The sequence below is a fragment of the Amycolatopsis sp. cmx-11-32 genome, from assembly GCF_047608695.1.
Taxonomy (GTDB): domain Bacteria; phylum Actinomycetota; class Actinomycetes; order Mycobacteriales; family Pseudonocardiaceae; genus Amycolatopsis.
This window is the reverse complement of record NZ_JADNQN010000003.1, coordinates 448,909-678,620: the sequence shown is the minus strand read 5'-3', so window position 1 is coordinate 678,620 and position 229,712 is coordinate 448,909. Positions and strand designations below refer to the sequence as shown.

At 69.5% G+C, this 229,712-nt stretch carries 197 protein-coding genes and 5 pseudogenes (2 of these 202 only partly in view); 108 read left to right on the top strand and 94 right to left on the bottom strand.

Going from position 1 to position 229,712, the window contains the following annotated elements; translation table 11 throughout:
- The 4 genes in view from ACM6LR_RS12000 to ACM6LR_RS11985 are tightly spaced (at most 13 nt apart) and all read left to right on the top strand, a layout consistent with a single transcriptional unit that may run on beyond the window.
- Positions 1-205, top strand: partial view of a fatty acyl-AMP ligase gene (locus tag ACM6LR_RS12000; RefSeq protein ID WP_414938611.1) — the 3' portion only. Its footprint begins 1,556 nt before the window's first position; only the last 205 of its 1,761 coding nucleotides appear in the window; the start codon falls outside the window, past its left edge; its stop codon occupies positions 203-205.
- Positions 202-6,654: an SDR family NAD(P)-dependent oxidoreductase gene (locus ACM6LR_RS11995; RefSeq protein WP_414943751.1), complete on the top strand. Its 6,453-nt coding sequence runs from the start codon at positions 202-204 to the stop codon at positions 6,652-6,654. Before ACM6LR_RS12000 ends, ACM6LR_RS11995 begins: the two co-directional genes overlap by 4 nt.
- On the top strand, positions 6,651-8,234 hold the full coding sequence (locus tag ACM6LR_RS11990) for an acyl-CoA carboxylase subunit beta (protein ID WP_414938613.1): 1,584 nt from the start codon (positions 6,651-6,653) through the stop codon (positions 8,232-8,234). Before ACM6LR_RS11995 ends, ACM6LR_RS11990 begins: the two co-directional genes overlap by 4 nt.
- A 13-nt stretch (positions 8,235-8,247) precedes the next feature.
- Positions 8,248-9,225, top strand: coding sequence for an alpha/beta hydrolase (locus ACM6LR_RS11985; RefSeq protein ID WP_414938614.1), 978 nt, complete (start codon positions 8,248-8,250; stop codon positions 9,223-9,225).
- Between the two features lie 60 nt (positions 9,226-9,285).
- Here the strand turns inward: ACM6LR_RS11985 and ACM6LR_RS11980 are convergent, their stop codons facing one another.
- From ACM6LR_RS11980 to ACM6LR_RS11970, 3 genes are read right to left on the bottom strand one after another with little or no spacing between them, the layout of a single operon-like run.
- Positions 9,286-10,263 carry a pyridoxal-phosphate dependent enzyme gene (locus tag ACM6LR_RS11980; protein ID WP_414938615.1) on the bottom strand — a complete coding sequence of 326 codons (978 nt, stop codon included), beginning with the start codon at positions 10,261-10,263 and terminating at the stop codon, positions 9,286-9,288.
- Positions 10,260-10,907, bottom strand: coding sequence for a helix-turn-helix transcriptional regulator (locus ACM6LR_RS11975; protein WP_414943750.1), 648 nt, complete (start codon positions 10,905-10,907; stop codon positions 10,260-10,262). Before ACM6LR_RS11975 ends, ACM6LR_RS11980 begins: the two co-directional genes overlap by 4 nt.
- A complete protein-coding gene (locus ACM6LR_RS11970) occupies positions 10,900-11,253 on the bottom strand; it encodes a RidA family protein (protein ID WP_414943749.1) in 354 nt (117 codons plus the stop codon). The genes ACM6LR_RS11975 and ACM6LR_RS11970 overlap by 8 nt, the downstream gene beginning before the upstream one ends.
- A 62-nt stretch (positions 11,254-11,315) precedes the next feature.
- Between ACM6LR_RS11970 and ACM6LR_RS11965 the strand changes: the two are divergent.
- Positions 11,316-11,731: pseudogene (locus tag ACM6LR_RS11965) on the top strand (LysR substrate-binding domain-containing protein).
- Positions 11,732-11,754: 23 nt separating this feature from the next.
- Here ACM6LR_RS11965 and ACM6LR_RS11960 read toward each other — a convergent pair.
- The 3 genes from ACM6LR_RS11960 to ACM6LR_RS11950 form a co-directional block, all read right to left on the bottom strand.
- Positions 11,755-12,849, bottom strand: coding sequence for a S1 family peptidase (locus ACM6LR_RS11960; RefSeq protein WP_414943748.1), 1,095 nt, complete (start codon positions 12,847-12,849; stop codon positions 11,755-11,757).
- 516 nt (positions 12,850-13,365) lie between these two features.
- Positions 13,366-14,511 carry an SGNH/GDSL hydrolase family protein gene (locus ACM6LR_RS11955; protein ID WP_414939141.1) on the bottom strand — a complete coding sequence of 382 codons (1,146 nt, stop codon included), beginning with the start codon at positions 14,509-14,511 and terminating at the stop codon, positions 13,366-13,368.
- A gap of 8 nt (positions 14,512-14,519) precedes the next feature.
- A complete protein-coding gene (locus tag ACM6LR_RS11950; protein ID WP_414938620.1) occupies positions 14,520-15,092 on the bottom strand; it encodes a TetR/AcrR family transcriptional regulator in 573 nt (190 codons plus the stop codon).
- A 118-nt stretch (positions 15,093-15,210) separates the two neighbouring features.
- Between ACM6LR_RS11950 and ACM6LR_RS11945 the strand changes: the two genes are divergently transcribed.
- The 3 genes from ACM6LR_RS11945 (at position 15,211) to ACM6LR_RS11935 (ending at position 18,298) form a co-directional block, all read left to right on the top strand.
- The gene (locus ACM6LR_RS11945) at positions 15,211-16,059 is read left to right on the top strand and encodes a hypothetical protein (protein WP_414943747.1); all 849 of its coding nucleotides are present in this window, start codon (positions 15,211-15,213) and stop codon (positions 16,057-16,059) included.
- Positions 16,060-16,077: 18 nt separating this feature from the next.
- A complete protein-coding gene (locus ACM6LR_RS11940; protein WP_414943746.1) occupies positions 16,078-17,094 on the top strand; it encodes a hypothetical protein in 1,017 nt (338 codons plus the stop codon).
- Positions 17,095-17,440: 346 nt separating this feature from the next.
- Positions 17,441-18,298, top strand: coding sequence for an endonuclease/exonuclease/phosphatase family protein (locus ACM6LR_RS11935; RefSeq protein ID WP_414943745.1), 858 nt, complete (start codon positions 17,441-17,443; stop codon positions 18,296-18,298).
- 20 nt (positions 18,299-18,318) lie between these two features.
- On the opposite strand, the gene ACM6LR_RS11930 is transcribed toward ACM6LR_RS11935, so the two are convergent.
- Positions 18,319-18,735, bottom strand: coding sequence for a Dabb family protein (locus ACM6LR_RS11930; RefSeq protein WP_414938624.1), 417 nt, complete (start codon positions 18,733-18,735; stop codon positions 18,319-18,321).
- Positions 18,732-19,913 (bottom strand): MFS transporter, encoded by a 1,182-nt coding sequence (locus tag ACM6LR_RS11925; RefSeq protein ID WP_414938625.1) that lies wholly within the window; start codon positions 19,911-19,913, stop codon positions 18,732-18,734. Before ACM6LR_RS11925 ends, ACM6LR_RS11930 begins: the two co-directional genes overlap by 4 nt.
- A 62-nt stretch (positions 19,914-19,975) precedes the next feature.
- On the opposite strand from ACM6LR_RS11925, the gene ACM6LR_RS11920 reads away from it, so the two are divergent.
- From ACM6LR_RS11920 to ACM6LR_RS11890, 7 genes are all read left to right on the top strand, one after another.
- On the top strand, positions 19,976-22,636 hold the full coding sequence (locus ACM6LR_RS11920; protein WP_414938626.1) for an AAA family ATPase: 2,661 nt from the start codon (positions 19,976-19,978) through the stop codon (positions 22,634-22,636).
- Positions 22,637-22,661: 25 nt separating this feature from the next.
- Positions 22,662-23,429 carry an EI24 domain-containing protein gene (locus tag ACM6LR_RS11915; protein WP_414938627.1) on the top strand — a complete coding sequence of 256 codons (768 nt, stop codon included), beginning with the start codon at positions 22,662-22,664 and terminating at the stop codon, positions 23,427-23,429.
- Positions 23,430-23,548: 119 nt separating this feature from the next.
- Positions 23,549-24,028: a hypothetical protein gene (locus tag ACM6LR_RS11910; protein ID WP_414938628.1), complete on the top strand. Its 480-nt coding sequence runs from the start codon at positions 23,549-23,551 to the stop codon at positions 24,026-24,028.
- Positions 24,018-25,190: a PPE domain-containing protein gene (locus ACM6LR_RS11905; protein ID WP_414943744.1), complete on the top strand. Its 1,173-nt coding sequence runs from the start codon at positions 24,018-24,020 to the stop codon at positions 25,188-25,190. The genes ACM6LR_RS11910 and ACM6LR_RS11905 overlap by 11 nt, the downstream gene beginning before the upstream one ends.
- The gene (locus tag ACM6LR_RS11900) at positions 25,187-25,486 is read left to right on the top strand and encodes a hypothetical protein (RefSeq protein ID WP_414938630.1); all 300 of its coding nucleotides are present in this window, start codon (positions 25,187-25,189) and stop codon (positions 25,484-25,486) included. The genes ACM6LR_RS11905 and ACM6LR_RS11900 overlap by 4 nt, the downstream gene beginning before the upstream one ends.
- Positions 25,486-26,214, top strand: coding sequence for a hypothetical protein (locus tag ACM6LR_RS11895; protein WP_414938631.1), 729 nt, complete (start codon positions 25,486-25,488; stop codon positions 26,212-26,214). The genes ACM6LR_RS11900 and ACM6LR_RS11895 overlap by 1 nt, the downstream gene beginning before the upstream one ends.
- Positions 26,211-26,756, top strand: a complete 546-nt coding sequence (locus ACM6LR_RS11890; RefSeq protein WP_414938632.1) for a hypothetical protein — start codon at positions 26,211-26,213, stop codon at positions 26,754-26,756. The genes ACM6LR_RS11895 and ACM6LR_RS11890 overlap by 4 nt, the downstream gene beginning before the upstream one ends.
- Here ACM6LR_RS11890 and ACM6LR_RS11885 read toward each other — a convergent pair.
- Entirely contained in the window at positions 26,731-27,540 is an 810-nt protein-coding gene (locus ACM6LR_RS11885; RefSeq protein WP_414938633.1) for a helix-turn-helix transcriptional regulator, read from the bottom strand. The two genes, ACM6LR_RS11890 and ACM6LR_RS11885, sit on opposite strands and share 26 nt — an antisense overlap.
- Positions 27,541-27,637: 97 nt before the next feature.
- On the opposite strand from ACM6LR_RS11885, the gene ACM6LR_RS11880 reads away from it, so the two are divergent.
- On the top strand, positions 27,638-28,408 hold the full coding sequence (locus ACM6LR_RS11880; protein WP_414938634.1) for an ESX secretion-associated protein EspG: 771 nt from the start codon (positions 27,638-27,640) through the stop codon (positions 28,406-28,408).
- On the opposite strand, the gene ACM6LR_RS11875 is transcribed toward ACM6LR_RS11880, so the two are convergent.
- From ACM6LR_RS11875 to ACM6LR_RS11855, 5 genes are all read right to left on the bottom strand, one after another.
- A complete protein-coding gene (locus ACM6LR_RS11875) occupies positions 28,403-28,708 on the bottom strand; it encodes a hypothetical protein (RefSeq protein ID WP_414938636.1) in 306 nt (101 codons plus the stop codon). The two genes, ACM6LR_RS11880 and ACM6LR_RS11875, sit on opposite strands and share 6 nt — an antisense overlap.
- Positions 28,705-28,971 (bottom strand): YbaB/EbfC family DNA-binding protein, encoded by a 267-nt coding sequence (locus ACM6LR_RS11870; RefSeq protein WP_414938637.1) that lies wholly within the window; start codon positions 28,969-28,971, stop codon positions 28,705-28,707. Before ACM6LR_RS11870 ends, ACM6LR_RS11875 begins: the two co-directional genes overlap by 4 nt.
- On the bottom strand, positions 28,968-30,005 hold the full coding sequence (locus ACM6LR_RS11865) for a CHAP domain-containing protein (protein ID WP_414938638.1): 1,038 nt from the start codon (positions 30,003-30,005) through the stop codon (positions 28,968-28,970). The genes ACM6LR_RS11870 and ACM6LR_RS11865 overlap by 4 nt, the downstream gene beginning before the upstream one ends.
- A gap of 17 nt (positions 30,006-30,022) precedes the next feature.
- The gene (locus tag ACM6LR_RS11860; RefSeq protein WP_414943743.1) at positions 30,023-30,739 is read right to left on the bottom strand and encodes a transglycosylase SLT domain-containing protein; all 717 of its coding nucleotides are present in this window, start codon (positions 30,737-30,739) and stop codon (positions 30,023-30,025) included.
- 475 nt (positions 30,740-31,214) lie between these two features.
- Positions 31,215-34,199: a family 16 glycoside hydrolase gene (locus tag ACM6LR_RS11855; protein WP_414938640.1), complete on the bottom strand. Its 2,985-nt coding sequence runs from the start codon at positions 34,197-34,199 to the stop codon at positions 31,215-31,217.
- Positions 34,200-34,753: 554 nt separating this feature from the next.
- On the opposite strand from ACM6LR_RS11855, the gene ACM6LR_RS11850 reads away from it, so the two are divergent.
- On the top strand, positions 34,754-36,751 hold the full coding sequence (locus ACM6LR_RS11850; protein WP_414938641.1) for an ATP-binding protein: 1,998 nt from the start codon (positions 34,754-34,756) through the stop codon (positions 36,749-36,751).
- Positions 36,752-36,997: 246 nt separating this feature from the next.
- Here the strand turns inward: ACM6LR_RS11850 and ACM6LR_RS11845 are convergent, their stop codons facing one another.
- Positions 36,998-37,483: a class I SAM-dependent methyltransferase gene (locus ACM6LR_RS11845; protein ID WP_414938642.1), complete on the bottom strand. Its 486-nt coding sequence runs from the start codon at positions 37,481-37,483 to the stop codon at positions 36,998-37,000.
- A gap of 155 nt (positions 37,484-37,638) precedes the next feature.
- Between ACM6LR_RS11845 and ACM6LR_RS11840 the strand changes: the two genes are divergently transcribed.
- The 6 genes from ACM6LR_RS11840 to ACM6LR_RS11815 are packed head-to-tail and all read left to right on the top strand — an operon-like array spanning position 37,639 to position 45,829.
- On the top strand, positions 37,639-38,952 hold the full coding sequence (locus ACM6LR_RS11840) for a hypothetical protein (protein ID WP_414938643.1): 1,314 nt from the start codon (positions 37,639-37,641) through the stop codon (positions 38,950-38,952).
- A complete protein-coding gene (locus tag ACM6LR_RS11835) occupies positions 38,949-40,004 on the top strand; it encodes a hypothetical protein (protein WP_414943742.1) in 1,056 nt (351 codons plus the stop codon). Before ACM6LR_RS11840 ends, ACM6LR_RS11835 begins: the two co-directional genes overlap by 4 nt.
- Before the next feature lies 1 nt (position 40,005).
- Complete coding sequence (locus tag ACM6LR_RS11830) at positions 40,006-43,038, top strand: hypothetical protein (protein WP_414943741.1); 3,033 nt, start codon at positions 40,006-40,008, stop codon at positions 43,036-43,038.
- A 58-nt stretch (positions 43,039-43,096) separates the two neighbouring features.
- Complete coding sequence (locus tag ACM6LR_RS11825) at positions 43,097-43,624, top strand: hypothetical protein (RefSeq protein ID WP_414943740.1); 528 nt, start codon at positions 43,097-43,099, stop codon at positions 43,622-43,624.
- 9 nt (positions 43,625-43,633) lie between these two features.
- The gene (locus tag ACM6LR_RS11820) at positions 43,634-44,494 is read left to right on the top strand and encodes a DUF3592 domain-containing protein (RefSeq protein WP_414943739.1); all 861 of its coding nucleotides are present in this window, start codon (positions 43,634-43,636) and stop codon (positions 44,492-44,494) included.
- Between the two features lie 21 nt (positions 44,495-44,515).
- On the top strand, positions 44,516-45,829 hold the full coding sequence (locus ACM6LR_RS11815) for an MFS transporter (protein WP_414943738.1): 1,314 nt from the start codon (positions 44,516-44,518) through the stop codon (positions 45,827-45,829).
- Here ACM6LR_RS11815 and ACM6LR_RS11810 read toward each other — a convergent pair.
- Together ACM6LR_RS11810 and ACM6LR_RS11805 are read right to left on the bottom strand one after the other, a co-directional pair.
- Complete coding sequence (locus ACM6LR_RS11810; protein ID WP_414938649.1) at positions 45,822-46,637, bottom strand: hydrolase; 816 nt, start codon at positions 46,635-46,637, stop codon at positions 45,822-45,824. The two genes, ACM6LR_RS11815 and ACM6LR_RS11810, sit on opposite strands and share 8 nt — an antisense overlap.
- Positions 46,638-46,717: 80 nt before the next feature.
- Positions 46,718-47,314: a DUF6801 domain-containing protein gene (locus ACM6LR_RS11805; RefSeq protein WP_414938650.1), complete on the bottom strand. Its 597-nt coding sequence runs from the start codon at positions 47,312-47,314 to the stop codon at positions 46,718-46,720.
- A gap of 227 nt (positions 47,315-47,541) precedes the next feature.
- Between ACM6LR_RS11805 and ACM6LR_RS11800 the strand changes: the two genes are divergently transcribed.
- Positions 47,542-48,342, top strand: a complete 801-nt coding sequence (locus ACM6LR_RS11800) for an adenylate/guanylate cyclase domain-containing protein (protein ID WP_414938651.1) — start codon at positions 47,542-47,544, stop codon at positions 48,340-48,342.
- On the opposite strand, the gene ACM6LR_RS11795 is transcribed toward ACM6LR_RS11800, so the two are convergent.
- Positions 48,335-49,729: a Gfo/Idh/MocA family protein gene (locus ACM6LR_RS11795; RefSeq protein WP_414938652.1), complete on the bottom strand. Its 1,395-nt coding sequence runs from the start codon at positions 49,727-49,729 to the stop codon at positions 48,335-48,337. The genes ACM6LR_RS11800 and ACM6LR_RS11795 overlap by 8 nt on opposite strands.
- Before the next feature lie 174 nt (positions 49,730-49,903).
- Positions 49,904-50,599 (bottom strand): nitroreductase family protein, encoded by a 696-nt coding sequence (locus ACM6LR_RS11790; protein WP_414938653.1) that lies wholly within the window; start codon positions 50,597-50,599, stop codon positions 49,904-49,906.
- Positions 50,600-50,880: 281 nt separating this feature from the next.
- Here ACM6LR_RS11790 and ACM6LR_RS11785 point away from each other — a divergent pair, with 281 nt between their 5' ends.
- Positions 50,881-51,600 (top strand): S1 family peptidase, encoded by a 720-nt coding sequence (locus tag ACM6LR_RS11785; RefSeq protein WP_414938654.1) that lies wholly within the window; start codon positions 50,881-50,883, stop codon positions 51,598-51,600.
- Between the two features lie 335 nt (positions 51,601-51,935).
- Entirely contained in the window at positions 51,936-52,241 is a 306-nt protein-coding gene (locus ACM6LR_RS11780) for a hypothetical protein (RefSeq protein WP_414943737.1), read from the top strand.
- Here the strand turns inward: ACM6LR_RS11780 and ACM6LR_RS11775 are convergent.
- Positions 52,222-52,770, bottom strand: coding sequence for a CGNR zinc finger domain-containing protein (locus ACM6LR_RS11775; protein WP_414938656.1), 549 nt, complete (start codon positions 52,768-52,770; stop codon positions 52,222-52,224). The two genes, ACM6LR_RS11780 and ACM6LR_RS11775, sit on opposite strands and share 20 nt — an antisense overlap.
- 64 nt (positions 52,771-52,834) lie before the next feature.
- On the opposite strand from ACM6LR_RS11775, the gene ACM6LR_RS11770 reads away from it, so the two are divergent.
- The 6 genes from ACM6LR_RS11770 to ACM6LR_RS11745 all read left to right on the top strand — a co-directional run bounded on the left by ACM6LR_RS11770 (position 52,835) and on the right by ACM6LR_RS11745 (position 60,673).
- Positions 52,835-53,473, top strand: coding sequence for a haloacid dehalogenase type II (locus tag ACM6LR_RS11770; RefSeq protein WP_414938657.1), 639 nt, complete (start codon positions 52,835-52,837; stop codon positions 53,471-53,473).
- Between the two features lie 71 nt (positions 53,474-53,544).
- Positions 53,545-54,042, top strand: a complete 498-nt coding sequence (locus ACM6LR_RS11765; RefSeq protein WP_414938658.1) for a hypothetical protein — start codon at positions 53,545-53,547, stop codon at positions 54,040-54,042.
- Positions 54,042-55,421: a hypothetical protein gene (locus ACM6LR_RS11760; protein ID WP_414943736.1), complete on the top strand. Its 1,380-nt coding sequence runs from the start codon at positions 54,042-54,044 to the stop codon at positions 55,419-55,421. The genes ACM6LR_RS11765 and ACM6LR_RS11760 overlap by 1 nt, the downstream gene beginning before the upstream one ends.
- Positions 55,418-56,788, top strand: a complete 1,371-nt coding sequence (locus ACM6LR_RS11755) for a VWA domain-containing protein (RefSeq protein WP_414943735.1) — start codon at positions 55,418-55,420, stop codon at positions 56,786-56,788. Before ACM6LR_RS11760 ends, ACM6LR_RS11755 begins: the two co-directional genes overlap by 4 nt.
- Before the next feature lie 19 nt (positions 56,789-56,807).
- Positions 56,808-57,920: an ATP-binding protein gene (locus ACM6LR_RS11750; RefSeq protein ID WP_101608346.1), complete on the top strand. Its 1,113-nt coding sequence runs from the start codon at positions 56,808-56,810 to the stop codon at positions 57,918-57,920.
- Positions 57,917-60,673 carry a DUF5682 family protein gene (locus tag ACM6LR_RS11745; protein WP_414938661.1) on the top strand — a complete coding sequence of 919 codons (2,757 nt, stop codon included), beginning with the start codon at positions 57,917-57,919 and terminating at the stop codon, positions 60,671-60,673. Before ACM6LR_RS11750 ends, ACM6LR_RS11745 begins: the two co-directional genes overlap by 4 nt.
- A gap of 501 nt (positions 60,674-61,174) precedes the next feature.
- On the opposite strand, the gene ACM6LR_RS11740 is transcribed toward ACM6LR_RS11745, so the two are convergent.
- The gene (locus ACM6LR_RS11740) at positions 61,175-61,783 is read right to left on the bottom strand and encodes a TIGR03086 family metal-binding protein (RefSeq protein WP_414943734.1); all 609 of its coding nucleotides are present in this window, start codon (positions 61,781-61,783) and stop codon (positions 61,175-61,177) included.
- Between the two features lie 70 nt (positions 61,784-61,853).
- Between ACM6LR_RS11740 and ACM6LR_RS11735 the strand changes: the two genes are divergently transcribed.
- Positions 61,854-62,282 (top strand): MarR family winged helix-turn-helix transcriptional regulator, encoded by a 429-nt coding sequence (locus ACM6LR_RS11735; protein ID WP_414938663.1) that lies wholly within the window; start codon positions 61,854-61,856, stop codon positions 62,280-62,282.
- Positions 62,283-62,294: 12 nt separating this feature from the next.
- Here the strand turns inward: ACM6LR_RS11735 and ACM6LR_RS11730 are convergent, their stop codons facing one another.
- Entirely contained in the window at positions 62,295-62,672 is a 378-nt protein-coding gene (locus tag ACM6LR_RS11730) for a hypothetical protein (protein ID WP_414938664.1), read from the bottom strand.
- 264 nt (positions 62,673-62,936) lie between these two features.
- Between ACM6LR_RS11730 and ACM6LR_RS11725 the strand changes: the two genes are divergently transcribed.
- The 3 genes from ACM6LR_RS11725 to ACM6LR_RS11715 all read left to right on the top strand — a co-directional run bounded on the left by ACM6LR_RS11725 (position 62,937) and on the right by ACM6LR_RS11715 (position 68,861).
- Positions 62,937-65,948 (top strand): DEAD/DEAH box helicase, encoded by a 3,012-nt coding sequence (locus tag ACM6LR_RS11725; RefSeq protein ID WP_414943733.1) that lies wholly within the window; start codon positions 62,937-62,939, stop codon positions 65,946-65,948.
- Positions 65,941-66,648 (top strand): hypothetical protein, encoded by a 708-nt coding sequence (locus ACM6LR_RS11720; RefSeq protein ID WP_414938666.1) that lies wholly within the window; start codon positions 65,941-65,943, stop codon positions 66,646-66,648. The genes ACM6LR_RS11725 and ACM6LR_RS11720 overlap by 8 nt, the downstream gene beginning before the upstream one ends.
- Positions 66,649-67,211: 563 nt before the next feature.
- Positions 67,212-68,861: a DUF885 domain-containing protein gene (locus ACM6LR_RS11715; protein ID WP_414943732.1), complete on the top strand. Its 1,650-nt coding sequence runs from the start codon at positions 67,212-67,214 to the stop codon at positions 68,859-68,861.
- Here the strand turns inward: ACM6LR_RS11715 and ACM6LR_RS11710 are convergent.
- Both ACM6LR_RS11710 and ACM6LR_RS11705 read right to left on the bottom strand, forming a co-directional pair.
- Positions 68,847-69,806 carry an amidohydrolase family protein gene (locus ACM6LR_RS11710; RefSeq protein ID WP_414938668.1) on the bottom strand — a complete coding sequence of 320 codons (960 nt, stop codon included), beginning with the start codon at positions 69,804-69,806 and terminating at the stop codon, positions 68,847-68,849. The two genes, ACM6LR_RS11715 and ACM6LR_RS11710, sit on opposite strands and share 15 nt — an antisense overlap.
- Before the next feature lie 122 nt (positions 69,807-69,928).
- Positions 69,929-72,376 carry a LamG-like jellyroll fold domain-containing protein gene (locus ACM6LR_RS11705; protein ID WP_414943731.1) on the bottom strand — a complete coding sequence of 816 codons (2,448 nt, stop codon included), beginning with the start codon at positions 72,374-72,376 and terminating at the stop codon, positions 69,929-69,931.
- 387 nt (positions 72,377-72,763) lie between these two features.
- Here ACM6LR_RS11705 and ACM6LR_RS11700 point away from each other — a divergent pair, with 387 nt between their 5' ends.
- The gene (locus ACM6LR_RS11700; RefSeq protein WP_414943730.1) at positions 72,764-74,353 is read left to right on the top strand and encodes an FAD-binding oxidoreductase; all 1,590 of its coding nucleotides are present in this window, start codon (positions 72,764-72,766) and stop codon (positions 74,351-74,353) included.
- On the opposite strand, the gene ACM6LR_RS11695 is transcribed toward ACM6LR_RS11700, so the two are convergent.
- The gene (locus tag ACM6LR_RS11695) at positions 74,328-75,251 is read right to left on the bottom strand and encodes a LysR family transcriptional regulator (RefSeq protein ID WP_414938671.1); all 924 of its coding nucleotides are present in this window, start codon (positions 75,249-75,251) and stop codon (positions 74,328-74,330) included. The two genes, ACM6LR_RS11700 and ACM6LR_RS11695, sit on opposite strands and share 26 nt — an antisense overlap.
- Positions 75,252-75,363: 112 nt before the next feature.
- On the opposite strand from ACM6LR_RS11695, the gene ACM6LR_RS11690 reads away from it, so the two are divergent.
- Together ACM6LR_RS11690 and ACM6LR_RS11685 are read left to right on the top strand one after the other, a co-directional pair.
- On the top strand, positions 75,364-76,788 hold the full coding sequence (locus ACM6LR_RS11690) for a M20 family metallopeptidase (protein ID WP_414938672.1): 1,425 nt from the start codon (positions 75,364-75,366) through the stop codon (positions 76,786-76,788).
- Between the two features lie 175 nt (positions 76,789-76,963).
- Complete coding sequence (locus tag ACM6LR_RS11685; protein WP_414943729.1) at positions 76,964-77,302, top strand: hypothetical protein; 339 nt, start codon at positions 76,964-76,966, stop codon at positions 77,300-77,302.
- Here the strand turns inward: ACM6LR_RS11685 and ACM6LR_RS11680 are convergent.
- Complete coding sequence (locus ACM6LR_RS11680) at positions 77,283-77,843, bottom strand: TetR/AcrR family transcriptional regulator (RefSeq protein WP_414938674.1); 561 nt, start codon at positions 77,841-77,843, stop codon at positions 77,283-77,285. The genes ACM6LR_RS11685 and ACM6LR_RS11680 overlap by 20 nt on opposite strands.
- Positions 77,844-77,969: 126 nt before the next feature.
- Between ACM6LR_RS11680 and ACM6LR_RS11675 the strand changes: the two genes are divergently transcribed.
- The 3 genes from ACM6LR_RS11675 (at position 77,970) to ACM6LR_RS11665 (ending at position 80,400) form a co-directional block, all read left to right on the top strand.
- A complete protein-coding gene (locus ACM6LR_RS11675) occupies positions 77,970-78,671 on the top strand; it encodes an alpha/beta fold hydrolase (protein WP_414943728.1) in 702 nt (233 codons plus the stop codon).
- 64 nt (positions 78,672-78,735) lie between these two features.
- Complete coding sequence (locus tag ACM6LR_RS11670) at positions 78,736-79,380, top strand: flavodoxin family protein (RefSeq protein ID WP_414938676.1); 645 nt, start codon at positions 78,736-78,738, stop codon at positions 79,378-79,380.
- Positions 79,381-80,400 (top strand): LacI family DNA-binding transcriptional regulator, encoded by a 1,020-nt coding sequence (locus tag ACM6LR_RS11665; RefSeq protein ID WP_414943727.1) that lies wholly within the window; start codon positions 79,381-79,383, stop codon positions 80,398-80,400.
- Positions 80,401-80,548: 148 nt separating this feature from the next.
- Here ACM6LR_RS11665 and ACM6LR_RS11660 read toward each other — a convergent pair whose 3' ends face one another.
- From ACM6LR_RS11660 to ACM6LR_RS11625, 8 genes are all read right to left on the bottom strand, one after another.
- Complete coding sequence (locus ACM6LR_RS11660; protein WP_414938678.1) at positions 80,549-81,181, bottom strand: SGNH/GDSL hydrolase family protein; 633 nt, start codon at positions 81,179-81,181, stop codon at positions 80,549-80,551.
- Positions 81,178-81,939 (bottom strand): sugar phosphate isomerase/epimerase family protein, encoded by a 762-nt coding sequence (locus ACM6LR_RS11655; RefSeq protein ID WP_414938679.1) that lies wholly within the window; start codon positions 81,937-81,939, stop codon positions 81,178-81,180. The genes ACM6LR_RS11660 and ACM6LR_RS11655 overlap by 4 nt, the downstream gene beginning before the upstream one ends.
- Positions 81,936-82,973 (bottom strand): LacI family DNA-binding transcriptional regulator, encoded by a 1,038-nt coding sequence (locus tag ACM6LR_RS11650; RefSeq protein WP_414943726.1) that lies wholly within the window; start codon positions 82,971-82,973, stop codon positions 81,936-81,938. The genes ACM6LR_RS11655 and ACM6LR_RS11650 overlap by 4 nt, the downstream gene beginning before the upstream one ends.
- Positions 82,974-83,038: 65 nt before the next feature.
- Positions 83,039-84,481 carry a chondroitinase-B domain-containing protein gene (locus tag ACM6LR_RS11645; RefSeq protein WP_414938681.1) on the bottom strand — a complete coding sequence of 481 codons (1,443 nt, stop codon included), beginning with the start codon at positions 84,479-84,481 and terminating at the stop codon, positions 83,039-83,041.
- Positions 84,482-84,494: 13 nt separating this feature from the next.
- Complete coding sequence (locus tag ACM6LR_RS11640) at positions 84,495-85,790, bottom strand: alpha-L-fucosidase (protein WP_414943725.1); 1,296 nt, start codon at positions 85,788-85,790, stop codon at positions 84,495-84,497.
- A gap of 32 nt (positions 85,791-85,822) precedes the next feature.
- Positions 85,823-86,689: a carbohydrate ABC transporter permease gene (locus ACM6LR_RS11635; protein ID WP_414938683.1), complete on the bottom strand. Its 867-nt coding sequence runs from the start codon at positions 86,687-86,689 to the stop codon at positions 85,823-85,825.
- Complete coding sequence (locus tag ACM6LR_RS11630; protein WP_414938684.1) at positions 86,686-87,642, bottom strand: carbohydrate ABC transporter permease; 957 nt, start codon at positions 87,640-87,642, stop codon at positions 86,686-86,688. The genes ACM6LR_RS11635 and ACM6LR_RS11630 overlap by 4 nt, the downstream gene beginning before the upstream one ends.
- A complete protein-coding gene (locus tag ACM6LR_RS11625; RefSeq protein ID WP_414938685.1) occupies positions 87,639-88,967 on the bottom strand; it encodes a sugar ABC transporter substrate-binding protein in 1,329 nt (442 codons plus the stop codon). Before ACM6LR_RS11625 ends, ACM6LR_RS11630 begins: the two co-directional genes overlap by 4 nt.
- A gap of 180 nt (positions 88,968-89,147) precedes the next feature.
- Here ACM6LR_RS11625 and ACM6LR_RS11620 point away from each other — a divergent pair, with 180 nt between their 5' ends.
- Complete coding sequence (locus ACM6LR_RS11620) at positions 89,148-90,155, top strand: hydroxyacid dehydrogenase (protein ID WP_414943724.1); 1,008 nt, start codon at positions 89,148-89,150, stop codon at positions 90,153-90,155.
- 68 nt (positions 90,156-90,223) lie between these two features.
- On the opposite strand, the gene ACM6LR_RS11615 is transcribed toward ACM6LR_RS11620, so the two are convergent.
- From ACM6LR_RS11615 to ACM6LR_RS11600, 4 genes are all read right to left on the bottom strand, one after another.
- Complete coding sequence (locus ACM6LR_RS11615) at positions 90,224-91,225, bottom strand: LysR family transcriptional regulator (RefSeq protein ID WP_414943723.1); 1,002 nt, start codon at positions 91,223-91,225, stop codon at positions 90,224-90,226.
- On the bottom strand, positions 91,222-91,863 hold the full coding sequence (locus ACM6LR_RS11610; protein WP_414938688.1) for a sigma-70 family RNA polymerase sigma factor: 642 nt from the start codon (positions 91,861-91,863) through the stop codon (positions 91,222-91,224). The genes ACM6LR_RS11615 and ACM6LR_RS11610 overlap by 4 nt, the downstream gene beginning before the upstream one ends.
- Positions 91,848-93,203: an alpha-lytic protease prodomain-containing protein gene (locus ACM6LR_RS11605; RefSeq protein ID WP_414943722.1), complete on the bottom strand. Its 1,356-nt coding sequence runs from the start codon at positions 93,201-93,203 to the stop codon at positions 91,848-91,850. Before ACM6LR_RS11605 ends, ACM6LR_RS11610 begins: the two co-directional genes overlap by 16 nt.
- Before the next feature lie 314 nt (positions 93,204-93,517).
- The gene (locus ACM6LR_RS11600) at positions 93,518-94,711 is read right to left on the bottom strand and encodes an MFS transporter (protein ID WP_414939142.1); all 1,194 of its coding nucleotides are present in this window, start codon (positions 94,709-94,711) and stop codon (positions 93,518-93,520) included.
- A gap of 115 nt (positions 94,712-94,826) precedes the next feature.
- On the opposite strand from ACM6LR_RS11600, the gene ACM6LR_RS11595 reads away from it, so the two are divergent.
- The 5 genes from ACM6LR_RS11595 to ACM6LR_RS11575 all read left to right on the top strand — a co-directional run bounded on the left by ACM6LR_RS11595 (position 94,827) and on the right by ACM6LR_RS11575 (position 99,777).
- Positions 94,827-95,819: a helical backbone metal receptor gene (locus tag ACM6LR_RS11595; RefSeq protein WP_414938690.1), complete on the top strand. Its 993-nt coding sequence runs from the start codon at positions 94,827-94,829 to the stop codon at positions 95,817-95,819.
- Positions 95,812-96,840: a FecCD family ABC transporter permease gene (locus ACM6LR_RS11590; protein ID WP_414938691.1), complete on the top strand. Its 1,029-nt coding sequence runs from the start codon at positions 95,812-95,814 to the stop codon at positions 96,838-96,840. The genes ACM6LR_RS11595 and ACM6LR_RS11590 overlap by 8 nt, the downstream gene beginning before the upstream one ends.
- Positions 96,837-97,628 (top strand): ABC transporter ATP-binding protein, encoded by a 792-nt coding sequence (locus tag ACM6LR_RS11585; RefSeq protein ID WP_414943721.1) that lies wholly within the window; start codon positions 96,837-96,839, stop codon positions 97,626-97,628. The genes ACM6LR_RS11590 and ACM6LR_RS11585 overlap by 4 nt, the downstream gene beginning before the upstream one ends.
- 91 nt (positions 97,629-97,719) lie before the next feature.
- A complete protein-coding gene (locus tag ACM6LR_RS11580) occupies positions 97,720-98,265 on the top strand; it encodes a hypothetical protein (RefSeq protein WP_414938693.1) in 546 nt (181 codons plus the stop codon).
- Positions 98,266-98,379: 114 nt separating this feature from the next.
- A complete protein-coding gene (locus ACM6LR_RS11575; RefSeq protein WP_414943720.1) occupies positions 98,380-99,777 on the top strand; it encodes a PepSY-associated TM helix domain-containing protein in 1,398 nt (465 codons plus the stop codon).
- Here ACM6LR_RS11575 and ACM6LR_RS11570 read toward each other — a convergent pair.
- Complete coding sequence (locus ACM6LR_RS11570) at positions 99,767-100,615, bottom strand: SDR family NAD(P)-dependent oxidoreductase (protein ID WP_414938695.1); 849 nt, start codon at positions 100,613-100,615, stop codon at positions 99,767-99,769. The genes ACM6LR_RS11575 and ACM6LR_RS11570 overlap by 11 nt on opposite strands.
- 83 nt (positions 100,616-100,698) lie before the next feature.
- Between ACM6LR_RS11570 and ACM6LR_RS11565 the strand changes: the two genes are divergently transcribed.
- Together ACM6LR_RS11565 and ACM6LR_RS11560 are read left to right on the top strand one after the other, a co-directional pair.
- Entirely contained in the window at positions 100,699-101,286 is a 588-nt protein-coding gene (locus ACM6LR_RS11565) for a TetR/AcrR family transcriptional regulator (RefSeq protein ID WP_414943719.1), read from the top strand.
- Between the two features lie 326 nt (positions 101,287-101,612).
- On the top strand, positions 101,613-102,809 hold the full coding sequence (locus tag ACM6LR_RS11560) for a DUF222 domain-containing protein (RefSeq protein WP_414939143.1): 1,197 nt from the start codon (positions 101,613-101,615) through the stop codon (positions 102,807-102,809).
- Between the two features lie 354 nt (positions 102,810-103,163).
- On the opposite strand, the gene ACM6LR_RS11555 is transcribed toward ACM6LR_RS11560, so the two are convergent.
- The 4 genes from ACM6LR_RS11555 to ACM6LR_RS11540 are packed head-to-tail and all read right to left on the bottom strand — an operon-like array spanning position 103,164 to position 106,615.
- Complete coding sequence (locus ACM6LR_RS11555; protein ID WP_414943718.1) at positions 103,164-103,604, bottom strand: hypothetical protein; 441 nt, start codon at positions 103,602-103,604, stop codon at positions 103,164-103,166.
- 10 nt (positions 103,605-103,614) lie between these two features.
- Complete coding sequence (locus ACM6LR_RS11550; protein WP_414943717.1) at positions 103,615-104,589, bottom strand: methyltransferase; 975 nt, start codon at positions 104,587-104,589, stop codon at positions 103,615-103,617.
- A gap of 44 nt (positions 104,590-104,633) precedes the next feature.
- Positions 104,634-105,809 carry a 4-hydroxybenzoate 3-monooxygenase gene (locus tag ACM6LR_RS11545; RefSeq protein WP_414938699.1) on the bottom strand — a complete coding sequence of 392 codons (1,176 nt, stop codon included), beginning with the start codon at positions 105,807-105,809 and terminating at the stop codon, positions 104,634-104,636.
- 32 nt (positions 105,810-105,841) lie between these two features.
- On the bottom strand, positions 105,842-106,615 hold the full coding sequence (locus tag ACM6LR_RS11540; RefSeq protein ID WP_414938700.1) for an IclR family transcriptional regulator: 774 nt from the start codon (positions 106,613-106,615) through the stop codon (positions 105,842-105,844).
- Between the two features lie 84 nt (positions 106,616-106,699).
- Here ACM6LR_RS11540 and ACM6LR_RS11535 point away from each other — a divergent pair, with 84 nt between their 5' ends.
- A complete protein-coding gene (locus ACM6LR_RS11535; protein ID WP_414943803.1) occupies positions 106,700-107,182 on the top strand; it encodes an FAD-binding protein in 483 nt (160 codons plus the stop codon).
- Here the strand turns inward: ACM6LR_RS11535 and ACM6LR_RS11530 are convergent.
- Positions 107,179-107,529, bottom strand: coding sequence for a hypothetical protein (locus ACM6LR_RS11530; protein WP_414938701.1), 351 nt, complete (start codon positions 107,527-107,529; stop codon positions 107,179-107,181). The genes ACM6LR_RS11535 and ACM6LR_RS11530 overlap by 4 nt on opposite strands.
- Positions 107,530-107,639: 110 nt before the next feature.
- Between ACM6LR_RS11530 and ACM6LR_RS11525 the strand changes: the two genes are divergently transcribed.
- Positions 107,640-108,815, top strand: coding sequence for a PLP-dependent aminotransferase family protein (locus ACM6LR_RS11525; RefSeq protein WP_414938702.1), 1,176 nt, complete (start codon positions 107,640-107,642; stop codon positions 108,813-108,815).
- A 17-nt stretch (positions 108,816-108,832) separates the two neighbouring features.
- Here the strand turns inward: ACM6LR_RS11525 and ACM6LR_RS11520 are convergent, their stop codons facing one another.
- A complete protein-coding gene (locus tag ACM6LR_RS11520) occupies positions 108,833-109,792 on the bottom strand; it encodes a helix-turn-helix domain-containing protein (RefSeq protein ID WP_414943716.1) in 960 nt (319 codons plus the stop codon).
- Positions 109,793-109,891: 99 nt separating this feature from the next.
- Here ACM6LR_RS11520 and ACM6LR_RS11515 point away from each other — a divergent pair, with 99 nt between their 5' ends.
- Positions 109,892-110,896: a saccharopine dehydrogenase family protein gene (locus ACM6LR_RS11515; protein ID WP_414938704.1), complete on the top strand. Its 1,005-nt coding sequence runs from the start codon at positions 109,892-109,894 to the stop codon at positions 110,894-110,896.
- On the opposite strand, the pseudogene ACM6LR_RS11510 reads toward ACM6LR_RS11515, so the two are convergent.
- A pseudogene (locus ACM6LR_RS11510) lies at positions 110,886-111,396 on the bottom strand (D-alanyl-D-alanine carboxypeptidase). The gene ACM6LR_RS11515 and the pseudogene ACM6LR_RS11510 sit on opposite strands and share 11 nt — an antisense overlap.
- Positions 111,397-111,454: 58 nt before the next feature.
- Between ACM6LR_RS11510 and ACM6LR_RS11505 the strand changes: the two are divergent.
- The 16 genes and pseudogenes from ACM6LR_RS11505 to ACM6LR_RS11430 all read left to right on the top strand — a co-directional run.
- Positions 111,455-111,583, top strand: a pseudogene (locus ACM6LR_RS11505) (winged helix-turn-helix domain-containing protein); the annotation flags it as partial.
- Positions 111,580-112,987: pseudogene (locus ACM6LR_RS11500) on the top strand (ATP-binding protein). The pseudogenes ACM6LR_RS11505 and ACM6LR_RS11500, both read left to right, overlap by 4 nt.
- Positions 112,984-113,469, top strand: coding sequence for a GerMN domain-containing protein (locus tag ACM6LR_RS11495; RefSeq protein WP_414938705.1), 486 nt, complete (start codon positions 112,984-112,986; stop codon positions 113,467-113,469). The pseudogene ACM6LR_RS11500 and the gene ACM6LR_RS11495 overlap by 4 nt, the downstream one beginning before the upstream one ends.
- A 96-nt stretch (positions 113,470-113,565) precedes the next feature.
- A complete protein-coding gene (dhbA, locus tag ACM6LR_RS11490) occupies positions 113,566-114,315 on the top strand; it encodes a 2,3-dihydro-2,3-dihydroxybenzoate dehydrogenase (protein WP_414938706.1) in 750 nt (249 codons plus the stop codon).
- A gap of 101 nt (positions 114,316-114,416) precedes the next feature.
- Positions 114,417-115,613, top strand: a complete 1,197-nt coding sequence (locus tag ACM6LR_RS11485; protein ID WP_414938707.1) for an isochorismate synthase — start codon at positions 114,417-114,419, stop codon at positions 115,611-115,613.
- A complete protein-coding gene (locus ACM6LR_RS11480; RefSeq protein ID WP_414938708.1) occupies positions 115,610-117,241 on the top strand; it encodes a (2,3-dihydroxybenzoyl)adenylate synthase in 1,632 nt (543 codons plus the stop codon). The genes ACM6LR_RS11485 and ACM6LR_RS11480 overlap by 4 nt, the downstream gene beginning before the upstream one ends.
- On the top strand, positions 117,238-117,909 hold the full coding sequence (locus ACM6LR_RS11475; RefSeq protein WP_414938709.1) for an isochorismatase family protein: 672 nt from the start codon (positions 117,238-117,240) through the stop codon (positions 117,907-117,909). Before ACM6LR_RS11480 ends, ACM6LR_RS11475 begins: the two co-directional genes overlap by 4 nt.
- Positions 117,909-118,142 (top strand): phosphopantetheine-binding protein, encoded by a 234-nt coding sequence (locus ACM6LR_RS11470; RefSeq protein WP_414938710.1) that lies wholly within the window; start codon positions 117,909-117,911, stop codon positions 118,140-118,142. The genes ACM6LR_RS11475 and ACM6LR_RS11470 overlap by 1 nt, the downstream gene beginning before the upstream one ends.
- On the top strand, positions 118,139-118,993 hold the full coding sequence (locus ACM6LR_RS11465; RefSeq protein WP_414938711.1) for a siderophore-interacting protein: 855 nt from the start codon (positions 118,139-118,141) through the stop codon (positions 118,991-118,993). Before ACM6LR_RS11470 ends, ACM6LR_RS11465 begins: the two co-directional genes overlap by 4 nt.
- A 28-nt stretch (positions 118,994-119,021) precedes the next feature.
- A complete protein-coding gene (locus ACM6LR_RS11460; protein WP_414943715.1) occupies positions 119,022-120,026 on the top strand; it encodes an ABC transporter substrate-binding protein in 1,005 nt (334 codons plus the stop codon).
- Positions 120,023-121,006: a FecCD family ABC transporter permease gene (locus tag ACM6LR_RS11455; protein ID WP_414938713.1), complete on the top strand. Its 984-nt coding sequence runs from the start codon at positions 120,023-120,025 to the stop codon at positions 121,004-121,006. The genes ACM6LR_RS11460 and ACM6LR_RS11455 overlap by 4 nt, the downstream gene beginning before the upstream one ends.
- Positions 121,003-122,040 carry a FecCD family ABC transporter permease gene (locus ACM6LR_RS11450; protein WP_414938714.1) on the top strand — a complete coding sequence of 346 codons (1,038 nt, stop codon included), beginning with the start codon at positions 121,003-121,005 and terminating at the stop codon, positions 122,038-122,040. Before ACM6LR_RS11455 ends, ACM6LR_RS11450 begins: the two co-directional genes overlap by 4 nt.
- The gene (locus ACM6LR_RS11445) at positions 122,037-122,813 is read left to right on the top strand and encodes an ABC transporter ATP-binding protein (protein ID WP_414938715.1); all 777 of its coding nucleotides are present in this window, start codon (positions 122,037-122,039) and stop codon (positions 122,811-122,813) included. Before ACM6LR_RS11450 ends, ACM6LR_RS11445 begins: the two co-directional genes overlap by 4 nt.
- A complete protein-coding gene (locus tag ACM6LR_RS11440) occupies positions 122,807-132,772 on the top strand; it encodes an amino acid adenylation domain-containing protein (RefSeq protein WP_414943714.1) in 9,966 nt (3,321 codons plus the stop codon). The genes ACM6LR_RS11445 and ACM6LR_RS11440 overlap by 7 nt, the downstream gene beginning before the upstream one ends.
- Positions 132,769-134,175: a DHA2 family efflux MFS transporter permease subunit gene (locus tag ACM6LR_RS11435; RefSeq protein ID WP_414938717.1), complete on the top strand. Its 1,407-nt coding sequence runs from the start codon at positions 132,769-132,771 to the stop codon at positions 134,173-134,175. Before ACM6LR_RS11440 ends, ACM6LR_RS11435 begins: the two co-directional genes overlap by 4 nt.
- Complete coding sequence (locus ACM6LR_RS11430; RefSeq protein ID WP_414938718.1) at positions 134,162-135,211, top strand: 3-deoxy-7-phosphoheptulonate synthase; 1,050 nt, start codon at positions 134,162-134,164, stop codon at positions 135,209-135,211. The genes ACM6LR_RS11435 and ACM6LR_RS11430 overlap by 14 nt, the downstream gene beginning before the upstream one ends.
- Positions 135,212-135,391: 180 nt before the next feature.
- On the opposite strand, the gene ACM6LR_RS11425 is transcribed toward ACM6LR_RS11430, so the two are convergent.
- From ACM6LR_RS11425 to ACM6LR_RS11410, 4 genes are all read right to left on the bottom strand, one after another.
- Positions 135,392-136,021: a hypothetical protein gene (locus ACM6LR_RS11425; protein WP_414938719.1), complete on the bottom strand. Its 630-nt coding sequence runs from the start codon at positions 136,019-136,021 to the stop codon at positions 135,392-135,394.
- 261 nt (positions 136,022-136,282) lie between these two features.
- Positions 136,283-136,939, bottom strand: a complete 657-nt coding sequence (locus ACM6LR_RS11420) for a response regulator (protein ID WP_414938720.1) — start codon at positions 136,937-136,939, stop codon at positions 136,283-136,285.
- The gene (locus ACM6LR_RS11415; protein ID WP_414938721.1) at positions 136,918-137,988 is read right to left on the bottom strand and encodes a histidine kinase; all 1,071 of its coding nucleotides are present in this window, start codon (positions 137,986-137,988) and stop codon (positions 136,918-136,920) included. Before ACM6LR_RS11415 ends, ACM6LR_RS11420 begins: the two co-directional genes overlap by 22 nt.
- Positions 137,981-139,084 carry a sensor histidine kinase gene (locus ACM6LR_RS11410; protein ID WP_414943713.1) on the bottom strand — a complete coding sequence of 368 codons (1,104 nt, stop codon included), beginning with the start codon at positions 139,082-139,084 and terminating at the stop codon, positions 137,981-137,983. The genes ACM6LR_RS11415 and ACM6LR_RS11410 overlap by 8 nt, the downstream gene beginning before the upstream one ends.
- 172 nt (positions 139,085-139,256) lie before the next feature.
- Between ACM6LR_RS11410 and ACM6LR_RS11405 the strand changes: the two genes are divergently transcribed.
- On the top strand, positions 139,257-140,702 hold the full coding sequence (locus ACM6LR_RS11405; protein ID WP_414943712.1) for a choice-of-anchor A family protein: 1,446 nt from the start codon (positions 139,257-139,259) through the stop codon (positions 140,700-140,702).
- On the opposite strand, the gene ACM6LR_RS11400 is transcribed toward ACM6LR_RS11405, so the two are convergent.
- The 4 genes from ACM6LR_RS11400 to ACM6LR_RS11385 form a co-directional block, all read right to left on the bottom strand.
- Entirely contained in the window at positions 140,699-141,229 is a 531-nt protein-coding gene (locus tag ACM6LR_RS11400) for a DUF2268 domain-containing protein (RefSeq protein WP_414943711.1), read from the bottom strand. The genes ACM6LR_RS11405 and ACM6LR_RS11400 overlap by 4 nt on opposite strands.
- Positions 141,208-141,576, bottom strand: coding sequence for a hypothetical protein (locus ACM6LR_RS11395; protein WP_414943710.1), 369 nt, complete (start codon positions 141,574-141,576; stop codon positions 141,208-141,210). Before ACM6LR_RS11395 ends, ACM6LR_RS11400 begins: the two co-directional genes overlap by 22 nt.
- A 246-nt stretch (positions 141,577-141,822) precedes the next feature.
- Entirely contained in the window at positions 141,823-142,494 is a 672-nt protein-coding gene (locus tag ACM6LR_RS11390) for a GntR family transcriptional regulator (RefSeq protein ID WP_414938725.1), read from the bottom strand.
- The gene (locus ACM6LR_RS11385; RefSeq protein ID WP_414943709.1) at positions 142,491-143,924 is read right to left on the bottom strand and encodes an aldehyde dehydrogenase family protein; all 1,434 of its coding nucleotides are present in this window, start codon (positions 143,922-143,924) and stop codon (positions 142,491-142,493) included. The genes ACM6LR_RS11390 and ACM6LR_RS11385 overlap by 4 nt, the downstream gene beginning before the upstream one ends.
- Before the next feature lie 137 nt (positions 143,925-144,061).
- On the opposite strand from ACM6LR_RS11385, the gene ACM6LR_RS11380 reads away from it, so the two are divergent.
- On the top strand, positions 144,062-145,507 hold the full coding sequence (locus ACM6LR_RS11380; RefSeq protein WP_414938727.1) for a GMC family oxidoreductase: 1,446 nt from the start codon (positions 144,062-144,064) through the stop codon (positions 145,505-145,507).
- Here ACM6LR_RS11380 and ACM6LR_RS11375 read toward each other — a convergent pair.
- The 3 genes from ACM6LR_RS11375 to ACM6LR_RS11365 form a co-directional block, all read right to left on the bottom strand.
- Positions 145,491-146,414 (bottom strand): alpha/beta hydrolase, encoded by a 924-nt coding sequence (locus ACM6LR_RS11375; RefSeq protein WP_414943708.1) that lies wholly within the window; start codon positions 146,412-146,414, stop codon positions 145,491-145,493. The genes ACM6LR_RS11380 and ACM6LR_RS11375 overlap by 17 nt on opposite strands.
- The gene (locus ACM6LR_RS11370) at positions 146,411-147,370 is read right to left on the bottom strand and encodes an aldo/keto reductase (protein ID WP_414943707.1); all 960 of its coding nucleotides are present in this window, start codon (positions 147,368-147,370) and stop codon (positions 146,411-146,413) included. Before ACM6LR_RS11370 ends, ACM6LR_RS11375 begins: the two co-directional genes overlap by 4 nt.
- A gap of 185 nt (positions 147,371-147,555) precedes the next feature.
- Positions 147,556-148,659 carry a zinc-binding dehydrogenase gene (locus ACM6LR_RS11365; RefSeq protein ID WP_414938730.1) on the bottom strand — a complete coding sequence of 368 codons (1,104 nt, stop codon included), beginning with the start codon at positions 148,657-148,659 and terminating at the stop codon, positions 147,556-147,558.
- Between the two features lie 49 nt (positions 148,660-148,708).
- On the opposite strand from ACM6LR_RS11365, the gene ACM6LR_RS11360 reads away from it, so the two are divergent.
- Complete coding sequence (locus tag ACM6LR_RS11360) at positions 148,709-150,088, top strand: amidohydrolase (protein WP_414938731.1); 1,380 nt, start codon at positions 148,709-148,711, stop codon at positions 150,086-150,088.
- Here ACM6LR_RS11360 and ACM6LR_RS11355 read toward each other — a convergent pair.
- Positions 150,005-150,721: an SDR family NAD(P)-dependent oxidoreductase gene (locus ACM6LR_RS11355; RefSeq protein ID WP_414939145.1), complete on the bottom strand. Its 717-nt coding sequence runs from the start codon at positions 150,719-150,721 to the stop codon at positions 150,005-150,007. The genes ACM6LR_RS11360 and ACM6LR_RS11355 overlap by 84 nt on opposite strands.
- Before the next feature lie 69 nt (positions 150,722-150,790).
- Between ACM6LR_RS11355 and ACM6LR_RS11350 the strand changes: the two genes are divergently transcribed.
- Complete coding sequence (locus ACM6LR_RS11350) at positions 150,791-151,732, top strand: aldo/keto reductase (RefSeq protein WP_414938732.1); 942 nt, start codon at positions 150,791-150,793, stop codon at positions 151,730-151,732.
- 243 nt (positions 151,733-151,975) lie between these two features.
- Here the strand turns inward: ACM6LR_RS11350 and ACM6LR_RS11345 are convergent, their stop codons facing one another.
- From ACM6LR_RS11345 to ACM6LR_RS11325, 5 genes are all read right to left on the bottom strand, one after another.
- A complete protein-coding gene (locus ACM6LR_RS11345; RefSeq protein WP_414939146.1) occupies positions 151,976-152,629 on the bottom strand; it encodes an alpha/beta fold hydrolase in 654 nt (217 codons plus the stop codon).
- Between the two features lie 75 nt (positions 152,630-152,704).
- Positions 152,705-153,625: an ABC transporter permease gene (locus tag ACM6LR_RS11340; protein WP_414938733.1), complete on the bottom strand. Its 921-nt coding sequence runs from the start codon at positions 153,623-153,625 to the stop codon at positions 152,705-152,707.
- Positions 153,622-154,566, bottom strand: coding sequence for an ABC transporter permease (locus ACM6LR_RS11335; RefSeq protein ID WP_414938734.1), 945 nt, complete (start codon positions 154,564-154,566; stop codon positions 153,622-153,624). Before ACM6LR_RS11335 ends, ACM6LR_RS11340 begins: the two co-directional genes overlap by 4 nt.
- On the bottom strand, positions 154,563-156,143 hold the full coding sequence (locus ACM6LR_RS11330; protein ID WP_414938735.1) for an ABC transporter substrate-binding protein: 1,581 nt from the start codon (positions 156,141-156,143) through the stop codon (positions 154,563-154,565). Before ACM6LR_RS11330 ends, ACM6LR_RS11335 begins: the two co-directional genes overlap by 4 nt.
- Positions 156,140-157,882: a dipeptide ABC transporter ATP-binding protein gene (locus tag ACM6LR_RS11325; RefSeq protein ID WP_414943706.1), complete on the bottom strand. Its 1,743-nt coding sequence runs from the start codon at positions 157,880-157,882 to the stop codon at positions 156,140-156,142. The genes ACM6LR_RS11330 and ACM6LR_RS11325 overlap by 4 nt, the downstream gene beginning before the upstream one ends.
- A gap of 234 nt (positions 157,883-158,116) precedes the next feature.
- On the opposite strand from ACM6LR_RS11325, the gene ACM6LR_RS11320 reads away from it, so the two are divergent.
- Both ACM6LR_RS11320 and ACM6LR_RS11315 read left to right on the top strand, forming a co-directional pair.
- Positions 158,117-159,103 (top strand): methyltransferase dimerization domain-containing protein, encoded by a 987-nt coding sequence (locus tag ACM6LR_RS11320; RefSeq protein ID WP_414943705.1) that lies wholly within the window; start codon positions 158,117-158,119, stop codon positions 159,101-159,103.
- A 3-nt stretch (positions 159,104-159,106) separates the two neighbouring features.
- Complete coding sequence (locus tag ACM6LR_RS11315; RefSeq protein WP_414943704.1) at positions 159,107-160,036, top strand: alpha/beta hydrolase; 930 nt, start codon at positions 159,107-159,109, stop codon at positions 160,034-160,036.
- 92 nt (positions 160,037-160,128) lie between these two features.
- Here the strand turns inward: ACM6LR_RS11315 and ACM6LR_RS11310 are convergent, their stop codons facing one another.
- Genes ACM6LR_RS11310 through ACM6LR_RS11295 form a run of 4 tightly spaced genes read right to left on the bottom strand, consistent with a single transcriptional unit; the run spans position 160,129 to position 165,060 of the window.
- The gene (locus tag ACM6LR_RS11310; protein ID WP_414938739.1) at positions 160,129-160,716 is read right to left on the bottom strand and encodes a TetR/AcrR family transcriptional regulator; all 588 of its coding nucleotides are present in this window, start codon (positions 160,714-160,716) and stop codon (positions 160,129-160,131) included.
- A gap of 41 nt (positions 160,717-160,757) precedes the next feature.
- A complete protein-coding gene (locus ACM6LR_RS11305) occupies positions 160,758-162,392 on the bottom strand; it encodes an amidohydrolase (protein WP_414943703.1) in 1,635 nt (544 codons plus the stop codon).
- Position 162,393: 1 nt separating this feature from the next.
- Positions 162,394-163,185, bottom strand: a complete 792-nt coding sequence (locus ACM6LR_RS11300) for a molybdenum cofactor biosynthesis F family protein (RefSeq protein WP_414938741.1) — start codon at positions 163,183-163,185, stop codon at positions 162,394-162,396.
- Between the two features lie 9 nt (positions 163,186-163,194).
- Positions 163,195-165,060, bottom strand: coding sequence for a primary-amine oxidase (locus tag ACM6LR_RS11295; protein WP_414938742.1), 1,866 nt, complete (start codon positions 165,058-165,060; stop codon positions 163,195-163,197).
- 122 nt (positions 165,061-165,182) lie between these two features.
- Here ACM6LR_RS11295 and ACM6LR_RS11290 point away from each other — a divergent pair, with 122 nt between their 5' ends.
- Both ACM6LR_RS11290 and ACM6LR_RS11285 read left to right on the top strand, forming a co-directional pair.
- Positions 165,183-165,902 carry an SDR family NAD(P)-dependent oxidoreductase gene (locus ACM6LR_RS11290; RefSeq protein WP_414938743.1) on the top strand — a complete coding sequence of 240 codons (720 nt, stop codon included), beginning with the start codon at positions 165,183-165,185 and terminating at the stop codon, positions 165,900-165,902.
- A 15-nt stretch (positions 165,903-165,917) separates the two neighbouring features.
- Positions 165,918-166,715 (top strand): SDR family NAD(P)-dependent oxidoreductase, encoded by a 798-nt coding sequence (locus tag ACM6LR_RS11285; RefSeq protein WP_414938744.1) that lies wholly within the window; start codon positions 165,918-165,920, stop codon positions 166,713-166,715.
- Positions 166,716-166,890: 175 nt separating this feature from the next.
- Here ACM6LR_RS11285 and ACM6LR_RS11280 read toward each other — a convergent pair whose 3' ends face one another.
- The 9 genes from ACM6LR_RS11280 to ACM6LR_RS11240 form a co-directional block, all read right to left on the bottom strand.
- Positions 166,891-167,586: an ABC transporter ATP-binding protein gene (locus tag ACM6LR_RS11280; protein ID WP_414938745.1), complete on the bottom strand. Its 696-nt coding sequence runs from the start codon at positions 167,584-167,586 to the stop codon at positions 166,891-166,893.
- Entirely contained in the window at positions 167,583-169,301 is a 1,719-nt protein-coding gene (locus ACM6LR_RS11275; RefSeq protein ID WP_414938746.1) for an ABC transporter permease subunit, read from the bottom strand. The genes ACM6LR_RS11280 and ACM6LR_RS11275 overlap by 4 nt, the downstream gene beginning before the upstream one ends.
- Complete coding sequence (locus tag ACM6LR_RS11270) at positions 169,288-170,148, bottom strand: branched-chain amino acid ABC transporter permease (protein WP_414938747.1); 861 nt, start codon at positions 170,146-170,148, stop codon at positions 169,288-169,290. The genes ACM6LR_RS11275 and ACM6LR_RS11270 overlap by 14 nt, the downstream gene beginning before the upstream one ends.
- A 12-nt stretch (positions 170,149-170,160) precedes the next feature.
- Complete coding sequence (locus ACM6LR_RS11265; RefSeq protein WP_414943702.1) at positions 170,161-171,339, bottom strand: ABC transporter substrate-binding protein; 1,179 nt, start codon at positions 171,337-171,339, stop codon at positions 170,161-170,163.
- Positions 171,336-171,728 carry a nuclear transport factor 2 family protein gene (locus ACM6LR_RS11260; protein ID WP_414938749.1) on the bottom strand — a complete coding sequence of 131 codons (393 nt, stop codon included), beginning with the start codon at positions 171,726-171,728 and terminating at the stop codon, positions 171,336-171,338. The genes ACM6LR_RS11265 and ACM6LR_RS11260 overlap by 4 nt, the downstream gene beginning before the upstream one ends.
- A gap of 10 nt (positions 171,729-171,738) precedes the next feature.
- On the bottom strand, positions 171,739-172,506 hold the full coding sequence (locus tag ACM6LR_RS11255) for a MoaF C-terminal domain-containing protein (RefSeq protein WP_414938750.1): 768 nt from the start codon (positions 172,504-172,506) through the stop codon (positions 171,739-171,741).
- 40 nt (positions 172,507-172,546) lie between these two features.
- Positions 172,547-173,545 (bottom strand): helix-turn-helix domain-containing protein, encoded by a 999-nt coding sequence (locus tag ACM6LR_RS11250; protein ID WP_414938751.1) that lies wholly within the window; start codon positions 173,543-173,545, stop codon positions 172,547-172,549.
- 131 nt (positions 173,546-173,676) lie between these two features.
- The gene (locus ACM6LR_RS11245; RefSeq protein ID WP_414938752.1) at positions 173,677-174,360 is read right to left on the bottom strand and encodes a hypothetical protein; all 684 of its coding nucleotides are present in this window, start codon (positions 174,358-174,360) and stop codon (positions 173,677-173,679) included.
- Between the two features lie 168 nt (positions 174,361-174,528).
- On the bottom strand, positions 174,529-175,863 hold the full coding sequence (locus tag ACM6LR_RS11240) for a cytochrome P450 (RefSeq protein ID WP_414938753.1): 1,335 nt from the start codon (positions 175,861-175,863) through the stop codon (positions 174,529-174,531).
- 127 nt (positions 175,864-175,990) lie between these two features.
- Between ACM6LR_RS11240 and ACM6LR_RS11235 the strand changes: the two genes are divergently transcribed.
- From ACM6LR_RS11235 to ACM6LR_RS11225, 3 genes are all read left to right on the top strand, one after another.
- Complete coding sequence (locus ACM6LR_RS11235) at positions 175,991-177,271, top strand: hemolysin family protein (RefSeq protein ID WP_414938754.1); 1,281 nt, start codon at positions 175,991-175,993, stop codon at positions 177,269-177,271.
- Between the two features lie 63 nt (positions 177,272-177,334).
- The gene (ilvD, locus tag ACM6LR_RS11230) at positions 177,335-179,014 is read left to right on the top strand and encodes a dihydroxy-acid dehydratase (RefSeq protein WP_414938755.1); all 1,680 of its coding nucleotides are present in this window, start codon (positions 177,335-177,337) and stop codon (positions 179,012-179,014) included.
- 272 nt (positions 179,015-179,286) lie between these two features.
- Positions 179,287-180,420 (top strand): helix-turn-helix domain-containing protein, encoded by a 1,134-nt coding sequence (locus ACM6LR_RS11225; protein ID WP_414943701.1) that lies wholly within the window; start codon positions 179,287-179,289, stop codon positions 180,418-180,420.
- Positions 180,421-180,429: 9 nt separating this feature from the next.
- On the opposite strand, the gene ACM6LR_RS11220 is transcribed toward ACM6LR_RS11225, so the two are convergent.
- Together ACM6LR_RS11220 and ACM6LR_RS11215 are read right to left on the bottom strand one after the other, a co-directional pair.
- On the bottom strand, positions 180,430-182,739 hold the full coding sequence (locus tag ACM6LR_RS11220; RefSeq protein WP_414938757.1) for a LuxR C-terminal-related transcriptional regulator: 2,310 nt from the start codon (positions 182,737-182,739) through the stop codon (positions 180,430-180,432).
- Positions 182,740-182,827: 88 nt separating this feature from the next.
- Positions 182,828-183,061, bottom strand: coding sequence for a hypothetical protein (locus tag ACM6LR_RS11215; RefSeq protein WP_414938758.1), 234 nt, complete (start codon positions 183,059-183,061; stop codon positions 182,828-182,830).
- A gap of 183 nt (positions 183,062-183,244) precedes the next feature.
- Between ACM6LR_RS11215 and ACM6LR_RS11210 the strand changes: the two genes are divergently transcribed.
- The 5 genes and pseudogenes from ACM6LR_RS11210 (at position 183,245) to ACM6LR_RS11190 (ending at position 187,253) form a co-directional block, all read left to right on the top strand.
- A complete protein-coding gene (locus tag ACM6LR_RS11210; RefSeq protein WP_414943700.1) occupies positions 183,245-184,429 on the top strand; it encodes a sensor histidine kinase in 1,185 nt (394 codons plus the stop codon).
- Position 184,430: 1 nt separating this feature from the next.
- Positions 184,431-185,102: a response regulator transcription factor gene (locus tag ACM6LR_RS11205; protein WP_414938760.1), complete on the top strand. Its 672-nt coding sequence runs from the start codon at positions 184,431-184,433 to the stop codon at positions 185,100-185,102.
- A 120-nt stretch (positions 185,103-185,222) separates the two neighbouring features.
- Positions 185,223-185,707, top strand: a pseudogene (locus ACM6LR_RS11200) (dihydrofolate reductase family protein).
- A gap of 74 nt (positions 185,708-185,781) precedes the next feature.
- Entirely contained in the window at positions 185,782-186,606 is an 825-nt protein-coding gene (locus ACM6LR_RS11195) for an ABC transporter ATP-binding protein (protein ID WP_414943699.1), read from the top strand.
- Between the two features lie 131 nt (positions 186,607-186,737).
- Positions 186,738-187,253 carry a DUF4232 domain-containing protein gene (locus ACM6LR_RS11190; RefSeq protein WP_414943698.1) on the top strand — a complete coding sequence of 172 codons (516 nt, stop codon included), beginning with the start codon at positions 186,738-186,740 and terminating at the stop codon, positions 187,251-187,253.
- Positions 187,254-187,517: 264 nt separating this feature from the next.
- Here the strand turns inward: ACM6LR_RS11190 and ACM6LR_RS11185 are convergent, their stop codons facing one another.
- Entirely contained in the window at positions 187,518-187,931 is a 414-nt protein-coding gene (locus tag ACM6LR_RS11185; protein ID WP_414938763.1) for an ATP-binding protein, read from the bottom strand.
- A 159-nt stretch (positions 187,932-188,090) separates the two neighbouring features.
- On the opposite strand from ACM6LR_RS11185, the gene ACM6LR_RS11180 reads away from it, so the two are divergent.
- Complete coding sequence (locus tag ACM6LR_RS11180; RefSeq protein ID WP_414938764.1) at positions 188,091-188,435, top strand: STAS domain-containing protein; 345 nt, start codon at positions 188,091-188,093, stop codon at positions 188,433-188,435.
- 14 nt (positions 188,436-188,449) lie between these two features.
- Here the strand turns inward: ACM6LR_RS11180 and ACM6LR_RS11175 are convergent, their stop codons facing one another.
- Both ACM6LR_RS11175 and ACM6LR_RS11170 read right to left on the bottom strand, forming a co-directional pair.
- Complete coding sequence (locus tag ACM6LR_RS11175) at positions 188,450-188,908, bottom strand: STAS domain-containing protein (protein WP_414943697.1); 459 nt, start codon at positions 188,906-188,908, stop codon at positions 188,450-188,452.
- A 231-nt stretch (positions 188,909-189,139) separates the two neighbouring features.
- A complete protein-coding gene (locus ACM6LR_RS11170; RefSeq protein WP_414938766.1) occupies positions 189,140-189,478 on the bottom strand; it encodes a winged helix-turn-helix transcriptional regulator in 339 nt (112 codons plus the stop codon).
- Between the two features lie 70 nt (positions 189,479-189,548).
- On the opposite strand from ACM6LR_RS11170, the gene ACM6LR_RS11165 reads away from it, so the two are divergent.
- From ACM6LR_RS11165 to ACM6LR_RS11135, 7 genes are all read left to right on the top strand, one after another.
- Positions 189,549-190,115 (top strand): carboxymuconolactone decarboxylase family protein, encoded by a 567-nt coding sequence (locus tag ACM6LR_RS11165; RefSeq protein WP_414938767.1) that lies wholly within the window; start codon positions 189,549-189,551, stop codon positions 190,113-190,115.
- Between the two features lie 371 nt (positions 190,116-190,486).
- A complete protein-coding gene (locus ACM6LR_RS11160) occupies positions 190,487-191,086 on the top strand; it encodes a helix-turn-helix domain-containing protein (RefSeq protein ID WP_414938768.1) in 600 nt (199 codons plus the stop codon).
- 77 nt (positions 191,087-191,163) lie between these two features.
- Positions 191,164-192,336, top strand: coding sequence for an NAD(P)/FAD-dependent oxidoreductase (locus tag ACM6LR_RS11155; protein WP_414943696.1), 1,173 nt, complete (start codon positions 191,164-191,166; stop codon positions 192,334-192,336).
- Positions 192,333-192,641, top strand: coding sequence for a (2Fe-2S)-binding protein (locus ACM6LR_RS11150; protein ID WP_414943695.1), 309 nt, complete (start codon positions 192,333-192,335; stop codon positions 192,639-192,641). The genes ACM6LR_RS11155 and ACM6LR_RS11150 overlap by 4 nt, the downstream gene beginning before the upstream one ends.
- The gene (locus tag ACM6LR_RS11145; protein ID WP_414938771.1) at positions 192,638-193,999 is read left to right on the top strand and encodes an NAD(P)/FAD-dependent oxidoreductase; all 1,362 of its coding nucleotides are present in this window, start codon (positions 192,638-192,640) and stop codon (positions 193,997-193,999) included. The genes ACM6LR_RS11150 and ACM6LR_RS11145 overlap by 4 nt, the downstream gene beginning before the upstream one ends.
- Entirely contained in the window at positions 193,996-194,907 is a 912-nt protein-coding gene (locus ACM6LR_RS11140) for a dihydrodipicolinate synthase family protein (protein ID WP_414943694.1), read from the top strand. The genes ACM6LR_RS11145 and ACM6LR_RS11140 overlap by 4 nt, the downstream gene beginning before the upstream one ends.
- Positions 194,908-195,909 carry a proline racemase family protein gene (locus ACM6LR_RS11135; protein WP_414943693.1) on the top strand — a complete coding sequence of 334 codons (1,002 nt, stop codon included), beginning with the start codon at positions 194,908-194,910 and terminating at the stop codon, positions 195,907-195,909. It begins immediately after the preceding gene.
- A 95-nt stretch (positions 195,910-196,004) separates the two neighbouring features.
- On the opposite strand, the gene ACM6LR_RS11130 is transcribed toward ACM6LR_RS11135, so the two are convergent.
- From ACM6LR_RS11130 to ACM6LR_RS11120, 3 genes are read right to left on the bottom strand one after another with little or no spacing between them, the layout of a single operon-like run.
- Positions 196,005-197,219: an amidohydrolase family protein gene (locus tag ACM6LR_RS11130; protein WP_414938774.1), complete on the bottom strand. Its 1,215-nt coding sequence runs from the start codon at positions 197,217-197,219 to the stop codon at positions 196,005-196,007.
- Positions 197,216-197,653 carry a GAF domain-containing protein gene (locus ACM6LR_RS11125; RefSeq protein ID WP_414938775.1) on the bottom strand — a complete coding sequence of 146 codons (438 nt, stop codon included), beginning with the start codon at positions 197,651-197,653 and terminating at the stop codon, positions 197,216-197,218. Before ACM6LR_RS11125 ends, ACM6LR_RS11130 begins: the two co-directional genes overlap by 4 nt.
- Positions 197,650-199,041 (bottom strand): MFS transporter, encoded by a 1,392-nt coding sequence (locus ACM6LR_RS11120; protein WP_414943692.1) that lies wholly within the window; start codon positions 199,039-199,041, stop codon positions 197,650-197,652. Before ACM6LR_RS11120 ends, ACM6LR_RS11125 begins: the two co-directional genes overlap by 4 nt.
- Before the next feature lie 135 nt (positions 199,042-199,176).
- Here ACM6LR_RS11120 and ACM6LR_RS11115 point away from each other — a divergent pair, with 135 nt between their 5' ends.
- The 5 genes from ACM6LR_RS11115 to ACM6LR_RS11095 all read left to right on the top strand — a co-directional run bounded on the left by ACM6LR_RS11115 (position 199,177) and on the right by ACM6LR_RS11095 (position 202,431).
- Complete coding sequence (locus ACM6LR_RS11115) at positions 199,177-200,103, top strand: MurR/RpiR family transcriptional regulator (protein ID WP_414938777.1); 927 nt, start codon at positions 199,177-199,179, stop codon at positions 200,101-200,103.
- An 80-nt stretch (positions 200,104-200,183) separates the two neighbouring features.
- Positions 200,184-200,348 (top strand): hypothetical protein, encoded by a 165-nt coding sequence (locus ACM6LR_RS11110; RefSeq protein WP_414943691.1) that lies wholly within the window; start codon positions 200,184-200,186, stop codon positions 200,346-200,348.
- Between the two features lie 96 nt (positions 200,349-200,444).
- Positions 200,445-200,750, top strand: coding sequence for a hypothetical protein (locus tag ACM6LR_RS11105; RefSeq protein WP_414938779.1), 306 nt, complete (start codon positions 200,445-200,447; stop codon positions 200,748-200,750).
- Positions 200,743-201,843 (top strand): VanZ family protein, encoded by a 1,101-nt coding sequence (locus ACM6LR_RS11100; protein ID WP_414938780.1) that lies wholly within the window; start codon positions 200,743-200,745, stop codon positions 201,841-201,843. The genes ACM6LR_RS11105 and ACM6LR_RS11100 overlap by 8 nt, the downstream gene beginning before the upstream one ends.
- A 150-nt stretch (positions 201,844-201,993) precedes the next feature.
- Positions 201,994-202,431 carry a hypothetical protein gene (locus ACM6LR_RS11095; RefSeq protein ID WP_414943690.1) on the top strand — a complete coding sequence of 146 codons (438 nt, stop codon included), beginning with the start codon at positions 201,994-201,996 and terminating at the stop codon, positions 202,429-202,431.
- Between the two features lie 76 nt (positions 202,432-202,507).
- On the opposite strand, the gene ACM6LR_RS11090 is transcribed toward ACM6LR_RS11095, so the two are convergent.
- The 3 genes from ACM6LR_RS11090 to ACM6LR_RS11080 form a co-directional block, all read right to left on the bottom strand.
- Positions 202,508-203,599, bottom strand: coding sequence for a S1 family peptidase (locus ACM6LR_RS11090; protein ID WP_414943689.1), 1,092 nt, complete (start codon positions 203,597-203,599; stop codon positions 202,508-202,510).
- A 414-nt stretch (positions 203,600-204,013) separates the two neighbouring features.
- Positions 204,014-204,346 carry a hypothetical protein gene (locus ACM6LR_RS11085; RefSeq protein ID WP_414943688.1) on the bottom strand — a complete coding sequence of 111 codons (333 nt, stop codon included), beginning with the start codon at positions 204,344-204,346 and terminating at the stop codon, positions 204,014-204,016.
- A 190-nt stretch (positions 204,347-204,536) separates the two neighbouring features.
- The gene (locus tag ACM6LR_RS11080) at positions 204,537-205,742 is read right to left on the bottom strand and encodes a PucR family transcriptional regulator (RefSeq protein WP_414943687.1); all 1,206 of its coding nucleotides are present in this window, start codon (positions 205,740-205,742) and stop codon (positions 204,537-204,539) included.
- Between the two features lie 528 nt (positions 205,743-206,270).
- Between ACM6LR_RS11080 and ACM6LR_RS11075 the strand changes: the two genes are divergently transcribed.
- On the top strand, positions 206,271-207,530 hold the full coding sequence (locus tag ACM6LR_RS11075; RefSeq protein WP_414943686.1) for a lipase family protein: 1,260 nt from the start codon (positions 206,271-206,273) through the stop codon (positions 207,528-207,530).
- A 410-nt stretch (positions 207,531-207,940) separates the two neighbouring features.
- Here the strand turns inward: ACM6LR_RS11075 and ACM6LR_RS11070 are convergent, their stop codons facing one another.
- From ACM6LR_RS11070 to ACM6LR_RS11055, 4 genes are all read right to left on the bottom strand, one after another.
- Complete coding sequence (locus ACM6LR_RS11070; RefSeq protein WP_414938788.1) at positions 207,941-208,396, bottom strand: hypothetical protein; 456 nt, start codon at positions 208,394-208,396, stop codon at positions 207,941-207,943.
- A gap of 246 nt (positions 208,397-208,642) precedes the next feature.
- Positions 208,643-208,885, bottom strand: coding sequence for a hypothetical protein (locus ACM6LR_RS11065; protein ID WP_414938789.1), 243 nt, complete (start codon positions 208,883-208,885; stop codon positions 208,643-208,645).
- Positions 208,886-209,662: 777 nt separating this feature from the next.
- Positions 209,663-210,532, bottom strand: a complete 870-nt coding sequence (locus tag ACM6LR_RS11060) for a hypothetical protein (protein WP_414938790.1) — start codon at positions 210,530-210,532, stop codon at positions 209,663-209,665.
- Positions 210,533-210,542: 10 nt separating this feature from the next.
- Complete coding sequence (locus ACM6LR_RS11055; protein WP_414938791.1) at positions 210,543-211,106, bottom strand: papain-like cysteine protease family protein; 564 nt, start codon at positions 211,104-211,106, stop codon at positions 210,543-210,545.
- A gap of 2,151 nt (positions 211,107-213,257) precedes the next feature.
- On the opposite strand from ACM6LR_RS11055, the gene ACM6LR_RS11050 reads away from it, so the two are divergent.
- Entirely contained in the window at positions 213,258-213,983 is a 726-nt protein-coding gene (locus ACM6LR_RS11050; protein WP_414938792.1) for a dienelactone hydrolase family protein, read from the top strand.
- Positions 213,984-214,420: 437 nt separating this feature from the next.
- On the opposite strand, the gene ACM6LR_RS11045 is transcribed toward ACM6LR_RS11050, so the two are convergent.
- The 3 genes from ACM6LR_RS11045 to ACM6LR_RS11035 form a co-directional block, all read right to left on the bottom strand.
- Positions 214,421-215,470, bottom strand: coding sequence for a Glu/Leu/Phe/Val dehydrogenase dimerization domain-containing protein (locus tag ACM6LR_RS11045; protein ID WP_414943802.1), 1,050 nt, complete (start codon positions 215,468-215,470; stop codon positions 214,421-214,423).
- A gap of 2 nt (positions 215,471-215,472) precedes the next feature.
- Positions 215,473-216,372 carry a DMT family transporter gene (locus tag ACM6LR_RS11040; RefSeq protein ID WP_414938793.1) on the bottom strand — a complete coding sequence of 300 codons (900 nt, stop codon included), beginning with the start codon at positions 216,370-216,372 and terminating at the stop codon, positions 215,473-215,475.
- Positions 216,373-216,434: 62 nt separating this feature from the next.
- Positions 216,435-218,591 (bottom strand): hypothetical protein, encoded by a 2,157-nt coding sequence (locus tag ACM6LR_RS11035; protein ID WP_414938794.1) that lies wholly within the window; start codon positions 218,589-218,591, stop codon positions 216,435-216,437.
- A 661-nt stretch (positions 218,592-219,252) separates the two neighbouring features.
- Here ACM6LR_RS11035 and ACM6LR_RS11030 point away from each other — a divergent pair.
- The 8 genes in view from ACM6LR_RS11030 to ACM6LR_RS10995 are tightly spaced (at most 8 nt apart) and all read left to right on the top strand, a layout consistent with a single transcriptional unit that may run on beyond the window.
- Positions 219,253-220,578: a lysine N(6)-hydroxylase/L-ornithine N(5)-oxygenase family protein gene (locus ACM6LR_RS11030; protein WP_414938795.1), complete on the top strand. Its 1,326-nt coding sequence runs from the start codon at positions 219,253-219,255 to the stop codon at positions 220,576-220,578.
- Positions 220,579-220,586: 8 nt separating this feature from the next.
- Positions 220,587-221,669 carry an NAD(P)/FAD-dependent oxidoreductase gene (locus tag ACM6LR_RS11025; protein ID WP_414938796.1) on the top strand — a complete coding sequence of 361 codons (1,083 nt, stop codon included), beginning with the start codon at positions 220,587-220,589 and terminating at the stop codon, positions 221,667-221,669.
- Positions 221,670-221,671: 2 nt separating this feature from the next.
- Positions 221,672-223,930 (top strand): class I tRNA ligase family protein, encoded by a 2,259-nt coding sequence (locus ACM6LR_RS11020; RefSeq protein WP_414938797.1) that lies wholly within the window; start codon positions 221,672-221,674, stop codon positions 223,928-223,930.
- Positions 223,927-227,220, top strand: coding sequence for an amino acid adenylation domain-containing protein (locus ACM6LR_RS11015; RefSeq protein WP_414943685.1), 3,294 nt, complete (start codon positions 223,927-223,929; stop codon positions 227,218-227,220). Before ACM6LR_RS11020 ends, ACM6LR_RS11015 begins: the two co-directional genes overlap by 4 nt.
- Entirely contained in the window at positions 227,217-228,782 is a 1,566-nt protein-coding gene (locus ACM6LR_RS11010) for an AMP-binding protein (RefSeq protein WP_414943684.1), read from the top strand. Before ACM6LR_RS11015 ends, ACM6LR_RS11010 begins: the two co-directional genes overlap by 4 nt.
- A complete protein-coding gene (locus tag ACM6LR_RS11005; protein WP_414938800.1) occupies positions 228,772-229,038 on the top strand; it encodes an acyl carrier protein in 267 nt (88 codons plus the stop codon). Before ACM6LR_RS11010 ends, ACM6LR_RS11005 begins: the two co-directional genes overlap by 11 nt.
- Complete coding sequence (locus tag ACM6LR_RS11000; protein ID WP_414938801.1) at positions 229,035-229,652, top strand: GNAT family N-acetyltransferase; 618 nt, start codon at positions 229,035-229,037, stop codon at positions 229,650-229,652. The genes ACM6LR_RS11005 and ACM6LR_RS11000 overlap by 4 nt, the downstream gene beginning before the upstream one ends.
- Positions 229,649-229,712: the 5' end (the start) of a C45 family autoproteolytic acyltransferase/hydolase gene (locus ACM6LR_RS10995; protein WP_414938802.1), read on the top strand. It continues 962 nt past the right edge of the window; the window shows 64 of its 1,026 coding nt (coding positions 1-64); it begins with the start codon at positions 229,649-229,651; its stop codon lies off the right edge, out of view. Before ACM6LR_RS11000 ends, ACM6LR_RS10995 begins: the two co-directional genes overlap by 4 nt.

Here is a 229,712-nt window from a genome sequence, read left to right as displayed (position 1 = left end):
GCGGGCCAAGGGGTTCCAGGACGACGTCACCGTGGCGACGGCGGAGATCCGGAGAGCGGTTTCGGCCGCGCACGGCCTACGCCCGTACGACGTCGTCTTCCTCGAACCGGGTGCGGTTCCGCGTACCTCCAGCGGCAAGATCAGCCGCGCCCTCTGCCGGAAGTCCTATGTGGATGGCCTGCGGGCCGCACGGCGGCTCGGGTGAACGCGGAGATCCGTGACTGGCTGATCACACGGGTGGCGGAGCGGACCGGAGTGCCAGAGGATCAGGTGGATCCGGACCGCCCGCTGCACGAAAGCGGCTTGTCGTCGCGGGAGTCGATGGAGCTCGCCGCCGATCTTGGCCGGTACCTCGGCCGTCCGCTGCCGCCGACCCTGGTGTGGCAGTACCCGACGATCACCGCTCTCGCCGGACGACTGTCCACAGTGGACCGTAAAGCCGTCGCGAGCGTGGAAAGCCGTGCGGAAGAGCCGGTCGCGATCGTCGGTGTCGGCTGTCGCCTGCCGGGCGGTGCCGAGTCTCCGGAGGGGTACTGGCGCTTCTTGGACGCCGGACGCGACGGCATTCGCGAAATCCCGGCAGACCGCTGGGACACCGGCCTCGACTGGCTTCCGGGCCGAGGTGGATTCCTCGGCGACATCGCCGGCTTCGACGCCGAGTTCTTCGGCATCGTGCCGGGTGAGGCCGAAACGATGGATCCACAGCAGCGGATGCTGCTCGAAGTCGCTTGGGCGGCGCTGGAACACGCCGGGATCCCGCCGTCCACCCTGCGGGGAAGCCGGACCGGGGTGTTCGTCGGGCTCTCGGCGGGCGAGTACAGCCACCTGACGATGACCGACCCCACCGCAGTCGACGTCTGGTCCGCCACCGGAGCCGCGACGAGCATCGCCGCCAACCGGCTTTCGTACCTGTTCGACCTGCGGGGGCCCAGCCTCACCCTCGACACCGCTTGTTCGTCCTCGCTGGTGGCGGTGCATCAGGCGGTGCAGAGCCTGCGTAGCGGCGAATGCGGGACGGCGCTCGCCGCCGGGGTGAACCTGCTGCTCACGCCCGCCGTGACCGCGACCTTCCAGCGTGCCGGGGTGCTGGCTCCCGACGGTCACTGCAAGCCTTTCGACGCCGCCGCCGACGGCATCGCCCGCGGTGAGGGCTGCGGTGTGGTCGTGCTCAAACCGCTGAAGGCCGCCCGCCGCGCGGGGGACCGCGTGCTCGCGGTCATCCGCGGCAGCGCGGTGAACTCCGACGGCCGGTCCAACGGCCTCGTCGCGCCCAGTCCCGACGCGCAGGCCGCGCTGCTGCGGGACGCGTATGCGGCCGCGGGCGTCGACCCGTCCTCGGTGGACTACGTGGAGGCGCACGGAACCGGCACCGCGCTGGGGGATCCGATCGAGGCGGGCGCGCTCGGCGAGGTGCTCGGAACCGGACGCGAACCCGGCCGCCCGCTCCTGATCGGCTCGGTGAAGGGCAATCTGGGTCATCTCGAAGGCGCGGCGGGGATCGCCGGGCTGATCAAGGTCGTCCTCGCGATGCTCCACCGGCGGCTGCCGCCGACCCCGCACCATCGCGAACCCAGCCCGTACATCGATTTCGCCGGTCTCGGCCTGCGGGTGGTCGGCGCCGGGACGGACTGGCCGCGGTACTCCGGCGTCGCGCGCGCCGGGATCTCCGCGTTCGGCTTCGGCGGCACCAACGCCCATGTCGTACTCGAAGAGTGGCCTGCCGCGTCGTTCCCCGCTCGCGGTAAGGAAGCCGAAGGTCCGCAGGTGCTCGCGCTGTCGGCACGGTCGCCCGAAGTACTTCGGGCGCGGGCGGCCGACCTGGCGGACTGGCTTGAAGACCCCGCCAACGCCGCGGTGCCGTTGGACGTCGTCGCCGCGACACTGGCTCGGAGCCGGGACCATCTTCCGGTGCGCGGCACGGTGGTCGCCGACGGGCGTGCTCGGGCGGCCGCCGCGTTGCGCGAACTGACCGCCGCCGAGGCCGGGCCCGTGCCCGGTGTCGTGTTCGTCTTCTCCGGCTACGGCTCCCAATGGCCCGGGATGGGCCGCCTCCTGCTGCGTACCGAACCCGCGTTCCGCGCCGAGGTCGAGGCACTCGATCCGGTGTTCCGGGCCGAAGCCGGGTTTTCCTTGCGTGAGGTGTTCTCCGGTGAGCGCGACCTGCCGGACCTCGGCGCGACGCAACTCGCGTTGTTCGGCATGCACCTCGCCCTCGCCGGGCTTTGGCGGGCGCACGGCGTCGTCCCGGCCGCGGTGCTCGGGCATTCGATGGGCGAGGTCGCGGCCGCCGTCGTCGCGGGGGCGCTGGACGTCGCGGACGGCCTGCGCGTGATGGCCACCCGGGCCCGGTTGCTCGCGGAGGTCGACGCGACCGGCGACGGCGCGATGGCCGTGGTCGAACTGTCCCCGGCCGAACTGGCCGACCTGGAAGCGGAATTCCCCGGGGTCACCATCGCCGTCTACGCGTCGCCGGTCCAGTGCACCGTCAGCGGCGCAGCGGATCAGGTCGAGGCGCTGGTCTCGCACGTCGAGAGCCTCGGCAGGCTCGCGAGGCGGCTGCCGGTCCGGGGTGCCGGGCATTCGGAAGCCGTCGACGCCGTGCTCGACCGGTTCCGGGCCGGCCTCGGCGTGCTCTCTCCCCGACCGGCCGAGATCCCTTGCTACAGCAGCGTTCTCGACGATCCACGGCGGACGCCGATATTCGACGTCGACTATTGGGCGGCGAACCTGCGCCGTCCGGTCCGGTTCAGTCAGGCGCTGGCGGCGGCGACCGCCGACGGGTACGGCGTGTTCGTGGAGATCTCGCCGCATCCGGTGGCGCTGGCCGCGATCGAGCAGAGCACCGGGGCGCTCGCGCTGCCGTCCGCGAGCCGCAAGAGCGACGAGCGGACGGCGTTCCTGACCACGCTCGCCCGGCTCCACACTCTCGGCGTGCCCGGCGTGCTCGACGCCCGTGGCCCCCGCCCGGTCCCGGTCGCGTTGCCCGCCCCGCGCTGGCGGCACGAACGGTTCTGGCCGCGGCGCGCGGCCTCCCGGCCCGGTTCCGGTGGCGCGCATCCGCTGCTGGGTGTCCACATCGAACTGCCGACCGGCGGTGGACACCTGTGGCGCGCGGACGTCGGGACCGCGGTGCTGCCATGGCTTGCCGACCACGCGGCGATGGGGGTCCCGCTGTTCCCCGCCGCCGGATTCCTGGAACTCGCGCTCGCGGCCGCCAAGGCCGTCCAGCGGCCCGGAGGGCAACTGCGCGTCGGTGGCCTCGAACTGCACCGGGTGCTCCCGCTCGCCGCCCACACCGAGGTGACGACCAGTCTCAGCACCGGTTCAGGACCGTCCGAAGTGGACGTCTACGCGCGGTCCGCGCACGGCGGCTGGATCCGGCACGCCACCGCCCGCGTCCGTACCGGGGATACCACGGTGGTGCCCTTCGGTGCCGTCGCCGAGGACGCCCGGCCGGTCGACCTCTATCAGGTGCTGGCCGGGATGGGACAGAGCTACGGTCCCGCTTTCCGCGGGCTGCGCGGCGTTTCGGCCGCGCCCGGCCGGGCATCGGCGTCGATCACCATGCCCGCCGATCACCCCGCCTATGTCCTGCATCCGGTGATCGCCGACGCCTGCCTGCACGCGCTGGCCGCGGCCGGTGGAGACGCGCTGCACGAGGCCGAAGGTGTCTTCCTGCCGCTGACCCTCGGCGAGGTCGTCCTGGCAGGCGACCCGAGCCGCGGTGTCCGGGTCGACGCCGTGCTCGACTCGCTCGATCCGGCCGGTGACGGCCTGGTCGGCAGCGTCCAGCTGGTCGACGCGCACGACAACGTCCTGGTCGAGTTCCGTGAGGTCTACTGCCGGCGGTTCCGGCGTTCGTCCCTGCCGGTGCCGATGACGGACCTGCTGTTCGAGACCGTCTGGCGGCAGGCCGAACTTCCCGCGGCGGAACCGGGCACGCACAGCTGGGTCGTGCTGCACGACGGCGAACACGAGGGCAGGCCTTGGCTGACGGCGTTGCGCGAGCAGCTCACCGAGTCCGGGGACGAGCTGGCGATCGTCCCGCTCGGAGACCGGGCCGCGTTGGCGAAACTCCTGCGATCCCGTGAGGTGACGGGTGTGCTCGCGTGTGTCGCCACCACGGGCGTGCCCGACCCGATGCGGGCCGGAAAAGTGGTCGTCACGCTCTCCGGTGTTCTCGCTGAACTGGCCGAAGCGGTGCGCCCTCCGCGATTGTGGCTGGTCAGCGCGGGGGCGTCGGCCGTCGAACCCGGTGAGCGCGGTGACCCCGGTCAGGCCTCGCTGCGCGGCCTGATCCGGGTCCTCGCCTTCGAACATCCAGAGCTGCGGGCGAGCCAGGTCGACTTCGACGCCGAGCCGGATCCCGCCCGGGTGTGGGTCGCCACGCTAATGGCGGAGATTCGCGCGGACGCGCCGGACGACGAGATCGCGTGGCGCGAGGGCATCCGGTACACGAGGGTGCTCGCCCGTCCGGACCTCGGCGAACCCGTCCATGAAACCGTCGTGCGCGACGGCGCTTACGTGATCACCGGCGGGCTCGGCGGCCTCGGTCTGGTGGCGGCGGACTGGCTCGCCGGACGCGGTGCCGGCAGGCTGGTCCTCTCCGGACGGCGCGGCGCGACCGAGGACGTCGAACCGATGCTGGCGGATCTGCGTGGACTTGGCGCCGACGTCCGGGTGGTGGCAGGCGACATCGCCGAGCCGGGGACGGCCGAGGCGTTGGTCGAGGCGGCCACGGAAGGCGGTCTGCCGTTGCGCGGCGTGCTGCACGCGGCCGGTGTGCTGTCCGATGGTGCCGCCGTCACGGTCGATGACGGCGCGGTCGAGACCGTCTGGCGGGCGAAAGCGCTGGGAGCCTGGAGGTTGCACGAGGCGACCGCCGGATACGAACTCGACTGGTGGCTGACGTACTCGTCGGCGGCCGCGTTGTTCGGCTCACCGGGCCAGGCCGCCTACGCCACCGCGAACGCCTGGGTGGACGCGCTCGTCACGTGGCGGCGGGCGGCGGGACTTCCGGCCGCGACCATCGGCTGGGGAGCTTGGGGCGAGGCCGGAGCGGCCGTCGGCAGCCGCAACCCGGTGCTCGAACCACTCGGCACGGAGGAGGCGCTGGCGGCGATGGACGCCGTGCTGACGCGAGGCCGCGTGGCGACCGGCATCGCCCGCGTCGACGCCGGAACCGTGCTGGCTCTCTTCCCGCGTCTCGCTGAACGACCGTTCTTCGAAACTTTGGTACCGGGGGAGGAACCGGATTCCGGACCGTCCACTTGGGACGGACTGGACGCACTCCGGGCGGTCCTGCCGGAAGCCGCCCGCGAGATGCTGGCCGACTACCTCGCCGGGCTCGTCGCCGGGATGCTCGGCCTCGCCGCGGACGAGATCGACCGGCACGTCTCGCTCACCCAGCTCGGCCTGGACTCTCTGACCGCCATGCGCGCCAGGGGCGTGGTGGAACGCGACTTCGGCCTGCCGTTGCCGATTCCGCTGCTGTTGCGCGGCGCCAGCCTGGCCGAACTCGCCGACCATCTCGCCGAAGAGGCCGGGTTCGGCGGGGGGAGCGCCCGGCCCGCCGGGTCGAGCGTGGTGCTCGGACCCCGCGATCCGGCCGAACGTTGGGTCGCCCGGCACTGGCAGGCGGAACTGGGCGGCACGGAACCCGGCGTCCACGAAGACTTCTTCGCCGTGGGAGGCGATTCCGAGGGCGCGGAGCGGCTGCGCTCGGCGTTCGCCGGCCTGCTCGGCACGGTCCCCGACGTCGACCGGCTCTTCGTCACACCGACGATCGCGGCGATGGCCGATCTGCTGCGTGACCGGATCGAGGGACGCGGGGGTTGTCCGGTCCGGCCACTGCGCGAAGGCGGCACCGATCCGATGTTCCTGTTCCATCCGGCGGGCGGCCCGACGAGCGTCTACGACGGACTCGTCCGCCTGCTGCCGGCGGGCAGGCCCGTCTACGGCCTCGAACGAATCGACGAAGAGGACACCGTCGAGGGCAAGGCCGACTGCTATCTCGAGGTGATCCGGCAGATCCAGCCGCGGGGGCCGTACCGGCTGGGCGGCTGGTCGTTCGGCGGTTGCCTGGCCTACGAGACGGCCCGGCGGCTGACCGCGGCGGGGGAGCGGGTCGACCTCGTGTTCATGATCGACAGCATCCTGCCGTTGCCCGCACCCGGGATACCGGCGCACGAGATCCTGCTGGACCGGTTCGACCGGTTCGCCGAGCACGTCGAGCAGACCTACGGCGTGCCGTTGGACATCCCGCGTGCGGACCTCGTCCGGCTCGGCGACGACGAACAGATCCGGCTGGTGATCGCCAAGCTGGCCGCGCAGGTGCCCGGAATGGGCCAGGGAGTGCTGCGGCACCAATACGAGTCCTATGTGGACGCACGGGTGGCCGAACGCTACGACCCGGAGCCGTATGCCGGACCGGTGCTGCTGATGCGGGCGCGAGAACCGCATCCGCTGACCACCACCCTCGACCCGCGCTACCTGCGTACCGACGACGCCCTCGGCTGGGACGCCTTCTGCGCCGATCTCGAGGTCGTGCGCGTCCCGGGCGACCACCTGTCGATGATCGATCCGCCGCACGTCGAGGTGGTCGCCGCGGCGCTCGCGGCGCGGCTCGCGGCACCGAGGGCGGTGCGGCCATGACCGACGTCCCGTTCGCTCCGACGACGGCGTTCCGGATCGCCGATCTCGCCGCCCGGCAGGACGAAGCCGTCCGGATCGCCGAGAAACGCGCGGTCGACCGCCAGCACGCCAAGGGCAAGCTGACCGCGCGCGAACGCATCGACCTGTTGCTGGACCCGGGTTCCTTCGTCGAACTCGACCAGTTCGCCCGGCATCGGTGCGCCGAGTTCGGGATGGACGCCAACCGGCCCTACGGCGACGGCGTGGTGACCGGGCACGGCACCATCGACGGCAGGCAGATCTGCGTGTTCTCGCAGGACTTCACCGTGTTCGGCGGCAGCATGGGCGAGGTCTTCGGCGAAAAGGTCCTCAAGGTGATGGACCTGGCGATGACACTGGGCTGCCCGGTCGTCGGGATCAACGATTCCGGCGGCGCCCGGATCCAGGAAGGCGTCGTCTCGCTGGCTTACTACGCCGAACTCGGCAGACGCAACGCGCTCGCCTCCGGCGTCATCCCGCAGATCTCGCTGATCATGGGTCCCTGTGCCGGTGGAGCGGTCTACTCGCCGGCGATCACCGACTTCACCGTGATGGTCGACGAGACGGCGCACATGTTCGTCACCGGGCCGGACGTCGTGCACGCGGTCAGCGGCGAGCGGGTCACCGCACAGCAACTCGGCGGCGCCGCGGTGAACAGCGAGGTCTCCGGGAACGCCCACCACCGGGCCGCCGACGAACAGGACGCGATCGACTGGGTGCAGACCCTGCTCGGCTACCTGCCGTCGAACAACCTCGACGCCGCCCCGGACTACGCCGACGACACCTCTCCCGAACTCACCGCCGCCGATCTCGAACTCGACCGGCTGGTGCCCGATTCGCTGAACCAGGCCTACGACATGGCAGAGGTGATCCTCCGCCTCGTCGACGACGGCGAGTTCACCGAGGTGCACAGTGCCTTCGCGCCCAACATGATCTGCGCTTTCGGCCGGGTGCAGGGCCGCACGGTCGGGGTCGTGGCCAACCAGCCGCGGCATCAGGCGGGCGTGATCGACATCGATGCCTCGGAGAAGGCCGCGCGGTTCGTGCGGTTCTGCGACGCCTTCAACATCCCGATCCTCACCCTCGCCGACGTCCCCGGCTACCTGCCCGGCGCGGACCAGGAACGGCACGGCATCATCCGCCGCGGCGCCAAACTGATCTACGCCTACGCCGAGGCGACCGTGCCGAAGGTGACCGTGGTGATCCGCAAGGCCTACGGCGGCGGTTACGCGGTGATGGGGTCGAAACATCTCGGCGCCGACGTCAACATGGCCTGGCCCACCGCGGAGATCGCGGTGATGGGCGCCGAGGGCGCGGTGCGGGTGCTGCACCGGCGCGAACTGGCCGCGATGCCCCCGGAACAGCGGTCCGTCGAACAGCGGCGGCTCACCGAGGCGTACCGCAAACGGCATTCGAACCCTTACCTCGCCGCGGAACGCGGTTACGTCGACCAGGTCATCGCGCCGTCGCAGACCCGCCTGCAAGTGGCGCGGGCCCTGCGCGCGTTGCGGACCAAACGGCAGACCCTCCCGGCCAAGAAGCACGGAAACATCCCTTTGTGAGCGAGGAGAAGTGATGAACCGAAGGCGGCGATGGGGCCTGCTGATGTTGTCCGTGGTCGCCCTGCTCGGAAGCTCGGTCCCCGCGATCGCGGCTCCCGCGAGGGTCACCGCCGACAACGGTGCGAAGGTCGTCGAGGAGACGTGGCTGGACGCGCGCACGGTCGACCTGAAGATCAGTTCGCCCGCGCTCGGCACCACCGGCATGGTCCGCCTGCTGGTCCCGACCGGCTGGGCCGCGCAACCCACGCGGACCTGGCCGGCGCTGTACCTGCTGCACGGCTGTTGCGAACCGGTCGATTACCGCTCGTGGGACCAGTTCACTGACGTCAAGGCGTTCACCGCGGACAAGGACGCTCTCGTCGTCATGCCGACCGGCGGACCCGCCGGGATGTACACGAAGTGGTGGAACTTCGGACTGAAGAGCACTCCCGACTGGGACACCTTCCACACCTTGGAAGTACGGCAGCTCGTCGAACGCGGTTATCGCGCGGGTGTGCGCCGGGCGATCGCGGGGCTGTCGATCGGCGGGTACGGCGCGCTCGCGTATTCGTTCAAGCACAAGGGGATGTTCGCCGCCGCGGCGTCCTACAGCGGTGTGCCGAACACGCTGAACCAGGGGGCGCCCCTGTTCATCCAAGGAATCCTGGCCCGCGCGGGAATCTTCAACTACCTCGAACTCTGGGGCGACAGCTGGGGAATGCGGCCGCTGTGGTCGGCGAACAACCCCTTCGATCACGTCGACGACCTGCGCGGCACGGCCCTCTATGTCTCTTGTGGAAACGGGAAGACCGGCCCGCTCGACCCGCCAGGGAAGTCCGACTTCTTCGAACCGGCGGCGCTGTCGTCTTCCGTGAGCTTCACGGATCGGCTGAAGCTCAGAGGGATCCCGGTGACCGTTGACTACTACGGCAACGGCACGCACAGCTGGCCCTATTGGCAACGGGCCTTGCGTGATTCCTGGCCGGTGCTGGCGGGCGGGCTCGGACTCTGATCTGTTTCCCTACGGCAAGTAGTCCTCTAGTTGCGGTAGTTCAAAGCGCAAGTACCGCAACTAGAGGACTACTTGCGGCGGGGTGGCGACGAGTTCGGCGAAGCGCTCAGGGCTGACGTTCCCGCCGCTGATGATCACCCCCACCTTGCCCGAAACTGCCACCTGCCCGCTGAGCAGCGCGGCGAGACCGGTCGCCCCGCTCGGCTCGATGACGAGCTTCAGGCGTTCGAACGCGAACCGCATCGCGTCCCGGACCTGGTCGTCGGTGACCAGCGCGATGTCGTCGACGAGCTTCCGGTTGATCGAGAAGGTCAGCTCGCCGGGGATCTCGGCGGCCTGCCCGTCGGCGATCGTCCTCGGCACCGGGATCGAGACGCGTTCGCCCGCTTCCAGCGAGCGTTTGGTGTCGTCACCCGCGGCGGGTTCGACGCCGACGACGCGGATGCCCGGCTGCACGGCCTTCGCGGCGGTCGAACTGCCCGCGATGAGACCGCCGCCGCCGACCGGGACGACCAGGGTCTCCAGCGAACCGGCTTCCTCCAGCAGTTCCAGCGCCGCGGTGCCCTGCCCGGCGATCACGTGCGGGTGCTCGTACGGCGGGATGAGCGCCAGGCCGCGTTCCGCCGCCAGCGCCTCGCCGATCGCGACGCGGTCGCCGGTGTACCTGTCGTAGGTGACGATCTCGGCGCCGTAGCCGACGGTGGCGTCCTTCTTGGACTGCGGGGTGTCCTCCGGGATCAGGATGACCGCGCTGCTCCCGAGTTCCCGCGCGGCGAGCGCGACGGCCTGGGCGTGATTGCCCGAGGAATACGCGGCGATGCCCTTGGCCAGCTGCTCCGGCGAGAGCCGGGAGGCGGCGTTGTAGGCGCCACGGAACTTGAACGCCCCGATGCGCTGGAGGTTCTCGCATTTGATGTGGACCTCGGCGCCGACGAGGTCGTCGAGGGTGCGGGAACGCACGATCGGGGTCCGGTGCGCGACACCGGCCAGGCGGGTGGCGGCGTCGCGGATGTCGTCGATGGTCACGGGGGCGGTCATGATGCTCCTTGATCACGGATTTCGGCGAGATAGTTGTAAGCGGAGGCGCGGGAGATCCCGATCCGGGCCGCGACCAGCGGCACGGCCCGCCGCACGGCGAAGACGCCCCGTGCGTGCAGGCTGCGGAACAGGTCGAGACGTTCTTCGCGGCTGAGTGCGGCCCAGGGCTTGTTCAGCCGGAGCTGGTGGTCGTCGACGATCGCGTCCACCACGGCGTCGACGTTGTCACCGAAGGTGGTGGTCGGCGTTTCGGCGGCGGCGGTGCCGACGTCGGCGAGTTCGCCGACCAGTGTCCGCAGCTGGCCCAAGGCGGTGACGTCGAGGTTCACGCACAGCGCACCGAACACCGAGCCGCCGCTGTCACGCAGCAGCATGGTCGAAGACTTCACCAGCTTCCCGGAGGCCGTCCGGGTGACGTAGTTCAGCTCGTCCTCGGCGTCGTCGCCACGGGCGAGCAGACCCATGCCGATCTCGCTCATCGACCCGCCGACACTGCGATCGGTGACTGATCCGGCGATCGCCACCACCGACTTCTCGGGACGGCGGAAGTCATGCACCACGACCTCGCAGAACGAGCCGAGCGTCGCCGCGATGCCGCCGGCGACCGGGGCGAGCGCGTCGAGGATCGCGTCCTGCTCAGACATCGCGTGTTCGGGCGAGGGCCTCGACTTCGACAGTGCCGCCGTAGGGAAGGGAAGCCACTCCGACGCAGGTGCGGGCTGGCCGGGGCTCGGCGAAGAACTCTTCGTAGACGCGGTTGAGGCCGTCGCGGTCGGCGATGTCGGTCAGATAGACGACGACCTTCACCACGTCGGCCCGGCTCGCGCCGACCGAACGCAGCGCGGCGTCGAGGTTGGCGAAGGCCTGCGGGCATTCGGCGTCGAAGCCGCCGGGGACCAGGTCGCCGGTCTCGGTCACGCCGAGCCGTCCGGATACGGAAACCAGGTCGTCGCTGCGGAAGGCCGGGGGATACGGATGCTCGTTGCTCACGAGACTGACTGTATACGTCTTGGACGAAAAGTCCAAGCCGGGTGCTGCTCAACGAACCCGTGATGCTGTGCGTGCCATCCGGCCACCGGCTCGCCGGACGTGGTCGCGTCGGCCTCGCGGACCTCGACGGAGAGCCGTTCCTCACCGCGCGGCCCGGTTACTGGCAGCGCGCGCTCGCCGATCACCTGTTCGCGAAGGCCGACCTCGAACTTCGCATCGCCTGCGAGGCCAGGAAGCCGCTGTGCTCTTCCAGCTCGTCGACGCGGGTCTCGGGATCGCGTTCGTGCCTTCCCTCGGGTTGCGGGCCGACACCAGTCCGACGGTGGTCTGGCTCGAGGTCGACGACCCCGAATGCCGTCGCGTGCTCAGCGTCGCGTGGCGCGAGGACACCTATCTTTCCGCCGCGGCCCGACGCTTTCGCGACCACACCGTCGACCATTTCCACGCACAGGCGGAAGCCGGGCCCCGGTCGGACTGACCAGGACCCGGCTTCGGGAGATGTTACGGGTTGAGCGTGACGCTGTAAGCGCTCAGCGCCTCGCCGATCGGCTGGAAGTACGAGCTCCCGCCACCCTTGCCCGAGGTGATGCCGAGGCCGATGCTGCCGGAGAACAGGCAGCCGCCCGAGTCACCGGGGTTGACCAGCGCGTTGGTCTGGATCAGCTGGTACACCGAGCCCTCGGCGTAGTTCACCGTGACGTTCAGCCGCTGCACCGAGCCCGAGGTGAGTCGGGTGGTGCTGCCGCTCTTGCTGATCCTCTGCCCGACGGTCGCGGAACCGGCGGAGGCGATCCGCTGGGTCGAGCCGTTCCACAGGGTGACCGCGCCGGGGCCGCTGCCGGAGGTGTTGCGGATCAGGCCGTAGTCGTTGGTCGGGAAGCTGGCGCCCTGCGACGGTCCGACGTTCCACTGCGACACCGCGCGGGTGCAGTGGCCGGCGTCGAGGATGTAGTTCTGGCCGCCCTTGTTGGTGTTGAACCCGACCGAGCAGCGGGTACCGCCGCCGGTGATGGCCTCACCGTTGTAAATCGCGGTGTGCATTTCGCCGGTGGTCCGCTCCACCCGGACCCGGTCGCCCAGCGCTTCAGCCGCCTTCACGAGGGCTTCGGAGCCCTTCGCCGCGTCGGACACGGTCAGCACGACCTGGTTGGACTTCGGGTCGAGGCCGATCGACGTGTGCGCGACCGTTGGCAGCGCCTGCAAGGCGTTCTGTGCCCCCGCCAGCGCCGCGCTGGAGTGCTTGACCACGCGGGCCCGCGCCCCGGTCGCGGTCACCTGGTCCGCGGCGGCCTGGTCCAGCACGTTCACCACGGGCTTGGCGGAGTCGTCGAGGTAGCCGTCGGCGGCACGGGTCCCGAGGGAGGCGGTGACCTTCTGCACCGTTTCGGCGGCTGCCGTCTGCGCCCGAAGGAAGTCGACGGCGGCGGCTTGGCTGATCCCGGCGTCCGAAGCGAGGGACGTCACCGCTTCACTCTGCACGGTGGGGGAGTAGCCCTCGATGGTGGTGGCGGTGGCCGTGGACGGGGCTAGGAAGCCGATGACCGCGGCCGCGGCCACCAATGTGGTGGCGGTACGGGCTAAGGGGTTTGTGCGCATACCGGGAACTCACTTTCGCGAGGGAGGATCCAGCGCGAAGGGTGGCCGCACTGGACACAGTGGGGTAGCCGGGCATGGCCAAGGTGGCCCGGCACCGGTGATCCGGTGTCGATCAGGGTGATCCGTGTCCACCGGCGCGGGGTACCGACTTTCGTTGGACAGGAAGAAAGATAGGTACCGCGCCGCTACGGCTACCGACGTATCCGCGCATAGCAAGCGGCGCCGTAACACGGGTATGTTCACACGCCCGGCCTAGAGATCGTTCTCTGTGCCGCCTGCCGTGGACGGCAGTACGGGGTTCGCTACTTGGTCGTGAGTGGCGACTGGTGTCAACGCGAAGGTCCGAGAGCAGCGCGGCCTACATCGTCAGCCTCTCGCCGCGACGAAGAGCCGCCTGACCTGCAAAACCCTGACTCTGCCGAGACCCTGGCGTCTAGCGCGGTGAAGGGGGCCTTCCTGTAATGGAAGGTGTGGCCGAGGAAGACTTCCTTCACAGACCTGAACCCGAACCGCCACTCAGGGCCAGCCGTCGAAGGCGAGCCGGGCGAACCGTTCCCCGATGAGCCGGTGCGTCGCCGCGTCCGGGTGGAGGTTGTCGGGGAGCGGCATGGCGGCCTGGTCCGCTTCGCCGTACAGGGCGAGACCGTCGAGGTAGCGCAGGTTCGGGTCGGTCGCGCTCCGCTCCTTGACGATGCGGGCGAGTTCGCCGCGGATCGTGGTGAGGGTCAGCTTTCCCGCGGCGGTCTCGGCGGGATCACCGGTGGCCGTGAACCGCACTTTTCCTTCGCTCAGCCCGCCGGGCTCGAAGGCGCAGGGACCGGGGGTGTGCTCGTGAATCGCGCAGTGGATCGCCGAGACGACCAGCAACGGGGTGGTGGGGTGCCCGTCCCGGATGGTGTCGAGGAAACCGTGCACCGCCGGGACGAACGCGCGCAGCCGCATCGCGTCGGAGTTGACGAGGTTGATGCCGATCTTGACGCTGATCAGGTCGGCGGGTGTGTCCCGCATGGCGCGGGCGGTGAACGGGTCGAGAAGCGCGCTGCCGCTGAAACCCAGGTTGACCAGATCAACGCCGGCGAGCCTCGCGGCCAGGGCGGGCCAGGTCCCGGTCGGGGTCGCCGCGGTGGAGCCATGGCTGATGGAGCTGCCGTGGTGCAACCAGGTCTTACGATCGCGGGGCCGTGCACTGTGGACTGTCGCGTCGGTCCGCAACGCGACCAGCTGAGTGCTTTCGTCATGCGGCAGCCAAATCTCGACGTCCTTCTCGTCCCCTGGCAGGTCGGTGAAACGCAGCGTCCGCACGGGGCCGGGCCGGGTTCGCGTGGTGCCGTTGGCCATGTCGATGGTGAGCGTGTCGCCTTCGGTCACGCTGGCCCGTCCCGCGAGCCGCCCGTCCACGAGGAGTTCGTAGACGCCGTCGGGCCGGGGTGGCACGCCCGCGTAGACCCGTTTGGTGGCGATGACGTCCAGCTCGACGAGCGTTGCCGTGGTGCGGAAGACCAGTCGTACACCGGACGGCTGCGACTCCGCCATGGCCAGCTGGCCGTCGGGGATCTGCTGCCGGGCCCGCGCGGGAAGCCGGTGGGGGAGTACGCCGCGTTCGGTGTACTCCAAGTCAAGGGCGCCGCGTACGAGGTCGGCGGTGATCGGGGTCGTGAGCATCTTCTCGTTCATTTCGTTCGTGGCCAAGCGCGCAGCAGGACGTCGAGCGCGTCGAGGATTTCGGTCCAGCTCTCCTGCGAGCCGGGGGTGCTGTGGCTGAAACCGCCGGCGGACTCCAGGCCGACGAAGCCGCTGAAGACACTGCCCAGCAGCCGTACGGCGTGCGTCTGGTGCGGTTCGGCCAGGTCGTACCCGCGCAGGATCGCGCGCGTCAACTCGGCGTGCCGGACGCCCGCGCTGGTGGCGGCCCGCTCCGGTGCGAGCCGGAACCTCGCGGCGGTGAACCGGCCGGGATGTTCGAGGGCGTAGTCGCGGTGGACGTTCGCCAAGGCGATCAGCGCGTCCCGGCCCGCCAGCCCGGCCACCGCCGTGGAAGCCAGGTCGGCGAGTTCGGTCAAGGCCAGCAGGGCGATCTCGGTCTTCAGCTCCTGGGCGTTCTTCACATGCGAGTACAGGCTCGCCGTCTTGACGCCGCACCGTTTGGCGAGCTCCGTCGGGGTCACCTGCTCGAAGCCGACCTCGTCGGCCAGCTCCGCTCCTGCCACGACCACGCGTTCCGTGGTCCATCCCGCTCGTGCCATGTCCGCCACATTAGCATAGTCCATTATGTATTTGCCTAATAAGCTTAGGAAGCAAACCTGGGTTCGGTAGCGGCCGTCCTGAAGGACGCTGAGTGCGGTCCGAACGGAGGTGAGCGTGATGAACACAGTGGGCCCGGCCCGGGCCCGGCGCGACCGCATCGAGCGCTGGAGGGGAGACCGGCGCCTGCTCGTCGGCGCGATCGTGGCCTCGGCCGCCGCCCTGGTCTGCGGATTCCTGGCCGGGCGCGGATTCGGCTCGCTCGTCGAGATGATCCGGACGATGGCGATCGACAGCGTTTTCGACGACCGCGGCGACGGTGACCCGCCGTACGGCCCGGTGTGGGGAACCTTCGCCGTCTTCGGCGGGATCGCCGGGGCGAGCCTCGCCAGTGTCGCCATGCGGCGTTACCAGGGACGCCCGTCGGGACCGGTGTTCCCGGTCGTACTGGTGTTCGCGATGAGTACCCTCGGCATCTGGGTTTCGTCGCGGGAGTGGCTTCCGCCTCTCGCCGTCGGCATCGCGGTCGACCCGGTCTTCCACACGGACGAAAAGTGGGAATTCTGGGGATGGTCGATGTACTACGCGGACCTGTGGGTGCCCGCGTGCATGCTCGTTCTGACGCTCCTCGTGCTGTGGTACGCCATCCAGGTCTCCCGCCGGTACGCCGAGATGGTCCGGAACCGGGACTGGATGCTGGGCTACGGCCGCCGGGTGCCTGCCCAGATCGTCGACGTGAAGGTGCACCTCGGTGGGGACGAATCGGGGACCCGGGTCGTCGGCACGACCGTCACGCTGCGCTTCGTCGACGCTGCGGGAGTCTCACACTGGGTGACCCGTCGTACCCGGGACACCACGATCGCGACCGCCGAAGTGCTGTTCGATCCGGCTTCGCCGTCCGACGACAAGAAGATCTTCGTGGCGCTCAGGCGCTATCCCGCCCTCAGTGACTGGCTGCCCGCGGCCTGAAAGTCTGGAGTTACGTTCATGTCTGTCCCAGCACCCGCGCGCCTCGGTCCGGTCGCCCTCGTCCGCGGCCTCCTTGCCGGAATCGTCATCGGGACGGCACTGTGCGCCTTCGTCGTCGGCATCATCATCGAGTACGTCCCGCTGATCATCGCCGGCCTGGGGCTTCCCCTCGTCTACGGAATCCTGCTTTACCTCGCCGGAGCCCCGCGTCGCGCTCGTGAGGCGGCGGTCGTCCCGGTGGTCGCGCTCGCCAAGATCGAGAGCCTGCGTGCCGGTGGCACGGAAACGGGCGACGTCCCGGTCGACTTCGTCCTCACCGTCGCCCCCGACGGCGCGGCGACCCACCGCGTCGAGATCCAGCACGGCGTCAACCTGGTCGACATCCCGAACCACCGGCCCGGCAACATCATCGTCGTCCAGTACCCGCCGGACCGGCTGTGGAAGGCGAAGATCGTAGAGCGGCTGTCACCGGAGTGGGAGCGCCGCGTGGCCGAAGCCTCGATCGAGTCCGCTCCGGAGTCCAGTCTGGTGCAAGAGCCGCCGGAGGGCTGTTTGTCCGGCGGGCTCACGCTTCTCGGCCTGCTGCTCGGTGCGGCGCTCGTGCTGTTCTTGTTCCGTGCGGAACTGTTCGCGCCGGAAGCGCCCGCGCGGGCGGAAGAAATCCAGTCCAGCATGACCACGTCTTCGTCGGGCTCCGCCACGGTCACCGTCGACCAGTCGCTGCTGGGCGAGGGGGAGTTGCGCCGGGTGATCGACGCGCTGGCGCGGACAGCGGACGTCTCGCGGGTGATCACCGCGGTGGTCGAGGAGCGGCGGCTGACCGTGGTCTTCGCGCCGACCGACGCCCAGGTGCCGTGGTTCGACCTCCGAGCAATGGCCGTCGACCGCGTCCCGGCCCTGGTCAAGAAGGCGACGACCACGATCGACGTCGGATCGCCGCAGACCTGGCAGGTCATCGCCGTCCCGTTCGGGGCCGACGTCAGCCTCCGTGTCATCGTGACCGGACCGGATGGCAGTGGCTCGCTTCCGGGTTAGCGAAGGCGAGGCGACGTGCTCGGGGTCGTGAGTGGCAGATGGCGTGGGAGCGGACCGGTATTTGCCCGGCCTGCCCCGAGGTTGACGATGAAGGAATCGGGACGTTCAGTGTCCCGATTCCTCGATCGTCACGAGGTCGCGCCGGTCTTGGAGCTTGATCAACGGAGGATCGGGGACACTCAACGTCCCTGATCCTCCGTTGATCAAGCTCAGGCCACACTCACGACCCACGCGCGGGAACGCTCACCGGAAGCCCTTCGCCGGCTCGTTCACCCGAAGTGTCCAGTCGCTGAACAGTCGCCTGACGGCTGGACTTCCCGTCGGCCCACCGGTAGACCAGGATCCCGTGACCTTCGCCCCACGCCGCCTCGCCGGCGTCCTCGCCGCCCTGGTGCTCACGATGGCGGGCACCGCGGTTCCGGCCGCCGCCACGAACCTCACCGTGCTGAGCTTCAACATCTGGATGCGCGGCTCGCACGGCGGGATCGGTTCGGTGGTGAGCCAGATCCGTGCTTCGGGCGCGAACGTGGTGGCGTTGTCGGAGACCGGCGGCGGTGCCACCGAAGCCATCGCCGACGCGCTGGGCTGGCAGCACACCGAACCCGGCTGGGACATCGACGTGCTCAGCGCGCTGCCGATCCAGGACACCGACTGGAAGTCCTGGAGCGACACGGGCGCGCAGGCCATCACGGCGAAGATCGCCGGTGTCTGGGTCTACGCGATCCACCTGGACTACACGAAATACGGCCCGTACAACGCGTGCTTCGACAAGGACGGCCTCAGCACGATCCTCGCCGACGAGACGAACCGCCGCCGTCAGGCCGAGCAGATCGCCGAGTGGACGGGCAGCAGCCCCGGTATCGTCGCCGGCGACCTGAACAGTCCGTCCCATCAGGACTGGACGGCGGCCGCCAAGTCAAGGCACTGCGGTTACGAGGTTGCCTGGCCGACCACGAAGGCGTTCACCACGCGCGGTTTCACCGACTCCTACCGGAAGCTGCGGCCCGACCCCGTCGCCGACCCTGGCGACACCTGGTCGCCGGTGGTCAAGGACAACCAGGGCAGGCCGGAACCGCAGGACCGGATCGACTTCGTCTTCTACCGTGGCGGCTCGATCACGCCCAAGAGCACCCGCACGTTCGGCGGCGGGACCGGCTGGCCGTCGGACCACCTGGCCGTGCTCAGTTCCTTCACGGTGTCCTGACCGGTAGTTCTCGCGCCCGGTCAGGCACCGTGCTTTCCGGGCGCGGCGCTGCCGGAGTACTCGCCGAGATCGGAGACCAGCTTGGTCAGCTCGGCGTCGTTGTCGTAGCGGCGCTGGTGCAGTTCGGCGATCTTCGCGGCCATCTCCGGGTCCGCGTCGTCGGTGATGTCGAACGACGCGAACTTGTCGACCAGCGGGAGCCCGACCCGGTCGGTGTTCCGATGCGCCGGATGGATGAGGTACTCCCAGTAGCCATCGAGATCCTCGATCACGAAGACGGCGCCCCACTCGTATTCGCCGCCGAAATCGCGGCCGACGACGAAGGAATTCACCGACGGGATGACCCGGCCCTGATCACGGAGACTTTCCAGAGCTTCCTCGATCTGTTCCGGGGAGGCCTCGGGCCGGAGGGTGAAACGGTTGCCGTGGTAGATCATCGTGCTTCCTTTCGGTGGTTTCGGTTCGAGAGAAGAGCGGCGATCGCCGCGCCCGCTCCCATGGCGACGCCGGTCCAGGTGAAGGCGTCGGCGATGCCGATGGTCTGGACGAGTGGCTGGACGACGAGCGGGGACAGGAACTGCCCGAGGAAGATCCCGGTGACCAGGCCGCTGAGCACCCGGCCGCGTTGCGCGGGATGGGCGAACTCGGCCAGGCGCAGGTTGAGGTTCGGGACGACGAAGCCGACGCCGAAGCCGCCGACGAGCAGCCCGGCCACGACCTGGGCGACCGCGCCCGCCGTACCGACCAGCAGCCAGCCCGACCCGAGCAGCGCGACGCTGAGCGTGGTGATCGCGGCGGGGCTCAGTCGCTCGCGCAGCCGGGGAAAGGACAGCGCACCGGCGACGCTGGTCAGCGTGCTTCCCGCGACCACGGCGCCGATGACGGCGGGGCCGCTGCCGAAGCCCTCCAGCAGGAACGGCAATTGCGTCGGCGCCATGTAGAAGACCAGCGTCGCGATCAGCGCCAGGACGTACACGCCGATGATGCGTCCTGGCAGCCGAGTTCGCTGGACCTCGGTCGCCGTGGAGCTGTTCCGGTGCGGTTCACGCAGAGAGACGATCGCGAAGACGGCCACGATCGCCGACGCCGAGTAGATCCAGAACGGCGCCTGCCAGTCCACCGTGGCCAGCAGCCCGGCCAGCGGCAGGAAGACGACGCCGCCCAGACTCGCGAACGCCTGCTGGAGCCCGAGGAACGAGGCGCGGTCGGGGCCGGAGAACCAGTCGGTGATCAGGGTGCTGACCGCGGTCATGATCCCGCCGACGGCGAGCCCGAGCCCGGCCCGGGTGACCAGCAGCAGATAGAGGTCGCTCACGAAGAACCCCGCCGTGCCGGCGACCGCGTAGAGCACGAGGCCGGACAGGAGCAGCGGACGACGCCCGACGCGGTCGGCGACGATCCCGGACAGCGGCGCGCTGATCGCGATCGCGAGGGAGGTCACGGTCAGCGCCAGCCGCACGAGAAGGCCGGCGCCGGGCGTACCGGAGAAGACTTCCCGCATCGCGGGCAGGCTGGGTGCGATGATCGCCGCGGCCATGATGGTCAGCGTCGCGGCGGCCAGCACGGTGCCGCGGGCCGGTCGCGTCGGCGTCAGGGCGTCTGCTCGGTTCGTCACGCCACCAACCTTGCAGCGGCACCCCCCGCTTCGCGTCGGCGAAAATCGCCTATGTTCGCGGTATGCCGACGCCGCTGGTGGGCCGGACCACCGAGATCAGCGCCCTTGACGAGGTGATCGCCGCCGCCAGGAAGGGCGACGGAGGCGCGCTGGTGCTCCGCGGCGACCCGGGAATCGGCAAAAGCGCGCTGCTGGACCATGGGCGGCGGAGCGCGTCGGACTTCTGGGTGATCGAGGCGTCCGGGGCGGAGTTCGAGACCGAACTCCCGTTCGCCGCGCTGCACCAGCTGTGCGTGCCGGTGCTCGGGCATCTCGGCGAACTGTCCGTCCGGCACCGCGAGGCCATCGAGGTCGCCTTCGGCCTCGCGGCCGGAACGCCGGACCTGTTCCGGATCGGTCTCGCGGCCCTGGACCTGCTGTCGTCCGCGACGAGGAGAAGCCCGGTGTTGTGCGTGATCGACGACGCCCACTGGCTGGACGACGCTTCGTCGAAGGCGCTGACCTTTCTCGCCCGGCGGATCACCGCCGAGCCGATCGCGATGATCTTCGCGACCCGAGGCGGCGGGCCCGACGGGCTGCCGGGGCTGACGGTCGAAGGACTGCGGGACACCGACGCGCGGACGTTGCTGGCCGACGGCGTTTCCACCCTCGACCCGCGGGTGCGCGACCGCGTCATCGCCGAGGCGCGCGGCAACCCGCTGGCGCTGCTCGAACTGCCCAAGTCGGGTGGGTTCGCGCTGCCGGACACGTCTTCGCTGCCGAACCGGATCGAGCGCGGCTTCGCAGCCAGGACGGCCGGGCTGCCCGCCGACACCCGGCTGCTGATCACCCTCGCGAGCGCCGACCCGACCGGTGACCCCGGCCTGCTGTGGCCCGCCGCCCGGGAACTGGGTGACGGCGTGGCGGCGAGCGCAACCTTGGCGGAGGCGTCCGGGCTGGTCGACTTCTCGACCCGGGTGCGGTTCTGTCATCCCCTCGCGCGCTCGGCCGTCTACCTCGCCGCCTCGGCCGAGGACCGCAGGCGCGCCCATCGAGCACTGGCGAGCGTGACCGATCCCGCCGTCGATCCGGACCGGCGGGTGTGGCACCTCGCGCAGGCTGCCACCGGTCCGGACGACGACCTCGCCGCGGCACTGGCCCGTTCCGCCTCCCGTGCCCAAGCACGCGGTGGTGTCGCGGCGGCCGCCGCGTTCCTGGAACGGGCGGCGGCGCTGTCGCTGGACGCCGGCCTGCGCACCGGGCACACCCTTGGCGCGGTCGGCGCGAAACTCGACGCCGGAGCCGCCGACGCGGCGGCCGAGTTGCTCACCACCGTGGAGACCGGCACGCACGACGAACTCACCCTGGCGAAGGTCGACCTGCTGCGCGGGCGGATCGCGTTCGCCCGGCACACCGACGGCAACGGGGCGGACTTCATGCTCCGCGCGGCGCGGCGCCTCGCCGATCTGGATCCGGAGTGGTCCCGCGAGTGTTTCCTCGACGCGCTGGAAGTGAGCCTCGTCGTCGGACGGGCGAGCGGAGTGCTGGACATCGTGGTGGACGAGGCCCGTTCGGCGCCGCCCGCGTCGTCCCCGCCCGACATCCTCGACGCGCTGATCCTGCTGGCCACCGAAGGACACGAGACGGCCGTCCCGGTGCTGCGGCGGATTCTCGCTGACCGTCCGATGTGGACACGGCGACCCGCGCTCGCCACGATGATCGCGGCCGAACTCTGGGACGTCGAAACCCACGCGGGGATCGTCGACAGGCTGATGGAGGCCGGACGGGAAACCGGGTCGCCGCACACCCTCCGGCTCGGCCTCGCCCAAGTGGCGGTCGCCGCCGCGCTCACCGGTGACCTCGGCAAGGCGATGTCCGCCATCGCCGAAGAGGAGGCCATCGCGGACGCGCTCGGCGTCCCGGCGCTGCGGTATCCGCGACTGCACCTGACCGCGATGCGCGGTCGCCGCGGGGAAGGCCTCGCCTTGTTCGACTCCGCGGCCGCACAGGGCACCGGTCAGCTAATCGCCAACGTCCACTGGGCGTCGGCGGTCCTGTACAACGGCCTCGCCGAGTATCCGGCCGCGCTGGCGGCCGCGCGGCAGGCGACCGAGCCCGGCGACCTGTTCCTCGCCGGAGTCGCCTTGCCAGAACTGATCGAGGCCGCGATCCGCTGCGGCGAACACGATTCGGCGTCGGCGGCACTGGAATCCTTGACCGCACGCACCGCTCCCAGCGGTACTCCGTGGGCGCTCGGCGTCACCGCGTACGCGCGAGCGCTGGTCACCGGCGCCGAAGCCGACTACCGGGAAGCCGTCGAACGCCTCGCCGCCGGCTCGACGACGCCGTATCGCGCCAGGGCTCACCTGCTCTACGGGGAATGGCTGCGCCGCGAGGGCAGACGACGGGACGCCCGCGAACACCTCCGCACGGCGCACGAACTGCTGTCCGGGATGGGTATGGAGGCCTTCGCCCGGCGTGCCGCCGCCGAACTGCGAGCCACCGGCGAGGTGGCCCGCGGCCGTTCCGTCACCGGCCACGACGAACTCACCCTGCAGGAAGTGCACATCGCCCGGCTGGTCGCCACCGGCGCGACGTCGAAAGAGGTGGCCGCACGTCTCTTCCTCAGCCCGCGCACGGTGGACGCCCATCTGCGCAACATCTTCCGCAAGCTCGGCATCACCTCACGTCGCCGGCTGCGGGACCTGCCGGATCCGGAGATCATCGGCAACGGGCGGTCGTGATCACGGTCCCTGGTAGAAATGTCCGATGCGGGATTTCTTCAAGGGTTTCCGGATGTTCGGGCAAGGCCTGGGCATCCTGCTGCGGTCACCGAGACTGCTGCTGCTCGGGGCGCTGCCCGCGGTGCTGACCACGCTGCTGCTGCTCGGCGGAGTCGTCGCGCTGGCGTTCTGGATCGACGATCTTTCGCTGGTGCTCACGCCCTTCGCGGATGATTGGTCGTCGGGATGGCGGACGACGATCCGGGTGGCGGTCGGCGTCGCGGTGTTCGGGGCGGTGCTGGCCGTCTGCATGATCGGGTTCACCGCGATCACCCTCGCCGTGGGCGGGCCGTTCTACGAGCACATCGCGGAGAAGGTCGAAGACGACTTCGGCGGGGTTCCCGGCGCGGTGGAGTTGTCGTGGTCGCGGTTGCTGGTGATGGGCCTGAAGGACGGGCTGTCGCTGGTGCTGCGCTCGCTGATGTTCACGATCCCGCTCTTGATCGCGGGCTTCATCCCCGTGGTGGGGCAGACCGTCGTGCCGGTCCTGCTGGCACTGGTCACGGCGTGGTTCCTGGCGCTGGAAATGATCGCCGTGCCGTTCTACCGGCGCGGGATGGGCTTGAAGGAGCGGCGTTCGCTGCTGCGCAAGCGCCGGGCGCTCGCCCTCGGGCTGGGGCTTCCCGTGTCGCTGCTGTCCCTGATCCCCTTCGCCGTGCTCATCGTGATGCCGGTGGGCTTCGTCGGTGGTGTGCTCGTCGCCCGCGAAGTCCTCACGGGCGATGCGGTCGATCGGACACTGCCGGTGGCCTGAGGCGATCTCCCCGGTTGATCGGCTGTGCAGGGTTCGTGTCCCGGTGTGTATCCGGCACTGGTCTTGGCGCGCCGGAACGGCGAGGATGTCCGCGTCGGTGACGAGAGGGAGCGCGCGACATGGTCAAGGTGCACGGCAAGGCGGAGGCCGAGCGGATTCGCGAAGAGCTGCGTGAGCAGCGGCGGCCGTCCGGGCCCGTCGGCAAGGCCGGTGAGGTCGAGAAGCCGACGGGGGAGGGAGCCGCGGCCATCGTCGCCGACGGCACGGACCGCATCGAACTGGACCACGCGGAGATCGCGGACGCGCTGAAGGCGCTGGACGAGCGCCAACGGGTGCTGGAGGCGCACCTGGCGGACGCCCGCGAGCTGGGGACCCCGCTGGCCGACGGCAAAGGTCCCGTGTCCGTGCCGATGCGCCGCTCGTTCGCCCGCCGGGGCGGGGCGGAGGAAGGCGGCGTGCAGGTCGCGCTCGAGTCCTATCTGGCCGAGCTCGCCGCGTTCCGTGCCGCGATCGGCCTGGTCGCCGAGCGGCACGTCCGCACCGACGAAGCGAACGCGTCCGCCGTCGACGCCGTGGCGAGGGGGACCGATGAGCGGTGAGTACTACACCGACAAGCATCCGCTGAGCGCCCGGGCGCGGGCCAAGCGGCGGAAGGTGGTCCGCCGCCGCGAGGCCAACCTGAAGGAAGGCGCGCTCGGGAAGATCAACTGGGACTGTTACGAGCACCGCCAGTTGTGGGACATGATCAAATCCGCCGAGCCGCCGAAACTGGGGGAGCAGGCGCATCGCTGGGGCGAGCTGGCCAAGGGTGTCGACACGGCGACCGCCGAGGTCCGCACGATCGTGCAGAAGCTGCTGCTGTCCTGGCACGGCCCGTCTTCGGCGCAGGCCGCCGAGTCCGCGCACCGTCTCACCACCTGGGCCAGCGAAGCCGCGCAGACCTCCCGGCACGTCGGCGACGGTCTCGACGCGTACACCTCGGCGATCACCGAGGCGCGCCGGAAGATGCCGGAGCCTGTGCACTACAACGCCGAGCGCTGGTTCCGGGAGGGCTACGCGGTGAAGGCGCTCGACGGGCCCAACGGCGCGTACATGATGGACGACCTCCTCGACGACAAGCTCCCGACCAAACGGGAGGCGGACCGGGCCAAGGCCGAAGCCGTCCGGGTGATGGACCAGTACGAAGAGGCCAGCCAAGGCGTCCGGCACCGGTTGCCGCCGATGTTCGAAGCCCCGCCGAAAGCGGCCGAAATCCAGGCGCCACAGCCACCCGTCGCTCAGCCTGTGGTACCCGTGCCGCCCCGGCCAACGCCTGTTCCGCCGCGACCGGTCCCGGTTCCGTCGCCGGACACGTCGTCCCCGCCGGACGTCGTGAACCCCGAGGACAGCGCCACCTACGCCGCCTCGGCCGGAGTCGTGGATCTCCCGGCCGGGGGTACGACCGGGGTGGGCGGACCCGGCTCCTCCCTGCCACCCGGCTCCTCCCTGCCAGGTGGCGCGATCTCCGTCGAGGACGCCGCCAGGGCCGGCCGGGGCACCGGCGCGGGTTTCGTGGGTGGTCTCGGTGGCGCCGCCGCTCCGGCCGCGGGGGGATTCGGCCAAGGCGCCCGAGGCGGTGCCGGGGGAGCGGGTTTCGGCCTGTACCCGCCGATGACCGGCGCCCAGCGGGAAGAGGAGAAGGAACACCGCGACCGTTACGGCAGTGGATACGACCTCCTCGACGATCTTCCGCCCGCCTATCCGCCGGTGTTCGGCGAATGAGCGGCTACCGCGCCGAGCCGGAACGGCTGCGGGCGCTCGCGCGGCAGTTCGAGGGCGTCGCGGCGGACCTGGGCGACGCCGCACGGCTGACCGACGGAGTCGCTGCGGGTGATCTGGGGCCGCCAGGGATCGCGACCGCGCTCGACGGGCTGATCCGTCCTTGGTCGGATTCCCTCGCCGCGGCGCACGCCGAGATCGCCGGTGCCGCGGCCGGGATCCTCACCGGGGCGAAGTCCTATGAGAACACCGACGACGACGCCGTCTGGACACTGCGCCGTGCGGGCGGGGGCTCCTGATGCCCGAGTTCAGAGGTCTCGGTTTCGACCCGGTCCCAGGGGACGCGGACGCCGTCGCGGCCGCCGCCCGCCGATGTTCGGACGCGGCCGCGAAACTCGACGCGGCGACCGCCATCCGGATCGAAATGCCGAGCGAATGGGAGGGTGACGCCGCCGGCACCGTCGCCGCCCGCGCCGCCGCGGCGAGGACGGCACTCGAACCCGCGCCGGCCGTCCTGCGTGCCACGGCGGAGATCCTCACCGCCTGGGCGGGCACTGTCGTGGCCGGAGTACGGCGAGCCGAGCAGCTCGACCGGCGGGCCGTGACGCTGCGGCGGGCACTCACCGAGGCGACGGACACCGTCGAGATCGCCGAAACGGCCGTCCAGTTCGCCGCCGGCGCGGCCGCGGCACAAGCCGATCTCACGGCGGCGAAAGCGCGCCACGAGGAGGTGCGGCGCGAACTCGACCGTGTCCTGGAGCAAGCCCATGCGCTCGAAGCGGGCCACCGGGCCGAAGCGTCGCGGGTCGAAGACCGGCTGAGGGCGCTCGGCGAGCCCGGCACGGCACTGGGCGAGGCACCCGACGGCACCGCGCTCTTCGCCGAAGTCACCAGCGGCATGGAACTGTTCTCCTCGCTGGGCAAGGAACTCGCGGCTTCGCTGGCCCGCGCCCCCGGTCCGGCCGTCACGCCGCCTTCCGGCGCGGTCGGCGCTTTCGCGGCGGCCGTTTCCCTGGGTGGCCGGTGAAACTCACCGCGGTCCCGGGAATCACCCCGGTCTCCCTGGCGTCGGTCGAACGCACGACGGCCGAACTGCACGCCCTGCTCATCCGGCTCCGCGGCCCGGACGCCGAACGCGACCTCGGGCTTGAGGCCGCGGCCATCCAAGCCGCCGAACGCGCCCACGAGCACCGCGCGGGCCTGCTGGCGGTCGCCGAGCATCGTGACGCCGACCCGGCGTTGCTGCTCGCCGGGTCGATCCCGGTCGAGCGGTCGCTGAGCGTCGAGGCCGCGGCGGAGCTGAGCTGGTTCGCGGCCGACACCACGTCGGGGATCCGCGAGGTCAGCACGGCGACGACGGCGCTCGGCTATCCGGTGGTGATCGTCGAGCGGATCGCCGTGGACGGGCCGGGCGCACAGCTGCAGGCCGTCGTGCTCGACCAGGAACGCCCACGCGTCGCGGTGTTCACCCTGCACTCGCCCGGCGGCCGCGGCTGGCTGGACGTCGCCGCGCTCGCGGGCACGCTCGTCGCGGGGGTGGACCTCAGTGAGCCAGCGCGCGTTCCCTGAACTCGCGGGGCGTTTCCCCGACGGCCTTCCGGAACGTGCGGGAGAAATGAGCCGCGCTGGCGAAGCCGCAGTCCTTGGCGATCTCGGCGATCCCGCGCGCGGCCTTCGCCGGATCCGCCAGCAGGGTCTTCGCCCGCTCGACCCGCAGCCCCTTGATCCGTTCGGAGATGCCCTGCCCGTCGTCGAACAGCTGGTAGAGCCGACGCCGCGAGATGTACAGCGCCTCGGCCACCCGATCCGCGCTCAGCGAGGGATCGGCGAGCTGACCGCGCATGTACCGGATGGCCTCGCGTCGGCGGGTCGCGAGCGCGTCGGCGCGGTCGAGTTCGGCCCGCAGCACGCTGCGCAGCACCAGTTCCGCGAGTCCGCGCAGGTGGTGCGCGAGGCCGTGTGGATCGAGCGACGGGCCGACCGCGAGGACGTGGGCGATCGCGCTGGAGAACAACGCCCGCAGCGGCGCGTCGACGTCGACGGGGCGGAACATCAGCGGACGCAATTCGGTGAAGGACAACGAGAGCTCCGCCGACGGCAGGGTCAGCATGACGACGCCGCGCCTGCCGGGTGCCTCGCCGTCGTGCCCGCCGACCGGCAGAACGTGCAGGACACAGCCCGCGAACCCGAGCTTCGCGCCCTCCTCGGCGATTGCGCGCGGGACGGTGCAGCGCAGCAGGAGCTGGATGCCGTCCGGGCCGGTCTTCCGGTCGCCGAGGATGGCCGCGCGCGCGGCCGCGGCGCCGGAGGCACGGACGATCAGCTGTCCGGTCGCGACTTCGGGTTCGGTCATGGGCACCGTTCGCGGATTCGTCGGGATTTCGCGTTCATCTTCACCGTTCGATCGGTATCGTGCCCGCCGGGGTGGCGGCAGCAGGGGAGGGAAGGCCATGGCGCGGCGTTCGGCGAGTTCGGCGGGCATCGTCCTGTCACATCTGGAATTCGACCTGCTGTGGGCGGATCTCGGAAACGGTGAGCTGCCTTATCCGCTCGAAGTGACCTCGCACGGCGAGACCAGGGGTGAACGGGACGAACTGGGCGAACAAGTCTTCGCCGGGCTGGCCGAGGCGGGGTTCACCAACGGTGAGGACGTCGACCCGGCGTTCGAGGACCTGTTCGTCCTTTTGGGCTCACCCGCGCTGTCGGTGGACGCGATCGTGCTCGGCGAACAACCGTGGCGGATGCTCGCGGCCGTCCGGGGCGCCCATGGCGTGCTGGCGGTGCTCGACGAAAAGGACCTGGTCCTCGAACCGTTGCGCGCGAAGGACCTGATCGTCACCGTCGGCCGGATGCTCGGCGATGGCGTGCCAGGGCCGGGGGAGCAGATCCGCCTGCCGCGAGCCGCTTTCTCGGCGGCCATGGACGGCTTCGCGAGAGCGGGTTACGACGGTTTCGAGCGCGCACTGGCCGAAGCCGGGATCACCGGCCGGAGTGTGCGGCCGTTGGCGACGATGGCGACTTCGGCGCGGTACGGGGCCGGGCAGCTCGCGGTGAACGGCGACCGCGGCCGGAGCCCGGTGCTGAGCTGGTTCGACACCGAGGCCGGTCGCTACGCCGTCACCCACGAAAACGTCGGCGGGGAACCGTGGGTGATGGTCACCCCGGCCGACGCGGACTGGCTCGCCGGGCGCCTGACGTCGATGATCGAAGACAGCTCATGAACGCCAGGCAGGCAGAGCGAAATCGTCGGAGAGACCGTCCACAACGGACTCTCCGGCGTCGAGCGCCATGACGGTGGCCGTCGCGGCGAGCCGGAGCACCAGTGCGGACAGGTCGCTCGCGCGCGAGGCGAGCGCGAGCCGGTCGAACCGCAGCCCGACTGGTTTCCCGTACAGGTCGACCGTCACGGTGACACCGTCGCTACTGGCCTCGCCGGTGACAGCGGCCAGTTGCCCGCGATAGTCGGTGTCCGGGGTTTCGGCGTCTTCGAGCAGCTGCTCGACACTGCGTTCGTCGATCACTGCACCCTCCAGGTTTCCGGAGTCGTCTCTTCGACCGCTTCGGCCAGTTCCGCGCTCGTGCCGAGTCCCAGGGAGTCCGCGTCGTCCAGTTCGAGTCGTCGGCTCGCCTGAGCGGTCGCCCGCTCGACGAGACCGAGGATCCGCCTCGAGAGTTCCTCAGGGCCGAGCCGCAGCGCGCCCTCCTCGATCCGCAGATCCCGCAGCGCCCCGCCCGGTTCGACCTCGAGCGTGATCACGCGGTCCCGCGCGCTTCCGGTGATCACGGGCGCACCCCGCCGTAGAACGTGGCACTGGACAACGTGTGCGTGTTGCGGCGCACGGAATCACCCGAATTGCCCTCGATCATCGTCACCTTGTCGCCTTCCACCTTCTCCACGATGCCGATGTGGGTGCTCGTCGACGGGCTCTGCGGCCCGGTCCCGAACAACAACACGTCACCCGGTTTGGCCTGCTTCAACGAGTTCTTTCCGTACGCCTTGTCGTGCTGCTGTCCCCAGCGGTAGACGTCGCCGGTGAAGGGCAGGATCGGGATGTTCACCCCGGCCTTGCGCCACATCGCGGTGGTGAACGAGGCGCACCACGGTGCCGTCGGGCCGTACGGATTCCGATTGCTGCCAGGCGGGTTCTCCCGCGTGCCGAGCTCCTTGCGTGCCGCGGAAACGACCTTCTGCCCGCGGGTGGACGCTTTGGCGGGCTGGGTGCGGCCGGGTTTCCCGTGGCCGGACGAGTGGTCCGCGACCGCACGGTCGGCGACACCGTCGTGCCGGAGTTCCTTGCGCAGTGCCCGCAGCCGTTTCGCGGCGTCGCCGAGTTCGCCGTTCACTTTCCGCAGCGTCGCGGCGGACTGTCTCGTGTAGCGCGGCGCCAGATCGGCGGCCGCGGCGATCGCGGTGACCATCGCGGCCCGCGAGCCCACTCCGGCGGCGTCGTCGAGGAGCTTCTTGGCCTTGCCGATGTACTCGTCGGCGAGCCGCTGGACAGCGGTGTGCCCACCATCCACAGCGGACATGACGCGGGCGACGACCCGTTCGGCGTCGGTGCTCGCCTCGGCGGTGGTGCGGATGTCCTTACGCAACCGCATGGTGGTGCGCTCGAATTCCTCCGACGCCTTGCCGTCCCAATGGCTCAGGACGACGTCGGTCTCCTTCTTGTGCAGGTCGTGCTGGTCGTGCAGGGTCTTCGAGACCTGATGCAGGGCGAACTGGACGCGGGCGGCGTCCTCGGCCTTGCCCGCGAGCTTGTTGCGGTGTGCCAGGATGTCCGCGGCGAAATGCCGGGCGGTGGCGAGGGTGTCCATCGAAGTCTCCAACGCTGTCAGGCGGGCCGGTCCAGGCGCGCGGCGGCCGAGGAATCACGGTCGTGGTAGGCTTTCCCGGCCTTGGCGGCGGCGTCCGCGAGCCGGTCGGCGGAAGTGCCGACCGCCTTGACCTGGCCCTGCAGGGCGGCGCCGAAGTCGCCGAGCGCGTCGGCGAACCCGGACTCCTTGCCGATCTTGCCGAAGCTGTCGTCGGCGATCGACCGGACGTCCTTGACCTGGTCGGCCGAAGCCGAGGTGAGCGTGTCGCCGACTCGCCGGGTGCGCCGCACGAAACCGTCGAGGGTCTGCCTGTCGACCCCGATCCGCCCCAGCCCGGCGCCGGTCGGACGTCCGCCGGAATGCTTCCGCACGGCCTCGGCCGCCTTGCGCGCGGCGGGCAGATGACGCCGGTAGGCACCGTTCGTGTAAGTCGACCACGGCGTCCATGATCTGCCGTCGCCGGAGATCTTGTTGGCGGCCTTGGCGTTGGTGGTGGCGTCGAACAGTTCGGCGTTCGAGTCCAGGCCGAACTGCCTGCGCCGTTCCGGCCCCATGCCGCCCAGCATGTTGATCTGCCAGAGCCCGTAGGAGTCGTCGGGCGGGGTAGCGTTGTGGGCGCGGGTGTTCCCGCCGGACTCGGCGAGCGCGACCGCCACCGCCGTGGTCAGCCCGTCACCCCGGAAACCGGCGTCGTGGGCGTGCCGGGCGATCTGCTCCGGGGTCAGCTTGGTCATGAGACGAGCTTGACCGTTCGTACCCGCCTGGGGAACCGGCGTTGCACGCGTGGACACGTGCGTTGCACAGTCGGTCAGCTACCGGCCGGTGCCGTGAAGGCCTCCTTCTCTATGCTCAAGGTCAGGGTTCCGGCGAGGTCGAGATGTGGTCAAGCGGGGCGTGTGTGGCGATTCAGGTTCTGGCGGACCTGTATTTGCCCGCCCACTGAAACGGTGTCGTCCTCCCCACTCGACCGAGTTGACCTTGATCAACGGAAGATCGGGGACGTTTAGTGTCCCCGGTGTCGCGAAAGCCACTTTCGCGACATCAGGTGTCCCGAAAGTGGCTTTCGCGACACCGGCCACCCGACAGCGACCAGGCCCGGATCGCCAAGAGCGGCACTGAACGACAGCTCCGCGACTTTGCCGGGACCCTGACCCTCAAAGTAGGGTAGGAGGCCTTCACGGACTCAGCAACCGGATCGCGAGACACGTCCTAACCGATGGGCTCGATCCAGATGTTGCGGAACTTCGGATTCTCACCCGGGTCACCGTGGTCCTGGAGGCGGATCGCGCCCGGGCTCGCGCTCTCCGGGATGTTGTCGCCCGTGCCGCCGTCGATGGCCACGTCGTTGTGGACCACGACGCCGTTCCAGATCACCGTCACCCTGGCGTTGTCGGTCTTGTTCCCGGCGCCGTCGAACCGCGCGGCGCGGAAGGTGACGTCGTAGGTCTGCCAGGTACCGGGAGCGGTCGCCATGTTCCGGTCGGGTGCCCGCTTCGAGTAGATCGAGCCCGCCTCGTTGTTGGCGAGGGTGGTGTCGCCGGACGATTCGAGCACCTGCAGTTCGTAGCGTTCCTGGAGGTAGACGCCGCTGTTGCCCCTGGCCTGCCCGGTCACTTCCGGCGGGTAGTTCGGCTCGTTCCACTCGACGTGCATCCGGAAGTCGCCGAACTGCTGCTTCGTGCGGACGTCCCCGCCGTTCGACTCCATCGCGCCGCCCGCCACCGGCCAGGTCGCGGCGCCACCCGCCCGTTTCTCCCAGGCGTTCAGGTCGGTGCCGTTGAACAACTGGATCCGTTGGGCCGCGGTGACGGTGAGGCTGTCGAGGTTGACGTTGCCCGCGTCGCCGCTGTCGTAGCGGTAGGAGATCGTGTTCGCCCCGGCCTTGAGGGTGAGCGTTTCGGGTTGGGAGTTCCACGTGTCCCAGTTGCCGGTGCTCGCGAGCCGGACTTGTCTGACCTTGGTGCCGTTGACGTAGACGCTCACGGATTTCGTCCCTGGCGCCGGATCCGGGCCGTTCGAGTAGCGCAAGGCCGCGTTGTAGGCCCCGGCGGAAGGCGCGTTCACGGTGAACGTCGTCGAGGCGCCTTGGTTCCAGTAGCCGTCGACGAAGCCGGTGCCCGCGTAGCCCGAGTGGTTGGTGTTGGTCGCGGCGCCGCCGCTCAGCGCGGCCCGCTCCGCCTCGTACGTCGTGCTAGCCGGCGGGCCGCCGACCAGTGAGTTCAGCGTGTACCACGCCTCCGTGCTCCACAGCGCCGTACCGGACTCCGAGGCGAACGGACGCGGGGACCGTACGTGCACCACGTGCCCCGCCTTCAGGCCCGCTACCTGCAGCGTGACCTTCTTGCGGTCGGGGGACAGGCTCGCGGAGGTGACGGACAGCGTCTGCTCGTCGGCCTTCGGCCCGCCGTAGGCAGCGGTGGGCTGGTAGCGCCACTGCTGTGCCTGGTATTTCGCCGCCAGGTTCTGTGCGGTTTCTGCCGAAAGCGGCTGGGTGTACTCGAGTTCGAACCCGCCCGCGACGGCGCGCATCGCGAGGATGTCGAAGGCGCTCTTGCCGTTCGGCGTCACCTTCTGGAGACCGTAGGCGAGCTTGCCGGGCTGCCCCCAGTTGCCGCCGCCGTCGATCCCGCCGGTGTAGATCGCGCCGTCCGGCCCGAGGCTGATCCGGCTGACACCCGATTCGAGTCCTTGCGTGAGACGGAAAACGGCGCCCTGGTACTCGCCGTTGACCTTCTCCAGGAACGCACGCTGAAGACCGCCGTAGGTCACGTCGCCGTACACCATCTGCCCGGCGAAGGGACCCTGCGACAGCATGACCATGTTGCTCGGTGAGTTCGCGATCTCGTTGTGCGGCAACCACAATACGGGCGCGGTCACCGGTTTCGCGTCGAACGGTCCCGGGGGATTGGTGTAGTGGTTGAAGAAGCGGTCCTGCTTGACCCGCACGAGCTTGTTCGCCGGGAGCCAGCCGCCCTGATTGTCGGTGACGAAGACGTCGCCTTCCGGCCCCCACCCGATGCCGTGTGGTGTGCGCAGCCCGCCGGCGAGGTAGGACACCTGACCGGTGGCCTTGTTGATCTTGATCGTGGTGCCGCGGTTCGGCGCGGGCTGCGGGTCGGTCGTGGCGCCGCCGTAATTGATGGACACGGAAAGGTTGGCGTAGAAGAAACCGTCCTTGTAGAGCAGGCCGAACGCGAACTCGTGGAAGTTGCCGCCGTACGGCCAGGTGGCGACCGTGCGATAGTCGTCGGTCACGCCGTCGCCGTTGGTGTCGTTCAGTTCGACGAGCCGCGTCTTCTCCGACACGTAGAGCTTGCCGTCGACGTACTTGACGCCCATCGGCTCCTTCAACCCACTGGCGACTCGCTTGGTCTGGACCTTGGTCGGGTCGGTGTTCCCGCTGACGTTGCTCAGCAGGTGGACCTCGCCGAGCACCTTCTCGGAACCGCCCCAGGTGGCGATGGCGAGCCGACCGTCGGGCAGCCAGTCCATCCCGGTGACCTGCGGCTGGAAACCGTTCGGGCGCAGGTTCGTCAGCGCGAAGCCGGGGTGGACGCTGTTCAGCGGCAGGCCGTCACCGGGCGAATCCGTGGCGCCCTCGCACTCCTTACGCCCCGGCGCGGTCACCCGGACGACGTCAGCGTCGGTGCTGAGCACGGAATTCGGCACGAGCGCGAAATCGGCCGCGCCCGGCGGCCGCCATTCGAGAGTGACCTGCTGATCGGCGGCGTTGTCGAAGTGGTCGATGCGCAGTGCGTGATATCCCGTGCTCAACTGGATCGAACCGGTCGCCGGTGTCCCCGAGTGCAGGCCGTCGTGGTTGATCACCGCCTGGCCGTCTATGCGGAGCCGGGAGCCGTCGTCGCTGGTGAGCCGGAATTCGTATTGACCGGCGGTGGTGATGTCGAGGTTGCCGATCACTTCGGAGACGAACCGTTCGTTGAGCCCGAAGTCGGCCGTGCTGGTCCAGTTGATCGCCGGCATCAGCTTGTCGACGTTGGGCGTCTGCCCGGACTTGATCGCGCAGAGCTTGGTGATCTCGCGCTGGAGGTCGTACGTGCGAAGGGTGACGCCTGGTTGCTGTGGCGGGATGGCCGCTTCGGCCGGGGCCGATACCAGCCCGGACAGAGCCGTGACCAGCGCCAATGAGGCGAAGATGGGCCGGTTGAAGCGCTTGCGGACAGACGGAAGCATCGTTGCTCCTCGAGGTCGGCGGCGGAGCACCTCTGTGACGTCCGCTGAACCTAGAAGTACTTTCGTCAGGAGTCAACGAAAGTATGTACAGTCCGGGCGAAAGTTAGGCCTAATGGTCGCGCCATGCTTCGCTCCCCCTTGGCGCGCTCGCCCCTCCGGGATCTTCCGCATCGGCTCGCGGAGACCCTTTCGGAGGTGCTTGGGTGGCGGTTTCGTGTGATCAGCGGACAACTCGCGTGATCGGATGGACGACACGCGTGTCCAGAGAGACGACTCGCCGCGCAGCCCGGCCGCTCGTGTGTCCGTCCATCTCGTCACGCGCGTCGTCCGTCTGGTCACGCGTCAGGACCCCAGCAGCGAATCGACGAGCCGGTCCACTGGCCGACGGTCAGTCAAGAGAATCGCCGAAACGCGGGCCGCTTGCTTGCGCCATTCAGGTGGGAACGGGGGAGAACCCGCGACAGCGAACGGTGCCGGGGCGACAACTGGATATGGATCGTTGGGACGACGAGTCCGCGGCCCGCTCTCCGTTGACGCCGCATCAGCTGCCCGCCGTGACCGCCACCTTCGTCGGGAGGGAGGTGGAACTGGCCAAGCTCAGCGAGATCGCGGACCGGGGCGGGGACGGCCACTCGATCGCGGTCGCGATCGTCGCCGGCGCGCCGGGGGTGGGAAAGACAGCCCTGGCCGTGCAGTGGGCACACCGGCAGCGCGACCGGTTCCCCCACGGCGACCTCTACTGTGACCTCCACGGCTACGCTCCCGGGCCACCGAGTACGCCGCACGAGGTCCTCGCCGGATTCCTGCGGGCGCTCGAAGTCCCCGGGAAGATGATTCCGCGAAGCCTCGAAGCGAAATCGGCGCTTTTCCGCTCGTTGGTGGACGATCGCCGGTTCGTCATCGTCCTGGACAACGTCACGTCCCCGGACGAGGTCCGTGCCCTGCTGCCCAGTACGGCCGGTTGTTTCGTCATGGTGACCAGCCGCAGCAGCCTGTCCGGGCTGGTCGTACGCAACGGCGCGCGGCGGATCACCTTGGACATGTTGTCCCCGGACGAATCCGAAGCCTTGCTGCGCGAGGCGATCGGGCCGGAACGGGCGGACGAGGAACCGGGAGCGATCGCGGAACTCGCCGATCTGTGCGGACATCTGCCCCTCGCGCTGCGGATCGCGGGCGAGCGCGTGGCCGCCCATCCCTATCTACGCCTCGCCGACCTCCTGACCGAACTCGCGTCGGAGGCGCTGAGGCTGGACGCGTTCGAGACGGGTGACGACGAAATGTCCGCCTTGCGGCCCGTGTTCTCGTGGTCGTACCAGGCCCTTGATTCCGCGACCGCCCGCGTCTTCCGGTTGCTCGGCCTGCATTCCGGCCCGACGATCAGCGTGGCCACCGCGACCGTGCTGGCCGGGACGCCCTCGGCCGATGTCCGGCGCAGGCTCGACAAGCTCACCGGCGGCTGCCTGTTGTCCGAAGTCGGTCGCGACCGGTTCCGGTTCCATGACCTGCTGCGTGTCTACGCGAAGGAGTGTGTCGAAGCAGAGGAGTCGGCCGAGGAGCGGGAGAACTCGTCCAAACGGCTGCTGGAATGGTATCTCGCCTGTGCCGATTCCGCGGATCGTGTGCTCACACCCATGCGAAGGCGCACCGCCCTCGAGATTTCCGCCTCCGACAGGCTCGAATTCGACACCTACGGGGACGCGCTCGCCTGGTGTGAGGCCGAGCAACCGAATCTGGTCGCGTCCGTGCACGGTGCGCTGGCCGCGGACCGGCCGTCGATCGCGTGCCGGTTGCCGCTCGCGTTGTGGGCGTTCTTCACCCTGCGCAAACCGTGGGCCGACTGGATCGCGACCTACAAGACCGGGGTGGACGCCGCCAGGCGATGCTCCGACCCGTTCAGCGAGGCGTCACTCCTGGCCGGACTGGGGATCGCGCACCGAGACCTGTGCCGGTTCGAAGAAGCGATGGAGTACCTGGAGTCGGCGCTCGCCATCCGGCGCCGGATCGGTGACTCCTGGGGGCAGGGTCAAGCGCTGATCAGCCTCGGAATCGCCTACCACGAACAGGGGCGGTTCACCGAGGCCCTCGAACATCACGCCGACGCGCTGGCGGTCTTCCACGCGCTCGGCGACGAATGGGGAGCGGCGCAGACCCTGCACTTCGTCGGTCTCACGAACCACGAGCTGGGCCGGTTCGATCAAGCCTACGAGAACCTTCGGCAGGCTTTGGCCATCCGCCATCGCATCGGCAATCGCTACGGCGAGGCGGAAACGCTGGTGGGGCTCGCACTCGTGTTCCAGAAGATCGACCGCAGCGGGGAATCGGCGGGACAGCTGGACCGGGCGCTGCGGCTCCGCCGTGAAATGGGGGATCGCTACGGCGAGGCGGCGGCGTTGGACCATCTCGGCCAGCTCTGGGAGACGAAGGGCAAGACCGACTCGGCCCGGGACTGCTGGGGTGACGCGCTGAAGATCTTCAACGAACTCGGCGCCCCGAGGGCGGCGGACGTGTACGCGCGGCTCCGGCGGATCCAGGCAAGCTCACCGGGGTCGTGAGCGGTAAAAGCGGTTATTGAAGGTAAGGGGAAAGGGCTCGACCCCTTCCCGCGTCGACATCACGGAGCCGGACTCCCGAGAGCCACCCGCGTGCATGAAGGAATCGGGACAGTGACCTCACCAACAAGCCCGAGACCGTCTACGAAATCCGCGTCTGTGGCCGTCGCCACGAAACGGCAAAGTGAGTCCCCCTCACTACCCGGACCCTCAACACCGTTTCCGTGCCCAGCCTCCGTTTCGTGAGCGTCAGCGGAACTTCCACCGCGCCGGCGAGCCGCCGGGCGGCCGGTTCGGGAAGGCCCCGGCCGCGCGGGGAACAACGCGACCGCGGCGTGATCGGGAAGCGTCACGAGCCGGGCGTCCCACGACCGGACCGATTCCACCTCGAACACCTTTCCCAGCAGGGTTTCCGCACCCTCCGCGTCGAAGTTTGACAACCGCCGGGGCGAAGACCCGGCTCACCTCGGTGAGCGCCTCGATCGGTTCGGGCACGTGGTGCAGCGTCCGCAGGGCCGCGGCGCCGTCGAAGGTCCCGTCGTGGAAGGGGAGACCGGCGACATCCGCCCGGACCGCGAACCCCGGTGCTCGCGAAACGTGCGACGACAGGTCCGCCACCACGGTCCGAATCTTCCGGCGCGTGAGTAACCGCGAGAGCGTCCCGGTGCCGCCTCCGACGTCCAGCACGAGCGAGCAGCCTTCCGCACGAAGAGAACTGCGCCGCCGAAAGCCCATTGGCCGCGAAGCGCCCGGAATCGGTCTCCTAGTCGACGGGTACGGCAGCGTTCGTCGACGTCGGCATCCAGGACTTCTCCCGCCCACGGCCTTCCGGGGTAAGGACCGGGAAGTCGTCTGCTCGGTTAGAGTGCGGTCAGAGCGAGGGGAGGGCGATGACGACGGGATCGGGCGAGTCCCGGCTGCGGTCGGCCGTTCTCGCGCAGGCGTGGGAGAGCATCTCCGGGGTGGAGGTCCTGTCGTCGGCCGACGGCGGCCCGCTGACCCGCACGATCAAGAAAATCATCGACCCGCTGGTGATCCGCACGGCGGCGCGTCCCCGGCTCGGCCGTCCGGTGCTGGACCCGATCGTGGCGGCGGAGCTGACGGAACTGCTCTTGGCCGACGCGGACCGGTTGCGCGCGACGGCCGCGTGGTTCATCCATCTGAAACGGCAGCGCCGCGTCTTGCGCATCACGGCGGGCAACGTCCAGGACGTGTGCTTCCCGCTGGCGTACGAGCTGGCGACGGGTTTCGGCGCGCCGGGTCCGGAAGCACCGGCGACGGCCGCGTCGGCGTTGCGTGATCTGCACGGTGAGGGCGGCGCGGCGGGTGTCGATCAGCTCACCGGATATCTCGCGGATCCCCTGCTGTCGGCCGATCTGACCGCGGAGCTGCATCGCCGCTGGCACGCCGAGTCCGCCGCGCCTCAGGACATCACCGCGCTCCAGACGTTCGTCGAGAGTCTTTCCGACACCGCCTGGCGGGTCCTCGCCGATTCGGCGACCGGGCACGCCCTCGGGCTCGCGCTGCGAAGGCCGGGTGGGGCGCGGGCCTTGAGCCAGGCCGTTCAAAGGATTTCCGGGCTGCCCGTACCGGACCTCGGCCTGCAGCGCGGGGACCGCACCGCCGTCCCGCCACTGAACCGGCGCGACGAAACCGGCGCCGAACTCCTCGAACGCAGTGTCGAGCGCCGGGTACGCGCGACCTTGCGCCGCCTTCCGCCGGACGAGCGAGCTTCCGTGGCCGAACTCGTCGACGACGAACTCGACCGTGTCGCCGCCGGGTTCGGGCTCGGCCTGCCCGCCTTGGCCGCCTGCTTCGCGCTCGGTGTCGTCCTCGCGCCCGCGTTGCGTCCGCTCGATGGCGCGGCGCCAGCGGGCGTCCCCGAATTCGCACGGCAGCTCAACGCCCAGGTCGCGCGAGAGGGTTACGTGCTGCACGCCCGCCGCGCACTGGCCGGGGCCACGCCGCTCACCCCGCGGCCCGACGCCGAACTCCTGCGCGATCTGCGTGAGTTCGCCAAGCAGTTCCTCAGCAGACTGTGGGTCCGGCTCCACGGCTTCGACGTCCGCGGCGACCTGCCCGCCGACGCCGCCGACGTACGCGACCTCGTCACCGGCGTGGTCCGGTCGACCTCACTGGATCTGCGGACGAAGGTGCGCCGCGCGCTCGTGGCCCGCCTGCCGGATCTGGAGGCCGTGTCGTGACGCATCCGGTGCGCACCCCCGTCGTCGCGGCGGACGGCGGCCTCGTCCATTTCGCCCTCGACGATCTTCTCGCCGGTCGGGCGTCCTCGATGCGGATCGAACTCAGCGACGCCGGAGCCGCGGAACCGTGGCTGACCCGGCTCGTTGGCGCGGAAACCAGCCTCACCGTGCTGGCCAAGGGGCACGCGGACCTTCCCGCCCGGCCGGAACTGGCCAGACTCGCCTTGCTGCTTTGGCTGCGTCGCTGGTGGCCTGCCGGCCCATCGCTCGGAGTTCCTTCGCTCGACCCGGCGTTGCTCGACCTCGAAACGGCGGTCGCGACGGTCGAGGTCGAGGAAGTCGCCGAAGGTCTCCTCGACGGTTTCGAAGCGTCCCCGGCCGAGCTGTTCGACACGGCGATCGCGGACGACGCCCTCCTGGCGGCCGCGCCACCGGTCGCACACGAGGTCCGAAGCCTGTGCACCCGCCTCGCGGCCTGGTTCGACGACCAGGACGACGTCGTGCGCGCCGAAGCCGCGGCGGAAGTACTGGCACGCCTGGCGATCGCGGCGCCGGGCCAACGCGCGTACACGCTGGCGGCCGGCACCGATCCCGGCGCACCCGGGGAAGGCGTACTCGCGAGCGGACGGGCGAGCGTGGACTGGGCGCGAGTACCGTCAGGGATCCTGGACGCCGCCGAAGAGACGGTGACCTGGCGGATCGTCACGGCCGCGGCCGCCACCCGGCTCGAAGTCGACGTCGCGGGCGCGTTCGCCGACGCGACGCTCACCGCGGTCGCGACCCACGACGGTGAACCTTTCGCGGAGGTGTCCCTGGCGCTCGGAGCCGGGCGGTTCACCGGGACGGCGGACCTGGACGAAGCCGCATCCCGCCTCGTGGCGAGCGTCCACAGTGGACGCATCGGGCTCGTCGTGGGTGTGGCAGCCGAAGGAGTCGCCGGGACAACGGCGGAAGACCGGGCGGAAGTGGTCGCGCTGGTGCGGGCTCGACCGCCGGAAGACCGGACACTGGCCGAACGGGCGGCGGCCGCTTCCGCCGAAGAGGAGTTCTGACGTGCTCGTCGGCATGCCGCCGCCCCAGACCCCGCCGGACCGCCCGCTCCCGCCCGAGCTGAGCCCCGCGACCTCGCACGGCTACAACTGCCGTTGTGTCGCAAGGCATTTCGGTCTCGACCCGGTCCGGTATGACGAAGTGCCCGCATGTTCGCTCTCCGAGAGCAAGTATCGCAAGCTGCTCAGGGAAGCCGCCAAGGTCCAGGACCAGGCCAAGCGGCTCGCCGCGGTGCGGAACGTCGCCGGTGCGCATCGGAAGTACGCGCGGATGCGGGAGATCGCGCGGAAACTCGACCGGACCGACCTCGAAGTCGCCGCGGTCAGCGATCTGGCCCACGTCTGCTACACCGCGGGGGACCTGCGCAACGCGAGGCAATGCGCCGAGGCCGTACTCCAGGTCTTCAAGGTGAGCACCGCCGCCATCGTCCACTTCGGACAGTACGCCGAGGTGCGGATGATCGAAGGCTCACGGGAGGTCGCCGAGCGTGTGCTCATTTCCCTGGCCACGGAGGAAGGTGACGTCGCCAAGGCGCGTGAGCTGATCGCCGGGCAGCGCCGCCGGGCGGCGTTCCGCAAGGAAGCGGGGCCGGAACAGTATCCGCCCGAGTTGCTCGACATCCACGGTTCCGACGAGATGGAACTGCGGATCTTCGACGTGCGCGTCCAGATCGCGGCCGGAGATCTGGCGGGTGCGCGGGTCGCGCTCGAGGAGATCCTGGCGGCGCTGGAGGCCATGGCGGAGATCGACGAGGTCCGCGAACGGGTCATCCAGCAGCAGGCCATGGCCAGGGCCGAACGTGCCCGGATCCGCCAGGCGGGCGGTGAGGACGCCGACGCACGGGCCGACCTGCTGAGGCTGAGCGCTCAGCACGCGAGCGCCCCGATGGCCGCGAAGGCCGACATCGGGCTGGCGGAGGGCCGTGCCCTGGCGGGTGACTTTCCCGGCGCGGTCGCCGCGATCGTCGCCGCCCGCGACGAACTCGCGGCGGCGGGCCTGACCGGCGACGTCGCGGAGGCGAGCCACGCGCTGGGCACATTGCTGCTGTACACGGGCGACGTCACGCAGGCAAGAGAACAGTTCGAGCACGCGAAAACGATCCGGACGGCCAACGGCGACGTTCCGGGCCTGCGCCTCGTCGACACGGCACTGGCCCGCTGTGCCGCGGCGGAAGGCGACTGGGCGACGGCGGAGGACTACGCGACCCGCGCCAGGGAGTCGGCGCGGGCGTCGGGGGACTGGTCGGACTACCTGCACACGGATTTCGTGGCGGCCACGATCGGGTTCGCCCGCGGGGAAGACCTGCGGGCGGTGCTGGATCTGGCGCTCCCGCTGACGCTTGCGGCGGCGGAGTACCGGTTCGAGTTCGTTTCGCCACCGGCGCGCACGGCGTGGGCGCGCGACATCGCCGCTCCGACGATGGGGCTCACGCTGGCGTTGCTGGCCCAGTTGAAGGAGCCGAGGCTGGCGGCCGAACTGATCGAGCGCACCTGCGCGGTCGGGGCGTACACGGGCGTCGAGGGGCCGTCGCTCGACCTGACCGGAACACTGCCGACCCTCGAAATGCTCCCGTCCACTAAGGACGATCGACTTCCACTGGCGGCACTGGGTTCCGTCACGTCGTCGCTCCCGCTCAGGCTCGCTCCACCGCCCGCCCTGCGCTGGTCGCCGTCCTCGCCCATGGAGCTGGATCGGTGGCACCGCCTCGCCACCGAGCGGTATCGCCTGCCGCGGCTCGCCGCCGAAACCGTCGAGACCTGGCCCGCCGCCCAGCCCGGCCGTGAGACCTTCCTCCTGCGCTTCGCCGACGCCGGGCACACCTTCCTCACCTGGCGGACCACCGAGGATCTCGACACCGTCCACACGCATCCGCTCGACTTCGCCTTGGTCGGGACGGCTCGCGAGTACCTGGACGCCGCCTCCCCGACCCCGCACGAAGGCGAGAGTGTCGCCGGCGCCGTCCGGCGCTCACTGAGCGAGGAAGCGTTCGGCAGCCTCGCCGGTGAACAACGCCTGGCCCGCGTCCTTGCCCTCAATCTCCTGCCCGCCGACCTGGTCGAACGGCTCCGGCGTGCCGCCGACGGAGGAAACCGTCCGCTCCTGCGCGTCCAGCCGTCGCCGAGCCTCGCCGGGATCCCGTGGGGACTGCTGGCCCTGCCCGACCGGCGGGCCGATCGCGTGCTCGACATCGGTGAGCTCGGCATCTGCTTCGACAGCGACGATCGCGTTCTCGACATCGCCGACGTCTCACTGCTCGCCCCGGCCGGGATCCCTCGTCGTCCGCCCACCGCCGACGGCCCGCCCGTCTACCTGCTCGATCCGCGGATTCCCGGGCAAAGCGCGTTCGGCGACCTGGGATCGGTGCTCGGCAAGCAGGACACGACGTCGCCGCTGATCCGGCACCTGGACGCGCGGCTGGCCGACGGCCCGGTCCTTCCCGCCGCCGCACGCGGGCTCGATCTGGTCCGCCGCACCGACACCGACCGCCGTCTGCTCGCTTCCCTGTTGTCCGAGCCGTGTTCGCGGCTGGTGTTCGTGGGACACGTCAGCCGTGTCCGCGACGAGTACGGCGCGCAGACCGCGCTGCACCTGTCCTGTTCGGCCGATCTCCCCGGCACGGCCGAGCCGATCGGAGCGCACCGGCCGTACACCGCCGCCGACCTCGCACTGTCCGAAGTGGACACCATGCCCGCGCGGGTGGCCTTGATCGGCTGCGCGAGCGCGGGCGACTTCGGCCTGGCCGAACCGTTCGGTGTGCTGCTCGCCGCCGTCGCGGCCGGAGCGGGGCTGGTCGCCGCGACCGTCTGGGCCCTGCCGACGTCGGCCGCCGTGCCCGGCGCGGACCCAATGGCCGAACTGGTCATCGCCGTCGACACCGCGCTCGCCGGTGAGGACCCGGTCTCCGAGCTGAACGCCTGGCAGCGGTCGAGGCTCGCGCGCTGGCGCGAGAATCCCGAACCGGCCGCGTCGCCGGTCTTCTGGGCGCCCCTGACCTGCCTCGACGCGACCGACGACGGGAAAACCTGGGTTCGGTAGCAGGCCGCCCGGCCGAAGCTGTGTTCATCGAGAACGACACAGCGAAAGGCGGCACCTGATGTTCAAGAAGATCCGCGACAAGATCAACGACGCGACGCAGCAGGGCATGGCGCGGGGCGAGCAGGACTTCCAGCGGCACGCCGAGCAGTTCCGTCAGGCCGCCGCCGCGCAGGGGCACGACATCACCCCGCAGCTGCCGACGCCGCAGCTGGCCGCGCAGGCGTTCCGGACCATGAACGCCGACCCGGACATGGCCGCGTTCCTGGCGCTGCCGATGGAGGAGCAGCTGCGCCAGCAGCAGGAACTGCAGGCATACGGCACCGAACTGCGGCGGCTCTACGACACCTGCGAGCCCGCCACCCTGGTGATCCGCGGCCTGGAGCCGACCGGCCGGAAGATCGCCGGACAGGCGCAGTACACCGCGACGCTCGAGGTCATCCGCGCCGACGGCGCCACCTACCGGACGGTGACGCAGCTGATCACGCCGCTGGCGACGATCCAGCAGTACGCGCCAGGAACCCGGCACGAGGCCCGCGTCGACCCCGCCGACCCGGCGAAGGTCGCCGTGTTCGGCCCGATCGCGTAGGGAGTGGCGATGTTCGGGTCCTTCGAGTTCGCTCTGCCGGAAGACCCCCGGCAGGCCCGCCGTCCCGGCCTGCGCCTGTGGCTGCTCGGTGTGCCCACGACGCTCGCCTGGGCGGTCGCGGGCTGGTCGGGAACCCTCGGGCTGCTGGACGGCTTCCGGCTGATGTCGCTGAACCGCGTCGGCGCGTGGGGGGCCGGCGCGGGCCCGGCGGTCTCGCTCGTCCTGTTCTTCAGCATCTCGATCACGGTGGCGTCCTCGCTCGGGTTCGCGATGCTGTGGGGCGGTGGGATGTCGTTGCGGGGGATGGGCGTCGGCTTCCGCGCGAGCAGTCTGGCCGCATCCCTCGGTGTGGCGCTGGGCAGCGGCTTCGCGATCCCGTCGTGGACGCCGCCCGAATCGGTGGGGCAGCGGTTGCCGGTCGGCGGCGGCGTGGCCGAGCCGTGGACCGACGTCGACTGGATCGTCTACTACGAACCGTATCTCGTGCCGGGAGTGGCGGGGGTGACGGCGCTGGTCATGGTCATGGTGCTGGGGCGGGCGTTCGTCACCAGGGCGGAGGCGGACGACCGCGCGCAGGCGCTGGCGCAGACCGGCCGCCAGGTGACCGGGCAGCTGATCGGCGTCGAGTTCACGAACGTCTGGGTGATGGGGAATCCGAGGTTCACGGTGCAGGTCCGGTTCCCCACGGAAAACGGGGAGCGGACGGTGGTCACGACGATGACCACCTCGCCGTTGCAGACCCCGTCCCGCGGTTCGACGGTGAAAGTCACCTACGACCCACACAATCCCGACTCGGTCCAGGTCGATCCGGACCCGGCGGATCGGGCCGCGGGCGGGAACCTCGGTGCCTTCCTGCCCCCGTTGTTCTGATCGCCCTCTACACTCCCGCGGATGGACGAACAGACGGCAGAGGTGTCCACCTCTCAAGCGGTCCGCAAAGCGATGATCCGGCTGGTCCCGTTCCTCGGGCTGCTCTATCTGCTCAACTATCTCGACCGGGTCAACGTCGGGTTCGCCGCGCTCACCATGAACGCCGACCTCGGCATCAGTTCGGCCGCCTACGGGCTCGGCGCCGGTCTGTTCTTCGTCGGGTACTTCTTCTTCGAGGTGCCCAGCAACGTCATCCTGCACAAGGTCGGCGCCCGGATCTGGATCGCGCGGATCATGGTCACCTGGGGCATCGTCGCCTCGGCCACCGCGTTCATCCAGGGCGAGGTCAGCTTCTACATCGTCCGGGTGCTGCTCGGTATCGCCGAGGCCGGGTTCTTCCCCGGCATCATCCTGTACCTGACCTATTGGTTCCCGCGTAAGCAACGAGCGAAGATCGTCGCGCTGTTCTTCCTCGCGGTGCCGCTGTCGTCGGTCATCGGCAGCCCGGTTTCCGCCCTGCTCATCCAGAACGGTGAAGGCGTCCTCGGCTTCGACGCGGGCTGGCGCTTCATGTTCTTCGCCGAAGGAGTGCCCTCGATCCTCCTCGGCCTGGCCGTGTTCTTCCTGCTGCCGAACCGGCCGAAGGACGCGAAATGGCTGACTCCGGTGCAGCGCACGGCGTTGCAGTCATCCATCGACGCGGAGGACACCCGCGAGGTCGGCAAGGAGGTGAGCACGCGATCGGCCCTGACCGACCCGCGTGTGCTCGCGCTGAGCGCCGTCTACTTCGGGATCATCTTCGGCCTCTACGTACTCGCTTTCTTCCTCCCCCAGGTGGTCAAGGGCTTCCAGCAGCAGTTCCAGACCACGTACAGCGTCGTGGAGATCGGGCTCATCACGGCGATTCCCTACGCCGTGGCCGCCGTGGCCATGGTGCTGTGGGCACGCCATTCGGACCGCACCGGCGAACGGGCGGGGCATGTCGCCATCGCCGCGTTCGTCGGCGCGGTCTCGATCGCCGTCGCGCTGTACCTGGGATCGCCACTGATGGTGATGATCGCGGTGACCCTCTGCGCGGTCGGTGTGTTCACCGCGATCCCGGTGTTCTGGCAGCTTCCCAACGCCTTCCTCACCGGCGTCGGCGCCGCCGCCGGGATCGGCCTGATCAACTCGTTCGGCAACCTGTCGGGCTTCGTGGGCCCCTATCTCACCGGGTGGCTACAGGGTTTGACCGGCAGCTTCCGTGCCGGGATGTGGTCCGTCGCGTTCTTCATGGCGATGGCGGGCTTCACCGCGTTGTCCTTCCGCCGCAAAGAGAAGAACGCAATCAAGTGAGGTGGTCGAAGTCGCCGTTCACCCACCGGATGTGGGTTTCGGCGCTTCGGTGGACGACGGCCCTGGCGTCACGATCGATGGTGTCGCCGCCGAGGGTGTAGAGCCGGTCGTAGGAGAAGTCGTCGAGCCGGTCGACGATCCGGCGCACCACGGCGGCGGACATCGGGATGTGCTTGGGGAAGTTGCGCTGGAACGACACCCAGTCCGGCGCGAGTCCGCCGGTGATCGTGTCCCCGGCCAGAATGCTGCCGTCCGGGGTGCGGGCCACGGCGCTGCCGCGCATGTGTCCGCCGAGCCGGACGAGTTCGAGTCCCGGCAAGGGTTCGGCGTGCTCGTCCCAGAACTCGAACGCCGGGTCGGGCGCGGGCAGCCATTCGCGATTGCGTTCGTTGACCAGCACCGGGACCCCGCCCAGCGCGCGGCTCCAGCCGAGCTGGGCGCCGAACATGTGCGGGTGACTGGTGGCGATCGCGGCGACGTCGCCGAGACCGCGGACCACGTCGAGCACTTCGGTGTCCAACCAGGACGGCGGATCCCAGAGCAGGGTGCCCGCCGGGGTCACCGCGATGAACGACCAATGCCCGATGGCGAAATGCGGCTCTCGCTTGATGCTGTGCAGGCCGCGGCCGTGGTCACGGTGCGAGGTCTTGTGCGGCGCGGAAATCAGTTCTTCGTGCGTCCACCAGCGTCCGGTGTGCGCGCCGAGGTCGCCGGCTTCTTCGATGCCGACCTCGCCGCGGTCGAGAACACACCGGGGCGGCTCCGGAGTGGCGGGATGTTCGATACCGCACCTGTCGCAAATCCACATGATCGACAGCGTGCAACTTCCAGTGTGCTGGAGGTCAAGACGCGTTTCCCCCGGCTCGCCGAGCCGGGGGAAACGGGGTTTCAGCTGACGGTCGTCTTGCCGAGGGTGGCGTCCTGGCCGGGCGGGTCGAGCGTGAGCTGGACGTCGAACTCGCCGAGCGAGCTGTCGGTGACGATGTGCGAGGTCGCCGCGGGGTCCACACTGCTGGTCGCCTCACCGGCGGGGGTCCCCGCCGGGATGGTGAAGTCGACCGTGCCCGACGCTGTGAACTTCAGCGATCCTTCCGCGGGCACCTCGGTGTCCGGGATGGGCAGCTCGATGGGGATCGACACCTTCTGCTCGCCGAGCGCGACGTTGACCTTCGAGCTGATCGTGCCGGAAAGCTTCGTGGCCCCGACCAGCCGGAGTCCGTCGCCCGCGGCCTGTCCGGAATCGACGTCGAGGGTGAACGGCACCGAAATCGGCGTTCCGGCCTGTGCGGTCGCCGGGATTTCCGCCTTCACCACCACCGCCACCTGCTGGTCGCCGATGAGGGGGAAGCCACCCTTGTACGTGAGATTCTTTTCGACGGCGGCCGCGGTTCCGGCCGCGGTGAGCATCACGGTTCCGGCGACCACGGCGGCGATCCCGGCCGCGCAGAACCGGCGAACACCCTTCCGTACGAGGGTTTCCGTCATGTCTGGTCCTTTCGTCGTTGAATGGGCTCGCCGCCGAATCTAGGTGGAAAGTCACCAACGGGGAAAGGGAAAGATCACTTGCGTTTTCTTTGCGCGCCGATCTTGTCACGGGTATGCGGAATGATGTGATCGCGACTTGTCATGCGAAAGCGGAAAGGGGAAATCTGCCGGAGTTTCTTGTCACCCCGGTGACAGGTGCTCCGGTCGCAGGGTGACCGGCTAGGGTCATGATCGTGACCGACCGACCCGAGCCGTGGCACCTCCGGACCCGCAAGTTCCTGCGGGCGACGGACCAGCGTGGTGAACTGGTGCGCGGCGCGCGGCTCCTCCGCAAGCTCGTCCCCGGGGCCGACACGCCCGGTGATCCGCTGGCGACGTCGACGGGCCGTTCGTCCGACAGGCTCGCGCGGCTGCTCACCGAGGCGGGCGCCGATCGCCCGAGCGCGACCCGTGAACTGGGGCTGGCCGCCGTGCAGGCCTGGCAGGCCGTCCGTCGATCCGGCGACCAGCCACTGGCCGCGAACGGGATCACGGTGCTGTTCACCGACCTCGTCGGCTTTTCGACCTGGGCGCTGCACGCCGGCGACGACCGTGTCCTCGAACTGCTCCGCGCCGTCGCCGACGTGACGGAGTCCGTCGTCACCGGGCATCGGGGAAGTGTCGTCAAGGGGCTGGGTGACGGCGTGATGGCCGTGTTCGCCGACCCGGGTGAAGCAGTGAACGCCGCCTACGAGACGTGCTCCGCCGTGAGCGTGATCAAGGCCGACGGCTACCTGCCCCACCTGCGGGCGGGCCTGCACCGCGGGAACCCGCAGCGTGTCGGCAACGACTATCTCGGTGTCGACGTGAACATCGCCGCCAGGGTCATGGCCGCGGCGGACGGCGACGAGGTGCTGGCCAGCGGCAGTGTCGTGGAAGAACTCGACGCGGACGCCGTCATCGTGCGTCCGCGCCGGAACTTCCGCGCCAAGGGTACCCCGAAGGATCTCCGGGTGTACCGCGTCGTCCCTCGCTACTCGCCTACTTAGGCATCTCCGACGGCTGCGAATCCAGCCCTGCCCGAGGCTTCGACCAGCCGCCGCGGGTGAAGTCCGGCACCGCGACCGGTTTACCGCCGCGGGCCAGCGAGACCACGCTCAGCGGCACGGGGGAGCACCAGACCGCGGAGTCGTAGACGTCGATGTCCGGCACCAGGCCCGCGCGCATCTGCTGCACGATCCGCCACTGCAGCACGTAGTCCATGCCGCCGTGCCCGCCGAGGTTCGGGTCGTCCTTGAGCTTCTTCCACAGCCAGTGGTCGTGACGTTCGCGGTACGGCCCGAAGTCCTTCCACGCGTGCCCGCTGTGGTCGGGCTCGACGTAGATGCGGGCGGGGTAGTCCTCCACGATGCCGCGGCTGCCGGCGAGACTGTTGATGCGGCTGTAGGGACGCGGCGAGCTGACGTCGTGCTCGGCGCGGATGATCCGTCCCCGTTCGGTCTCGATCAGACAGCTCACCAGGTCGCCGTTGATGTAGGTCTCTTTCCACGACGGGTGGCCCGGCGGCATGTGCCGCTTCCGGTAGTCGGCGAGTCCCTTCGGTTCGGTCGCCGTGGCGCGCAGCGTGGCGAACCGGTCGCCGCGGTTGACGTCCATGCAGGCCGCGATCGGGGCGAGACCGTGCATCGGATAGAAGCTCGCGGTGCTGCGGGTGTGCCACTTGCGGCGCCACGCGTCGGTGTAATACGTGTCGGAGAACAGCAGTTCTCGCAGGTCGTGCAGATAGCCGCCGTGCCCGTTCGTGACCTCGCCGAAGACGCCTTCGTGCGCCATCTTGAGGATGGCCAGCTCGTTGCGGCCGTAGCTGCAGTTCTCGGCGAGGAACAGGTGTTTGCGGGTCTGCTCGCTGGTGTTGACGAGGTCCCACAGCTGGCCGAGCTCGGTGGCGATGGGCAGTTCGACCCCGACGTGCTTGCCGGCGAGCAGGGCGGCCTTGCCCTGCGGGTAGTGGAACTCCCACGGCGTCGCGATGTAGACGAGGTCGATGTCGGTGCGGGAGAGCATCTTCTTGTAGGCGTCGGCGGAGCCGCCGTACTCGGCCGGGCGCGGTCGCCCGTCGGCGGCGAGCTTGTCCGCGGCGGCCTTCGCGCGCTCGGCACGGATGTCGCAGACCGCGGTGACCACGGCGCCGGGTACGGCGCTCCACCCGCCGATCATGGACATACCGCGGTTGCCGAGACCGATGAGCCCGATCCGGACGGTTTGGTGCCGGTCGAACGGCACCCCGATCATGCTGCGCTGGCCCGGACGGCGGGGCGCGCTTTCCGCTCCGGTGGTCTCTGCGGCGTCGGCACTCACCGGGATCGCGGCGAGCGCCCCGGCGGCGAGAGCGCCACCGAACAGTGTCCGCCGGGAAACAGAGGGCAGGTCGGCCATGAAGAACACTCCTTCGTGTCACCTTCGGTACCCAGACTGTGTCCAATCGCCGCCAGATATGTCAAGAGATGCATCAAAGCGAGCATAAAAGTGCACTAATGCGCAGTTTGGCTGTGTGGAAACAAGCGGTTCGCGCAACCCGGGTGCGTGCACGCACCTGGGTCACGCGTCCGCTCAGCGGCGGATCAGCACCTGGTCGATCGACTTGCGCACGAGGTTCGGCACTACGCAGTCATCCGCCGGATAGCCGACCGGGATGACGGCGAACGCCTTCTCGTTCTGCGGCCGCTCCAGAAGTTCGCCGAGGAACCGCATCGGCGACGGCGTATGCGTCAACGCGGCCAGCCCGGACAGATGCAACGCGGTAAGCAGCATGCCGACCGCGATACCCACCGACTCGTCGACGTAGTAGTGCTTGTGCTTGGTGCCGTCCTCGTCGAGGAAGTAGCGCTGCTGGAAGACCACGATGAGGTACGGGGCGTCGGTGAGGTGGGTCTTGACGGCGTCGGTGCCCAGCGGGCGCAACGCCGAGAGCCACTCTTCGCCGAGCCTGCCCTCGTAGGAGACGCGTTCCTCCTCTTCGGCGGCCTCGCGGATACGCTGTTTGGTCGCGGGGTCCTTGATGAGGGCGAAGGTCCACGGCTGCTGATGCGCGCCACTGGGCGCGGTGGAGGCCACCGCGATGGCGTCCACCAGCACCTGCTCGGGTACCGGGTCGGTCGAGAACATCCGCACGGTGCGGCGGGTGTCCATGCGGCGGCGCAGATCGGCGGCGGTGGCCAGCGATTCTTCCTCGGACAGGCGAGTGGGGTGGTAGGGCACCGGCTCGAAGGGGTCGCCGTAGGTCGGGGTCCACTGTGCTGCGGTCATGATCCCGATTCTGGCGCCGCACGGCGCTCACCGGAAGCCCCGGCGACAAGTTATGTCCCCGGCGTTATGCCGCCATCTGTCCCAAATGGACGGACGCCGGGCGGAGTATCGAACCGCTCGGTTCGATACCTAGAAGAACCCTCAAGGGTGGTCGTGACGACGAGATAGGTACCTATTGCACGACTTTCGGCGGTGTCCGATTTCTCTTGTCGCGTCCCAGAATCAGCACACCCGTCCCTATCGCGCGGCTGAACCCCGGGCCGCAGAAACGAGCCGGAACCATGCGACTGCGCTCCTTCGCCCTGATCGCCGGCACCGCCTTCGCGGCGTTGCTCGGCGTGACCGCCCCCGTGGCGTCCGCCGCGGAACCGTCCTCCGATGTCCAGCCGATGATCATCGGCGGCCAGAACGCGTCGAGCGGCCCGTGGGCGGCCCGGCTCTTCGCCAACGGCCGTCAGACCTGTACCTCGACGATCATCGCGCCGCAGTACATCCTGACCGCGAAACACTGTGTGGCCGGCGGCGGCACGTTCACCTTCCGGATCGGCAGCCTCGACCAGCAGAGCGGCGGCACCATGGCCACCGGCTCGACCGTGACCCGCCACGCCAGCGCGGACCTCGCGATCGTGCGCCTCACCGCGCCGGTGAACGCCACGTACTCGCCGCTGGGCACCACCGCCAACGTCTCCGTCGGGCAGACCGTCCAGGTCTACGGCTGGGGCGCGACCAGCCAGTGCGGCTCGGAGATCAACTGCCAGTCGCGCTACCTGAAGGTCGCCAACGTCTCGGTCACGTCGGTCTCCTGCCGTGACTACAACGGTGGCATCGCGGTGTGCGCGCGCCGCGGCGACGGCATCACCGCCGGCGGGGACTCGGGTGGCCCGATGTTCGCTTCCGGCCGCCAGGTCGGCGTCGCTTCGACCAGTGACCGGCAGACGACCACCGCTTACACGAACATCACGCGGTACCGGCCCTGGATCCAGCAGATCGCCGGGGTCTGACCCCTTGGTGTGAGCGGAGCCCTTCCCGGTGGTTGCCGGGGAGGGCTCCGGCTCTTCGTGCTTGGTCACCTAAGCTCGACGTTCGCCTCACCCGTGGCGCTTGACTCCTCGCCTGAGCAGCGAGAGGTTCGCTTGAATGGAGACTATTCGCAGCCTGGCGTTCTCGCGATGACAAGCGCGCCATGCCCTGGCCCGCATAGTTTCCGCCGTCCTCACCCTCGCCGTGAGGGGCGCACCAGCCACCCCCGGGTGTCGCGAAAGCCACTTTCGGGACGTCAGACGTCCCGAAAGTGGCTTTCGCGACACCGCCACCGGGCAGTAACGCCATCCCTTCCGTGGTGGCGACCGGCGTCATCGCCGCTCTTATCGCACTGGGCCTCGGCCTGCTCCTGTGTTCGATGACCGGCACTCTGGTCACTCTCGGCGCCGCGCTGCTGGTGATCCCGATTTTCGCGCACTTTCTCCCATTACCGCTCGGAGAACGTGTCGCCTCGTTCATGCCGTCGAATTTGCCGCCGCAGCTGACAAGAATGAACGACGCATACGTTCTTCCGCCGATCGGGGCGGTGCTGGTGATGCTTTCCCGCGTCGCGCTATCGCTGGTCGCCGGAGTGGCTGGCTTCAAACGTCGCGATGCTTGAGGCGTGCCCGGTGGTTGGCCACGTTGACGCGGTTCCCGCACAACCCCGGCATGCAATAGCGACGCCGCCCGGGTCGTGTCGTGTCGATGAACGCGCCTCGGCAAGTAGGCGCGCCGCACGCACGGAACCGTTCCGTGCCGAGAGCCTGAACGACGCCGAGGATCCCGACGCCACAGATCACGGACAGTGCGTCCGACACGGAAGTGCCCGGTTGAAGTGAAACCGCCCAGCGCACGGAATTGTCGGCGAGGGTGACGTGACCGGCCGGTGATGTGAGTGCGGAGGCACCGGCGATGAGGCGTGCCCGGTCTGGGTGATCGATCAGTTCCCGCACCGTGGCGCGCAGCCGATGGACGGCGCGAAGATCACCGGGTCGAGTGGGCTCGGGTAGCGAGTGAAGGTCAGCGAAGACGGCGAGAGACGCGAGATCGGGCAGGTGATCTTCGCCGTGCCAGACCTCGGAAGCGGTGTTGACCAGGTCAGTAGCGATGCCCGCCGCCCAGACGTAATCGTCCAACGCTACTTGCATCCCTTACCAACCTCTCGTACGTTCACGGTTAACCGCCACTTTAACCCTTACCTGGAGGTTGTCCGTGGAGATCGACGCTTTGGTGTTCGACATACTCGGCACGCTCGTCGACGAGCCCGCCGGGATTCGTGCGGCGGTCCGTCAAGCCGTACCGGCTGCCGACGCGGATGAGCTGGTCAGCCGGTGGCTGGGTCACGTCGAAACCGAGCAGCGGCGCATCGTCGCAGGGGAGAGGCCGTACGTCGCGAGTGACGTCCTCGACCGCGAAGCCGCCCGGACGGAAGCGCTCGCGACAGCGGGCCGCAGGATGCCGCCCTGGCCTGACACTGTCGAAGGGCTTGCTCGCCTCGGCGAGAAGTACGCGCTCATCGGCCTCTCCAACGCCAGTCGGACGACCCTGCTCCGGATGAACGCCTACGCGGGCCTCCGCTGGCATCAGGCGCTCTCGGCCGAGGAGGTACAGAGCTACAAGCCTGACCCGGCCGTCTACGAACTGGCCGTCAAGGTGTCCGATGTGCCGCCGGAGCGGCTGCTGATGGTCGCCGCCCACGCTTGGGACCTGCGAGGTGCCCAGAGCGTCGGTCTGCGGACCGCCTACGTCGCCAGGCCCATCGGGGACCCCCCGTCGGCGACGGATCGGTTCGACTTCCACGCCGAAGATCTCGCGGATCTGGCCGTTCAGCTCGCAAATCATCGAATCTGATCAGAACTGTCGGTGCTTCCCGCTAGGTTCTTCCCAGTCCCCACCGAGGCACCCCGCAAGGAGAAGATGCGTTGTCAGACTGGGAAAGAGCGAGTACGGCCCGGGTGTTGCCACCGGCCCGCCCGCGCAAGCTCGCGAAGGTCCCGTTCGTCGAACTGGCCGACGGACGGGTGCAGGGCGTCGTGTCCAGCGGATCGGACATCGGGCGCGTGTACGTCTCGTCGGTCGCGGCGGGCACGTATGAATTCGCCTGCAGTACCAACAACAACCGGCCCTGCGGCGGGGCGCGGGGCATGTTCTGCAACCACATCCTCGCCTTGCTCAACGAGTCCGTCCTTCAGTACGGCGGCGAGCGTGTCGCGCGCTATCTGCGTGTGGAGCCTGACGAACTGACCGGCCAGGCCATTTCGCAGACCATGAGCGCGACCCGGCCGTCGCAAGGAGACAACACCGCCGCCGCGTCTGTCTTCAGCCAGTTCTTGCGGCACCTGGCATACCTGGAGTTCGAGCCGTCGACTGCTCCCGTGCCGGAACTGCACTGGTTCCCGCCGACCAGGACGGTGGTGTGATGCGTACCGATCTGCTCACCGACCCCATCGCCGGTCTCGACGAGGCATTGGCGACCGTCGACGCCTTCGATCGAGTACTCGTCTCAGGGCTGCTTCGCCCCCAACAGATCACCGGGCTGACCGGGTTGGCCGACGCCGTCGCGGGGTCGCCGCTGGCGGCGCGGGTCGCCGAAGCCGCCGAGAAAGCCGCGGCTGGAGCGGCGGGGGAGGAGCACTTCGTTTCCCTTGCCGCAGCGAGGATCGCGGTGTTCGGCTCGGTGCACGACGCCCTTGTCACCCGGGCCGCCGAAGCCACTGGTCGGTCGTCTGGAGAGGAAGCCGTTCGAACAGCCGCCGAGACGGAATCGCCGAATCTGCTGGCGGCCGTTCGTTCCTGGCTGTCCGATCTGGCCCGTGCCGGCTGGCAGGGCATCGACCACGACCTTATTTCGGCCTCGGCGCCGGTGATCTCCGCACTGCTCGCGGAACCGGGCCTGCGACGGCTGGCGGTCCTGCTCGACGGCTTCGCGGCCGAACTCGCGGCGTCCTGCCCTGGTGCGGCGCTGGAGCGCGTTCCCGTCCGGCGCTGGGGTGATCTATGGTCTCGCGGGATGCTGCTGACCGTGCCCGGAGTGGCGGCGACGCCCGCGATCGGCACCCTCACCGGCCGCCTGCTGCCGCTCGGGGTCGACCTGCTGGAGCATGCGACGGCCGCGCAGGCCCAGGTCCACGCGGTGTTCGAACCGGAGGACGGCATCGCGCCACGTCTCGTCCGCGCGAGCGTGACCGTGCCGAAACCGGACACGATCATCGGAGCCGGGATCTGGCAACTGCTACGCCCGCATCTGTCCTTGCTCGCGGCGGTCGGCGAGGGGCGCTCGATGGACCTCGCCGACATGCCGGTGACCGCGGAGGGCGACCTTCTCTGGAAAGACGAACTCGCCCGTCTTGGCGAGCCCGCGGACCCTTTCGCCACCGCACGTGTCGTCTTGCCGAAGGCCACCACGCCGTCGGCCGCGCCACTGGACCGGCATCCGGCGCGTATCGCCGTCCCTGTCTTCCTGGAGGGCTACAGCACTGAAGGCGACGAAGACGCGCTCACGTTCACGTTCGCGGGAAATCAACTCGCCGTCGAGACCGATCGCATCCCCGCCGCCGGTCCGCTGACCCCGAAGGCGGTCGCGAGCTCCAGTGCGTGCATCGGCCTGCTCCGGTGGGACGGCGGTTTCCGGCTGCAGCCGCTCGCCGTGGAGACCACCGTCCGCAAGAAGACCACCGCCGTGCACGCCGGAGCGTGGGCCGGGGGCACCACGGACAAGGTCGGGGTGAAAGCCGAGAAGGCGGCCACCGACGCCGCCGCCGTGCTGCGCGAACGTGCCGGAAGGCTGTTGCGGAAATGACCGAACCCGAGGACAACCGCCGCCAGGTCCTGTACTGGCGGCTGCTCGCCCGGCTCTTCGACAACGACGAGCAGGCCACGCTCGAATCGGCGAGTGTGGCCGTGGTCGAGGACATCGGCCTGCCGTCCGCGTTGCTGGACCCGAACGTCGCCGTCGACTCGATCGTCCAGCGCCATCCCGAGCTGGCCGCCGAGTTCGACGGGCTGATGGTTCCCGAACCCGAGGACAGCCGGGACAAGGCCGCGGAGGTGCGGCGCGCGGCGCTGGTGTCGAAGGTGCTCCTCAACGTCTTCGCCGCCGCACCCCACACGGTGACGGCCGGGCAGCTGTCCTGCTGGCAAGCCGACGCGGGCTGGCTCGAGCGCTCGCTGGGATGCCGTCCGGGTGAACTGCGTGGCGGTCGTCCCGGCGGAGCACCGACCGGACGCGGCGGCACGGGCGGAGGCGGGGCGCCCGACTTGAGCACGCTGCTCCCCGCGATCGGCCCGGAACTCGGCGCCATCGAGGCGGACCTCGTCAAGCGGATGCATCTACGTGAGGTCCTCGCCGATCCGGCGCTCGCGGCGAAGTTGAGCCCGAGTATGTCGCTCATCGAACAGTTGTTGCGGGACAAGGACAACCTGTCCGGAGTGGCGTTGGCCAACGCCAAGTCGCTGATCCGCCGGTACGTCGACGAGATCGCGGAAGTCCTGCGGACTCAGGTCGAGAAGGCCTCGACGGGCAAGGTGGATCGCTCGGTCCCGCCCAAGCGCGTGTTCCGCAACCTCGACCTCGATCGCACCATTTGGAAGAACCTCACCAACTGGAGCCCGGAAGAGGAACGGCTCTACGTCGATCGCCTCTACTACAAGCAGACCGCGAAGAAGACCACGCCACAGCGGCTCATCGCGGTCGTCGACCAGTCCGGTTCCATGGTCGACTCGATGGTCAACTGTGCCGTGCTGGCCTCGATCTTCGCCGGGCTGCCCAAAGTGGACGTTCACCTGATCGCCTACGACACCCAGGCGCTCGACCTCACGCCGTGGGTGCACGACCCCTTCGAAACCCTGCTGCGCACCAATCTCGGCGGCGGCAACGACGGCATGGTCGCGATGGCGCTGACCCAGCCGAAGATCGCCGAGCCCGCCAACACCGTGGTGGTGTGGATCTCCGACTTCTACGAGACCCGCGTCGAGCAGCTCTTCGAAAGTATGGCCGCGATCCACCGATCCGGGGCGAAGTTCATCCCGGTCGGCTCGGTCACCAGCGCCGGCCGAGGCAGCGTGAACCCGTGGTTCCGCGAGCGCTTCAAGGACCTCGGCACACCGGTGATCTCCGGCCACATCACCAAGCTCGTCCACGAACTCAAGACCTTCCTCACCTCCTGAACTTTCCGAAAGGCACGACATGTCCGACGTCTTGCGCGCCCCCGCCGAACTCAAGTACGCCGAAGAGCTGGACTGGCTGGAGTCGGTCGACGACAGCCCCAAACCGTTCGCCTGGCGCCTGTCCCCGAAGATGGTTCGCCTGTTCGTCCTGGGCGCCGAGCGCGCCGACGGCCTCGACCGCGAGATCTCGCAGAAATGGTTCGGCGACCGGAGCATCGTCGAGCGAGCCATCGTCACGCTCGCCTCCGACCGAGGGCTGCTGCTGATCGGCGACCCCGGCACCGGCAAGAGCTGGCTCGCCGAGCTGCTGGCCGCGGCGATCTCTCGTAACTCCACGCTCGTCGTGCAGGGGACGGCCGGGACCACCGAAGACCACATCAAGTACTCATGGAACGTCTCCATGGTCATCGCCAAGGGCCAGTCCCGCGACTCGATGATCCCGTCGCCGATCATGACCGCGATGGAGGCGGGCTCCATCGGCCGTTTCGAGGAGCTGACCCGCTCCACCAGCGACGTGCAGGACGCGCTGATCTCGATCCTGTCGGAGAAGTACATCTCGGTGCCGGAACTGGACAGCGACGGCATCGTCTTCGCCAAGCCCGGCTTCTCCGTGATCGCCACCGCCAACAGCCGCGACCGAGGTGTCAACGACCTGTCGTCCGCGCTCAAGCGCCGGTTCAACTTCGTCCGCATCCCGGTGGTGACGAACAAGAAGAGCGAGGCGGAGATCGTCCGCTTCCGCACCGAGGAACTCCTGCGCCGCCACCAGATCGAGCTGGACGTGCCGCCGACGCTGCTCGACGTGCTGTTGCGCAGCTTCGGCGACCTGCGTGCCGCGGCGGCATCTGCGGGCAGCGACGACGAGAAGCTGGAGTCCGCGTTGTCCACCGCCGAACAGATCGGCGTCCTCGAAGACGCGGTACTGCACAGCAACTTCTTCGGAGAACGCGCGCTGACCGCCCGTGCGCTGGCGTCTTCGCTCGTCGGCTCGCTCGCCCGTCGTGAGCCGGAGGACCTGGCGATCCTCAACAAGTACCTGCACGGCGTCGTCGAGCCGCGCAGCAAGGACGAGGGCGGGGACTGGCCGGAGTTCCTCGACGGCGGCCGCGACGCGATCGCCACCCTCTCGTGAGCGGCGCCTTCGAGGCGCTGCGCGGCCAGTTGCAGGAGGCCGCGGCCGCTTTCGCCGACGGGCCCGGCGCACTGGAGGGCATCCTGCTCGGTCTCGTCGACGACGTCGACCGCGCGGTGCGGGAGCCGCTGGAGATCTTCCCGGTCTGCCACCATTCCCCGGCTTCGGCCGTGGCGATGGCGCGGCGGTTGCGGGAGAAGCAGCCGAAGGTGGTCTACCTCGAACTGTGCGAGGACATGGCGCCGCTGCTGACCGAGCTGCGCAACTGCCGTCTTCCGGTGGCCGTGCAGGCTTTCGCGACGGACGTGAAGGGATTCCCCGCCGACTGGGCGCCGCTGTCGGTGGTCGCGCCGATCACCGAGGCTTCGGCCGAGTACCAGGCGATCGCGTATGCCCTCGACACCCCGGGTGTCGAACTCGTCCTCGTCGACCGCTCGGCCGACCATGTCTTCCAGTGGGACGAGCGCGAGCCCCAGGTGGATCCGGACGCCCCGCCCGCCGAGGAAGAGGCGGCGTTGCACGGCGACGCGATCGGTGTCGAGATCGGTGATCTTCGGCCTCGGTTCGCCGAACTCGAGGAACACCTGCTGCGTCACGGGCGGGTGCGGCACTGGTCGGAATGGTGGCACCAGTACGTCGAACTGCCACTCGGCGACGGCGACCACGACACCTATCGCCAGGTCATGTTCCTGATCGGCAGCCTGTTCCGCAGGCTCGCCCCCGGGGACACCCGCCGCGTGCGGGTGGACGAGGACCGCGAGCGCTACATGTGGACCCGGATGCGCGAGCACCTCGCCGCTTCGGGTGCCGATCCCGCGGACTGCCTCTACGTCTGCGGCGCGTTCCACGCGGCCAGCCGGGTCGCGGAGTTCGGCGTCGAGGGCACGGACGGGTTCGTGATCAGCCCGCGCAGCGCGAGCGCCTGGCAGTACGGGCTGATCCCGTCGAGTCACGCGTCGATCGAGGCGCAGTTCGGCCTCGCCGGGGGATCGGTGTCGATCGCCGCGACCGAGTGGGCGAAGAATCTCAAACGCACCAAGGTCAAGCAGTTCCAGCTGGAAGGGCAGGTGGGCGGGCCGAAGCGAAAGAAAGCCGCGGAGCTGCCCACTCCCACGCCGGATCCGGTGTCGTCGGATCATCTTTCCGGCTTCCTGCAACGACCTCCGGTCCTGGACCGGCTGGACGAGGCCGAGTTGCTCGGTTGGTCGGTCGAGGTCGTGCGGGCGGCGCGCCGCAACGGATATCTGTCCTCGACGGCCGACGCGATCGCGGTGTTCGAGACCTCGATCCTGCTGGCCGGCCTGCGCGATCGGGCGAAGCCCACGCCGTACGACTTCCAGGACGCGGCGGTCACCTGCATCGAGAAGGAGGTCGTGCCAGGCAGGCGCGACGTGCGCCGCATCGTCGAGATCATGATGGGCGGCGACCGGATCGGCCAGGTCGGCTACGACGCGCTGCCACCGCTGGCACGCGACGTGCACGACAGGCTCGAGCCGCTGAACCTCAAATTGCAGCAACGAGGTGTGCAACGAGCGCTGCTCGACATCGCTTCCCAACCGGAACTCGAACCCTGCTCTGATCTGCTGTGGATGCTCCGGTATCTGATGCCGCACGGCGCGGCGCGGCCGATCATGGGGGAGCGGCGGCTCGGCGAACGGCCGATCCAGGAGTCGTGGGATCTGGCGCTGGGCACCCATCAGCGGGCGCTCATCGAGCTGGGTTACGAGGGTGTCAGCATCGAACAGGTGCTGGAACAACGGCTCCGGCGGTCCGCGTACCACCCGCAGGTCACCGCGGCGAAGGCGCTCGGAGCCGTCGAGGACGCGACGCTCTATCTGCGCGGCGCCCGGCTGGCGGGGGAACTGGGCACGCGCGCCTTGGAAGTCCTGTCCACCGAACGCACCGTCGACGGCGCGCCGGAGGTACTGCGGCGGGTGCGAAGGCTGCTGGCGCATTACCGAACCAGCGAGCCGGTGCTACCCCGGTGGGTCGAGGACTTCGTCAGGACGGGGTACGCGCATTACTGCACCCTGCTTCCGGCGGCCTTCACCGACGAGGAGGCCGGTGTCGAGCAGGTCGCCGCGATGCTGGGCTTCCTGTTCAGCATGGAGGCGCTCGCCCTGTCCTTGGGTTGCGACCGTACCCAACTGGAGCTGGCGATCGCCGGATCGCATCCACAGGAGCCGTCGAAGGTGGCGCTGCTGTGGGCGGCCCAGGTACAGCTCGGCCGGCTCTCTCGTGCGGAACTGCGGGAGAGGTGCGCCGGTCTGCTGGCGAACCCGTTGGTGCTGCCCGCGTACCCGCGTTACCTGAGTGGTTTCGTCCACGCGCTGGAACCGGCGCCAGGACTGGCCGACTTCGTCGTCGAGGCGGTGTCGAACGCCTTCGCCGAGCTTCCGGACAGGTTGTTGCTGCCCTGGCTGCCGACGTTGATCACCACGCTGCGCTCGCGTGGGGCGGACCTCGTTCCGCTGCTCGTCCGCGAAGCCGGGCGGGTCTTTCCCGGCCGTCTCGCGGCGCTCGACGCATGGGTCCCGCCCTGGAAGAACCAGCCGGAAAACCCTGCCGCACCGAGGAAATCGGGTGGGAGCGGCTTGGCACTCCTGGCCGCGCATCCGGCGGCCTGCGACGCGGTGGCGAACCTGCTGGGCTGTGACGAGCCGTGGGGGAGTACCGCGCCGACAGGCTTGGGGCTGCTTGAGCGGTATCCGGACTCCGCGGCGGCGCTGGAGGAGGTGCTCACCGGCGGGTGACCTTCGGTGACCGGGATCCGGGTGGTCCGCACCACGCGGCCGGTCCGGTCGATCATCAGATGCCGTACGTGGTCCCAGGTCGGTTAGTAGGTGACCGCGTGCAGCTCGTCGGCATGGGCGTCGAACTTGGTGTGCGCGGTGTAGAAACCTCCAGCGAACCGCTGAAATCGAACGGCCCCAACGTGTTCAGCTCGTCGTCGAGTTCGTACGGCCGGGGACCGGACTCCTGGAGGGCGAGGATGCGGCCGTGGTGGCGCTCTCAAGTACAGGCAGCATTTCCCGAGATGCACCTGTTCAGCGACGACGAGCTGTGCGCCATCGGCGTACTCATCCGGATCGTCGTCGCCGAACGGAGTGTCCTTCACCAGGCCTGTGAGGTGGCGGCCCGGCTCGAATCACTGAGTCCGCACCTTCGCGTCGAGGTCGTCCCCAAGACCACGCACGGACTGTTCCTCGAGAAACCGGAACTGCTCACCGCCCGGATTCTCGAGGCCGTCCCGGTCAAGCCTGGGGCTTGGCGTCCGGCCATGAGGGGGAACGGCCGAGCAGTGCGACGATCGTGTCCAAATCGGACGGTCCCTTCTCGTCGACGGCCGGGCCGAACGCGGCACCCGGTGCCCTCCGGATCTGCCCGTCCGGGATCGACTCGGCCAACCGCAGCCCGGCGTCGAGTACCTCTTGCTGGAATTTGAGCGGCAGGCCCAGGGTCTTGGCGACGTCCCAGGAGTGCACCAGGTAGTCCACGAAATGGAAACCCAGGGCCTGTTCCGCGGTGAAGGTGATTTCGGTGGAGAACTCGGGGAGCGCGAACCTGCGGGCTTCGAGGTCGTGGGGGACGAAGGCGTTCAGGACTCGGTTGACCGAGTCGCGGTAGGTGGCGATGGGGTCTTCGCCCAAGGGGATCAGGCGCCAGTGGTCGAGGTGGCTTTCCCCGTCGGCCGAGGCGGCGAAGCCGTAGTGCTGGGTGGCCATGTGAGAGAGGAGGCCGTGCAGGGTCCAGGCGGTGCAGGGTGTCGGTTTTTCCAGGTCGCTGGGGGTGATCTGGGAGACGAGGTCGAGGCTGGCCCGGACCACGATGGCGTCGAGGAAGCGAAGGTCATTGATAGGCATATGCATATCATCTACATATGCATATGAGTTAGTCAACCGATTTCGGGAGATCGATCGGTATGGTCTGCGCATGGCGGAGCAGAGGAGGCCGGATCTCGCGGCGATGCTCGGCGGGCTCATGCGACGGCTGATGACGGCCGAGTCGCCGGTGCTGGCCGAGCACGGGTTGACCATGTGGGGTTACGTGGTGCTCAGCGCGCTCGACGACGGCCCCGTCCGCACGCAGGCCGCGCTCGCCAAGGCGATCGGCGCGGACAAGACGCGCATCATCGGCACCCTCGACACACTCCAGGAGGACGGCCTGATCACCCGCGAGCCGGATCCGAGGGACCGCCGGGTCCGGCTGCTGGGGATCACCGACGCCGGCCGCGCCGCGCGGCGGTCCACTCAGACGCGGATCCAGGAACAGGAGGAGCGGCTGCTCGACCAGCTGCCCGCCGCCGACCGCGAGGCGTTCCTCAAAGCCGCGCGCGTGCTGTCCGAGGCGCAGTGGCCGTGAGTCAGCGGTTGGTCAACGTCTGGAACCGCGTGAGGAACTCCGGTTCGTAGTCCTCGTCGACGTGATTGACGTTCCACAATCCCGATCGCGGACCTTCTCGCTTTCCGCGTGCTGGCCGAGCCATCCCCCGCTCGGGCGGTCGGGCGCGTCGCGCCGGTTCGAGAGCGGCGCGATGCTGTTCCGCTCGATGTAGCCGCGCAGGCTGGTACCGTCAAGGTCGGTGGGCACCGTCGGCGAGCGGAACGGCATCCGGCCGATGTACTCGCTGACCTGCCGCTCGATCTCGGTCTCGGCCCACTCGGGCAGGCGGCGCTTCCTTGCCCACGCTGTCAGCAGCTCCCCGGATCCTCCGTCGCGTTTGATCAACGCGGTCCCGACGTGGGACGCCACGCAGCCCGCCGTCATCGACCTTGGACTTGGCCAGGACCCCGGCCCGTGCGCGGAGCATCGTCTCCGACCAGACGGTGCCGGTCTCATCGGCGTGCCCGCCTCGGGTCTTGCTCTTCGAACAACCGAGGATCGTCAGGGCCCCGCGCGGACCGATCGCGTCCAAAACACGGGATGCCTCCACCGGGCGAGCCTATCCGGTGACGCGCTGATCGGACGCTGACCGGGCACGGGCATGCTGGGGAGCACAGACATCGAAGGAGGAGCATGCCGCCGCTCGTCGTGCACGGCCTGTGGTCCCCAGGCCGCGGGATCGTGCTCTGGGGCGAACACGGCGACCGCCCCGCGACGACGTCGATGCGGCCGTCGATGTCGGCCCGGCCGCATCCGTTCGCCGCGTCGGTGGCGGATCTGACCGCGCTGCACCCCGGCAAGCCCGCGTCGGCCACCCTGCTGCTGCCGTCACGGCGCGGCGGCCCGGTCGCTTCGCCCGAACTGGGTGCCCGCGGCCGTCCGCAGCAGGAACTGTCGCTGGAACCCTGGTCGGTACCGGCGCTCCTGATCGACCCCACCGAGCTGGGGGATCTCGCCGACACGGTCAGCTACGGCACCTCCGTCCGCCACCTCCGCGCCATCGTCCGGCTGGCGGACGACCTGGTGCGCCGCGGCCGGGTGCTGCCCACCCTCGTGCGGAACGAGATCGTGGCGCGAGCGCGCTGGCGGCCGGTGGCCCGCGGTGGTGACGCGGTCGCGCTCCAGGCGCTGATCGCGGCCACCCCGCCGGTCGGCCGGGCCGAACACACCAGGCCGGACCCGGCGGCGCTCGTCACCGACGCGCTCCACACTCTCGTCGACACCGCGGTCCGCGAGCGCCTGGCCGCCGCCGGCCACGCCACGGAAAGCGACGGGCGCGAAGGTCCATTCGGATCGTGGCTCCACGCCCTGAAGTCCGCCGACGACCGGATCAGCCAGGCACCGGGGCGGCTGGGGATCGTCGCCGAGGGCATCGCGGCCTGGGACGCCCTCGGTGACACAGACCTCACCGAGGGCACCGTCTGCCTCCGGCTCGACGAGGTCCCCACCCTGTACGGCCCGGTCGACGACCCCGACGACCAGACCGGCGACGGAACAAAGTGGCAGCTGCGGTTCCTCTTGCGCTCCGCGGCCGACCCGAGCCTCCTCCTCCCGGCCGAGGACGTCTGGTCCGGCAAGGCCGGAGCGAAGTTCACCGACCCCGAAGGCCTTTTCGCCGCCGAACTGGAGCGAGCCGCGGGAGTGCTGCCGTTGCTGGGTCCGGCGGTCCAAGCCGACAAGCCGGGTCTCTACGACCTCACCGTCGCCGAAACCGTGGAGTTCCTCGACGGCGGAGCGGAGCGACTGGTCGCGGCCGGTTTCGACGTCCAGCTCCCGGCGAGCTGGGGCGGCAGGCGGAAGCTCGCGCTCAAGCTGTCCGTCCGCGGCGCGCCCGTCGACCAGGCCGCCGTGCACCGTCTCGGCCGTCACCAGCTCGCCTCCTACCGCTGGGCGCTCGCGATCGGCGAGGACGCGCTGACCGACGAGGAACTGGCCGGGCTCGCCGCCGCGAAGTCGTCACTGGTGCGGCTGCGCGGCCGGTGGGTGAGCGTCGACCCCGAGCTGCTGCGCTCCGGCCTCGAGTATCTGCGCCGCGACGCGGACTGGGAGAAACCGCCACTGCCGACGCCTGCCGAACTGCTGGCGTTGCTCCACGGGTTCGATGACACGCCGCTGCCGGTCACCGAGGTCACCACCGACGGCTGGATCGACGATTTCCTCGCAGGCCGCGTCCAGCGCACCATCGCTCCGGTCGAGCCGCCGCCGACCTTCCTGGCGACCCTGCGGCCATACCAGAGCCGGGGCGTCGCCTGGCTCGCGTTCATGACGTCGATCGGCCTCGGCGCCTGCCTCGCCGACGACATGGGACTCGGGAAGACCGTCCAGCTGCTCGCGCTCGAAGCGATCGAGCGGGCGCACGACGACACCGGACCGACACTGCTCGTCTGCCCGATGTCGCTGCTCGGGACGTGGCAACGCGAAGCGGCCAAGTTCGCGCCGGAGTTGCGCGTCCACATCCACCATGGCGCCGACCGCGAGCACGGGGCACGGCTGGCCGCGCGCATCGGCGGCGCGGACCTCGTCGTCACCACCTACTCGACCGCCGCCCGCGACGCCGACGAACTCGCGGGCACCCGGTGGCACCGGCTCGTGCTCGACGAGGCGCAGGCGGTCAAGAACCAGAACACCGGTCCGGCACAGGCCTTGCGCCGGATCCCGGCGGGGCACCGGGTCGCCCTGACCGGGACGCCGGTGGAGAACCGGCTCGCCGATCTGTGGTCGCTGTCGGATTTGCTCAACCCCGGCGTCCTCGGTGGCAGGCAGGAGTTCCGCGAGCGGTTCGAGGTGCCCATCGAGCGCCGGGGCGACTTGACCGCGGCCACCGAACTGCGCCGGCTGACCCGGCCGTTCCTGTTGCGTAGGCTCAAAACCGATCCCACGGTGCTCGCCGACCTGCCCGAGAAGATCGAGATCCGCCAGGAATACCGCCTCACCCGCGAGCAGGTGACGCTGTATCGCGCGACCGTGGACGAGATGATGACCAAGATCGCCGACAGCGCCGGGGTCAAGCGGCGTGGCAACATCCTCGCCGCGATCACCAAGCTCAAGCAGATCTGCAACCATCCCGCGCATCTGCTGCACGACGGTTCGCCGATCGGAAGCCGTTCCGGCAAGGTCAACCGGCTCGAAGAACTCCTCGCGGAGGTCCTGGAGTCGGGCGACCGCACGCTGTGCTTCACGCAGTTCGCCGAGTTCGGGCATCTGCTGGTGCCGCATCTGTCGCATAGGCTGAACGCGAAGATCGCCTTCCTGCACGGCGGGTTGTCACAGCAGCGCCGCGACTCGATCGTCGAACACTTCCAATCGGGCGACGGTCCGCCGATTCTGCTCGCGTCGCTGAAGACCGGGGGAGCGGGGCTGACGCTCACCGCGGCCACCCACGTCCTGCATCTGGACCGGTGGTGGAATCCGGCTGTCGAGGAACAGGCGACCGACCGCGCCTTTCGCATCGGCCAGCGGCGGAGCGTCCAGGTGCGGAAGTTCGTCTGCCCCGGCACCATCGAGGAACGCATCGACGCCGTCATCACCAAGAAGGAAGCGCTGGCCGGCCTCGTCGTCACCGACGGGGAGGACTGGCTCACGGAGCTGTCCACCGATTCGCTGCGTGACGTCTTCGCACTGGGACGGGAGGCGGCCGATGACTGACGGATTCCGCCGGGCACTCGACGAACTGGGCGTCCACAAAGGACTCGTGCCGCCCTGTCGGGTCGACACCCTCACGATCGGGCCCGGCGCGGCCGTCGCCGAGGTCCGGGTGACGCGGCAACGGTTCTACGAGGTCCGCGTCGGCCTGCCGACGTTCGGCAAGCAGGTGTGGACGGCGGTCACGGCCGCCATCGTCGCGGAGGAGGCCACGACGGCCGCCCTGCTCGACGGGCGGGTCCCGGACGACGTCGAACGCTTCTTCGTCGCGGAGCAGGTGCCGCTGTTTCCCGAAGCCGCGTGGGAACTGTCGCTGGACTGCACGTGCCCGGGCACCCGCGTTCCATGCGATCACCTTGTCGCCGGGCTGATCGCACTGGAGCAAGAGGCCGAGACGGAACCGTTCTCGATCTTCGCGCTTCGCGGACGCGATCGCACGACGCTGCTCGAAGACATCGGACGTCAAGCGGGCGCCCGCGTCACGGCCCCATCGGCCAATGCCGAGGCACCCGCTCTGGACGAGGTCATGGACGACTTTTTCGGCTGGGGCCCGGCCGGGGACGTCACGAACACGCGACGACCGCCGTCCGGTGACCCGCTGGGACTGCTCGACGAGGTCCCGCCGCTCAAGGCCACGGTGGCCGGAACCTCGGTCACTGCCCTGCTTCGACCGCTCTATCGGGTGCTCACCGGTCAGGAGTGAAAGAACTCCGGCTCGCGTTTCTCGGTGAACGCGGCCATACCCTCTTTCTGGTCCTGGGTGGCGTTCGAACCGGAGCCCGTCGGCCAGACCGGACTCGGAGGCCTGGTTGACGGCTTCCTTGACCATCATGGCCGCGGGACGCCGACATGCTCGCGATCTTCGCCGCGACCGCGTGGGCCTCTTCGAGCAAGCTCTCGGCAGGCACTGCAGAGCTGCTGGCGGTAGTCGGGGCTTGATTTCTGGTGCCTGCAAGGGCCGAGTGGGGAGGATTTTGGACGTTGAGCGCCCGAAAGGTTCCCCGCTCGGGCGTGTGCCGGGGCATGTCCCCCTGAACCCTTGTTGATCAAGCTCCGCGACCGGTGTGATCCCGCGACGATGGAGGAATGGGGACACTCAACGTCCCGATTTCTCCATCGTCAGCTCACGCAGTGACGAATACCGCCTGACCTACAAGATTTCGACTTTGCCGGGACCTTGACCCTCAAAGTTGGAAGGAGTCCTTCACGGCGTCGCCGACCCGGGACTTTCCACCGGTTGTGAACCGGATCTGGTAATTGTCGGATATGAGCGACCAGCCGACCGCCGCCGAACTCGCGGACGAACTCCTCGACGCCCTCGCGGCCGAGATGCCGTTGATGGCGACCTTCGACAACATCCCTGGGCACGACCACGAACTGCGCGACGTCTCCGAGGCAGGGGACGCGCGGCTGCGGGAGGTGGCCGTCCGGGTCGCGGGGCACGCCGCACGGTCGGCCGATCCGGACCGGGTCACGCTCGGCGTGATCACCCATCACGCGGAAGGGCTTCTGGCGAGGCTGGACTCCCGGAAGATCGAGTTCATCTTCGGCGATCCCATGGCCGCCGAGGCGGCCGGGGTACTTTCTTGGCTGCCGCAGCTGGCACCGTCGGGAGAACAAGCCGAGGAGGACTACCTGGCCAGGATGGCGGCGATCCCCGCGTACCTCGCGGGCCTGGCCGACCGCTATCGCACCGGGATCGACGCGGGACGGCCGCCGGTCGAACGCGCGGTCGGCAACGCCATCGCCCACGTCGACCGGTTTTTGGCCGTCGAACCCAACGCCCTGCTACTCCCGCCGCTGACCGGCGATCGTGGCGCACGGCGGGAACGGCTGTTCACCGAGCAGGTCCGGCCGTCGCTCGTCGCCTATCGCGAGATGCTCGCCCGTGACATCGCCGGGCACGGGCGCCCCGACGAACGGCCGGGTCTCTGCTGGCTGGAAGGTGGCGAGGAGACCTACGCGCGGCTGGCCCGGACGCACACCACCACCGGGATCTCCCCGGCGGAACTGCACGAGACCGGCCTCGAAATCGGTCGTGCGCTGGACGAGGAGTACCGCCGTCTCGGCACCGCCGTGTTCGGGGTGGACGATCCCGCCGAGGTCCGGCGCCGGTTGCGCACCGACCCGTCGCTGTGCTGGCGTGACGCGGACGAGATGGTCACGACCGCCGCGGAAGCGGTCGCGCGGGCCACGGCCGCGGCGCCCGGCTGGTTCCGCGAGGTGCCGTCCGCCGAATGCGTCGTGCGGGCCGTGCCGGAATCGGACGGGCCGTCCGCCGCGCAGGCGTACTATCTGACGCCGTCGGCCGACGGCACTCGTCCGGGCGTCTACTACACCAACACCTACCGGGTGGAAGAGCGGTTCCGGTTCATCGCCGAGTCCGTCGCCTTCCACGAAGCCGTTCCAGGGCACCATTTCCAGGCTTGCCTGTCGCACGCCCTCGACGACGTTCCGTCGCTGCGCAAGCTGGTCCCGTTGTCGGCGTTCGACGAGGGCTGGGCGCTTTACACCGAGCGGCTCGCGGACGAGATGGGTCTGTACTCCGACGACGTGATGCGGCTGGGCATGGTCGCCGAGGATTCCCTGCGTGCGGCGCGGCTGGTCGTCGACACCGGACTGCACGTGCTGGGCTGGACCCGGCAGCAGTGCGTGGACTACCTCACCGAGCATTGCGTGCTCAGCGACATCGAGGTGCAGTCCGAGACCGATCGGTACATCGAATGGCCAGGCCAGGCGCTCTCGTACATGACGGGCAGGCTGGAGATCCAGCGGCTGCGCGCCCTCGCCGAGAAACGCCTGGGCGAGGCCTTCGACGTCCGCGACTTCCACGACCTCGTGCTGAAACAGGGGCAGGTGCCGCTGCCCGTACTCGGCGACATCGTCGGAGAGTGGATCGAGTCAGAGGCGAAGTAGCTTTTCGACGTTGCCGTGCGCGATCTTCTCGCGGTCGGCTTCGTCGATGGGCGCGGTCTTGAGCAGGTCCACCATGGGCTCGTTCGGGGTGTACGGATGGTCGACCGAGAAGATGATCCGGTCCGCCCCGAGTACGGCCAGCGCGCACTGCAGCGGCGGGAACGTCGCGTAACCGCTGGTGGTGATGTGGACGTTGGTCTTGAAGTAGTCCGCGACCGGCTGGCGCAGGTGCTCGTTGATCGGCGTCAGCACGACGTCGATCCGCGACAGCGCGAACGGGATCATCTCGCCCATGTGACCGATGACGATCTGGAGGTCCGGGTACTCGTCGAGGACCCCGGAGACGATGAGCCGCAACAGGTGCACGGCGGTCTCGGAATGCCAGCCCCAGGCCGCGGTGGCGAGGTTGTCGGCTTGCAGGTCGGAAAGTCCCGAGAAGTAGGCGTCCAGCACGGGTTTCGGCGGAAGCGCCGGGTGCAGGTAGAGCGGGACGCGGAGTGACTCGGCGGCGGCGAGCACCGGCTGAAACGCGGCGTCGTCGAGGAAACGGCCGGTGGTGAGACCGTTGAGCATCGCGCCCTTGAGCCCGAGTTCGGTCACGGCACGGCGGAGTTCGTCGGCGGCCGCGTCCGGTGCCTGCATCGGGAGGGCGGCGAAACCGGCGAACCGGTCGGGATGGTGGGAGATCGCGTCGGCGAGCGCGTCGTTCGCCTGGCTCGCCCGATGCGCTTCTTCCGGCTTCAAGGCTTCCGCGCCCGGGACGGCGTGCGACAGGACCTGGACGTCGATCCCGGCCGCGTCCATCTCCGCGATCCGGCCCCGGCCGAGGTCGCGGAGCTTCCTCCGGATGCCGGCCATGATCGGGTGGTCACCCAGTTCCCCTTCGCCTTCCTCGTTGTACAAGGTCGGGTGGGTGAAATGCTCCTCGATGGCGATGACCTTCAACTCGACCCCTCCACGCGCACGATCACGGACTTGGACGTCCAGTCTTCTCGTTTCGCGCTCTCCGGGGGTCTTCTTTCGTGCGGAGCACGCGGCGCCGGGAGTGTCCCCGGCGCCGCGTGTTCTCAGTCGCGCTTCGCGAGTGTCGCGACCTCGGCGTCGGACAGTGACCGGTCGTAGAACCGGACGTCGTCCACCGCCCCGCGCAGGAAGTCGACCTGCTGGCCGCCGTACTGGCCGCGGCCGATCACCGTGTGGCCGGTGCTCGGCTGAGCGGCGCAGGCGTTCTGCGAGGCGACTTTCTCGCCGTCGACGAAGAGCGACAATGAGCCCGCTTTCGCGTCACGGACCCCGGTCAGGTGGTACCAGCGGCCGACTTCCGGCTTCTCCGGCGACAGGGCGCGGAGACCGACGAAGCTCATCGCCCACCGCTGGTCCTGCCCGGAGTACTGCAGGAAGAACGCGCTGTCGCGGCCGGTGTCCTGGCTGACGACGGTCTGGAACGCGCCGCTAGCCTCGTCCAGCTTCGCCCACGCCGAGACCGAGTAACTGCCCGCCGTGTCTACGAGGTTCGCGCCGGTGTCAGCCTGTCCGTTCCCGGCGAAGGCCAGCGCACCGCCCTCGACACCGCCTGCCCACTGGGCGTTGGTCAGCGCCGCGTGCGCGTTGCCGACCGAGTCCGCGGCACGGGAACCGTTGCCCTCGTTGAATTTGTACGCGTGCACACCGGTGAGACCCGGAGTGCCGGGGCCCGGGTCGGGCGCGCCGGAACCACTGCCGTCCGCGTTGCGGATGATCGCCTGGTTGACCGCGCGCACCTGCGCGAAGTCCATCTTCTTCACCTGCCTGTCGTAGGTGAAGAAGCCGTTGACCTCGTGCTCGACGTCGGTGATCTGCGTGTAGATCGAGCCGCTGATGGCGCAGCTCTGCGCCGACGCGAGCACGTCACGCTGGTTCTGGACGTAGCGGCTGTTCAGGGTCGTCTGGTCCTTCACCATCTCGTAGGCGTGGCCTTCGCCGAACCACATGTGATCCTTGACCTCGAGGCCGTAGCCGCCGTGCTCACCGTCGATCGAGATCCGCTTGCCGTCGGGCATCGGCTTCGCGGGGCCAGGGTAGGCGTGCCAGTCGATGACATCGCCCTTGCCGGAGTCGCCGAGGGAATCGCAGCAGTTGACGCCGCTGTGCGCGTTGACCAGCCGGGTCGGGTCCTGTGCCTTGACGCTGTCCGCGATCTTTCCGGTGGTGTCCCGCGACCACTCGCCCCAGCCCTCGTTGAACGGCACGTAGCCGACGATCGAGGTCCAGTTCTTCTTCTGCTCCACCAGTTCCTTCAACTCGACCTGGAACTGCCGCTGCGCGTCGGCAGGCGGGCGGCCGCCGGTACGCATCGACGGCATGTCCTGCCAGACGAGCAGGCCGAGCTTGTCGGCGTGGTGGTACCAGCGGTCGGGTTCGGTCTTGATGTGCTTGCGGACCGTATTGAAGCCGAGGACCTTGTGCTGCTCGAGGTCGAAGCGCAGCGCCTTGTCGGTCGGCGCGGTGTAGATGCCGTCCGGCCAGTATCCCTGGTCCAAAGTGGACTGCAGGAAGAGGATCTTGCCGTTGAGGGTGAACCGGAGTTTGCCGTCGGCACCCTTCGCGGTCCCGAATTCACGCATGCCGAAGTAGGACGACACCTTGTCGACGGTGCGCCGTCCGTCCTTCAGTTCGACGTCCAGGTCGTAGAGGAAGGGCGAATCCGGCGACCAGAGCTTGGCCTTGGGCACCGGCAGGGAGATCGTCCCGGCGGCGGAGGCCCTGCTGCGGCTGACCACCTTCCTGCCGTCGCGGACCACGGCCTCGACGGTCAGCCCGGAAGCGCCGCCGGTGTCGACGGAAAGCTTCAGCGTGGAGGACTTGAGGTCGGGGACCATGCCAAGGGTGCCGACGTGCCTTGCCGCGACCGGCTCCATCCAGACCGTCTGCCAGATACCGGAGGCGCCCTCGTAGAAGATCCCGCGATCGGGGGTCAGGCGCTGCTTGCCGACGGGCTGCCAGGTGGCGTCGGCGCGATCCTCGACGCCGACGATGATTTCCTGTTCTCCCTTCGGTTTCAGCGCCGAGGTCACGTCCGCGGAGAACGCGCCGTAGCCGCCCTGGTGCGCCGCGACCTCCCTGCCGTTGACGTAGACCTTCGCCTTGTAGTCGACGGCGCCGAAGTTGATCCGGAGGGTGTTGTCCTTGCCGACGCCCCAGTTCTTGGGCACCGTGAATGTGCGCCGGTACCACATGTGGTCCTCGTGGCGCTGGATCCCGGACAGCGCAGACTCGGCGGGGTAGGGGACCAGGATCTTCTCGGCGAGCCGCTCGCCGAACGGCGGGACCTCGCCGGGTGCGGCGCCGGCGAACTCCCAGACCCCGTTGAGGTTCTGCCAGTTATCACGCACCAGCTGCGGCCGGGGATACTCGGGCAACGCGTTGGACGGCGATACCTGGTTGGTCCACGGGGTGGTCAGGCGAGGCTTGCCCATTTTCCAGCCGCTTTCCGCAGCCGTCGCGGCCCCTGACGTCAACGCCAGGGCGGAGACCATCGCGACGGCGGTGGCCAGTGTCTTTCGACAGCGTCTGGTACTACTTCGGGGGCGATGAGGTGACAACGTTGACAACATCTGCTCGACACCCTTCTCCGGGGGCGGCCGCCTCGGCGGAGGTACGCCTCCCGTTGGACTTGTGCAGGCGTGAAACCACGGCCCCGTGGCCGAGGGAACCGGTGTGAGCTGGGCCACGGCAAGCCGTCAGACTTTTTTACATCGTTGATACAACGTTGTAAAGCGTCGAAGGGTGCGGAGGAAGGGTTGATGTCTCCAATGGGGCATTGGAGACATCAGCCGAGCGATCAGGCTTCGTATCTCCTCTCGTTGACACAGCAACTGACCGATAAGTAACTTACTGAGGAGTCAGATCGAACGGGGACAACGATGTCAACCGAAAACCGGTCCTGGTGGGGCTGGGGCACCACCGACGGCGAATTATCCGAACAAGAATCCGACGCGCTCGTCGTGCGCACGGCGGCGGTCCTGCCTGGCCACGACTTCACCGACCATGCCCCGCCGAAACCCTCGGACCTCGATGTCCCACCTTCGCGGATCCGCCCTCCCGGGGCGCTCGCGGCGTTGTGCGGTGACGAACCCGTCGACCGGTTGTCCCATGCTCGTGGCAAGGCCTTCCGCGACGTCGTCCGTAATCTGCTCGGACATCTCGACCACATCCCGGATCTGGTCGCCCGGCCGCGCACCGAACAGGACGTCATCGATCTCCTTGACTGGTGTTCGGCTTCCGGAACCCCGCTGATTCCTTATGGTGGCGGCAGTTCCGTGGTCGGCGGGATCGAACCGCGCTTCGACGGGCCCGCGGTGTCGATGGATCTGGCGGGTCTCGACGCGGTGCTCGAAGTGGACACGGTCAGCCGCGCGGCCCGGATACAGGCAGGGATCTTCGGCCCGGCCCTGGAAGACCGGCTTCGCCCACTGGGGCTGACCCTGCGGCACTTTCCGCAGTCGTTCGCCCATTCCACCCTCGGCGGCTGGCTCGCCACGCGCGCGGGCGGGCATTTCGCCACGCTCGCCACGCATATCGACGACCTCACCGAGTCGATGCGCGTCGTCACCCCGGCCGGGATCAGTGAATCGCGACGGCTGCCCGGATCGGGCGCCGGACCGTCGCCGGACCGAATGTTCCTCGGTTCCGAGGGTACCCTCGGCGTGATCACCGAAGCCTGGATGCGCCTGCAGGACAGGCCGGTCTGGCAGGTCACCGCGTCGGTCACCTTCGAGCGCCAGGAAGACGCGGTCGCCGCCACCCGCGCGATCGCGCAGTCCGGGCTGTATCCGTCGAACTGCCGCCTCCTCGACCCGGCCGAAGCCTTCATCAACGCGGGCGCGAGTGTGGGCGGCGGCCTTCTCCTGGTCGGATTCGAATCCGCCGACCATCCAGTGGACACCTGGCTGGACCGTGCGCTGGAACTGGCCATCGGTCACGGTGGCCTGGTGAAAGCCCGCCGCGACAAGCATTCCGGGCGCCAGGGTGGCGATTCGGCGTCGGCGTGGCGTTCTTCGTTCCTGCGGATGCCGTACCAGCGCGACGCTCTCGCCCGCCGGTCGCTGATCGTCGAGACCTTCGAGACCGCGTGTACCTGGGAAGCCTTCGACGAACTGCACCACGCGATCACCTCGGCCGCCCGCGCCGCGATCGACGAGGTGTGTGGCGGCGCCGGTGTCGTGACCTGCCGCTTCACCCACGTCTATCCCGATGGTCCCGCGCCCTACTACGGGATCTACGCCGCCGGGCGCTGGGGGAGCACGGTCGGGCAGTGGGACGAGATCAAGGCCGCGGTGTCCGAGGCGATCGCCGGTCACGGCGCCACGATCACCCATCACCACGCCGTCGGCCGCGATCATCGCCCCTGGTACGACCGGCAGCGTCCCGATCCGTTCGCCGCCGCGCTTTCCGCCGCCAAGACCGCCTTCGACCCGGCGGGGATCCTCAACCCCGGTGTGCTGATCCGCTGACCGGCGGGTGGACGAACGAGGTCAGCAGCGCGGTGAACCGCAGGGCGGCCGACGACGACGTCCGCCCCGCCATGGTCTGCACCTGTGCTTCGCGCTTGCGGAAGACGGCGTTGTCGAGAAGCACGTAGGCGACACCCTCGGTGGCCGCGTCCCGCCGGACGTCGCCCAGTCCGCCGACGAGCGCCAGCCCGCCGCCGCAGCGGACGAACTCGTACTTGGGGCTCAGTTCGTCGCACACCAGCACCGGACGCGTCGCGAGGTTCTCGATCCGGGCGGCGATGTCGAACAGATCGCGCAGGCTTTGGCCTTGCGACGGCAGGGCGAGGGGATGTCCGCACAGTTCGGCGAGCCCGACGGAGTCGCGGCCGGTCAGCGGATGGCCGAGCGGGACGATCGCGTACACCGGAACGACGACGGCGCTTTCGACCCGCACACCGTGCTGTGGCCCTGTCGTGAACGTGACGGCGACGTCGGCCGCGCCGTCGAGCACGCGGCGGGTGGCTTCCTCGCGGTTCACGACGTCGATGTGGAAGGTGACGTCGTTTTCGCGGCGGAAGGCGGCGATCGCCTGCGGCACGACACGGCGGGCGAATCCCTCCGAGCAGGCGACGGTGACCGAACGCGCTTGAAGCCCCCGCCCGGTGCGAAGTTCGTCGACGAGGACGGCCGATTCGGCTTCGCCGCGGCGGACGTGGTCGAGTAGCCGGTTCCCGGCGTCGGTCGGCTCCATGCCACGCGGATGCCGGACGAACAGCGGTACCCCGATCCCGGCTTCGAGCTTCGAGATCTGACGGCTGATCGCCGATGGCGCGACGGTCAGTTCGGCTGCCGCTTCGGACACCGAGCCGGTGCGGGCGACTTCGAGGAAGTACGTCAGCGCGATCGGCAGCAGGCGCATGGGTCTTCCTTTGCCTCGATCAGAACGCAGGGCACCGTAAACGGCAATGGTCAGTGTAGGGCGAACCGGCTTACGCTCTCCTCGACATTCGGCGGACGAATCGGGAGAGAACGTGCCCACCCCAGCGGAACTGGTTTCGAAGGCCCGAGCACACGTGGACTCGGGCGCCTTCTTCGCCGAACTCGCCGAACTGGTCCGGTATCCGACCGTCAGTGACCATCCGGACGGTCGCGTTGCCATCAAGGCATACCTGGACGAGGTGCTGACTCCGGCACTGACGGCGCTCGGCTGCTCGGTGCGGCGGTATCCCAACCCCGACCCCGCCGGTGGTCCTTTCCTGATCGGCACCCGGATCGAGTCGCCGGAGCTGCCGACCGTCCTGTGCTACGGCCACGCCGACGTCGTCGACGGCCATGAAGGGCGGTGGAGCGAGGGCCGCGACCCGTGGACGCTGACCGCGGACGGCGAGCGCTGGTACGGCCGTGGCTCGGCGGACAACAAGGGACAGCATCTGATCAACTTGACCGCGCTCAGGCTGCTCCTCGCCGAAACGGGCTCGCTGGGGTTCAACCTCAAGTTCCTGTTCGAGACCGGCGAGGAGATCGGCTCACCCGGTCTCGGCGAGTTCGTCACGGCACAGTCGCCGGCACTCGGCGCCGACGTCCTCATCGCCTCGGACGGCCCGCGGCTGGACGCGGCGACGCCGACGGTATTCCTCGGCGCGCGCGGCAGCGTCCGGATCTCGCTCGACGTCGACCTGCGCCCCGACGCCTATCACTCGGGGAACTGGGGAGGAGTGCTGCGCAATCCCGCCACCACCCTCACCGGGGCGATCGCCTGTCTCGTCGACGGGCACGGTCGCATCCAGGTGCCAGGGCTCCTGCCGCCCGAACTCCCGGACAGCGTCCGCGAGGCACTCGCGGAGATCCGGATCGACGGCAAACCAGGTGATCCGGCACTGGAGGAAAGTTGGGGCGACACCGGGCTTTCGGCCGCTGAGCGGCTCTACGGCTGGAACACCCTCGAAGTCCTTTCGCTGGGAGCCGGCGACATCGACCGGCCTGTCAACGCCATCCCCGGCAAGGCCCGCGCGGTACTTCAACTTCGCTACGTCGCCGGGACCGATGTCTCGGGTGTCGCGGACACGATCACGAAACAGCTGGCCTCGCACGGGTTTTCGATGGTCGAGGTCAGCGCCGAAGCGAGTTTTCAAGCAAGTCGCACCCCGGTCGGGAACCCGTGGGTGGGCTGGGCGAAAGGCGTCCTCGACGAGGTTTCCGACCGGCCGGTGGCGATCCTGCCGAGTTTCGGCGGCGGCTTGCCCAACCACGTGTTCACCGACATCCTCGGCATCGCGACGCTGTGGCTGCCGCATTCCTACCCGGGTTGCCTGCAGCACGCGCCCGACGAACACCTGCTCGCGCCGATCGCCAGGGAAGGCCTCGTGCTCGCCACTACCCTGTTCCACGCGCTCGGCCGGTTCACTGCTCCCGCAACAGGTACCGCCGCAGCTTCCCGCTCGCGTTCCGCTCGGTGACCGCCAGCGCGCCCGCCTTGAGCACGGCCAGCGAGACCGCGGCGCGCACGGTGTGTTGGTGCCTCTCAGGAGTACGCGGTTTCCCGGCACCACACCGAAGTCGTCGACGAGGACGTGCGCGCCGGCACTTGTCACGACCGTCGAGAAGGCGCAATGCCATGGCAGAATGTCCCCTGTGGACGTCGAACCGCCCCAACACGCGCGCTATACCGACTATCGCCGGGCTTTGGCGCGAGTGGCGGACGCCGACGAGGTCGTCTTGGTGGCCGAAGTGCTCGCCGACCCGGACCGGGTGATGGCTGAGGCGGCCATCTCGGGGCATCTCGACGACCGGACGATCACGCTGAACGCGCCGCGGGCGACCGAAGACCTGCTCGCCGCCACGGATTGGTTGCAGCGCAAGGCTTGCGAATGCTCCACGTCGCCAGAAACCCTCGCCGTCCTCGCCGGGAACGGCCGGACGAAACGAGTGCGCAACGCGGCGTCATTGAAACTCAGCCGACGACGTCGGTGACCGCGCGGCGCAGCGTGCTCCGTACGGTCTGGGCGTCGTCGAGGTTCCCGCCGTGCAGCGCGCCGTCGCGGAGGAGGACGAGCGTGCGGGCGGCGTGCTCGGGGTCGGCATGGCCGGCGTCGCTCGCCAGGTCGCGGAGCAAACCGAAGAACCAGTCCCGGTGGTCGTCGATGACCTGCCTGACCCGGTGCTCGGGATCGGGGTACTCGGCGGCGGCGTTGAGGAACTGGCAGCCGCGGAAGTCGTCGTCGAGCGTGCGGTCGCCGATGATGCCCAGCGCCGCCAGCAGGGCCTCGCGGGCGGATTTACCGTATGTCGCCGCGCCGACGCCCGCGCGGATCCGCTCGCTCGTGATGTTCAGGTACGCGGCGACGAGGTCGTCCTTGGTGGGGTAGTGGCGGTAAAAGGTCGCCCTGGTCACGGCCGCCTCGGAGACCAGGCGCTCCACCCCGACGGCGTGGATGCCTTCGGCGTAGAACAGTCGCGACGCGGTCTCGAGCAGCCGGATCTTCGGGTGCGGCCCCCGGTCGGCAGTCGTCATCTTCGCAGCTTAGAGAAAGAACGGTCATTCCACTAGATGGCCCACGCCACATTGTGGAAGGTCTGACGGACGGGCATTGTTCAGACAGAAAGACCGATCGTTCTCGCTAGCTCTTAGGGAGCAACCATGAGCAACCAGAAGCCCACCATCGTCCTGGTCCACGGCGCTTTCGCAGACTCGTCCAGCTGGAACGGCGTCGTCCCGAAGCTGCGTGAGCAGGGCTACCGGGTGCTGGCGGCCTCGAACCCGCTGCGCGGGATCGAGTCCGACGCCGACTACGTCGCCGACGTCGTCAACGGAGTGGACGGCCCGGTGGTGCTGGCCGGGCACTCCTACGGCGGCGTCGTGATCAGCCGGGCGGCCACCACGGCGCCGAACGTGAAGGCGCTCGTCTACATCGCCGCCTTCCAGCCGGAGGTGGGGGAGAGCGTGTTCGAGCTGTCCGGCCGTTTCGAAGGCAGCAAGCTCGGCCCCGACACCACGAACGTCCTCGCGGCACAGGGCGAGCTGTCGATCAAGCCCGAGAACTTCTCGGACGTGTTCGCGGCGGACGTCCCCGCGGAGACCGCCGGCGTCATGGCCGTCACCCAGCGCCCGGTCACCGAGCGCGCGCTGGCGACCCCGTTCGACGGCGAGCCGGCGTGGAAGAACGTGCCGTCCTGGGCGCTGATCGCCGAGCAGGACCACGCGATTCCCGCCGCCGCGCAGGCGTTCATGTCCGAGCGGGCCGGTTCGGAGGTCACCCGGATCGAGGCCTCGCACGCGGTCTCGGTCTCGCGGCCGGACGTCGTCGCCGAGGTCATCCTCGCGGCGGCCGCCATCGCTTGACAGGTGAAACCCTCTCCGGAGAGACTGCAAAAGCGTTTTTGCAGTCTCTTTCGGGGAGGACCACGTGAAGGTCTTGGTGCTCGATTCGAGCCCGCGTCGTGAAGGGAATTCCTGGGCGCTGGCCCAGGCACTGGCCAAAGGGGCGGAGGAGGCCGGTCACACGATCGACTTCGTCCGCCTCTCGGATTTCGTCGAGTCGCCGCTGGGGGACTGCCGCCGCTGCCGGCTGAGCGACCGGTCCTGCGGGATCGCGGACGGCTACGAGCGGCTGCTGTTCGACCATGTGCTCCCGGCGGACGCGATCGTGTACGCGACCCCGCTGCACTGGTACGGCATGACCGGACGGCTCAAGTCGTTCTTCGACCGGCTTTTCTGTTACACCTCGGGGAGTTCGCCGCACACCGGCCAGGTCGTGCCGGGCTTGATGAACAAGCGTGCCGCCGTGGTGATCTCCTGTGAGGAGAGCTATCGCGGCGCGACGCTCGGCCTCGAAGCGCAGTTCCAGGAACTCACCCGGTACCTGCGCCAGGACCTCGCCGGGATCGTGGTCGGCGTCGGCAACAGCAGGGGCGAGGTGGAGCGCGATCCCGCTCGGCCGCTGGAGGCCGCGGCGGACCTCGGACGTAGGCTGGGCGACGCCCACGTCACCGACTATCGGCTGGACACCGACCGGCCGAACCGCGTTTGGGGACCGCCTGTGGAGGTCTGATTGTCGCCGACCATCCGTGATGTCGCCGCCGCCGCGGGGGTCTCGATCACCACCGTGTCCCATGTGCTCAGCGGGCAGGGCAGGATCTCCGAGGACACCCGGCGGCGCGTCGCGCGGGCGGCGGCCGAACTCGGCTACCAGGCCAGTGTGCACGCACAGCAACTGGTCACGCGGCGCAGCCGGACCATGGCGATCCAGCTCGCGAACTCGGTCGACGCGAGCAATGCCTGCGCGCTCGTGCCGAACTCGGACTACTTCCTCGAAGTTCTCAACGGCGCGGCCGAAGCCGCGTCGAAACGGTCGTATGGCCTGTTGCTGACGCCGCCGGACGCGGACCTCGACCGGCTCAACGCGTTCGCGGTCGACGGCGCCGTCCTCGTCGACCCCCGTGGCGACGAGCCGTTCTTCGCCACCGGCTGGTGCCGCGACCGCCCGCTGGTGACCGTCGGACGCCCGCTCGCGTCGCCGTGCCCCGTGCCGGTCGTCGTGGACAACGACCTCGTCACGGCGGCCCGGTTGATGCTGGATCACTTGGCGGACAACGGTTATGAGCGCCCCGCGATGATCACCACCGACACCAGCCGCTCCTACGCGGCGGATCTCGTCGCGGGGTACACCGGCTGGGCGGAAGACCGGGGACTGGAGCCGGTGGTTGTCGAGATCGACGAACCGCCGACCACCGACGGCACGGCGGCAGCGCTGGGCAGACTGCTCGACCGGGGAGTGTGCCCGGACGCCGTCTTCACTACGTCGGAGAATCTCGCGCTCGGCGTTCTCCACGAGGCTCGTCGCCGACGGCTCGCGGTGCCCGGTGAACTCGGGATCTGCAGTGCGGTGGACAGCGGTTCGCTTCGGCTCACTTCGCCGCAGGTCACCGGGATGTTCGTGCATCCACGCGAGGTGGGCGGCCGCGCGGCCACGGCGTTGATGGACCTCATCGAAGGCGGCGCTCCGGACGGCGGGCCACGCCGGATCGAAGTGCCCGTCCGGTTGAACGCGCGGGAATCGACCAGCCGCTGAGCGAGGTCCTCATGAGTGGCCCCGCGCCACTACCCGACCGCAAGTAGTCCTCTAGTGGCGGTAGTTGCAAGCGCAACTACCGCCACTAGAGGACTACTTGCGGCAGGGATAGCCGGGTTCCTCGCCGTCCGTGACCTCGGGGGGAGAGCTAGAGCCGCGGAGCTCTTTCGACCGGCACACCGGCCGCCGCGAGCCACGCTTCGGCGAGGAGCCGATGGCCGAGCGGGCTGGGGTGAACGCCGTCCGGGGCCAGCGTCGCGGCGCCGTGTTCCTCGGCGGCGCGCGGCATGAACAGATCCGCGCGAACCAGGCGGGCGCCGAACTCGGTGGCCACTTCCAGCGCGACCTCGAGACGCGGTGCCAGATCGGCTACCCAGTCGTGCTGCTCCGGTTCGACCGGCAGCAGGAACGGCGTGATGACGTACAGCTCCGCCGGAAGGTGCTGCCGCGCGGCGGACAGCAGCCGGGCGTAGGCCGCGCGGAACTTCCCGATCGGGCTCGGCAGGCCGCGGTCGAAGGTCCGCCAGGTGTCGTTGATGCCGATCTTCACGGTCAGCACCGTGGGGCGGAGCGCGAGGACGTCGGTGGTCCAGCGCGCTTCCAGGTCGTAGATCCGGTTGCCGTTGAGCCCCTTGTTGAGTACCTCCGGGCCGTCGCCCAAGCGGTCGGCGATCTGCCGGACGTAGCCCTTGCCCAGCGACGCCGGATTTCCGCGGTCGCGGCTGGAGTCGGTGATGGAGTCCCCGGCGAACAGCAGCCGATCGGCTTCGGTGAACCTCACGCGCCCGCCTCGATCAGTTTGCGCAGCGAGTCGGCCTCACCAGGGATGAGGTGGGGATCGTTGTCCGGGACGAACTCGAGCAGCGCGTCGAGCGGTCGTTCCGCCCGCGCGAGCAGGGCGAACGCCCGCGTCCACAAGTCCGTCCTCGCGGTCAGCGGATGCCGTTCGTTGCTGGGCCACCACGAGAAGACGTGTACCGCGCGAACCCGGTCGAGGACCAACTCCAGTCCCGCCAGCGCCTGCTCGTCCGGCAGGTCCTGCGGTGGTTGCCAGTAGGTGCCGAGATTGTCGCGACCGACCTCGTCGAGTAGCCGGACGGTCGACTCGGCGGTGTCGGTCAGCGTCCCGCCGTGGAACTCCAGCGCGACTTCCAGACCGTGCCCGCCCGCGACGTCGGCGGCCTCACGGAGACCGGCGACAACCTGCTCCCGCTCTTCGGGGTCGACGTCCGCTGAGCCCGCTTTGCCCGCCCACACCCGGATCCTGGTGGCACCGAGCCGGACGGCGGTGGCGGCGATGTCGCCGAACTTCCCGGCCTCCATCGGGGTGGCGCGGAAGTAGGACCCGTAGGAATCACAGCTCAGGCCGTGCTGTGCCATGGCTTCGAGTACGCGGTCGGCCGCCCAGTCGTCGCCGGGACGCACATGGACGTCGGCGCCCCACTCGATCACCTGAAGGCCCGCCTCCGCGGCGCGGCGGGCGACCGCGTCGGCGTCCAGTCGTCGCAGCGTCACCGAACACAGTCCCGGCCGGATCATTTTCCCTCCAACGGTTGAGTACTTTCCCGCAGCACGACCTCGCCGGTGATCGGTTTGACGCGGGGGCCGTCCGCGCGGTCGTCGAGGATGAAGTCGAGTGCTTGTTCGCCCATCCGCTCGATCGGGACGCGCACGGTGGACAGTGAAGGCCGGATGTCGCGCAAGGTGATGATGTCGTCGAATCCCGCGATCGCGATGGGCGACGGCACCTCCAGGCCGTGGTCGCGGCAAGCGGCCATCGCGCCGACGGCCATCACGTCGTTGACGGCGAAAACGCAACCGCGGAAGCCGTTCTCGATCGCCCGCATCATCGCCGCGTAGCCCCCGTCGCGGGTGAATTCCGCGCGCAGCACGCGGTTCTCGGGCAACGGGATGCCCTGTCGGATGAGGCCGTCACGAAAACCCAGGACACGATCCCGCGAGGTCATCAGGCCGGGTGGCCCGGCGAGGACGAGAAAATCGCGGTGTCCGAGGATGACGAGCCGTTCAGCCAGATCCGCTGCTCCAGCGCGGTTCTCCAGCATGACGGTGTCGAACGGAAGCTTCCGCTGCCCGATCACCACGACCTGGCCGTCGGCGGCCTCGAACGCCTTGAGTTCCTTCGTCAGATCTCGTTCCAGGGCATCGCCCTCGTTGCGCGACCCGGCGAGGATGACCGCCCGCGCCCGTTGCCCGCGCAACGTCGTGACGTACTCGAGTTCCTTCTCCGGACGGTTTTCCGTACTCGCGATGGTGACCGTCAGCCCGTGCCGGGCGGCCACGCGCATGACCCCGGACGCGATCGAGGAGAAGTACGGGTCGACGATGTCGTGCACCAGCAGGCCGACGACGTTGCCGCGGCCGCGGGCCATTGCCTGCGCGGGCACGTTCGCGGTGTACTGGAGCCGTTCCGCGGCCTGCAGCACCGATTTCCGCAGGTCCCCGCTCACCTGTCTGGTCCCGCCGTTGAGCGCCCTCGACGCCGTCGCGAGCGACACTCCCGCCTCACGGGCGACGTCGGCAAGGGTGACCGAACCCGCGGCGCGCTGCGGCATGGTTCCTCCTCGGTGGTACGGGCTCACGCCGGCGAGGACGGCCGCCGGCGTGAGCCCGGGTTTCGCTACGGAGCGGCGGGGCCGACGTCCGCGGTGGTGAGCGGCCGGTTCGCGATGGCGGCCGTCGAGTACTCGTCCGCCCCGACGTCGCGCCGGCTGCCGCGGGCCTGGCCGTCGATGTCGAACGCGGTCGGCGCGGTGGACAGCGTGGCCGCGTTGATCGCGGGGCTGTTCGAGGCGAGGCGCGAGACCCCGTCCGACGCCTGCACGAGTTTCGGGTCGATCCGGCGGAAGGTGCCTGCCGGGATGTTGCCGTCCCCGCCCGAACCCCACAGGATGTTGCCGGACCACGTGAAGTTGCCCGTGGTGCTCATCGAAACCAGGTCGCCGTTGCCGCCGACGAAGATGTTGTCCGAGATCGTGCAGTCGCGCGGTTCGATCGTCCGTTTGGTCTCGCCGGAGAGCGTGCCGCCGTTGTTCAGCAGCGTGTTGTGCGCGATGAGCACGCGGTCCGCCGCGTCGTTGCCGCGCCGCGATTCCTTTGATTCACCCGGGAAGTGGTCTCGAACGGAGCCGCTGCCGACGACCAGCGCGCTGCTGGACACTCCGGCGACGTAGTTGTTGAGGATCTTGTGGTCGTTGCCGTAGATCCGGATGCCTTCCTTGCCGCCGAGGATGAAGTTGGCTTCGACGACGGACTTGTTCCCGTGGCGCAGCACGATGCCGCCCAGGCTGTTCCGGATGGTGTTGTTGCGGATGAAGTTGCCCGACGACTTGACCGAGATCGCCTCCGGGTCGCCGTTCGCGCGTTCGAAGAGGTTGAACTCGATCTTGGCGCCGGCGGTGCTGAGCGCACGCGGGCTGACACCGAGCCGGATCGGCTCGCCGCCGTTGTCGCCGGCGAAGGTGTGGTCGGAGAAGTAGTTCCGGAAGACCTCGACGCCGGACGCCATCTTGTCGTCGTCCGCGCCCTCGATGCAGAGCATGACGCCGAGCGTGGTCTTGTGGTGGAAGTGGTTGCGGTCGATCTTGCTGTTGTCGGCGCGGACCATCACCCAGTGCAGGTCTGTGATGTCGGCGAACTGGAGATCGTTGCGGGTCAGCCGGATCCGCGAGCAGTTCGGCGGGATCTCCAGCGTGGTGCTCTGGCGGAACTTGAACCCGCTGATCGTGACACCGGTGGAGTCGTCGAAGACGAAGCTCTGCTCACCGTTGAGGGTCACTCCACCGCGGGACTGCGCGACGATGGTGATCGGCTGGTCCTTGGTGCCCCGCCTGCCCTTGATGCTGATCGGCTTGCCCGTGGGCACGGTGTATGTGCCGTTGTTCACGGTGATGACCGCGCCGGCGGCCGCCGAATTGATGGCGTTCTGCAGTTCGGTCAGCGAACTGACATTCAGCGCGCACAGCCCCTTCGGCTTGGCCGACGCCGTTCCGGCGGTGACCCAGGGGACGGTGACCAGCGCGGCGCCGAGAGTGGCGCCGGTGAGGAACCTTCTGCGATCCATGATGCCTCCGTGCTCAATCGGTGGGGAGGGTTTCGGCGGCGGGGCTGGTGAGGAACAGCTCGATCACCGGGACCGGGGTGTCCGGTTTCCGGATGGGGAGTTTGAGGGTGAGCGTGCCTGCCGGCTGCCCGCCCATCTGGGTGTTCTGCGCGGTCTGTCCTGGATCCGTGTGCACCTGCCGGATTTCCGATGCGTCGTCGAGCAATTGGGCGTAGCGGACGCGCCCGGCCATCCCCGGCAGGTGGACGTGGTTCATCGGCCAGCTGAACAGGTGCAGGTAGAGCCGGTCTCCGCGCTGGGTGTAGCGGCCGTCCGCGGGAGCGGTGAACTCGGCGGGACCGCAACCGCGGACGGAGCGTTCGTGCCGGTCCATCCAGCGGCCGAGTTCGGCGAGCACCGCGTGCGCACGAGGGTCGATCTCGCCCCGGCCGTTCGGCCCGACGTTGAGCAGCAGGTTGCCGTCCTTGGACACACCGTCGACCAGCATCCGGATGAGCAGTTCGGGGCTCTTGTAGTCGAAGTTGTCGCGGTCGTAACCCCAGCTGCCGTTGAGGGTCTGGCACGCCTCCCACACCACCGGGACGCCGTCGCGGGTCATCGGCCCGGACGGCTGGTACTGCTCCGGGGTGATGAAGTCGCCGGGAATGCCGGTGCGGTCGTTGACCAGGATGCCGGGCTGCAGTTCGCGGACCAGGTCGAGCAGGCCGGGGGAGTCCCAGTCGTCCGGTCCCTTGCCGCCCCACCACTCTTTGCGGCCCTGGTACGAGAAATCGAAGAACAGGTAGTCGATCGTGCCGAAGCGGGTGAGCAGTTCGCGGACCTGACCGTGCAGGTACAGCTGGTATTCGGCGATGTCGGCGTACTGGTGCGCGGCGATGTACTCCGCGTCGTCACGGCGGGGATGGGTGCCGTCGACGGGGAACGCGGGATGGTGCCAGTCGATCAGCGAGTGATAGAAGCCGACCTTCAAGCCTTCCTCGCGACAGGCGTCGACGAACGGGCCGAGCAGATCCTTGCCGTACGGCGTGTTCGTCACCTTGAAGTCGGTGAGATCGCTGTCCCACAGGCAGAACCCGTCGTGGTGCTTGGTGGTGAGCACGACGTAGGTCATGCCCGCGCCCTTCGCGGCCCGTGCCCAGGCGCGCGGGTCGTACTTGTCCGGTTCGAAGTGGTCGAAGTAGACGCGGTACTGCTCGTCGGTCAGCTCTTCGCGGTTCTGCACCCATTCGTGCCGGGCGGCCAGCGAATACAGGCCCCAGTGGACGAACATCCCGAACCGGTCGTGGGTGAACCAGGCGGTGGAACTCACTTCAGGATCGCTCCTTGATTGTCTTTGGTGCGTCAGCCCTTCAGTGCGCCCGAGGCGAGGCCGCGGACGAACGAACGCTGGAAGAACAGGAACGCGGCCACCGAGGGCAGCAGCGCCAGCAGCGAGGCGGCCATGATCACGCCGGGTGTCACGTCCGCGTCGATGCGCAGCGTGCGCAGGGCCAGCGGCAGCGTGTAGGTCGAAGCGTCGGACGAGACCAGCATCGGCAGCAGGTACTGGTCCCAGATCATCGTGAAGCCGAAAACACCGATCACGCCGAGCGCGGGCTTGCACATCGGCAGGATGATCTGCGCGAAGATCCGCAGATCCCCGGCGCCGTCGATCCGCGCGGCCTCTTCGAGTTCGCGGGGCACGTCCTTCATGAACTCGGTCATCACCAGGATCGAGAAGGCCCACGCGCCGAGCGGCACGATCATCCCGGCCAGGCTGCCGATCAGGTTGATGTGCACCACGGGAAGGTCGGACAGGATCAGCGAGAGCGGGATGGCGAGGATCTCCTCCGGCAGCATCAGCGTCGCCAGGATCGCGACCAGCACGAAGGTCATGAAGCGGAACTTCTTGCGTGCCAGCGCGTATCCGGCCAGCACCGAGACGACGACCTGCAACAGCAGGCCGAAGCCGACCACCAGGAAAGAGTTGAGCAGGTACATTCCGACGCCGTGGTCGAACGCGATGCCGAAGTTGTCCAGGGTCGGGCTCGACGGGATGACGCTCAGTGCCGTCGGGTCGGACACGTCGCTGAACGCGCCGACCAGCAGCGCCAGCAGCGGGCCGGCGAACACCACCAGCAGAAGGGCGTACACGGTGTACTTCAGGATCCGTCCGCCCGGCGACTTGACGGCGTCGAGGCCGAGTGCGGAATCGTTGGCCGCGGTCATGCGTCTCGCCTCCGTCGGAGCACTTGGACGAACAGGGTCAGCACGAGCGTCGCGAGGAACAGCAGGACCGCTCCCGCCGCGCCGACGCCCAGCCGGTTCTGTTCCAGTCCGAGTTTGTAGATCAGGGTCATCGCGACTTCCGTCGAGCCGTTCGGCCCGCCGTTGGTCAGCAGGAACACCTCGGTGAACACCCGCAGGCCGCGGATCGCCGCGAGGACGAACAGGATCGAGAACACCGACCGCAGGCCGGGCAGCGTCACGTGGAGGATCTTGCGCCAGCGGGAGGCACCGTCCACAGTGGCCGCTTCGTAGAGCCCGCGGTCGATTCCCGCCAGGCCTGCCAGGAAGATCATCATGTCGTACGGCGCGCCGCGCCAGATACCGGTGACGATGACCGAGATCATCGACGTGTCGGGATCGTTGATGAAGCCAGACGGCCCCAGCCCGACCATGCCGAGGATGGAGTTCAGCATCCCGTCCTCGGTCGGGTGGTACATGATCCGCCAGAGTTCGGCGACCACCGCGATCGGCACGACCACCGGCAGGAACGCCGCCGACCGCAGGAACTTCAGCCGTTTGCTCTGGCCCTCCATCAGCAGGGCGAGCGCGAGGCCGATGACCATCGACCCGACCGTCTGCCCGACGGCGATCACGATGGTGTGCCAGATGGCGGAGTGGAACGCCTCGTCACCGAGGACGGTGCTGTAGTTCTGCCCGCCGACCCACTGGTTGCCCAGGTACGGCTGGACGTCCTGGAAGGACATCGTGACCGCGGTGATCATCGGGATGAACTTGAAGTACACGAACAGGATCAGGGCGGGGGCCAGGAACACCCACGGCGTCCACCATTTCCCGTCGCGGCCGCTGCGCCCGCGGGCCTTCGGCGCGGGCGTCCGCTTGGCGGCGGGACGGTCCGCGCCGACGGCAGCCGGCTTGGCGTGATCTACGGTCATGACGCGCTGATCCCCTGTTGCTGCAAGGTCGCGGTGAGCTTGGTGTCGAGTTTGGACAGTTCCGCCTTGGTGTCGAGCTTGCAGTCGGCGACGAGCGCGCTGACCGTGTCGGCGGTGTCCTGGCGGACCGGCGTCCAGTTCGGGATGGACGGTGCGTAGTGGCCGGACTTGGCGTAGATCTCGGCGTAGGTCTTCCAGCGCGGGTCCGGGCGGACTTGCGCGATGTCGACGTTCTTGTTCACCGGGAGCTGCACGATGAAGGCCGACTCGCCCGCCATGCCGATCTTCTGGCCGTCGGTCGAGATCGCGAAGTCACCGAAGGCGTCCTGCCCGGCCTGGTTCGGGGAACCGGCCATCATGTAGATCGACAGCCCTTCGGCCAGGACGTCGGAGTTCTTGGCACCCTTCGGCATCGGGACGACCTCGTACTTGTCCTTGCCGAGCGACTTGTCGAAGCGCGGTAGCAGATACGGGCCGACGACGTACATCCCGGCCTTGCCCGCCTCAAAAGTCTCGTTGGTCGCCGGGGTCGGCATGGTGACCGAACCGGGCTGGATCACGTTGTCCTTGCAGCCGAGGTCGCGGAACCACTGCACCGCGGCCTGGGATTCGGGCGTGCTCATCGACGGCTTGTACTTGCCGCCGCCCGCCTCGGTGATGAAGTCGCCGCCCGCGGCCCACAGGAAATTGGAGAAGTACCAGGAGGCGTAGCCCCGCTTGGTCGACAGCGTCGCGGTCAGCCCGGCGGTGTCGTTCTTGCCGTTACTGTCGGGGTCGCCGGTGGTGAACGCCTTGGCGAGGTCGACGAGTTCGGGCCAGCTCTGCGGCACGCTCTTGCCGAGCTTCTCGCGCCAGTCCTTGCGGATCAGCAGCGCGGAGGCCTGAGCGCTGTACGGCAGGCCGTACAGCTTGCCGTCCGGGGTCTGGTTGGACTTGAGCGCCTGCTCGGTGAGTTCCGAGGCGTGCTTGATCTTGCCCTGTTCGACCTCGCGGACGAGGCCCTGGCTCTTGAGGGTGCCGACCTGCGTGACGTCGTTCATCACGATGTCCGGCAGGTCGCGCTGGGCGGCACGCTGGGCCAGCTTCGTCTCGAAGTCGTCGAAGATCGCGGTCACCTGCACCTTGAACCCGGTGGCCTTCTCGAAGGCTTCGGCGAGTCGTTTGGTGGCCTGCTCACCGGCGCCGCCGGGAGTCGTCCTGGTCCACAGTTCCAGTGGTGCCTTGGTGTCCTGCGCGACGTTCGTGCCGGCGGGACCTGCCGAGCAGCCCGAAACGACCAGCGCTGAGACGGTGAGTCCCACGCCGATCCATCGCGATTTCCGCATCGCTTCTCCTGTTCACTGTGGACCACGCTGTCTACTCCGCAGGGACGGTAAGCGCTTTCACAGTCTCCGGTCAATGGTCCGATGATTACGAATTTCCATCAACGGCTGTTGCCTATCCGTCGGACTTGCCGCCCGTGGACCGGTTCAGGCATCCGATGTATGGTCGCCGCGGAGGTAGGGATGACCGAGCTGCAACACCGCCCGACAGCGCTTCTCGTGATGGAGGAGCGACGCCGCGACGACGTTTACCCCGAGGCGGTGCTGAAGGAGATCGGGGCGCTGGCGGATCTGCGCGAGCCGCTCACCCGCGAGCGGCTGGCGGAGCGCCCGGAGGCCATGGATGGCGTCGAAATATTGCTCTCGGGCTGGGGATCGCCTGTTCTTGACTCCGTACTGATGGCACACGCGCCGGACCTGCGAGCGGTGCTCGTCGCCGCCGGATCGGTACGTCCGCTGACCACGCCGGAGTTCTGGGCACGCGAGATCCCGATCGTGTCGGCCGCGGCCGCGAACGCCGTTCCCGTCGCCGAGTTCACCCTGGCCCAGGTCCTCTTAGGACTCAAACAGGCGCATCGCGTCTCCCGTGAGATCCGGGAGCGGCGGTCCTACCCGCCCGATTCCAGGGTCGCCGGCGCGTACCGCTCCAGGGTCGGGCTGCTCGGTCTCGGCGAGATCGGTGCTCTCGTGGCGTCGCATTTGCGGAGTTTCGACGTCGAAGTCCTCGCGAGCGATCCCGTCGTCGACAGCGCGGCCGCCGCCGAACTCGGCGTCCGGCTGGTGGGGCTGGACGAACTGTTCGCCACCTGCGCCGTGGTCAGCCTGCACGCGCCGCTGCTCCCCGAGACCGAGGGACTGGTGAACGGGGACCTCGTCGGCCGGATGGGCATCGGCGCGACCCTGATCAACACCGCGCGCGGCGCCGTGGTCGACGAGCCGTCGGTCATCCCGGTGCTCGGCGAGCGCCCGGACCTCACGGCGATCCTCGACGTCACCTGGCCCGAACCGCCCGTACCGGACTCGCCGCTCTACACGCTGCCGAACGTGGTGCTCACCCCGCATCTGGCAGGCGCGCTGGGTGCCGAGCGGGCGCGGATGGGTGAGCTCGTCGCGCGGGAACTGCGTCGGTTCGTGCTCGGGCAGGCGTTCCAGCACGCCGTCGCGCCGGATCGAGCCCACCTGCGGGCCTAGGCCGGCCATGCTGGGGGAGGTCGGAACAATTCGGGCTCGGGCTCGACTGCGTCCAGTGCTGAGCCCGGTCAGGTGCCGAGCCAGCCGGGATTGGCGGCCGCCCACTCGGGAAGCCGGTTCCAAATCGCGGCCAGCTCGGCGATCGCCCGCACCAGTCCACTTCGGACGGCCGGGACGTCGACCGGTGAGCCGTCGCGCCACAGCAGGAGATGCCGCGTCCTCAACGGCACACCCCGCAGGGCCACCACCGTGCCGGGCGTCGTGGAACCGGAGTCGAGTGACCGGGTGAGCGCCACTGTGCGGGGATCGTGCCGCAAGGTCTGCCGTAGCACCGCCGGTTCCAGCTCTCGCATGGTGATCGTGCCGAGTCCGGCGCGGGCCCATTCGTCCTTCAGATGATCGTGGAACGCGTCGTCCCCGCCCGCCGGAGTCAGCCAGGTCGAGTCGGCCAGCTCCGTCAAGGACACCTCGGCGCGCCCGGCGGTGGGATGCCCTGGAGACACGATCACGAAAACCGGCTCCGTTCCTACGGGAAGCATCTGGACACCGTCCGGGGGAACGATTTCCTGGCCCGGATGGTCGACGTACAGCGCCAGTTCCACCGTGCCGTCGAGAAGCGCGGAGAACAACGCCGTCCTGCTGGTCACCGTGAGCAGTTCGACCGGACGGCCGGGGGCGACCTCGGCGACCACGCCGCTCACCGTCTCGGCGAAGACCGTCGGGAGGGCGCCGATCCGCAGCAGGCCGTCGGCCGGTGCGCGGTCGAACCAGCGGATCGCCTGGTCGAGGTCGTCCGCCGCGGCCACCACCCGCCGTGCGTGGCTCAGCAGCACCTCGCCAAGAGCGGTGGGGCGCACGCCGTGCCGGTCCCGTTCGAACACCGTCCGGTCCAAGATCCGCTCCACCCGGTGGAGTTGTGCGCTCAGCGCGGGCTGGGAGAGTCCGAGCGCGGCCGCGGCCTTCGCGATGCTGCCCGCCGACGCGATCGCGTCGAGGAGGCGAAGATGCCGGACGTCGAATTCCACCGGCCAGGTCTGTCCGTTTCCGGGACCGATCAGAGGGCTGATCACAGGTCGTCCTCGCTGACGATCGTGCGGAGTTTGTGCAGGGCGCGGTGCTGGGCGACCCGGACAAGGCCAGGGCTCACCCGCAGGACCGCGCCCGTCTCGGGCGCCGACATGCCGACGGTGATGCGCAACCGGAGGATCTCCCGCTGGATGCCGGGCAGGGTGCTCATCAACCGGGTCAGCCGGTCGTGGCCGTCGGCGGCGAGGGCCTGTCGTTCGGGCTCGTTGGGCTCCGGCGTCGCGCGATCGGGCGGATCGGGGGTGGGTTCGGACCTGTCCCGGGCCCGCACCCGGAAGGCGTCGGCGACCTTCCTGGCAGCGATCCTGAGGACGGCGGTGAGGAAGGCGCCGCCGGTGACCCGGGCCGTGGGAAGCGCGGTGAGCACGGCGAGGCAGGTCTCCTGCGCGACGTCCTCGGCGGCGATCACCCGTGCGTCGGTCCCGCTCATCCGGCTGCGGCAGTAGTTCGCGACGACCGGCTGAACGAGGCCCATCAGCTCCCGGGTCGCGGCGGGGTCGCCGCGACGGGCGCGGGGGACGAGGGACTCGAGATCCGCCGTCAGCGCGACGTTGTCGGGGGAAGGAGCCGCCCCCGGCGAGGTGAGCTCACCGGGGGCGGTCCAGGTCAGGCGAGTTCCCAAAGCGCGGGCACGTTCGGCGGTTCCCAGCCGGGCATGGAGGTGTGCGGCTGGATCACGCGGTAAGTGCTACCGCCGTAGGTGGTGGTCGCGCCGGAGCCGTAGTAGGTGTACGGCGCCCAGGTGCCGCCCGGCGGGTTCGACGTCGTCGGGCTGGTCGGGGTGGTGGGCGTGGTCGGCGTCGTGGTGGTGCTGGACGGCGGGTTCCCGCTGACCGTCAGGCGCAGGCTGTAGACGCTCAGGATCTCCGTGATCGGCTGGAAGTAGATGGTGCCGCCGGAAGTGCAGTTGCCGGAGCCACCGGAGGTGACGCCCTGCGCCTGGTCGCCGGTGATCCACGAGCCGCCGGAGTCGCCGGGTTCGGCGCAGGCGTTCGTGCGGGTCAGGCCGGTGATGGTGCCCTCGGGGTAGGTGACCGAGGTGTTCTTCTGCAGGATGGTGCCGCAGCGCCAGCCGGTGGTGGAGCCGGAACGGCACACCGACGAGTTGACCGGGGCCTCCGTCGAACCGGCGACCGGCACGGTGCCGGGGTAGCGGTTCACCAGCGGACGCGGGGTGTTGCCGGCGTCGGCGCGGACCCAGGCGTAGTCGTTGCCGGGGAAGCTGGAGCCGGCGACGGTCCCGCTCGGGTTCGAGGTGCGGGTTCCGGTGGTGCCGCAGTGGCCGGCGGTCACGAAGCCGCCCTCGACCGCGAAACCGATGGAGCAACGGCCGGAGCCGAAGGTGTAGGCGTTGCCGCCGATGATGTCGATCAGCGCACGCGGCCGCTCGGTGCTGGCCTCGACCCGGACCAGGTCGGCCTGGACACCGGACTCGGCGGCCCACGACTTGGCCGCGGCTTCGCCACCGGCGTTGGCCAGCACGACGATCGAGTTGGTGGTGACGTCGGTGTACCAGCCGGGCACGGTCTTCGGTGCCTTGGCGGACTTGGCGGACTTGGCGTCCAGCGCCAGCTTCGCGGCGTCGAGCTGGGCGGCGCTGCGGGCGACGGTCTTCGGGGTCGCGCCCGCGGCGCGCACCAGGTCGGCCTGGACGGCGTCGGTGACCGCCACGGTGAGCGCGGTACCGCCGGCGTCCAGCCACGATCCGGCGTACGAGGCGCCGAGCTGCCTCTTCAGCGTGTTGTCGGCGACCGCGGCGCGCTGCTCGCTCGCGACCCGGAGCTTGGCCTGTTCGGGGCTGATCTTCAAGTCGCGGGACAGCGCGGCCAGCATTTCGGACTGTGCCTGGTCGGCGGCCGTGACCGGTTGACCGGCACTCGCGCTCGGGGTGAGGGCGATGGCCGTGACCAAGCCCGCCCCGGTAATGGCCGCGGCTGTGGCGGCGAGGATCTTTTTGTTCATGTCAACGCTTTCCTCGAAACTGGCGGGGGAGGGAGGTTCGTTCCCGACCGTACGAGGCACCTCACGTGACTGGTACATACCATTTGGGTCATATCACCCGGCTTGAGCGTGGGGTGATATGGCGGCCCGTCATGGTGATCCTGCAGGCACTTCCGTTGCTGTGCAACGGTTTCAGTCAATGGGAAAAGGGGATGTCCGCCGTGCCCGATTCGGTTCGCCGCGGTGCCCCAATCGTCAATACCGTACTTTTGAGGGGTAGGGCAAAGGGTACGCCACAACTTCTCACAGAGTGAGGAAGTGCCCGAGCGCAAAACTCAGACGTTCTTGACCGGTGCGGTTGCGTGGAAGTCGCGCGAAGAAGGAACGAGCGCGGCGGCGGCCGGAGCGGCGAAGCAGATGACGGTGCACACCGCCAGCACCGGTACCGCGCCGAACTGGCCGATCGCGGGTGCGATGAGCGCCAGCCCGGCGGGCGCCAGGCCGTAGGAGAACAGGAAGTCCAAAGAGGACACTCGAGCGAGCTTTCCCGGTTCGACCTCCCGCTGGGTCGCGGTGAACCACGGGACGTTGAACAGTTCGATGCCCAGTCCGGCGACGGCGTAGGCCGCGATGACGAAGGCCGGGTGCACCGGGAACAGCAGGCTCAGTGGCGCGAAGCCGTAGCAGCCGAGTCCGATCAGCGCCGCCCAGCCCTGCCGCCGAGGGCGCCGGCGCGCGATGACGACGGCACCCGCGAGCGCGCCGAGTGTGTACGCGGTCAGTCCGACGGCCAGGACGGCTTCGGTGTCGTAACGGTCGCGGCTGACCATCGGCAGCACGACGCCGGTGGCGGAGTAGCCGGTTGCGATCACGGCGGTGAGTGCCCCGAGTCCGGCCAGGAACCACGGGTGACGGCGAGCTTCGCGGAGCCCTTCGGCGAACTCGCCGAAGAAGCGGGTCTTGGCGGTCGGCGACGGCGCGAAGGTGCCTCCCGGCGGGATCAGCGCCGCGCCCAGCCAGAGCACGCCGGTGCCGATGACGAGGACCGACGTGGAGGCGAACTGCGACAGCAGGGCGGTGAGACCGGGCGCGACCAGCGTCGTGACCCGGACGGCCAGGGTCATCGCGGCGTTGGCCTGCTGGCGCTGGTCCTCGGCGATCACCTCGGCGGTCAGCGCCTGGAACGCCGGGCGGCACGCGCCCTGGCCGATGCCGACGACGGTGGCCGCGACGGCCATCAGCAGGACGGATCGGCCCATCCCGACCGCGATCAGGGGAGTGGCGAGACCGGCGATGAGTCCTGCCCAGAGCACGACCTGGCGGCGTGAGTGCCGATCGGCGAGTACTCCTGCCACCGGGACGGCCACGAGGAATCCCGCGGTGCGCGCGGCCAGCACGATGCCCAGGTCCACGGCTGAAAGTGACCGTTCGAGCACGGCCAGCCCGAGGATGAACGGCAGCGCCCAGGTCGCCAGCCCGGAGGTCGTGTTCCCGGTCCAGAGCCGTCCGAACGACAGGCTGCGGAACACCGGGGTCCGTGTCTGCGCGGTGTCGTCGGTCACGGGGTCTCGCACCTCAACTCACTTGAAATCGGTAATCGTTATCGGTAAGCCTATCGGGTGACACTCGAGGGCTGGAGGATCCATGGCATTTCCCGTACGGCTGGCGACCGCGTCCGTCGTCATGGCGCTGGTCGCGGGCTGCGCCACCGGCACATCTGATCAGGGTGCGCCTGGCGCCGCCGCACCGGGCGCGATCGAAAGCTGCGGCAAGCGGTCGTCGTTCGCCGCCCCACCGCAGCGCGTCGTCGCCTTGGACCAGTCTTCGACCGAGACCCTGCTCGCGTTGGGCGCGGGCGGCAAGATGGTCGGGACGGCCAATCTGAAGACCAAGGTGTCGCCGGAGCACGCCGCGGAGTACGCGAAGATCCCGGTGCTCTCGCCCAAGGTTCTCACCGCCGAACCGCTGCGCGCGGCGAATCCGGACTTCGTGACGGCCTCCTTCAAGGAGCTCTTCACCGCGGACCGCGCGGGCACCCGTGACGAACTGGCGGCCCTCGGCGTCCCCACCTATGTCAGCGCGGTCAACTGCCCGTACGGCAAGGCCGACGCGTTCGAGCGGTTGTTCCGCGACTACGAGAACCTCGGCAAGGCACTGGGCGTCGCCGATCGCGCCGGTGAGCTGGCCACCGCTCAACGGGCGTTGCTCGCCGAGGCCCGTCAGAAGGCCGCGAAACGACCGCAGGGCCTCAAGGTCGTGTGGGTCTACTCGGTGTTCAAGGACGTCCCGTATGTCGCCGGGCGCACCGGGATGCCGAGCGAGATGAGCCGGATCTCCGGTGTCACCAACGTTTTCGACGACATCGACCAGGAATGGCCGGAGGTCTCGTGGGAGGCGATCGCCGACCGTGCCCCCGACGTCGTCGTGATCGGCGACCTCTCCGAACGCGGCAACCCCGGCGACACCGCCGACGAGAAGCTCGCGATGATGCGCGCGCATCCGGTGCTCTCGCAGCTGCCGGCGGTACGCGACGGCAAGGTCGTCAAGCTGCCGGGGATCGAACTCGACGCCTCCGTGCGGACGGTCAACGCCTTGCGTGCCTTCGGTTCCGGGCTCGACACCCTCGGTCATGGCTGAACCGGCGAGAGTCCGGAGCCGAGGGCTCCTGGTCTCCGGCTGGCTGCTCCTGCTGATCGTGTCGCTGGTCGTCGCGACGCGCGCCGGGCTGGGAAGCGGGATCGGCTGGGCGGAACTCGGCCGGGCCGCCGGTGTGCGGCTCGGTCTTCCCGTCCAGCCGTTGCCGCGGCTGGCCGATTCGCTGATCTGGGATCTCCGGGTGCCGAGGGTGCTGCTGGCGGCGTTGGTCGGTGCGGTGCTGGCGGTGTGCGGCGCGGCCCTGCAGAGCGTCACCCGTAACGCGCTCGCGGATCCCTATCTGCTGGGCGTCTCCTCCGGTGCGTCCACCGGCGCCGTCGTCGTGGTCGTCCTCGGCTTCGCCGGTTCCCAGCTCGGTGTCACCGGCGGCGCGTTCGCGGGCGCGCTGATCTCGTTCGGGCTGCTGATGCTCCTGTTGCGGCGCCGGGGCGTCGACTCGATGCGGATCGTGCTCACCGGTGTCGTGATCGCCGAACTGTTCGCCGCGCTGACGTCGCTGGTGATCATGTCCTCCGGTGACGCGGACAGCACGAGGGCCTTGGCCCACTGGCTTCTCGGTTCGCTGGCGCCCGCCCGGTGGCAATCGGTCGCCGTCTGCGCCGTCGCCGCCGCGATCGGGCTGCTGGTGATCTGGTCCTGTTCGGCGGCGCTGGACGGATTCGCCTTCGGCTCGGACACCGCCGCGTCCTTGGGGATCGACGTCCGCACGACCCGGACCGTGCTGCTGGTCACGACTTCCCTGCTGACCGCGGTCGCGGTGGCGGCGGTGGGCGCCATCGGCTTCGTCGGGTTGATCGTCCCGCACGGCGTGCGGTTCCTGACCGGGCCGTCGCACCGGTTGCTCCTGCCGCTTTCGGCGGTGGCCGGGGCGGTGTTCCTGGTGTGGACCGACGCGGTGGCGCGGGTGCTGTTCGCGCCACTGGAGGTGCCGGTCGGCGTGTTCACCGCGCTGGTCGGCGTTCCACTGTTCCTGCTGGTACTGCGCGGACGGGGAGAACTGTGAGGATCGAAGCCCGCGGGGTGGACTGGGGCGTCCCCGGCAAGAGGATCGTGCGCGAGGTGGACCTCGTGGTCGAGCCGGGGGAGACCGTCGGCATGATCGGGCCGAACGGCTCCGGCAAGTCGTCGCTGTTGCGCTGCCTCGCGGGGTTGCGGGCTCCGACGGCGGGCTCGGTCCACTACGACGGTGTCGACATCTCCACCTGGCCGGTGCGGACGAGAGCGCGGCACGCGGCCTTCGTCGAGCAGAGCGCCGAGACCGAGAGCGATCTGTGCGTCGCCGAGGTCGCGATGCTCGGCCGCACGGCCTACCGCTCCCGATGGCGGGCGCCGGACGCGACGGACCGGGCGATCGTCATGGCGGCGCTGGACCGGCTCGACCTCGGAACGCTGGCCGACCGGCCGTGGAAACAGCTCTCCGGCGGCGAGCGCCAGCGCGCCCATCTCGCACGGGCGCTGGCGCAACGTCCGTCGGCGCTGCTGCTCGACGAGCCGACCAACCATCTCGACATCCGGCATCAGCTGGAGCTGATGGACCTCGTCGCCGGAACCGAGCAGACCGTCGTGATCGTCCTGCACGACCTCACGCTGGCCGCGCGATACTGCGATCGTCTGGTCTTGCTGCGGGACGGAACGATCGTGGCGGACGGCCCGGCCGGGGACGTCCTCACCGAGTCCTCGCTGCGGGAAGTGTTCGAAGTGGACGCCGAAATCGGCCGTGACCAGGACGGATACCTGTCCGTCCGCTACCTCGGCGCGAGCAGGAAGGATAACGAACGGATAACGCCGTGATCCGCGGCCGACCTCGAACCGTAGTACCCGATATGCCCCGGGCGTCATCGATACGCGACAGCGGGCCCGGTCGCGTTCTACTCTGCCACCCGTGCGCGTGCTGACCCCGACCCGAGGCCCGGCCCGGCGCCTCCGGGGCGGTGCCGTGGGGGTGCTGACCGGCAGCCTGGCGACCGGTGCCCACCTCGGCGCCAGCGGGCGGATCCCCGATCTTGGCGTGGTCGTGCTGCTCGTCGCCCTGCTGAGCTGGGTGGCGTACGCGCTCGCCGGGCATCAACGCGGTCCGCTCGCCATCCTCGGCTTGGTGGGCGGCGGGCAGTTGGCGATGCACGCCTCCCTCACCTTCCTGGTCTGGGAGTCGCACTCCCCGCACGCCGAAATCCCGGACAACGGTCTGCTCATGACCGCCGGGCACGCCGCCGCGACCCTCGTGGTGGTCGCGGTGCTGGCCGGCGCCGAGCGTGTGCTGTTCGCCCTCATGACGCTGATCGCCTCGGTCCTCCCGCGCCGCCTGACGCCGTGGCCCGCGACAGCGCCGCTGCGGATCCACGTCCCACTCGCGGTGAAGCACCCCGCGACCGAGGCACTTCTGCGGGACGTCCTTTCCCGGCGCGGTCCACCGGTGTTGTTCGCCTGATCCTCGAAACCCTGCCGAGACCCGTGTCGCGGCAGGGCTCAGCACGTGCGCCGTGACCACTTCCGGCGTACGGCGCAGGCGCACGTCTCCCCACCGACGCCTCAGGAGTTCCCCATGGCAACCCAAATCGAACCGGCCACGAGCCCGCCGCGCGCGTCCGCCTGGCGCGGACTGTTCCTCCGGCTCCACTTCTACGCCGGCGTCCTCGTCGGTCCTTTCGTCCTCATCGCCGCGCTCACCGGTGTCCTTTACGCGGCGACTCCGCAAATGGAGTCGTGGGTCTACTCCGACCAGTTGCGGGCACCCGTCGGGCTGAACCAGGTCTCGCTCGCCGACCAGGTCAAGGCGGCGCAGGCGGCCAACCCCGGCGGTGACCTGGTCGCCATCCGCCCCGCCCCCGAGCCGGGCGACACGACCCGCGTGCTGTTCGCCGAGGAAGGGCTCGGCGAGTCCGAACGACGAGCGGTCTTCGTCGACCCCGCCACCGCGCAGGTGCGCGGGGACCTCGTCGCGTATGGCTCGAGTGGCTCCCTGCCACTCCGGACCACCCTCGACCAGTTGCACCGCAACCTGCTGCTCGGTGAACCGGGCCGGCTCTACAGCGAACTCGCCGCGTCCTGGCTGTGGGTGGTCGCGCTGGGCGGCCTCGTGCTGTGGGTGAGCCGCCGTCGTGCCCGCCGGACCGAAAAGGCCGCGAAAACGGTGTCCCCACGCGGAAAATCCGTCCGCAGGCACGGATCTGTCGGCCTGTGGGTGCTGCTCGGCGCACTGTTCCTGTCCGCGACAGGGCTGACATGGTCGACGTACGCGGGCGAGAACGTCTCCGCGCTGCGCGAATCCCTCGGCTGGGCGACCCCGGCGTTGAAGGTGACGGGCACCGACGAGCACGCTGGTCACTCCGGGCACGGGGAAGCGCCCGCGGCGCCTGCCCCCGTCCGGCCCGAGAGCGTGGACGCGATGCTGGCCTCCGCCCGCGCCGCCGGAATCGACGCGGCTTCGGTCGAGATCGGGCTGCCCACCGAACCCGGATCTCCTTGGCAGGTGGCAGAAGTCGAACGCGGCTGGCCGACGCAGGTCGACGCCGTCGCGGTCGACGGCACCACCGGGCAGATCCTCGGCGAGGTGCGGTTCGCCGACTACCCGCTAATGGCCAAGCTCGCCCGCTGGGGAATCGACGCGCATATGGGCGTGCTCTTCGGCTGGCCGAACCAGATCTTGCTGCTCCTGCTCGGCGCAGGTCTGGTCACGCTGGTCGTGCTCGGCTACCGGATGTGGTGGCGGCGCAGGCCGACCAGGGCCACCGGGCTGACGTTCGGACGGCCCATCCCGCGCGGACAGTGGCGGAAGGCGCCGCCCGCTCTGGTGGCGGGGCTCGTCGTCCTCGCCGCCGCGATCGGCTGGTTCGTGCCGTTGTTCGGCATCAGCCTGCTGGCGTTCCTGGTGATCGACCTGCTGCTGGGCCTCCGGCCCGGCCGTCGGTCCAAATCGGACTCCGCCGACGTCACCGTGTGACCTCGACGCCGATGAGACCAACGCTCGCCGCCCACAACCGGGCGGCGAGCGCGGTGTCGGCCAGCTTCCCGCGCACCGGCTCCAGCCGTGGCTCCCCGCGCAGGCCGAATACCCGGGGGCCGAACATCTCACCGCCGCGCACGTCCGGGTCGAGAACCGCGCGGACGGCGGGCCAAGCCCCGGCTTCCTTGCCGTGCAACAGAAGTCCGGCGGGAAACTTCCGGCCGCTCGGCGCCGCGTGCACCGGCCTCGGCGGTGTCAGGGAGTCGAGCGCACCACCGGGATGGTTGACGACGCTTAGCGCCGTGCTCCCGGCCGCGCGCTTGGGCTGGTAGTCCCGCTTGCTCTGGAGGTCGTCCAGGTCGAGTTTCGCGGACTTGCCCACGAAGCTGCCCGTGGTGACGACGCGACCGGCCTCCGCCGCTTCGAGCAGCGGCATGAGGTGGTGGACCAGGACGAAATGCCCGAGATGGTTGGTGGCGAACGTCAGTTCGTGGCCATCGGCGGTCTCGCGCCTCGGTTGATTTTCCAAGAGCACGCCGGCGTTGCAGACGACGGCGTCGAGCCGCTCGATCTCCAGGGTGTCCACGGAGGACTTGAGGGACGCAAGGTCGGAGAGATCGAGCCGCAGGTGCCCGAGGCTCGTGTCCGGGACCCGGGATCGGATCGACGTCATCGCGGCGGCGGCCTTGGCGGCGTTTCGGCTGCCGAGGAGCACGGTGGCACCGGAACCGGCGAGCTGTTCGGCGGTGAAGTAGCCGATACCCGCGTTGCCGCCGGTGACCAGGAAGGTCTTGCCTTCGGCACGCGGTGGATGGCGAACGCCCCAAGAGGTCATGGCGGGCTCCAGGGCAAAGTCGAACTCACTCCGAATATACATACATTTCGAGTTCGGACTTCATCCGATGGACCGTGGGTGGCATGACACAGACCGAGCCGGGCAGGCGCGAACGCAAGAAGGCGGCGACCCGCCTGGCCCTGTCGGTGGCGGCGCGGGACCTGTTCCTGGAACGGGGCTTCGACAACGTCACCGTCGCGGAGATCGCCGACGCCGCGGACACCGCGGTGTCCACGTTGTTCGCGCATTTCCCCGGCGGCAAGGAGGCGCTGGTCCTCGGCCACGGGCGTGCGCGCGAAGAGGCGCTGGCCGCCGCAGTGCGTGACCGCGCCGAGGACGTCTCGATCCTGCAGGCTTTGCGGGACTTTCTCGCGACCCGTGGCCCGTTCGACCCGGATCCCGATCCGCTGTCGCGCCGCGTCGCGGATCTGGTGGTCGCCACCCCGGCACTGCGCGCTTACGCGAGGACACTCTGGACCGGTTGCGAGGACGCGCTCACAAAGGTCATCGCCGAGCAGTCCGGCCAGGACGATTTCTCCGTGCGGCTGCTGGCCCGCTATGTCCTGGAGATTCCGGACCTGGTCGGTGTCGAACCCGATCCCGGCGCCGCGCTGGACGCCGCGTTGGACGCCGCGTTCACCTTTCTGCGGCGGGGTTGGCCGGAGTTCTGAGCCGAGATGAAGGGTCTGCTGCCGCGGTCCGGTCATCGCCGGCCGTCGGATGCCGGACCAGGTGCGGCCTCATGGACCATGGGCGGCACGATACGACACGGCATCGAACTGCAGAGCCCGGACCGGCACGGCAGATCCATGACGAGTTCGACGAACTCGGCCGACCTGCCGGATTCGTTCAAACAAAGCCCCGCCGAACGATGGCGCGGCACACGCGAAACTAACGAATCGGCGGACCAGGGTTGTGCCCGATTCTTGTCGGTGGTCGGTTGTAGGTTCTTTTCGTGGCTACTTCTGGGGCCGAACTCTTGGCCGTTCTCGAGGAAATGACCGATCCCGATCGTTTGGAGGAGATCAATGCTTTAGTGAGTTCTTTGGATGACAAGGAATCCATGCTTGTCGCGAAGAAAGTTAGTGTCGCTCTCGCGCGTCTTGAGGCAGTGCGGTTTCGGGCTTTGTCGCGGTTGAGTGAGGTGCGCGGCGGGGTGCGGAGCATGGTGCAAGAGGTGGCGATGGATCTGCACCTTGTGGACGGTTTCGCGGGTTCTCTCGTGGCGACCGGTGTAGCTTTGACGTCGCGGTTACCGAGGACGTTGTCGTTGATGGACAAGGGAAAGATCGACGGTCACTCCGCCATCAAGGTGTCCGAGGCGACGGCCTGGCTGTCCGATGAGGACTCACTTGTCGCGGATGCGGCGCTGGAGTCGAGGTTGCCGGAGAAGAACAGCGGCCAGGTTCGCAAAGCGGCGAGCTACGCGGCGATGAGAGCTGATCGAGCCGGCGCCGACCGGAAGGCGACCGAATGCAGGGAAGGACGTCGGTTGTCCATGGCACAAGGTGAGGCCGGAGTCGCTTCGATCGAGGTGGTGGACGGCCCGGTGGAGAAGGTCACCGCCGCCTATCAGCGGATCAATCGTGAGGCTCGAGCACTTCGGAACCAGGGAGATTCGCGGACGATGGATCAGCTTCGGGCTGACATCGCCCTGGACCTGCTTCTGGGTGGACAGGGCGGTGTCTCGGAACGCACCGAGGTGTTCCTGTACATGGACCTCTCCACGTATCTGGGCTTGAACCATGATCCCGTGAAGATGGCAGGGCACGGCCACCTCCCCGCCTCGCTGGCACGCCAGATCGCCGCGGGACCGAACACCGTGCTCCGGCGCATCATCACCGACCCTCTCAGCGGCCAGGTCCAAGACTTGGGCAGAACCCGGTATCGCCCCGACGCGGCGACAGCCGAATTCGTCCGCGTGCGGGACCGTGAGTGCCGAAGAGCCGGCTGCAACCGGGCCGCCCATGCCTGCGAACTCGACCACTCGATTCCGTGGCAGTTCCAGGGCGAGACGAACGTGGCCGACCTGGTCACCTACTGCCCCCGTGATCACCGGTTGAAAGACGAACCCGGCTGGATCTATCACCTCGACCCCGATGGCACCTTGAAGATCACCACCCCGACCGGACAGATCCACACCAGCACGCCGCCGCCACTGCACGACCCACGGCCGGAACCGCCGCCGTTCTGACTCGTTGCCGCGAAACGGCGACGAGTTGTTTGTGGTCGTGTCGAGCTGTTCCCGTGTGGCGGCCAGACTGGCTTGTCTCGTGCTCGGTGGTGGGGTGTCGCCGCAGAATGGCAACGACCACGGCTGGCGGCCTGACCTAAGCTGCTCGCCTGCTGGGTTCCCCTGGGGCCGTTGCCGCAGAACGGCAACGCCAGGTGCCTGGGTGTTCTGTGCTCGGCGGCATGGTGCTGTCGCGGAATGGTGACGGCCGCGGGTGGCCGCCTGATCAACGCTTGTCGGTCGCTGGGTTCGTCCTTGATGGTTGCTACGAAACGGCAACGTGTGCAGGGCTCGTTCCGGCAGCTGAACAGGAATCTATGACGTGACCTCTCGGACGGTCGCCCGGGTGTTCTTCGGCTTGCCGAGTTCGTTGCCGCAGAACGGCAACATCAGACGCCTGGCAGTCGCGCGCTCGGCGGCACGGCGTTGCCGCGAAATGGTGACAACCACGGCTGTCGCTCGACCATGCTGCCGCATGCTGATCCGCCTGGGCCCGTTGCCGCAGAACGGCAACGTGTGTGCGGGGCTCGTTTCGGCAGCTGAACAGACTTCTATGACGTGATCACTCGGACGGTCGCCAATGATCTCCGGCTTGCCGAGTCCGTCGCCGCAGAGCGGCAACACCCGGAACCTGACTGTCCTGCACTCGGCGGCAAGCCGTTGCCACGAAATGGCGACAGCCGGGGCTGTCACCTGACCAAACTGCCGCATGCCGATCCGCTCAGGTTCGCCGCAGAACGGCGACATCCTGCTCAAGCCGCAAGTGCTAGCCCACTTCCCGAGCGACCCGGAACTCCACCGCCGTCCGTTCCTCCGAAACCAGCCGTGAGCCCTGCAGGGTCAGTCCGCATTCGGCCCCCAGTTTCGCCAGTTCGTCGATCGTCCGTTCGCGGCCGGCGTAGCACATCAGCATGAACAGGTCGGTCGCTGTGTCGGCGCCGCGTTCCCGGACCAGTTCGATCACCACGACGGTGCCGTTCGGTGTGGCGGCGCGGCGGCAGGCGGTCAGGATTTCGCGGGCGTGTGCGTCGTCCCAGTCGTGCAGGATGTCGGACAGGAGGTAGGCATCGGAGCCTGCGGGCAGCGGGTCGAAGAAGCTGCCGGTGAAGGTGCCCGCGCGGTCGCCGAGGCCTGCTTCGGCGAATCTGGCTGTGGCGGCGGCTGTCGCGGGGGCCAGGTCCAGGACCTGGCCGCGGACCGCGGGGTTCGCCCGCAGGATCGCCTCGAGGATGGTGCCATCGCCGCCGCCGACGTCGACGATGTCCTGAAAACGGCTCCAGTCGAACCGTTCGGCGACTTGCGGGGCCTCTCGTTCGATGCGCCAGGTCATCAGGTGGTCGAACGAACGCCGCAGCGCCGGGTCGGCTTCGACGTCGGACCAGAAGTCGCGCCCGTAGCGTTCGGTGTAGGCGGGCTTTCCGGTGGTGATCGTGCCGAGCAGGTCCACGAAAGCGAGTTCCGCGCGCCCGCCGGCGGCGTTGATGTCGAGCAGGGGCCCGACGTCGCGGATCTGGGCGCCGAGGCTCGTCGGGCTGTAACGACCGGTTTCCGTGTCGAGGGCGAAGACGCCGACCAAGACCAGATGGTCGAGCAGGCATTTCAACGGGCCGGTGGAGGTCCCGGTTTCGGAAGCGAGGTGCTCGGCCGTTCCCTCGCGCTCGGCCAGGCCGAGGGTCGCTGCCACGCGGATGGCCATGGGGGTGGCCAGACCTGCCAGGTCCAGAATCGAGGATTCGTCCATCGTCCGAGGCTAGCCAGGCGCCCTCGAAATCCGGACCAGACGAGTCAAAAACCGATGGGCAGCCCCGCGTAGTTCTCCGCCAGCCCCGCCCGGCCCGCCTCGCTCCGCGCCAGCCAGCGTAACTGCGAAAGCTGCAACTGCCGGTCGAACGGATCACCCGATTGGTGCAGCATCGTCGTCATCCACCACGAGAAATGCGTACACCGCCAAACCCGGCGCAGTGCGTCGTCGGAGTAGGCGTCGGCGAGCGCGGAGTTCTTGTCCCGCACCAAAGCGGCCAGCGCGGGGGCGAGGAGGGCGACGTCGGCCACGGCGAGGTTGAGGCCTTTGGCGCCGGTCGGCGGCACGATATGGGCGGCGTCACCGGCGAGGAAAAGGCGGCCGTGCCGCATCGGTTGCTGTACAAAACTGCGCATGGGCAGCACGCTTTTGTCGATGATCGGCCCGGGGGTGAGCGTCCAGCCGTTCTGACCGTGGCCGAGCCGGGCCGCGAGCGCCTCCCAGATCCGCTCGTCGGACCACGTGCCGATATCGGTGCCGTTGGGCACCTGGAGATACAGCCTGCTGACGGTGGCCGAACGCATCGAATGCATGGCGAAACCGTCGGGATGCCAGGCGTAGATGAGCTCGTCGGTCGACGGGGCGACGTCGGCGAGGACGCCGAGCCACGAGTACGGGTAGGTGCGCTCCCAAGTCTGCTTCGCGGCGTCGGGAATCGCGGTGCGGCAGGGCCCGAAGGAACCGTCGCAGCCGACGACGACGTCGGCGTCCAGCCGCTGAGGTGTGCCGTCCAGGGCAGTGAAGGTGACGTAGGGCTTGTCGGTCTCGATGTCGTGTACGGCAGTGTCGCTGACTTCGTAGTGGATCTGCTGCCCCGCAGCCGCTCGCGCCTTGCCGAGGTCCTTGGTCACCTCGGTCTGGCCGTACACGGTGACGCTTCGCCCGACCAGATCGACGAAATCGAGATGGTGCCGTTCCTCCGGCCACTGCAGGTAGATGCCGCGATGCTCGTCACCCTCGCGGTCGAGCCGGTCGGCGAGCCCGACCCCGCGCAGGAGGTCCACTGTGGACTGTTCGAGGATGCCCGCCCGGATCCGCGCCTCGACGTACTCGCGCGAGCGGGTCTCCACGATCACCGATTCGACGCCCGCCAGATCGAGTAGCTGCGACAAGAGCATTCCGGCGGGGCCGGCGCCGACGATGGCGACTGGGGTTCGCATGACCGGAGTCTGGTCGCGAGGCAGGCGAACTCCTAGCGTTTGCTTTCACTCAGTGAAACTCGCAGGCTTCGGCCGATTCCGGCGGCCGCCACCTGCAGTGCGGAGACCAGCCGTGCCCTGCCGCGGCTCAGATCCGGGACGACCAGGCCGAGTGCCGCCACGACGTTCCCGGTGGCGGACGGCCGGATCGGGACGGCGACCGAGCAGGCGCCTCGGCTCATCTCCTCGACGGTCTGCGCGTAACCCTCCCGGCGGACGCGCCGCAACTGCTCGCGCAGCCGTCCGGGCTGCGTGATGGTGTACGGCGTGACGCGGGTCAGCGAGGCGAGCACCTGCCGCTGGACATCCTCCGGAGCCCACGCCAGCAGGACCTTCCCGACCCCGGTGGCGTGCAGCGGCAGCCGCCCGCCGATCCGGCTGACCACCGGCACCGACGCGTTCCCGGAAAGCCGGTCGAGGTAGAGCACCTGGCCACCGTCGCGCTCGCCGAGGTGCACGGTCGCCCCGGTCGCGCCGTAGAGATCCTGCAGGAAGGGGGCCGCGACCTGCCGCAGTTCGAACTGGACGGGGGCGAGCAGGCCGAGATCCCAAAGCAGCCTGCCGACGGCGTAGCGATCCTCGCGTCGCTCCAGCGCGCCCAGTCCCACGAGTTCGCGGGCGAGCCGGTGCGCGGTGGGCAGCGGCAGGTCCGCGCGGTTCGCGAGTGCGGTCAGCGGCAGCTCCCGGTGGTCGACGTCGAAGGCGCCGAGCAGCGCGAACGCCCGCGACGTGACGCTGGCGCCCGGCGTGGAAAGATTCCCGGACATCCGGGCATTCTCTCACTGAGTGGAATCAGGGGCAGCGAGACAAGGCCGGCGACGAGCTAGTCTGGGCAGGGTGCGCGAGACGAACTGGGCGGGAAATCAGACCTTCACCGCGGAACGGATACTTCGCCCTCGCACGGTCGAACAGGTTCAGGAGGCGTCGCCGAAGCGACCGCCGTCAAGGCACTCGGCAGCAGGCACTGCTTCAACGACATCGCGGACTGTCCGGGCGGCGTCCAGCTCGACCTGACCGCGCTCGACGCCGAGGCCGTACTCGACGCGGAGTCCGCGACGTTCTCGGTGCCGGCGGCGGCCCGTTATGGCGACGTCGCCGTCCAGGTGCACGCGGCCGGGTTCGCGCTGGCCAACCTCGCTTCGCTGCCGCATTGCACGGTGGCGGGCACCGTCGCGACGGCGACCCACGGCTCCGGATGGCGCAACCAGAGTCTCGCGTCGGCCGTGTCCGGTCTGGAACTGGTCACCGCGGACGGGGCGCTGGCCACCGAACTGGACCCGGACGGCAAGTTCCGGAGCCCGTTCGTCCGGCGGCTCGTGTTCGGGGAGCGCTAGTCCGATTGCGACCAAGCGGCGACAGGCAGTGAGAGGTACACGCCGACATCGTCGATCCCGGTCGCGGACTCGATACTCGTGCGCAGCAGGTCCACCCGCTCCTGGCGATTGCCCGCCCGGCTCGGGAACCATTTGGACTTGACCTCGATCAGCAAATCGAGCCCGAAACGGTCGAAGGGGCCCGGCTGGCGGAAGCGCAGCTCGACGTCGCCCGGCTGCAGATCGCCGTCGTAGGGCTCCTCGGGACACTCCACCGCGACGGACACGAGGTGCGGCAGAACCGAGCCCAGTTCGCGCAGCTTGGCTTCGGAAAGGCGGGGCGCATAAGTGATTTCCACGATCGGCACAAGACCGAGCCTATGGCAGGCGTCGACTGATATCCTGACGGCGGTTGCTTGCGCACGGGACGATCCCCGGTGGCCGCACACTGAGCCGCACGTTCTCCCGAGGAGCTTCCATGTCTCTTCCCCTCGCCCGTCGTATGGACGGCGTCACCAGTTCCCCCGTGCGCGACCTGCTCGCGCTCACCGCCCGCCCGGGCGTGATCTCCTTCGCCGGCGGCATGCCCGCGCCGGAACTGTTCGATGTGGACGGTCTCCGCACCGCCTTCGATCGCGCGCTCGCCGAGGAGCCCGCCCGCCGCGCGCTGCAGTACTCGCCCACCGAAGGGAATCCGCGTCTGCGGGAACTGCTCGCGGCGCGGCTGACGGGTCGCGCCCTGGCGACCACTGTGGACGATCTGCTCGTGACCACCGGTTCCCAGCAGGGCCTGCAGTTGCTGAGCACCGCGTTGCTCGATCCCGGCGCCACCGTGCTGGTGGAAGAACCGGTGTACCTGTCCGCACTGCAGTGCTTCCAACTCGCCGAGGCACGGATCGTGCCCGTTCCCGGCGACTCGGAAGGGATCGACCCGGCCGTGCTGGACGAGATCGCGGCCAGGGAACGGCCTTCGCTGCTGTACGTCGTTCCGACGTTCTCGAATCCGTCCGGTCGCACGGTCGGTCCCGCGCGACGCCGCGCGCTCGCGGAAGTGATCGCGCGCCACGGGTTCTGGCTCGTCGAGGACGATCCGTACCACGAACTGCGGTATCGCGGTGAACGCGAAGAACCGATGTCGGCCCGGCCGGAACTCGCCGAGCGCGCGATCTACCTCGGCAGCTTCTCGAAGGTGATCGCCCCGGGCATGCGGCTGGGCTGGCTCCGGGCGCCGAGGGAGCTCCTGCGCCGGGTCGCGATCCTCAAGCAGGCGAGCGATCTGCACACCTCGACCATCGACCAGGCCGCGGCGGCCGAGTACCTGGCCACCGCGGATCTCGACGCGCATGTGCGGAGGCTGTGCGAGACCTATCGTGTGCGCCGCGACGTCATGCTGGCCGAACTACCCGCGATCACCCCGTCCGGAACGACCTGGACCGATCCGGACGGCGGGATGTTCGTCTGGGTCATCCTTCCCAGCGGCACGGACACCGACCTGCTGCTTCCCGAGGCGCTGCGCCACGACGTCGCCTTCGTGCCCGGCTCGGCGTTCCAGGTGGGGGAGCCGGACCGGTCGGCGTTGCGGCTCTCGTTCGCCACGCACGCGCCCGAGACGATCGCGGAAGGACTTCGGCGGCTGGGCAAGGCCTTGAGCTAGTCGGTCCGCGGACCTGGTCACGGCGCGGCTCCGCCAGTCGTCCGAGCACGGAAGGTGCGGCGGTAGCTGTCCGGCGGCACTCCGACGGTCCGGTTGAAATGCCGTCGCAGTGTCGTGGCGGTGCCCATCCCGGTGGCCTCCGCGATGAGGTCGACGCTGTCGTCGGTCCGCTCCAGTAGTTCCTGCGCGCGACGGATGCGCTGGTTCAGCAGCCAGCGCAACGGCGTCGTCCCGGTCGCCGACCGGAAATGCCGGGCGAGGTTGCGCGAACTCATGTTGGCGTGCCGGGCGAGATCTTCCACGGTGAGCGGCCGGTCCAGCCGTTCGGTCGCCCAGGGGAGCAGGCCGCCGAGCGGATGCTCGTCCTGTTCGGGCATCGGGGCGGTGACGAACTGGGCCTGCCCGCCCGCGCGGTGCGGTGGCACGACCAGCCTGCGCGCGACGGTGTTCGCGACCGCCGAGCCGTGGTCGGAGCGGACCAGATGCAGGCACAGGTCCATCGCGGCGGCTTTGCCCGCCGAGGTGAGGACACTGCCGTTGTCGACGTAGAGGACGTCCGGATCGACCTCCACCAGGGGATGGCGGGCGGCGAGCACGTCGGTGTGCGCCCAGTGCGTCGTCGCGCGGCTGCCGTCGAGGAGACCGGCGGCCGCCAGTACGAAAGCGCCAGTGCACAGGGACGCCACCCGTGCGCCCGCCTCGTGGGCGGCGCGTACGGCGTCGACGAGGTCGGCGGGCGGAGCGACGTCGACGTCGGCCCAGCCGGGAACGATGACGGTGTCGGCGCGCGCGAGATGGCCGAGATCGTGGTCCGGTTCGAGGAGGAACCGGCCGACCTTCACCGCGGCCGGACCGCAGACGGTGAGTTCGTACCAGGAGCCGGTGAATCCCGGCAGGCTCGAGCCGAAGACCTCGTTGGCGATGGCCAGCTCGAACTGCAGCATCCCGTCCGTGGCGGCGAGGGCGACCGTACTCATGTCCGAAAGTGTACGCATGATGGCGTTCCGGACACTGTCGTCGGCCGGTTCCCGTCGGCAGAGTGGTCCACAGTGGATCGGTCGAGGGCAGGAGAAATCATGGGTACGGGGTTCAGTGTCGCGGTATTCGGGGCCTACGGGCACACCGGCCGGTTCGTGGTGGCGGAGTTGCGTGAGCGGGGCTTCGGTGTCGTGGCGGTCGGTCGTGACGAGGCCAAACTGCGTGGTCTGTCCCGGCCCGATCTCGAGATCCGCCGAGCTTCGGTCGACGACCCGGCCTCGCTCGACCGTGCCTTCGCGGACGCGGACGCGGTGATCAACGCCGCCGGGCCGTTCGCCGACACCGCCGCCCCGGTGGTCGAAGCGGCGCTGCGGGCGGGCATCCCGTACCTGGACGTGGCCGCGGAGATCGAAGCGAACATCGACACCTTCGCGCAGTTCGGCGACCGTGCCGCGGGAGCGACCGTGATCCCGGCGATGGCGTTCTTCGGCGGCCTCGGCGACCTTCTGGTCACCGCCGCGATGGGCGACTGGACGGCGGCCGACGAAGCGCACATCGCCTACGGGCTGAGCAGCTGGCACCCGACGGACGGGACCCGAGCGGCGGGCAAGGTCTCGCGGGAGCGGCGGAACGGGAAGCGGATCCGGTTTTCCGGCGGCCGGATCGAACATCGCGAAGACGCGCTGCCGGCACTGGACTGGGACTTTCCCGCGCCGTTCGGGACTAGGGCGGTGCTCGGCGAGTTCACGATGGCCGACGTCGTCACCGTCCCGAGTCACCTCGCCATCCCCGAAGTGACCACGTACATGACGGTGAACGCGGCCAGTGAGGTGGTGACGCCCGAGACGCCGGCGCCTCCCGCGGACGGCCCGTCCTCACAGACGTTCGTGGTCGACGTCGTGGTGCGTTCCGGTGGGGAGGAACGGCGGATCGTCGCTCAGGGGCGGGACATCTACGCGATCACGGCGCCGTTGGTGGTGGAGGCCGTCCAACGGGTGCTCGACGGGCGGACCAAGGCGACCGGGGTCGTCTCGGCGGGGAAGATCTTCGACGCGGCCGACTTCCTGGCGGCGCTGGCTCCCCACGTCACCGTCACCGGGTGACCCCCATCCGCCAGCCGGGGTGCGGCAGCCGCGCGGGCGGAATCCCGGGCCAGTACTCGAAATGCCACCATTCGTTGTCGTACGTCCGGTAAAGCGCGAAGCGGGCGCCGTGGTCCTCCAGCCACTGCGCGCCTTCGCGGCCGGACGTCCAGCGCGATACCCCGGACGTGCGCCGAGTCCTTCGCTGGCAGGACCCGCTTGCGCGCCGCCTCCGTCTTGGCGACCTCGTCGACGTACAGGCGATGCTGCTCGGCGGCGTCGCGGTGCCCCGAGGTGAGGCCGAGCAGCGTGCGGTGCCGCCAGAACGCCTCGGTCCTGGCGGCGGTGAACGCGTCGAGGGTGCCGCCGGTGAGCCCGGCGAGGTCTTCGGCGGGGAAACGCAGCGACAGCGCCCATCCGCAGGCGAGCCGCCGGGCGTGGCCGGGGGACCGCAGCCACGCCGGGATCAGCAGCATCGTCGCGAGGACGCGGGTGACCACGGCGAGAACGATTTCCTTCATGTCGTCCACCGTCGATGCCGCTTGTCAGAAGCCGATCGCGGCCACGTGCGCGGACGCCTATTTCGGTGACTCCCGGGTCGTCGACGCCTGCGTTCAGCGGCTGCGGGCGAAGATCGAGGACGACTCGTCCGCCCCGGTGTACGTGCAGACGGTCCGGGGGTTCGGGTACCGGTTCGGGCCACTGTGAAGCTCTGGGGTCTGCGCACCCGTCTCCTGGTGGCGTTCAGCCTGCTGGTCGTGATCACCGCGGCGACGGTCGCCGGTGGCACCTTATGTCCTGTCCCGCACCTTGATCCTCCAGCAGACGCAGGACGCCACCGCCCGCGTCCTCGTCGACAAGGCCACCGCCCTGTATCCGCTCGGCACGCTGCCGCCGGGCGACGGGACGCTGGGCCGGATCAGCGGCGAACTGGCGGACCGTGACCTGAGTTCCCTGGTCCTCTACGCGGACAGGGCGGTCGGGAACAAGCAGATGCGAGCGCTGATCTCGCCGGAACTCCGGGCGCAGGTCCAGTCGGGAACCGTCGCCTGGCAACGGGTCGTCTCCGAGGGGACGCCGATGCTGGTGGTGGGTACCGGGTTCACCGTCGCCCTCCCGGACGGGAAGCGGCAGGACTCGGGCATCGAGGCCTACGTCGCCCGCTTGCTGGTTTCCGAGGAACAGAGCATCGGAGAACTCGCCACCCGCGCCTGGATGATCGGCGGGGTGGCCCTCGTGTTCGCCGTCGGGCTGGCGCTGCTGCCCGCGCGCGGGGTGTTACGGCCGGTGCGGGAACTGGGCGCCGCGGCGCACCGGCTGGGGGAGGGTGACCTGCGTGCGCGGATCAGCGTCCGCGGTTCGGACGAACTGGCCGGAGTGGCGCGCACGTTCAACGAGACGGCCGAGGCCTTGGAACGGCACGTCGGTGAGCTGGAACGGATGGAGTCCGACGCGCGCCGGTTCGTCGCCGACGTCTCCCACGAACTGCGCACTCCGCTGGCCGCGATGACCGCGGTCGCGGACGTGCTGGAGCAGGAGGCGGCGCGCCTGCCGGGGGACGTCGGCCGTGCGGCGCGGCTGAGTATCGAGGAGACGCACCACCTGACCCGGCTGGTGAACGACCTCATCGAGGTGTCCCGGTTCGACGCCGGAGCGACCACCCTGATGCCGGAGGAGGTCGACGTCGCGGAGGTGATCACGGCGAGCCTGCGCGTTCGAGGCTGGTCCGCCGAGGTGGAGAAGGACCTGCCTGCCGGGATCTTCGCCGGGCTAAAACCGAGGCGGCTGGACGTCATCGTGGCGAATCTGGTCGGGAACGCGGTGCGGCACGGGGAAAAGCCCGTTTCGCTCCGGCTCTCCGAAGCGGGGGAGTGGATCACGCTGGAGGTCTCGGACCGCGGCCCCGGCCTGGCGCCCGAGGTGCTGCCGCACGTGTTCGACCGGTTCTACAAGGCGGACTCGGCACGGGCGCGGTCCGGCGGAAGTGGGCTGGGGCTCGCGATCGCCTGGGAGAACGCCCGTCTGCATGGCGGGACCCTGGTCGCCGCGAATGGCACGGACGGCGGTGCGGTGTTCACCCTGCGCCTGCCCCGGCGGGTGGTGACGGCGTGAGGCGGGACTGGCTCGCGCTGCCCCTGGTCGCGCTGGCGGTGGCCGGCTGCGGTGTCCGGCCCAGTGGCGTGATCCCCGGTGGGCCCGCTCCGGTTGGCCCGTCCAGCGACGCCCCCGGGCAGCCCGATCACGGGACGGTGCTCTACTTCCTGTCCGGTGGGGAGCTGGTGCGGGTTCAACGTCGGCTGGACGAGGAACTGCCCCCGGCACGCACGATCGAACTGCTCGCCGCGGGACCGGACGAGACCGAACGGGAACGGCGCTACACCAGCGAGGTCCCGCTCGGGACCAGGGTTCTCGACCAGGCGGCGGGGCCGGACGAGGCCACGGTGACCCTGTCGGCCGAGGTCGCCGGGCTGTCGACGGGGGCCGTCGACCAGATCGCGTGCACCGTCAGGGACTCCCTCGGCGGTACCGCGGTGATCACTTTGCGGAGCGGGGAAACCGACCGCGGCCCGCTGTCCTGCCCTGTGCCTCGTTAGAAGTGTCCCTAATCACCGGTGTCGGTCCCTCGCTTTGTCCGGATCCGCCAGCTAGCTTAGGCAAGGCTAACTAGTGGGACGTGGGGTGGTTGTGGCGTGGAAGGGATCGAGGGCAAGGTCGCGCTCGTGACCGGAGGCGCGCGCGGGATCGGAGCGGCCGTCGTGGACGGGCTCGCCGAGGCGGGCGCGATCGTGGCGGCGGTGGACCTGACGGACGGGCCTTCCCTGGACGGGGTGACCTCGTTCGTCGCGGACGTGGGGGATCCCGCGGCCGTGGCGCGGGTGGTCGACGAGGTCGAAAGCGGACTCGGGCCGATCGGGATCGGGGCGTCCGTCGCGGGCGTGCTGAAGCCGGGTTCCGTCTGCGAGACGAGCGACGAGGACTGGGCGGCGACCTTCGCCGTCAACTCCACCGGCGTCTTCACCGTGCTCCGTGAGATCTCCCGCCGGATGCTGCCGCGCCGGAGTGGTGTGCTGGTGACGGTCGGGTCGAACGCCGCGGGTGTCCCGAGGACCGGGATGGCCGCCTATGCCGCTTCGAAGGCCGCGGCGACGATGCTGACCCGCTGTCTCGGTCTCGAACTGGCGGGCTCCGGCATCCGCTGCAACATCGTCTCGCCCGGTTCGACCGACACCGATATGCAACGTCTACTGTGGACGGACGAAAACGGCGCGGACCGTGTCATCGCGGGAAATCCGGAGCAATACCGGGTCGGCATACCGCTGGGCAGGATCGCCGAGCCCGCCGATATCGCCGACGCCGTGTTGTTTCTGGCTTCCGATCGCGCGCGGCATATCACCATGCAAAACCTCTATGTCGACGGGGGTGCCACGCTCCGCGCGTGATCTCGATGCGGCAACGAAGACTTTTCGCGGTGGTCTGATTAGGTTAGGCTAACCGAAGATTGTCCGCCTGATCAGTAGTATTTGCGAAAGGGAATCCTGTCGTGTCCTCATCCGCACCGGCCCGGCCAAGGCCGGTCCACCAGGCGGCCGATCTGCTGGCGGCGTACCTGCCTGGATCGTTCTACTACTCGTCGGCTCGAGGATCACTGCTCGCCGACGGCGTGTACTCCCCGGTGCACGCGGCGCCTGGGCGGCGGGCCCGCGCCGCCGCCGAAGTCCTCGACGCCGCCCTCGTGGCCGGAGTGACCGACCCCGTGGTGGCCGGGGCGATCGGGTTCCGCCCCGACGCCCCGAGCAGCCTGGTGGTACCCGCCGTGGTGCGCCGCGCGGGCGCGCCGGGAGCAGGCAGGCCGGTGGCCCCGCTCGGTGGCGGGAGCTGGTCCGTGTCGCCCCGGCCGGCGCCCGAGGTCTACACCACTGCCGTCGCCAAGGCGCTGGACGAGATCCGCGACGGCGACCTGCGCAAGATCGTGCTGGCCCGCTGCCTCGACGTCACCGGTGGCGACCCCATCGCCGTGCCGCGGCTGCTGGCCCGCCTCGTCCACGCAGACCCGGCGGCCCACGCCTTCGCCGTCGACGTCAGCGCGCCGGGGGATCCCGCGCCGCGCACGCTCATCGGCGCGAGCCCGGAACTGCTGGTCTCCCGTCGCGGGCGGACCGTGACGGCCAACCCGCTGGCCGGATCGCGGCCGCGGGTCGCCGACGAAGCCGAGAACGCCCGCCGGATCGGTGACCTGCTGGCGTCCGGAAAGGACCGTGCCGAACACGCCCACGTCGCCGCGCAGGTGGCCGAGGTGCTGGGCCGGTTCTGTGTGGACCTCGACGTTCCCGCCGAGCCCGAGGTGATCGGCACTCCCACGATGTGGCACCTCTCGACCCGGATCACCGGACGGCTCTCCGACGCGGGTGACGCCGGTTCGTCCGCGCTCGCGCTGGCCGAAGCACTGCATCCGACGCCCGCCGTCTGCGGCGTCCCGACCGGACTCGCCCGCGACACCATCGCCGCGCTGGAACCCGAGGATCGCGGCTACTACGCGGGTCTCGTCGGCTGGACCGATCAGGACGGTGACGGCGAATGGGTCGTCACCATCCGCTGCGCGGAGGTCCGTGACCGGACCGTTCGGCTGTTCGCGGGCGCGGGAGTGGTGGCGGGTTCCGACCCGGAGGCCGAACTCGCCGAGACCGGCGCGAAGTTCGGCACCATGCTGCGGGCGCTCGGCCTGGAGGGAGTCGCGTGAACCCGGACCAGGTGCCCTGGCCGCCCGAAACCGCCGCGCGTTACCGGGCTTCGGGACACTGGCGGGGACAGACCTTCGGCGCGCTGCTGACCAGCCTCGCCGAGGCCTACGCCGAACGTCTCGCCGTGATCGGCGAGACCGCTCGCTGGACCTTCGCCGAACTCGACGAGCGGGCACACCGTCTCGCCGCCGGGTTCGCCGGAGCCGGAATCCAGGCGGGTGACCGGGTCGTGGTGCAACTGCCGAACGTGCCGGAGTTCGCGTCCGTCGTCTTCGGACTCTGGCGAGTGGGCGCGCTGCCCGTGTTCGCGTTGCCCGCGCACCGGGCCAGCGAACTGCGGCACTTCGCCGAACAGAGCGAGGCCGCGGCGATCCTGACCGTCGGTGAGCACGAACGGTTCGACCACGCGGCCATGGCGCGTACGGTCGCGGCCGGAATCCCGTCGGTGCGGGAGGTCTTCGTCGTCGGCACGGAGGAGTTCGCCGCGCTCGAGGCGACGAAGCCGCGCGCACTGCCCGATCCGGATCCCGCCGGCGTCGCGTTCCTCCAGTTGTCCGGCGGCAGCACCGGGCTGCCCAAACTGATCCCGCGCACGCACGACGACTACCTCTACAGTGTCCGCGAAAGCGCCCGGATCTGTGGCCTGCGCCCGGAAAGCGTGTACCTGGCCGCGTTGCCGGCCGCGCACAACTTCCCGCTCAGCTCACCCGGCGTACTCGGGGCGCTGCACGCGGGCGCGGCCACGGTGTTCGCGCCGCGTCCGGACGCCGACACCGCGTTCCGGCTGATCGAGGCCGAGGGCGTGACGATCACCGGGCTCGTGCCACCGCTGGCCGCCGCGTGGGCACAGGCGGCCGCGAGGACCACCCGCGATCTGTCCACTTTGGACGTCCTGCTGGTCGGCGGCGCCAAATGCGCCCGCGAACTGGCCGAGAAGATCGGACCCGCGCTGGGCTGCCGCCTGCAGCAGGTGTTCGGCATGGCCGAGGGCCTGGTCTGCTACACCCGGCTCGACGATCCGGACGAGTACGTCCTCGCCACGCAGGGGCGGCCGATCTCGCCGGATGACGAGATCCGGGTCGTGAACCCGGACGATCCACTGTCCACTTCGGACGACATGGTCGCGCCGGGCGAGATCGGCGCGCTGCTGACCCGCGGCCCGTACACGATCCGCGGCTATTACCGGGCCGTCGAGCACAACAAGACAGCGTTCACCGAAGACGGCTTCTACCGCACCGGCGACCTGGTGCGGCAACATCCGTCCGGGCACCTCGAAGTGGTCGGGCGGGCCAAGGAACAGATCAACCGCGGCGGCGAAAAGGTGGCCGCGGAAGAGGTCGAGAACCACCTGATGGCCCACCCCGGCGTGCTCGACGCCGCCGTCGTCGCGGTGCCGGACCCGTACCTCGGCGAGCGCACCTGCGCCTACGTCGTCGCGGTGCCCGATCCGGAGGTGGCCGAACCGGTCGCGGCGGAGCTGCGCCGGTTCGTGCGCGAGCGCGGGGTGGCGGCGTTCAAGGTGCCCGATCTGGTCCAGGTGGTGCCGGAGTTCCCGGTGACCGGCGTCGGCAAGACCAGCAAGCGCGAGCTGCGGGCGGCACTGGCCGCCCTCGCGAAGGAGGGATGAAAGTCGTGTCACTGCCCGAGATCCGGCCCTATCCGCTGCCGACGGAGGCCGAGTTGCCCGCCGGACGGGTCGACTGGAAACCCGACTCCGCCCGCGCCGCGCTGCTGGTGCACGACGCGCAGCGGTACTTCCTCGCGCCGTACGAAGGATCGCCGGTCCCGGAGATGGTCGCGAACATCGCCGCGCTCGCCGGAGCCGCCCGCGCGGTGGGGGTTCCGGTGTTCTACACCGCGCAGCCCGGACGCCAGGCCGCCGAGGACCGCGGTCTGCTCACCGAGTTCTGGGGTGACGGCATCGGCGCGGTCATCGACGACGACCCGAGTGCCGCCGACGTCGTCGACGAACTCGCCCCACAGCCAGGCGACACCGTACTGACGAAGTGGCGCTACAGCGCGTTCCAGCGCAGCACGTTCACCGAACAGCTCGCCGAGGCCGGCCGCGATCAGCTGCTGATCACCGGCGTCTACGCGCACATCGGCTGCCAGGCCACCGCCGTCGAGGCGTTCATGCGCGACGTCCAGCCGTTCCTGGTCGGAGACGCCGTCGCGGACTTCTCCCGCGAACGCCACGACCAGGCCTGCGAATACGTCGCCCAGCGCTGCGGCGCCCTGACCACCACCGCCGCCGCGCTCACCGCGCTGGCCCCGATCCACGCCGGAGCACAGTGATGAGCCTCTCCACCGAGAAGATCCACGCCGACGTCGCCGAACTGCTCGGCTGCGACGTGGCCGAGCTGAAGCCGGAAACCGACCTCACCGACCTCGGGCTCGACTCGATGCGGATCATGGGCCTGGTCGAGCAGTGGCGTGCCGACGGGGCGGACACCCTCGAATTCGCCGACCTCGCCGAGCAGCCGAATCTCGGCCACTGGACGAAGCTCCTCACCGGGAACGCCGCGTGAGCCGCGCCGACCATCGCCACCGCCACCTCGAACGCATCGCCGAGGTCCGCGGCGGCCGGCACGCGGAGAAGGTGCCGTACCCGATCCGCGTGCGGACGGCCGAAGTCGTGCGCACCGCGAGGATCGGCTCCGGACTGCTCCGCGTCACCCTCGGCGGGCCCGGAACGGCCGGGTTCGAGGCACATTCGCCCGACGAACACGTGAAGCTGATGTTCCCGGAACTCGACGCCGAGCCGAAGCTGCCGGTGCAGGACGGTGACATGCTGCGCTGGCCGAAGCCGTCGCCGACGTCGCGGGAGTACACGGTCCGCCGGTACGACCCGGCCACCGGCGAACTCGATCTCGACGTCGCGCTGCACGACGGCGGACTCGGGTCCGGATGGGCGGAGAAGGTGACTCCTGGAACCCCGGTGCACGTCGCCGGCCCGCCCGGCGGGCTGATCGTGCCGCATACCTACGACCGCTACCTGCTTGTCGGTGACCTCACCGCGCTGCCCGCGATCGCGCGCTGGCTCGAAGAACTGCCTCGCACCGCCACGGGCTGGGCGTTCATCGAGGTGACCGACGCGAGCGAAGAGATCGAGCTGTCCGCGCCCGAAGACGTCGAGGTGCATTGGCTGCACCGCGGCGACGTCGCGCCGGGTGCCTCCGACGTGCTCGCCCGCGCGGTGCGGACGATCGAAGTCCCCGCCGGTGAACGGCTCTACGCCTGGGTCGCCGGGGAGGCCGGGCAGATCAAACCGCTGCGCCGCTGGCTCAAGAACGACCTCGGACTCGGCAAAGACGACCACGACGTGACCGGCTATTGGAAGCGCGGCGTCGCGGACTTCGACGACGAGCACGACCACTGATCCCCACCAAGAAAACCGAGGAAAACCCATGAGCACCACCAGAACCCGCCGCTTCGCCGGAGCGATCGCACTCGCGTTGACGGTCGTGACCGCGGCCACCGCCTGTGGCTCCGGCGACGACGGCAAAGCGGCCGACGGCGGCCAGACGCGGGTGTTCGCGGCCGACAACGGCCAGATCACCATCCCGGTCTCGCCGAAACGGGTCATCGCCACCGGTTACGCCGTGCCCGCGCTGCTCGAAGCCGGCGCGCCGTTGGTCGGGGTGTCCAGCTGGAAGCGCGGCATCCCGCTGTTCAACGAGCAGGAGCGCAAGAAGTACGACGAACTGGCGAAGGTCGCGGGTGAGGCGGCGTCGGAGACGAACTACGAGGCGATCGCGCAGGCCGACCCCGACCTGATCGTGATCGGCGTGCCGAAGCCGGTGCTCGCCGACATCGACCTCAAGCGCCTCGAAGCGATCGCCCCGGTCGTGGCGATCGGCCCGTCGGTGCCGTCGATGTGGCGTGAGCTGTCCCGTAAGCAGGCCGACGCCGCCGGTGCGGCCGCCGGGTTCGACGCGATCAAGACCGCGTACGAGACCAAGGCCAAGGGCCTGGCCGAGAAGTACAAGGCCGTGCTGCCGCAGCTGAAGCTCGGCCACGTCGGTGCCTACGGCGAGGTCGCGAAGGGCAACTTCCAGCGCGAGTTCAACGGTTCCTGGGGCACGAACGCCGCACAGGACATCGGCGCCACCTACTACGGCCAGGTCAAGGTCAAGGGCGGCGGCTCCAAGGACGTCAGCGAGTACCCGTCGATCGAAGAGCTGTCGACGGCGTTCGCCGAGGCCGACGCGATCACCTACTCCGTCAGTGCGGACGGTGCCGTCCCGGCGCCGGTCAAGTACGTCCTCGACTCGCCGCTGTGGAAGGAACTCCCCGCGGTGAAGGCGGGCAAGGTCTACCCGTTCCGCTACACCGAGGCCGCCACCTACCGGGCCGCGACGTCCACTTTGGACGCCATCGACCAGGCGTTCGCGCCGTTGCTCAAGCAGTGACCACGACCGGGCGGTCCGCGCTGCTCGGCGCCGCACTGCTCGGGCTCGTCGTGGTCGCCGTGCTGAGTGTCGGCGTCGGCGCGCACGCCATCGCCCCCGGCGAGGTCGTGCGCGCCCTGCTCGGCGACGGGAATCCGAGTGACCGGGCGGTCGTCCTGGACATCCGGCTGCCGAGGGCGGTGCTCGCGATCGGTGTCGGCGCGGCCCTCGCCGTCGGCGGCGTGCTCGTGCAGGCCTTGTCCCGCAACGCCTTGGCCGAACCCGGCGTGCTCGGCGTGACCGCCGGGGCCGGATTCGTCATCGCGGTGGGGTCGGCGTTCGGCCTCGCCGCGTCGGCGCCCGCGGAACTGGGCCTGGCGGTCCTGGGCGCGCTCGGCGCTTCGGCGCTGGTGTACGCGGTCGGCAGCCGGTCGCCGTTGCGGCTGGTGCTCGCCGGGACCGCGTTGAGCGCCGTGCTGCTGGGCCTCACCCTAGGCCTGCGCCTGCTGTTCCCGGACACCTTCGACGTCTACCGGTTCTGGTCGGTGGGTTCGCTGGCGGGCCGCGAACAGGCACCGACCACGGTGCCACTGGTCATCATCGGCCTGTCCCTGCTGGGCGCGTTCGCGGTGAGCCGTCAGCTCAACGCCATCGCGCTCGGCGAGACGGTCGCGCATACGCTCGGCGCGAACGTCGCCAGGGTCCGGACGGTCACCCTGCTGCTGATCACGCTGATGGCGGGCGCGGCCACCGCGCTGGCCGGGCCGATCCTGTTCGTCGGGCTGATCGTGCCGCATCTGGTGCGACGGGTGGCCGGTGCGTCGATCCCGTGGCTGATCGCGTTCGCCGCGTTGCTCGGCCCGGTCCTGATGCTGGCCGCGGACGTCGGATCCAGGGTCCTGCTACCGACCGGTGAGGTACCGGTCGCGATCGTGACCGCGTTCCTCGGCGGCCCGGTGCTGATCTGGGCCGTCCGCAAATACGGGGCGGCGCCGCTGTGATCACCACTGGGTCCACCGCATTCGTCCTGCGGCGCGGGCGGTTCTCCGCCCGGCTGGAACGCCGCACCCTCTGGTTCCTCGTGGCGATGACCGTGGTCGTCGCCGGGCTGACACTGCTCGGGCTCTGTTACGGCGCGGCGTGGGCGAGTCCCGCCCGCGTGTTCGCCGCGCTCACCGGTTCCGGTGGCGGCCCGGGGGTGGTCATCCGGGAATGGCGCCTGCCGCGGGTGCTGGCCGGGCTGGTGTTCGGTGCCGCGCTCGGACTGGCGGGCGCGATCTTCCAAAGCGTCACCCGCAATCCGCTCGGCAGCCCGGACGTGATCGGCCTCGACGCCGGCGCCTACACCGGCGCGTTGTTCGCGATCACCGTGCTTTCGGGCACTTCGACACAGCTGACGGTCGGTTCGGTGCTCGGCGGCGTGCTCACGGCGGCCGTCGTGTACGCGCTGTCGCTCGGCGGCGGGCTGTCCGGGCTGCGGCTGATCGTCATCGGCATCGCGATCAACGCGATGCTGACCGCGCTCAACTCCTGGATCGTGTTGCGCGCGGAACTCGAAATCGCGATCGCGGCCGTCGGCTGGAGCGCCGGTTCCCTCAACGGGGTCGGCTGGGACGACATCGCCATCCCGTTCGGAGTGCTCGCGGTGCTGTTCGTCGTGTTGTTCACCCGGGCACAGGCGTTGCATCAGGCCGCGCTCGGCGGCGCGCTGGCGGTCACCACCGGCGTCCGGTGGGACCGGCTGCGCCTGGTACTGGTGCTGATCGGGGTCGGCTGCACGGCCACGGTCACCGCCGTCGCCGGGCCGATCGCGTTCATCGCGCTGGCGGCACCGCAGATCGGACGGCGTCTCGCCCGCACGCCCGGTATCGGCCTGCTGCCCGCCGCTCTCACCGGCGCGGTGCTGCTGACCGCCGCCGACCTGGCCGCCCAGATGTTGCTCGCGCCGGAAGCGCTGCCGGTCGGTGTGGTCAGCACCGTGATCGGCGGCGGCTATCTGATCTGGCTGCTCACCAAGGAGGTACGGCGCACATGAGTGCTCGCTTGACCGCGCGGGAGCTGACCCTGCGCTACGGCGACCGGGTCGTGTCGACCCGGCTGAGCCTCGACGTGCCCGACCGCGCGTTCACCGCGGTCGTCGGGCCGAACGCCTGCGGCAAGTCGACCTTGCTGCGCGCGTTCGTCCGGTTGCTGCGCCCGGCCGGGGGCGAGGTCCTGCTCGACGGCAAGGACGTCGGTTCCTTCCACGGCAAGGGTTTGGCGCGAGAACTCGGTTTCCTGCCGCAGGATCCGGTCGCGCCGGAGGACGTCCGTGTCCGGCAACTGATCGCGCGGGGCCGGTTCCCGCACCAGTCGCTGTTCGCGTCGTGGTCCGAAGAGGACGAACGCGCGGTACTCGACGCGATGACCGCGGCCGGGGTGGTGGGCCTCGCCGACCGGCCGGTGCAGGAGCTGTCGGGCGGACAGCGCCAGCGTGTGTGGGTGGCGCTGGTGCTGGCGCAGAAGACGCCGTACCTGCTGCTCGACGAACCGACGTCGTTCCTCGACATCGCGCACCAGTACCAGCTGCTGGGGTTGCTGGCACGCCTGCGTGACGAAGGCCGCACGGTGATCGCCGTCCTGCACGACATCAACCAGGCCTGCCGCTACGCCGATCACCTCGTCGCACTGCGGGACGGCCGGATCGTCGCCGAAGGCGCTCCCGCCGAGATCGTCGACGCCGAGCTCATCAAGGAGGTCTTCGATCTCCCCAGTGTCGTCGTACCCGACCCGGTGACCGGCACCCCGATGGTGGTGCCCGCATGCTGAGCCTCACCGGAGCGCAGCTGGGCATCTGGACCGCGCAGCGGTTGGAGCCCGACTCGCCGTACTACGTCGTCGGTGACGTCATCGAGATCACCGCGGGCGAGGATGACAAGCCGGTCGACCTCGCCTTGCTGGCCGAGGCGATCCAGGCGACCGTCGAGGAGGCCGACAGCCTGCGGCTGCGCGTCTTCGAGACGCCGGACGGGCCGCGCCAGACGGTGTCGGCGGAGCCGGTGCCCCTGCCGGATGTGGTGGATCTGAGCAATGAGGCCGATCCGGTGGCCGCGGCGCACGAGCGGGTGGCGGCCGAACGACGCCGGGTCGCCGAGGCGTGTCGCGAAATGGTGGACCGGCCGCTGTTCGCCCATCTCGTGCTGCGGCTTTCGGCGTCGGAGGTGTGGTTCACCCAGCTAGGGCACCACCTCGTGTTCGACGGGTACACCGCCGCGATGCTCGCCCGCCGGACCGCGGCGCGCTACACCGCCGCGTTGAACGGGACGAATCCGCGTTCGTCGGCGTTCGCGCCGTTCACCGACCTGGTCGAGGCGGATCGCGCCTACCGAGACAGCGATCGGTTCGAGCGTGACCGGGAGTACTGGCGTTCCCGGTTCACGCCGTTGCCGGACATCGATGACGGCAGTGGCGCGTCGGGGCCTCCTGAGCGCACGGTGACGGCCCGGTCGGTCCTTCCCGCCTCGGACGTGGCTCGGCTGGGCGAGCTGGGCAAACGTGCCGGAACGACTTGGGGCGACGCGCTGATCGCCTGCTACGCCGCCTTCCTGCACCGCGTGCTCGGCTGGTCCGACGTCGTGTTCGCGGTGCCGTTGATGTGCCGTGAAGGGGCCGCGTTGCGGACTCCGGCGATGGCGGTCAACGTGCTGCCGTTGCGGGTCTCGGTGCTCCCGGGGGACTCGGCCACCGAACTGACCGCGCGTGTCGCGAGCGCGCTGAAGGAGATGCGCACGCACCAGCGCTACCGGGGCGAGGAGCTGCCGCAGGAGCTGGCGGTGCCGGGCGCGGGCGCGTTGCTGCACGGCCGCGGTATCAACCTCAAGGCGTTCGACCTGAAGCTCGACTTCGCGGGTGCGCACGGCACCATGCGCAATGTCGCCGGAGGGCCGCCCGAGGATATGGGCCTGTCCGTGCTCCCGACCTCCGATGGCGGGCTGCTGCTCGGGTTCGAGGTCGACGCGCGCACCCATGACCAGGCCGCCGTCGACGCGAAGCTGACCGCGTTGCGCTGCCTGATCACCGCGATGACCGACCCGGACGGCCCGGCGGTCGGTGGCGCGGACCTGGTCCCGCCGGGGGAGCGGGACGCCTTGCTGGACGCGTGGTCGACACCCGCGCCGGGCAGCGAACCCGCCGGTGTGCCGGAACTACTGGCCGAACTCGATCCTGGCCAGACCGCTTTGGTGTCCGGCGACGAGCGCCTGACCGCCGGGGAACTGGTGGCGCGGGTTCACCGGCTCGCGCGGGCTTTGCGGGCGCGTGGCGTCGGGCCCGACGACGTCGTCGCGCTGGCCCTGCCGCGGTCGGCGGATCTCGTCGTCGCCCTGCTGGCGGTGCTGGACGCCGGTGCCGCGTTCCTGCCGCTGGACCTCGCCCATCCGGCCGAGCGGTTGCGGGAGCTGGCCGCCGAAGCCGGTGCCGTCCTCACGGTGGCCACCAGCGCGGACATCGTGCCCGGACCGCAGTTGCTGCTGAACGAAACCGATCTGTCCACACTGGACGCGTCCCCGCTGCCGGTGACGCGTCACCCTGAACATCTCGCGTATGTCATCTTCACCTCGGGTTCGACCGGTCGCCCCAAGGGGGTACTCGGCCGGGTCGGCGGTCTGGCGACGCTGCTGCGTCACCACCGCGCGACGACGGTCGCCGTGACCGAACGCGCCGCCGGGAGGCGGCTCCGGGTGGCGCACACCTACTCGTTCGCCTTCGACTCCGCGCTCGACCAGCTGATGTGGCTGCTGTTCGGGCACGAACTCCACGTTTACGGCACCGACGTCGCCCGGGACGCCGACGAACTGCTGGCCGCGTTCGCCGGCGACCGGATCGATGTCGTCGACACCACGCCGTCGATGGCCGCGCCCCTGATCGAGGCCGGACTGCTCGACGGCCCGAACCCGCCCGCGCTGCTCGTCCTCGGCGGCGAGGCGACCCCGCCCGCGCTCTGGCGCCGCGTCGCGGAGTCCGGTGTCCGTGCCCGCAACATGTACGGCCCGACCGAGGCCACTGTGGACGGTGCCGGATCCTGGCTGGACGGCGGGGAACCGACGATCGGGACCGCGGTGCCGGGGACGGCGGTCCGGGTGCTCGACGCCGCGCTCCGACCGGCACCCGCGGGAACGCCGGGTGAGCTGTACCTCGCCGGACCGCATCTGGCGCGCGGCTACCTCGGCCGCCCCGGCGCGACGGCGGAGCGGTTCGTCGCCGATCCGTACGGCGCGCCCGGCGACCGCATGTACCGGACCGGCGACCTCGTCCGCTGGGTACCGGGCCGAGGGCTGGAGTACCTGGGCCGCCGTGACGGCCAGGTGAAGGTGCGCGGCCACCGCGTCGAACTGGGCGAGGTCGAGGCCGCGCTGACCGCCGTGCCCGGCGTGCGGGCGGGCGCCGCCGCGGTGCGCGGACCGAGGCTCGTCGGGTACGTCGTCGGTGAGGTCGCCCCGGACGACGTCCGCGCGGCACTCGCGGCACGGGTGCCGGAGCACCTCGTGCCCGCCGCGGTGGTCGTACTCGACACACTTCCGTTGACCTCAAACGGGAAGATCGATCGCGCGGCACTGCCCGCTCCGCGTGCGGCGGCCGGGCGGACCGCGGCGACCGAACGCGAACGGCTGTTGTGCGCGACCATCGCCGAGGTCATCGGTGTCGAGGAGGTCGCCGTCGACGACGACTTCTTCGCACTGGGCGGCGACAGCATCACCGCGATCAGCGTCAGCAGCAGGCTGCGCGCGCACGGCCTCGACCTGCGGCCGCGCGATCTGCTGGCCCGGCGCAGTTTTGAGGCGCTGGCGGCGGCGAGCACGCAGCTCGGCGGCCCGGCGGACCCGCCGGACGAGCCGGTCGGCGAGGTGCCCGCGCCGCCGATCGCCCGCGCCCTGCTCGACCCGCATCCGGACGTCACCACGGTCGCGGGGTACACGCAGTGGACCGCGGTCCGGCTCGACGAGGACCTGCCGCCCCACCTGCTGATCGAAGGTGTGCAAACGCTGCTGGACCACCACGACGTCCTGCGCCTGCAACTAGAGGACGAATTGCGTGTCCGCGAACGCGGTTCCGTGCACGCCGCTGACATCGTCGTCGAAACGACAGGTGATCCGGCGGACATCGCCAAGGACCTCGCGGACTCGCTCGATCTCCGAGCGGGCGTGCTGAGGGTCGCGTTGCTGCCGGACCACCTCGTCATCGTGCTCCACCACCTGGCGATCGACGGCGTTTCCTGGCGAGTCCTGCTGCCCGACCTGCGTGCCGCCTGCGCGGGCGAAACACTCGAACCGGCCGGGACGTCGTGGCGGCGGCACGCGCTCCGCCTCGCCGCACAAGGCACTTCCGGTGCCCGGCGCGGCGAACTCGACCACTGGCGCGGCGCGCTCGACGGCCCGCGCCTCGGCCACCGGCCGCTCGACCGGGCCGCCGACACGGTCGCGACCGCGCGGCGTTCGGTCACCATCGCCTCACCGGAGCAGACCGAGGCGGTGCTCACCGGCCTGCCCGCGGCTTACCGGGCCGGACCGGACGACGTCCTGCTCGCCGCGCTCGTGCTCGCACTCCGGTCGTGGCGGGCCGCTCCGGTCACGGCCGAAACCGTGTCCCTCGAAGGGCACGGCCGGGATCAGGACGGCCTGGACCTGTCCCGCACCGTCGGCTGGTTCACCGCCGAACATCCGCTGCGCGTGCCCGCCGGAGAGGTGGCCACGACCGCGGACTTCGACAACGCGCTCACGGGTGGTGCCGTGGCCGGAAAGCTGCTGCGGGCCGCCAAAGAGGCCAAACGCGCCGTGCCGGACAGCGGTATCGGCTTCGGTGTCCTGCGCTACCTCGACCCGCTCACCCGGGACGAACTCGCCGCCGCCCCGCCGCCGGACGTCGTGCTGAACTACCTCGGCCGGTTCGCCGCCCTGCCCGGTACCGGCTGGCGGCTACCGGAGGAAGACCCGTTCGCGGTCACCGAACCCGAGGGCAAGTCTCTGGACCAAGTGCTGGCGCTGAACTGCTTCGTCCGCGAGGGCGGCCGTCCCCGGCTCGCCGTCGAGTGGACGGCGGCGAGCGCGGTCCTGCCGTCGGCGAGTGTCGAGGCGCTTCAGGAAGCGTGGTCGCGAGCGCTGGAAGCGATGGCCGCGCACGCCGCCCGGATCGGACCGGACGGCGGCGGCCTCACACCGTCGGATCTGCCGCTGGTCGGCCTCGGCCAGGCCGACATCGACGCGCTCGAACGCCGGGGCCGGATCGAAGACGTCCTGCCCGCGACCCCGTTGCAGACCGGGCTTTCGTTCCACACCCTGGCGCGTGGCGCCGACGACACCGACGTCTACGTGGTCCAGGCCGTCACCCTGCTCAGCGGCGCGCTCGACGCCGACCGCATGCGCGAGGCCGCGGCGGAAGTGCTGCGACGGCATCCCGCGTTGCGTGTCCACCTGCACACCACCGACGCGGGCGAGGTCGTCCAGGTGGTGCCCGAGGCGGTGTCGCTGGACTGGCGGCACGTGAGCGCGGCGCCCGGGGAAGTCGCGGCCGAATGCCGGGTCGAACTGGCCCGCCCGTTCGACCCGGCGACCCCGCCGCTGATCCGGTTCCTGCTGCTGACCCTCGGCCAGGACGAGCACCGCCTGGTGCTCACCAACCATCACGCGCTGCTCGACGGCTGGTCGATGCCGCTGGTCGGCCGGACGCTCTTGGCCACCTACGCCGAACTCGGCGGCGGCCCGGCGGCCCCGGTCGCTCCGCCGCTCTCGGAGTATCACCGGGTGCTCGGCGAACGCGATCCGGACGCGGCATTGGACGCGTGGCGTGCGGCGCTGGCCGGTCTCAATGAGGGTACGCGGCTCGCCCCCGCGAGCGTCGAGTCCACTGTGGAGCGTCCGGACCGGGTCACCGTGGAACTGGGCGACGAGTTCAGCGAACGGCTGCGCGCCTTCGCCCGCGAACGCGGGATCACGCCGACGACGGTGTTCCAGACCGCGTGGGGTGTCCTGCTCGCCCGGCTGACCGGCCGCCGCGACGTCGTGTTCGGCTGCCCGGTCTCCGGACGGCCCGCCGACGTCCCCGGCGTCGAGCGGATGATCGGCCAGCTCGGCAGCACGATCCCGGTGCGAGTCCGGTTCGACGCCGCCGACACGGCGGTCACCGTGCTGGAACGCGTGCACACCGAAAGTGTCCGGCTCACCGATCACCACCACGCCGGACTGCCGGACATCCAGCGCGCGGCAGGCGTCGGCGACCTGTTCGACACGATGCTGGTGATGGAGAACTTCCCGCTCTCCAGCCGCGCCCGCACCACTTTGGCGCCGGGGCTCGACCTCGTCGGGGTCGACATCACCGACGCCACGCACTACCCGCTCACGGTGATCGTGCTGCCCGGCGACGGGTTCACCGTCGGCCTGGGCTATCAGCCCCAGGCCTTCACCCGCGCCGAGGCCGAGTCCTACGGGCGCTGGCTGCGCGCCGTCCTGCACGAGATCGTCGCCGATCCGGCGCGGCCCGTCGCCCGGCTGCGCGCGCTCGACGCCGACGAGGAACGCGCGATGCTGCGGCTCGGCGAAGGGCCGGAGCCAAGGCGCGAACGCGGCGGGATGCTGGAGGAGTTCGGCCGCTGGGTCCGCGAGACCCCGGACACCGAAGCCGTGGTCTGCCGCGACCGGAGCCTCACCTACGCCGAACTCGACCGGCGGGCCAACCGGCTCGCGCACACCCTGATCGACGCCGGGGTGCGGCCACAGGACCCGGTCGCGGTGCTGCTGCGCCGCGACGTCGATCTGGTGGCCGCGCTGTTCGGCGTCATCAAGGCGGGTGCGGTGCACGTGCCGATGGATCCGGACTACCCGGCCGACCGGCTGGCCTACATGCTCGACGACATCAAGCCCGCCGCCGTCGTGTCCACTTCGGACGTCGACGGGCTACCGGTGGTGAACCCGGAAAATTTGTCCACTAAGGACAGCCAGCCATCGGTTCGGATCAGTGAAGACTCGCTCGCCTACGTCATCTACACCTCCGGCACCACCGGCAAACCCAAGGGGGTCGCGGTGCCGCACCGCGGGATCCCGAGCCTGATCGCGCTGCAGGAGGACATCGTCGGCATCGGCACCGCCGAGCGGTACCTGCACTTCGCCTCGACGAGTTTCGACGTCGCGTTCTGGCAGTTCATGCTTCCGCTGCTGTCCGGCGGCACGTCGGTCATCGCGCCGGAGGAGGTGCGCGTCTCCGGCGACGACCTGCTGGCCTACGCGGCCGAACACCGGGTCACCGGGCTGAACCTGCTGCCGTCGTTCCTGTCGGCCATGCCCGACGACACGACCGTCGATCCGGACGTGTTCTTCGTCGTCGGCGCCGAACGCCTCGACCCGGAACTGGCCCGGCGCTGGGGGAACCGGCGGGCGCTGTTCAACGCCTACGGCCCGACCGAGGTCACCATCAACTCGGTCACCTGGCACTACGACCCGGCCGACCCCGGGCCGTTGCCGATCGGCCGCCCAGATCCGGAAGTCCGCGCGTACGTGCTCGACGGCGGCCTGCTCCCGGTCGGGACGAACGTCACCGGCGAGTTGTACCTGGCAGGCCCGAAGCTCGCCCAAGGCTACGTCGGCCGGGCGGCGCTGACCGCCGAACGGTTCGTGGCGGATCCGTTCGGGCCGCCGGGAGAGCGCATGTACCGCACTGGTGACCTGGTCCGCTGGCGGCAGGACGGGCAGATCGTCTTCCTCGGCCGCGCCGACCACCAGGTCAAGCTGCGCGGATTCCGGATCGAACTCGGCGAGATCGAGACCGCGCTGACCGGGCACGACGACGTGCGTGCCTCCGCCGTGATCGTCCGCGAAGACCGGCTGGTCGCCTACGTCGTGCCGGTCGACGGCGCCGAACCCGATCCGGCGGCGCTGCGCGAGCACCTCGCGGCGGATCTGCCCGCGTACATGGTTCCGACGGCGTTCGTGCCGCTGGAGCGGCTTCCGCTCGGCCCGAGCGGCAAACTCGACCGGTCCGCACTGCCCGCGCCCGAGGCCCGTTCGACGGGTGGCAGGGAACCGGCGACCCCCGCGGAAGCCGTGCTGCTGCACGTCGTCCGCGATCTGCTCGGCCCCGGCGTCGGCCTGGACGACGGCTTCCTCGAAGCGGGTGGGGACAGCATCGCGTCGCTGCGGGTGGTTTCCCGCGCCCGCCGCGAAGGGCTGCACCTGACCGCGCGCGACGTCCTCGAAGGCGGCACTGTCGCCGGGATCGCGGCGCGCTGTGGCGAACCCGAACAGGCCGAGGAGGCGCCCGCGGTCGGCGATGCGCCGCTCACGCCGATCATGCGCGATCTGTTGCTGCGTGCGGAAAAGGCGGCGGACGGGTTCTGCCAGTGGGTCGAGGTCTGCGTGCCGTCGGCGGACGACGTGCCGCGGTGGCGCGCGGTGCTCGACACCGTCCTCGCCCGCCATGACGTCCTGCGGGCGCATCTGGTCGAGGACGCGTTGCGGATACCCGCCGTGGGCGCGGTGACCGGTGCGGACGTGCTCACCACCGCCAGGGTGGCCGACGATCCGCGCGCGGTGCTGGACGCGCGGGTCGAGCAGATCGTGGCCCGGATGGACCCCCGTACCGGCCCGCTGCTGCACGCGGTGCTGGTGGACGCGGGCGAGCACCGCCCGGGACGGCTCCTACTGGTGGCGCACCACCTCGTCGCCGACGCGGTGACCTGGCGCGTCCTGCTCGACGACGTCGAACAGGCCTTCCACGGCAACACCCTGCACCGGCGCGGGCAGTCGTTCCTCGGCTGGGCGCGTTCGCTGCGGGCCGCCGCACCGGCTCGGCAGGACGAACTGCCGTACTGGCAGTCGATCGCCACCGCGCCCGCGACGCGACTCGGCCGGACCGGGCTCGATCCGGCGCGCGACACCGTGGCGACCGCACGGCACCACCGGATCGACATCGGCGCGGACACCACCCACGCCGTGCTCACCGCCCTGCCCTCGGCCTACCGCACCGGGCCGGACACCGTGCTGCTGACCGCGCTCGCCCGCGCGGTCGCCACCTGGCGCGGTACCGAAGCCGATCTGCTCGTCGCCGTCGAAAGCTACGGCCGGCCGGGGCACACCCCGGACTTCGCGGGCACCGTCGACCTGGCACAGACCGCGGGCTGGTTCACCGCCGTGCATCCGGCGCGGATCACCCCGACGGCCGGACCGCTGCCGGACGCGCTGAGGGCGGTCCGCGACCACCTCCGCGCCGCCGGCGACGGCCTCGGGCACGGAATACTCGGCGTCGGGGGCACCCGGCCGGAGATCGCCTGGAACTACCTCGGCCGGTTCCCGGCGCCGCCGGTCGCCGAAACGCCGTGGCAGCGCCCGCCGGACGCCGACCCGCTCGGTTCGGGCGGCGGCGCGGACCTGCCGCTGCCGTACGCGCTGACGGTGAACGCGATGGTCCCCGACGGCGGCACGCTCGGCGTCCGCTTCACCTGGCCGTCCGCGCTGTTCACCGACGACGAGATCGCCGTACTGGGTGAGCACTTCCGCCGGGCACTGGACGAACTCGCCGCCGATCCGCCCGGACCGGGCGAGGTCCTGCCACTGACGCCGTTGCAGGAGGTGATCCTGCGCGAGTCCCGCGCGGCGGACGAGGATCCGTATCCGGTGCAGGCCGCTTTCGCGCTGTCCGGGGAACTCGACGTCGAGGCACTGCGGGCCGCGGCGACCACCCTGGTGCGACGGCACCCGAACCTGGGCGCCGTGTTCCCGCCGTCGCACGAGGTCCAGGTGATTCCCGCGGTACCGGAAGCCGGGTTCGGCATCCGTGAAGTGTCCGATGTGGACAGTGCGCTGGACGAAGAACTCGCTGAGCCGTTCGATCTGGCGAACGGTCCGCTGTGGCGGGTCACCGTGCTGCGGCAAGGGCCCGGCCGTCAGACCCTCGTGCTGACCAGTCACCACTTGCTGTCCGACGGCTGGTCCGCGCCTCGCGTCCTCGGCGAGTTGTTCGCGCTGTACGCGGGGAAGCCGCTGCCGGAGCCCGTACCGCTGGCCCGGTACACCCGCCTGCTCACCGCGGCCGATCACTCCGCCGACGTCAGAGCCTGGCGGGCGGAACTCGACGGCTTGCCCGAAGGTGACCACCTGCCGCGTACCGGCGGTCCGGCCGAGCCGGTGGTGTTCACCGTGGACGGTCAGCTGGTCGCGGAACTGACCCGGCTCGGCGCGGCACGCGGGCTCACCGTCAACACGTTGTTGCAGGGCGCCTGGGCGGCCGTGCTCGCGAACCACGCCGGGCGCCCGGACGTCAGCTTCGGGGTGATGACCTCGAACCGGACGTCCGATGTGGACGGTGTCGAGGAGATCATCGGGTTGCTGGCGAACAGTGTCCCGGTTCGCGCCCGGTTCACCGGAACTGTCGGCGAGGCGCTCACCGACCTGCAGAAACGGCAGCAGGCCATGATCGCGCACCACCGGATGGGCCTGCCGGAACTGGCGTCGCTCGCCGGACGCGGGCGGCTGTTCGACAGCCTGCTCGTCTTCGAGAACTACCCGGTGGATCCGGCGAAGCTGCGCGAACCGGCGCCCGGCCTGACCGTCACCGGCACCCGGTTCCGTGAACGGACCCACCATCCGGTGAGCGTCACCGTCGTTCCCGGCGAGCACGGCTGGGAAGGCGTCCTCTACGCACGGGGCGGAGACGCTCGGCCACTGGCGGACGACCTGGTCCGGTTCCTGCGGGAGCTGCCGCCCTGGCTGGACGGCGACGCCGCCGAATTCGCGGGGGAGCGGTGACCGCGCGCCCGATCGACGCGACGCTGTGGCGCACCGCGTCGGTGCTGGTCCTCGGCACGTTCATGGCGACCTTGGACAGCACGATCGTCTCGGTCGGCGTCGACACCCTCGCCGAGGAGTTCGGCGCGCCGGTCACCGGCGTCCAGTGGGTGACGACGGCCTACCTGCTGGCCGTGGTCACCGCGGTGCCGTCGTCCGGCTGGCTCGCCGACCGGTTCGGCGGCCGCCGCGTCTGGCTCACCGCGGTCGTCGTGTTCCTGCTGGCGTCCCTGTTGTGCGCGCTGGCACCGACTTTGCCCGCGCTCATCGCCTGCCGTGTCCTGCAGGGGCTCGCGGGCGGGCTGCTGCCGCCGATCGGCCAGGCGTTGCTGGCGCGGGCCGCCGGACCGGACCGGATCGGCCGCTTGATCAGCGTCGTCGGCCTGGTGCCGCTGTTGTCGCCGGTGCTCGGCCCGCTGGCGGGCGGCACGATCCTCGCGATCGCCGACTGGCCGTGGCTGTTCTACGTCAACCTTCCGGTCGGCGTGGTGGCCATCCTCCTGGCGCGGCGCTGGGTTCCGGCCGGAGAGCCGGGCGGGCGGGGTGAACGGTTCGACTTCCGGGGCGCGTTGCTGCTTTCGCCGGGGCTCGCGGTGCTGGTGTTCGGGCTCACCTGGTTCGAACGGGGGAGCCCGGTGGTCGCCGGGATCGCGGTCGCGGCGGGTGTCGTGATGCTCGTGGCGTTCGTCCGGCACGGTCTGCGAGCCGAAGCGCCGCTGCTCGACCCGCGGCTGTTCACCCAGCCGCCGTTCGGGGTCGCCGCGCTGGCGCTGGTCCTGCTCGGCGCGTCGGTGTTCGGCACGATGTTCCTGCTCCCGCTGTATCTCCAGCGCGGCGCCGGACTGTCCACTTGGGACACCGGATTGCTGCTGGTGCCGCAGGGCATCGGCGCGGCGGCCGGGTCGGTGCTGGTGAACCGGCTCGTCGACCGGATCTCGCCGCGCACCCTGGTGCTGAGCGGCATCGGGCTGGTCGCCCTCGGCACCGCGCCCTTCACCCAGCTCGGCCCTGGTCTCCCGGACTGGGTGATCGTGGTTTCCCTGCTGCTGCGCGGTTTCGGCGCGGCGCTGATCGGCGCGCCGGTGATGACGATCGTCTACCGCCGGGTCGAACCCGCCCGGCTGCCCCGGGCGGCCGGGGCACTGAATCTGCTCACCACGCTCGGCGGCTCGATCGGCACCGCGGTGCTGGCCGTGGTGCTGCAGGCCCGGCTGGCCGCGCGCGGCCCGGACGTCGCCGCGGCCTTCGCCGACTCTTTCTGGTGTGTTCTCGGCCTCGCCGTCGTGGCGGTCGCCGGTGCGACGCGGCTGCCCCGGACCGGGGTGGCCGCCCCCGACAAGAAGAGAGGTCATGCGGATGCTTGACCAGGACACTCTGCCCAGCCCGGCCGACATCGCCACGAACGGCGTCGTGGCGGAGGAGATCGCCCGGCACCGCGAAACCGTCGCGAACGTCCTCGCCCGGCGCGACTCGCGGCTGCTCGTCGTCGTGGGTCCCTGCTCGGTGCACCACCCCGGCGGCGCGCTCGAGTACGCGCACCGGCTCGCCGAGGTGTCCCGGCGCTTCGCCGACGACCTCGTCGTCGTCCTGCGCGCCTACTTGGAGAAGCCGCGGACGATCGCGGGCTGGACCGGTCTGGTGCCCGATCCCACCCTGGACGGCAAGGGCGATCTCGCGTCCGGCGTGCGGATCGGACGGCAGTTCCTTGTCGACGCCGCCGCGACCGGGCTGCCGCTGGCGTACGAGTTCGTCGATCCGTTCCTGGCGCCCTATTTCGCGGACACCATCAGCTGGGGCGCGATCGGCGCGCGGACCGTGGCCAGCCAGCCGCACCGGCACCTGGCGTCGTGGCTGCCGATGCCGGTGGGCATGAAGAACTGTGTCTCCGGCAGGCTCGACACGGCCGTCTCCGCGATCCAGGCCGCCGGGCTGGCTCACGTGTTTCCCGGCGCCGCACCGGACGGGCGCCCGCGGATCCTGCGCAGCACCGGGAACCCGGACGCCCACCTCGTCCTGCGCGGCGGCCCGAAGCCGAACCACCACGCCCACGCGGTCGCGGACGCCCTCGACGCGCTGACCACCGTCGGCCTGCCGCACCGTCTCGTCGTCGACGCCTCGCACGGCAACAGCGGCAAGGACCACAACCGGCAGCCCCTCGTCGTCGCGGACCTGGCGGACCAGATCTCGGCGGGCAACGACGCGCTGGCGGGCGTGATGATCGAGTCGTACCTCGCCGACGGCAGGCAGGACGTCGGTGCCGTGCCGCCCCGGCCGGATCTCAGCATCACGGACGCCTGCCTGGGCTGGGACCGCACCGTGCCGCTGCTGGAGTCACTGGCCTGCGCGAACGCGGTGCGGCGGATCAGCAACCCCCGTCACGCCTCCGCGGCCCGCCCCTAGCCCCTGCCCGCTGATCGCCGTTCAATCACGCGTGTTCGCCGTTCAATCACGTGAGATCGCCGTTCAATCACGCGGGCGACCGGGGGACGCGACGCTAGAGGGCCTCGAGGGCTTTCCGCATGGTCGGCACCAGCTCGTCACCCATCTTTTCGAACAGCCCGCCGCGTTCCGGTAAGACCGCTACTTCTTCCAGATGACCGGGTTGTCCTTGTACGCGTCACTGTCGGAGTAGGTCGCGCCGCCGACCTCTCCGCCTTCCCTGATGGCCTGCAGTCCACAGGTCTGGTAGGTGGCGCCGACGACCTTGAAGTCCCTCTTGGCCGTCTCGGTCTGGCACTGCGGGGTCTCGCCGGTGATGATCACTCCGGTGCTCTTGCCATCCGGGCCCACCGCGCGCAGCCGCACCGAGCTGTAGGTGAGGTCCGTGCCGCCGACGTTCTCCACGGACATCCGGATGTACACCGGGATCATGCCCTTGGCCTTGTCACCGTAAGCGGCGAGATCCTCCTTGGCGCCCAGCTCGATCGACTTGACGGTGATCGCGAGGGTGCCGGTCTTGTCGGTGCCGTACTTGAACGGGACGACGGCGCGGTCGCCGACCTTCAGTTCGCTGCCGGGCGCGGTGGTGTCGGCGTTCGAGACCGGGACGGTGCCGCTCGTCGCGGGGGAAGAGGCGGGGGCCGACGTCGGAGACGAAGCCGGGGTGGGGGCGGGAACCGGGTTTCCGGCCTCCTCCTTCCCGCCACAGGCGGTGAGCAGCAGCACCGCGGCGAAACCGGTGGTGAACAGGGCGATGCGGTCGGACTTCATGGATCTCCTCGGACTACTCGCCGAATCGGTCACGGCGTTCTCGCCACGCACCGTAATCGCCGTCGGTGTCCGGCGGTGTGGCCCGTTCGCACCACAATCGATCACGAATCGCTTACGCCGATCGGCCCAGCCCGGTTGGCCAGGATCACCTTCTCGCCCTTGCCGCCCGCGTCCACCGCGCACCGATCGGTCACGGCGTTCTCGCCACGGACCGTATCGCCGGATGGATCCGCTGGTGTGGCCCGTTCACACCACAGCCGATCACAAATCGCTCACGCCGATCAGCCCGTCCTGGATCGCCCGCGCGACGAGCGCGGCCTTGGTCGGGGCCTCCCTGCCGATCTGGGCGTACTTGACCCGGATCCGCTCGAGGTGCGAGTTGACGGTGTTCGGCGAGATCCCCAGCCGGTGCGCGACGAAGTCCTTCGACTCGGATTGGAACCACTCGATGAGCACTTCGGTCTCCCGCGCGGAGAGCGCGGGACGCCGCTCCGAACGGTCCCCGGCCAGCGCGCCCGCCAGCGACGGCGGCGTGTACGGCCGGTCGGCGGCCGCCGCGCGCACGGCTTCGAGGAGGTGTTCCGCGCCTTCGGCTTTGGTGAGGTAGCTGAGCGCGCCGAGTTCGAGGCACTGCAGGACGGTCTCGTCGTCGGCCCGCATCGAATAGACGACGACACGGCGGCCTGCCTCGGTGAGCCGCCGCAGATCGCCCATCGCGGGGGTGGTGCTGTTCAGGTGCAGGTCGAGGATGACGACGTCGGCCTGTGCGCCTTCGCCGATCCACGCTGCACGCACATCCTCGCCCTCGGCCACGACGGTGACCGGCGGGGTGCCCGAGGACAGCCAGTGCACGACCCCGGCCCGCACGGCCGGGTGATCGTCGACGACCACCGCGGTCAGTTCGGTCGCGAACGCCATTTCGCCTCCATCCACGATCGTTGTCCCCATGCGTGCCATTCGACGTCGACGGCGCCCGATCCGTTCGCTGGCGCACCGGGTTCACCGTCGGTGATCGCCGCGACCCGGATTTCGTCGCCGGCGCGCAGCACACTGACCCGCGCCTGGGACCGCGCGGCGACGAGCGCGGTCATCAGCGGGCCGGTCAGTTCGCGCCGGACGGCCGTCGGCACGGGCGCCGGTTCGCCGCTGACCGCCAGCGTCACCGTCAAACCCCGCCGTTCGGCGAGATCGACGCACGCGGACACCTCGTGCACCAGCGGATCGGGGACGTCGTCGTTCTCCGCGAACAGCCGTCGTAGTTGCGTGGCCGCGAGCGCGCACCGCTCTCGCACCACCGCGTCGCGCGGGTCCAGGGTGCGGTCGGCCAGTCCGGCGAGCAGCGGCAGGGTGGCGCCGAGCTGGCCGGCGAACCGGTTGCGCTGGTCGGCCTCCCGCTGCTCGGCGAGTGCCTTACGGTGGGCCAGCCGATCCCGTTCAGCGGAGGCCTCGGCGGCTTCGCCCGCCCGCCGGTGGACGACGCGGACCAGCGCCAGCGTCGCGGCCTGGAAGGTGACCACGCTGAGCCCGACGATCACCACGCTGCCGATCTCGGACCGGTCGGCCGGCGCGGACACCACGAGCCTGACGACGGTGAGCGCGAGTTGCGCGCCGAGGGCGGCGACGGCGGCCACGGGACGGTCCAGCAGCAGGACCAGCAGATGCCAGCCCGCCAGGCCGAAGACCCAGTGCCGGTCGCCGAACAGCTCACCGGGCGGCACCGCCCAGGTCGCGACCGCCGAGGCCGCCAGCACCACGACCGACCCCGTCACCGCGGCGGGCCAGGGGACCGCCTTGCCGCGCAGTACCCAGAACGCCGCGACCACCAGGACCGCACCCAAGGCCACGAAGGCGTACCCGCTCGGGGCGCCGCTCACCACGGGCAGGCTGAGGCCGACCTGGAGTACCGCGGTCACGATCAGCAACGCGATCCGGCAGCCGCCGAGGACCCGGTCCGTCGTTTCACCCATCGGGCCACACCAGTTCCACCGTGGTGCCCGCGCCGGGCGCGGAGGTCACCTTCGCCCGGCCGCCCGCCGCGGCCATCCGCTCGACGACCGATCCCCGGACGCCTCGACGCTGCGCCGGCGTCTCCGCCGGATCGAAACCGCGGCCCTCGTCCCGGACGATCACGCGGAGGCCGTCTTCGACCGTCAGCCGGGCCTCGGTGACGCCCGCGTGCCTCTCGACGTTCACCAATGCCTCCCGCACGGCACGGACCAGCGCGAGCGCGGCCGACGCCGGGATCGGCGGGACCGGCGACCAGCGCGTCTCGACCTGCACCGGGCTGTGCGCGAGCACCCCGCGCAACGAGGCCTCCAGGTCCACCTCCCCACCGGGACCGGATTCGCCGGTGAGCATCGCGAGATCCCGGCGAGCGTATTCCGCGACCTCGGCCGGGCCCGCCGTTTCCCCGCGCTGGGCCACCGTGAGAAAGGTGGCGGCCGCCGTGTCGTGCAGGACGGCCAGATACTCCCGTTCCTGACGTCGTCGTTCCACGGCAAGGGATTCCTCGCGCGCCAGCCGGGCGCGCCGCTCACGGAGGTGATCGATCCGGCGCGTCGTGCGCGACAAGAGGAGGAAAGCGCCCCTGGCGAGCGCGGCTTCGATCAGCACCCGCAGCACCACCGAAAGGCCGTCCTCGAAGCCGAGTGGCACCACCTCGATCGCCAGCAGGCAGGCGATGGCGGGCACGGTGATCTTCGGCGCCCATTCCCATTGCAGGGTGATCGCGGTGATGGTGAGGACGTTCAGCGCCCACTGGTTCAGCTCGCCGGCTTCGGGCGCGGTCAGGAATTGGGTGCCGCAGATCGCCGCGGCACGCACCAGAGTCAGTGCGAAAGCCACCGGCCTGCCCCGGCCGGTCTTGCCCGCGAAGTGCTCGGCCACGGCGGCGACCAGCGCCAGCGTCAACAGTCCGAAGCCGAGCGGGAGCGCGGCCGACGGCGTCGCGAGCACCCCGAAAACACTGATCACCAGCAGCCCGGCACCCCTGGCCGGTCCGGCGAACCGGCCGACCACCGTCGAGAACTCCGCTTCGACGGAGGTCTCACGAGCGGACGGCACGGGCAGCAGTCAAGCAGACGGCATCGATGCCCGCAGATGCTGGCCGTCAGAACGACGCGAAGAATTCGCGCGGGACGAAACACGAACGGGGTGGGCGATCACTCTCGCCCTGTCGGGGGTATTTCCGGTTTTCGAGGGTGTTCACCCGGTCGATCGGCACAAGAATCGCCGAATGCGTGCAAGGCGGTTCGCCTCGATCTCTGCCGGTGCCGCCGCGGCGGTGTGCGTGGCGGCCCTTGTCGTCACCGGTGGCGCGGTCGCGGCCCCACTACCCGGCGGCCTCGGTCCGTGCGTCGGCGACGCTTGCCCCGGCCAGTACCCGCCGGTGAACAATGGGGCCTACCCTGGCCGGGACGACGGCATCAACGTCTATGTCGGTGGCGAATTCCAGGTACGCGAAGCGGCGGCGGAAGCCGAAGGACGAGTCGTCGTCCTCGGTGATTTCGACATGGCGAAACGAGCGGGTGTGTCCGCCATCTACAACGTCGGCATCGCCGGTGTCGGCTCACGGGTCCCGCCCCCCGACGGCGCGGACTTCCTGACCACCGGCGGGAACGTGCGTGTCGCCCCGCGGCAACGGCTGGTCGCCGACGACGGTGTCGTCCGGCTCGCGGGGACCGTCACCGGGACGGTGAACGGAACGCTCGCGAAGGACCCCGACGCGGCGAAGCCATACGTGGGCCTGCGCGAGGATCTTCGGGTGGCGAGCCAGTGCTACGCGCGTGAAGGCACCACGCCGCGGCCTGCCACGGGCACGGCGCGCAACGAGGGATACCGCACCCTGTTCACCGGGGACGGGAAATCCGCGTTGCAGGTGTTCACCGTGGACTTCGACGTGACCGCGGCCAACGGCGGTATGCAGGGCATCGAGTTCGAAGGCATCCCGGCCGGGGCGACGATCCTGGTCAACGTGGTCGGCGCCGTCCGGACGATCAACACCTCCACCGGCGACCCCGGCGACGCGGACCCGATCAACAAGCTGCGGGAACGCCTGCTGTGGAACTTCCCGGACGCCACCAAGGTGAAGATCGCCGGTGGCGCCCAGTTCCAGGGAAGCGTGCTGATCGGCGACCAGGGGAGCACCGCGACGGTCACCGCGTCCGGGATGAACGGCCGCTTCTTCACCACGGGCAACCTGGTGCACAGCTCGGAGGCCACCGGTGGTGGCGGGCAGGAGTTCCACGCCTACCCGTTCAACGGTGACCTGCCCGAATGCGGCAGTACACCGACCACGACGCCGAGCAGCTCGACTTCGTCTTCCGGCACCACGTCGTCCAGTTCCACGAGCCCGACGAGTACCACTACATCGAGCAGTAGTGCCACTTCGAGCAGCAGCACTACTTCGAGCAGCGAGCCGTCGAGTACGACTTCGTCCAGCAGCACGTCGCCGACCACCATCAGCAGTGCCACGAGCACGACGCCGGGGCCCGGGATGACCACCGGCACCACGCCCGGCCAGCCGGGTGCGACCACGCCCGGTGGCGGGCCGTCCGACAGCGGCCCGCTGGCCTCGACCGGTAGAGAGGTCCGTGGCCTGCTGGTCGCCGGCCTGTTCCTGCTGCTGCTCGGTGGCGTGCTGGTGGCGCTCGCGATCCGGTCGAGGCGCCGCGAGTCCTAAGAGATCCGGTCGAGCGCGGTGTCGATGACGTCGCGGCGGTCCGCGAGCAGGGCCTCCGCGGCGGTGCGGCCCGTCGCCGCCAGGTAGGCGTCGACGAGACGGTTGCCGACCGCGTACCCGGCACCCGTCGGCAGGCCGACGGGAGTGCCGCCGTAGCGCGCGGCGGTCTCGTCACCGTGCACCCAGGCCGCGAAGTTCCGCATGCCGGTGATTTCCAGCCCGGAGACGACCTTCGCGAACACCGAGTCGTCGTGCAGATGCGGCACACCGATGCGGGTGTAGCCGAGGTCGTCGCCGTACAACTGGCGGGCGAAGGCGTCGGCCAGTCCCTCGGACACGATCTGCTCGCCGACGGTGACCGTCGCCGGGTCCCAGATCACCCCGCCGGGGCTGTAGCGAAGGTTGTGGTTCAGCTCGTGAACCGCCGTCGCCTCCAGCCGTACCAGGTTCTCCGGGTATGGCCAGAAGTTGAGGTAGATGTAGCCGGACACGCTGCCGTTCGCCGTCATGCCCAGGTTCGGGCCCATGAAGTGCTCGTCACCGGGATCACCCAGGACGATGAGGACGGTGATATCCGGTACCGCGATGCCGGGAGTCGCCGCCGCCTGCGTGGCGACGGCGCCCGCTGGATACGGTTCCAGGCGTCGGCTTCACGCAGAGCGCCGAGAGCTTCCAGGCAGCGCTCTTCGTCGCTGTCGAGCGGGAAACCGGAACTCATCGCGTGCATCGCGACGAGGTCCACGTCGCCGGGGAAGTAGCGGTACATCCCGGCGGCGGACTCGACCATCGCCTTGAGCAGCGCGGTGCGGTCCGCATGCGGCGCGCGCAGGATCTCGCGCATCGCCGGGTAGGTGTTCAGAACCTTGATCGTCATGGAAGCGACGTTAAAGGCTCCAGTGGGTGGAGACTCAAGCCTCGTGAGTGTTAAGGACCAGGAGTGTCTTAGGTCAGGATCGCGGTCCGTGAAGGACTCCTTGAGGGACCCAGAGTCCCTCAAGGAGTCCTTCACGGATTCGGAACACTCGGCCGGTCGGATGGGTCGGGTCTCGTGAGTACTGCCACCGACGGCGGACGAGAAGGAACTTTCCGTGCGCTTCTACGCGTTCCCGCCGCCGGGCGCCTAGGGATGCCGCCAGGCCAGGAACGTCTCCAGCGTCGTCAGCCGGTGCTCCCGCACCGCCAGTTCGATCTCCCCGGCAGGCGCGTTCCTGTCGAACAGGTCGAGGATGTTCTGGTGCTCCTGCACGGATTCGTGCGCGCGGCCGGGGACGAAGCTGAACGTCGACGTGCGCAGTCCGGCCAGCCGGTTCCAGCCGCGGTTGACCAGGTCGAGCACCTGGGGATTGGGGCAGGTGCCGAACAGGACACGGTGGAAGTCGCGGTTCAGCGCGGTGAACCGCGACGGCTCGAAGTTGTCGAGGCAGGCGGTCAGTTCCGCGTTGAGTCCTTTCGCCTCCTCGAGTGCCTTGCCGGGCAACGACGGCGCCGCCAGCGCGGCGGCGTAGCCCTCGACCAGCGCGAGCGTCTGCATGGTGTGCTGGTAGTCGCTCTCGTCGGCCATCGCGACCTGCGCGCCGATGTTGTGCTCGTAGGTCACCAGCCCCTCGGCCTCCAGCCGCCGGACCGCCTCGCGCACGGGCACGGTGCTGACCCTGAGTTCCTGCGCGATCTGCCCGAACACGAGGCGGTAGCCGGGGGAGAAGGCGCCGTCGTCGATCCGCGCCTTGATCCAGTGGTAGGCGATCTGCGACTTGCTCATCGCGGTCGAGTTCACCGCGTCGCCAGCGGTCACGAGTAGTGCAGCCAGACGGACTTGATCTCGGTGTACGCGTCGATCGCCCACGGACCCATCTCGCGGCCCCAGCCCGACGCCTTGTACCCGCCCCAGGGCGCGGCCATGTCGGGGATCGGCGGCATGTTGACGAACACCGCGCCCGCCCGGATGCCGTTGGCGAACCGGTGCGCGACGCCGAGGTCACGGGTCCACACGGTGGCCGCGAGCCCGTACTCGGTGTCGTTCGCGCGGGCCAGCAACTCGTCCTGATCGTCGTAAGCGGTGACGGCGAGGACCGGGCCGAAGATCTCTTCGCGCATGATCGTCATGTCGTCGGCGACACCGGCGAACAACGTCGGCGAGTAGAAGTAGCCATCGCGATCAAGCGCTCGGCCGCCGGTGACCAGTTCCGCGCCCTGCTCGCGACCGGTCGAGACGAGGAAGTCCACGTGCTCGCGGTGCTTCGCGGAGACAAGGGGACCGAGCTGGGTGGACTCGTCCAGGCCCGGCCCCAGCTTGAGGCCCTCGAGCCCGGCGGCCAGTTTCGCGACGAACTCCTGCTCGCGTTCGCGGTCCACGAAGAACCGGGTGTAGGCGGCACAGACCTGTCCGCTGTTCAGCGTCGCGCCCGCGAGGTTACCCGCGACGGCGGCGTCGATGTCGGCGTCCGAGGCGATGATGCTGGGTGCCTTGCCGCCGAGTTCGAGGGTGAGCCGTTTCAGGTTCGACTCCGCGCTCGCCGCCGTGATCAGCTTCCCGACCGCGGTCGACCCGGTGTAGGACAGGTGGTCGACGTCGCCGTGCCCGCTCAGGAGCGCGCCCACCGTGCCGTCGCCGGTGACCAGGTTGACCACGCCCGGCGGGAACCCGGCCTCGTCGACCAGCTCCACCAGCCGGATGCTGGTCAGCGGCGTGACCTCGCTGGGCTTGATCACCACGGTGTTGCCGGTGGCCAAGGCGGGCGCGAGCTTCCACACCAGGATCATCAGCGGGAAGTTCCACGGCGTGATCAGCGCGTTCACCCCGACCGGCTCACGGCGCGTGTAGTGCAGCGTGTCCGGGAAGGACACCGGGTTGGTGGTGCCCTGGATCTTGGTCACCCAGCCCGCGAAGTACCGCAGGTGCTCGGCCGAGCCGGTGACGCTGACCTGGCGGGAGATGCCGATCGGCTGGCCCTGGTCGCGTGTCTCGAGCGCGGCCAGCTCCTCGTGGTGTTTGTCGACCAGTTCCGCCAGCTTGAACAGCAGCGCGGCCCGCTGGACCGGCAGCAGTGCCGCCCAAGCGGGGTCGCTCAGTGCCTTCCTCGCGGCGCCGACCGCGGCGTCGACGTCGGCGGCCGACGCGGTGCCGACCTCCTCGATCACCTGGCCGGTGGCCGGATCGTACGTCGGCAGCGACCCGCCTCCGGCGGCGGTCCACTGTCCGTCGATGAACAGGCGTGTGGCCATGGCTAGCTCCTCCTCGACCGGTGTGTGATCGAGTATCGGGCGCCACATGGTCCCCGGTCTTGCCCGCCAGGGCACGCCGATTGTCGGCCAGCGAACCGAATCCGCCGGACGGCGTCCAGACTTGCGAGGGTGGGGACATGGACGTCATCGTGGTAGGAGCGGGTTCGGCCGGTTCGGTGGTCGCCAGGAGACTGGCCGACTCCGGGGCGTGGGTGACCCTGCTCGAGGCCGGCGGGCCGGACACCAACCCGGCCATCCACGACCCTTCGCGGGCGGGAGAGCTGTGGCACGGCCCGGAGGACTGGGGCTACCACACGGTGCCGCAGCCGCACGCGGCGAACCGGCGGCTGCACCTGCCGCGCGGCAAGGTGCTCGGCGGGTCGCATTCGCTCAACGCGATGATCTGGGTGCGCGGCGCCCCCGCCGACTACGACGGCTGGGAACTGCCCGGCTGGCGGTGGGAGGACGTGCGCCCGGTGTTCGAGCGGATCGAGAAGGATCTGCTCGACGTCGTGCCGAACGAGCCGCTGCACCCGATCCAACAGTCCATTGTGGACGCTGCCGTGCAGTCGGGCCTGCCGTTCAACCCGGACTACAACGGCGACGACCTCGACGGCGTCTCGATTCAGCGTGTCACCACGCGGGACGGGAAACGGCTCAACACCTGGCTCGCTTACGGGCAGCCCGCCGCCGGGCGGATGACCGTCCACACGGAAGCTTTTGTGCACCGGTTGCTGATCGAGGGCACCAAGGTGACCGGGGTGCTGGCGGAGGTCGACGGCGAACTGCGCAAGGTCTTCGCCGACGAGGTCGTGCTCGCCGCGGGCGCGCTGGCCTCGCCCGCGATCCTGCTCCGCAGCGGCATCGGACCGGTCGACGAACTGGACGTGCACGGCATCGACGTCGTCGCCGAACTACCGGGGGTGGGGCGGAACCTGCACGACCACCTGCTGTGCCCGGTCATCTTCGCGACCGACCGCCGTGAGGTCGAGCCACCCGCGCCCGGCCGCTCGGTGACGCAGACCCACCTGTTCTGGCGCAGCCGTCCCGGCCTGGAAGTGCCCGACACCCAGCCGATCCACTTCAGCGTGCCGATGTACGAATCTTGGATGACCGGCCCGGAGACCGGGTTCTCGCTGATGGCGGGCATGGTCACGCCGCGCAGCCGGGGCAGCCTGCGGCTCTCGGGGCCGAACCCGCTCGACGAACCGCTGATCGACCTCGCCGCGCTGGAAGACCCGGCCGACTTCGAGAGCCTGGTCGCTTCGGTGGAGCAGTGCCGGGAGATCGGCCGGGCGGCCGCGCTGGCCGAGGATTGGGGCGCCCGCGAGCTGTATCCGGGGCCCGGCGCCGATGTCCGCGAGTACGTCCGGCGGACCGCCATCACCTACCACCACCAGGTCGGGACCTGCCGGATGGGCACCGACGAACTGGCGGTGGTCGATCCGGAACTGGCCGTGCACGGGATCAGCGGGCTCCGGATCGCCGACGCGTCGGTGCTGCCGCGGGTGACCACGGGCAACACCAACGCGCCGGCGGTGCTGGTCGGCGAACAAGCCGCTCGGTTCATGCTCGGCCGATAGTGCGGCGCAGCCAGGAGGCCCGGGCGGCCAGCGCGGCCCGGGTCACCTCGCTGTCCGGGGCGATCCGGTCGAAACCGTGATACGCGCCCGCCCAGACATGCAGTTCGGTGGGTACTCCCGCTCGCCAGAGGCGCCGCGCGTAGTCGACGTCCTCGTCGCGGAAGATCTCGGCCGCGCCGACCTCGATGAAGGCGGGCGGGAGCCCGGTGAGGTCGGCCGCGGTCGCCGGGACGGCGTAGGGCGAGGTCTGTCCATTGAGGAGGGATCGCCAGCCGAACTCGTTGGCTTCCCGGCCCCAGACGCCCCGTTCGGCGAATTCCACCGTGGACGGAGAATCGTTGCCACTGTCGATCATCGGGCACAGCAGCAGCTGGCCTGCCAGCGCCGGTCCGCCGCGATCCCTGGCCAGCAAGGCGATGCCAGCGCTGAGCCCGCCACCCGCGCTGCCGCCGCCGACGATCAGTTTCGCCGGATCGAAGCCGAGTTCACCGGCATTCTCGGCCATCCAGGTCAAGCCCGCGTAGCAGTCTTCGAGTGGCGCCGGATGCGGGTGTTCGGGTGCGAGCCGATAGTCCACGGTCACCGCGACAAAGCCGAAACTTTCGACGAGCGCGACCATCCGGGGCAGGTCGGCGAACCGGTTGTCCAGCACCATGCCGCCGCCGTGGATGTTGTAGAACCCCGGCGCGCCCTTGGCATCCCGGGGCTTGACGACGGTGACGACGACGTCGGTGCCGGGCACGGACCGGTCCTCCCAGACGAGGTCCCGGTCGCCGATCGCCTCGGCGCAGGTCAGGTTCCCGTCGGCCAGCGCCTTCCGCACGCTCGCCAGCGACTCGGCGCTGACCGGGGGGCCGGACGGCAGGCCTTCCAGGGCTCCGGCGAGTTCGGGGTCGAAGGTCGTCACGGGCCCTCCGGGTCGACGCTGTCGCGGTCCGCCCAGAACGGTTCGACCAGCTCGCGCAGCTGCTTCGCGCCGACGCGTTCGACGAGGTCGACAGCGCCGAGATTGTCCTTGAGCTGACCGGTGCTGGTCGCGCCGAACAGGGTGGTGGTGTTCGCCGGGTGGGTGAGGGTGAAGGCAAGGCACAGCTGAGCCGCCGTCACGCCGAGATCGCCCGCGATCTTCGCGAGTTCCGGTGCGGAGGAAGCGATGCGCTCGCGGATGCCGCCGGGATCGCGGCCGACCTGACGCGCGCCGCTGTTCTTGCCCAGCAGGAACCCGCCCTCGAAGATGTCCGAAGACTGGAGCGTGACCCCGAGTTCGCCGAAGACCTGCTTGAAGGGTTCACCATCCGGAATGGACCGCCGGGCGACGCTGTACTTCAGCTGTGCGATGGCGGGGCCGGGGACGCTCTCTCGCGCGGCGAAGTCGTGCAGGGCGCGGATGGTGGTGGCGGACCAGTTGTTCACGCCCCACTGCCCGATGAGCCCGGCCTCACGGAGTTCGTTCAAATCCAGCACGAGCCGGTGCAGATCGGTGTCGTCACGCCGGAGGTCACCCAGCACCACCAGATCGGCGTGCTCGACCCCGGCGCGGAACAGCGCGTTGTCCAGCTGATCGCGCAGGTTGTGCTCCGGATAGCCCTCCAGCCACAGCTTGGCCGAAAGCAGGTAGTCCTCGCGTTTGATCCCGGCCGCGCGGACCATCGCGGAGAACAGCACGTCGGTGTAGACCGGGGTGGCGCCGGGGAACCCGTAGACGCCGACGTCGAAGAGCGTGATCCCGGAATCGACGGCGGTGCGGACCAGGTTCACCGCCTCTCGGAAGTCCATCCGGTCGTAGGTGTGCCAGGAACCGAGCGAGAGCACGCCGGTGAGCGGGCCGTCGCGGCCGATGCGGCGCTGGGGGATGACGGACACGGAAGTCTCCTAGGAACAGGTGGCGGAGCAGAGGTGTGATCGGGAAAGTGCCCGTACGCGTGAACCCGCCTCGGCCAAAGGCCCCGCTATCGCGGTGGAAGGGCGCCCTTCCTCCTGACTTGACTTGGATCTACGGGCTGGCGGCCTGCCGACGTCGATCGCGGTCGCGGGTTCACCGACAACCACTAGGGAAGGCGGGGATCGATGACGGCTTTGAGTTCGCCGAGCCGCGACATCGACTCGACGCTGCGGGAAGCTTCGGAAAGCCCGACAGGTGCGCTGAAGAGTTCGTCCCATGGCAGCCGGTCGGCGAACGTGCGGAAGAAGTCCACCGAGCGGTGGTAGTCGGCGATGTCGCCGTTGAGCGAGCCGGCGACCGTGAGCTCCTTGCCCATCACGGTGCCCAGCGCCACGGGGGAGGGCGCGGGGCCGGTCGAGCCGACGATCGCGATCGTGCCGCGTTGCGCCGCGAAGGCCACGGCCTCTTCGCCGATGGTCGGCCCGCCTGCGAAGTCGAAGACGTGGTCGGCGCCGCGGCCGCCGGTGAGTTCCTTGACCCGCTCGATGCGGTCTTCGGCGGTGCCGTCGACCGGAATCGTCGCGGTGGCACCGAAACGTTCGGCGGTCTCCAGCCGATCGGCGGGTCCGCCGATGGTGATCACGTCACCCGCGCCGGAGATCCGCGCGACGGCGGTGGCGAACACGCCCAACGCGCCGGCACCCTGGACCACGACTGTCGCACCGGGACGGATCCCGCCCGACCGCGAGACGGCCCGCAGTACGGTTTTGCCCGCACAGCCGGACATCGAGGCCCAGGTGTCCTTGACGTCGTCCGGGAGCAGGAGCTTGGCCGCGCCAGGGGTCACGTAGCAGTACCGGACGAGACCGCCGGTGGCGTACGGGAAGACGTCGGAACGCTGGAGAAAGCCGTATCCACGCTTCTCACAGGCGACCGGCTCGCGCAGGATCGTGCAGCCGTGACACTTTCCACAGGTCGACTCGGACCAGCCGATGCGGTCGCCCTCGGTGATCTCCCGGCCGAGGGTGTCGGTGGTACCCGGTCCGACGGACACCACCTCGCCGACCATTTCGTGACCCAGCACCATCGGGAGCATGCCGGGGAAGGTCATCTGGCCCGACCAGATGTGTACGTCGGTGCCGCACAGGGTGGTGCAGGTGATCCGGACCAGCGCGGCGCCCGGTTCCGGTTCGTCCGGCAGCGGTAGTTCCCGCAGGGTGAGCGCGGAGCCGTGTTCGGTGAGCACCGCCGCTTCGGTTCTGTTGACCATCTTTTTAGTCTACAGTTGTAGGAGAAAAAGTCCAGATCCTGGAGGAACCATGCCGTCGCAACGTATTCGCCCCGCATCGCTCGTGGTCCGCGGCGGCCCGATCCTCACCTTCGACCCGGCGGGCACCGTCGTGCGGGCGATGGCGGCGCGCGACGGCCGGATCGTCGCCGTCGGCGATGTCGCCTTGGATCACGTCGGCCCGGAGACCGAGGTGATCGAGCTGGCCGGCAGGACCGTTTTGCCCGGTATCAACGATGCGCACCTCCACGCGACCTGGCTCGGTGCCCGATGGCCGGACACGCTCATCGGTGGTGCGGGATTCACCGGGGGAGAAGAGAAGACAGTGCGCACCGCGGCCGAACGGCGAGCCGCCATCCTGCGCGCGGGCGATCTGTGCGCGTCACTCGGCATCACGAGTTACACCGAGCCCGGCCTGGGCCCTGGTGAAACGGGCTGCTTCGGGGCCGAGGTGCTGGAGGAGTACGCGGCGTTGGCCGCGGAAGGACTTCTGCGCGCGAGGGTGACCGCGCTGCGGTTGTTCGGCCTGCTCGACGGCGTCAGCTCGCTGGCGGACTTCGAGCGTGGGCTGGCGACACCGTCACCGGCCGCGGATCCGTTGTGGCTCACCGTGCCCGGGGTGAAGATCTTCGCCGACGGGATCCCGCCGATGCGGTCCGCGTGGACACATCACTGCTACGCCGACGGTTCGCACGGCGCCCTGCTGGTGGACGGCGACGACGATCCCGCGCGCGCGGGCAATCTCGCCGCCATGATCGACTTGGCCCACGCTGCCGGGATGGTGGTCGCGGTGCACGCCACGGGGGATCGCAGCATCGAGGCCGCGCTCGGGTCGCTCCGCCGGGGTGACCATCTGGTGCACGGGGACCTGGTGACGGCGGAGCAGCTGGCGCGGATGGCCTCGGCGGGGGTCGGTCTGACCACACAGCCCGCGATCGCGGTGGCGATGCGGGGCATGCTGTCGGACGCCCTCGGTGCCGAGGTCGGCGCCCGCGCGTGGCCACTGGCGGAAATGCTGGAGTCGGGTGTCGCGCTGACGTTGAGCAGTGACGCGCCGGTGGTCACCCCGGACTGGCGGGTGCACATCGCCGCGGCCGCCCGGATGCTGGAAGCGTCCGAAGTGGACGCCGCACTGATGACCCGGCTTCTGCGCTGTTACACGGTCGAGGCCGCTCGTCAGGACGGGTCGGCGGAGTGGAAGGGCTCGCTGACCGTGGGTCGCGTCGCCGACTTCTGTGTGCTGGCGAGGAATCCGCTGGAGGTCGCGTTCGCGGACCTGCCGGACGTCGGTGTCGAACTCACCGTGTCCGGCGGCCGCGTCGTCCACTCAGGTGAGCAGTTGCCCGCCGTCGACCTGGAGGCTCACCCCGGTGAGATGGCCGGCGTCGGCGGAGGCGAGGAACAGGACTGACGGCACCACGTCGGCGACGGAAGCGATGGTTCCCAACGGAATCCTCGCTTCCCACGCCGCGCGGGCGGCGGTGTCCGACGCGAATCCGGCGGTCATCGGTGTGAGTACCGGGCCGGGTGCGACGGCGTTGACCCTGATGCCGTGGGGTGCCAGTTCGAGCGCGGCGGAGCGGGTGAGCGCCTCGACCGCGGCCTTGGTGGCCTCGTAATGGCCGAGCCCGGGGGTCGGCTGACGGGCGCCGATGGAGGTGATGTTGACGATGGAACCGCGGGTGCCCGCTTCGAGCATCCGCGCGCCGACCGCGCGGGTCATCAGGAAGGTGCCGCGGAAGTTCACCCGCATGCACAGGTCGAAGACGCCGATGTCCAGTCCCACCAACGGGCCGCCGCCTCCGGCGAGGCCGGCGTTGTTGACCAGGACCTCCACGGGGCCGAACCGGCCGGTGATCAGCGCCAGTGCCGCGTCGACCGACCCTGGGTCGGAGATGTCGAGTTCGACGTGTTCCGCGCCGAGTTCACCGGCCAGGTCGTGGGCCGCACGCGCGTCGACGTCGGCGATGACCACGCGGTCGCCCGAGGACTGGAAGGCTTCGGCGACTCCGCGGCCGATGCCACTGGCGCCGCCGGTCACCACTACGAGTCTCTTGTTCATTCTACGATCGTAGACTAAAAATGGTTTCTGTTGCCAGCGAAAGGAAATCTCGTGTACGAGAAGCAGAACGGGCTGGGCTTCGCCACTTCGTCACTCAGCCTGGGATCCTGGAACACGTGGGACCGGATGACTTTCGACGAGGCGGTGCGCCTGATCCGGCACGCGATCGACGCCGGGGTCACGCTGTTCGACGTGGCCCACTACAACATGGGACCGCATTCCGAACAGTCGCGCACGGATCTCCTCTTCGGCGAGGCCGTCCGAGCCGCCGGGATCAACCGCGACGACTATCAGCTGTGCGGGAAACTCTGGCTCTGGGACTACCCGAACACCGGTTTCGCCGAGCAGCTCGCGACCTCTTTCGACCGGATCGGCGTCGACCGCGCGGAAGCGGTCGTGGTCGGCGACTACTTCGAGCGGCCCGACATCTCGCGGATCGTCACCGAGGTGGCCGAACAGATCCGCCTCGGCCGGTTCGACGTGTGGGGCGTGAACAACTGGCTCGCTTCGGATCTCGACCGAGCGCTGGACTTCGCTTCGCAAGAGGGGCTTCCGGCGCCGACTTTCGCCCAGCTGAAGTACAGCATCGCGCGGCGCTCGATGGCTGAAGGTCCTTTCTACGGCCCGCATTTCGAGTCCGGACGGCTGGCCTTGCAGGCGTCGGACATTTTCGAGGGCGGGGTGCTGCTCGGCAAGACCCCGGACCGGAAGATCGGCGCGGACCCCGGCGGTATCCGTGAGTCGATCCGGGCGGCCGCCTCGCGTGTCGCACAGGTCGCCGGGGAGTTCGGAGTGAGTCCTTCGCGGCTGGCGATCGCGTTCTGTCTCGCCTACGCGCCGGTGGCGAACGTGTTGTTCGGGGTGAGCCGCTTCGAGCAACTAGAGGACAACTTGGGCGCGGTTCGGCTGGCGTCCGAGCATGGTGCGGCGGTGCGGGACGCGCTCGAGGACCTCTGGCTTGACCGCTCGGTCGCCGCCGATGGCACCCTCTGACGCCTGTCGCATGTGCAAGGAAGGACGCTTTCATAGCGAAATTTGCTATGAAAGCGTCCTTCCTTGCACGTCCGCAGTGGTACTGGTGTGCGCCGGTCCGTGATGTCCAGCGGCCGTGTCGCGAAAGCCACTTTGGGGACATCAGGCGTCCCCAAAGTGGCTTTCGCGACACCCGGAAGGGGCTCCTGGGCCCGACCCAAATCGCCACCGACGGCACCTCGGCACAGGCGCGAAACTAAGTCCCTACCCGAAGAACTCCCGCACGGCGGCCTTGAACTCCGGGCTCCGCAGTGCCCCACCGTGATCCCCTGGCACCCGTACCAGCGTGGCCCCCGGCACCAGCTCGACCAGCGTCTCGATGCCCTGACTCACCGGATCATCGGTACCGGCCACGAACCGCGTCGGCACCGTGACGGCACCCGCGACCGGGGCGAACGGCTCGGCGCGCAGATCCTCGATGCACCGCGCGAGCGCGGCCGGATTCCGGCCCGGCGCGGTGATCATGTGCGCGATCATCCCGGTCAGCGGATCGGACGGCGCCTTGCCGCCGTCGGCGAACGCCAGCGCGGCCGCGACATCGACGGCGCCGAAAGGCTCGAACGGGCTCACGCCGGCCAGCACGAGCCGCCGCACCGGCGCCTGGGCGGGCAGGTCCCAGGACAACCGGGCACCCAGCGAGTATCCGACGACGTCCACTTCGGACAGCGTCCCGACGAGCCGGGTGAGTTCGGCGGTGATCGCCTTGGCGCCCAGTGAGCCCGCGGGCGCCGGGCTGGAGCCGTGAGCGGGCAGGTCGGGCACGAGCACCTCGCGACCCGCGGCGATGAGTGCGGCGGGCCATCCCGTGGTGATCCAGTCGGTGTGCCCGTCGGAGGCGAATCCGTGCACCAGCAGTATCGGTGGTCCCGAGACGACCTCGGGGGTGAACCGGCGCACGGCCAGAGAAGTAGTGGCAGACAACGGAATCCTTTCTCAGCTGCCGGAGGGGCGGCGGGTGCGCAGGCGCTGCATCTCGCTCAGCGTCCGAGCGCGGGCGTCGACGGCGATCCGCAGCGACGATCCGATGAGGTTCAGCAGGAACACGCACACCATGATCGTCACGCCGGGCGCGATCACCAGCCAGGGCGCCTGCACCAGGTATGACCGCCCTTCGGCGATCATGTTGCCCCAGGTCGGGGTCGGGGGAGCGATACCGAGGCCGAGGAAGCTCATCGCGCCGTCGACCAGCATCGCGGCCGCCGACAGGATCACCACCTGCACCAGTGCCAGCGGCAGCACGTTCGGGAACACGTGGACGACGAGGATCTTCCCCTTGCTCATTCCCGAGACCCGCGCCGCGCCGATGTACGCCCGGCCGGCGATGCCGAGCACCCGGCTGCGGATGACGCGGGCGGTGAACGGCGTGAAGATCACCGTCAGTGCGATCAGTTCGGTCCAGATGCTCGCGCCGAGCGAGATCGCCAGCGCCATCGCCAGGATGATCGCCGGAAACGACATCCAGGCGTCCATCACCCGCATCAGCACCGCGTCCGCCGCCCGGAAGAACCCGCTGATCAGCCCGATCACGAGACCGGTGAAGGCCGCGCACAGAGTGATGAGGGCCGACAACCCGAGCGACGCCCGCCCACCGGAGACCAGCCGGGCGAGCACGTCACGGCCGATCGAGTCCGTGCCGAGGGGATGCGCGGCCGACGGCGGCAGGAGCCGGTTGACCGGGTCGGTCGCGCTCACGCTGGGCAGGAAGAACGGCAGCACGAGCACGGCCAGGACGATCAGCGCCAGCAGCGCGGTGGTGATGATCAGCATCCGGTTGCGCCGGAACAGTTTGGCCGCGCGACCGGCCGAGGGTACTGCACGCACCGACGGCGTCTTTTCCACCAGAGCCACGCTCACGACACACGCACCTTCGGGTCGAGCAGCGCGTACGACAGGTCCACCAGCAGGTTGACCAGTACGAACAGCACCGCGACGAACAGCGTCACACCCTGGATCAGCGGGAAGTCCCGAGTGGACACCGCGCCCATCAGCAGATGGCCGAGCCCTGGCACGACGAAGATGGACTCGATGATCACGATCCCGCCGACCAGCATGGCGAAGTTGCTGCCCAGCTGGGTGATCAGCGGCATCAGCGCGTTCGGCAGGACATGTTTGGTCATGACCTGCCGCTCCGACAGTCCCTTGACCCGCGCGGTGCGCAGATACGCCAGCGGAAGCTCGCCGAGCAGGCTTTCGCGCAGGGTGAGCACGAACAACGCGGTCTGCCCGATGATCAGTACGGTCAGCGGCAGCATCAGCGCGGGCACCGCCGTCGCCGGATCGGTGAACAGGTTTTCGTACCCGCTGGAGGGGAACCAGCGCAGTGTCACCGAGAACACCAGCACGAGCATCAGCGAGATCCAGAAGTCCGGCATCGCCATCCCCAGTGCGGACAGCCGGTCGAGCAGCCGCGCCACCGGATTGCGTGGTGACACTGCTTGCCAGGACGTGATCGCGACCGAGAGGAAGAAACTGATCACCGTGGACAGCACGGCCAGTGTCAGCGTCGGCAGGATGTGGTCGGCGACCACGCCGAGCACCGGCGCGTGGTAGGTGATCGACGTGCCGAAGTCGCCCTGCAGCACGTTTCCGGCCCAGCCGAGGTACTGTTCCCACAGCGTTCCGTTCAGTCCCATGCTCTCCCTCAACGCGTCCACATCGGATGGACGCGCCGTTGGGCCGAGGATGGCCTGCGCCGGGTCGCCGGGGATCAGCCGGATGACGAAGAACATCATCGTCCCGACGATCACCAGGATGATCACCAGATCGCGCAGCCTGCGCAGCAGCAGACCGGTCATGATGCCAGCCAGGTGTTCCAGAAGACACGGTAGAAGTCGCCGTAACCCTTGAGCTTGGGGGAATAGGCCGCGTACAGCTTGGACTGGCTCAGCGTGATCACCGACAGCTGCTTCCAGGTGAACGCCTGCAGCTTGTCCACCACCGCCTTGGCCTGCTCCGGCGTGGTCGAGGCGTTGAACTCGGCCATGAGCCCGTCCAGTTCGGGTGAGGAAGACCCGTTCAGCGTGCCGAGGGTGAGCGCGGGCATCTGCGCGGGCGAGGTCAGCGCCGAGTCGAAGAACAGCGTGGTGATGTCCCAGCCGCCCGGCTCTTTCGTCAGGGTGCCCAGCATCGTGGCGAAGTCGAAGGTGTCGATCTTGGTGTTGATGCCGATCTTCGACAGGCTGTCCTGGATCAGCACGGCCCATTTGCCGAACTCGGGGTAGGAGCTGGTGGTGACGATGCGGATGGTCGCGCCCGCGGTGATCCCGGCCTCGGCCAGCAACTGCTTGGCCTTCTCCGGGTCGTGCTTCTTGTAGACCTCTTCGCCCGCGGTGGAATAGAACTGCTTGTTGTCCGGGGAGGCGAAGGCGCCGGTCTCGACGGTGAGGTCCTTGCTGCCGCCGGTGGCCGCGTTGATCGCGGGCTTGTCCAGCAACAGGTTCAGCGCCTCACGGGCACGGGGGTCGGCGAACTTCGAACCGGTGTTGAAGTTCGGGATGATCACATTGTCGTTGCCGCCGGGCAGGTTGTGCACGACCACGGCCGGGTTGTTGCGCAGCGTCTCGTACTGGTCGTTGGTGGGCATGATGTGCTCCCACTGCCCGGTCTGCAGGCCGTTGATCAGCGCGTCCTGGTCGGAGACCACCTTGTAGGTCACGGTGTCGAGGTACGCGTGCTTGGCGCCCGCCTGGCCGCCCCAGTCCTCTTCGGACCGGGATTTGTAGCCCTGGTTGCGCTCCAGCACCAGTTCACGGCCGATATCCCAGCTCTTCAGCTTGTACGGCCCGGTCCCGATCGCCTTGTCCTGACCGAACCCGGTCGGGGGGACACCGGTGAGGTTCTTCGCCTCGTAGATCTCCGTGCCCGCGCCGGCGAGTTCGTTGATCAGCGGATAGCGCGGCTGCTTGAGCTTGATGGTGACCGTTGCCGGATCGGCCGGGGTGATCGCCTCGATGTCCGGGGTGACCAGCTGACCGGTGCGGTGGACCTGCTGCCACCGCTTCAGGCTCGCCACGACGTCCTCGGACGTCAGCGGGTTGCCGTCGTGGAAGGTGACGCCCTGGCGCAGCTTGAAGGTGTAGGTGAGCCTGTCCGGGCTGGTGGTGAAGTCCTCGACCAGCATGGGCCGCGCGGTGAAAGCTCGGTCCACTTCGAACAGCTTCTCGTACATCATGTTGCCGATGTGCGCGGTCACCTGGCCGGGGTTGGCGACCATGTCGAGGGACTGCGGATCGGTGGGCACGGCGACGTTGAGGTTGCCGCCGGGCTTCGGGGGGCCGTCGGCGGCGCCACCGCCCGCCTGCTCTCCCATACACGAGCTGAGCAGCAGGACGGTCGCCACGCCGAGCGCGGCCGAGGTCAGGGTTCGTCTCATGGGTTCCGCACTCCAATTTCGGGGTTCGCCGCGAGCAGGCGGCGGGTGTACTCGTGCCGGGCGCGGAGCCGGATCTCTTCCGGGTCGCCGATTTCGATCAGTTCACCCCGGTACATCACGCCGATCCGGTCGGCGACCGAGAGCACCAGGCTGAGGTTGTGCGTGATGAACAGGAAGCTGAGCGCGCGGGTGCGCCGCAGGTCGAGCAGCAGGTTCATCACCTGACCCTGCACCGAGACGTCGAGCGCGGAGGTGGGCTCGTCGGCGACGATGAGGTCGGGTTCGGCCGCGATCGCGCGGGCGATCGAGACGCGCTGCCGCTGACCGCCGGAGAGCTGCGACGGCAGTTTCTTCGCGGTGTCCGAGGGGAGCCCGACCTCGTCGATCAGTTCGGTGACCCGGCGGTCCAGTTCGGCGCCGCGCAGGCCGGTGAGTTCCCGCAGCGGTTCGGCGATGATCCGGGCGGCGGAATGCCGGGGGTCGAGCGAGCTCTGCGGGTCCTGGAAGATGAGCTGTGCGCGGCGGCGGAACGAGCGCTCGTCGCCGTCGAGTCCGGACGGGGTGCACCGATGCTCGCCGAAGGTGATGGTGCCTCCGGTCGGCGTCTCCAGCGCGCTCACCAGACGGCCGAGTGTCGTCTTGCCCGAACCGGATTCCCCGACCAGGCCGAAGAACTCGCCTGGCGCGATCTCCAGTGACACGTCTTTGACCGCGTGCACCTCGGGCCGGCGGTTCAGCGAGAACCGCCCACGGCGTCCGTACACTTTGGACACCGAGTCGATGACGAGCGTGGTGCCCTCGCCCGCGTTCTCCGCTTTCGGGCGGCTCAGCGCCTTGGTCTCGGTCGCGATCGCCGATTCGCCGTTCATCGCGGCATCGAGGAGCGCTTCGGAGATGGTGGGGAAGCCGTCGCGCCTGCTCACCCCGAGTTTCGGCACGCAGTCGAGCAACGCCTTGGTGTAGGGATGCTTCGGCGCGTGCAGAATGTCCTCTTTGGACCCGAGTTCGACCAGTTCGCCGCGGTACATCACCGCGATCCGGTCGGCCACCTGCGCGGCCACGCCCATGTCGTGCGTGATGAAGACGCACGCGGTGCCGTGGTCGCGGCGGACGCGGTCGAACAGGGTGAGGATCTCCGCCTGGGTGGTCACGTCCAGGGCCGTGGTCGGCTCGTCGGCGATCAGCAGGCCCGGGTCGGCCATCAGCGCCAGCGCGATCATCACGCGCTGCTGCATCCCGCCCGACATCTGGTGCGGGTACAGGGAAAGCACCCGGTCGGTGTCGGTGAGGCCGACCTCCTTCAAGAGGCCTCGCGCCTTCCCCTCGGCCTCGCGGTGCAGCGGCGTTCCCTTGCGTGCGGCTTGGCGTGGCAGGGAACCGGGCTTGCGGTAGGCCTCGATCAGCTGCTTGCCGACTCGTTGACTCGGATTGAGCGAATCCAGCGCCTCCTGGAAGATCATCCCGATTCGCGGGCCGCGATAGGAGCGCATCTCATCGGCCGACAACCGGGTGAGGTCCACGCCGTCGACGGTGATCTCACCGCGGGTGAACACCGGCGCGACGAACTCCAGCAACCGGATGATCGACAAGGCCGTCACCGTTTTACCGCTGCCGGATTCGCCGACCACGCAGAGTGTCCGGCCTTGTTCGAGGTCGAACGAGAGTTCTCGGACCAGTTCGCGTTCGGTTTCGTCGGCGATCACGCCGACGGTCAGTTCTCGTAATTCGAGCAGGGTCATGATTCCCCTTTCCCGAGCCCGCCCGAAGCGGACCGCACAGCCGGGGAACGGGCCTCCGGCGGGGGTAGTTCTACGCATGTTGACACTGGGGGACGACACTGTCAATGGGTATATTCTACGAATGTAGGAAGTTGATATCCGGCAGGTTTTGCCTGGCAGCGGGCGGAAACTCGCGCTGGATTCTTTTGTCTACACCTGTAGACTCTCGGCGGAAACGAGCTAAGGAGGGCACCCGTGAGGGGGTCGACCAAGACTGCCGGTCCCGAGCGGATCGTGGACATCGCCGTGGGTTACATGGCGGCAAAGCAACTCTTCGCGGCGAGCCGGATCGGCTTGTTCACCGCACTCGCCGACGGGCCGCTGACGGCGGCGGAACTGGCGGGGAAGACCGGCAAACCACAAAAGATCACCCGTATTCTCGGTGACGCCATGTCATCACTCGGTCTGCTGTCCCGTGTGGACGGAAGGTACGAACTGGCCGCCGACGCGGCGGAGTACCTCGGTGGCGGAGACCTCGATCTGGCGCCGTTCCTGACCTTCCTCGACGCCATCAGCTATCCGCACTGGTTGCAGTTCGGTCACACCGCCGACAGCGGCGAGCCCGGCAAGCTGGAGATGGACGACGCGCGCTGGGGCACGTTCATGTCGGGCGTGATGACGTATAACGCCCTGCACGCGAAGATGCTGGCCGGCGCGTTCGATTTCGGCCCCCACCGGAAGCTGCTCGACCTCGGCGGACTGTCGAGCGCCTTCGCGGTCGAAGCCATGAAGACCAACGAAGAACTGCACACGACGTTCGTCTTCGATCCGGGCTTCACCGAGTCGGTCACCACCGCGGCGGCCGAGGCGGGGTTCGCGGACCGTGCGACCGTCGTCGGTGCGGAGACGCCCACCGCGCGCCCCGAAGGCGAGTTCGACCTGGTGATGGTCAATCACGTCGTCCACCGTTTCGACGCGAAGCAGAACGCGGAGATCCTGCGCAACGCCCGCGCGGCCGCCGCACCCGGCGCGCGACTGCTGCTGCTCGACTTCTTCCTCGACGCCGACGCGACCCAGCGGCCGATCGACGCGCTGCACGCGGGGGAGTACCTGGTGATCGACGGGACGGTCGTCTACCCGGAGGCCGAGGTCAGGGAATGGCTGAGCGGGGCGGGCTGGCGGGTCACCGACCGGCTCGCGCTGCCGGGCAGCCCGCGGGTCCTCGTCGCGGAAGCGGTGTGACCCGTGACCCTCGATCCCGCGGTCAAGGAGCTGCTCGCCCGCAGCGCGCCGCCCGAAGCGCCCGCTTTTCCGCCGACGGCCGCCGAGTTGCGTGCCGCTTTCGCCGCCTCGTGGCGACGCCCCGAAACGGTCGAAGAGGTCGCTTCGGTCACCGACCACGTCGTGCCTTCCGGCGTGCGGGTGCGGGTCTACCTGCCTGACGTCGTTTCGCCGGTGCCGGTCTTCGTGTGGATCCACGGCGGCGGGTGGACGATCGGCTCGATCGACGAGAACGAGGTCGCGTCACGGGCGGTGTGCAACGCGGCGAAGGTCGCCGTCGTGGCGGTGGACTACCGGCTCGCGCCGGAGGATCCGTTCCCGGCGGCGCCGGACGACTGCTACGCCGTCGTCGAATGGCTCGCCTCGGGTGGCGCGGGTCCTTTGGTCGACTCGGGACGGATCGCGATCGGCGGGGAGAGTGCCGGTGGAAATCTGTCCACGGTGGTCTCGATGATGTCCCGCGACCGAGGCGGTCCGCAGTTGGCCGCGCAGGTGCTGATCTGCCCGGTCTACGGTCACCCGGACGACGGTTTCCGGTCCTACACGGACTTCGCCGAAGGGTTCGGCATGACCGCCGGGGCGATGCGGTTCTTCTTCGATCAGTACGTGTCGGATCCGGCGCAACTGAACGATCCGTATCTGCTGCCGCTGCGGGCCGGCGACCTGACCGGGCTGCCGCCGGCGTTGGTGCTGACGGCCGAGTACGACGTCCTGCGGGACGAGGGCGAGGAGTTCGCGCGGCGCCTGACCGACGCCGGGACGAAGGTGGAGATGACGCGGTACTCGGGGCAGATCCACGGGTTCTACGGCCTGTACACCGATCTTCCGGCTTCGCCGCGCTCGCACGCGCACGTGGCGAGCTTCCTGAGCCGGGTGTTCGATCGCCGCGATTAGTGCTGCTGAAGGACGCTTTCCTCGCATGCGATGCGGGGAAAGCGCCCTTCACTGCGTGAGATGCGGGGAAAGTCCCCTTCAGCTCCCAGGCGTCAGGGGCGGCCCAGACGGGCGAAGAACGACTCCAGGTGTTGCCGCTGCAAGGCGATCGTCGAGAACTCTCCGGCGACCAGGCTCATCACGTTCGACCCGGCGTTGATCAGCACGACCTCGTCGACCAGTTGCTCATCCGGGGTCTCGGTGACGATGTCGCCGTCCTCCCGGCCCTCGGTGAGGTACCGGTGCAGCAGGCCCCGCCACGAGCGGATGTGCTCAAGGTACTTGTCCTGCAGTTTCGGGTTGGTCAGCGAGAGCTGCCAGAAGGTGAGCAGGACGCGCCCCGCGGCGATGCGGTCCTCGTCGATCGGCATCGACGAGACGCACAGCTCCCGGAGCGCGACCAGCCCGCGCAGTTCGTCCAGGTCCACGTACTCGCGCATCATGCCGAGCGCGCGTTCGTAGGTGGCCTGGATGATGTCTTCCTTGCTCGGGAAGTACAGCTTGAGCGCACCGTTGGCGAAGCCGGCGGCGGCCGCGATCTCACGCATGGTGGCGGCCTCGATCCCGCCCTGGGTGATCAGCTCCCAGGTGACGTCGACGATGTGACTTCGCCGCTCGTCGTGGTCGATGATCTTCGGCATCGGCAGACCTCCCGCACTGGTTCTTCTACCAGTGTAGGAGATCAGACGCGGTGATACACGCGGTGCCCGGCGAACCACGTTTGTGTCACCTTTGTCTTGACGAGCGCGTTCGGATCGGTGGTGAACGGGTCACGGTCGAGGACGACGAAATCGGCCGACTTCCCGGGGATCAGCGAGCCCGTGACGTCGCCGAGTCCCATCGCGCGCGCGGCGGCGAGGGTGAAGACCTCGATCGCCTCGGCCAGGGTGATCGCCTGCTCCGGCCACAGCGCCCCGGGGAACGTGCCGGTCGGGTCCTGGCGGGTGACGAGACCGTGGATGCCCTCCCATGCGTTCGGGGACTCGCTGACCGGCCAGTCCGAACCGCCGGCGACCAGCGCGCCCTCGTCCAGCAGGGACCGGTTCGGCTGCATCCGTCCGGCCCGTTCGCCGGGCAGCACCTCCGCGATGGCCGCCGGGATGACCCCGGGGACCCACAGGAACGGTGAGATGTCCGCGGCGACACCCAGCGCGGCGAAGCGCGGGAGGTCGTCGGGGTGGACGAACTGACCGTGCGCGACCTGGAAACGCGCTTCGGTGAAGCCCTCGCCGCGTACCTTTTCGACGGCGTCCAGTGTCGCGCGCACCGACGCGTCCCCGGTGCAGTGGACCTTGGCCGAGAGCCCCGCCGCGGCCGCGGTGCGCAGCCAGCCGACGAGTTCGTCGCCCGGCATGGTGGTGGCGCCGTGATGACAGGCCCCGTGCGCGTCGTCCGGCAGGTACGGCTCCAGGAAGGCGGCGGTACGCGTCGGCGGGACGCCGTCGAGGAAGATCTTCACGAAGTCGGGCCGGTGGTGTTCACCGCGGTACTGTCCGGCGACCTCCAGCAGCGGCGCGCCGATCGGGTCGAAACCGAAGATCGGGTCGTTGATCAGCAACGACGACACGACCCACGCGCGCAGTTCGTCCGCGTCGTCGAGTGTCTTCAGCGCGCGCAGGATGTCCGAGGAGACCCCGGCGTCCTGGAACGCGGTGACCCCGTACGAGTGCAGCGTGCCGATCCCGTGCCGCGACGCGGCCACGTGCTGCTCCGCGGTGAGGGTCCGCGTCTCGCTGAGCGCCCGTTCGACGGGGACGCCCGCCGCCTCGAGCAGGACGCCGACGGGCTCACCGGTCGACGGGTCGCGGACGATCTCCCCGCCCGCCGGATCGGGCGTCGACGTGGTGACCCGCGCCAGTTTCAAGGCCCGGCTGCTCACCCAGCGGTTGTGCCTGCTGTCGTCCGTGAGCATGACCGGCCGGCCGCCCGCGGCTTCGTCGAGCGCGTGCCGGGCCGAAGACCGCGAGAGGGTACTGACCAAAGTGGACGCCCAAGCACCGCCGACCACCCAGTCGTCCGGACCGAGTCCTTCGGCCCGCGAGCGGACCGCGGCGAGGATGTCGTCCAGGCCCGCGTCGGGGCCGAAGTTCAACTCGAACAGGGCCGCGCGACCGGCGAGGGCGTGGTGGTTGTGCACGTCGACCAGGCCGGGCATCACGAACGCGCCGTCGAGGTCGACGACCTCGGTGCTCGGCCCGCGTTCGATCTCCTCCAGGGACAGCACCAGGCCGTCCTTGATCGCCAGTGAAGACGCCCAGGGTCGGACACCGTCCACTGTGTACACCGTGGCGTTGGTGAGAATGAGGTCGGCGGTCAACTCAGCTCCCGGCGGGGTCGTACGCCTCGGCGTGCACGGTGGTGCTCAGCAGCTTGCCGTGCGCGCCGAAGGTGAAGTGGGTCGGAGTGCTACCGGTGGCGTCCAGTCCGAAAAGGACACCGTGCGAGCGCAGCCGCTTCGCGTCGCGGTGGTCGGCGACGGTCACGGAGGCGCACGGGATCACCTTCTCCCGCCAGGCGAAGACGTAGATGCCCGGCCGCAGTTCGTAGACCGAGTTCTCGTCGGTGTCCGCGAGCCCCTTCTCCGGCCCGGCCAGGCACTGCCAGGTGTACCAGTGCGGGCTGAGGTACACGTGCTCGTAGGCGTGTGCGGTGCTGTACACCCACAGCACCCGGCGTCCGACCAGCGACGTGGTCGGCGCGAGCGACTCGCCGCTGGGCTCGATGCCGCCGATCGTGGCGGCCAGGAAGGTCTGCTTGACCCGGGGCGAGGTGTCGCCGATCTTGCTCAGCACCAGGAGCGCGCGCCCGCGGCGCAGGTCGAGCAGCAGGGTGAACGCCTCTTCCCGCCGTGCCTGCGGGTGGAACTGGACGTAGTACAGGTCGTCGTCGACCAGGAACGTCTCGCAGCGGTCGGTGCCCGTGCCGTGGTAGGTCCACTCGATCCGGGTGCCGGAGAAGCCGGCGGTGAACGTGGTGCCGTCTTCGCAGGCGAGTTCGAAGGTGCGGCCGTGCAGGTCGCCGACCGTGGGGGCCTTGTTCGCGTCGAAACCGGGGGCCAGGCCGTCCAGCGGGAGCCAGGTGGAGGTGTCGGACAGGGTCAGTTCGGGCATCGATAAGTCCTAGTGCTCGTGGGCGGAACAGTGCTCGTCGGTGGCACCGGAAGGCAGGTCCAGTGCCGGGTTGCGGTCCAGGAAGCCATACGGGCGCAAGGAGAAACCGGAGTAGTCGACAGGCATGACCGGCCAGTCCTCGGGGCGTGGGATATGGGTCGGTCCGAACACGTGCCACAGCACGAGGTCGGTGTCGGTGAGATCCCGGTCGGCGGCGGTCCAGGCGGGCAGGCCGGCCCCGCCCGGATGCGCGTTCGGCCGGTCGCCAGCCGGGAAGCGTTCGTCGGCGCGGTACGGCGTGGCCCACAGGTGACGGGTGGCGAACGTCGCCCGCTGGTGGACACTCGATTCCGGTTGCGCCATCAGGGTCGCGGACGGCCGCGGCACGAGCTGGTACGCCGTCGGTGTGCCGAGCCGGTTGGTCCGTTCCGCGCTGCGGATCTCCCAGACGCGTGCCTTGGCCGGATCGGCGTGCCGCTGCGCCTCCTGTTCGGTCCGCAGCGGGGTTTCCTTCCAGGTGAAGGCGTTCCCGTACGGGTTCTGGTCGCCCATCGGCACCCGCTCGACGTCGATCTCGACGAGCGAGTTGCGTTCGCCGTCGATCGCCACGTCCAGCCGCGCGCAGAACAGGTGCTGGTGCACCGGCGCGAAGAGCCCGGGCGCGATCTCGTTGGCGTGCGGGTGTTTCGTGCCGGAGTGCGCGGCGCCGGCGAACACGATGCCGGTGGCCTTCGCCTCGAGTTCCACGGTGCCGTCGAGGTAGAGGTACCAGAAGAAGCCGTAGTCGTAGTTGCCGATGGTGGAGATCGACGAGATCACCAGTCGTCGCGAGCGGCGGACTTCGGCGCGGCCGTCGAGATCCGTGTGCTTCCACAGGATCCCGTAGTCCTCCTCGTGCAGGCAGATCGCGCGGGGGATCTCGACCGGGTGCCCGTGGTCGTCGGCGACGAACGCGGGGAAGTAGTGGATGACCCCGAGGCAGTCGCAGCCAAGCCGCAGGTCGTTGCCGTTCTTGCCGAGCAGGTACTCGCCCGCGTCGAAGTAGCTGATCCAGAACCGGCCCGGCGCGGTGTCGCCGTAGGGCACCACCATCTCCGGCACCGACGCCCGGTGGAGCACCGAACGGTCCTGGAACGAGATCCGGTGCAATGTCAGGCCCTCGCGGGCGTTGAACCCGACCCTCAGGTTCCAGCCCTCCCAGGTGACCTCGTTGCCGTCGACGGTGAAACTGGGGCCCTCTGGCTGGGTGATCTCGATCGGCTTGAGCGTGGCGCGCGCCGGGGCGTCGCCGTAGCGGCCGTGCTCCGGCGGAACGGGCACATCGCCTTCGTCCTCGACCCGGAGGACGCGCTGTTCGGTCAGGTCGATGTGCACGATCAGGCCCTCGACCGGATGTGCCCACGGGCTGTCGGACTCGTCGTCGCGCAGGAAGGTCAGTGACCGGATGACCCGGCCGGTCTCGTCGGGCCTGCCGAAGAAACCGGGCGCCAGTGGAGCGCAGAACGCGTGCTCGATCCGCTCGGCGAGCCCGCGCCGCTTCATCGCGGCCTGCCATTCCGGCGACGCCTTGGTGATCGACGCGGCGAGGTCGTACTCCTCGAACAAGTACGCGGGCTGACCGTCGCCGCAGTCCTCACTGGAGACCACTTCGCGTTTCGCCAGCGACACGACCACGTCGCGCGCCTGGCCGGTCGCGGTGTCCAGCAGCGTGTACTGGACGCGGCGGTCCGGGGCGGCGTCGGCCTTGTCCGGTTCCACCGGCAGCACCGACGGGAACCGCGTGGTCTCGGTGAGCAGGCTCTCCTCGGCCAGGATCGCGCGGCCTGCGGTGAGTTCGACGGCGGTCAGCGGGTCCAAAGGATGCGGCCTGGTCATGCTTCGCAGTCTTGCCGGTCCGGAGCCGGGAGGAAAGACGCCGCGGCCGTCATGCGGCTGCGGACAAGAAGGATGCACTGACGGCCAACCCCAGGGAAAGGCGCGGGCTGGAGGATGACGCCATGCGACTGGATCTCGCGGGCAAAGCCGTGCTGGTGACCGGCGCGGCGTCCGGTATCGGCCTTGCCTGCGTCCAGGCGTTCTTGGCGGAAGGCGCGCGGGTCGGCGCCCTCGACAGGGCGTCCGTGCCCACACTCGCCGACGGCCTGCTGGCGGTTCACGCCGACGTGACCGACGAACGGTCGGTGGCCGCCGCGGTCGGCACCGTCGCCGAGCGGTTCGGCGGGCTGGACGTCGTGGTCGGCTGCGCCGGGATCTCCGGCCCGGTCGGGACACCGGTCACCGAAACCTCGGTGGCCGACTTCGCCGCTGTCATGGCGGTCAACGTCACCGGGCAGTTCCTGCTGGTCAAACACGCGGCCCCGTGGCTCACCGCGGCGCGCGGTTCGGTCGTCCTGCTGGCCAGTGACTCGGCGTTCACCATCGCGCCAGGTATGGCCGCCTATGGTGCCTCGAAGGGCGCCGTGGTCGCCATGACCAGGGCTCTCGCGGTCGATCTGCCCGGCGTCCGGGTGAACTGCGTATGCCCGTCGGTGGTCGACACCCCGATGGCGCGCGGCGACCTCGGCGAGGCGCTCGACGATCCCGCGTTCCCGGTGCAGGCTCCGGAAGACGTCGCCGACCAGGTGCTCTATCTCGCGTCCGCGCGTTCGCGGACGATCAACGGCCAGGCCGTGCTCGCCGACTTCGGCGTCTCGGCCCGTTCGGGTTTTCCCGCTTAGAAAGGACTTACGCGAGTGAAGAAGGTTGTCGCGATCACGGGTGGCGGTACCGGTATCGGCGCGGCGGTCGCCCGCCGGTACGCCGACGAGGGTGCTCAGGTGGTGGTCCTCGGACGGCGGCGCGAACCGCTGGAGAAGGTGGCGGCCGAAACCGGCGCGTACGTCGTCACCTGTGACGCCAGCGAACGCGAAGCCGCCGAGAACGCCGTGGCGGAGATCGTCGGCAAGTTCGGCAGGCTGGACGTCGTGGTGGCCAACGCGGGCGGGCACGGGTTGTCTTCGGTGGTCGACACCGGCGACGAGGAATGGGAACTGGCCCTGCGCTCGAACCTGTCCAGCGCCTTCGTGTTCTGCCGGGCCACGCTGCCCTCGCTGGTCGAGACCGGCGGCCAGGTGGTCATCGTGTCGTCGCTGGCCGGGTTGTTCGCCGGGCCGAACGTCGCCGGCTACACCGTCGCCAAGCACGCGCTGATCGGGCTGACCCGCTCGATCGCCCGGGACTACGGGCCGAAGGGCGTCCGCGCGAACGCGGTCTGCCCAGGCTGGGTGCGCACCCCGATGGCGGACGGCGAGATGGACCAGTTCGCCGAGGCCGCGGGCTTCACCGGCGGCCACGCCGAGGGCTACCGCCGCGTCACCGCGGAGGTCCCGCTACGCCGTCCCGCCGAGCCCGAGGAGATCGCGTCGATCGTGCGGTTCCTGGGATCTTCTGAGTCGTCCTACATCACCGGCGCGGTGATCGTGGCCGATGGTGGTGCGCACGCGGTCGACCTGCCGACACTGGCTTTCGAACGGGCAGGCATGGGCTCGTAGCCATCGGGCCAGAATCCGCGAAGGCCTCTGTGCCTACTCTCAAAGTAGGCACAGAGGCCTTCACAGCGCCCCCGCGTGATCCATGTCGGTACCGAAGCCCAGGCGTGTCGCGAAAGCCACTTTCGGGACGTCTGATGTCCTCAAAGTGGCTTTCGCGACACGATCGGTGACGGGCTCAGGATTCGCCCAGGTAGGCGGAGTGCAGGGTGCCGGGGGAGTCCAGGAGGCCTTGCGCGCCGCCCGCATAGGTGACGCGCCCCGAAGACACCACCAGCGCGTCGCTCGCCACGCCGAGGGCGAGGTGCGTGAACTGTTCGACGAGCAGGATCGCCGCCCCCTCCTCCGCGAACCGGGTCACCATCGGCAGCAGCCGGGTGAACACCACCGGCGCGAGGCCCAGTGACATCTCGTCGATCAGCAGGAACGACGGCCGCGCGGCGAACGCGCGGGCCAGCACCACCATCTGCTGTTCGCCCCCGCTGAGCAGCGCCGCCGGCGAGTCGCGGCGTTTCTCCAGCTCGGGGAACAGTTCGAACAACTCGTCCGCCCGCGCGCGGGTGCGCGCGGTCAGCATCAGGTTCTCCAGCACGGTCAGGCCGCCGAACACCGCGCGACCCTGTTCGATATGCGCCAGACCTCGCCGCGCGCGGTTGACCCGCGACTGTTTGGTGATCTCGTCCGATCCGATGTGGACGGTGCCCGCCGAAGCGGGCACCACGCCGGAGACGGCTTCGAGCAGACTGGTCTTCCCAGCGCCGTTGGGCCCGACGAGCGCCGTGATCCGGCCCGGCTCCAAAGTGAGGTCGACGTCCCGAATCACCGGACCCGCGCCGCGGGTGACCGTCAGCCCGGATATCCGCAATGCGTTCACAACAGCTCCGTTTCACCCATGTAGGCCTTGAGCACGGCCGGATCGGCGAGCACTTCCGCCTGAGGGCCGGAGGCCAGCACGCGGCCGAAGTCGAGGACGGTGATCGTGTCACAGACCGAACGCACCAGGTCGAGGTCGTGCTCGATGAGCAGCACGGACACCCCGAACCGCGCGGGAACCTGCCGCAGCCGTTCCCCGAACGCGACGTGCTCTTCGTGCGGAAGTCCAGCGGCAGGTTCGTCGAGAAGCAGGACGCGCGGTCCGGCCAGCAGGTGCCCGACGACCTCGACCAGCCTGCGCGCGCCCACGTCCACTTGCGACAGTGGAGTGCGGGCCGCCGGGCAGCCGAAGAAGTCCAGTGCCTCGCCGATCTCGTCGGCGGTGAGCCGTCGCCTGGCGAGGAACTTGACGTACGCCCCGACCGTCAGCCCTGGCGGGACACGGTCCTGCTGGAACGTCCGGCGCAGTCCGGCGCGGGCCCGGTTCGACGGCGACCCCGTCAGCGGCTTTCCGCCCAGCTCCACCGAGCCGTCGGCGTTCGGCAGGAAACCGCTGATCGCGTCGACCAGCGTCGACTTGCCGGCGCCGTTGGGCCCGATGACGCCGAGCACACCGTTCTCGGGCACCGCGATGTCCACTGAGGACAGTGCGGCCACGTGCCCGAAGTTCACGCTCAGCCCGCGTACGGTGAGAACCGGCGGGCCGGGCGCCTTGGACTCGATGTTCGCGGTCTTAGCGGCCAGGTCGAGTTTCGCGGGTTCCTTCTTCGAGCGCCGGTACCAGACCTGCCGCACCGTGGTGCCCAGGTTGCCGCCACTGGCCAGCGCCTGGACGCCGAGCACGCCGAAGACCACGAATCCCCAGTCCTGCGGGATTCCCCAGCGCTTCAGCAGTTCCGGTACGCCGACCCAGAGCACCGCGCCGAACACCGCCATGTCGATCAGGTGCGCGCCCGACATGATCGCCAGCACGTACAGCGCCAGCGACTGGATCGCGGTGAAACTGGCCGGGAAGGCGAGTCCGACCTGTCCGGTGAGCAGGCCGCCGCTGATCCCGCCGAGGGTGGCGCTCACCGCGAACGCGGTCAGTTTCGACGTCCGCACGCTGGTGCCCGCCGCCGCCGTCCCGCGTTCGGAGAACGCCACCGCCTGCCAGGCGCTGCCCCAGCGCCCGCGGCGGAGGAAGTACACGGCGAGGCAGCACAACACCAGCACCACGACGGCGAGCTGGAAATAGGACCGGTCGTCGGAGAAGGCTTCCGGCCGATCGACCGAGACCCCGCCGGAGACGCCGGGGAACTGGAGCTGGACCAGGGCGAGATCGGCCGCGGCGGCGAGCCCCAGCGTGACGACGGCGAGGTTGATCCCGCGCAGCCGCAGCGCCGGGAGCCCGACGAGGATCCCGACCATTCCGGCGGCGAGTCCGCCGAGCAGCAGCCAGACGAGGAACCCGCCGGGCGCCTGTGCCTCGTTCAGCGCGGACACCACCCAGGCACCGACAGCGCCGAAGGTCAGCTGGCACAAGGAGATCATCCCCGCGCTGCCGGTGACCACGCCCAGCCCGAGCAACGAGATCCCGGCGACGACCGCGCTCATGCCCAGGTACACGAAGTACCCGTCGAGCCCGACGCTCAGTCCGTAGCCGACCGCGATCGCCACCAGTGCGACCACGAACGGGAACCCGGCGCGTACCCCGCGCTGTTCAGCGAGCCGCATCCCACACCTCCTTGCGCTGCGACCACAGCAGCAGCGCGACGATCACTGCGAACGGCAGGAAGTACCGCACCACCGAAAGGCCGTCGACCTGCGCGGCCGCACCCTGGATCAGGCCGAGGCCCAGCCCGCCCGCGACCGCGAGGTCGAGACGGCGGAACCCGCCGAGCAGGGCCGCCGCGGCCGAGGGGACCACCAGCATCGCCAGCGACGTCGCGTCGTTCGACTGCGAAGGCGCCACGATCGAGATCACCAGCGTGCTGACCACTCCGGTGACCGCCCAGACCGCGACGCTGAGCCGTTTCGCCGGGATGCCCAGCAGTTCGGCGGTGGTCGGGCGTTCGGACAGTGCCCTGAGCTGGACCCCTGCCGAGGTCCGGCTCAGCACGATCTTGCTGGCCACCGCCACCAGCACCGCCAGCGCGACGGTGACCACGGTGACCTGGCTGATCACCACCCCGCCGACGGTGAGTGCCGGGCCGTCCAGGATCGGGTGGAACGGCTGCGGTTTGTTGCCGAACAGGATGAACGACAACGAGATCAGCAGGAGCAGCACCGCCACGGTCACCGCCGAGCGGGTGCCGGTGTCCGCCTCGGCGAGCCAGGTGGACACGATCCAGCCGAGGAGCGCGCTGAGCAGCCCGCCGAGCAGGATTCCCGCCACCGTGGCGAGCCACGTCGGCAGTCCCCACTGGACGGACAGTGACACCGCCACGTAGCAGCCGAACATCCCGGTGGCCGACTGGGCGAAGTTGACCACCCGCACCAACCGCGACATCAGCGTCAGGCACACCGCCAGTACCGCGTACAGTCCGCCGGCGGCCAAGCCGGCCAGCGCTCCCTGCAGCATCGTTTCCTCCAGTTACTTCTTGGGAATCCGCAGCCAGTCGTTCGCCACGAGCTCCCATTTGCCGGTGCCGGAGGCGAGCTTGATCGGCCAGCCCGCGGTGTTGTCGTGATGTGTCTGGCCCGGTCCGAAGACGTACGGCGTGCCGACCATCGGATCGGTGATCGGCTTCATCTCGCGCAGTGCCTTGGTCACCGACTCGCGGGTGACGTCACCGCTGATCCCGCGGACGACTTCGAGGAAGTACTTCGCCGCCAGGTAGCCGCCCTGGCTGAACGACGTCAGCGGGATGTTGTTCTTGGTCATCAGGTCGCGCCAGTCCTTGTTCTGCGGGCTGGTCGAGTCGGTGAACGGGTAGAACTCGGCGGGCACGTACACCCCGGCGCCCGCGTTGGTGACGGCCTTGGCGTAGCTCTCGCTGTAGACGCTGGTCAGCAGCAGCCAGGTGACGTCGTTCCAGCCCTGCGCGGCGGCGGCCTTGAGCTGCCCGATGGAATCCGGCTCGACCGGGTTCACCGTGATCGCCTTGCACCCGGCGTTGCGGGCCTTGACGATGTAGGAGGTGTAGTCGGAACCGCCGTAGGGCACGGTCGCGTCGAGGTACTTGAGCTTCTTGCCGGTGATGGCCGACCACTCGTCGATCGCCGCCTGGTACGACGGCAGTGTGTTGCCCGCGATCTCCAGCAGTGCGCAGATGTCGTTCAGCTTCAGCGTTTCCGAGCCGTAGAGCAGCGTCAGCGTCATGTCGTGGTACGGGCCGACGTTGGCCGGGCCGATGTTGGGGCTGGAGAAGCACGCCGGGTCCACGCCGATGCCCTGGATGGACAGGATCTTCTGCTGCTCGTAGTACTTGTTGTTGATCTCGCACTCGATGAGGCTGGACGAGCCGACCAGCGCGACCGCCTCGTCACGGCCGACGACCTCACGGGCCGCGGCCGCGGCGGCCGCCGGGTCGCCCTTGTCGTCGAGCGCCTTGTACTCGATCTGTCTTCCGTTCACGCCGCCGCTGGCGTTGGCCGCGTCGAAGACCGCCTTGGCCGCCTGGGAGGCTTCGGGGAAGGTGGCCGAACCGCTCAGCGCGTTGACCGAACCGACCTTGATCGGGCCGCTTGAACCGCTTTCGGCTCCGGCGCAGCCCGCCGTGGCTATCAGGACCGCGGCGGCGAGGGCGACGAGGCGCCGCGCGGGCTTCACCGGTCCTCCGCGGCGTTCACGACAGGGACGGAGTCGACGATCTGCTCGAACGAGGTGACCTTGCCGCCGTCGAACTTCCACACATGCGCGACCCTGGCGGTGAACGAGCGGCCGGTCTCGCGGTGCTTGCCCTGGTAGGTGCCGATGCCGATCACCGTGTCCCCCGCGTCGGCGAGCTCGCCGAGTGCGAAACCGTAGCCGTCCCAGTCACGGGCGATCGCGCCGAAGACGTTGTCCCGCACCTCCTCCGGACCGGTGTAGGTGCCGGCGTAAGGGAATCCGGCCGCCTCCGTCCAGGTGGTCTCGGGACCGAGCGGGGCCAGCATGCCCGCCAAATCGCCTCGGTCGCTCGCGGCGTAGTGCGCGGCGATGATGTCTGAATTGGACACTTGAAGCTCCTTAGACCGGTTGCGCGTCGGGATAAGAGACGGCGCCGAGTGGGTAGATGTGCCCGCCCGCACGGGAGTGTTCCGACCGGCCGTCGCCGGTCAGGCCGAGGAAGACGCCGGTGGTCTTCAGTGCGTAGCCGAGGTCGTGCAGCCACACACTGGCCACGGCGATGCGGAATTCGCGGAAGCAGAACAGGTAGAGCCCGTCCTGGAATTTCCACACCGTCGACAGGTCCATGTCTCCATGGCCGCGCTGCACGCCTTCGAGGCATTGCCAGGCATAGCGTTGTGAGGACACGTAAACGTGCTCGTAGAGGTGCTCCGGGCTGTAGCGGTAGACGTTGCGCTTGCCGATCAGGTCGCGTGACGGCCCCGGCCGCTCACCCGTCGGCGTGCCCGCGTCGGTGGTGCCGGACCAGAACGTCTGGGAGACACGAGGAACGCCTTCGACGTCCTCGGTACCGATCACCGAACGCACGGCGAGCGCGCGATGCGTCGTCGTGGAGAAGACGACGGTGAGCGCTTCACCTTCCACGCTGGTATGGGGGAGATTAACGAAGAAGACGTCTTCCCGGACGGCGATCGCGTCGTACGGATCCTTGATGCCGTTGCAGATGACGGATTCCGCGTCCTCGAACCGCAGCGCGAGCGTCTTTCCGTCGTCGAGGGTGACGGTGAGCTGGCGACCTGACAGGTCCGCGTTCGGCAGGCGGTAGGTGGCTATTCCGGCGGCGAACTCGTCATAGGTGCGCCACTGTTCCTCGGGTGCTTCGGACATGCGGTCATCGTCGGGGCGACCGCCGGGGGAGGGCCAGCTGTCACGCGCTGGGCGGCAACAACCGATCGCTCACGGTCAAGCCGCGGCGCAGTTCGCTCGGCGAGCAGCCGAATTCCGTCTTGAACACCCGGCTGAAGTGCGGTGCGTCGACGAAACCCCACTTGGCCGCGATGGCCGCGACGGGCCGCGAAGCGTGTAACGGGTCGAGCAGTTCGCGGCGGCAGTGTTCGAGGCGCCGGGTGCGGATCCAGCCCGAGACGGTCGTGCCCTGCTCGTGGAAGAGGCCGTGCAGATGCCGGGTCGAGATGTAGTGCTCGGTGGCGATCTGCGCCGGGCCGAGGTCGGTGGAGGAAAGATTCGTGTCGATGAAGGCGAGAACGCGGCGCATCAGTTCGTGGTGCGGCCCGGCCGTCGCGCGGGCGAGGTCGAGTTCGCTGGCGAACAGCGTGGCGAGCAGGTCGACCGCCGTATGCGCGAGCCGGACCCCCGCCGGCCCGCCGAGCTGCTCGAGGTTGCTGCCGAGCTGCGCGAGGAAGGGCACCACCACGTTCCCCATCCCGCGCTTGCCGGACATGGGGACCGCGGTCAGCTGGCCGACCAGGTCACGCGGGAGATCGATGAGGCGCTGCGGGAACATCACCACGAGCGTGCGGAAATCCTCTTCGAACGCCAAGGAATACGGGCGGTGCGTGTCGTACAACGCAACGTCACCGGGGCGGAGCATCGCCTCGCGGTTGTCCTGCACCAGCAACCCGGTCCCGGACAGGATCAGGCTCAGCTTGTAGTAGTGCCTGTCCGCCCTGGCGATGAGTTCGGGCGTCCGTTCGACCACGTGCGCGGACGCGGTCACTTCGGTCAGCTGTACGTCATCGGCGCCGCACGAGCGGATGCGGCCGCGGAAGTGGTCGCGGTGCTCGCTCGTCACGTGCAAAGGCACGAAGGAGTGCGACACCACCGTGCGGAAATCCGTGAAATCGCGCGCGACCGTGGTGGTGGTCGGGTCGGCGGTGGCGGTGGTCAAAACGTCACCTCGCAGCATCGGGGGGTGAATTTCATATACGATAAGCGATACGATGCTGCCGGGCAATGATCGCGGCGAGGTCAGTCGCGAGGCGGACAGGAGGGGCCTCGGGTCCACGTCGACGGGCACGGTCGAGCGCGCGGTGGGTCTCAACCGCGGTTGTGCCGTGCCAGCGCCTCGAAGGATCGCTTGCGCTCGAACCGGTAAGGCGACTCCTCGTCGTGATGTCGTTCGCGCAGCGTCTTCACCAGGCCGAACGACGCCATGTCGTAGTCGTGGACCGGCTGGGACGGATGATGCGGCAGGTTCGGCGCGATGAACGTGTACACATGCGCGCCCCGCACACCCGCCGCGCCGAAAACGCGCAACAGGCGGGCGAGATGGTCGGCCTGTTCGCGTTCGTTCCGCACGTGGCCGGGCTTGATCTCGGGCGGGACCTGTTCGTAGTCGACGATGTCCCAGCCCATTCCGCCCGCCTGCGCGGCGCCGGTGAAGGTGCACGAGCCGAACTCCAGCAGCATCACCGGTTTGTTCCACTCCCGGTACTGCGCGAGGTCCTTTGTGTACTCCGCATCCGTGGCGAAGTACGGGTAGTAGTCGATTCCGACGATGTCGAAAAGGTTCCAGTCGATCGGCTCCAAGCCGCCGACAGCGGCGTAGGTGATCGGCCCATGGAAATTCCGGCGGGCGACTTCGGCCGCCCGCGCGACGAAATCGGCCAGCCGCTCCATGATCTTCGGCCACCTCCGGCGGGAGAGGGCCTGGCGCGGTGTCGAGCCCTGGACGATGGGGGAGATGTCGAGGACCGAGAGGTGTGGGGTTACGGAAGGCATTCGGACCTGTCTCGTGAGTGGTAACAGCGGTTCGAGCCGACGGTGTCTGGCCGGTGGCCGTGTCACGAAAGCCACTTTCGGGGCATCAGACGTCGCGAAAGTGGCTTTCGCGACGTCTGGGATGGCGGCCGCGCTCAAAACCTGAGTCACGCTTCGGCCGGTTGGGTCTCACGAGAGGGCAGCCGGTAGCGTCTCGAAGCCGCGCAGGATCCGGGTCTGCCGCCGCCGCGCCCCATCGGCGAGCCGCAGGCCGGGGAACCGCTCGAAGATCGACCGCAGCCCGATCTCCCCTTCCATCCTCGCCAGCGAAGCGCCGAGACAGTAATGCCGCCCGGCGCCGAACGACACGTGGTCTCGCGCGTTCGCCCGCTCGACGTCGAAGGCGGCCGGATCGTCGAAGATCTCCGGATCCCGGTTGGCTCCCGCGAGCACCGTGCTGACGATCGCGCCCCGGGCGATGGCCTTTCCGTCGACCTCGGTGTCGCGGGCGCACAACCTGCCGGTGAGCAGGACAGGCGGGTCGTACCGGAGGATCTCGTCGGTCGCGTTGCTCCACAGTTCCGGATTCGCGCGTAGTTTCTCGAGCTGGCCCGGATGCCGGACGAGCAGGGCGATGCCGTTGCCAAGGAGGTTGACGGTCGTTTCGAACCCGGCCGCGAGTACCAGCCCCGCGGTCGCCTTGAGTTCCCGTTCGGTCAGGCCGACGCCGTCCTCGCGGGCGGCGATCAGCTTGCTCAGCAGGTTGTCACCGGGGTTCGCCCGCAGCTTTTCCAGATGCAGGGTGAGCCAAGAGTCGAACTCGGCCAGCGTCGCTTCGACGGTACGGAAGGTCTTCCACGGCAGCCCGAGGTCGAGGCTCGGGGCCGCGGCCCCGCCGAGCGCGAGCACCTTGTCGCGTTCTTCGGGCGGCACACCGAGGATCTGGCTGATGACGGTGACCGGCAAGAGCCCGCAGTAGGACTCGACGAGATCGACGGGGTTCGCCGGGTCGAGGCCGTCGAGCAGTTCGTCGGCGATCGCCTGCGTGCGGTGCCGCAGTTGCTCGACCGCGCGGGCGGTGAAGACACGCGTGACGAGTCTCCGGTAGCGCGTGTGGTCGGGTGGTTCGCTGGCGAGCAGTGACGGCGGTTCGATCGGATGGATCAGGCCGGACGCGGACCAGGCGACGAGCCGGTTGAGCAGCGGGTTGTCCGGAACGAACCGCACGGACTTGAACGCGTCGCTGGTGAGGATCTCTTTACAGGCCGAGTGCCGGGTGGTCACATGCCCGACCCTGGTGGTGGCGATGGCGCCGTGCGCGCGGATCTCGTCGAACAGGCCGGTCAGATCCGCACCGCCGCTCGCCTCGACGGACAGCCTGCCCTGCAGATCGCCCCGCCGCGCCGCGGCCCGCAGGGCCACCCGGGGGATCGCGTGGCCGATGCTCCAGCGGGTGACCGGTTTGGCGATCTCCTCCGCCCGGCGCCGGAGATTCCGGGCGGGTGCGGTCTTGAGTGCGAACATCAGGACTCCGTCCGTGCGGGTTCCTCGACGGTAGCGGAACGACGTGTCAGTAGCGAGCCGCTCGACATCTGCGTACCCGTGTTTTCCTCGGTAGTGTTCTGCACTTCCGGCGGGCCGGGGAGTGCTTGTGGGCGGCTACGGGTTCGACATCGCGCTGGTCGCGGTGCTGGTGGTGCTCAACGCGGTGTTCGCGGGCAGCGAGATGGCGTTGATCTCGTTGCGTGAGGGGCAATTGCGATCCTTGGAACGGGACGGCCGCGCGACGGCCCGCACGCTGGTCCGGCTGGCGCGCGACCCGAATCGCTTCCTGGCGACGATCCAGATCGGCATCACGCTCGCCGGGTTCCTGGCTTCGGCGACGGCGGCGGTGTCCCTCGCCGACCCCGTGGTGCCGCTGCTGAGTTTTCTCGGTGACGCCGCCCGTGCGGTGGCCGTGGCGCTGGTGACCATGGTCCTCACGTTCCTGACCCTGGTGCTCGGGGAGCTGGCGCCGAAGCGGCTGGCCATGCAGAACGCGCTGCGGTGGGCCTTGCTGGTGGCGCGCCCGCTGAACCTGTTGTCGACGATCTCGAGGCCCGCGGTCTGGGCGCTGAGCGTGTCGACGAACTTCGTCGTCCGGGTGCTGGGCGGGCGGGCGGAAGCCGATCCGGACCAGATGTCGCCCGAGGAGCTCCGGGAACTGGTCTCGGCGCAACGCGGTCTCAACGCCGAGCAGCGCATGATCATCAACGGTGCCTTGGAAATCCACGAACGACGGCTGCGGGAGGTGCTCGTCCCGAGGCGGGCGGTGCTGACCCTCGCCGCGGAACAGGACCTCGAGTCGGCGCGGCGGCAGCTGGCCGAGTCGGGCTACTCCCGGGCGCCGGTCGCGCGCGGCGGGCATCTGGACGACGTCATCGGCGTGGTGAGCCTGCGCGATCTGCTCGAAGACCGCGACGATCTCGCCGAAGTGGTCAGGCCCGCCGTGGTGTTCCCCGATTCGCTGCGGGTCTCGGACGCGCTGCGCAGCTTCAAGGCCGAGCGGCAGCAGATGGCGCTGGTCGTCGACGAGCACGGCGCCGTCGCGGGCATGGTCACGCTGGAGGACCTGCTGGAGGAGATCGTCGGCGAGATCTACGACGAAACCGACCGTGACGTCCTTGCCGTACGCGACGGCAAGGACGGGTCCCTGATCCTGTCCGGCACGTTCCCGGTGCACGACCTCGTCGACGTCGGCGTCGAGCTGCCCGACGCGCCGCCGGGGGAGTACGCGACGATCGCGGGGCTCATTCTCGTGCTCCTTGGCCGGATCCCGGAGAAGCCGGGCGACCGGGTGGTGGTCTCCGGCTGGACGGCCGAGGTGCTCGGCGTGGAGCATCACGCGATCACCCGCGTGGCGCTGCACCGTGGAGCGAATGCGGAGTGGTGAGTTGCGCCGGGCGCCTTCGGTTGGCAGCGTGCCCGGTGTCCCACCACGAAGAAAGGTGTCCCGATGCCGGAAGACCAGCCCGATTTGAAGCCTCGTTCACGCGACGTGACCGACGGCCTGGAGCGCGCGGCGGCCCGCGGGATGCTCCGCGCGGTCGGGATGGGCGACGACGACTTCGCCAAACCACAGATCGGGGTGGCGTCCTCGTGGAACGAGATCACCCCGTGCAACCTGTCGCTGGACAGGCTGGCGAAGGCGGTCAAGAACGGCGTGCACGCGGGCGGGGGGTACCCGCTCGAATTCGGCACGATCTCGGTGTCCGACGGCATTTCCATGGGGCACGAGGGCATGCACTTCTCGCTGGTGTCGCGAGAGGTGATCGCCGACTCCGTCGAGACGGTGATGATGGCCGAGCGGCTGGACGGCTCCGTGCTGCTGGCGGGCTGCGACAAGTCGTTGCCGGGCATGCTGATGGCCGCCGCGCGGCTCGACCTCGCCTCCGTTTTCCTATACGCCGGCTCGATCATGCCTGGTCAGGTCGACGGCCGGGACGTCACGATCATCGACGCCTTCGAGGCCGTCGGCGCCTGCTTGGCCGGCAAGATCACCCGCGCCGAAGTGGACCGGATCGAACGCGCGATCTGCCCCGGCGAGGGCGCCTGCGGTGGCATGTACACCGCCAACACGATGGCGTCGGTCGCCGAGGCCCTCGGCATGTCGCTGCCCGGCTCGGCCGCGCCGCCCGCCGTCGACCGGCGCCGTGACGGGTTCGCTCACCGGTCGGGGGAGGCCGTCGTCGGCATGCTCCGGCAGGGCATCACCGCGCGGCAGATCATGACCATGGAGGCGTTCGAGAACGCCATCGCCGTCGTGATGGCGCTGGGTGGTTCGACCAACGCCGTCCTGCACCTGCTCGCGATCGCGCGTGAGGCGGAGGTCGATCTGCGCATCGACGACTTCAACCGCATCGGCGACAAGGTGCCGCATCTCGGCGATCTCAAGCCGTTCGGGAAGTACGTGATGAACGACGTCGACAAGGTCGGCGGTATCCCCGTGGTGATGAAGGCACTGCTCGACGCCGGGCTCATGCACGGCGACGTGCTCACCGTGACCGGCAAGACGATGGCCGAGAACCTCGAGGGCATCGCGCCCGACGGTGTCGACGGCGAGATCATCCGCCCGCTCGACCGCCCGATCCACAAGACTGGCGGGCTGACCATCCTCAAGGGATCGCTGGCGCCGGAAGGCGCGGTCGTGAAGTCGGCGGGCTTCGACGAATCGACGTTCACCGGCACCGCGCGGGTGTTCGACGGCGAACGAGCCGCTCTCGACGCCCTCGCCGAAGGCCGGATCGTCGCCGGGGACGTCGTCGTCATCCGGTACGAAGGCCCCAAGGGCGGGCCGGGGATGCGCGAGATGCTCGCCATCACCGGCGCGATCAAGGGCGCCGGGCTCGGCAAGGACGTCCTGCTCATCACCGACGGCCGGTTCAGCGGGGGCACGACCGGCCTCTGCGTCGGCCACATCGCGCCCGAAGCCGTCGACGCCGGGCCGATCGCGTTCGTGCGCGACGGTGACCCGATCACGCTCGACGTCGCGAACCGGACACTCGAAGTCGAGATCGACGACATCGAGGCACGCCGGGAAGGGTGGGCGCCCAAGCCTCCGGCGTACACGCGCGGAGTGCTCGGCAAGTACGCCAAGGTCGTCCGGAGCGCCGCGCACGGAGCCGTTTGCGAGTAAGCCGACGCGCTTGGCTCGTCTTTACGCGTGATCGTGGCTGAGGGTGCTGTTGGTGCCGCGGTCCGTGAAGGACTCCTTGAGGGACCCAGAGTCCCTCAAGGAGTCCTTCACGGACCGCGGCGTCAGTGAGCGCGACCCTCGATCCGGCAGACGCCACGAACGGGTGATCCATATGGCGGATAGGCGCGAGTACGTAATTCACCCGATGTGCCCGTTACTCCGCGGTAGCAGACTCGGCGGCCCGACGATTCCCGCTGCCCCGGAGGTCGACGATGACTGTGTCCCACGCTTCAGCCCGCCCGACTCGTTCCACCCTGACCCGCTCCGCCGCGCTCGTCCTCGCCCGTGCGGTCGTCGACGGTGTCCGGCATTCCCTGCCCGAGCACGCGCCCCTGTTCGAGGCGCGTGCCACGGAGTTCGTCGCCTCGGTCCTGGAACACGACGGAATGGGCTCCGTGCTGGGTATCGCCGCCGGTGCGGACGCCTTCCGGGAGGTCGGGGTCGCCGAGTACGCCGCCGGCAAGGAGCTGGACCGGCTCTCCCGCGCCTACCACTCGGCGGGCCGGTGCGCCTTGCCCGTGTTGGCCTCGCTGTCGCGACAGTACGGGGCCGGATCGGCTTTGATGGACACCGGGGTGGAGGCCCTGCTCCGCTGCACCGACGTCCTGATCCGGCTTTCCACCACCGCCTACCGCGCCGCGCACACGCCTTCGCTGGCCGAGTTGCGCCGCGAACTCCTCAGGGAGCTTTTGAGCGGCCGGAAGTGGGCGGGGCTCGCGGCCGAGGCGGGCTGGGTGCCGCCCGCCCGGGTGGTCGCCATCGCCGCGGAGCCGGGCGCGGTCCGTGCCTCGTTCGGCCCGGAGGTGCTGGCCGACCTCACCGGCGAGTATCCGCATCTGCTCGTTCCCGACGACATCGAGATCGGTGGCGTACTGGCGGGGACGCGGGCGGCTGTCGGTCCCGCGGTCGCGCCCGCCGACGCGGCGGTGTCGCTGCGGTGGGCACGCCGGACGCTGGAACTGGTGCGGCGCGAGGTGATCGAAGACGGGCCCCTCGTGCGGTGGTCGGACCATCTGACCACGCACTGGCTGTTCGTCGACGAGGCGCTCACCTCCGCCCTCGTCACGCGCAGTCTGGCGCCGATCGCCGAGCTGTCCCCGAACGAGCGCACCAAGCTCGCCGAAACCCTCGACGCGATGCTCGCCGCCCGCGGCGGGGCACCCGAGATCGCGGAAAACCTCGGCGTCCATCCGCAGACGGTCCGTAACCGCCTGCGGCGCCTCCGCGTGTTGTTCGGCGACCGCCTCGACGATCCCCAGGAGCGGCTCGACCTGCGCATCGCCTTGCGAGCCGACGTGCTCCCCGCCGAACCGGCTCGGCCCGTCACCCCGATCAGGGCCGCGTGAGCCCGGCGGTCAGGACTCCGCGGTGCGGGTGACCCAGGTGGCGACCTGGACGCGGTTGGCATAGCCGAGCTTGGTCAGGATGTGGTCGATGTGCGTGTCCACCGTGCGCCGGGCGATGCCGAGCCGGTCGGCGATCTCCTGGTTCGTGAGTCCCTCGGCGACGACGTGCGCGATCTCGGTCTCGCGTTTGGTGAGCACCTGCGCCGTCTGTTTCCGGGGCTCGGTGGACCGCTCTTCGAGGGCGTACGCGATGGCGTCGGCGGTGGGCATCGCGGCGCCGTCGGTGAACTCCTTGATCGAGACCTCCCAGCCCAGCGCCGCGGTCACGGTATCGGTGTCGGCCCGCAAAGGTTCGGTGAACGCCTCGTACCGTGTCGGCCACGCGCCCACCGTGCGCCAGACGTTCATCGAGGCGCCCAACAGGATCGCGGCCCTGTTGGGACGTCCGGTGCGGGCCGCGCAACCCGCCAGCACCGTGAGCGTGAACCCGACGACCACGCGGTCGTCCACCCGGGCGTGCAGGCGCAGGATCTGCTCGCAGCAGCGGCTCGCCACGGAGAAATCACCTTGGAGGTACTCGGCGGCCGCGCGCGACCACAGCGCCCAGCCCCGCCAGAAGACCTCGCCCCGCCGCTCGCAGCGGTCGACGGATTCGGCGAGCACCTGCCTGCCGCGGTCGATGTCGCCGTCCAGCCAGACGGCCAGCCCGTGGTTGTAGCTCGCCCAGAGGTCCCCGCCCTCGTCGCCGTTTGCGCGGAACAGGTCGATGGCCGTGCCGAACAGCCGCGCCGCCACGGGCATGTCGTTGCCGATCAGCGCGGCGTAGGCGCGGACGTGGAGCACGTAGGCGGCGGCGAGTTCGTCGCCGCTCGCCTCGGCTTCGGCGGCCGCCCTGTCCAGCATGGACCGGTGGGCGGGCAGGTCTCCCTGCACCAGCGCCAGGAAACTGGACAGCCACAGCCCGTGTGCCCGCTCCGGGACACCCGGTACGGCGACCTCGTCGAGCCGCCGGACCCACATCCGGCCTTCGGTGTTCAGCCCGCGGACGATCCAGAACTCCTTGACGTCACGTAACATCCGTAGCCCGACGACGGCGTCTTCGGGGCTGCCGGTGCAGTAGTCGAGTGCGACACGCAGGTTCGCGTGCTCACGCCGCAACCGGCCGATCCAGGCGAGCTGGTCTGTCTCCAGCCACTCGGTGGCGTACCGGACGGCGAGTTCGGCGAACCAGTCGCGATGCCGCGTGCGGAAGACGGCTGTCTCGCCCGCTTCGCTCAGCCTGCCGACGCCGTACTCGCGCACCGACTCCAGCATGCGGTACCGCACGCCGCCCGGGTACTCCTCGCGCAGCAGGATGGATTTGTCGAGCAACCCGTCGACGACTTCGAGTACGCGGTCGCGGGGCAGTTCGCCGCCGGAACAGACCTGCTCGGCGGCGTCGAGGTCGAAGCTGCCGGAGAACACCGAAGTGCGCGCCCAGAGCAGCCGTTCCGGGCCGGTGCACAGGTCGTGGCTCCAGTCGATCAGGGCCCGCATGGTCTCGTGCCGCTCCGGCCGCCCGCGCCGATCCTTCGTGAGGACGGAGAACTGCCGGTCGAGCCGGTCGGCCAGCTGGCGCAGGGACAACGCCCGCGCGCGGACCGCGGCCAGTTCGATCGCCAGCGGCAGACCGTCCAGACGGCGGCACAGCCGGATCAGCGGTTCGGTGTCGGATTCGGTGAGCCGGAACGACGGCGCGACCGCGGTCGCCCGGTCCACGAACAGCCGCACCGACTCGTAGTTCACCGCGCGTTCGAAGGAGTCGCCCTGGTCCGGCACCGCCAGTGGCGGCACCGGCAGGATCCGCTCGCCCGCCACCCCGAGCGACTGCCTGCTCGTGGCCAGCACGGTGACCTGGGGACACTCCCTGGCCACGGTGTCGGCGAACCATGCGCAGCTGTCCACCAGGTGTTCGCAGTTGTCCAGTACCAGCAGCAAGCGGCTCGCCCGGAGCGCCTCGACGACGACCTCGATGGCCGGTTTCGCCGAACGGTCGCCGAAACCGAGGACGTTCGCCACCGTCGGCACCAGCAACGCGGGCTCCCGCAGTTCGGCCAGCGAGACGAACGCGACCTCGTCGGCGGTGGCCTCGCGGTGGGCCATCGCGATCCGCCACGCCAGCCTGGTCTTGCCCACGCCGCCGGGCCCGGTCAGCGTCACCAGCGACGAGGCTTCCAGCAGGCGTCGTGCTTCGCCGGTTTCGGCGTCACGGCCTACGTAGCTGGTCACTTCGGTGGGTTCGGCAGACCACCCCGAAAGCGAGCCAACGCCGTCCGCCATGCACTCTCCCGCGATCGACCGGTCCCGCGCCTCCGTCCGATGTAGACGGAAATCGCCCGGCTGGGGATCTTAGCGGACCGGTGTTCCGCTAGCGGGACACTCGCTTGCCGCGGTCGTGCGCCCAGCCTGCCAGCACCGTCCCGGCGGCCGCGAGCAGCAGGAACACGATCAGCCTGCCGCCACACTCACCGGGTACCCAGTCGAACGCTCCCCATAACTGGGTCGCGGAATGGTCGAAGAGGCTGCGGATGGCGGCCTGCGCGAAGACGGCGACCGCCACCATCCCGAGAATCCGCAGCCCCAGACAGCCGCCCTTGCTCATGCTCCCTGCCTCCTGTTTCGTGGTCGGTGCCCAGCATCGCCCGGTGCGGACGGCGAGCACATCGGCATCGCGTCGCGCGTGGCTTACGACCAAAGTCGACCCCCGGCCGCGACCGAGGTCCGGGGCCCGGGATCGTCCCGTGTCCGGCTGCGCCGCCGTGGACGGGTCGACCATGATGGGCCGGTGATCACCGACGTCGGCGCTTTCCCGCCTCTCCGGCCGTGGCAGCAGGCCTGGCGGCTGGTGGCGGCGGCCGCGCTGGGGGCGGTGCTTTGGTTGCTCACCGCGGCTCAGGTGCCGCCGGGGGTGGGCGGCCCCAGGGTCCAGTGGCTGATCACCGGTGACCCACTGCTGGCTCTCGCCTGCCTGATCGCGCTGCTGTGGCGCCGCCGATTCCCTGCCGTGATCGCGATCGCGGTCATCCTCGCCTCGACGGCTTCGGTGCTGTCCGCCGGCGCCGCGTTGCTGGCTCTCTGCTCTCTGGCCACCCGGCGGCGACCGGCGGAAACGGCGGTCGCCGCGATGCTGAGCGTGGTCACCGTGATGCTCACCACCGACCTCTACCCCCGGCGTGAGGTGCCGGAACCGCTGTGGTTGTTGCTCAGCGTCCCCCTCTTGATGGTGGGCATCGTGGTGGCGGTCGGGGCCGCGATCGGCGCGCGCCGGGAGGAAATGCGCGCCCTGCGGGAACGGGTCGAGAGCGTGGAACGGGAGCAGGCCGCCCGTGCGGCCGAGGCACGGATCCTGGAGCGGCACCGGATCGCCCGCGAGATGCACGACGTCCTCGCACACCGGGTCTCGCTGGTCGCCATGCAGGCGGGGGTGCTGGGCCACCGCCCGGATCTGTCCGCCGAACAGGTCGCGGAACTGGCCCGCGGGATCGCCGACGGCTCCCACCAGGCACTGGAGGAACTGCGGGACGTCCTCGGCGTGCTGCGGGCGAGCCCGGACGACCTGGAACCGCCGCAACCCTCGCTCGCCGACCTGCCCGCGCTCGTCGGGCACGCGCGAGCGCTGGGACTCGACGTCACCTTGACGGCCACGACAGCGAGCGAGCCACCCGACGCGATCGCGAGGACCGCCTACCGGATCGTGCAGGAAGGGCTGACCAACGCGGGCAAGCACGCGCCGGGGGCCCTGGTGGCGGTCACCGTCGAGGGAAAGGCGGGTGACGGTTTGCGGGCGACGGTCCGGGATTCCGGTGCGTCGCGGCTGATCGAGGGCCCGCCCGCCTCGGGATTCGGCCTGCTCGGCCTCGCCGAGCGGGTCGCACTGGCCGGAGGAGAACTGGAGCACCACCCGGATCCCGGCGGCGGATTCGTCCTCGCCGCGCGCTTGCCGTGGCCGGTCCGCGAAGGGAGCGAGTGAAATGGACAGCGAGCGGGTGCGGGTCGTCCTCGTCGACGACGAACACCTGGTGCGGATGGCGTTGCGGCTGATCGTCGACGGCGAACCCGACCTCGTCGTGGTCGGCGAGGCCGCCGACGGCGACACCGCGGTCACCGTGGTGGGAGAGCAGCGGCCCGACGTCGTCCTGATGGACGTCCGGATGCCGGGGCGCGACGGGCTCAGCGCGACAGAGGAGATCCTGAGGCTTCCGGAACCGCCGCGGGTACTGGTGCTCACGACCTTCGACACGGACGAGATGGTGCTGGGCGCGCTGCGCGTCGGCGCGCTCGGGTTCGTCCTCAAGGACACCCCGCCGCCGCGGATCCTGGCCGCCGTCCGGACGGTCGCCGCCGGGGAACCCGCGCTCTCGCCCGCCGCCACGGCCCGGCTGATCGCCGCGGCCACCGGGCCGCATTCATCCGATGCGCGCCGGACGTCCCGCGACACGGCGCGCGATCTGCTGGCCACGCTGACCGACCGCGAACTTGAGACCGCGGGCGCCATCGCCGAGGGGCTGTCCAACACCGACGTCGCGCGGAGGCTGAACATCACCGTCGCGACGGTGAAGGCCCACACCAGCAGCATGCTCGCGAAACTCGGCGTCGAGAACCGGGTCCAGATCGCCCTGCTGGTCCGCGACGCCGAAGGCTGACCACCGGTCCTTCCCAGGGGAAAGGGGCCTTCACGAAACTTTTCCGGCAAGGTGTCGAATCCGCCGGTTCCCGGTCGACGCGGTGTCGAAAGCAGTTCGGAACGACCAAGGAGAAACCAGATGCGCCCCCTGATCGCCACCGCGTTCGTCTCGCTCGACGGCGTCGTCGAAGGGCCCGGCGGCGAGCCGGGCTACCGCAACTCCGGCTGGACCTTCAACGGCATCGAGTTCGACGAAGCGGCCTACGAACTCAAGGGCCGTGAGCAGGGTGAGGTCGCGGCGATGATGATGGGCCGGACCAGCTACGGGGCGTTCTCGCCGGTGTGGCCGGACATGACCGTGGAGTTCGCGGGCTACAACGTGATGCCGAAGTACGTCGTTTCGACCACGCTGCGGGAGGAAGACCTCGTCGACAACTGGGGCGAGAGGCTCTCGCCGACGCCTGCCTCGTCGACCGTTACCACCTGCTGCTGTTCCCCGTCCTGCTCGGCGCGGGCAAGAAGCTGTTCAGCGACACCGACAAGGACAAGCAGAGCCTCATGCTCGTCGAGAGCGAGGCCTACGGCAACGGCGTCCAGAAGCTGGTCTATGACATCATCCGATGATCGGGCCTCGAACGGGGCAGGCCGCGTGTCCTGCGATCACGAACCGCGGTCAGGTCCCCGTCCGAGGAGGTTCCGTGAGCAAGCCCGTCTTCGTACAGCCGAACCTCGACGGCCCGGCGGTGGAACTCGCCGGGGTCGAGGTGCACGTCGGCCGCGTGCCGCTGGTGTCGGACGTGGACTGGCGGGTGGACTACGGCCAGCGATGGGTCGTCCTCGGTCGCAACGGCGCGGGCAAGTCGACGATCCTGTCGGTGGCCTCGACGCAGCGGTTCCCCAGCGCGGGCACGGCCGTCGTGCTCGGTCACCGTATGGGCGCGGTCGACCTGCGCGACGTGCGGACGCACATCGGCTTCGTCGGAGCGAACCAGCGGCTGCCCGACGCGGAGAACCACGACGCGCACACCGTGGTCCTCACCGGGTTCAGCGGAAGTGTGCTCCCGCTGTGGGAGCGCTACGACGACGCGATCGGTGACAGGGCGTCGAAACTGCTCGAACTGGTCGGGTGCGCCGAACTGCGTGACCGGCCGGTGCGGGTGTGCTCACAGGGCGAACGGGCCCGGGTCAGGCTCGCCAGGGCGCTCATGGCCGATCCTCTGCTGCTCCTGCTGGACGAACCGTTCGCCGGTCTCGACCTGCCAGGCCGCGAGAACCTCCTGATGGCGTTGGAGAACCTGACGCTGGCCCAGCCGGAACTGGCCACGGTCACCGTGACGCATCACCTGGAGGAGATCCCGGCGACGGCCACACACGCCCTGATGGTGCGCCGCGGCAAGGTCACCGGGGCGGGGCCGATCGACGAGGCTCTCACCGACGAGGGGCTTTCCGCCTGCTACGAACGGGACGTCGAGGTCCACCGCATCAACGGACGCTGGGCGGCTCACGCGGTCAGGCGTTCTTGACGACGCCTGTCACTCCTCAGGGTTGCTTTCGAGGGACCAACATCATCTCCGCGCATCTTCCGGGTGCCCGTGGGCATCTTTCCCAGTGAGTTCGATCAACGTGAATCGATCACCGAGCGGAAGGGGATGTCATGAACGTCCAGGTGAAGCGAACGGCCGCGGCGATGACCGTCGGGGGACTGGTCGCGAGCGGGCTCCTGGTCGCGGGCGGGGTCGCCGGGGCGATGCCGAGCGACAAACTCTGCGGTGCCTCAGACGTCGAGGTGACCGTGACGCCGGAGCCGGCGCACGCGAGCGGGCACGAGGCTTACGTCCTCACCTACGCCGCGGCCTCGCCGACGACGAACTGCAAGCTCCAGGGCGCGCCCACCGCGACGACGTTCGTCGCCGACGGGCTGCTGATCGATGACGTCGCCGTCGTGCCGGACGCCACCGCGGCGGACGCGGCACCGGTGAACCTGCGCGAGGGGCACCCGGCCGTGTCGCGCATCGTGCAGGCCTCGGCCGAGGCGCCGAACCCGCTCACGCCGACGACGGTCACCTTCGACCTGCCGACCGGGCCCGGCGGTGTTCCCGTCGTCGCGGACTGGCCGGCGGGCGAGCCGCTGAAGGGCGCCACCGTCCAGGTCACCGCCGTCACCGCCTGAGAAGGAAAGACCATGTCCGGCAAGGAGATCAGGCCGGTACAGTACGACGTCCGTCGACTTTCGAGAACGTCTCGTCGCACACCTGTGGCCTCAGGGTCCCGGCAAAGTTGCGGAGCCGCTGGTCAGCGCTGCTGTTCCTGCTTGCGGCCTGCACCGGGTGTGGCTCCATGTCCTGGACGCCGTCGAACCCGCTGACCATTCCGCCGGGCCAGACCGAGGCGGTGAGCGCGGACTGGCCGTCCGCGGTGATCCGGTCAGCTCAGATCAGGCGGTGGGACAGGGCCAGGAAAGCCGGACGACGGTGCCGGTGAGTGTGCTCGTCACGGAGGCCTCCGGCGCGAAGGCGCGGATGATCGGCAGGCCGCGGCCGCCATCCGGACGGCGCCCGTCGCGCCAGCGGCCTTCGTCGGCGACGGTGATCTTGATGTGGCCGTCGACGAAGGCGGCGGTGACCTTCATGACGTTGTCGTCGGTACCGTCCGGATAAGCGTGCTTGACGACGTTGGTCATCGCTTCGTAGGCGGTGAGTTTGAGATCCTCGGTCAGTTCCCGTGGAAGGCCTCGTTCGAGGGCCCAGTTCGCCAGGACGTCCCGCAACGCGGCTGCCTGGGCGGGGACGGCGACGACCTCGCGAACCAGTTCGTCAGTGCTGTCGCGCACCGGCTCGTCGATCGGCATCACGGAGCTTCTCCTCCTCGTCCACCGCGGTCCACGACCGCCGGATCCACCGACCAGGCTAAGGCACCGGCGGAATCGAGGTGCGAGTGCCGCGCGGGCGGGCGCCGCCATCGGATATCTTCGGAACTCTCGGTGTGCCGATCGTGAGGGAGTGTGACGGTGACGAGCGGAGACGGCGACATCCGGGAGGTTCCGTTCTCGGTGACGGTCACCAGGCCCGATGGCACGCAGGTCGTCATCGCGGTGGCGGGGGAAATCGACCTGACAACGTCCGAAGAACTCAAGGAGACCTTCGAGGAGGCGCTGGAACCGGCGCCCGGCCGGGTCGTCGTCGACCTCGAAGGCGTGGAGTTCTGCGATTCCACCGGCTTGGCGACCCTCGTCAGGATCAACAACCGATGCGCCACCAGGGGCGTTGACCTGAGCTTCCTGCCATCGCCGACGATCCGGCGGCTGGCGCTGAAGACGGGCCTCTCCACGCTGCTGCCGCTCGCCGGAGCCTGAGCGCCATCGCAAGCTCAGGGTTTAGGCGCGGGCACGGCCATCGACACTTCGCGGATCGCGGTGGCAAGGTACTGGTACACGGAAACATGGGCGTCGACGCCGAACAGATGCAGCAGCCGTAGAACCGGCCGGGTGCTGGCGACGACCCCGGTCGCCCGGCGTTCGGCGTGGGCGCGGGTGGCGGCGGATTCGATGACCCGCAACCCGGCGACGCCGAGGAAGGTGACCTCGGTGAGGTCGAGGACGGTGGCGGCGGGGAGGTCGCCCCACAGGGCGCGTTCGAGTCGGCCGGCGGTGGCGAGGTCGATTTCGCCCGTCGCGGAGACGACGAGCAGATCTTCACTCCATCGGATCCGCCGGACTTCCAGCAGGTTGTCTTCCGACGAGCGAGGTCGCGGCACCTCCGGGTGAACGACGGTCCGGACGAGGGGGCCGTCGCGGCCACTTCTCGTGGACGGGATTCGGTCGGTCATGGTGCTGATCTCCCGGATAGCCGGGGACGAGACGGACAACGGGTGAGCCTGCACAACGGCTGCGCAAGTCAACTCGCGGCCGCGTCGCCCTGTGAAAAGGTCGGGCCGCGGACGTACGGGTCGTTCGCGCGGGCTGGTGGACTCAACCTCACGTACCTGTCACCGTACGCTGCTCCTCGCGGCTGGCAACACCGCGTGGCGGAGCAGGGCACGATGCACGCTCGCGCATGGTCACTCACGCAAGGCCTTTTCCCAGGCGAGACCCCATTCTTCCAGCGGGTGCAAGGCTTCGAGAAGCCGTACACCCAGGGGCGTCAGCCGGTACCCGTCCTCGCCGGATTCGACGATGCGGGCCTCGGTGAGTTCGCCGAGCCGCGTGGTGAGCACACTCGACGACATGCGCTCGCAGCGCCGCTGGAGTTCGCGGAAGCCGACATGGCCCTGGCGCAGTTCCCAGATCACCCGCAGGGTCCATCGGCGCCCCAGCAGATCGAGCGCGGCCATGAGCGGGCGACCGGTGGCGGAGCCGCGGACCGGCCGCCCGGGACGCGGGACCGGATCTTCGGCCATGACACACCCCCTTGTGCTTCGACTTTCGAAGCAGCATAGTGGTTCGAAAGTCGAAGCACACGAGGTGGTCATGACCCGGATCGCACCGCTCACCCCGCCTTACGAGGCAGAAGTCGAACAGGCCCTGCGCAAGTGGATGCCGCCTGGCGTGGCGCACGATCCGCTGGCGCTGTTCCGGGTGCTGCAACGCCATCCGGAGCTGGCTTCGCGGATGCGCGTCTTGGGCGCCGGTCTGCTCGCGCACGGGGAATTGCCCGCGCTGGACCGGGAAATCATCATCGCGCGGGTGACCGCGCGCTGCGGATGCCGGTACGAATGGGGTGTCCACGCCACGGTTTTCGCCTCGGCCGTCGGGCTGACGCCGGAGCAGGTCGAAGCGACCGTGACGGGCGATTCCAGCCATCCGGCCTGGTCCGGGCGGCATCGGACCCTGATCGCCGCCGTCGACGAACTCCACGACACGGCAACGGTTTCCGGCGACGTGTGGGCGGCGCTCGCCGAACACTACCCGGCCGCACAGCTCCTGGAGTTCCTCGTGCTCGCGGGCTGGTACCGGACGATCGCCTACGTGGCGAACGGCGTCGGTCTCGAGGAGGAACCGTGGGCGGCCAGGTGCCCCGATACCGACCATCGCTAGGGCCTGCTTCCGGTGTCGGTGGACGAAGCACTGTCGCCGGACAGGCAGCCGCACCGGCGGTACATCGTCTGTGGAACGGGTCATCCAGCGGATTCCCGTCGACCGCCGACAAGATCACCGCCTGGGTCCGGGCGGCCAGGGGTGAACAGGTGGAGGGCCGGGCCGAGGTCCGGCCCCCCACTGTTCCGTTCTTCAGCCGATGGTGTGCCCGGCGAGGGTCCGGTCCGTTCGACGCCCACGGTCCAGCAGGGACTTTGGCCGCGGCTATGCCCTCCCCGTCGGGAGGCGTGTCATGATGTCCGCGAACTCGATCGGCAAAGCGAACGATTCGCCATCCGGTCGTACGGTTTGACGAACGACAGGGAGAAGCGGTGGAGGACGAGGCGCCCTCGATCCGGGACATGCTGGCGGTCAACCTGCGGGCGGCCAGGGCGGCGAGGGGGATTTCGCTGTCGGAGCTGGCCCGCCGGTCGGGTATCGGCAAGGCGACGCTGTCGCAGCTGGAGTCCGGTGCCGGCAATCCGACCATCGAAACCGTGTTCAGCCTGTCCAGGGTGCTGGAGGTGGCGATCTCCGACCTGCTCGACCATCGCGCGGGTGGCGCGCTGACCGTGGTTCGCCGCGCCGACGTCGAGGTGCTCAGCGGTGAGGGCGTCGATCTTCGGCCGTTGCGCCGGATCGAAACCGGTGACGGCGTCTTCGAGGTGTACGACCAGGTGGTGCGTGGTGACGCGCCGCAGCGTTCGCAGGGGCACGTCGGGATCGAGCACACCGTGGTGCAGTCCGGCTCGCTGCGGGTCGAAGTGACGGGCAGGACCGTCGAAGTCGGCCCGGGGGACTACGTCGCCTTCGACGCCCGCGAGCCGCATTGCTACACCGCTTCGGCGGGGCCGGTGCACTCGGTACTGCTGTTGCAGTACCGCGCCGAAGAGCGGCTCGACGGCAGGCCGCATCCGGTGTTGAAGGGCTGACGGCGCCCCAGCTATTGACACCCTCCAGGGTGGAACCTACTCTCCGTTCGTTCGCTTTACCGAACGCTGGAGGGTCGATGAACCGAACGCGCGCGGTGGTAATCGGCGCGGGCATCGTCGGCGCCGCGTGTGCTCGGGAGCTGAGCCGGGCGGGCTTCGACGTCGTCGTCGTGGATCGCGGCCGTCCCGCCGGGGGCACCACGTCGCATGGCGAAGGCAACGTCCTCGTCTCCGACAAGGGACCGGGCGCCGAACTCGAACTCGCGAAGCTGTCCATTCGATTATGGCCCCAGGTGGTCGCCGAAATCGCCGATGAAAACGCGCGTGCCGCTTCGGCGATCGAATACGACCCCAAGGGTGGCATCGTGGTCGCCACCACCGAAGACGGCGCCCATGCCCTCACCTCGTTCGCCGCGTCGCAACCCGGAATACACGCGGAATCGTTGTCTCCCAAGGAACTCATTGACGCCGAACCCGCACTGACCCGCGAGGTGACCGTCGCGTTCCACTACCCGGAGGACGCCCAAGTGCAGCCCGCTGGGGCGGCGCTGGCCCTGCTCGGTTCCGCATTGCGCCATGGCGCCCGGCTGCGGTCCGACACCGAGGTCGTCGGCGCGTCTGTCCGCAATGGACGGATCACCGGTGTCCGCGTGCCCGGCGAGGTGATCGAGGCCGACGTCGTCGTCAACGCCGCGGGACCGTGGGCCGGGCAGGTGTCGGCGCTCCTCGGCGCCCCGATCGCGGTCCGGCCCCGCCGCGGCGAAGTGCTGGTGACCACGCCGATGCCCGGCGTCGTCCGGCACAAGGTCTACGACGCCGATTACGTCGCCGCGGTCGGGGCCGACTCAGGGGATCTGCAGGCTTCCGCCGTCGTCGAGTCGACCTGGGGCGGCACCGTGCTGATCGGTTCGTCACGGCGCCACGTCGGCTTCGACGACACGATCCGGCCGGAGGTGCTGAGTGCCATCGCGGTCAAGGCAGTGCGGCTTTTCCCGGCACTCGCGGACGCCTCGATCATGCGGGCCTACGGCGGTTTCCGACCCTACGTCGACGATCACCTCCCGGTGCTCGGCGAGGATCCGCGGCTGGAGAACCTCTGGCACGCCACCGGACACGAAGGCGCCGGTATCGGGCTTAGCGTCGGCACCGCCCGGTTGCTGTGCGAACTGCTCAGCCGGGCGGAGCCCGCGATGCCGGTCGGGGAGTTCACTGTGGACCGTCCGGCGGTACTGGCCGAGTTGCCCGCATGAGCGGACGACTGTTTCCCCGGGACAGGGATCCGGTGGGCCGTACCGACCGGCCGATCGAGATCACCGTCGACGGCGAAACCCTGACCGGGATCGCGGGCCAGAGCGTGGCGGGTGTACTTCTCGCTGCCGGGCGGATCTCCTGGCGCACCACGCGTTCCGGTGCGCCGCGCGGGGTGTTCTGCGGTATCGGCGCGTGTTTCGACTGTGCGCTCACGGTCAACGACGTGCCCGATGTCCGCGCGTGCCACCGTCCGGCCGCCGACGGCGACGAAATTCGCACCCAGTCCCGGGAGGACGGCGTATGAAGCAGGTGGTGATCGTCGGCGCCGGACCCGCCGGGCTCGCGGCGGCCGAGCACGCTCTGCGGGCGGGTGCCCGGGTCACGGTGCTGGATCAGGCCGACGCTCCTGGCGGGCAGTACCACCGGACGCTGCCCGAGGCTTTCGCGGCGCGGAACCCGGAGCGGCTCCAGCACGGCTGGGCGGAGTTCGACCGGCGCCGTCGCTTGCTGGACCATCCGCGGTGCCAGTGGTGGCCCGGCTCGACCGTCTGGGCTCTCGACCGGGCTGAGAACCGGGTACACGTGCTGCGAGGGCGGGCCGACGGCAGCGGACGGCGGCGATCGTCCCTCGAGTCGGACGCGCTGATCCTGGCGACCGGCGCGCACGACCGCACGTTGCCGTTCCCCGGCTGGGAACTGCCCGGCGTGTACACCGCGGGTGCGGCGCAGGCGCTGGCGAAGGGGGAAAGGGTCGCGATCGGCAGGCGGGTCCTCGTCGCCGGGGCCGGGCCGTTCCTGTTGCCGGTCGCGGAATCATTGTTGGGCGTCGGGGCGGAGGTGGTCGCTGTCCTGGAGGCGAACCCGTTCACGACCGTCCGAAAAGGATGGTCGGCGCGGCCGTGGGAACTCGCCGCCCACGCGGGCAAGTCTGCCGAGCTGGCCCGGTACGCCGCGACACTGGCTCGCCACCGCGTCCCGTACCGGTTCGGCAGGACCGTGATCGAGGCGCGCGGGGCCGACCGTGTCCGCGAGGTCCGCACCGCCAGGGTCCGGGCCGACTGGTCGGTCGTTCCCGGCACCGAGCGGACGTACGAGGTCGACGCGGTCTGCGTCGGACACGGTTTCGTCCCGCAGCCCGAACTCGCCGTCGCGGCGGGCTGCGTCCTCGACGGCGGTTTCGTACGGGTCGACGACGCGCAGCGGACCACGGTGGACGGTGTCTTCGCCGCGGGTGAGATCACCGGTATCGGCGGCGCGGTCACCGCCGCGGCCGAAGGCGCGGTGGCCGGCCGCGTCGCCGCCGGAGGAGATCCGGGCCGATCACTGGTCCGCGAGCGCGACCGGGCCCGAGCCTTCGCCCGACGACTCGCCGCCGCGCATCCGATCGGCCCGGCCTGGCGCGGCTGGCTGGCCGACGACACGATCGTCTGCCGCTGCGAGGAAACCACGTACGGCGAACTCACCCGTGCGGCGGGCGACCCGGCCTGTCCGGGCTCGCACGCGCTGAAACTCGGTACCCGGGCAGGCCTGGGCCCGTGCCAAGGCCGGATGTGCGGCCCCACCGTGTCCGAACTCCGCGGTGGTACCGAACGACACCACCGCCCGATCGCCCAGCCGATCCGGCTGGGCGAACTCGCCGAACCCGAGGAGACATCCGCATGAGCACCCCCGACCTCGGTGGCGTCGTCGTCGCGACCGCCCTCCCGTACCGGGCGGACGAATCGGCGCCCGCCGGGCTGGCCGTGGACTACGAGGCCTACGCCGCGCACTGCCGGTGGCTGATCGACAACGGCTGCCGGGGCGTCGGCCCGAACGGTTCCCTTGGCGAGTACTCCTCGCTCACCGACGACGAACGCCGCCGCGTCGCGCGCACGGCGATCGAAACCGTCGGCGAGGACGGGATCGTCGTCGTCGGCGTGCACGGCCCCGGGTCGCATCAGGCCAGGCACTGGGCCGAAATCGCGGCCGAGGACGGCGCTCACGGCCTGCTGTGCCTGCCGCCGACGATGTACCGCGCCAACCGCGGCGAAGTGCTCGCCCATTTCGAGGCGGTGGCGTCGGTCGGCCTGCCGGTGATGGTCTACAACAACCCCATCGACACCAAGGTCGACCTCACCCCGGGTCTGCTGGCCGAAATCGGGGCGATCGACAACGTGGTGGCGGTCAAGGAGTTCTCCGGTGACGTCCGGCGGGTGCTGGAGATACGCGAGCAGGCACCGGGGCTGGACGTGATCAGCGGCGCCGACGACGTGGTGCTGGAAAGCCTGCTGATGGGTGCGACCGGCTGGTTCGCCGGGTTCCCGAACGTGTTCCCGGCCGAATCGGTGCGGCTGTTCGAACTGGCAAGGGCCGGGAAGCTGGAGGAGGCAAGGGCGCTGTACGAACCACTGGTGGCCGCGTTCCGCTGGGACTCGCGCACCGAGTTCGTCCAGGCCATCAAGCTTGGTATGGACCTCGTCGGCCGCTACGGCGGGCCGTGCCGTCCACCGCGCGGGTCGCTGACGGACGAGCACCGCGCGCAGGTCACCGCCGACATGCGTCGCGCGCTCGCCTCGCCGGGGGTGGAGTAGATGCGCTCGATCCGGTCGATCACCGCCGTCGATTCGCATACCGAGGGCATGCCGACCCGGGTGGTGACCGGCGGGGTCGGCGTCATCCCCGGTGACACCATGGCCGAACGCCGCCGATATTTCATGGAACACCTCGATCACCTTCGCCAGTTCCTGATGAACGAGCCGCGCGGCCATTCCGCGATGAGCGGGGCGATCCTGCAGCCACCGACCCGGCCGGACGCGGACTGGGGTGTGGTGTACATCGAGGTGTCGGGCTGTCTGCCGATGTGCGGGCACGGCACGATCGGCGTCGCGACCGTGCTGGTGGAGACCGGCATGGTCGAGGTGACCGAACCGAAGACCGTGGTGCGCCTGGACACCCCGGCCGGGCTGGTGCACGCCGAGGTCGAGGTCCGGGACGGTCGTGCGGAATGCGTCAAGCTGCGCAATGTGGCGTCCTTCCTCGCCGACCGGGACGCCGTCGTCGACGTGCCCGACCTCGGGGAAGTGCGCTACGACCTGGCCTACGGTGGCAACTTCTACGCCATCCTCGAACTGTCTCAAGTGGACATACCGTTCGACCGGGCGGAGAAGGACCGGATCCTCGCCGCGGGGCTGGACATCATGGCGGCGATCAACGAGCAGCGCCCGCCGAAGCATCCGGCCGACCCGCTGATCGGTGGCTGCAAGCACGTTCAGTTCCTGGCCCCTGAATCGGACGCACGGGCTTCGCGGAACGCGATGGCGATCCACCCCGGCTGGTTCGACCGGTCGCCGTGTGGCACCGGCACCTCGGCCAGGATGGCGCAGTTGCACGCCCGCGGTGAGTTGCCGCTGCACACGCCGTTCGAGAACAGTTCGTTCATCGGCACCACCTTCACCGGCGAGCTGGTCGAGGAGACCACCGTCGGCGGTGTCCCCGCCGTGGTGCCGCGATTCTCCGGACGCGCCTGGATCACCGGCAACGCCACCTACCTGCTCGATCCGGACGATCCGTTCCCCGTGGGGTTCGTCCTCTGAGACTTCGGCCCGTCGCGCCTGCTCCTAACCCCGCGTTTCGTCCTCTAGTTGCGATCCATGCACGTGCAACTACCGCAACCAGAGGACGAAACGCGTCAGGCGGAGACCACGGTCCCGCCTTGGACGATGTGCCGGAACGCCTCCGGCTCGGCCAGGACGCCGACGTCCTCCAGCGGGTCCCGGTCCACGACGACCAGGTCCGCGTATGCGCCGGGCGCCAGGGTCCCGATCTCACCGGTCAGGTTCAGCAGGTCCGCCGCCGTCGACGTCGCGGAGCGAATCACCTCGAGCGCGGACTGGACCTCACCGCGCAGCCGGAATTCGTGGTTCTGGTGCCGGTGCATCCCGCCGAGGAGATCGCTGCCGTACACCAGTTTCACCCCGCCGCGGGCGGCCCGCTCCAGCGCGGCCATGCCCGCGCCGAGGACCTCGTCGACCTTGCGCCAGCTCGATTCCGGCAGCCCGTGCTCGCGCCCCTCTTCCTTCAATGCCCAGTACGTGACCAAAGTGGGCACGAGGTACGCGTCGTGCCGGAGGAACAGTTCGACACTGAGGTCGTCGATCAGGTTGCCGTGTTCGATCGACCGGATGCCCAGCTCCAGCGCGCGGTTCACCGCGCGGGCGGTGTAGGCGTGCGCGGCCACGTAGCGGTTGGCCGACTCCGCCTCTTCGACGATCGCGCGCAGTTCGTCGGCGGAGTACTGCGTCGAGTCGATCCGGTCGGTGGGGGACGCGACGCCGCCGGAGGCCATCACCTTGATGTGGTGCGCACCCTTGCGCAGTTCGTCGCGCGCCGCCGCGCGGACCGCGTCGACACCGTCGGCGACCCGGCCGAGACCCGCGCAGCACGGGTGGTCGTCGCTGGCGTTGGCGCCGCGGGTCCGGCTGTCGCCGTGCCCGCCGGTCTGGCTCAGCGCGCGTCCGCAGAACAGCAGCCGCGGGCCGCGGAACAGCCCCTCGGCCTGTGCGTCGGCGAGGCCGTAGTCGGCGCCGGAGGCGTCCCGGACCGTGGTGAAGCCCCGATCCAGCATCTGGCTCATGGTGCGGGCGCTGTGGGCGGCCACGTAGGAGGGGGACGACGCGGGGAGCGACCCCAGATCCGCGGTCGACGCCGTCACGTGAACGTGCGCGTCGACGAGGCCGGGCAGCACGAACGCCCCACGAAGGTCCTCGGTCCGCACGTCACCGGCGGTGAGACCGGTGCCGGTCTCGACGATCCGGCCGTCGGAACACCGGAGGTCGCCCTCGGTGTACTCACCCTCGACCGGGTCGAGCAGCCGGGCGTTGCGGAGGAGCAGCGATCCGTTCATCGGGTCTCCAGAAGTTCGCGCAGGGCCGGGACCGCCAACGGTGCCAGTGAACGGGCCGCCGCGACGGAATCGTCGTCGTAACTGCCTTCGGCGTCGAGGATGTTGAGGACGCCGAGGGTGCGGCCGTCGTCCACCACCGGCACGTTGATCACCGCGCCGCAGCCGAGCCGGTCGATGAGTTCGTGGTCGGCGAAGATCTCCCGCACCGCCGCGCTGTCCGGGCCGAAGTACGGCTCCTGGCCGGTGATGCACTTGTCCAGCCAGCCCGCGGCCACCTCGACGGTCTTCTCGCCGCCGACCGGATACTCCGCCGGGTGGCTGCTGTGCACGCGCCGCAGCGCCCGCCGTTCGGGCACCCACGCCAGCACGGTGAACAGCCGTACGCCGATCGTGGCGCGGGTCTTGTCCTCCACAGTGGACAGTGACACGGTCACTCCGTCATCTCCTTCGCGGTGGTCACGGGCGCGCCGTGTTCGGTCAGTTCTTCCAGTGAGCGGCCGGCGGTGGACAGGCCGAACACGACCACGACCACCACCCCGGCCGCGAGGACGGCGGTGGTCAGGCCGAAGACGCCGGCGAACCCGAGGCTCGCGGCGGACAGGCCGATGATCGTCGGGGCCAGGATGCTGCCGACCCGGCCGAACGCGCTGGACAGCCCGGTCCCGCTGGCGCGGATCCAGGTCGGGAACACCTCGGGGGTGTAGGAGTACACGCCGGCGTAGGTGCCGTTGAGGAAGAACGACAGGACCGCCCCGGCGAGGGTGATCGACCACGGCGCGTCCATCTGGCTCAGCCAGAACGCGCTCACCGCCGATCCCGCGAGGTACAACGCGATGGTGTGTTTGCGGTCGAGCCGTTCGGAGAGCCAGGCGGCGGAGAAGTACCCGGGGATCTGCGCCAGGTAGATGATGATGGAGAACTCGAAGCTCTTGGTCACCGTGATCCCGCGCTCGACGAGCAGTGTCGGGATCCAGGAGAAGAAACCGTAGTAGGAGAACGTGATCACGAACCAGACGGTCCAGATCACCGCGGTGCGGCGGGCCATCGCCGGGCTCCACAAGAACTTCAGCGCGCTGAAGAGGTTGACCTTGGGGGTTTCCGTCGCGGGCTGGGCATCGGTCCCGGCCACGGCCGGAAGTGGTTGCCCGGTCGCCTTTTCGACGTCGCGCTCCAGTTTCGCGACGATCTTCTCCGCCTCGGCGTGACGTCCGTTCGCGACCAGGAACCTCGGTGATTCCGGCAGCGACCGGCGCCACCACAGCAGCATGACGATCGGCAGCGCGGTGATCAGCTGGGCGACCCGCCAGCCCTCCGGCACCGTCGGGACGACGAACCGCCCGATCAGTGCGGCGGCGACGAATCCGAACGAGAAGAATCCGGCGAGCGCGCCGACGAACCAGCCGCGCCGTTTTGCCGGGACGAACTCCGACAGGAACGGCGCGATGATCGCGCTTTCGGCGCCCGCGCCCGCCCCGGCCAGCACCCTGGCGCCCAGGAAGATCTCGTAGTTGGGGGAGAAGGCGGCGAGCACCGAGAACACCGCGTAGAAGGCCAGCGCGTACATCATGACCTTCTTGCGGCCGATGCGGTCGCCCAGCAGGCCGGCGGCGATCGCGCCGAAGAGGAAGCCGAACGGCGTGGCCGAACCGATCAGGCCGAGCTGCCCGTTGTCGAGACCCCAGACCGCTTTCGCACTCGGCAGGAGGAAGGCGACAACGGCGGAGTCCATGCCGTCGAAGGTGTAACCGAGCCCGCCGATGAGCAGGAGCAGATAGTGGGGACGGCTCAGGGGAAGCCGGTCCAGTCGTGCCAGAAGCGTCATGGGGAACGCCTTCCGTGGTTCGGGCGACGAGGAGTGCGGACAACGTATACTGCGTTTTGACCAAACTGCAATGGTTGTTGCAAGTGGTTCGACGGGCACGATGCGTTACCGTGGCGCGGTCGAGGGAGGGTATGCGTGGCAGAGACGGGAGCCGACGACGGTTTCGAGGTGTGGCTTCGGGATCGGACGCCGGAACGCGGCCTGCGGCCGAAGTCGGCCGCGGTGCTCGAAGTACTGGTCTCGCAGCCGCGCCGGGCTTCGTTCGGCTCGACGGCCGAGCTCGCCCAGCTCGCCGGGGTCAACGTCGCCACCGTGACCAGGACCGCCCAGGCGCTGGGGTTCGCGGGCTGGCCCGCGCTGCAACAGGAATTGCGGGCGCGGTACCTGTCGTCGCTGAGCGCGCCGCAGGTGGCCGAGGAACACCGGGACGTCGACTCGCCAGGGTCCGCGTCGCTGCGCCGCGATCTCGACGGTCTCGCGCTGCTCAACCGGCGGTTCGCCGAAGACGAGATCCGCAACGTCGCGCACGCCGTCGCCGCCGCGCGCCGCACGCTCGTCATCGCCGACGGCAGTTACGCCGCTGTCGGGATCGCCTTCGCGCACAACGCCCGGCTCGCCGGTTACGACGTCCACGCGATCACCGCCGGCGACGCCGAACTCGCCAACTCCACGGCGAAACTCACCGGTGACGACGTGCTGATCGCGATCAGTTTCTGGCGGCTGTACGAAAGTACCGTCCTCGCCGCGAACGAGGCGAAAGCCAGGGGAGCGCGCGCCTTCGCCATCACCGACGCGGCCAGTCCCGCGCTGGCGGGTGCCGTCGAACAGGTGCTGATGGTGCCTGCCGAGGGTGTCACCTTCTTTCCGTCCCTGACCGCGGGCATGAGCCTGGTGCAGGCGATCGTCGCGCAACTCGCCGCCGTCGATCCGGTCCGTACCGGCGAATCGATCGAGGCGGCCGAAGCCATGTGGGCACGGTTCGATCTGCTGCATCGCCGTCCGGGGTCGGCCGATCGGCCAGTATCGAAAAGGCCGACCGGGCGAGGCACGTCCGCCGGATGACCGATCCGCCGCACCCCGTCGAGAGGCGATCCTGGTTCCAGGCCGCCGAAACAGGCGGTACGGGGATCGAGGAGGCCGAAATGACGATGATCGCCACTCTGGGTGCTTACGCCGGATTCGCTTTGCTCGCGCTGATGGCGGTGACCCCGCTGCTGGTCGAGCTCGACCAGCGCTTCCCGGTCACCCGCCGGGCGAAGGCGGCCGAACGGGAACGCAGGATGCCGGTCAACCTCGCTTCGGCGTGACCCAGAGCACAGAGAAGCATGTGGAATTACCTCACGTGAGTGATTCCGGCTCAGTCAACTCGTAACTTCGTGTCGCGTCATGAAACGCTGAGTGACGTGACCGTGGATTGCTGTACCAGAGCCCAACCCGCCGACGCCTTCGCGGAGTTTCGCGAGAACATCGACGAACTGACCCAGGCGTTCATCGACGCCTGCCGTCAGGGCCGCAGCCCGGGCGACGCCACACTCGACCTGTTGCAGCGGGTCCACCGGGAAGACCGCAACTGGGTCGTGGTCCATCTGACCTTTGCCATCGCCGCGCTCGCGCGGCAGCGAGCCCTCGCTCCCGCCGACGCCATCACTCGGCCAGGTGGCGTAACGGGTGCGCCTGAGCGGGCGTTGCTAGCTTCCGCGAGTGACTGATCCGACCGTCTCCGCGATCATCGCGGTGTTCGCGGGTTTCGCACTCGCGGGCGTGCTGGCCGTCCCGTACATCGCGGCGAGCTACCGGCGCCGCGGTGAACTCGGGCTCTGGCGGGTCCTGCTGGTGTTCGGCTTCTTGGTCTACGTCATGTCACTCTGGACGTACACGTTGCTCCCCATCCCGCAGACCACGGCGGCGTGGTGCGCCGAGCACGCGTCCAGTCACCTGCAATTGCGCCCGTTCCAGTTCATCACCGACATCCGCCGCGAACAGACCGGGATCGGTCCGCGGGCCTTCCTGCGCAATCCCGCCGTCCAGCAGGCAGTGTTCAACGTCGCCTTGTTCGTGCCGCTGGGGATGTTCGTACGGCACCTCTTCCGGCGGGGTTTCGTGGCCACCGTCGCCATCGGGTTCGCGGTTTCACTGTTCATCGAGTGCACCCAGCTCACCGGGGTCTGGTTCCTGTTCGACTGCCCGTACCGGCTGGCCGACGTCGACGACCTGCTGACCAACACCCTCGGCGCCGCCGTCGGTTTCGGGCTGGCCCCCTTGCTGCGGCTGCTGCCGGGCAACGAGCCGTCCGCGCCGCCGGGAACGCCGCGGCCGGTCACCGCGCGCCGCCGTCTGCTCGGGATGGCCGTCGACCTCGTCTCGGTCGTCCTTCTCGGCACGACCGTCGGGATCGTGACGACGTTGGTGGCAGGCGAACCGAACACCGTGGTCACGGCCCTGATCAGCACCCTGCTGCCCGCGGTACTCCTGCTGTTCGTCATCCCGGTCTCGGGAAACGGCGCCAGCTTCGGTCAACGGGTCGTGTTGCTGCGCCCAGCCGGGCCGGACGGCGGGAAGCCCGCGCTGTGGCGGATGATCGTGCGGTTCCTCGCCGGTTCCGGCGGCTACTTCACGCTGCTGACCTTGGCTTCCGCCGTCAACGGCGGATTCGAACCGCTGGCGAACCTGCTGTTCTTCGTCAGCGGCATCCTCGCGATCCGGCCTCAGGGCCACCAAGGACTGTCCGGTTTGATCGCCGGTCTCGAGGTGGTGGACGCGCGGGCGGTCGAGGTGCCTGCCGGTGCCGCCACGGTCGCCTGAGGACTGTGGGGCTGGGAAGCCGACCAGTCCCGAGTTGGGCCGCGGCGGTTGTGAACGAGAACGGAGGCTGCGACACCCGATCGGGTTGTTCCGGTCGCTCACGCGAGTCGATCCGGCCGCCGTCGGGGACGGCCCGGAACACTCCTCGCGGTGGACGTGGAGTCGATGGATGACGTGGCCGACTGCCTGCTCTCGGTGGCCTGGAAGATCTTCCCGCTGATGGGGAAACCGCCCGCGCGTCCGGAAACCCGCGCCGAGGAGATCCGGTCCTTCCTCGTCGACGCGTGCCACGGCGCGGGAATGCGGGCCCGCGAATGGGCGGCCGCACACGGGGCGGGCACCGACGCCGACCACCGTCCGTTCCTGCGGCTGGCGGAGGTCTGCGCGGACGCGAACCTCTACCTGGACATGGTTTCCGGTGTCTTGGTGATGGACCCGGAACGCGTCCACCGCCGGTGGGCCGAGATCGAGACGCTGGTGCACGAGGCCCGAGGCCTTGCCGAAAGTGTCACCGAGTTCCTGGACGCCCACGAGGGCGCCTTGGCCGTGAGCGCCAATTCGGGGCAAGTCCGTTCCCCAAGTACATGATGGCCCCTTTCTTTGCGCCTAGCGCAAGGAAAGGGGCCATCATGTACTTCGAGCGCCCATGGCGCCAGCCGCGGGATCAGTCCTTTTCGAGGGTCAGGTCGTAGCGGTTGAGTACCTCCTTGACGGGTTGGAAGAAGGTGGTCCCGCCTTCGTCGCAGTCACCGGAACCACCCGAGGTCATGCCCTGGGCCTGCACCAGCTTCGTACCGGAACCCGACGAGGGGCGGCTGACGAACGAGCCACCGGAGTCACCCGGTTCGGCGCAGGCACTGGTCTGGGTCAGGCCCTTCACGATGTCTCCGTTGCCGTAGTTCACCGTCTGGTCGAGAGCCTCCACGCGCCCGCACTGCCAGTGGGTGGTGATCCCGGACCGGCAGACCCTGCCGCCGACGCCGACGACGTCCGCGCCTTCGATCCGCACGTCCGAACCATCCTCGTACCGGTCGACCCTGGGCGGGGTCGAGACGTCGGACTGGGTCACCTTGACGGTCCCGTAGTCGTTACCGGGGAACGACGACTTCGCGACCTTGCCGATCGTGCCGTCGACGCCCTGCACGGTGCCGCCGAGTTCGGCGCAGTGGCCGGCCGTGATCACGTAATGATCGTCGTCGTCATAGGCGTTGAACCCGACCGAACAGGCGCCGCCGCTGAAGTAGAGACCCTGTCCACCGATCACGTCCCACAACGGCCGCGGAGCGCTCTTCACCGGATCCACCCGGACCGGGACTCCGGTGGACGTCGCCCAGGCCCGGCCTGCGGCGTCGCCGCCCACCACGCTGACGACGACCTCGTTCGCGGGCGCGTCGACGTACCAGCCGGCGACCGAGCCAGGGAGGCCCGCGGTTCTGTTGTCCAATGTGGACTGGATCTTCTTCAGTTCGGTGGCACTGTGCCGGACCACCTTCGGTGTCGCGCCCGCCGCGCGGATCTGGGCCGAGCGGCTCGCGTCGGTGGTGCCGACGACCAGTCCGCCGGTCGTCGTGTCCAGCCAGGAACCGGCGAACGTGGCGCCGAGCGAATCGCCGAGTTTCTGCTGTGCGGCGGCCAGGACGGCCGGACCCGCCGTTTCGTTCAGCACCGGTGCCGCCGAAGCCGGGGTCGCGAAGGCGGTGACGGCTGCCGCGGCGCCGACCAGGACGGTCATGGTGCGCAGAGGATGTCGGATCACGAAACCTCCATGGGATTGCGGAATTCGTTGCGGGATGTGTACTGGAGAAGCAACTCCTCATTCGACGTTACGACAGTGGGAGACCCGCGAATGCCGCCATTTGAGTAGCGCCCGCGATTCCCCTTTCCGGCTCAGTGGAACGGAGGGCTTCCGGCCATCGCTCACTCTTGTGAGTGGAGGCTGCACGATTTACCGTCCCCGAATTGTCGACCGGTGCACGACAACCAGCGATGCTTGTGCGCCCATTCGGGGAAACGTGGATCTCGGCCCGGCGCGGCGCCTCACCTGATGGTGTTCGCGCCGAACCCGTTCGTCGCATTGGTGAATGCCAGGGTGCCGCCCGCGACGGTTCGCACTTTTTGGAAACCGAGCCCACTGCCGGGCTGTGCGGCGAGCGGCGGTGAGCCTCGGCGGTCAGATACGGGAATTGAGGACGTGGTCGACGGCCGCGTGCAGCGTCTCGGTTTCGGTGGTCAGGATCGATTCGTCAGAGGGCCGGGCTCTCGCGATGGTGAGTCCGTTGAGGACGGTCACGAGGAATCTGGCGCGTCGCCGGTTGTCGCCCTCGGCGAGGTTGCCTTCGTTGCTCAGGACGGTCAGCCAGTGCTCGACGCGGCGTTGCGCTTCCCGCTCGATAGCGAGATACGCCGCGCGGTTCTCGTCGGTGGGTTCGGGCTCGATGTATGTCTTGAAGATCTGGCCCCAACCTGCTCGTGCCTGTTCGCCCACGCCGGCGAGAGCGAACATTTGCCGGAGGCAATCGATCAGCCGCTCCCGCGCCGGTGCCGATCGGTCGTGGATCCTGTCGCCGGGGTGACCACGTCATAGCTGCCGGTGAGCACGGCGTCCTGCAGCGCGCGCTGTGTCGGGAAGTGATATCTGAGCGACGCGAACGACGGCAAGGGCACAGCCGACGGGTTGTGCGCGGTGACAGGTGTCAGCGGCTGTCCGGGGAGCTGCGGATGATGTCGTAGGCGGTCATCGCGGCGGCGAGACGTCGGGCGTCGGCAGGCTGGGTAGCGTCGTACCCGGTGAGGATCTGGACGCGTCCGAGTCGGTAGGTGAGTGTGTTGCGGTGGATCGTGAGTGCGGTGGCGGCCTCACCCCGGTTGTACCCGGAGGCGACGAACGAGCGCAGCGCGGCGATCAGGTGCGGGTGGTCCTCCAGCGGGTCCAGCACCGCCGCGAGCGCCGTCCTGGCTGGACTCGGCTGGGCCAGTTGGTATTCGATCGCGAGGTCGGCCAGCCAGTACGGATCGGGTGGACGATGCAGGTTCTCGGCCAGCGCCAGCACGTCGGCGGCCTCGGCGGCGGCGTCCGGGATGCCGGCGTGCGTCATCGAGGTCGAGGCTCCCGCCGTGCAGCGCAGGCACGCCGCGGCGTCGATGCGGGTGAGCAGTCCAGCCACACGGGAGCGCGCGCGGCCGTCGTCCCGCGCGGGCACGAGCAGGACACCGCCGTCGCCCTTGAAGGCGGTAAGGACGTCCGGCGAAGTGTCCAGAGCGGACTGGATCGCGCGGAAGAGGTCTGTGGTGGCGCGCGTGCTCGTGTCGGCGGGATGCGGAGGGAGGTGGAACACCATGACGTCGTAGCGCTCGGCGAGGGCCCGCCCGTACCGCTCGGCCACCCGCCACGCGGGCCGCCCAGCCAACAACCTGCCCGCCAGGTTCTGCCGGTGTTCGCGCTGCTCCCAGTCGAGGTCCTCGCGCTCGCGCAGGTAGGCCGCGGCGACCCGGGGGATCACCTCGGCCAGGAAGTCGATCATGGGCTCGACCAGTCCGTCGAGTTCCGCGGTGCCCTCGTCGGATACCAGCAACCAGGCCTCGCGCGCGGCGAGCGGGTAGAGCTTGAGCACCGCGTCGAGCGGCAGGCCGTCCCGCGCGCGTTCGGCACCCCAGGCGATGGGCAGCGCGAGTTCCTCCTCGGTGGGCAGGCGGTGCTCGGTGACGGTGGTGAGGAAGAGCTCGAACACCGCGGTGGCGTTGGCGACCAGGTCGCCTTGGAGCACGCTGGCCGGGAGCATGCCGTACGCGGGGATCTCGGTGACGCAGCGGGCGACCATGGCCGCGCCGATCTCGGCCATCCTGGGCAGCAGCGCGGCCACCACGGACGGCGCCCCGCGATCGGCGGCCCCGGCGTCCATGCCACATTGTCACCCTGAACAAACTGCTGTGGCAAGTGTTCGACGGATGGCCAGCAGACGCGAACAGGGGTAAAGCGCTCGCGCGCAGAACTGACCCGTGTCGTGGCGTTCGAGGTGGTGTTTCACCGCGATCAGGGGCCAGCCGTGGTCGGCGTGCGTGACTAAATCTGCCTCCGTGCAAGGTCAGTGGTCCCGGATGTCGGACAGTCCGGTGAATTGTGGATGCGACCGCGCCTTCGAGCTCAGGATCGAGAGGGTGTCTCGCGAAGAGCTGCTGCGATGGTGGTGGGGTGGTCGCCGACGTAATCGGACAGATCCCATTTTTAGACAGGCCGCTGCGGATCGTTCGGGTTTGGCGGCGTGCACAAACTCTGAGATCAACTTCTACTCATTTTGCCAGGAGACAGCTCGGTGCCGGATGGTCATGCTGGGTGCAGTGACGAACCGACGAATTCACCGCCTCGCTCCGGACCGGGCGGTTCGACCGGGTCACCGACCATCCAAAGTGGAAGCGGAGAGGACATCCCTGTGACGAGATGGGTGAAGAGCGCGGCAGCCCTGTCCATGCTGCCGCTGTTGTGGGCGGCCGCACCCGTCGCGGCTGACGCGGCGCAGCCGGTGCGGACCGCGATCGAGGCCGGGGTGCCCCTGCCCGATGACGATCCGTTCTACGTGCCGCCCGCGGGTTTCGAGAACAGTCCTAACGGGACGGTGCTGCGCTCGCGCCCGGTGAACACGGTGGCCATCGTGCTGCCCATCACCGCGACGGCGCACCAGGTTCTGTACAAGTCTGTCGACAGTCACGACAAACCGGTGGCAGAGGCCGCGACCGTGCTGATTCCCCTGACGCCGTGGAAGGGTGCCGGTCCGCGGCCTCTGGTGTCCTACCAGCTGGCTGAGGACTCGCTGGCCACGCGATGCCAGCCGTCCTACACGCTGCGCGTTGGCATCGCGGCGCCCACCGCGGCCTCCACCTACGAGATCACCCAGTCCCTCGCCGCGCTGGCCAGGAACTACGCCGTGGTCTATTCCGATTACGAGGGCCCGCACTCCGACTTCGCCGCCGGTCCGCAGGCGGCGCACGGCGTGCTCGACGGCATCCGGGCCGTTCAGCACTACGCCCCGGCGGGGCTGGACCCGGCGGGACCGGTTGCCCTGTGGGGTTACTCCGGCGGCGGCCAGGCCACCACCTGGGCGGCCGAACAGCAGGCGAGCTACGCACCGGAGTTGAACGTCGTGGGTGCCTCGGCCGGTGGTGTCCCGGTCGATCTGAAGGCCTTCATCAAGCACAACGACGGCGGGCTCGGCGCCGGCCTCAACCTCATCGGCTTCATCGGCCTGGCCCGCGCGTTCCCAGAAGCGGGTATCGCGCCGCTGCTCAACGAACGGGGCCGGGCTCTGTTCGCGGCCAGTAATGACAGCTGCACACTGGACGTCGCCCTGGCACACCCATTCAGCCACCTGGGGGATTACACGACCATTCTCAATCCGGCCGACTCGGCTCCCGCGGAACTGCTGTATCGGATCAACGACCTCGGCAAGACCACGCCGCGGTTCCCGTTCTACAGCTACCACGGGCAGAACGACGAGTTCGTGCCACTGGCACCAGCGGACGCGGTGGTGCGCAAGTACTGCGCAGACGGTGGCACGGTCGCAGTGTCGCGCATCCCGTTCTCCGGGCACCTCACCACCGAATTCATCAATGGCGGCCCTGCCCTGGACTTCCTGACCGACCGATTCGCGGGTAAGCCCGCTCGAAGCGACTGTGGCAAACTGCCACCCGGCTGATCGGGTCTCACTTGTGCTGCCGCTCGGGTCACGCGTGATCCGAGCGGCAGCGCCTGTGTCCGGTGTCGACGTGAACCATCGAAAGTGGTCGGTCCTTGCGGACGCGCGCGTCCGCCGGCGGCCACGGAGCGCTCGATTGCATGTTGTTCGCAACTGCATGGTGCCGGCCACCCTCGTCCGCGATCACGACAGCCAGCTTCGCGGGAGCTAACTGGCGCCAGGCAGGTTGCCGCTGACACTGCCGCGACGAACGTGCCAGCCACCGGCATGGCAGCGTGTCCCTGTCCCGAACCGTGCAGATCAGCAGTGGGCGAGACGGCTGCGGGTGCTGAGCCACTCGGCGATGTCAGCGATGACTTCGGGGTCTACGCGATGCGGATTTGTGTAGTCCTCGGGCATGGATGGCCCGGTCACAGGGAAGAACATGTGGTCGTCGGCGGCGTAGGTGCGGAAGTGACATCTGGTCGGTCGGCCACGCCGGCGCGCCATCCGGCCAGATCGCCGTCGATGGTCAGTTGGTAGTCGCGCTCGCCGTGCAGGAAGAGCATGGGCAGATCCAGTGTTATGGCGACCGCCACGGGATCGTAGGCGCGCATGTCCAGCCAATACGGTGCGGGCATCCCGAACGGCAGCTTCACGGCGGGCGTGGCAGACGAAAGACCCGGGCTGTCCACCAGCCTCGCCTGTTCGGTGGCTGCCTCGACAGTGGGTAGCATCGCCGCCGTCGCCGGGGCGATCTTTGTCAGATGTTCGATGACCCGCACCATCGACCACTGCATCGGCATCGTGTCTCCGGCGAGAACGATCAGACCTGCGACCGTGGATCCGGCGGTGGCGGCCACCCGCGGTGCGAACTTGCCGCCCATGCTGTGCCGATCACGAAGACCTGATCATCTTCGTAGGCGGCCAGGGCGGCTTGGAGATGTCGGGTTGCTTCGCGGTGGTTCCCCGCGGTGTGGCGGGTTTTGCCCAGGCCGTGGTGGGCGCGGGCGCGTTCGTGCAGAGCCCGGGTAAAGAACGCGGGACGTCGGCGCGACGCACCAGCTATCCCACGATCGGACTACCCGCCACAGATCCCGCAAACCGATCAGGACCGTGGCATCGTGATCGGTTCAGGCGGCGGATTTGCTCCAGCGCCAGGCGTTACGCAGTGCGGTGATCAGGGCTTCGTCATCGGCGAAGGTGGGCTCACTGTCACCGACCGGCAGCCACATCTTGTGGACGAGGTACCCGCGATGGAGACGGGCGAGCGCGATGCCGGGGTAGGTCACCGTTTCCGGCTGGTCGCCGCGGTCGTCGTCGAGCGTCACCGTCCGGGGCTCCCAGCGCAGCTGGACATCCCGATCAGCCCTCATCCACTCCCACCTTCCTTGTGCGTTCTTGTCTCGCTATGTCGTTCCAGGCGCCATATATGTAACAGGGCGTGTTCGAAAGGCTGCGACGAAAATCGTGGTCCTACCGTCGTCTGGGTACGAAATCCGGCGACGTTGCGCCATTTCGGGTTACGGTCGGTATGCGGGGACGGAGGGCCGTCATGGCAGACGGTGCGCGGCCGGGTGTTCGCCGACGAAGACAAGTGGGCTTCTGTACTCGGTTTTGCCCGTTGGGGCTTAGCGACATGCGAGCGCGAGTCGACCGGTCTCGCGGGACCGGCAGCCCGCTGGGCTCCGGAACTCGCTGAGCCGTCAGTCCGCGGACGGTACCCAGTGCGGGCCGGCCTGCCTCGCGCTGACCCGTTGTCATCGGAATTTCATCGAAGATCCTCGATGTTCGCGCGGTGACCGAACCATAGGGGCAGCAGGAACCATCGCCGAAGAAGACCGACGTCGGCCTGCTCGGCCTCGCGGGCGGCGGTCTCACACGTGCACGCGATCGTGACAATCGACGGGGAACCCGCGTGGCCCCTACGAGGGTAGATAGAGCTTGGGATCGGGGCTGTCCGCTCCGAACGCCCTAGTCACGGCGTGACCGAGTGCTCGTGGCCGGAGGAGCAACGTCACGGTCACGGTCGGCGAGGACGTCTTGCTGTTCGCCGTGTCGCCGGCGATTTCGGCTGGCCAGCGTGGCCGGGGTAGGCGAACCCGATGCACGGCTTCGCCTACCCCCGCCAGCTACCGAGGCGAAGCGGGGAGTCAGTCGGTGGTGTTGCGTCGGCGACGGAGGAGGAAGAAGGCGCCGCCCGCGAGCACGAGCACCGCGCTCGAACCGCCGACGAGCGACGGCACCGTGGATGACTCGCTCTCCGTCTCCCTCGCTGTGCCGTAGCCGCTGGACATGCCTTTGGTGTCGTACTCCGATGCGGCCAGCTTGTCGGCATAACGGGCCTTGACCAGCTTTTGGTACTCCCTCAGCGACATCGACGACCTGCCTGCCAGTCCTTCCCGTGCCTGGTCGTTGAGCGGCTCCACCGTGATGAGCCTCAGCATGTACCAGCCGCGGATCTGCGGCTCGGTGAACACCAAGGTCCCCGCACCGGCCTTGCCGGCGTACGTAGCGTCGCTGTCGCCCTCGCGCACCGCCGCCAGGTGCCAGCCGCCGCCCTGCGTGGGAGCGAGCATGACGGTGACCTGACGGTCGTTGACGGGGGTGCTCAGCGAGGACACCAGCCGGGTCAGCTTGACCGCCTCGGTGGCGATCGGCTGAGACGTGCCCGCGACGAAGCCCGGCGTGATCTCGCTGACCGCCAGCGGGTCCTTGATCGTGAAGGCAGGTATGCCCTCGCACGGATCGGCCTTGTCCGGAATCGTTTGCACCGTGTCGGCCTCGCCCTGGGGCACCGGCACGGTGAGGAAGCGGCATACGGCGTTGCGGATGTCGGTCGACCTCACAGCGTCGAGAGCGGCCTGGTAGTCGGGGATGTCCACCGGGAGCGGGTCCTTGACCGGGGCCGCGTGGACGGACCCGGTGACCGACAGCAGCGCGGATGCGCCCAGTGCCAGGACAGCGATCAGGCGGGAGAGGCGCGAAGCCGCCCGCCGCTCGGACGTTCTTGGTTCGCGCATGATGCCTGCCTTAACGGGAGATGCCGATTCGGGAGTGGGTCCACTTGAACGAGCTGTTGCTGACGTAGTCGCTGTAGTTCCACCACGTGTAGGTGGCGGTGTCCGGCCACGGGTCGGCGACCGCGATGGTGTTTTTCGAGGTGTCGAAGCCGTAGACGACGTTCATGTGGCCTCCGCCGGAGGTCCACCCGATGCGCGCACCGACGGGGCGGGAGGCCTTGACGTCGGTGTAGACCTGGTTGAACGAGGCCGCGCTGCTCAGGCCCGAGCCGGGGTGGGCCATGCCGAGGCTGTGCCAGCCCCTGGCCATGTCGTCGAGCGTGGCAGGCTGGTTGTTGCAGCCGTAGGACGGCTGGGCCCGGGTGCAGAAGTCCGCCTGCGTGCTGCCGAAGCCTTGGTACTTGGCGATCGTCAGGCCGGAGGCGGCCCAGCACCACTGGGTCTTCTCCTGCTTGTACATGCCGATGTTGTCGTACCCCGATTCCGCTTGAGCCGTGCCTGCTGCGGCCATGAGGAACCCTGAGGCCGTCAGCGCGATGGCTGACGCCGTGATCGCGAATCTGGATCTGCCCATTTCCCTGCCCTCCTGTATGCGATGAGTATCGGATGACCTAGGGATATGAAAGCGTGAAAACCCGTTGTCACACAGATGCGACGGACAAATACGCCCACAAGAGTGGACACTATATAATGTGAAACCGTCTCCATAGGGCCAGCGTCGGGAATCGTTGAACACTGACAACACACCGCCGAAGCTGCCGTTGTTTTTCACCCTCTTCTCGCGATGGTCGCAGAACTGCACCCTTTACGGTGTCGACGACAGCCGAAAAGGCCACCATCCGCTTCCGGCAACGGGAATGCGAGGGTGAGGTGAACACTTTGAGGTGAATGCATGAGGTTCCCGCTGGCTTTGCGGGCTAAAGCGCGGCGATCCGCGTGCGGGCCGGGCCCGCAACCGTGTCGTCGGTGCCGCCCAGGCGTCGATCCCCTCGACCGGGTCGCCGGTCAGCCAACCACGCGCCTACCGGTAGCACGCGGCCGAGGTCCTGCTGTCGCGCTGGCGACGGGCCGCGAGGTCGACTGAGTACTCCGCGATGGCTTCGCCGGTGCCGGACTCTGCGGCGGACCACTGACACCGACGGACGCCTACTGACGTATCTCAGGTTCAGGGGCGTCGTTGCCCTGAACGGCGTCGATGCTGGCGTAGCTCGGATACGCCGTGGTAAAGGCTGTCTTCGTCAGTTGTGGTGGAAGTCGACGAGCACCTGAAGCGGTGCTTGTTTTCAGTAGCTTGTCCACTGGTCGAAATCGGGCTCCGGCTTTACTCCGGCGACCGGAGTACGGCTGCGGTGTCGGTCGGTTCGAGCAGGTCACATGCGCTCAGCCGACTCAGTGAGTTGGCCGGTGCCGCGGCTCGGCGGGAATCTCACCGCCGGTGATCACGCCGCTTGCCACGGTGGCATCCAAATGGTATTCCGGCGGTGGTTGGGATCGGCCAGAGGGGTGAGTGGTGCGGTTTCGCCGGTGATGTCTTCGAGCAGGCGCTTGACCATCCGGGCGGCAGGCCGCCGGGCAGGCAGGGGGTCCAGTCACCGGACGCGGCCTGGCGCAACTGCACCATAGGGACCCGTTCGCTCGGACCCCACGGTGAATACCCCGCCAGAGCGGCGAAGAGTCGGCAACCTCGGGCGCGAGGTAGCCGGGTGTCCCGCCCACCTGCCCACCGCCCGTCCGGGTCACTTCCGCCCGGTGCGCGATGCCGAAATCCGTCAGCTTCGCAGTGGCGGACTCCACGACGAGCCAGCGGATGTCGTCGTCGAGCACCACGTCGAACACAGTGACGTCATTCGGATGATGCAGGCCGGCGCCGATTCGGGCTTCCCGCCGGATCTGCCGTCGTCACCCGCATGGGATTGCTTCAGCGCCACCACTCGGCGGAATTCGAGGTCCGTGGCACGCGACAAGATCAGCGTCGTGGCGAGTCGGGTAAAGGTACGTCTCCTCATGAGATTCCTTCCACTTGATGTGGTCATCTGCGGTTCGGTGCAGCGTGGTCGAAGCCTGATTATCAGGATTCGACCACCGGGACTCGTCCCCGGCCGACGTGTTTGGGGATGGGTCCCCGAATTTTCTGAATACACTTCCGGCGCCCAGGTGGCGGCCATTCCTCCCGGCAGTCGGCTGCAGCCGTCACCTCTCCGAAATCAGAATGATGGTGGAATGGTGTTGTCGAAAAACACACTGGCGATCACCCGTGGACTGATGATCACCCTGTTGGCCTTCGGACTCGGTTCGGCAGGTTCGGCACAGGCCGCTCCTGGACGACCGGACACCGCGGCCCAGGCACGAGACCTCGGCCTGGAACCGGCGCAGATCTCCTGGCTCCAGAACGTGGTCGGGCAGGGGTGGGATCCGACCGCAGTCAATGTCCGGAGTCGTGTGCACGGATGTATGAAGTCGTCCGCACGTTGTCAGAGCGGTCGTTTCGTTGTGACTGAGCGGCCGAGTTGGCCAGTTCAGCGTGACAGTCGGCCGGGGGTACGCCCAATGCCAACGCATGCACGTGCCCTGGACGAAGCAAGTGCTGCGCCGCAGCCGATCGCTCCGAGCTGCTCGAGTATGCGGCGCCATGCGTCCATTGTGGACGGGTGCCCTGCCGGGCGCGCTGTTCCGCTGTCGGTGAACACCCGCCCGGGCGGGCTCGATGATCACTAGAGTCAGTCTCATGTCGACGGTAACCACGCGCACGGTCGAATATCCGGCCGACGGCCTGACCATGATCGGGCACCTCGCACTTCCGGCCGGTGTCGGCCGCCGGCCCGCGGTCCTGGTCGGGCCCGAAGGAACGGGACTGAACGACTTCCAGCGCCGCCGGGCCGATGCTTTGGCCGAGTTGGGGTATGTGGCGCTGGCTTTCGATTTCAACGGCGGGCGCTGGTTCACCGACCCCGAGGAAATGCTGGCGTACGTGATGCCCCTGCTCGCCGACCCGGGCCGGATGCGGGAGATCGGCCACGCGGCCCTCGACGTGGTGCGCGCGGAGCCGCGGACCGACCCCGACCGGATCGCCGCCATCGGCTACGGCACCGGGGGCGCGATCGCGCTGGAACTCGGCCGCGACGGAGCCGACCTGCGCGCGATCGGGACGGTCAACGCACTGACCACGGGCCAGCCAGGCGAAGCGGCGTCCATCCGCTGCCCGGTTTGGGTCGGCGTCGGGTCGGAAGACCCGATCATGCCGCCCGCGCAACGGGAGGCGTTCACCGCCGAAATGCAGGCCGCCGGGGTCGACTGGCGCCTCACGGTCTACGGCGGCGCCCTGCACGCCTTCCACCACCCCCCGGTCGACCAGACCGTGCTCCCGGGTGTCGGCTACCACCCACAGCACGCGCAACGGGCCTGGCGCGACGTCGTTGACCTCCTCACCGAATGCCTGCCCGTAACGGAGTGATCCGGCCTGGCGTCGGCGCGGGACTTCGTAGGGGCCCGCCGGGATACGAGCGAGCAGGCCGTGGAGGCGCGTAGGCCCGGGTCACTGAGGGGTGGATGCCGGCGTTCTTGCCGGTCGTGATGGTCAGCTTCTTCACGATGTCGCTCAGCAACTACCTCGGTCGTCTGAGCTAGTGTCGCGTGATCCTGCTTGTTTGACGTTTGGTTTCGTTCCTCGGACGGCGATCTCGCGTGATCAGACGGCGATCTCGCGAGATCAGACGGCGGTTACGCGTGATTGAACGGCGATCTCCAGAGATCGCCGTCTGATCACGGGTAAGACCTGCAGGATCACGCGACACTAGGTGATAGCCCTCTTTACCACTCACGACCCCCTCCTGAAGTCGCAAATGGCTTGAATCGGACGGCCGCATCCCGACAAGTGTCCTTTGTGGATAGTCAAGGAACGGCTGGTTTCCCTGACGAACTCGCCGTAGGCCCCTGAATCCCGGTCGACGCCTCAAGCCGCGCCTGCGCCAGGTCGTGTGCCGCCTTGGTGGTCGTGACCCCGCGACTTTCCGCACGCGCCAGCAGATCGGCGATCACGCCCTCGACCGCCAGCACCCGCTTGTGCGCGGACTCGTCGGTGTGGCCCAGAATCTGTTCCTGCAGGAAGATCACGCCGCCCGAGTTCACGCAGAAGTCCGGCGCGTACACGATCCTTCGCTCTCGAAGGTCTTCAGCCAGCTCCGGCGAAGCCAGCAAGTTGTTGGCCCCGCCGGCGATGATCCGGCATCGCAGGCCGCCCACCGTCTCTGGTGTGATCACCTCGCCGAGCGCGCACGGCGCGAGCACGTCCAGTTCGCTTGTCAGCAGCGTGTCTGCGTCGGCCACCGTCGCGCCGGTTTCCGTGGCGAGCGAGGTGGCCCGATCCTCGATCACGTCGCTCACCACGACGTCCGCGCCGTCCTCGACGAGCAGCCGGACCAGCGCGCTTCCCACGTGGCCTGCGCCTTGGACGCCGATCCGCAGTCCTTTCAGGTCCGGATGTCCCGAAAAACGGGCGCAAGCCTTGATTCCGGCGGCCACGCCCAGTGCGGTCCAGGGAGAAGGATCGTCCTGCGCGCACACCGGCGACGTCACTTCGCCGATCTTCCGCAGGTCGGCTTGGTCCGTGCCGACGTCGTTCACCGGGATGAACCGGCCGCCGAAGGTGGCGATCGCCCGGCCGTGGGCCAGCAGGCGTTCCGGTGTCTTTTCGGACGCGGGAATGATGCTCCAGCCGCCGCCCAGGTCGAGCCCCGCCGCGGCCGCCTTCACCGTCATCGCGCGGGCGAGCGACAGGCATTCCGCGACGGCGTCGTCCTCGCTCGGGTACGGGCGCATCCGCACCCCGCCGAGTGCGGGGCCGAGCCGGGTGTCGTGCACCGCGATGATCGAGCGCGCCGTGCCTGCCGGGTCCCGGTCGACGACGACTCGCTCGAAGCCGTTCACGGAGAGTTCTTCCACGGTCAAGGTTCCTCCACGGGGTCTCGGGATCTGCGCCGGGACACCGCCACCCCGATCAGGCACAGCGCACCTCCGGCGAACGACAACGCGGCGGGGATCTCGTCGAGCGCCACCCAGCTCAGCAGGACCACCAGCACCGGCACGAGATACGTCGTGGCGCCCAGTTTCCCGGCCGTCGTCCTGGACAACGCGTACGCCCAGGTCGAGAACGCCAGCGCGGTCGGGAACAGGCCCAGGTACACGATTTCCAGCAGCGCGCTTGGCGGCGCCACGGCCACTTCGCGCACCAGCGACCCGGCGAACGGCAGGCACACCACCGCGCCGATGATGTTGCCGAATGTCGTCACCTGCAAGGCCGTCGCGTGCCGCAGCGCCGGTTTCTGGGCGATCACCCCGATCGCGCTGCCCGCCGCGGCGAGGACGCACAGCAGGACGCCGACCAGGTTCGCGCTTCCTCCGTTCGACGAGGCGAAGCCGACCAGGACGGCGCCTGCGAAACCCAGCGCCAGGCCGGCCATCAGCTGGGGCGGGAACCCTTCCTTGAGCAGCCAGCCGCCCAGCCCGGCCATCAGGATCGGACCCAGGTTGATCACCAGCGAGGCGGTGCCCGCGTCGATCCGTTGCTCACCGGCGTTCAGGGCGACCATGTAGACGCCGAACCACGCCACGCCGGAGACGAGGATGCCCGGCCAAGCAGCTTTCGGCGGGATACCTTGCTTGCGTACCAAAAGGAATACGCACAGTGCGAGCGCGCCGGTCAGGAGCCTGCCGAGGGCGAGCGCGCCGGCGGAGATGTGTTCGCCCGCGTCGCGGATCACCACGAAGGCCGACGCCCACAGCACGATGGTGACGCCCGCGGCGGCGAGCGCGCGGTAGTCCGTTTCCTGGTGTGTGGTGGCCACGGCCGGTTTCGGTCCCCTCGTCCCCGTGCGGCGTTCGGCCGCGCTCGCGGCCCGGTTTTCGATCATAACGACGCGGCGGGCAGTCGGCAGCCCAGCGCGGCCAGCTCCACGGCGCCCTCGTCCCGCCGGTCCGGGAGCAGGCAGAGGGTGCAGGCACGCTCGAAGCGGGCACCGATCGCCTGCCATCCGGATATCGCTTCGTTCAGCGCCACGCGGTCGTCGTGGAGCCGGCCGCGGGCACGGGCGAGGCAGGCCGCGGCCCAGGTGTTCTCCCCGGCCGCGGGTTCGGCGGCGGCCAGCAGAGACTCGGCGCCGGGATCCCCGGCGACGACCGCGATTTCCGCGGCGATGGCCCAGGCGTAGGCGTCGTAGAACTGGTGCGAGGTGTCGTACCAGTCGCTTTCCGGTGTCAGCGCTACGGACTTCGCAGCCTCGGCATCGCCTTGATGCAAGGCGACCCGGGGGAGCGCGAACGCCGCGAAGCTCTCCCTGAGCCGGCTGTGCACACCCGGTTCCGACAACATCTGCGCCCGCTCGACCCACTCGTCGTGCCGGCCGGTGTTCCCGCGCAGGCCGTGCACCAGGCCCGCGGCGTGCGCGGCCGGGGCCATCCAGCGGGCGGCGGGCCGGCCGACGCGCTGCCAGGCGTCCCACGTGGTCTCCGCGTACTCCAGCGCCTTGTCGAATTCACCGCTCAGTGCCAGCGGGACGACGAACTTGCTGGCCCGCATGTACAGGCCGCGGAAGGGGTCTTCCCAGGACGTTTCCGCCGCGCGGACGGCGTCCGGCAGCCTGCCCGCGGCGAGCGCGACCAGCGGCACCACGTGCAGTGTGTCGACGACCTCCACCCCGATGTTCGGTTCGTGCCGGGGGAGTTTCTCGAACAGGGCCAGCCGTTCACCGCAAGAGTCGTGTGCGCGGGCGAAGCGGCCGGAGGCGCCGTCCGCGCTGGCCACCGCGTCCAGTGCCGCCGAGATCAGCACCGGCTGGTCGGTGGCCCGTGCGGCGTCCAGGGCGATCGCCGTCAGGTCCAGGTCGGGGGTGGTCTTCTCGCCGGTGGCGTTCCACGCGCGCGCGGCCGCGAGATAGGCCTCGGCGACCCGGTCGCCGTCCGGGGCGGCGCGTTCGGCTTCGGCCATCAGCTCGACGAGCCGTTCGTGCGGGACCAGGTCGGTGAACGTGGCCGGGAACCGGTTGCCGATGCAGACGGCGTAGGCCAGGGCGATGGCGGCGCCTGCCCCGTCGCCACCCCGGACGGCGCGCTCCGCGGCCTGCTGGAGCAGAGTGAACGCCGGCTCTCCTTGGTGCTCGGTCATGGCGACGTCGGCGGCCGAGCGCAGGTCACGTGCGGCGGCGCGGTCCTCGGGGGCGAGTGCGGCCGCCTGTTCGAAGGTGGCGCGTGCCTCGGACAGGAACTGCCGCGCGTAAAGAAGTTCGGCCAAGGTACGGGCGATGTCGTGGTGGCGGGCGTCCGGGACGGTCCGAGCGCGCACCGTGGCGCGCAGGTCGTCGGCGACCAGGTCGAACCGGTCGCGCCAGTCGCCACCGGTCTCCACGGCGGCACGTAGTTCCGCAGCCTCTTGTTCCGCCCAGCCGACGCGTCGGTCCGTGGCGGTCTCCGGCTGGGACATCAGGTCGTGGACCTCCGGCGGAAGCCACCAGCCTTCCTTCTCTCGCCGCGCCAGGCCTGAAGAAGACAGCCTGGTCAGGGCGGCTTCGGCGGCGGCCGGGGTGACGCCCGCCAGCGCGGCCGCCATCCGGACGTCGAAGGTGCGGGAGTGCAAGGAGGCGGCCGCCAGCAGCGCGGCGTCCTCGACGGAGATTTCCCTCTCGCGGTAAGGAATCCACGGCGCCGAAAGCGGGATGGCGTGTTCGCCTGGGACGCCGAGCGGGGCGGGCGACTCGGCCAGCACGGTCAGGTTAGGGCACTGCCGGAGCAGTTCGGCGACCAGTTCGGCGACCTCGTCGGGCCGATGCCCGCAACCGCGTACGACCAGCAGTGGCCTGCCCTGGCGCAGGGGTGTGCGCAGCGCCTCGGAGAGGGGCTCCGCCGGCCGCTCGACGACCCCCAGCGCGGCGGCCGCGGCCTGAGGGAAGGTGCCCGGAAGTCGCCCTGCCGTTATTTCGGTGACGCCGGAATAATCGCTTTCCGTGTCCCGGACGGCCTGTGCGATCGCATCCGCCCTCGCGGACGGTGATTCTCCCGTGATGGTCGTCAACTGGTTTTCTGTCAGGCTATCGATAATCTCGTCCGGCGCAATCACAGATCCAGCTTGGCAGGTCGCCAGGAACCGACAACTCGGGAAAGTATCTTCACACGTTCGGCGCAAGCCGAACGTCGAAAATAGGATTGTGTTAATGCGTCCATAAAGGACGGAATGTGGTCGGAACGGCTGCCCGAACATCGACCATGTGGCGGTGTCGATGGTGCGGACGGGCTACGAAAGCGGGTGTTCGGTGACCGTTCTCGTTGTGAATCAACAAAAGATCACCGCTCGCTGTGCGTTGTCCGTGAATCGCGTGCTAGCGTTGGCACGGCACCAAGAGGCGGCACGGAATCGATGTGTTCGCCGACTGAACGTGGTGCGTGGTCCTCGTCCGCGACGGATTAATCACACGGTGGGGCCTGGGGTCGCGTCGATTGGCCGGAAGGCACTCGCTCCTTATCCTCGGGTAGCGAATTCGGCGTGTCCTTGACCTGAAGTCCCGGTTAATCGGGCTGGTGGCGTCTGTGCGCTCGCCGGTGCGATTCACCGTTGACGAATCATGGAAGTACGCGTGAAGGGTAGTACGGGAAGGGGTCACGATGCGCGAGAAAATCGAGAACCGGACGCGGAGAACGCGACGGCCAGCCGTCTGCGAGAAAGGGAGGAACGCGTGGTGACCGCTCCTTCGCCGCGACGTCCCCACCAGGAGGCAGCGCACTACCGGTGCCTCGGGGTCGGGGTGGGGCCAGCCAATCTCAGCCTGGCGTCCCTGCTGCACGACCGGGACGGGGTCGCCAACCTGTTCCTCGACCGGGAAGAGCGGTTCGGCTGGCACGACGGGCAGCAGATACCGGGGGCGACGCTGCAGGTGTCGCTGCTCAAAGACCTGGTCACGCTGTCCGATCCGACCAACCGGTTCTCGTTCCTGTCCTATCTGCACGACCAGGGCCGGATCTACCACTTCATCAACGCCCAGTTCGACGCCGTGCCGCGGCAGGAGTTCCGCAACTACCTCCAATGGGCCAGCGAGGTCAACCAGAACGTCCGGTTCGGTGAAGAGGTCCGCGAAGTCGACTTCGTCGGGTCGTCCTTCGTCGTGCGCACCACCAAACGAACGGCCACCGCGGACAACGTGGTGGTCGGGATCGGCACGCGGCCCTGGGTGCCGGAACCGGCACGCGGCAAGCTCGGCCACTCGCAGTTCCACGTCAGCGACTTCGTCTCGAGCAGCCGCGACTTCGCGGGCAAGCGGGTCGCGGTGGTCGGCGGCGGGCAGTCGGGTGCCGAGGTCTTCCTCGACCTGCTTTCCCGGCCCGCGGAGCAACTGCCCCGCCGGGTGACCTGGGTTTCCCGGCGGCACAACTTCTTCCCGATCGACGACACCCCGTTCACCAACGAGTACTTCGTCCCCAGCTACTCCGACTACTTCTTCGACCTCGATCGCACCGCGCGGGTCGCGCTCAACGCGCAGAACGTGCTGACCAGCGACGGCATCTCCGAATCCACGCTGCGGGAGATTTATCAGCGGCTCTACGCCCACCGGTTCGTCGACGGCGCCGGCGACCTGTTCGCCCTGCTGCCCAACCGGACCGTGAAGGACGTCAACGCCGACCGCGACGTCTGGGACCTGACCGTCGAGGGCAACGACGATCCGGACCTGGTCGAGCATGTGGAAGCCGACTTCGTGGTCTGGGCCACCGGTTACCGCCCGGCCGCCGCGGAGTTCCTGTCGCCGTTGGAGGACAGGCTCGAACGCGTCGGCGACGAATACAACGTGGACAAGGATTTCGCCATCCGCTGGGATGGTCCCCGCGACCGCTCGGTGTTCCTGCAGAACGGGGTGCGCGAGCAGCGCGGCCTCGCCGACCCGAACCTGAGCCTGGTCGCCTGGCGCAGCGAACGGATCATGGACCGGCTGCTCGGCGTGCGCTCGAATGAGCAACTGGAGCCGTTCATCGACTGGGCGGGCAAGCACGCCGACGAGCTGAACAGGGCGTGAGGGGCGTGGTGGCCCCTCGGACCGCACCGCGAACCGGTGCGACGCGGGAGGACGTCGCCGATGTGGCCGTGCTCGGCGCGGGCATCGTCGGCTGCCTGATCGCCCGCGAGATCGCGCGTCGCGCGCCGGAGGCGTCGGTGCTGCTGCTCGACCGCGACCAGGTCGGCGGCGGCGCCTCGCTGCGGTCGGCGGGACTGCACACGCCGCGCGGCGCCACCCCGGCGGTGCGGGAGATGACCCGCTTCAGCCAGGACTACTACACCGATCTGTTGCGCGACCGTCCCGATCTGCCCCTCCACCCGGTGGCCATGCGGGTCGTCGGCACTCCCGCCGACGAGCCGAAGCTGCGGACCGATTACCTGCCCGAAGCCGAACTCACCGCCACCGAAGACCTGCCCGCCGACGTGCGCCTGCCGGAGGGCTCCGTCGCCTGGTCGGTGCGCGGCAGTCACTACGCCGACGTCGCCGAAGTGACCCGCGCACTGACCGCCGGCCTGCGTTCCACCGTCGTAGTGCGGGAGGCGGTGCGGGTCGAGGCCGTGTCCGAAGGCCCGGCCGGTGTCGGCCTCCGGCTCGGCACCGGCGAAGAACTGACCGCGGGCCGGGTGGTCCTCGCCCCCGGCCCGTGGCTGGCCGCCCCCGCGTGGCGTTCGCTGCTGGCGCCGGTGGGCGCCAGGGTCAAGAAGGTCGCCGCGCTGCACGTCGGCGGGCGGCCCGCACCCGGCGACGCCGCCGTGGTGTTCGAGCGCGAGGACGCGTTCCTGTTGCCGCTGCCCGAACGCGGGCACTGGCTGTTCAGCTACACCTGCCAGGAATGGGACGTCGACCCGGACGAGCCGTCCACCGGGCTGACCGGGCACGACCTGGACGGGGCGCGGGAGATCCTGCGGCGCTACGCCCCCGCGATGGCGGTGGACCGCGTCTCCGGACGGGTCTTCTGCGACGCCTACAGCGGGACCGGCGAGCCCGTGGCACGTGCCCTCGGCGACGGCCGGGTCGTGTTCGCGGGCGCGGCGAACGGGTCCGGCTACCGGCTCGCGCCCGCCATCGCCGCCCGCGCCGCCGACCTGCTCGACCTAGGAGGAAGTTGATCGTGGACATCAGTACGTTCACCGGCGAGAACCTGAGCCGGGCGTTCGGTATCGACGTGGCCGCATTGGATCCGGGCGGTGCCGCGGACTTGGGCGTCGGCGCGTCCTGGGGCCGGGTGGCGCCCGGGGTGCGGTCGCTGACCCACCAGCACGACGAGACCGAGGTGTGGGTGCTCGTCGCGGGTGCCGGCGACCTGGTCGTCGACGGCGCCGAGCACCGGATCGAGGCCGGGGCCGTGGTGCGCTTCGACCCGTTCGAGACCCATTACGTCACCAACAACGGCGAGACCGACCTGGTGCTGGCGTCGTTCTTCTGGCGCGACACCACCCGTGCCGTGGCGGCCGCGGGGCGGTCGGTGCGCCGCCGCTTCGATCGGCGCCCGGTCTTCGTGTTCTCTTCCGCGCCCACCCCCAACGGCGATCTGCACCTCGGTCACCTGGCGGGGCCGTTCTTCGCCGCCGACGCCTACACCCGGTTCCAGCGGATGAACGGCGTCCAGGCCTGGCACGTCTGCGGAAGCGACGACTACCAGAACTACGTCGCCGCGGCCGGGGCCAAGGAAGGCCGCACCCCGCTGGAAACCGCCGAACACTACAGCGGCCGGATCCGGGAAGCCCTCGCGGCCATGGACATCGAGGTCCACCAGTTCACCGCCACCAGCACCGACGACACCTACCCGGACGGCCTGCGCCGGTTCTTCAGCAAGCTCGCCGCCTCCGACACGGTGCGCCTCGCCGAGGCCGACGCGTTGTTCGACCCGGAATCGGGCCGGTACCTCTACGAAGCCGGCGTCACCGGCACCTGCCCGTCCTGTGGGGAGACCACCGGCGGCAACATCTGCGAGGGCTGCAAGGAACCCAACTCCGTCGCCGATCTCGGGAACCCGGTGTCGGCCGAATCCGGCGCCTCGCCCCGGCGCGGCACCGTGCGCCGCTATCAGCTCGCCCTGCACGAACTAGCCGACTACGTGCGTGACCACCACCGCAAGGGCCGGGTTCCGGCCTCGGTCAAGGAACTGGCCGCTCGCGTGCTGTCCCGCGGACCGGTCGAGGTCCCGCTGACCCATCCCGCCGACTGGGGACTGACGCCCGTCGAGTCCGATGTGGACGGACAGGTGGTGTGGTCGTGGATCGACTACGCCTACAGCATCCTGCACGGCATCGGCGCGCTCACCGGCCACGACTGGCGGACCGCCGATCCGGACGCCGACTGGAAGATCGTGCACTTCCTCGGCGCCGACGGGAGTTTCTTCCACCCCATCGTCGTCCCGGCGCTCTATCGGGCGGCGCATCCGGGCTGGGAACCCGACATCGACTACCACATCAACGAGTTCTACCTGCTCCAGCAGCGCAAGTTCTCCACCAGCCGCCGCCACGCGGTGTGGGGACGCGACGTGCTCGGCCCGGAGACCGCGGACGCGTACCGGCTCTACCTGGCGCTGACCCGCCCGGAGGGCAGGCGCACCAACTTCGACCCGGACGAGTTCGACGTCTTCACCCGCGAGACACTCGAAGGTGAGTGGCAGGGCTGGCTCGCCGGCCTGGGCGAACGCCTGGCCCGCGACCACGACGGCAAAGTCCCCGACGCCGGTGTCTGGACGCCGGAGCACACGGCGTTCCTGGCCCGGCTCACCGAGCGGCTCGCCGCGCTGACCCGTTCGCTGGGCGCCGACGGGTTCTCGCTGAACTCCGCCGCCGCCGAACTGCTCGGCCTGGTCGAGGACACCCGCGCGTTCGCCGCCAGGGAGTCGGCCGCCGCGCACGTCGGCGACTGGGCCGACGACGCGCGTACCGCCCTCGCGCTGGAGGTGGCGGCGGCCCGGTTGCTGGCCACCTGCGCAACGCCGGTGGTGCCCCGGTTCGCGGGTGCCCTCGCCGAAGCGCTGGGCCTGCCCGCCGAGCGAACTTGGCCGCATAACGTGGAACTGGTGCCCGCGGGCACCGCCGCGACTCTCGCCGGTCGCACCTTCTTCGGGAAACGACCTCAGGAAGAGTCACCGCTGCTGCCGTGGCTTTCCGGCGTCGTGCGCGAGGTGCTGAGGCTGCCCGCCGACGAGCCGGTGGCACACCTTTCCCTGACCGAACTGGGCATGCAGTCGATGCAGGCCGTCGCGCTGCAGTACCAGCTGACCGACCGGCTGGACGCCGACGTCCCGCTGGAGACGCTGCTCAACGGCGGTGACGTCGCAGGCCTCGCCGTCATCCTGGCCGAGGAGCTGCCCGAAGACGTCGTGCGCAAGCACGCGGAGGTGAGCCGATGACGACGACCGAACGAGAGACCACCGCCCAGGTACTGCGGGAACTGCGTGCGCGCGGGCTCAACGTCAGCCTCTCGGGTTCCGACCTGAAGCTGCAGGGGCCGCGCGAGCGGATGGACGCCGACCTGGTGGCGAAGGTCAAGGCACACAAGGCCGATCTGGTCGGCTACCTCGACACCCCGCCGGGGGCGCCGATGACGGCTTTGCAGCGCGGCTACCTGATCGGCCGCGACCAGCAGGTGGAGATCGGCTCGGCCAGCCACGTCTACCACGAGATCTCCGGCGGCTGGGACGTCGGCAAGCTGGAATCGGCGCTGAACGAGGTGGTGGCCAGGCACGGCATCCTGCGCACCCGGTTCACCGAGGACGGGACGCAGATCGTGCAGCGTGCCGCGAAGGTGCCGATCGTCCGGTACGACCTGCGCGGAAAGCCCGCCGAGGAGCAGGAATCGCATCGGGAGGCCGTACGCGCCGAACGCGCCCACCGCAGCCTGCCCGCCGACGAGGCACCGCTACTGGCCGTCGCGGTCACCCTGCTCTCCGACGAGGAAATGCTGCTGCACGTCGATCACGACGGGTTGATCCTCGACGCGATCAGCATCTTCCTGTTCTTCCAGCAGTGGCACGCCGCGTACACCGGAGAGGCCGGCGAGCCCGAAGAAGAGGCGGCGTTCGCGGATTTCGTCGCCGCTCAGGAACGGGCTCGCGACCGGGCTCCCGCCAAGCGGTCCAAGGAGTACTGGCTGGCCCGACTGGACGACCTCGCGCCGCATCCGGACCTGCCGTTGCGGACCAGTCCGTCTTCGATCACCGAAGCCCGGTTCACCGCGCGTTTCGCCCGCCTCGACAGTCCACAATGGACTGTCCTTGAGGAGCGGGCCGCCGAGCACGGGCTGACGCCGTCTGGACTGCTGCTGGCCGTCTACGCCGAAGTGCTGACCTGCTGGGGCGCGGGGGAGCGGTTCACCCTCAACACCACCGTGGCCAACCGGCCGCCGATCCACCCGCGCATCCACACCGCGCTGGGCAACTTCGGCGAGACCATGCTGGTCCAGGCCGCGCCGGACGCCGGTGCCGGATTCGCCGACCGTGCCCGCGCCATCCAGGCGTCGTTGCGCGAGTCGCTGGACAACCGGCACTTCTCCGGCATCGACGTCCTGCGTGAACTGGCCCGCCGGGACGGCGCCGACGCCCGGATGCCGTACACCTTCAACAGTGCCATCGGGTACGAGGGCGCCGACGGGTCCGCGATGGAACTGTTCGGCCCCGAGGTCCACACCGAGAGCCAGACTCCGCAGGTATGGCTGGACGTGTCGCCCTTCGAACAGCACGGCGGGGTCGTCGTGCAGTTCGACAGCGTCGACGAACTGTTCCCCGAGGGCCTGGTCGACGCGCTGGTCGGTGGCTACCAGCGGCTGCTCGGCGAGCTCCAGGACCCGGACGCCTGGTCCCGGCGGATCTTCGACCTGCGCCCGGACGACCAGCGCGCCCGTCGCGCCGCCGTCAACGACACCGCGACCGAGATCCCGGACCCCCTCCTCCCGCAACGGTTCCTGGCCCAGGCGACGGCCACTCCGGACGCTCCGGCGGTGATCACCGCTGCGGCCGAGGTCAGCTACGGCGACCTGTACGCGCACGTCCAGCGGGCCGCGCGGTGGCTGCGTGACCGCGGAGTCCGCCGCGACGAGCCGGTCGGGCTGGTGATGACTCGCGGACCCGAGCACGTCGCGGGCATCCTCGCCATCGTGCTCGCCGGCGGGGCGTATCTGCCGGTCGACGCCGGACTGCCCGCCGAACGGCGCGCGCTCATGCTCGCCGACGGCGGCACCCGGTTCGTCCTGACCAACACCGGATACACCGACGGCGAGCGCGAAGTACTGGGTCTCGACCTGACGCGTCCCGCCGAGGCCGTCGAGCCGGTGGAACCGTTGCCCGACGCCGATCCGGACGATGTGGCGTACGTGCTCTACACCTCCGGCACCACCGGCAGGCCCAAGGGCGTCATGGTGACCCACAGAGCGGTCGCCAACGTCGTCGCGGACTGCAACAGCCGCTTCGGCATCGGCCCCGCCGACCGGTTCTTCGGCATCAGCATGTTCTCCTTCGACCTGTCCGTTTACGACGTCTTCGGCGCGCTGGCGGCCGGGGCAGCGGTCGTGTTGCCGGACGCCGACCAGGCCGCCGACCCGGCGCACTGGCTGCGGTTGTGCGGTCAGGCCGGGGTGACCGTGTGGAACTCGGTGCCCGCCATCGCCGGGTTGCTGCTCGAACAGGCCGAGGCCGACGGCGCCGGATCGCTGAAGACGTTGCGGCTGGTCATGATGAGCGGTGACCGGCTGCCGCCGGCGCTGCCCGCCGCGTTGCGGGCGATGCGTCCCGGCGTGGACGTGATCTCGCTGGGCGGGCCCACCGAGACGACCATCTGGAACATCTCGCATCCGGTCGGCGAGCACGAGGACGGCACCGAGTCGATCCCGTACGGCAAACCGAACGCCAACAACCGGGCCTACGTGCTCGACGCGGCGGGCCGCGACCTGCCGGACTGGGTCACCGGAGAGATCTGCGCGGCGGGCACCGGCCTGGCACGCGGCTACTGGCAGGACGCGGAGCGTACCGCCGAACGGTTCTTCGACGACCCGGCGCGCGGCGAGCGGATCTACCGCACCGGGGACCTGGGCCGCTGGCTACCCACCGGCGAGATCGAGATCCTCGGCCGGTCGGACTTCCAGATCAAGGTCAACGGCTATCGCATCGAGGCGGGTGAGGTCGAGACCCGGCTGGTCGCCCTGGACACGGTCCGCCGAGCCGTGGTGGCCCGCGAGTCCGGCGCACGCGGTGCCCGGCTGGTCGCGCACCTCGTGCCCACCGGGGAAGCCCGCCCCAGCTCCCACGAACTCGGCGAGCAGTTGCGTGACGTGCTGCCGCCGTACATGGTGCCGTCCGGCGTGTACTGGCACGACGCGTTCCCGTTGACCCGCAACGGAAAGGTCGACCGAGCCAAACTGCAGGACCACAAGCCGGACGCGGTGTCCGTCGCCGAGGCGCCGCCGGACACCGATTTGGAGCGCGAAGTCGCGCAGCTCTGGGCGAAGGTCCTCAAGGCCGACGCCCCGTCCGCCACCACGACTGTGTTCGACCTCGGCGGCGATTCGCTGGCCGCGGCCCGCATCTTCGCGGGTGTCCGGAAACGGTTCGGGGTCGGTTTCACGCTGGACCGGCTGCCCGAACTGGACACCGTGCGCCGCATGGCCGCCAAAATCGCCGCCGCCCCACGGAAGGGGGATCGCCGATGACCACCACCGAGACTCCGACCACGCCGCGTTCCACCGGTACGGCCGAGGTGCTGAACAGCATCACCACCACCCCACCCGAACCGGGGCACCGGCTGTACATCGCCCGGCTCGACCGCACCGAAGACGTCGACCTGCGCGAGGTGCACGAGATGGCGGGCAGGCTCGCCCGAGCGCTCGTCGGTCTGGGCGTCCGGCGCGGCGACCGGGTCGGGGTGCTGGCGCCCAACTGCCTGGAATGGGTGCTGCTGGACCTGGCGGCCCTGCGCGTCGGCGCGGTGACCGTCGGCTTCGACCCGGCCAAGTTCGACCCCGACCCGGCGCTGGCCGTCCGGTACGGCCTGACGTTGCTTTTCGCCGACGGCGAAGGCGATCGGGTGCAGCCACTCACCGACGTCCGCACGCTGGCCGCCGATCAGGCCGCGGTCCCGCCCGACCCGGTGCGCTACGGCCCGGACGACTTCACCACCCTCAAACTCACGTCGGGCAGCACCGGCGAGCCCAAGGGCATGACCGCCTCGGTCGGCAGCATCGACGCCGGGATCGCCGCCGTGCAGGAGATCTTCGAGCACGGCGCCGAGGACAACCTGTTCGTCTTCCTGCCGTTGTCCGTTCTGCAGCAGCGGTATTGGGTCTACTCGGCGCTGCACTACGGCCACGACGTCACCCTGAGCACCTACGAAGCCGCGTTCCCCACACTGCGCCGCGTCAAGCCCACCGTGGTGATGGGCGTGCCGGGGTTCTTCGCCACCGCCAAGGCCTACATCGAGCGGCAGGTCGAGCGGACCGGTCCGGAGACCCCGCCGTCCGAGGCGCTGGCCGAAGGCGCCCGCCGGGTGTTCGGCGACCGCGTCCGCTACCTGTGGACCGGCTCCGCGCCGGCCGCCGAGGACGTCCTCCGGTTCTTCACCGACGCCGGGCTGCCCATCTACGAGGGCTATGGGCTCAACGAGACCTGCGTGGTCACGAAGAACCATCCGGGCGCGCACCGGCCCGGCAGCGTCGGCAAAGTGCTGCCGCACAAGGAAGTGCTCATCGACGACGAAGGCGTCGTCAGCGTGCGCAGCCGGTTCCCGGTCTGCGACCGCTACGAGTTCGCCCCGCCCGGCGCCTCCGAACGGGTGTTCCCGGCGCCCGGTCTGGTTCGCACCGGCGATCTCGGGGAACTGGACGAAGAGGGCTACCTGTACATCAACGGGCGGGCCGACGACGTGATCGTGCTCGAGAACGGGCGGAAAGTGGTGGTGCGCCCGGTGGAGGACCACATGCGCACCAGCCCGGCCATCGCCGAATGCGTGCTGTTCTGCCCCGCCGAGACCTATCTGGTGGCGGTGGTGTCCCCGGCGTCGCTGCCCGCCGACAAGGCGGCGATCACCGAGCAGCTCACCCGTACCAACGCCGCTTTCGGCGCCGACGAGCAGATCCGCAAGGTGGTCGTCGCCGCCGAACCGTTCGGTGTCGGCAACGGGCTGCTCACCTCACAGTTCAAACCGGTGCGGTCGCGGATCGCCGACCGTTACCACGACGAGATCCACGACGACCAAGGGAGCGTTCATGTCTGCTGACCAGACCACCATCGACGACACGGTGCGGGACAACCTGTCCCGGGTGCTGAGCAGGCCGGTCGAACCCGCCGAACTCGACCCGGACCGCGACCTCGCGGACGGCTACGGCCTGACCTCGATGCAGAAGGTGATGTTCCTGATGTCCGCCTGCGATGACACCGGAGTCGGCCTGGAGGCCTTCACCGAGCCGGACGTGGCCGCCATGCGCACCCTGCGCGACGTCACCGACGCCCTCGCCGGGGCGGTGACGAAGTGACCGAGCAGAACTGGGCGGACCTCGCCCGGACCGAACTGGCCGACGAGCACGTGGTACTGCGCCCGATCGCCGAGACCGACCGCGAGCCACTGCGCACGCACGCGCTCGACCCGGCGATCTGGCGTTACTTCGTGCAGTTGATCGAGACCGACGAACAGTTCGACGCGTTCTTCGACGCCGCTGTCGCCGACCAGGCCGCGGGGGACCGGGTCGTGTACGTCATCACCGACCTGTCGTCCGGGCTGATCGCGGGGAGCATGAGCTTCTGCAGCATCAACCAGGCCGCGGGACGGCTGGAGATCGGCTGGTCCTGGCTGGGCACCAAATTCCACGGCAAGGGCGTCAACCACTGGGCCAAGTACCTGATGCTGCGCGAGGCCTTCGAGCACCTGGGCGCCGAGCGGGTCGAGTTCAAGACCGACGCGCTGAACAAGCAGGCCCGCCAGGGACTTCGCAACATCGGCGCGGCGGAGGAGGGCATCCTGCGCAGCTTCAACCCGATGCCGGGCAACCGCCGCCGGGACGCCGTCTTCTACAGCGTCCTGCGCGCCGAATGGCCCGAGGTCGCGGCCACCCTGCTCGCGGGCAGGAAGGGCAAGGAGCGTGGCTCGTGACCATTCCCTTGGTACATGCCCCCGGTGACGCCTTCGCCCGCGGCCGGGCACATGGCGAGG

Coding starts and splice junctions, on each gene's coding strand:
- ACM6LR_RS11990 (WP_414938613.1), top strand. CDS start 6,651: ATGACCGACGTCCCGTTCGCTCCGACGACGGCGTTCCGGATCGCCGAT.
- ACM6LR_RS11985 (WP_414938614.1), top strand. CDS start 8,248: ATGAACCGAAGGCGGCGATGGGGCCTGCTGATGTTGTCCGTGGTCGCC.
- ACM6LR_RS11980 (WP_414938615.1), bottom strand. CDS start 10,263: ATGACCGCCCCCGTGACCATCGACGACATCCGCGACGCCGCCACCCGC.
- ACM6LR_RS11975 (WP_414943750.1), bottom strand. CDS start 10,907: ATGTCTGAGCAGGACGCGATCCTCGACGCGCTCGCCCCGGTCGCCGGC.
- ACM6LR_RS11960 (WP_414943748.1), bottom strand. CDS start 12,849: ATGCGCACAAACCCCTTAGCCCGTACCGCCACCACATTGGTGGCCGCG.
- ACM6LR_RS11955 (WP_414939141.1), bottom strand. CDS start 14,511: ATGCTCACGACCCCGATCACCGCCGACCTCGTACGCGGCGCCCTTGAC.
- ACM6LR_RS11950 (WP_414938620.1), bottom strand. CDS start 15,092: ATGGCACGAGCGGGATGGACCACGGAACGCGTGGTCGTGGCAGGAGCG.
- ACM6LR_RS11945 (WP_414943747.1), top strand. CDS start 15,211: ATGAACACAGTGGGCCCGGCCCGGGCCCGGCGCGACCGCATCGAGCGC.
- ACM6LR_RS11940 (WP_414943746.1), top strand. CDS start 16,078: ATGTCTGTCCCAGCACCCGCGCGCCTCGGTCCGGTCGCCCTCGTCCGC.
- ACM6LR_RS11930 (WP_414938624.1), bottom strand. CDS start 18,735: ATGATCTACCACGGCAACCGTTTCACCCTCCGGCCCGAGGCCTCCCCG.
- ACM6LR_RS11920 (WP_414938626.1), top strand. CDS start 19,976: ATGCCGACGCCGCTGGTGGGCCGGACCACCGAGATCAGCGCCCTTGAC.
- ACM6LR_RS11915 (WP_414938627.1), top strand. CDS start 22,662: ATGCGGGATTTCTTCAAGGGTTTCCGGATGTTCGGGCAAGGCCTGGGC.
- ACM6LR_RS11910 (WP_414938628.1), top strand. CDS start 23,549: ATGGTCAAGGTGCACGGCAAGGCGGAGGCCGAGCGGATTCGCGAAGAG.
- ACM6LR_RS11905 (WP_414943744.1), top strand. CDS start 24,018: ATGAGCGGTGAGTACTACACCGACAAGCATCCGCTGAGCGCCCGGGCG.
- ACM6LR_RS11900 (WP_414938630.1), top strand. CDS start 25,187: ATGAGCGGCTACCGCGCCGAGCCGGAACGGCTGCGGGCGCTCGCGCGG.
- ACM6LR_RS11895 (WP_414938631.1), top strand. CDS start 25,486: ATGCCCGAGTTCAGAGGTCTCGGTTTCGACCCGGTCCCAGGGGACGCG.
- ACM6LR_RS11885 (WP_414938633.1), bottom strand. CDS start 27,540: ATGACCGAACCCGAAGTCGCGACCGGACAGCTGATCGTCCGTGCCTCC.
- ACM6LR_RS11880 (WP_414938634.1), top strand. CDS start 27,638: ATGGCGCGGCGTTCGGCGAGTTCGGCGGGCATCGTCCTGTCACATCTG.
- ACM6LR_RS11865 (WP_414938638.1), bottom strand. CDS start 30,005: ATGGACACCCTCGCCACCGCCCGGCATTTCGCCGCGGACATCCTGGCA.
- ACM6LR_RS11860 (WP_414943743.1), bottom strand. CDS start 30,739: ATGACCAAGCTGACCCCGGAGCAGATCGCCCGGCACGCCCACGACGCC.
- ACM6LR_RS11855 (WP_414938640.1), bottom strand. CDS start 34,199: ATGCTTCCGTCTGTCCGCAAGCGCTTCAACCGGCCCATCTTCGCCTCA.
- ACM6LR_RS11845 (WP_414938642.1), bottom strand. CDS start 37,483: ATGGGCTTTCGGCGGCGCAGTTCTCTTCGTGCGGAAGGCTGCTCGCTC.
- ACM6LR_RS11840 (WP_414938643.1), top strand. CDS start 37,639: ATGACGACGGGATCGGGCGAGTCCCGGCTGCGGTCGGCCGTTCTCGCG.
- ACM6LR_RS11825 (WP_414943740.1), top strand. CDS start 43,097: ATGTTCAAGAAGATCCGCGACAAGATCAACGACGCGACGCAGCAGGGC.
- ACM6LR_RS11820 (WP_414943739.1), top strand. CDS start 43,634: ATGTTCGGGTCCTTCGAGTTCGCTCTGCCGGAAGACCCCCGGCAGGCC.
- ACM6LR_RS11815 (WP_414943738.1), top strand. CDS start 44,516: ATGGACGAACAGACGGCAGAGGTGTCCACCTCTCAAGCGGTCCGCAAA.
- ACM6LR_RS11810 (WP_414938649.1), bottom strand. CDS start 46,637: ATGTGGATTTGCGACAGGTGCGGTATCGAACATCCCGCCACTCCGGAG.
- ACM6LR_RS11805 (WP_414938650.1), bottom strand. CDS start 47,314: ATGACGGAAACCCTCGTACGGAAGGGTGTTCGCCGGTTCTGCGCGGCC.
- ACM6LR_RS11800 (WP_414938651.1), top strand. CDS start 47,542: ATGATCGTGACCGACCGACCCGAGCCGTGGCACCTCCGGACCCGCAAG.
- ACM6LR_RS11795 (WP_414938652.1), bottom strand. CDS start 49,729: ATGGCCGACCTGCCCTCTGTTTCCCGGCGGACACTGTTCGGTGGCGCT.
- ACM6LR_RS11790 (WP_414938653.1), bottom strand. CDS start 50,599: ATGACCGCAGCACAGTGGACCCCGACCTACGGCGACCCCTTCGAGCCG.
- ACM6LR_RS11785 (WP_414938654.1), top strand. CDS start 50,881: ATGCGACTGCGCTCCTTCGCCCTGATCGCCGGCACCGCCTTCGCGGCG.
- ACM6LR_RS11775 (WP_414938656.1), bottom strand. CDS start 52,770: ATGCAAGTAGCGTTGGACGATTACGTCTGGGCGGCGGGCATCGCTACT.
- ACM6LR_RS11760 (WP_414943736.1), top strand. CDS start 54,042: ATGCGTACCGATCTGCTCACCGACCCCATCGCCGGTCTCGACGAGGCA.
- ACM6LR_RS11755 (WP_414943735.1), top strand. CDS start 55,418: ATGACCGAACCCGAGGACAACCGCCGCCAGGTCCTGTACTGGCGGCTG.
- ACM6LR_RS11750 (WP_101608346.1), top strand. CDS start 56,808: ATGTCCGACGTCTTGCGCGCCCCCGCCGAACTCAAGTACGCCGAAGAG.
- ACM6LR_RS11740 (WP_414943734.1), bottom strand. CDS start 61,783: ATGCCTATCAATGACCTTCGCTTCCTCGACGCCATCGTGGTCCGGGCC.
- ACM6LR_RS11735 (WP_414938663.1), top strand. CDS start 61,854: ATGGCGGAGCAGAGGAGGCCGGATCTCGCGGCGATGCTCGGCGGGCTC.
- ACM6LR_RS11725 (WP_414943733.1), top strand. CDS start 62,937: ATGCCGCCGCTCGTCGTGCACGGCCTGTGGTCCCCAGGCCGCGGGATC.
- ACM6LR_RS11720 (WP_414938666.1), top strand. CDS start 65,941: ATGACTGACGGATTCCGCCGGGCACTCGACGAACTGGGCGTCCACAAA.
- ACM6LR_RS11715 (WP_414943732.1), top strand. CDS start 67,212: ATGAGCGACCAGCCGACCGCCGCCGAACTCGCGGACGAACTCCTCGAC.
- ACM6LR_RS11705 (WP_414943731.1), bottom strand. CDS start 72,376: ATGGTCTCCGCCCTGGCGTTGACGTCAGGGGCCGCGACGGCTGCGGAA.
- ACM6LR_RS11700 (WP_414943730.1), top strand. CDS start 72,764: ATGTCAACCGAAAACCGGTCCTGGTGGGGCTGGGGCACCACCGACGGC.
- ACM6LR_RS11695 (WP_414938671.1), bottom strand. CDS start 75,251: ATGCGCCTGCTGCCGATCGCGCTGACGTACTTCCTCGAAGTCGCCCGC.
- ACM6LR_RS11680 (WP_414938674.1), bottom strand. CDS start 77,843: ATGACGACTGCCGACCGGGGGCCGCACCCGAAGATCCGGCTGCTCGAG.
- ACM6LR_RS11675 (WP_414943728.1), top strand. CDS start 77,970: ATGAGCAACCAGAAGCCCACCATCGTCCTGGTCCACGGCGCTTTCGCA.
- ACM6LR_RS11655 (WP_414938679.1), bottom strand. CDS start 81,939: ATGATCCGGCCGGGACTGTGTTCGGTGACGCTGCGACGACTGGACGCC.
- ACM6LR_RS11650 (WP_414943726.1), bottom strand. CDS start 82,973: ATGCCGCAGCGCGCCGCGGGTTCGGTCACCCTTGCCGACGTCGCCCGT.
- ACM6LR_RS11645 (WP_414938681.1), bottom strand. CDS start 84,481: ATGGATCGCAGAAGGTTCCTCACCGGCGCCACTCTCGGCGCCGCGCTG.
- ACM6LR_RS11635 (WP_414938683.1), bottom strand. CDS start 86,689: ATGACCGCGGCCAACGATTCCGCACTCGGCCTCGACGCCGTCAAGTCG.
- ACM6LR_RS11630 (WP_414938684.1), bottom strand. CDS start 87,642: ATGACCGTAGATCACGCCAAGCCGGCTGCCGTCGGCGCGGACCGTCCC.
- ACM6LR_RS11625 (WP_414938685.1), bottom strand. CDS start 88,967: ATGCGGAAATCGCGATGGATCGGCGTGGGACTCACCGTCTCAGCGCTG.
- ACM6LR_RS11620 (WP_414943724.1), top strand. CDS start 89,148: ATGACCGAGCTGCAACACCGCCCGACAGCGCTTCTCGTGATGGAGGAG.
- ACM6LR_RS11605 (WP_414943722.1), bottom strand. CDS start 93,203: ATGAACAAAAAGATCCTCGCCGCCACAGCCGCGGCCATTACCGGGGCG.
- ACM6LR_RS11595 (WP_414938690.1), top strand. CDS start 94,827: ATGGCATTTCCCGTACGGCTGGCGACCGCGTCCGTCGTCATGGCGCTG.
- ACM6LR_RS11590 (WP_414938691.1), top strand. CDS start 95,812: ATGGCTGAACCGGCGAGAGTCCGGAGCCGAGGGCTCCTGGTCTCCGGC.
- ACM6LR_RS11575 (WP_414943720.1), top strand. CDS start 98,380: ATGGCAACCCAAATCGAACCGGCCACGAGCCCGCCGCGCGCGTCCGCC.
- ACM6LR_RS11570 (WP_414938695.1), bottom strand. CDS start 100,615: ATGACCTCTTGGGGCGTTCGCCATCCACCGCGTGCCGAAGGCAAGACC.
- ACM6LR_RS11565 (WP_414943719.1), top strand. CDS start 100,699: ATGACACAGACCGAGCCGGGCAGGCGCGAACGCAAGAAGGCGGCGACC.
- ACM6LR_RS11560 (WP_414939143.1), top strand. CDS start 101,613: ATGACCGATCCCGATCGTTTGGAGGAGATCAATGCTTTAGTGAGTTCT.
- ACM6LR_RS11550 (WP_414943717.1), bottom strand. CDS start 104,589: ATGGACGAATCCTCGATTCTGGACCTGGCAGGTCTGGCCACCCCCATG.
- ACM6LR_RS11545 (WP_414938699.1), bottom strand. CDS start 105,809: ATGCGAACCCCAGTCGCCATCGTCGGCGCCGGCCCCGCCGGAATGCTC.
- ACM6LR_RS11540 (WP_414938700.1), bottom strand. CDS start 106,615: ATGTCCGGGAATCTTTCCACGCCGGGCGCCAGCGTCACGTCGCGGGCG.
- ACM6LR_RS11525 (WP_414938702.1), top strand. CDS start 107,640: ATGTCTCTTCCCCTCGCCCGTCGTATGGACGGCGTCACCAGTTCCCCC.
- ACM6LR_RS11520 (WP_414943716.1), bottom strand. CDS start 109,792: ATGAGTACGGTCGCCCTCGCCGCCACGGACGGGATGCTGCAGTTCGAG.
- ACM6LR_RS11515 (WP_414938704.1), top strand. CDS start 109,892: ATGGGTACGGGGTTCAGTGTCGCGGTATTCGGGGCCTACGGGCACACC.
- ACM6LR_RS11475 (WP_414938709.1), top strand. CDS start 117,238: ATGAAAGTCGTGTCACTGCCCGAGATCCGGCCCTATCCGCTGCCGACG.
- ACM6LR_RS11470 (WP_414938710.1), top strand. CDS start 117,909: ATGAGCCTCTCCACCGAGAAGATCCACGCCGACGTCGCCGAACTGCTC.
- ACM6LR_RS11460 (WP_414943715.1), top strand. CDS start 119,022: ATGAGCACCACCAGAACCCGCCGCTTCGCCGGAGCGATCGCACTCGCG.
- ACM6LR_RS11445 (WP_414938715.1), top strand. CDS start 122,037: ATGAGTGCTCGCTTGACCGCGCGGGAGCTGACCCTGCGCTACGGCGAC.
- ACM6LR_RS11440 (WP_414943714.1), top strand. CDS start 122,807: ATGCTGAGCCTCACCGGAGCGCAGCTGGGCATCTGGACCGCGCAGCGG.
- ACM6LR_RS11430 (WP_414938718.1), top strand. CDS start 134,162: ATGCGGATGCTTGACCAGGACACTCTGCCCAGCCCGGCCGACATCGCC.
- ACM6LR_RS11425 (WP_414938719.1), bottom strand. CDS start 136,021: ATGAAGTCCGACCGCATCGCCCTGTTCACCACCGGTTTCGCCGCGGTG.
- ACM6LR_RS11420 (WP_414938720.1), bottom strand. CDS start 136,939: ATGGCGTTCGCGACCGAACTGACCGCGGTGGTCGTCGACGATCACCCG.
- ACM6LR_RS11415 (WP_414938721.1), bottom strand. CDS start 137,988: ATGGGTGAAACGACGGACCGGGTCCTCGGCGGCTGCCGGATCGCGTTG.
- ACM6LR_RS11405 (WP_414943712.1), top strand. CDS start 139,257: ATGCGTGCAAGGCGGTTCGCCTCGATCTCTGCCGGTGCCGCCGCGGCG.
- ACM6LR_RS11400 (WP_414943711.1), bottom strand. CDS start 141,229: ATGGGCCCGAACCTGGGCATGACGGCGAACGGCAGCGTGTCCGGCTAC.
- ACM6LR_RS11395 (WP_414943710.1), bottom strand. CDS start 141,576: ATGACGATCAAGGTTCTGAACACCTACCCGGCGATGCGCGAGATCCTG.
- ACM6LR_RS11385 (WP_414943709.1), bottom strand. CDS start 143,924: ATGGCCACACGCCTGTTCATCGACGGACAGTGGACCGCCGCCGGAGGC.
- ACM6LR_RS11380 (WP_414938727.1), top strand. CDS start 144,062: ATGGACGTCATCGTGGTAGGAGCGGGTTCGGCCGGTTCGGTGGTCGCC.
- ACM6LR_RS11365 (WP_414938730.1), bottom strand. CDS start 148,659: ATGGTCAACAGAACCGAAGCGGCGGTGCTCACCGAACACGGCTCCGCG.
- ACM6LR_RS11360 (WP_414938731.1), top strand. CDS start 148,709: ATGCCGTCGCAACGTATTCGCCCCGCATCGCTCGTGGTCCGCGGCGGC.
- ACM6LR_RS11335 (WP_414938734.1), bottom strand. CDS start 154,566: ATGACCGGTCTGCTGCTGCGCAGGCTGCGCGATCTGGTGATCATCCTG.
- ACM6LR_RS11330 (WP_414938735.1), bottom strand. CDS start 156,143: ATGAGACGAACCCTGACCTCGGCCGCGCTCGGCGTGGCGACCGTCCTG.
- ACM6LR_RS11325 (WP_414943706.1), bottom strand. CDS start 157,882: ATGACCCTGCTCGAATTACGAGAACTGACCGTCGGCGTGATCGCCGAC.
- ACM6LR_RS11310 (WP_414938739.1), bottom strand. CDS start 160,716: ATGCCGAAGATCATCGACCACGACGAGCGGCGAAGTCACATCGTCGAC.
- ACM6LR_RS11300 (WP_414938741.1), bottom strand. CDS start 163,185: ATGCCCGAACTGACCCTGTCCGACACCTCCACCTGGCTCCCGCTGGAC.
- ACM6LR_RS11295 (WP_414938742.1), bottom strand. CDS start 165,060: ATGACCAGGCCGCATCCTTTGGACCCGCTGACCGCCGTCGAACTCACC.
- ACM6LR_RS11290 (WP_414938743.1), top strand. CDS start 165,183: ATGCGACTGGATCTCGCGGGCAAAGCCGTGCTGGTGACCGGCGCGGCG.
- ACM6LR_RS11275 (WP_414938746.1), bottom strand. CDS start 169,301: ATGCGGCTCGCTGAACAGCGCGGGGTACGCGCCGGGTTCCCGTTCGTG.
- ACM6LR_RS11270 (WP_414938747.1), bottom strand. CDS start 170,148: ATGCTGCAGGGAGCGCTGGCCGGCTTGGCCGCCGGCGGACTGTACGCG.
- ACM6LR_RS11255 (WP_414938750.1), bottom strand. CDS start 172,506: ATGTCCGAAGCACCCGAGGAACAGTGGCGCACCTATGACGAGTTCGCC.
- ACM6LR_RS11250 (WP_414938751.1), bottom strand. CDS start 173,545: ATGCTGCGAGGTGACGTTTTGACCACCGCCACCGCCGACCCGACCACC.
- ACM6LR_RS11245 (WP_414938752.1), bottom strand. CDS start 174,360: ATGCCTTCCGTAACCCCACACCTCTCGGTCCTCGACATCTCCCCCATC.
- ACM6LR_RS11240 (WP_414938753.1), bottom strand. CDS start 175,863: ATGTTCGCACTCAAGACCGCACCCGCCCGGAATCTCCGGCGCCGGGCG.
- ilvD (WP_414938755.1), top strand. CDS start 177,335: ATGCCGGAAGACCAGCCCGATTTGAAGCCTCGTTCACGCGACGTGACC.
- ACM6LR_RS11225 (WP_414943701.1), top strand. CDS start 179,287: ATGACTGTGTCCCACGCTTCAGCCCGCCCGACTCGTTCCACCCTGACC.
- ACM6LR_RS11220 (WP_414938757.1), bottom strand. CDS start 182,739: ATGGCGGACGGCGTTGGCTCGCTTTCGGGGTGGTCTGCCGAACCCACC.
- ACM6LR_RS11215 (WP_414938758.1), bottom strand. CDS start 183,061: ATGAGCAAGGGCGGCTGTCTGGGGCTGCGGATTCTCGGGATGGTGGCG.
- ACM6LR_RS11205 (WP_414938760.1), top strand. CDS start 184,431: ATGGACAGCGAGCGGGTGCGGGTCGTCCTCGTCGACGACGAACACCTG.
- ACM6LR_RS11190 (WP_414943698.1), top strand. CDS start 186,738: ATGAACGTCCAGGTGAAGCGAACGGCCGCGGCGATGACCGTCGGGGGA.
- ACM6LR_RS11185 (WP_414938763.1), bottom strand. CDS start 187,931: ATGCCGATCGACGAGCCGGTGCGCGACAGCACTGACGAACTGGTTCGC.
- ACM6LR_RS11175 (WP_414943697.1), bottom strand. CDS start 188,908: ATGACCGACCGAATCCCGTCCACGAGAAGTGGCCGCGACGGCCCCCTC.
- ACM6LR_RS11170 (WP_414938766.1), bottom strand. CDS start 189,478: ATGGCCGAAGATCCGGTCCCGCGTCCCGGGCGGCCGGTCCGCGGCTCC.
- ACM6LR_RS11165 (WP_414938767.1), top strand. CDS start 189,549: ATGACCCGGATCGCACCGCTCACCCCGCCTTACGAGGCAGAAGTCGAA.
- ACM6LR_RS11155 (WP_414943696.1), top strand. CDS start 191,164: ATGAACCGAACGCGCGCGGTGGTAATCGGCGCGGGCATCGTCGGCGCC.
- ACM6LR_RS11150 (WP_414943695.1), top strand. CDS start 192,333: ATGAGCGGACGACTGTTTCCCCGGGACAGGGATCCGGTGGGCCGTACC.
- ACM6LR_RS11145 (WP_414938771.1), top strand. CDS start 192,638: ATGAAGCAGGTGGTGATCGTCGGCGCCGGACCCGCCGGGCTCGCGGCG.
- ACM6LR_RS11140 (WP_414943694.1), top strand. CDS start 193,996: ATGAGCACCCCCGACCTCGGTGGCGTCGTCGTCGCGACCGCCCTCCCG.
- ACM6LR_RS11135 (WP_414943693.1), top strand. CDS start 194,908: ATGCGCTCGATCCGGTCGATCACCGCCGTCGATTCGCATACCGAGGGC.
- ACM6LR_RS11130 (WP_414938774.1), bottom strand. CDS start 197,219: ATGAACGGATCGCTGCTCCTCCGCAACGCCCGGCTGCTCGACCCGGTC.
- ACM6LR_RS11120 (WP_414943692.1), bottom strand. CDS start 199,041: ATGACGCTTCTGGCACGACTGGACCGGCTTCCCCTGAGCCGTCCCCAC.
- ACM6LR_RS11110 (WP_414943691.1), top strand. CDS start 200,184: ATGACGATGATCGCCACTCTGGGTGCTTACGCCGGATTCGCTTTGCTC.
- ACM6LR_RS11085 (WP_414943688.1), bottom strand. CDS start 204,346: ATGTTCGCTCTCGCCGGCGTGGGCGAACAGGCACGAGCAGGTTGGGGC.
- ACM6LR_RS11080 (WP_414943687.1), bottom strand. CDS start 205,742: ATGGACGCCGGGGCCGCCGATCGCGGGGCGCCGTCCGTGGTGGCCGCG.
- ACM6LR_RS11070 (WP_414938788.1), bottom strand. CDS start 208,396: ATGGGCGGCAAGTTCGCACCGCGGGTGGCCGCCACCGCCGGATCCACG.
- ACM6LR_RS11065 (WP_414938789.1), bottom strand. CDS start 208,885: ATGAGGGCTGATCGGGATGTCCAGCTGCGCTGGGAGCCCCGGACGGTG.
- ACM6LR_RS11060 (WP_414938790.1), bottom strand. CDS start 210,532: ATGCGCGAACCAAGAACGTCCGAGCGGCGGGCGGCTTCGCGCCTCTCC.
- ACM6LR_RS11055 (WP_414938791.1), bottom strand. CDS start 211,106: ATGGGCAGATCCAGATTCGCGATCACGGCGTCAGCCATCGCGCTGACG.
- ACM6LR_RS11050 (WP_414938792.1), top strand. CDS start 213,258: ATGTCGACGGTAACCACGCGCACGGTCGAATATCCGGCCGACGGCCTG.
- ACM6LR_RS11015 (WP_414943685.1), top strand. CDS start 223,927: ATGACGACGACCGAACGAGAGACCACCGCCCAGGTACTGCGGGAACTG.
- ACM6LR_RS11010 (WP_414943684.1), top strand. CDS start 227,217: ATGACCACCACCGAGACTCCGACCACGCCGCGTTCCACCGGTACGGCC.
- ACM6LR_RS11005 (WP_414938800.1), top strand. CDS start 228,772: ATGTCTGCTGACCAGACCACCATCGACGACACGGTGCGGGACAACCTG.